This is a genomic window from Pseudomonas sp. PDM25 (assembly GCF_019219045.1).
In the GTDB taxonomy this organism is placed as follows: Bacteria; Pseudomonadota; Gammaproteobacteria; order Pseudomonadales; family Pseudomonadaceae; genus Aquipseudomonas.
The window spans coordinates 111,714-279,005 of the sequence record NZ_JAHUWL010000009.1; the positions used below are offsets into that span (position 1 = coordinate 111,714).

Consider the following 167,292-nt stretch of genomic DNA (forward strand, 5'->3'; position numbering starts at 1 on the left):
CTGAGCAACTGGGCGTTAAAGAAGAAGAAGTGGTCAACACTGCTTCCTTCGTTGAAGACCTGGGTGCCGACTCCCTTGACACCGTTGAGCTGGTGATGGCTCTGGAAGAGGAATTCGAGACCGAAATCCCTGACGAAGAAGCTGAGAAGATCACTACTGTACAAGCTGCAATCGATTACGTTACTAACCACCAGGCTTAATAGCTTGTAATCGTTGCTTGCTGTCATGGAAAAACCGCACTGCCATCACGGCGTGCGGTTTTTTCCTTTAGGCCTGATGCAAAGTCGTCATTTGAAAAAAGGAGAGTGCTGTGTCGCGTAGACGCGTCGTAGTCACCGGTATGGGTATGTTGTCGCCACTGGGCACGGATGTGCCGAGCAGTTGGCAGGGCATTCTGGCTGGCCGCAGTGGCATTGGTCTGATCGAACACACCGACCTTTCTGCCTATTCCACCCGTTTTGGCGGCTCGGTAAAGGGCTTCAATGTCGAGGAATACCTGTCGGTCAAGGAAGCTCGCAAGCTCGACCTGTTCATTCAATACGGTCTGGCCGCAGGTTTTCAGGCAGTTCGTAACGCCGGTCTGGAAGTCACCGACACCAACCGTGAGCGCATCGGCGTGGCCATGGGTTCGGGTATTGGCGGACTGACCAATATCGAAGAAACCAGCCGCACGCTGCATGATTCCGGCCCACGACGGATTTCTCCGTTTTTCGTGCCTGGCTCGATCATCAATATGATTTCCGGTTTCCTGTCCATCCATCTGGGCGCACAGGGACCTAACTACGCCATCGCCACCGCGTGTACCACCGGTACGCACTGCATCGGCATGGCGGCACGCAACATCATGTACGACGAAGCCGACGTGATGATTGCCGGCGGCGCTGAAATGGCTGCTTGCGGTCTGGGCATGGGCGGCTTCGGTGCCTCGCGCGCGCTGTCGACCCGCAACGACGAACCGACCCGCGCCAGCCGTCCATGGGACAAGGGCCGTGATGGCTTCGTACTGTCCGACGGTGCCGGCGCTCTGGTTCTGGAAGAACTGGAACACGCCAAGGCCCGTGGCGCGACGATCTACGCCGAGCTGATCGGCTTTGGTACCAGTGGCGATGCCTACCACATGACTTCGCCTCCGGCCGATGGCGCGGGTGCTGCACGTTGCATCACCAATGCGCTGCGCGATGCCAAGATCAATGGCGATCAGGTTCAGTACATCAACGCCCACGGCACCTCGACGTCGGCCGGCGACCTTGCGGAAGCCCGTGCGATCAAGTCGGTATTTGGCGATCACGCTTACAAACTGGCGGTCAGTTCGACCAAGTCCATGACCGGTCACCTGCTGGGTGCTGCGGGCGCGGTCGAGGCGATCTTCAGTGTGCTGTCGATCAACAGCCAGGTAGCGCCGCCGACCATCAACCTTGATGAGCCGGACGAAGGTTGCGACCTCGATTTCGTACCGCATACCGCGCGCAATATGGATATCGATGTGGTGCTGTCCAACTCCTTCGGGTTTGGCGGTACCAACGGCTCGCTGGTATTCCGCCGGTTCGCTGACTGATGGACAGCTGGGTCGACGGTCAACCGGCTGACGCTTTGTCGCTGAAGGATCGCGGCCTGGCTTACGGTGATGGTCTGTTCGAGACCATCGCTGTACACAACGGCAGTCCAGTGCTGCTGGATCGGCATATGGTGCGTTTGGTCAAGGGTTGCCAGCGCTTGGCAATTAATCTCGATCATGCGGCTGTCTGCACAGAGTTACTGACCTATGCCCAAGCGTTGGGCGAAGGTGTGCTCAAGCTCATCGTCACGCGTGGCGAAAGCGCGCGCGGCTATGCGCCCGATCCTTCGGCTCAGGCACGCCGCATCATGCTGGGCAACCCTCCTGCGGTTTATCCTGCTGCCAATGCGGAGCAGGGCGTTCGCCTGTTCCCCTGTGCGACGCGGCTTTCCAGGCAGCCTCTGCTCGCCGGACTCAAACATCTGAACCGTCTTGAGCAGGTTATCGCCCGCTCCGAATGGCAAGACACCGATCATGCCGAAGGCTTGATGCTCGATCAGGCCGGGCGCGTCATTGAAGGCGTGTTCAGCAATCTGTTCCTGATCCGCGATGGCGTGCTGATCACGGCTGATTTGAAGCGCTGCGGCGTGGCCGGCGTGATGCGTGCCGAATTATTGTTTCAAGCCGAGTCATTGGGGATCCCCACGCAAATCACCGATATCACCCTCGATCAGCTGCAATGGGCTGATGAAGTCTTTGTCTGCAACAGCGTGTATGGCATTTGGCCGGTGCGCGCCTATGCCGCACTGAGCTGGCCGGTTGGTCCGCTCACCCGTAAACTCCAAACCATTGCCCGCGCGCTACTGGATGCTTGATACGTGAGACGTAAATTCTTGCTGCTGCTGGAAACCGGATTGGTTCTGGCAGGGCTGTGTCTGGGCGCTTCTGCCTGGAAAATCCATTCGGCGCTGGAACAGCCGCTGAACATCACCCAGGAAGAGCTGCTGGATGTGCCCAAAGGCACGACACCGACCCGCACCTTCTATCGACTCGAAGCCGATGGCGTCATCAAGGACGCTTTCTGGCTGCGGGTGTATTGGCGCTTCAATCTCGCCAAGCAACCGTTGCACAAGGGCGAGTACCGCATGCAGCCCGGCATGACCGTCGAAGGCTTGATTGACCTGTGGAAACGCGGGGAAATGGTTCAGTACAGCCTGACTCTGGTCGAGGGCTGGAATTTCCATCAGGTCCGCGCTGCTCTGGCCAAGGATGAAAAACTCGAAAAGACCCTCGATGGTTTGAGTGATAGCGAGGTGATGGACAAACTCGGTCACAGCGGGATTTTTCCGGAAGGGCGATTCTTCCCTGACACCTACCGCTTCGTGCGCGGCATGACCGATGTCGAGCTGCTGAAAAAAGCCTACGACCGTCTTGATGAAGTCCTCGCCAAGGAGTGGAGCCAGCGCGCCGCTGACGTGCCTTACACCGAACCCTATCAGGCGCTGATCATGGCCTCGCTGGTGGAGAAGGAAACCGGTGTGCCGCAGGAGCGCGGGCAAATCGCTGGCGTGTTTGTACGGCGTATGGAAATGGGCATGTTGTTGCAGACTGATCCGACCGTGATCTACGGCCTCGGTGATCGTTACAACGGCAAATTGACTCGCGCCCACCTCAAGGAACCGACGCCGTACAACACCTACGTGATTTCGGGACTACCGCCGACCCCGATCGCCATGGTCGGCCGCGAAGCGATTCATGCAGCGCTGAACCCGGTGGCGGGCAATAGCCTCTATTTCGTTGCGCGTGGTGATGGCAGCCACGTGTTCTCCGATGATCTGGACGCGCACAATAACGCTGTGCGTGAGTTCCAGATCAAGCGCCGTGCCGACTATCGCTCCAGTCCGGCGCCAACCACTGCGCCAGAGGCGGCGGATGAGCAGGCACCGATTCCGGCGGCTTCGCCCGACACAGTCCTCGAGGCTGTGCCGCAAGTGCCGTCGCAAGAGACTGCTAAGACGGCGCCACCAGAGCCGCAAGCGCCGCAAGCGCCGCAAGCGCCTGACCCGTCGCCATCTCCGGAGCCGGCGCAAGCACCCGCTCAAGAACCCGCAGCCGCGCCCGAACCGAATGCAGCCGCGCCGCAAAGCCCGCAATGACTCTGACTAAGGACTGCCTGTGACTGGCTTGTTTATTACCCTGGAAGGCCCGGAAGGGGCCGGCAAGAGCACCAATCGCGAATACCTGGCCGAGCGCCTGCGCGCCGCGGGTATCGAGGTCGTGCTGACTCGCGAACCAGGCGGCACGCCGTTGGCCGAGCGGATCCGCGAAGTGTTGCTGGCGCCGGTTGACGAAGTCATGAACCCCGACACCGAGTTGCTGTTGGTGTTCGCCGCGCGAGCCCAGCATCTGGCCGAGGTGATTCGTCCGGCACTGGCCCGCGGTGCGGTGGTCCTGTGTGATCGCTTTACCGATTCGACCTATGCCTATCAGGGGGGCGGTCGCGGCCTGTCGCTGGAGCGCATCGCGACGCTGGAAGCCTTCGTCCAGGGCGATCTGCGTCCGGACCTGACGTTGATTTTCGATCTGCCGGTGGAAGTGGGCCTGGCCCGCGCCAGTGCTCGCGGTCGTCTGGATCGCTTCGAACTCGAAGGCCGAACCTTTTTTGATGCGGTGCGCAGTGCTTTCCTCAAACGTGCTGAAGCGGATCCTGCGCGTTATGTCCTGGTCGATGCCGCCCAGCCGTTGGCGCAGGTTCAGCAGGCACTGGATGCCTTGCTGCCGCGTCTGCTGGAGTTGACCCGTGGCTGAAGCCTATCCGTGGCAGGACAGTCTCTGGCAGCATTTGGCCGGTCGCAAACAACATGCCCACGCCTATCTGCTCCATGGCCCGGCCGGGATCGGCAAGCGTGCACTGGCTGAGCGCTTGATGGCCAGTTTGTTGTGTCAGCGGCCGAGCGCCGCCCACGATGCTTGCGGCGAATGCAAATCCTGCTTGTTGCTCAAGGCGGGCAGTCACCCCGACAACTACATTCTGGAACCGGAAGAAGCCGATAAGGCGATCAAGGTCGATCAGGTTCGTGATCTGGTCAGCTTCGTGGTTCAGACTGCGCAGATGGGCGGTCGCAAAGTGGTGCTGATCGAGCCGGCCGAGTCGATGAACATCAACGCCGCCAACGCTTTGCTCAAAAGCCTTGAAGAACCGTCCGGTGATACGGTGTTGCTGCTGGTCAGTCACCAGACCAGTCGTTTGCTGCCGACGATCAAGAGCCGCTGCCAGCAGCAGGCCTGTCCGCTGCCGAGCGAAGCCATGAGTCTTGCATGGCTGGCGAAAGCTTTGCCGGATTGCTCGGAAGAAGAGCGCATCGAGTTGCTGACCCTGGCCGCCGGTTCGCCACTGGCCGCCGTCAACTTGCAGACCCAGGGCGTGCGCGAGCAGCGGGCGCTGGTGGTCGATGGCGTGAAAAAGTTGCTCAAGCAACAACAGTCGCCGACGCAACTGGCCGAAGGCTGGAATGCGATTCCGCTGTTGCTTCTGTTCGACTGGTTCTGCGACTGGTCGAGCCTGATCCTGCGCTATCAGCTGACTCAGGATGAAGAAGGGCTGGGATTGGCGGACATGCGCAAGGTGATTCAGTACCTGGCGCAGAAAGCCGGCCAGGACAAAGTCCTGAATATTCAGGACTGGATTCTCGCCCAGCGCCAGAAAGTGATGAGCAAAGCCAACCTCAATCGGGTGTTGTTGCTGGAGGCGCTGTTGGTGCAATGGGTGGGTTTGCCTACCCAGAAGTGACCGACTGTGCCTAGACTCTGAGCATCTGCAACGGAGGTCAGCATGAATGAACTCGTCAATCCGGGGCCGCGCAACGGCATTTTGTCCCTGACGATCAAGGACAAGTCCGTGCTTTACGCGGCCTACATGCCGTTCATCAAGAACGGTGGCCTGTTTATCCCGACCAACAAGAGTTACAAGTTGGGCGATGAGGTATTCATGCTGTTGCACCTGATGGACGAGCCGGAGAAGATTCCGGTCGCCGGCAAGGTCACCTGGATCACCCCCAAAGGTGCGCAGGGCAACCGGGCCGCCGGCGTCGGCGTACAATTCAACGAAGGCGACAATACCGCGCGCAGTCGAATCGAAACCCATCTGGCCGGAGCCCTGAAGTCCGACCGTCCCACTCATACGATGTAAGTTGCAGCCCTTTTATGCTCGTAGATTCCCATTGCCACCTTGATCGCCTCGACCTCGCCGCCCACGACGGCTCCCTGGATGCCGCACTGGATGCGGCCCGTCTGCGCGGGGTAGGGCACTTTCTGTGTATCGGCGTCAGCGTCGAGAATGCCGCCGACGTCAAAGCCCTGGCCGAACGTTACGACGACGTCGATTGTTCGGTTGGCGTGCATCCGCTGGACGTGCAACCGGGCTCTGCGCCAGCACTGGATTGGCTGTTGCGCGAGCTCAACCACCCGCGTGTGGTCGCGATCGGTGAAACGGGCCTGGATTATTACTACGAGCCGGAAGCGGCAGAGTTGCAGCAGGAGTCGTTTCGCCTGCATCTGCAAGCGGCACAGCAGACGGGCAAACCGGTGATCATCCACACCCGTGGTGCCCGCGCCGATACGTTGAACCTCCTGCGTGAAGCCGCGCTGCCCCAGGCGGGCGTGCTGCATTGTTTCACCGAGGACTGGGACATGGCCAAAGCGGCGCTGGACATGGGGTATTACATTTCCTTGTCCGGGATTGTCACTTTCCGCAATGCCGATGCTCTGCGTGACGTGGCCAGTAAAGTGCCGGCGGACCGATTGCTGGTGGAAACCGACTCGCCTTACCTGGCGCCGATCCCTCATCGCGGCAAGCCGAACCTGCCGCAGTACGTGCGCGACGTAGCGGAATTTCTGGCAATGTTGCGAGGTGAGCCCTACGAGCGGTTTGCCGAGCAAACCACCGAGAACTTCAAGCGCCTGTTTCCGTTGGCGCATGTGAAAGGCTAAATCGCAGGCAAAAAAAACCCGGGTTCTGGGGGGTGAATCCGGGTTAAGACCATTAGGAGTAAAACAAAGGCACGCGGTCCGTTGGTACCTATATCGGCGCAACACTTGGGGGAGATGTCCCGCCGACAGTTGAAGTATTGATCAGTATTGCGCCGAGTCCAGTTTGCCGGCGCCGGTTTTTAAACAAATTTGGAATACGGGCGCTTCGGTTGAGTTCTCATTCATCTGCGAGGCTGCCGGAATTCATCAAGAAACACATATATGGTCGGATGATCCGTGCATTTTTGCGCAAGTTAGGCATAATACGCGGCTTCGAATTTTGACCCCTACAGACCTTTTCTTATGCATAAAGAACCTCGTAAGGTCCGTGAGTTTCGTCGCCGCGAGCAAGAAATTCTCGATACCGCGCTCAAGCTGTTCCTCGATCAAGGTGAAGACAGTGTCACCGTCGAGATGATTGCTGATGCCGTCGGTATCGGCAAAGGCACGATCTACAAGCACTTCAAATCCAAGGCCGAGATCTATCTGCGCCTGATGCTCGATTACGAGCGCGATTTGAACGAGCTGTTGCATTCGGCCGATGTCGACAAGGACAAGGAAGCCCTGTCCCGGGCCTACTTCGAATTCCGCATGCGCGACCCTCAACGCTATCGGTTGTTCGATCGCCTGGAAGAAAAGGTGGTCAAGGGCAATCAGGTGCCGGAGATGGTCGAGGAGCTGCACAAGATTCGTGCCTCGAACTTCGAACGTCTGACCCTGCTGATCAAGGGCCGGATCAGCGAAGGCAAACTCGAAGACGTTCCGCCTTACTTCCATTACTGCGCATCCTGGGCGCTGGTGCACGGCGCCGTGGCGCTGTATCACTCGCCGTTCTGGAGCAATGTGCTGGAAGATCAGGAAGGTTTCTTCCAGTTCCTGATGGACATCGGCGTGCGCATGGGCAACAAACGCAAACGCGATACCGACACCCCGAGCAGCTGAACCATTCAGTTGCCTTATTGCGCCATGATTTCGCTACGTGGTGCAGTACCGCAGGAATATACTCAGGCATAGGACTTGCTAAAACTTGATTTGTGAGTCAAGTTTTAGTGGTCCGAATATTCTTCCGCCGGAGTAGTCCATGATCGTTGACCGTCAAGGCAGGCGTTTTCGCAATTTGCGAATCAGTCTGACTTCAGCCTGCAATTACGCTTGTACCTACTGCGTGCCCAACGGCAAGCGATTGGTCGCTGCGCAGGATGAATTGTCGGCCGAGGCCATGGCGCGTGGCGTGGCCTATCTGATCGAAGCCGCCGGCATTGAGCGTTTGCGCATCACCGGCGGCGAGCCGCTGGTCAGCCCCAAACTCGAAACCTTCATGACCGCTGTCGGGCAGATGGGCCTGGCGGACATCAGCCTGACCACCAACGGTCAGCTGCTGGCGAAAAAGCTGCCACTGCTGGTGGATGCCGGCATTCGTCGCATCAACGTTTCCCTCGATACCCTGGATGCCAGCGCTTTTCGCAGCATTGCCCGTGGCGGCGATCTGGCGACTGTGCTCGACGGTATGGATCAGGCCAGCGCCGCCGGCCTGAAGATCAAGGTCAATATGGTGCCGCTGCGTGGGCAGAACCTCGATCAAGTGATGCCGCTACTCGATTACTGTCTGGAGCGCGGCTATGAGCTTCGCTTCATCGAGTTGATGCGCATGGGCCATCTGGCCAGCGACTCGAATGCTTTCCTGCAGCAGTTTGTCAGCCTTCAGCAGTTGCTCAGCCTGATCGGCGAGCGCTACGAATACCTTCAGGCCGATGCGCCAGTAGACGCCACCGCCGTGCGTTACCAGATTCCGGGTCAGGGCTACTTCGGCGTTATCGCCAACGAAAGCGTTCCTTTCTGCCGCACCTGTTCGCGGCTGCGTCTGTCCTCCACGGGCTGGTTGCATGGCTGCCTGTCGTCGAGCAACCGCCACTATGTCGGCGACCTGCTGGACAAGCCCCGTCATCAAGCGTTGCCTGCCTTGCAGAGACTCTTGGTGAAAGCCTTGGGTGATAAGCAGGAAGTGGCATTTTCCGGTGGCGCGACCATCATGAAAATCATTGGCGGCTGATCGGGCCTCATCGCGGGCAAGCCTTGCTCCTACGGGTTGGGTGGCGACCACCATTTTGTGAGCGATACAAAACCGTAGGAGCAAGGCTTGCCCGCGATTGCATTCCATCAGGTGACGATGAGTATGAGCTGGCGCGGAAGCTGCATCCCATGGCCATTCGCCGGTTTTCCGTCACCGGCCTCTGGAGGGTAGGATGCGTAGCCTGGTTTTGCTGCTGGCCGTTTTGGCGCTTGGTGGCTGCATGAATGTCAGCGATCTGGCTGAAGGGACTCGCTACCACATGAGCGACGCGGGGCTGCTCGACCATAGCGACAGCCGCCGTGTGAACAACCTGCGCATCCAGCCGGATTCATTCGTCTATATCGCCCAGGGCGCTTTTGTGCCGCCAGGCAGTACTGTCTACCCACGACCTAACGTGATTGCCGAAGTCGCCTTCGATGGCTTTGTCGAATACTTCTCCATGGTCCGCCGCGCCCGTGCCCCGGAAGGTCTTGATCAAGCCATGGGCGAAGCTCGTGCCGCCGGTGCCCATTACCTGCTCTATACCCGGTTCGCCAAGTCTGATGACCGTATCGGCAACTCGGACGAGTGGCTTGATCAGGAAGCCCTGGATCGCCTCGGTATCGATGGCGGCGTGATTCAGATCATGTTGATCGAGACCAGCACCCAGTATTTGATTGATACTGCACGTATCAAGGGTCGTGGCGGTTTACTGACGTTCCACGACAAAAAGCCAGAAGACCTGATGGGCCCGCCGCTGGAACAATACGCGCGCAGCCTGCTGGGGCTCAGCGACCAGTAATTCAAAAGGAGAACGCCATGAGTGGCCCGCAAAAAGCCAACGACCTGTTGGGGCAAATCCCCAAAACCAAAGGCTTGCCGCCGGTCCACCTGTGGAACCCCGATTTCTGCGGCGACATCGACATGCGTATCGCCCGCGACGGCACCTGGTATTACCTGGGCACGCCGATCGGGCGCAAGCCGATGGTCAAGCTGTTCTCTACCATCATCCGCCGCGATGGTGACGATTACTTCCTCATCACCCCGGTCGAGAAGGTTGGCATCAAGGTCGACGATGCGCCCTTCGTGGCGATTGCCGTGGATGTCGAAGGCGAGGGTGAAAACCAGGTCCTGCGCTTTACCACCAATGTTGACGAGACCGCCGAGGCCGGCTCCGAACACCCCATGCGCGTGGTGATCGACCCGGTCACGCAAGAACCTGCGCCCTACGTGCATGTGCGCACCAACCTTGAAGCCCTGATCCACCGCAACGTGTTCTACCAACTGGTGGAGCTGGCCGTCACCCGCGAGATCGACGGGCAGCGCTGGTTAGGTGTGTGGAGCGCTGGCGAGTTCTTTCCCATCGGGCTTGAGCCGTAATTCGCCGGGTTGTTGTGTTCTGGAAAATGGCCCGCTATTCGAGCGGGCCATTTTTTTGCCTACAAACCTTTGTCCTTAAGCCGAGCCGCATGTTCAAGATAGAGGCGGACCGGGCTTACGTTCCAACTCGTGATCCCGGCCATTTGATTGACTGCGTCGAAATGGTCCATCGGATAATCCGAACGAATGACTTTGCCCAGGTGCGAGCTGTACTGTCCGACGAGCCCATCGTTGGCGTGTTTCTCTTTATAAAATAACTTCGACAGCACGATACAGTTCAAGTGGGACGGATCGAGCGGTTGCAGGCTTTGAAATTTTTGTACGATCCCGCTCCAGGAGTAGTAGTACACGCCGTTTTCAATTTCGTTACCTTCCCCACCCCATTGTTTCGGTAATCCTTGCGGGTACTTGCGATTGAAAGCAGCCAACCCCGCGCTAGTCAGGGACTCGAAGGCCGCTTGAGGGTCCTGAGGGTTTTCCGGATGGTCGCTGATCAGCGAAATGAAGGTGCCGACTGCTTTGAACAGGGCGAGTACGAGCGCTTCGGGCAGCTCACCAGGCGTCAGCGCCTTATGCAACTGGTCGGCAATTTCGGAGCCGTGATTGGGGCAACTGACAGAAGTGACTGATGCGACCTTTTCCGGGTGTAGCGCCGCTACGTAACGTGCCGCCAATGGGCCTTGGCTATGGCCGATCAGATTGACCTTGGCAGCTCCCGTTTCCCGCAATAGGCGATTGACGTGTTCGAGCAGTTTTTTACCGCGCTCCTCGTTTCCGTTAACGGCTGGAATGTTGACGGAAAACACCGTGGCCCCGGCATGTTCCAGAGCTTCCTTGATCTCGAAGAAGTAGGGATAACCGGCAATTTTATCGAAGCCAAAAAGACCGTGGACCAAAACAATCGGGTATTGCGTAGACGCATCCATGTTCATGCTTATACCTGTCGATAGCGGACTTGAGTGGAACAGATGCTATTGACTGCTTGATCTGTCGCGGCTAACCGTAGGTCACAATGTGGGTTCGTTCAAATTGTTCGTCTGAATGCAATCAGATCGAAAAATTCAAATTGACACTCAATCGTATGATGATTAGCGTGGACACCCATCGCGAACGGCTTTGTGCCGCCCCTGAATCGAGGTGTCCATGTCCAGCAGTTTTCATGCGTCGACGGTCGATTGGCTGGGTTGCTGGATCGCCACGGGGCAGGTCAAGCCAGGTGAGACGCTCAAGGTCGAAGCCGACCTGGGCGAGCAGCTCGGTGTCAGCCGCACGGTTATCCGCGAGGCCATCAAAACCCTGGTCGCCAAGGGCATGCTCGAGGTCGGGCCCAAGGTCGGCACGCGGGTGCTGCCGGTGCGCCGGTGGAACCTTTTCGATCCGCAAGTCGTCGGCTGGCTGTCGCGCAGCGGCTTGCCGGAAAACTTCGTCGACGACTTGCTCGACCTGCGCCGCACCATCGAACCCATGGCCGTACGCTGGGCTTGCGAGCGCGCTACCGTCGAGCAGGTTCACGCCATCCTTCAGGCTTACAACGCATTGGAGCGGGCAGTGGACAGCGGCATCGATTACAACCGTGCCGACCAGTTCTTCCACGAGTGCATCCTCGCTGCCAGCCACAATCAATTCATCGAACAAATGGTCCCGGCCCTCGGCGCGCTGCTGGCGGTGTCGTTCGAAGTGTCCGCCGCCGACCCGGACGAACTGCGCCGTACGCTGCCGATTCACAAAGACATGGCTGAGGCCATCGCCGCCCGGGATGCCGCGCGGGGAGTGTGGGCCTGCATGACCCTGATCGATAACGCCGACCTGGCCATCAAGCGCTTTTACCCGCAAGTCATGGCTGACAAGAAGGCCAGCTGACAATACAAAACCCTGTGGGAGCGGGCTTGCTCGCGAAGCGGTGTGTCAGGTAACCGTGATGTTGAATGTACCGACACCTTCGCGAGCAAGCCCGCTCCCACATAAAAAAAGAACAACGCAGGAGGTTTCATGGAGTGGACTGCGGTTACCGAACACCGGGCACGACTGGGCGAAGGCCCGTTCTGGGACGCGCCGACCCAGGCGCTGTACTGGGTTGATATCGCCGGTCAGCAGGCGCTGCGGCTGATTGGCGCCAACGTGCAGATCTGGCAAATGCCCGAGCACGTGTCTGCCTTCATCCCTTGCGAAAGCGGTGATGCGCTGGTGACGTTGAACAGCGGCGTGTATCGACTCGATCTGGATTCTCCCGGCCTGGAACCACGATTGACCTTGCTCTGCGTCGCCGATCCGCAACCCGGCAATCGCGCCAATGAAGCCCGCTGCGATGCTCAGGGCCGTCTCTGGCTCGGCACCATGCAGAACAATATCGGCGAGCAGGGCGAAGACGTGCCCATTGTCCGGCGTTCCGGTGGCCTGTTTCGTATCGATCGCGATGCTCGGGTCACGCCGTTGCTTCGCGGGTTGGGCATCCCGAACACGTTGTTGTGGAGCGACGACGCGACCACCGTGTATTTCGCCGATAGCCTCGACAACACGCTCTACCAGTACTTCATTCGCACTGATGGCAGTCTAGACCCGGCCCACATCTGGTTCGGGCCGCATGAGCGCGGCGAGCCGGATGGCTCGGCGATGGATGCCGAAGGTTATATCTGGAACGCCCGTTGGGACGGCAGTTGCTTGCTCAGGCTGACTCCGGACGGGCAGGTTGATCGCGTGATCGAGCTGCCTATCAGCCGCCCCACCAGTTGCGTATTCGGCGGTGAAGACCTCAAAACCCTGTACATCACCAGCGCCGCGAGCCCGCTCAACCATGCGTTGGACGGCGCGTTGCTGTCGATTCGAGTCGATGTGCCCGGAAAAACCTGTACGCGGTTCGCGGGTTAAATCCCAAAATATGGGATGCAAAATTATATATTGAGATTATTTGGCAGTCGGGTTTATAGTCGGCTCCATCAGTTACACGCACTCACACTTAAAAAAACAAAACAGGTGAAGTGATGCAGCGATTTTCCAAAAAGCCTTTTGACCGGACATCGACAGATGCCCGGTTTTTGTCGTGCCTTCGAAAAGGAGTCTTGATCCATGGCTGAACCTCTTTCCTTGCCACCGGTGCCCGAGCCGCCGAAGGGTGAGCGCCTGAAAAACAAGGTCGTGCTGCTGACCGGTGCGGCTCAGGGTATCGGCGAGGCAATTGTCGCGACTTTCGCTTCCCAGCAGGCCAAGCTGATCATCAGCGATATCCAGGGTGAGAAAGTCGAAAAAGTCGCGGCCCACTGGCGGGACAAAGGCTTCGACGTTCAGGCAGTCAAGGCTGACGTTTCCAACCAGCAAGACCTGCACGCCATGGCCAGACTGGCGATCGAGCTTCACGGTCGCATCGATGTGCTGGTCAACTGCGCTGGGGTCAACGTGTTCCGCGATCCGCTGGAAATGACCGAGGAAGACTGGCGTCGTTGCTTCGCCATCGACCTGGACGGCGCCTGGTATGGCTGCAAAGCGGTGTTGCCGCAGATGATCGAGCAGGGCATCGGCAGCATCATCAACATTGCCTCGACCCATTCCACGCACATCATTCCCGGCTGCTTCCCGTACCCGGTGGCCAAACACGGTTTGCTCGGCCTGACCCGCGCCCTGGGCATCGAATATGCGCCGAAGGGCATTCGCGTCAACGCCATCGCGCCGGGCTATATCGAAACCCAACTGAACGTCGATTACTGGAACGGTTTTGCCGACCCGCATGCCGAGCGTCAGCGCGCTTTCGATCTGCACCCGCCACGTCGCATCGGGCAGCCGATCGAAGTCGCCATGACCGCTGTTTTCCTGGCCAGTGATGAAGCGCCGTTTATCAATGCCTCGTGCATCACCATCGATGGCGGTCGCTCGGTCATGTACCACGACTGAGTCAATCGGGTTTCAGGCGCGGAACTACGTCTGAAATCCAATCATCATACGATATGACTATTGGCTGCACAGTTTGATTGGCTTTCAAATAACGCTCAAAAAAAATAACAAGGAGTCAGCTTATGAATCGTCGTCGTGGGATCCGTTCCCTGTGCTGTGCCGCTTTGGCGGTCACCGCGGTCAGCCTGAGCAGTTCGTTGCTGGCGGCCGAGGAAGTGAAGATCGGTTTTCTGGTCAAACAGGCGGAAGAGCCCTGGTTCCAGACCGAATGGGCATTCGCTGAAAAGGCCGGGAAAGAGAAGGGCTTCACCGTCATCAAGATCGCCGTGCCCGACGGCGAGAAAACCCTCTCGGCCATCGACAGCCTCGCCGCCAACGGTGCCAAGGGCTTTGTGATCTGCCCGCCAGACGTATCCCTCGGCCCTGCAATCATGGCCAAGGCCAAGCTCAACGGATTGAAAGTCATCGCCGTCGATGACCGCTTCGTCGATGCCGGCGGCAAGTTCATGGAAGACGTTCCGTACCTCGGCATGGCCGCGTTCGAAGTCGGCCAGAAACAGGGCAGCGCCATGGCCTCCGAAGCGAAGAAACGTGGCTGGGACTGGAAAGACACCTACGCGGTGATCAACACCTTCAACGAACTCGACACCGGCAAGAAACGCACCGACGGTTCGGTCAAAGCGCTGGAAGACGCCGGCATGCCGAAAGACCACATCCTGTTCTCGGCGCTGAAAACCCTCGACGTACCCGGCAGCATGGACGCCACCAATTCGGCGCTGGTGAAACTGCCGGGCGCGGCGAAAAACCTGATCATCGGCGGCATGAATGACAACACCGTGCTGGGCGGCGTGCGCGCCACCGAGAGCGCCGGCTTTGCTGCGGCCAATGTGATCGGCATCGGCATCAACGGCACCGACGCCATCGGCGAATTGAAGAAGGCCAACAGCGGCTTCTTCGGCTCGATGCTGCCGAGCCCGCACATCGAGGGCTACAACACCGCCAGCATGATGCACGACTGGGTCACCACCGGCAAAGAACCGCCGAAGTACACCGCGATGGATGACGTAACGCTGATCACTCGCGAGAACTTCAAGCAGGAACTGGAAAAGATCGGCCTTTGGAATTGAGGCGCGGTTGATTTCATCGGTGGCCCTGGCGACGGGGCTGCCTGATCTGTGTGATGAGGTGGTTATGCACGCGCAAACAAAAATACAACAACACAATGCCGGCGGCAGCTTGCGCTTCAACGGGATCGGCAAGACCTTTCCCGGGGTGAAGGCGCTGGATGGCATCAGCTTCGTCGCCCACCCGGGCCAGGTTCACGCCTTGATGGGCGAGAACGGCGCCGGCAAATCGACCCTGCTGAAAATCCTCGGCGGGGCTTATACCCCAAGCAGCGGCGACCTGCAGATCGGCGAGCAGGTGATGGCTTTCAAGTCCACCGCCGACAGCATCGGCAGTGGCGTCGCCGTGATCCATCAAGAGCTGCACCTGGTCCCGGAAATGACCGTGGCAGAGAACCTGTTCCTGGGGCATCTGCCGGCCAGTTTCGGCCTGATCAATCGCGGCGCGTTGCGGCAACAGGCACTGGCTTGCCTCAAGGGCCTGGCCGATGAAATCGATCCGCAAGAGAAAGTAGGGCGCCTGTCCCTCGGGCAGCGGCAACTGGTGGAAATCGCCAAGGCTTTGTCCCGTGGGGCGCATGTGATCGCGTTTGACGAACCGACCAGCAGCCTGTCGGCGCGGGAGATTGATCGTTTGATGGCGATCATCGGTCGCCTGCGCGACGAAGGCAAAGTGGTGCTTTACGTCTCCCATCGCATGGAAGAAGTGTTCCGCATCTGCAACGCGGTGACGGTGTTCAAGGACGGTCGCTTTGTGCGCACGTTCGAGGATATGAGCGAACTGACTCACGATCAGTTGGTGACCTGCATGGTCGGTCGCGACATTCAGGACATCTACGATTACCGCCACCGTCAGCGTGGCGCGGTGGCGCTCAAGGTCGACGGTTTGCTGGGGCCGGGTTTGCGTGAGCCGGTGAGTTTCGAGGTGCACAAAGGCGAGATTCTCGGGCTGTTCGGTTTGGTCGGTGCCGGTCGAACCGAGCTGTTCCGCATGCTCAGCGGGCTTGAGCGCAACACCGCCGGACGCCTGGAATTGCGCGGCCATGAACTGAAGTTGCGTTCACCCCGCGATGCGATTGCCGCCGGGATTCTGCTGTGTCCCGAGGACCGCAAGAAAGAGGGGATCCTGCCGCTCGCCAGCGTCGCCGAAAACATCAACATCAGCGCTCGCGGCGCTCATTCCACCTTCGGCTGCCTGTTGCGTGGCCTGTGGGAGAAAGACAACGCCGACAAGCAGATCAAGGCGCTGAAAGTGAAGACCCCCAACGCGGCGCAGAAAATCATGTACCTGTCCGGCGGCAATCAACAGAAGGCCATTCTCGGCCGCTGGCTGTCGATGCCGATGAAAGTGCTGCTGCTCGACGAACCGACTCGCGGCATCGACATCGGCGCCAAAGCCGAGATCTACCAGATCATCCACAACCTGGCCGCCAGCGGCATCGCGGTGATCGTGGTCTCCAGCGACCTGATGGAAGTGATGGGTATTTCCGACCGCATCCTGGTGCTCTGCGAAGGCGCGATGCGCGGCGAGCTGTCTCGCGCAGAGGCCAATGAATCCAACCTGCTGCAACTGGCTTTGCCGCGCCAACGCGCCGACGGCGTGGCGAACTGAGAGGTGACTATGACAATCCAAAACAACGCTTTACCCACCCAGCGCAAACCTCTGGACCTGCGGCGCTTTCTCGATGACTGGGTGATGCTGCTGGCGGCTGTCGGGATCTTCGTGCTCTGCACCTTGCTGATCGACAACTTCCTCTCGCCGCTGAACATGCGCGGCCTGGGTCTGGCGATTTCGACGACGGGGATTGCCGCGTGCACCATGTTGTATTGCCTGGCGTCCGGGCACTTCGATTTGTCGGTGGGGTCGGTGATTGCCTGCGCCGGCGTGGTCGCCGCGGTGGTGATGCGCGACACCGACAGCGTGTTTCTCGGTGTGGTAGCGGCGCTGTTCATGGGGCTGATCGTCGGGTTGATCAACGGCATCGTGATCGCCAAGCTGCGGGTCAATGCGTTGATCACCACGCTGGCGACCATGCAGATCGTTCGCGGCCTGGCTTACATCTTCGCCAACGGCAAAGCGGTGGGCGTGTCGCAAGAGCAGTTCTTTGTCTTCGGTAACGGCCAGTTGTTGGGTGTGCCGGTGCCGATCCTGATCACCATCGTGTGCTTCCTGTTTTTCGGCTGGCTGCTGAACTACACCACCTACGGGCGCAACACCATGGCCATCGGCGGTAACCAGGAAGCGGCGTTGCTGGCCGGGGTGAACGTTGACCGGACCAAGATCATTATCTTTGCCGTGCACGGGGTGATCGGGGCGTTGGCCGGGGTGATTCTGGCGTCGCGCATGACATCCGGACAGCCGATGATTGGCCAGGGGTTTGAGCTGACGGTGATTTCTGCCTGTGTGTTGGGCGGGGTGTCGTTGAGCGGCGGGATCGGCATGATTCGGCATGTGATTGCCGGGGTGCTGATTTTGGCGATTATCGAGAATGCGATGAACCTGAAGAATATCGATACGTTTTATCAGTATGTGATTCGGGGTTCGATTTTGCTGTTAGCTGTCGTGATCGACCGCCTCAAACAACGCTAAAACCTGCGTGCGTGCGTGCGAGCCTGCTCGCGAAAGCGGTTTGTCTGACACAAATATGTTGGATGTGCCGACGCCATCGCGAGCAGGCTCGCTCCCACATTGGTCTGTGTTTAAACACAATTTTTTGTGTTTGGCGCAAATCCCCTGTGGGAGCCAGCCTGCTGGCGATTGACCGCGCAGCGGTCACTTTTCAAGGTTCATCCTCCCGTCACCTCCCCTAAATATCCCTTGCCCGCCCAACCCCGTTTCGGGTATTTCTTTGTACATGATTAGACAGGTACGATTTGACAAGAAACAACGGGTGGTCGACGAACTCATCCGGCGCATCGAAAGCGGCCTCATGGAGGACGGCTTTCTGTTGCCGGGCGAGCATCAATTGGCTCAAGAATTCAAAGTCAGCCGCGGCACGCTGCGCGAAGCCCTGGCTGAGTTGAAACGGCGCAACTACATCGCGACGCAAAGCGGGGTGGGTTCCATTGTCACCTTCGACGGCGTGGTGCTCGATCAACGCAGCGGCTGGGCCCAGGCCCTGGCCGACAGCGGGGCGCTGATCAATACCGAAGTGCTGCGGCTGGAGGCGGTCACCCGTCCTGACCTGTTGCCGCGTTTCGGCACCGACCAATTCATCACCCTCGACCGTCGCCGCCGTTCCAACGAAGGCAAACTGGTCTCCCTTGAACGCTCATTGATGCCCGCCACCGGAGGCCTGGAAAGCCTGCCGCGGGTCGGCCTTATCGACAACTCCCTGACCATCACCCTGGCCGCCTACGGCTATATCGGCGAGCGCGGCGATCAATGGATCGGCGCCGAACCCTTGAACGCCGAAGACGCCGAACTGCTCGGTCGTCCGGAGGGCACGGTCTTCCTCAAGGCCTTGCGCACCACTTACGACCGGCAAAACCGCTTCATGGAACAGGTCGAAAGCTTGCTCGATCCGGTGCATTTTCGCCTGCACTTGCAGTTTGGAGAGTCAAAGTGACCGCGCTCAATCGTGCATTGGGCGCGTTCTACGGACTGGCCCTGGGCGATGCCCTGGGCATGCCGACCCAATCCCTGAGCCGCGCCGAGATCAAGGCGCGCTTCGGCGAAATCACTGGCCTGGAAGACGCAGGCCCCGATCAACCGATCGCCGCCAACATGCTCAAAGGCTCGATCACCGATGACACCGAACAGGCGATTCTGGTCGGCCAATTGCTGGTTGAAGGAGAGGGCCGGATCGAACCGTCGCTGCTCGCCCAACGGCTGATCGAATGGGAAGCCGCGATGCAAGCCAAGGGCTCGCAAGATTTGCTCGGCCCTTCGACCAAACGTGCCATCGAAATGATCCTCGCCGGCCACTCGCCGGAAGAAGCGGGACGCTACGGCACCACCAATGGCGCGGCGATGCGCATCACTCCGGTAGGGATCGCGGCGGATGTCGCTGATCCTGAGCGACTCATCAACGCTGTCGTGCAGGCTTGCCAGGTCACCCACAACACCACGCTGGGCATTTCCAGCGCGGCGGCGGTGGCGGCGGTGGTCTCGGCCGGTATCAACGGCATGGACCTGGGTGAAGCATTGAACCTCGGCCAGCAAATCGCTCTGCAAGCTGAAGGCCGCGGTAACTGGGTGGCCGGCGGACGCATTGCCTCGCGCATCAGTTGGGCGCGGAGCATCAGCGTCGACAGTGACAACGCATTGCTGGCGGATTTGATGTACGACGTGATCGGCACTTCGGTGGCTTCACAGGAATCGGTGGTGGTCTCGTTTGCCTTGGCCCAGCAAGTGGCCATTGGTGAAATGAACGCGTTCGAAGCGCTGTGCATGGCCGCGAGCCTTGGCGGCGACACGGACACCATCGCGGCGATTCTCGGGGCCATGCTCGGGGCCTGCCTGGGCCTTGAGAGTTGGCCGGCGGCGATGATCGACAAGGTCAAAACCGTTAACGATCTGGAGCTTGAACCGTTGGTGCAGGGGCTGTTGGCTCTGCGTTGACCGGGCTGACGCCTTCGCGAGCAAGCCCGCTCCCACACTTGATCTGTGCCATGCCCAAGATTTGTGTGCACAGGAGATCCATGTGGGAGCGGGCTTGCTCGCGAAGGGCGCGCCGCCTACCTGAATTTTTCACCCGCAACGGAAAGCACAAACACGGCCAGGACCGCCGAAATGTTATGTCGTCTTCCGCAATTGCCCACAACCACAACAAAGGCAACAGGAGCATTTCACATGAGTTCATCAAACGTCGGGCAAAGCGCCGGGCAACTGGAAACCCGAGGCATCGAGCCCGTGCCGGAAGCAGAGTGCAACGGTCATCCGCTGCAGCTGTTCTGGGTCTGGTTTGCTGCCAACATCTCCATCCTCGGCCTGCCGCTGGGCGCGACTCTTGTTGCCTTTCGCGGCTTGGCGATCTGGCAGGCGATCATCGTCGCGATTCTCGGGGCTGCCGGTTCCTTCGCCGTGGTCGGGATCATCTCCATTGCCGGTCGCCGTGGTCGCGCACCGAGCCTGACGTTGTCGCGAGCGATCTTCGGTGTACGCGGCAACATCGGCCCGACCCTGGTCTCGCTGATGTCGCGTCTGGGCTGGGAAACCGTCAACACCACCACCGCCGCGTTCGTGTTGCTGTCGCTGTGCTCGATCCTGTTCGGCTCGCCGGTGGAAGCCAAAAGCGCACCCGTGCTGACGCTGATCTTCATTGCGATTTTCGTTCTGCTGACCCTGTCGGTGTCGGGTCTCGGTCACGCCACCTTGCTGGTGATCCAGAAGTGGGCAACCTACGTGTTCGGTGCGCTGAACATTCTGGTCGGCGGTTTCCTCTGCGCCACCATCGACTGGAGCGCGGTGTTCAACGCCACACCGGCCCCGCTGAGCGCAATGATCATCGGCGTCGGCACCATGGCTGCGGGCACCGGGATTGGTTGGGCCAACGCCGGTGCCGACATGTCGCGCTACCAGCACCGCAGCGTCAAAGCCGCACGCCTGGTGGCGTCGGCGGCGTTCGGTGCCGGGATTCCACTGGTGCTGCTGATCACCCTCGGCGGCTTGCTGTCTGTGGGCAACAACGACCTGGCCTCGGCCACCGACCCGATCATCGCGATCCGCGACATGCTGCCGACCTGGATGGCCGTGCCGTACCTGATCACCGCGTTCGGCGGGTTGCTGCTGTCGAACAACCTGTCGGTGTACTCCGCCGGTTTGACCACGCTGACCCTCGGCTTGAAGGTCAAACGCGTCTACGCGGTGGTGGTGGACATCGTCGCGATCTTCGCCGGTTCGATCTATTTCATGCTGATCGCCGACAGTTTCTACGGCCCGTTCATCACTTTCATTTCGCTGCTGGCGGTGCCGATTACCGCGTGGGTCGGGATCTTCGTCGTCGACCTGATCCATCGTCATTACTACAGCCCCAAAGACCTGCTGGACGTCAGCCCGAGCAGCGCTTACTGGTACAGCGGCGGTGTCGAGTGGCGCGCCTTCGGTGCGTGGGCATTGGCGATCACGCTGGGCTTCAGCTTCACCACCATCGGCACGACCGAACAAACCGTGTGGTTCCGCGGCTTCCTGTCCGACTCTTGGCTGGGCCATAACGGCCTCGGCTGGATCGTGACGTTCCTGGTGGCGGGCGGGATTTACTTTGTACTCGGTGGCGCCAAGGATCGCCGCGCCGCGTTGACCGAGAATGCTCATGCCTAGATTGCTACACACCGGCCAGGTCATGATCGACCTGGTCATGGCCGTGGATAAACTGCCGCATTCGGGCGGCGACGTGCTGGCGCAATCCGCCAGTTTCGAGGCGGGCGGCGGCTTCAATGTGATGGCTGCCGCCCAGCGCAATGGTTTGCCGGTGGTTTACCTCGGGCGCCACGGCACCGGGCGTTTCGGTGATCTTGCCCGTGAAGCGATGAAAGCTGAAGGCATTCGGATCGGCATCACTCACCGCGCCGAACGGGATACGGGATTGTGCGTCGCGTTGACCGAGGCGTCGGCCGAGCGCAGTTTCATTTCCTATATCGGTGCCGAAGGTGAGCTGACGGCCGAGGATTTGGCCAGCGTGCCGGCCGAGGCGGGTGACTATGTCTACGTCAGCGGCTACAGCCTGCTGCATGGCGGCAAAGCCCAGGCGCTGGTGGATTGGGTGCTGGATTTGCCGCGAGGAATCAACGTGGTGTTCGATCCGGGCCCGCTGGTGGATTCGCCGGATGAGCCGTTGATGCAAGCCTTGCTGGCGCGCATCGATTTGTGGACCAGCAACAGCGTCGAGGCGCTGAAGTTTACCGGTGCGTTGGACATTGCCGAGGCGTTGGATCGGCTGGCCGATCATCTGCCGGCCAACGTGTTGATAGTGGTGCGTGACGGCCCGCGGGGGTGCTGGATCAGTCAGCGTGGAGACTGCCGGCATGTGCCGGGTTTCAAGGTTGAGGCGGTGGACAGCAATGGCGCGGGTGATGCGCATGCTGGGGTATTTGTGGCCGGGTTGGCGCAAGGATTGTCGGCGAGCGAGGCGGCGCGGCGGGCGAATGCGGCGGCTGCGTTGGCGGTGACTCGCTGGGGGCCGGCGACTTCGCCGGGGACAGCGGAGGTGGATGATTTGATCCGCAAGACCTGCGGCGCCTGATCTATCGCCTTCGCGAGCAAGCCCGCTCCCACAGGGGATTTGTGAACGACACAAATCCCCTGTGGGAGCGAGCCTGCTCGCGATGGGGCCACCAAATTCAACAAAAAATACTGGCCTTACCCAGCCTTGCGCAACGCCTCGATCAACTCCTGCTTGCGCATGCTCGACCGTCCCGGAATCTTCTTCGCCCGGGCTTCTTTCATCAAACTGTCGACGGTCTGGGTTTCGCGCGAAGCCTTGCTGTTACGCGAATGACCTTCACGGCTGGCCACCGCACGACGAGCTGATTCCTGGCGATCTTCGGCCTTGGCACTCGCCGGTTTCTTGCGTCCAGACCCACCTTTGCGCTCACCGCCACCCGACTGCTTGTTGACGGTCGCCCAAGCCCGGGCTTCAGCTTCTTCTTTCGAGACACCCTTGTGCTCGTAGCTCTCTTCGATGTGTTCGGCCTTGCGTTTCTGCTCGGCGGTGTACTTGTCTTTGCTTCCACGAGGCATGGGATTTCTCCTTCTGCTTGTAGAGTCTCTCAAACGGTCACAGTCGCGCACGACTGCGACCTGATTCGTCTTGTCAAACGTCCAGCTTGCGCGCCGCCTCAACCCCTGCGGCACTGAGTTTGATCGGCAAGTTCAACGAGTGCTCACCGGCCTCGTTGCAGGTCACATGACCCTGTTGGATCAGTCCACGATCCTGCAGCGTGGCGAGGGTGCTGGCCACGACTCTCTCCCCCCGGTAATTGTCCAGGACCTCTTTGCCCAAACCGCTTGGATGGGCATGCAGCAGACGGGTCAGGACTTCTTTCTCAAGGTTGTTATCGACGTTCATGGTTACCTCTTCATGGATGTGGATAGGTCCATTTAATTAGACTCCTTATCTGATATTGGTCCGCCCGCGATTTGGATTGGTGCCTGATGAACGACGAACGGTCCCGGCCGGCTGCAACGCTTTGTTAACGGCGCGCTGCCTTCTCGGCAGCCAGCCGGGACGCCTGAGAGCGCAGCGGCGAATTCTTCACTACCGCCAAGCAATCATGCAAAAGCACGGCCGCGAGCAGCACCTCAAGTTCGCAATCTTCTGACGGCTCCAGCGCGTGGGGCAGCATTTGCGTAACGAGCCTTGGATCAGCGTTGAATTTCCAGTGTGACGAGCGCTGCTTGCGGACTTAGTATGGCGTTTTCAACTTTTGACGAAGGCACGTCCATGACGATCGAGATCCGCCCGGCGACCCCGAGCGATGCACCGCAAATCCTCGGGTTCATCACCGAACTGGCCGACTACGAACGTGCCCGCCACGAAGTCATCGCCAGCGTCGCCGACATCGAGCGCAGCCTGTTCAGCGAAGGCGCCACCGCCCACGGTCTGATCTGTTTGCGCGACGGCTTGCCGATCGGTTTCGCGGTGTTTTTCTTCAGTTATTCCACCTGGCTCGGCAGCAACTGCCTGTACCTCGAAGACCTCTACATCACCCCTGATCAGCGCGGCGGCGGCGCCGGTAAAACCTTGCTGCGCCACCTGGCGAAAATCGCCTGCGCCAATGATTGCGGTCGATTTGAGTGGAGCGTGCTGGACTGGAATAAACCGGCGATTGAGTTCTACAAGTCGTTGGGTGCGCAGCCGCAGGAAGAGTGGGTTCGATATCGGATGGATGGGGCGGTGTTGCGGGAGTTTGCCGAGGGGCGGTGATCGTTTACCCGCTCTGACTCTGAATAAGTTGTCGGCACCGCACTAGTCCGGCATTCTGTGCGCACTTTTGCATATTCACGGATGATACCTGCAATGTCTTCGGCATTAATTCATCCCCTGAATTTTGCGACGAATTCGGCTAATAGTTCGAATGTGTCGAAAGCCAATGGCGCGTCGATCTTTACCACCACCTTAAAATTCAACAGCAAGGAGCTTTGACTTGAGTGGAAAACCAGCTGCTCGTGTAACCGACTCAACCTCGTGTCCGTTGCCGGGCCATGGCACCAATCCAATAGTCTCTGGATCACCAGACGTTTTCTTCGATGGTCTTGCCGCTGCCCGCATGACGGATAAATCCGCCTGCGGTAGCCCCATTACTGGTGCAGTATCAGGCACGGTGTTCATCAACGGCCTCAATGCCGCAACCCTCGACAGCACCGGAGGTCACGGCAACGTTGTGGTGGGTGGTTCCGGGACTGTGATCATCGGTCAGAGCGGGGGAGGCGCGGCGTTCAGCAGTTTGCTACCGATGCCAGTGCATTTCACAGACAGATTGCAGGTAGTTAATGAGGCGACCGGCAAGCCGATTCCTTATCACCCCTACACCATTCAGCGTGGTGACGGCAGCGAGGAACATGGCATTACTGATGCGGTTGGCTTCACCCATACCGTCAGTTCCCATTTGGCTGAAACCATTAAATTGTTCGTGGAGTGATAGGGATGTCGGCTGAAGGACTGGCGGCGAAAGAAGAATCACCAAAAAAAAGGGAAGTAAAAACTCACACATTAACGTGTAAGACTGATCAGTCTGTTAAGCAGGTTCCCGTAGCTTTGCGGGACTTGGTTGTGTTTTTTATTGGTGGTGCGGGTGATCAGGAAAGTTATTATGGTACAGGCCCAAATAATAATATTGATTATGTTCGCCGGATCACGGTAGACGACGCAAAGCAATTGGAGGTTTTAAAGCGCTGCCCATCCTGGGCGCTCAGTTATAATGCGTTTATAAGTGATGAAGATCTTGAAAAGAATGTGTTGAGTCGGATACCTAATTGCTCTACCGCTATTTATATTGTTGGTCATAGTCTGGGTGGTTGGAATGGTGCCCATCTCTCTAGTGTACTGGCAGACAGAGGGTTCAAAGTAAGAATGTTAATAACACTTGACCCAGTCGGTGAAGGGAAAATCGTCTACGGAATTTCAAGTATTTATAGGCGGGAGCCAAAACCCAAAGCCGACTACTGGGTGAATATTCGGGCTGCTGCGGTCGACTGGAATGTGTCGGATCTGGTCGCAGATTTCGGTGAACAGTGGGAAGTGACACAAGGGCCTGACGTAATGGGGCGGGTGGATATCAACCACGCCGATGCAAACAGGATGTTCGTGCAACCGTTACCGGGCGGTAAGGCAGCTCGGCAAATATTTAATGAGTCGATTTTGAGTTATTTCAGGGAGTGAATCTGGATGCACAAGGTTTTTCTGTTTTTTTTAATAATGATGAGTGCATCCTGTTCTTTAAATCATGGGAAGCCTGTAGCAACACTTGAATATTCCAGTGTCGCGGAACTTCGTAGTACTGGCCTTTACCAGGTTTATTTTACTTCAGATGTGGATGTGCTCCAGTTGTTTAAGTCTAAAATTGGCGAGGGCCTTGTCTGTGCATTAGAAGACGATTTGGATTTTGCTGAGTCGCATCATATAAAAAGATCTGGTTTTGGTTTGGTAGAATCTGTGCCAGGAGAATTATCTTTGCGATATCGGGCAAATGTCATTTTTAGTGAGTCGGCAAACGGGAAAGGAGGGGAGAACTATCTGGAGGGTGAAACCTTGGCTCCGCTTTTGAGGAAACGTGATTTTATCTCATGTGTGTTTAGAGTTCACACCACTACGTACAAAACGTACTTCTCAAAGGTCATGCGCATACCAACCAAGGAGCTTTTGAAGGCGGTTGTTAAACAGTAAAAGCGCGCATCTCTGACTCGAACATACGCAGGAAACGTACTCGTTCAATTACTGAATTCCCACTTACCGCTAACCAAACCATCGAGTGTTTGCCGCACAGTGATCTTGAAAGCCCCGGCGCTTCCTTCATCGAAGGCCGCTCTCCACGCCGCGTACCCCTGATTGAAATCCGGAATCTCTGCAGTTTCGCCAATGCGATGGGTGATGCTGCGTTCCAGGGCTTTTGCCTGGAAGGGCAGGTGAGGCATGTCGTTGAACTCATTGCCTGTCACTGGATTGATCATCCGAAAGCCATCGACCCTGATGTGAACGATCTTGCCCAGTTTCGGATAATTTTCGATTTTCAGGATCGTCAGTGTCGATCCGTCCTCACCCGGTCGGTTTTTGTAAGCCCAGATATCGCTCACCTTCAAGTCTTTCGATGCGCTGAATGCCGCCATGGACCAGAGCACGCCGCATAACAGCAGAGCCTTTGAAGCAATCTTCATTTTTCTTCCTTGAATGGGTGTACGGCAGCAATGGCCCGGCATTTTAAAGCGTCGCCGTAGAAAAACTTGTCACACTTGTATATCCCACAATATGGGAGTGATATTTATATATTGAGATTTTGGCGCGTCCGGGTTTATAGTCCAGCTCACTCACTGCCAATAAACAAAACAGGTGAAGCGATGCTGGCGCAATTGATCGCGCTCGATTGGGGGACAACCTCATTACGTGCTTACAAACTCGCCGCGGGTGGCCAGGTACTCGAACAGCGTTCGCTGTCGTCGGGGATCATGCAGCTGCCCAGGACGCCGCGAATGATCGCGGGTCAGGAATGTGCCGACGGTTTTGAACTGGCCTTCGATGAGGCCTGCGGTGACTGGCTGGACGCGCAGCCCGATTTGCCGGTGATTGCTTGCGGCATGGTCGGCAGCGCACAAGGCTGGCGTGAAGCGGCCTACCGCGATACGCCGGCGAACGTCGCTAATCTCGGAACTTCCCTACAAACGGTTCGCAGTCTTCGCGGTGTCGATGTGCATATCGTGCCGGGCGTGATTCAGCGGTCTCGCTTGCCAAACGTGATGCGCGGCGAAGAAACCCAAGTGCTCGGTGTCCTGCAGAATCTACCGGGCGAGGCGGGCAACGATGTGTTGATCGGCCTGCCGGGCAGTCATTCGAAATGGGTGGAAGTGGCCGACGGCTGCATCGTGCATTTCGATACCTTCATGACCGGCGAAGTCTTCGCTGTGCTCAGCGAACACAGCATTTTGGGGCGCACCCAGCAAAAGGGCGCGTCCTTCGATGGCCAAGCCTTTGATCGTGGTGTGCAGGTGGCGCTGTCGGCAGATGGCGAGATCGGGCCGTTGTCGACATTGTTCAGTGCCCGCAGCCTTGGGTTGACTGGCGAGCTCAGCGCCACCGCCCAACCGGATTACTTGTCCGGTCTGTTGATCGGCCATGAACTGTCAGCGTTGGCGACTGTTCAGCGACGCCGACGCAACAGCGTTCATCTGCCTTCGATCGTCCTCATCGGTAACGCCCAACTCTGTGCCCGCTACAGCCGGGCGCTCGACGCCTGTGGATTTGCCCGGGTGACCCTCGCCGAACAAGCCACCGAACGCGGCTTGTGGCAGTTGGCGGTTGCCGCCGGACTGATCACACCCAACCCATCCCGTTAAACCTGACTGGAGGTCTGACATGCTCAAGCAAGCATTGGCGCAAAACGGTCTGATCGCGATTTTGCGTGGCCTGCGCCCGCAAGAAGCGGCAGCCATCGGCGAAGTGCTTTACGCCGCCGGATTTCGCGTCATCGAAGTGCCGCTTAATTCCCCTGAGCCGTACGAAAGTATCCGCATCCTGCGCAGTACCTTGCCCGCCGATTGCCTGATCGGTGCCGGCACGGTGTTGACGCCGGAGCAGGTCGAGCAAGTGAAAGCGGCGGGCGGTCAGGTGATCGTCATGCCGCACAGCGATGCCAAGGTGTTGCGTGCTGCGAAAGCGGCGGGGTTGTTCTTGTCGCCGGGTGTGGCGACGCCGACTGAAGCCTTTGCGGCATTGGCCGAAGGGGCGGACGTGCTGAAGATGTTCCCGGCCGAGCAGATGGGCCCGGCAGTCGTCAAAGCCTGGCTCGCGGTGCTGCCAGCGGGAACGATTCTGGCGCCGGTCGGCGGGATCACGCCGGACAACATGCAGGTGTTTATCGACGCGGGCGTCAAAGGCTTCGGCCTCGGTTCCGGATTGTTCAAACCGGGCATGACGGCTGACGAAGTAGCGGTACGCGCGAAGGCGTATGTCGCTGCCTGGAATGCATTGCGTTAAGTATTTTTGGCGCTGCGAGCGCTGCATCTAATAAGAGAGGCAATAGATGAAAATCACCAAACTAACCACCTTCATCGTTCCGCCGCGCTGGTGCTTCCTCAAGATTGAAACCGACGAGGGCGTGACCGGTTGGGGCGAGCCCGTAGTCGAAGGCCGCGCTCACACTGTCGCCGCTGCCGTTGAAGAATTGTCCGACTACCTGATCGGCAAAGACCCACGCAACATCGAAGACATCTGGACCGTGCTTTACCGCGGCGGCTTCTACCGGGGCGGCGCGATCCACATGAGCGCGCTGGCCGGTATCGACCAGGCGTTGTGGGACATCAAGGGCAAAGCGCTGGGTGTGTCGGTCAGCGATCTGCTGGGCGGTCAGGTGCGGGACAAAATTCGCGTCTATTCGTGGATCGGCGGCGACCGCCCGGCGGACACCGCTCGCGCTGCAAAAGAAGCCGTCGAACGTGGTTTCACTGCAGTGAAAATGAACGGCACCGAAGAGCTGCAATTCCTCGACTCCTTCGAGAAAGTCGACCTGGCCCTGGCCAACGTCGCCGCCGTGCGTGATGCGGTGGGTCCGAACGTCGGCATTGGTGTGGACTTCCATGGCCGGGTGCACAAGCCCATGGCCAAGGTGCTGATGAAGGAACTCGATCCGTACAAATTGATGTTCATCGAAGAGCCGGTGCTCAGCGAAAACTACGAAGCGCTGAAAGAATTGGCGCCGCTGACCAGCACCCCGATTGCTCTTGGCGAGCGGCTGTTCTCGCGCTGGGATTTCAAGCGTGTGCTCAGCGAAGGTTACGTCGACATCATCCAGCCGGACGCGTCTCACGCCGGCGGCATCACCGAAACCCGCAAGATCGCCAACATGGCCGAAGCCTACGACGTGGCGCTGGCGCTGCACTGCCCGTTGGGGCCGATTGCACTGGCGGCGTGTTTGCAGCTGGATGCGGTTTGCTACAACGCGTTCATCCAGGAGCAGAGCCTGGGCATTCATTACAACGAGAGCAATGACCTGCTGGATTACGTCAAGGATCCGCGGGTGTTCGACTACGACAAAGGCTTCGTGAAAATCCCCAATGGCCCGGGCCTGGGGATCGAGATCAACGAAGAGTACGTCATCGAACGCGCGAAGGTCGGCCACCGCTGGCGCAACCCGATCTGGCGCCATGCCGATGGCAGTTTTGCCGAGTGGTGAGTGATCTCTGACCCCACACAAAACCCCTGTGGGAGCGGGCTTGCTCGCGAAAGCGGTGTGTCAGTCGACATCAATGTTAAATGGTCAACCGCCTTCGCGAGCAAGCCCGCTCCCACAAGGGTGCAGTGCAAGCCTTTACATCGACCTCAATAAACATAAGAAGAGGCACTCCTCATGCAACCGCAAACCCTCACCGGGCAGGCGTCGTTGGTGACGCCCAGTCGCAAGCGTTTTTTCATCATGGTGCTGCTGTTCATCACCGTGGTGATCAACTACCTGGACCGCAGCAACCTGTCCATCGCCGCCCCGGCACTCACCAGCGAACTGGGTATCGATCCGATCCACGTCGGGCTGATTTTCTCCGCGTTCGGCTGGACCTACGCCGCCATGCAAATCCCCGGCGGCTGGCTGGTGGATCGGGTTCCACCACGGATTCTTTACAGCGTCGCATTGCTGCTGTGGTCGATCGCCACCGTCATGCTCGGCTTTGCCGCCAGCTTCATCGCACTGTTTGTGTTGCGCATGGCAGTCGGTGCACTGGAAGCCCCGGCCTACCCGATCAACAGCCGTGTGGTCACCACCTGGTTTCCCGAGCGTGAACGCGCCACGGCCATTGGTTTCTATACCTCCGGGCAGTTCGTCGGTCTGGCGTTCCTGACGCCGGTATTGGCCTGGCTGCAGCATCAATATGGCTGGCACATGGTGTTTGTCAGCACCGGTGCGGTGGGCATTCTCTGGGCAGTGATCTGGTACGCGGTGTATCGCGAGCCACGGGATTTCAAAGGCGCCAATGACGCCGAAATCGACCTGATCCGCGAGGGTGGCGGGCTGGTGGATATCCAGGCTGAACAAGCCAAAGTCAAAGCCAAATTCAGCTGGATCGACCTCGGCATCGTTCTGACGAAGCGCAAGTTGTGGGGCATCTACCTCGGCCAGTTCTGCCTCAACTCGACGTTGTGGTTTTTTCTGACGTGGTTCCCGACCTACCTGGTGAAATATCGCGGTATGGACTTCATCAAGTCCGGCCTGTTGGCGTCGCTGCCGTTTCTCGCCGCCTTCGTCGGTGTGCTCTGTTCGGGGTTCTTTTCCGACTGGCTGATCCGCCGCGGCTACACCGTGGGTTTCGCCCGCAAGTTGCCGATCATTGGCGGCCTGCTGATTTCCACTTCGATCATCGGCGCCAACTTCGTCGAGTCGACACCGCTGGTGATTGCCTTCCTCGCGTTGGCGTTCTTCGGTAACGGGCTGGCTTCGATCACCTGGTCGCTGGTGTCAACGTTGGCCCCGGCGCGATTGCTCGGGTTGACCGGCGGGGTGTTCAACTTCATCGGCAACCTGTCGGCGATTACCACGCCGATCGTCATCGGGTTCCTGGCTACCGGTGATTCGTTCGCTCCGGCGATCACCTATATCTCGGTTTTGGCGTTGATTGGCGCACTTTCCTACATCTTGCTGGTCGGCAAAGTCGAGCGTATCAAGTTGTAGTTGCGGCATGCGGGCGACCATAATGCCGCCCGTTCACTCGCTCAACGGTAAAGGCTGGATATGCAGGAAGACGCCCCAAAAATCGCCAAGGACGCCGCACCGACCGGTACCCAGACACTGCTTCGTGGTTTGGGTGTGGTTCAGGCCGTGGCCAGTGGTGCCCGCGATCTCAAGGAGATCGCCCGGCTGATCGGCACGACGCGCAGCACCACTCATCGTCTGGCCAGTTGCCTGGTGGACGAGCGTTACCTGCGTGTGGTGCCGCAAGTCGGTTATCTGTTGGGGCCGAAGTTGATCGAGCTGGGCTTCCAGGCGCGTGAAGAATTGCCGCTGGTGACATTGGCCGGGCCGTATCTGGATGAATTGTCGGCGTTGACCGGCGACACCATTCACCTGGCGATTCGTGAAGGTGACGAGGTGCTGTACCTGCACAAGAATCCGGGGCGCAATGGCCCGGAAATGCGTTCGCGGGTCGGCCATCGCATGCCGTTGGCGCGCACCGGGATTGGCAAGGCGCTGATGCTCGATGACACGCAGGCAGAATGGCAGCGGCTGTACGAAGTCAGCTTGCCGGCGGGTGGGAAAAATCAGTTCTGGCCACAGCACCCGGAGCAGTCCTGGGAGCAGTTTCAGCAGCGCATGGTCGAGTATGTGGCGGGCGGTTATGCGTTCGATCTGGAAGACAACGAACCGTCGATCCGCTGTGTGGCGGCGCCGATCCGTGATGCCAGCAAGCGCATCGTTGCCGGCATCAGCATCGCCAGCACCGTGCCGTATATGCCGCTGGAGAAAATGGCCGAGCTGATTCCCCTGATCAAAGGGGTCACGGCTCGGCTTTCGGCGGAGCTTGGCGCGAAAGTCTGATTAGACTTTCAACGTCGCCATGTCGATGACGAAGCGGTACTTCACATCACCCGCGATCATGCGGGCGTAAGCCTCGTTGATCTGGCGGATGTCGAGCATTTCGATGTCGCAGGTGATGTTGTGTTCGGCGCAGAAATCCAGCACTTCCTGGGTTTCGGCAATGCCGCCGATCAGCGAGCCGGCCAGCACACGACGGCCCAATACCAGTTTGGCAGCGTGGACCGGTGGGTCGATCGGTTCAATCAAGCCCACCAGAATGTGCACACCGTCGAAACGCAACGTATCGAGGTAGGGATTGAGGTCGTGTTGCACCGGAATGGTGTCCAGCAGGAAGTCGAAATGTCCTGCGGCGGCCTTCATCTGTTCGGCATCGGTGGACACGATCACGTGGTCCGCACCCTGGCGACGACCTTCTTCAGCCTTGCTCGCCGAGCGGGTGAACAGCGTGACTTCGGCGCCCATCGCCTTGGCGAACTTGATGCCCATGTGGCCGAGGCCGCCCATGCCGAGAATCCCGACCTTGTCACCCGCCTTCACGCCGTAGTGCTTGAGTGGCGAATAGGTGGTGATGCCGGCGCAGAGAATCGGCGCGGCGCTGGCCGGGTCGAGTTTCTCGGGGATGCGCACCACGAAATGTTCGCTGACCACGATGCTGTCGGAATAGCCGCCCATGGTGTTGCTGCCATCGACGCGGTCCGGGGTGGCGTAGGTCATGGTCGGACCTTCAAGGCAGTATTGCTCGAGGTTCGACTGGCAGGCTTCGCAGCTGCGGCACGAGTCGACCATGCAGCCGACACCGACCAGATCGCCGACTTTATGTTGGGTGACGTTCGCACCGACGGCGGTAACTTTGCCTACGATCTCGTGGCCGGGCATCAGTGGGTAAACGGCAATGCCCCACTCGTTGCGTGCTTGATGGATGTCGGAATGGCAGACGCCGCAGTAGAGAATATCGATCGCAACGTCGTCAGCACGTGGGGTGCGGCGCTCGAATTTCACGGGGGCGAGGGGAGTGGTGGCCGACTGGGCGGCGTATCCGATGGCGGTGTACATGATGAACCTCGCAAAAGCTGTGACGGGTGAGGTGGCGCATTCTGGGCGCCGCACCGGCCACCGGCCATGGCGATTCCTCCGGGTGTCATGCCTAATCCTCCGGCATCAGCCTTCAATGGGTCGTATTGGCCATCAGACCTGCGATGATGCTTTCATCCCTAATCCGCGACATTTTTTTGTGAAGAGCCCTCATGTTGTTGACCCGTCATCTGGATGCCAATGCCACGCTGGTTTCGCTGATTCAGCCTTTGACTAATCGCGACGGTTTCGCTTCCACGGCGTTGCCGGGTGTGCAGGTTTTGCGGGCCAGTTGTGATGTGGCTCGCGGCCCGCAGATTTACGAGCCGAGTCTGGTCATCATCGCCCAAGGCAGCAAACTGGCGTATCTGGGGCCGCGTACGCTGGAGTACGGCGCCGGGCATTATTTGATTCAGGCATTGCCGGTGCCGTTCGAATGCGAGACGTTTTCAGCCCCCGATGGCCCGATGCTGGGTGTTTCCATCGCCATTGACCGGGTGTTGCTCGGTGAGTTGGTCTTGGCCATGGGGCTGGTGCCGGGGCGTAATATTGCGGCGCAAACGCCAGCGTCCATGACCTCGGCGGTGCTCGACGATGCGATGCGTGGTTGTGTTGAACGGCTGCTGCGTTGCCTGCACGATCCGCTGGAATGCCAGGTCATGGGGCAGGCGCGATTGCGTGAGTTGTTGTTCGTCGCCTTGCGCGGGCCGCAAGCCGATGTGCTGCGGGCGCTGGTCGAGCAGCAGGGGCAATTCGCCCGGATCGCGGCGTCGCTCAGCCATCTGCATGCGCATTACACCGAGCCGCTGAATGTCGAGACCCTGGCCAGTTGCGCGAACATGAGTGCGTCGACCTTTCATGAGCATTTCAAGCGCAGCACCTTGTTGTCGCCAGTGCAGTACTTGAAGCGCTTGCGTTTGCTCAAGGCGCAGACGTTGCTGGTGGCCGAAGGTCTGGGCGTGGCGCAGGTGGCGCATCGGGTCGGGTATCAAAGTACGTCGCAGTTCAGTCGCGAATACAAGCGCTACTTCGAGCGTAGTCCCGGTGACGAACGCGCTGCTTGATACACCACGAATCCCCATGTGGGAGCGGGCTTGCTCGCGAATGCGGTGGGTCAGTCGACTTAACGGGTGACTGATGCACCGCATTCGCGAGCAAGCCCGCTCCCACAGTGGTTTTGTGTCGTTGCTTAAATCGCGGGCAACAAAAAGGCCCCCATTTCGGGAGCCTTGATGTTCAGCGATTCGACTTACATGTTCGGGTAAGTCGGGCCGCCAGAGCCTTCCGGCGCCACCCAGGTGATGTTCTGTGCAGGGTCCTTGATGTCGCAGGTCTTGCAGTGAACGCAGTTCTGGGCGTTGATCTGGAAGCGCTTCTCGCCGTCTTCCTTGGTCACCACTTCGTATACGCCGGCCGGGCAGTAACGCTGGGCAGGCTCATCGTAGAGCGGCAGGTTCTTGGCGATCGGGATGCTCGGATCGGTCAGCTTCAGGTGGCACGGCTGCTCTTCTTCATGGTTGGTACCCGAGATGAACACCGAGCTGAGTTTGTCGAAGCTGAGCTTGCCGTCCGGTTTCGGGTAGTCGATCTTCTTGCAGTCGGCCGCCAGCTTGAGGCAAGCGTAATCCGGCTTGGTGTCGTGCAAGGTGAACGGCAGTTTGCCGCCGAAGATGTTCTGGTCGAGCCAGTTGAAACCGCCGCCAACGATGGCGCCGAACTTGTGGATAGCCGGGCCGAAGTTGCGGCTGGCGAACAGTTCGTCGTAGAGCCAGCTCTTCTTGAACGCGTCGACGTAAGTGGTCAGCTCTTCGGTGCCGTCTTTTTCAGCGAACAGCGCCTCGGCCACGGATTCAGCGGCGAGCATGCCGGACTTCATCGCGGTGTGGCTGCCCTTGATCTTGGCGAAGTTCAGGGTGCCGAGGTCGCAACCGATCAGCGCGCCCCCCTTGAAGACCATTTTCGGTAGCGAGTTCAGGCCGCCTTTGCAGATGGCGCGAGCGCCGTAGCTGATGCGCTTGCCGCCTTCCAGGTACTGCTTGAGTACCGGGTGATGCTTGAGGCGCTGGAACTCGTCGAACGGCGACAGGAAGGTGTTGCTGTAGGAAAGATCGACGATCAGACCGACTACGACCTGATTGTTTTCCAGGTGATAGAGGAACGAGCCACCGGTGTTCTCGGTGCCCATGATATCCAGCGGCCAGCCGGCGGTGTGGACCACCAGGCCTGGTTGATGCTTGGCCGGGTCGATTTCCCAGATTTCTTTCAGGCCGATGCCGTAGTGCTGGGCGTCGGCATCGCTGTCGAGGTTGAAGCGCTTGATCAGTTGCTTGCCGATGTGGCCACGGCAACCTTCGGCGAACAGCGTGTACTTGCCACGCAGTTCCATGCCCGGGGTGTACAGGCCTTCTTTCGGGTTACCTTCGCGGTCAACGCCCAGGTCGCCGGTGATGATCCCGCGAACTACGCCGTTTTCGTCGAACAGTGCTTCCTGAGCGGCGAAGCCTGGGTAGATTTCCACGCCCAGGTTCTCGGCCTGCTGGGCCAGCCAGCGGCACAGGTTGCCCAGGGAGATGATGTAGTTGCCTTCGTTGTGCATGGTCTTGGGCACAAAGAGGTCAGGAATCTTTTGCGCGCTGTCGGCGTTCTTGAGAACGAAGATGTCATCGCGGGTGACTGGTGTATTCAGCGGGGCGCCGAGTTCTTTCCAGTCAGGGAACAATTCGTTCAGGGCGCGTGGTTCGAACACGGCGCCGGACAGGATGTGAGCACCGACTTCGGAGCCTTTTTCGACCACGCAGACGCTGATTTCCTTACCGGCTTCGGCGGCCTTCTGCTTCAATCGGCAGGCGGCGGAAAGACCAGCGGGGCCGGCACCGACGATGACCACGTCGAATTCCATGTATTCGCGTTCCACAGGTTATCTCCTACTCAAGGCTCAACAGTTTTTTTTCTAATTGGAGGTTTGGTGTCGCATCCATGAATTCCTGCGCAATGCAGGAAGAGGACAATCGATGAGCCACCTTTCTCTCTAAGGTGGCGCATTATATCTACACCACTCCTAGCGTCCAATACAAACGTTTGTTTGAATCGGCTCAAAGCCAGAGAAATCAAAGTCACGCGGCTTATGACTGGCCATTTTGCCGTATTGACCGGAATAGGCGTTCCGGTCAAGATACGGTCGGTTTTGCGCTCGCCGTAGGCTGACTGTTGGTTTCAAGAGCACCTCTAAAGACAGGGCGATGGCAGTACAAGGTGATGCGCAGCGCAGGTTCCGGCGCGCAGTTTACACGCCGCGATAATGAATGACTCGTCAGTCACCACTGACGAACGGTCATCTTCATCGTGAGCGCTTGTCACTTGACACCTTTGCCAGCGTTTTTAGAGGTGCCCTTGCGCCGATGAGCATCAAACCGCCAGGTTCGCCTAGGCGACTTTCTTTTCACCGGAGAGTAACGAGGAATCCATGAAGGTTCTTGTAGCTGTCAAACGCGTTGTGGATTACAACGTCAAGGTTCGCGTCAAGGCGGACAATTCCGGCGTCGACCTCGCCAACGTCAAGATGTCGATGAACCCGTTCTGCGAAATCGCAGTGGAAGAAGCCGTACGCCTGAAAGAGAAAGGTGTTGCGACTGAAATCGTCGTCGTCTCCATCGGCCCGTCCACCGCTCAAGAGCAACTGCGCACCGCGCTGGCTCTGGGTGCCGACCGCGCCATCCTCGTCGAATCCGCTGAAGACCTGACTTCGCTGGCCGTTGCCAAGCTGCTCAAGGCTGTTGTCGACAAGGAACAGCCTCAGCTGGTGATCCTTGGCAAACAAGCCATCGACAGCGACAACAACCAGACTGGCCAGATGCTCGCGGCATTGAGCGGCTACGGTCAGGGCACGTTCGCGTCCAAAGTCGAAATCAGCGGCGACAACGTTGCCGTGACTCGTGAAGTCGACGGCGGCGCGCAGACAGTTTCCCTGAAGCTGCCGGCCATCGTCACCACTGACCTGCGTTTGAACGAGCCGCGTTACGCGTCCCTGCCAAACATCATGAAAGCCAAGAAGAAGCCTCTCGAAGTGCTGACTCCGGACGCTTTGGGCGTTTCCACCGCCTCCACCAACAAGACCGTGAAAGTCGAAGCGCCAGCTGCACGCAGCGCGGGTATCAAGGTCAAGTCGGTGGCTGAACTGGTTGAAAAACTCAAGAACGAAGCGAAGGTAATCTAAATGACTATCTTGGTTATTGCTGAACACGACAACAAAGTGCTGGCCCCGGCCACGCTGAACACCGTGGCTGCCGCCGTTAAAATCGGTGGTGACATCCACGTTCTGGTGGCAGGTCAGGGCGCTGGCGCCGTGGCTGAAGCCGCTGCGAAAATCGCTGGCGTGAGCAAAGTCCTGTCTGCTGACAATGCTGCTTACGCGCATCAGCTTCCGGAAAACGTTGCTCCTCTGGTCGCCGAGTTGGGCAAGGGCTACAGCCACATCTTGGCTGCCGCTACTTCCAACGGCAAAAACATCCTGCCGCGCGTTGCCGCTCAGCTGGACGTTGACCAGATCTCCGAGATCATCTCGGTCGAAAGCGCTGACACGTTCAAGCGCCCGATCTACGCCGGTAACGCGATTGCGACCGTTCAATCGAGCGCTGCAGTTAAAGTGATCACCGTGCGTGCTACCGGTTTCGATCCGGTTGCCGCTGAAGGTGGATCTGCTTCGGTTGAAGCCGTTGGCGCTGCACACGACGCTGGCATCTCCAGCTTCGTCGGCGAAGAACTGGCCAAGTCCGATCGTCCGGAACTGACCGCTGCCAAGATCGTCGTTTCCGGCGGTCGCGGCATGCAGAACGGCGACAACTTCAAACACCTGTACGCCCTGGCTGACAAGCTGGGCGCTGCTGTCGGCGCTTCCCGCGCTGCGGTCGACGCAGGTTTCGTACCCAACGACATGCAGGTCGGTCAGACCGGCAAGATCGTTGCGCCACAGCTGTACATCGCCGTCGGTATCTCCGGCGCGATCCAGCACCTGGCCGGCATGAAAGACTCCAAAGTGATCGTTGCGATCAACAAGGACGAAGAAGCGCCGATCTTCCAGGTGGCCGATTACGGCCTGGTGGCGGACTTGTTCGAAGCCATCCCTGAGTTCGAGAAGCTGGTCTAATCCAGCGGCCTGACTTATAAAGAGCCCGACCTTTTGGTCGGGCTTTTTTTTTGTTCCGGATTTGAGTGGGAGAGTGTCGCCATGGATCTGCGCCGCGTTTACGGCTGGTCATTGCTGCTGGGTCTGACAGTGTTGCCGGCGCTGTCCGTCGCCGCAGGCAAGTGCGAACGCCTGGTGGTGACCGGCAGCCCGGATGCGCCGCCGTACCTGTGGCAAGACCCGCAACACCCCAAGCACCTGATCGGCGCCAGTGCCGACCTGTTGCAGCAGGTGGCGGGGGAGTTGGGGATCAAGGTCGAACTGCTTTACGCCGGCAAACGCTCCCAGGCCCTGGACGAAGTGCGCAGTGGGCGAATGGACATGCTGGCGGATGCGTCATTGACGGTCAGTGAACTGGACACTCTGGATTACATTCATCCTCCGTTACTGGAAAACGATTACCTGGTCTGGACCCGCAAAGACTCGACGCTGGTCTACAACGAAGCGCAGGACCTTCACGGTCATCCCGGCGCGCTGTCGGAAAAGTCTCGTATGACCCAGGCATTTGGTGTGTTCGCCCAGCAGCAATTGACCCTCGCACGTACACCTAACCTGACCCAGGCCTTTCAGAAATTGCTGCTGGGCGAGGTGGAATTTGTCCTTGCCGGACGCTATTCGGGCATGGCGGCCGCGCAGACACTTCACCTGGCCAACGACCTGGTCGCCCGCCCACAACCGATCGACAAACCCGGCTTGTTCCTCGCGGTTTCCCACAACTCCGCCTGCAACGATCCGTGGTTGCGCGGACAGCTGGCCAAAAAGATGACAGAATTGCCCGCGTCCGGACTGACGGAAGCCGTGCTGCAACGCAATATCGAGCGCTGGAAGGCGCAGCTCTCACAGCCGCAGCAACCACCTGTCAGTACCCCAAAACAGTAGGGATTTTTAGTGAGTATTCGACCTCTTTTCGTTGCCCTGGCCGTTCTGGCTCTGGCGGGTTGTGCAGCCGATCCGGCGCCGAATGAACAATTGCGCCTGACCGAACAGGCACTCGAGCAGGCCAAGGCGGTGGGCGCCACCGCCGCCGACGTGCCGGAAATGAAACTGGCCGAAGACAAGTTCAACCGCGCCAAGGGCAGCATGAACGACCAATCCTTCAAGAACGCGCGCATGCGGGCCGAGCAGGCCGAGCTGGACGCGCGACTGGCCGAAGCCCGGGTTCTGACCCTCAAGAGCGAGGAGCAGTTGAACGTGCTCAACACCCGCATCACTCGCCTGCGCAAGCAACTGGGAGATGTCCAATGAGCCTCAAGACCAAAGCATTGGGCGGTTTGATCCTGGCAGGCTGCGCCAGCCTCTATGGTTGTGCCGGTCAGCACAGCGAGGCCGCGTTGCAGCAGGCCAGTACTGACTTTCAGAAGGTCAAGGAAGATTCCAACGTGCTGCGAATCGCGCCCAAGGACGTGATTCGCGCCGGTGAGTCGCTAGCCCGTGCCGATCGTCTGTCCAGCTATTGGGGCAGTGGATCGGACGTGCTGCATTACGCTTACCTGAGTGAACGCTATAGCGAAATCGCGCGCGAACACACCAATCAGGTGCTCAACGAGGAACGTGCGGCGAAGCTCGAACTGGAGCGTCAGCGTCTGCAGCTGGCCCTGCGCGAATCCAAACTGCTCAGCGTGCAGCAGCAGGGCAAGTGGCTCGAAGAACAGATTGTCGCGCTGGCGACCACCCAGACCGATCGCGGCCTGGTGATGACCTTGGGCGACGTGCTCTTCGACACGGGTGAAGCGGAGTTGAAAAACTCGGCAAACCGCGTGGTGTTGAAGATCGTGCAGTTCTTGCAGCTCAACCCCAAGCGCGTAGTGCGCATCGAAGGTTATGCCGACAGTACCGGTGGCAAGCAGGAAAACCTCAAGCTGTCCCGTGACCGTGCCCAATCGGTGGCAGACGTGCTGATGGATTTGGGCATCGACGATAAACGCATTCAGGTCGAAGGCTACGGTGATGAATATCCGGTCGACGTGAACGCCTCCGAACGGGGACGTGCACAGAACCGTCGGGTAGAAATTGTGTTTTCTGACGAAAAAGGCCAGCTCGGCGCTGCCCGTTAGGGGCTGCGTCACTGGAAAACCCGGCCTGCCCGCCAGCGCCGGGTTTTTTTACGCCTGCTGATCAACTCTAAAAAACAGTACAGTTTTTGCTGACACTGCACTGTACGGTCGACTATTGTGGCAACTGTCCCAGTACACTTCTAAACTGTTCCGGTATTGTTTCGCACAAGAATAAAATGCCCGTGAAATCGAGTGCTGCGTCATGACCAATCTCTTGCTTTACCAACGTATTGCTCAACAACTGGCCGAAGACATCCGCCGTGGCGTCTATCAACCGGGGGAGCGCGTGCCTTCGGTGCGCAAGATGAGTTCACAGCTCAACGTCAGCCATGCGACGGTGTTGCAGGCTTACGCCAATCTCGAGGATCAGGGGCTGATCCGCGCCCGGCCGCAGTCGGGTTACTACGTGCACCAGACTCCGGCCCTGACCGCGCCGACACCGGACATCGCTCGGGTCGAGCGTCCAGGTCTGGTCACTCGCAGCAGCATCATCCAACAAGTTCTGGTCGAATCCCGCCGCGAGGGTGTGTTTCCCTTGGGCGCGGCCGTACCGAGTGTTGATTATCTGCCGGTGCGGGCGCTGCATCAGCAACTGGCCAAAGTCACCCGTTTTCATAGCCCGCGGGCGTTCAGCTACATGTTCAGCCCGGGTTTCGAACCGTTGCGCCGACAAGTGGCGATCCGCATGCGCGATGCCGGCGTGGTGGTCGATCCGTCGGAAGTGGTCATTACCCACGGCTGCGTTGATGCGTTGCAGATGTCTCTGCGTGTGCTGACTCGCCCGGGCGACCTGATCGCCGCCGAGTCGCCGACCTACTACGGTTTACTGCAACTGGCTGACCTTCTGGGCCTCAAGGTCATCGAGATTCCGAGCGATCCGGCCACCGGTATGAGCCTCGAAGCTTTGCAGCTGGCGGCCAACCAGTGGTCGATCAAGGCGCTGGTGCTGACCACTCGTCTGAGCAATCCATTGGGCGGCACCATGCCCGAAGAGCGGCAGAAGCAACTGCTGCGCCTGGCCTCGGATTTCGATATCCAGATTGTCGAAGACGATATCTACGGCGAACTGATGTTCGAGCAGGGTCGCACCAAATCACTTAAAGCCTACGATCGGCTGGATCGGGTGATCTATTGCTCCAGCTTTTCCAAAACCCTGTCGCCGGGCGTGCGGATCGGCTGGATGATTGCCGGCAAGTACCAGCAGGAAATCCAGCGTTTGCAGACCTTCAGCACCCATTCGGCCTGCAGCGTCACGCAGATGGGCATTGCGGCGTACCTGGAGAACGGTGGTTACGACCGGCATTTGCGCTACATCCGTCAGGAGTACCGCAAGAACCTCAGCGCTTTCCAGCTGGCGGTGCAGCAATACTTCCCGGAAGGCACGCAGATGACCCGGCCGACCGGCGGCTTCATTCTGTGGGTCAGCCTGCCGGGGCGGGTCAACACGCAGGAGCTGCACGTTCGTGCGTTGCAGCAGGGCATCAGCATCGCACCGGGGCTGATTTTCAGTAACACCGAGCAGTTCAACCACTGCATTCGACTGAACTGCGGCACACCTTGGAACCGTGAAGCCGAGCGTGCATTGATGACCCTGGGCATGCTCGCCACCCAACTCTGTCAGGAGATGGTCGGCGGCTTTTGAAGGGGCGGACAGGTTGTTCCTGTCCGTGCTTGTCTTGTTGCGTGCAACAGGCGAGCATATGGCCTCCTGCCGTTTGCGCTGTTGGGTCCATGAAATCGATTTTTCCCGCCGTTTGGCTATCGCTCTGCCTGCTGATGACCTTCCAGGCGGAAACCGTCATGGCGGCTTCCGTTCAGGAAAAACCGACAGCCAGCGCCACGTCGAAAAAGCCGGCTCCCGCTAAAAAAGCCACGCCGGTCAAAAAGAAAGCGGCCCCGGTGAAAAAACGACCGCCGATTGCCTCCAAGTCCAAACCCGCCAGTGAGGTCGTGAAAACCAAGCTCCCTTCGGCCGACCTGGATTTGAGTCTGCCCCAAGGCATGGTCGAGGAACTGAAACCGATTGGTACGGTACCGATGCCCCGACACGATGCGGTATTGCCACAAATGTTTGGTGACAAGACCGGCAGCTCTCCATTTCAGCTCAACGGGAGGCTGATCAGCAACGAAATGAAGTTGCAACTGCGCAACGAAGAGCGCCGTGAAGTTGAAGGCGCAGCCCTGGAATTCGAGTTCAAACGATAATTTCTTCCCGTTCGTGACCTGCTGGCCAGACGCTTTGTCGGAGACTGGTCGGTCACGCTCGTTTAAGCGAAAAAACCAGGGTCCAGACAATTTTAAACAAGCGTTTTAGCGGTTACTCTGTGCCACGTCCTTTAACACATCGCCCGTCGAGGAGCTCGTCGTCATGAAATGCCGTGAAGGCTGTGGCGCCTGTTGCATTGCCCCTTCCATCAGTTCACCGATTCCCGGCATGCCCAATGGCAAGCCGGCGGGAGAACGTTGCGTACAACTCTCTGTCGATAACCTGTGCGGCATTTTCGGCAAACCGGAACGTCCTGCAGTGTGTTCGGCGTTCGAAGCCGACATCGAAGTCTGCGGAAGCAGCCGTGACGAAGCGATCAAATTGTTGGGTTGGTGGGAGAAAATGACGGCGGCGTGATGTGTTCAACGAACGGATCTTCAACAATAAGGAATAAGACTATGGGTTCGCTGCAACGTATGGCTGTGCTGTGTGGTTTGACGGTTTTGCTGGCTTCCACGGCCGCTCAGGCAGAAGACTGGAAAGTTGCCAAGAACGAAGACGGTATCAAGGTTTCCTTGAGTGAAGTGGCTGGCTCCGATTACAAGGCTTACCAGGGCGTCACGCTGATGAAGACCACCATCGCCAAACTGCGTGCGCTGCAGGAAGACGTGTCAGGCGCTTGCGCCTGGATTCACGACTGTAAAACCCAGAAGTTGCTCAAGCACGAAGGCGATCAAAACTGGACCTACACCCAGTTCAATACGCCTTGGCCGGTGACCGCGCGTGACTCGGTGTTGCATGTCACCACCATCGAGGGTGCTGATGGCAGCCTGACCCGCAAACTCGAAGGTGTGCCGAAGTACATTCCTGAAGAAAAAGGCTTTGTACGGGTTACCAAGGTCGATGGGTTCTGGAAGTTTGTGCCCAAGGGCGATCAGGTTGAGGTGACCTATCAGGTGCATACCGAGCCGGGCGGTAGCATTCCGTCGATGGTGGCCAACAAGTTTGTGGTGGATGCGCCGTTTAATACTTTGAAAGCCCTGAAGGCACGCGCTGAGAAATAATTGCTCTTTTGATAAAGCGCCCTGACCTTATTCGGGGCGTTTGCTATTTGGTGGGGCGGTTTATTTGATCGGGGGCATATCCGTTTTTGCGGTAACGGCGCCCGACGGTTTCGCTTTTACAGCGAGTCACTTGGAAAAGCCCCAAGTAACCAAGGGCTCTTGCCCCTGACGTTCGGTGCCTCGCTGTGGCTCGGCATGCCCTCGCTCCGGTCCTGCTCCGTGGGCCCGCCGCCATCGGCCATCCATGGCCGGGGGCGGCTAACCCGGCATCCATGCCGGGTTGCCCACTGCGCAGAACCTCCACTCGGCCTCTCGATGGGGCGTACACCTCAAGATCAAAAGCTGGAGGCGAGCTAACGCTCGGCCTGATGAGTGGTGAGAAGCAAAAGCTGTACGCCGATCTGCTTTATGTTGATCGTTCCCACGCTCTGCGTGGGAATGCCGCTAGGGACGCTCCGCGTTCCGCTGTCGACGCAAGGCTCGAGTCCTGCGCAAGAGTGACGCGGAGCGTCACGGGATGCATTCCCACGCAGAGCGTGAGAACGATCAGTGGGTGCCGGGAGCTGTTGATCTGGCTTTGGCTCTGGCTTTTGATTTTGATCTGCTTGCCCCTTTCCCAGAGGCCGAACGCAGGCGTTGCGCAGGGGGCACCGCGGCAGGGATGCCGCGGTAGCCGCCCCCGGAGCAATGCCGGAGTGAGGGCATGCCGAGCCTAGGCGAGGCACCGAATGGAGGGGCAAAGCGTTTTGCTTCCTTTTGGGCGTCTGCAAAAGGGAGTCGCTGTAAAAGCGAAACCGCCAGCCGCCGTTGCCGCAGAAACGGATATGCCCCCGATCAAAGAGCACAACTGAAACGAATACGCCCCAAACTAACGATCATTCGAATCAGAGAGGCTTTATTTTGTTTCCGAATATGCGTTGCACGAAATTTTCACAAAGCCTCCAAGACAATTCGCCCGCGCCAACATCCGGGCAGTAATCAATGGCAATGCGACGGTTGATCGTGCAACATTTGCGCACCGTGCAAGCCCCGGGGCCGAGTACTGGCCAACAGAGGGCAAGGCGCAGCCGTATTTTTGAAACTTCAACTTCCAATGGGTCCTAAAACGACATGGCAATCCCGGACGCCCTGAATCAGCAGCGAGCTTCTAGTCGCCTGCTGCAACCGACCGTCAAATCGCATCTGGCCTACACGCTGCTGTGTGCCCTGGTCATGATGGTCATGTTCAGCCTGCTGCGCGTTGCGCTGCTGGTTTACAACCGCGAGATGATCCTCGACACCCCGGCCTCGACCTTTCTCGAAGCGTTCGCCAACGGTCTGCGTTTCGACCTGCGCCTGGTGGTCTACCTCAGCATTCCATTGCTGCTGGCGCTGTTCAGCGCCCGGGCGATGGCCGCCCGCGGATTCTTCCGGTTCTGGCTGACCATTGCCTCGAGCATCGCCCTGTTCCTCGGCCTGATGGAGATGGACTTCTACCGCGAGTTCCACCAGCGCCTCAACGGCCTGGTCTTCCAATATGTAAAGGAAGACCCGAAAACCGTGATGAGCATGCTCTGGTACGGTTTTCCGGTGGTTCGCTACCTGCTGGCCTGGGCCGTGGGCACGTTGATCCTGACCCTGGCGTTCAAGGGCGCCGACCGCGCCACCCGTCCACGTGGCCCCTTCAGCGGCGGCAGCATCGGCACGCGCCAGATCGCCCCATGGTATGCACGCATCACGGTGTTCGTCGTCTGCTTGATGGTTTGCGTGGTGGCCGCTCGTGGCACCTTGCGTCAGGGCCCGCCACTGCGTTGGGGTGACGTTTACACCACCAACTCGAACTTCGCCAACCAATTGGGCCTCAACGGCACCTTGTCGCTGGTCGCCGCGGCTAAGAGCCGCATCTCCGAAGATCGCGACAACGTCTGGAAGGCCACGTTGCCACAGCCTGAAGCGCAGAAAATCGTGCGTGACATGCTGGTGATGCCGGACGACAAACTGGTGGATGCGGAGATCGCCGCCGTGCGTCGCGATTACACGCCGCCGGCCGACAAGACCCTGCCGATCAAGAACGTCGTCGTGATCCTGATGGAAAGCATGGCCGGTCACTCGGTGGGCGCCTTGGGTGCACCGGGCAACATCACGCCGTACCTCGACAAATTGTCGAAGGAAGGCCTGCTGTTTGACCGTTTCTTCTCCAACGGCACCCATACCCACCAGGGTATGTTTGCCACCATGGCGTGCTTCCCGAACCTGCCAGGTTTCGAATACCTGATGCAGACGCCGGAAGGCAGCCACAAGTTGTCCGGCCTGCCGCAATTGCTCAGTGCCCGTAAATATGACGACGTGTACGTCTACAACGGCGACTTCGCCTGGGATAACCAGTCGGGTTTCTTCAGCAACCAGGGCATGACCAACTTCATTGGTCGTAATGACTTCGTGAACCCGGTGTTCTCCGATCCGACCTGGGGCGTGTCCGACCAGGACATGTTCGACCGTGGTCTGGTCGAGCTCAAGGCGCGGGAAAACGGCAAGCCGTTCTATGCGTTGCTGCAAACCCTGTCCAACCACACGCCATATGCCTTGCCGACGCCATTGCCGGTTGAACCTGTAACCGATCGCGGTAGCTTGAACGAGCATTTGACCGCCATGCGTTATGCGGACTGGGCGCTGGGCCAGTTCTTTGAAAAGGCCCGCAAGGAGCCGTACTTCAAGGAAACCCTGTTTGTGATCGTCGGCGACCACGGTTTTGGCAACGAGCGTCAGATCACCGAAATGGACCTGGGCCGCTTCAACGTGCCGATGCTGATGATCGCTCCGGGCATCCAGGAAAAATTCGGCCAGCTTGACCATACCGTGGGCACGCAGATCGACATCGTGCCGACCATCATGGGTCGTATTGGTGGTGAAGTGCGTCATCAGTGCTGGGGCCGTGATTTGCTCAACCTGCCTGAAGGCGACACTGGTTTCGGCGTGATCAAGCCGTCGGGTAGCGAGCAGACCACCGCCATCATCACGGCTGATCAGATTCTGGTGCTGCCGAAAGAAAAGGAAATGGCGCCGAAGATGTACCAGTACCAACTGGGCGCGACACCTCACGCCGAGATCGTTCCAAATGCACCGCGTACCGCTGAGCTGAAACTCAAGCTCGAAGCGTTCCTGCAAACGGCGACCAAGAGCCTGATCGACAACACCGCCGGTGTGGTTGATGGCAAGCCGGACTAAGTCTTGATGCAATTAAAAAGAGGCCCTTGAAAAGGGCCTCTTTTTTTTGCCTGTTAAACCTTTATATCTTGCCGAGCAACAGCAGGATCAACAGCACCACCAACACCACGCCGATGATACCCGACGGGCCATAACCCCAACTTCTGGAGTGCGGGAAGACCGGTAAACCACCTACCAGCAGGAGGATCAGAATAATGATAAGAATTGTGCCCATGTCTATTTCCTTGTTGGAAGTGTTCTGGAATTACCTGGCGTTTAGCTGTCAGCCGGGCTGTTATAAAACCGGGCTGCTTACAAATCCGACTGTGGCGAATGAAAGAAAATTCCAAGTTTTTTTAATGTTTTTCGAAGAAAGGCTTATTTCGTTTTTAATGAGTCTAGTTGGTTCAGGCGCTGCCATGGTTTGCTCGAGCCATTCAGCAATCTGATGGAGCGTGGGTCGGGCATTGTCCTTCGCTACACTCGATGCATCTTCCCCGGAACAACAAGGCTGTTTGCTATGCAAAATCGCATGATGATCACTGGCGCGGGCTCGGGCCTGGGTCGCGAAATCGCGCTGCGCTGGGCGCGTGAAGGCTGGCAGCTGGCCTTGTCGGATGTCAGCGAACCCGGTCTGCAGGAAACCCTGAAACGGGTTCGCGAAGCTGGCGGCGACGGTTTTATCCAGCGTTGCGACGTGCGCGATTACAGCCAGCTGACCGCTTTCGCTCAGGCTTGCGAAGAGAAACTCGGTGGCATCGATGTCATCGTCAACAACGCTGGCGTTGCCTCGGGCGGGTTCTTCAGTGAACTGTCCCTGGAAGACTGGGACTGGCAGATCGCGATCAACCTGATGGGCGTGGTCAAGGGCTGCAAAGCCTTCCTGCCGCTGCTGGAAAAAAGCAAAGGCAAGATCATCAACATCGCATCGATGGCCGCCCTGATGCAAGGCCCGGCCATGAGCAACTACAACGTGGCCAAGGCTGGCGTGGTGGCGTTGTCCGAAAGCTTGTTGGTCGAGCTGGCGCAGCAGGAAATCGGTGTGCATGTGGTGTGCCCGTCGTTCTTCCAGACCAACCTGCTGGACTCGTTCCGTGGCCCGACGCCGGCCATGAAAGCCCAGGTCGGCAAGTTGCTGGAAAGCTCGCCGATCACCGCAGCCGACATTGCCGACTACATCTATCAGCACGTCGCCGCCGGCGAATTCTTGATCCTGCCTCACGAACAGGGCCGCATGGCCTGGGCGCTCAAGCAGAAGAACCCGCAGCTGCTCTACGACGAAATGACCGTCATGGCCGACAAAATGCGCGCCAAGGCCAAACAAACCGCAGGTTGAACTTGCCCGTACGCAACACCGTCGTTAGGGTGGCCGCCATCGGCCATCCTCGCGAGATGTATGCATGCTCAATTACCTGTGGTTTTTCCTCGCCGCGCTGTTCGAAATCGCCGGCTGCTTTGCCTTCTGGATGTGGCTGCGCCAGGGTAAAAGCGCCTGGTGGGTCGTGCCCGCTCTGCTCAGTCTGACCTTGTTCGCGCTGCTGCTGACCCGCATCGAAGCGACCTACGCCGGTCGCGCCTATGCCGCATACGGTGGCATCTACATCATCGCGTCGATCGGCTGGCTGGCGGTGGTCGAGCGGATTCGTCCGCTGGGTTCGGACTGGCTCGGCGTGGCGCTGTGTGTAATCGGGGCCAGCGTCATCCTTTTCGGCCCGCGCTTCTCCGCTTCCTGAAGGATCGGTCCTTCATTCAATGGGTTTGTCAGACGTTTCCATAGGAACTGTTCGGACGGCCCTGTAGGGCGGGACTGATTTGCCGCTGTCGCATTGAAGCCCTACTCAGTGCAGGGCATCTTCAGGGTTCGATAACCCTGAAGGACGAATGCCATGCTTGTACTCAGTCGCGTTGTGGGCGAGTTGATTTCCATCGGTGACAACATTTCCGTGCGCATTCTTGCCGTCAACGGAGGCAGTGTGCGCTTCGGTGTCGAAGCGCCGCAAAACGTCAACGTGCACCGCTCCGAAGTCTACGACCGCATCCAGGTCAAACTGGCGAAAAACAAAGGACGCTGAGGTCTCAGTCGAACAGGTGCTTGGGCACATCGTGTTTGAGCATCAACTGGCATTGCTCGCTTTCCGGGTCGAAGACAATCAGCGCCTGGCCCTTGGTCAATGCCTGGCGAACACGCAGCACACGGGTTTCCAGCGGCGTGTCATCGCCGTTGTCCGTACCGTCACGGGTCACGAAATCCTCGATCAGGCGGGTGAGGGTGTCGACTTCAAGTTGGTCGTGGGGGATCAGCATAGGCACCTCGGCTAAACAATGGCGCGATGCTACGGCGAATGAGGATTTGCGGCTAGCCTGGGTTTTTGTGTTGGCTGGTCTGACGCCTTCGCGAGCAAGCCCGCTCCCACAGTTAACCGCGTACCTCCATGGGAATGCGGGCAAATGTGGGAGCGGGCTTGCTCGCGAAGGCGATCTCTCAGGCGACGAAAAAGTCAGAGTCAGGTATCCGACCGCTGCCCCACCAGGCTATCCACCGACGGCACCCGCGTATCGCTTTCCATCTGCGTCTCATGTTCGAGCTGATGACTGAACCGGTCCAGCGACCCCTTGGCAGGTTGTGCATCGCTGGCAAACACCGGCGGACTCAGAATGTAGGCGCCGAGCAATCGACTGAGCGCAGCGAGGCTGTCGATGTGGGTGCGTTCGTAGCCATGGGTGGCGTCGCAGCCGAAGGCGAGCAGGGCGGTGCGAATGTCATGCCCGGCGGTGACCGCCGAATGGGCATCGCTGAAGTAATAGCGGAACAGGTCGCGGCGTACCGGTAATTCGTTGTCACTGGCCAGGCGCAGCAGATGCCGCGACAGGTGATAGTCGTAAGGTCCACCGGAATCCTGCATGGCCACGCTCACCGCGTGTTCGCTGGAATGCTGACCCGGCGCGACCGGGGCAATGTCGATGCCGACGAATTCGCTGACGTCCCACGGTAACGCCGCCGCCGCGCCGCTGCCGGTTTCCTCGGTAATGGTGAACAGCGGATGACAGTCGATCATCAGCTCCTGGCCGCTGTCGACAATCGCTTTGAGCGCCGCCAGCAATGCGGCAACGCCGGCCTTGTCATCGAGATGTCGGGCGCTGATGTGGCCGCTTTCGGTGAACTCCGGCAAAGGGTCGAAGGCGACAAAATCACCGACGCTGATCCCCAGCGAGTCGCAATCGGCACGCGTGGCGCAATAGGCGTCCAGGCGCAATTCGATGTGATCCCAACTGATCGGCATTTCATCCACGGCGGTATTGAACGCATGCCCGGAAGCCATCAGCGGCAGCACGCTGCCTCGAATCACGCCGTTGTCGGTAAACAGGCTGACCCGGCTGCCCTCGGCAAAACGGCTGGACCAGCAGCCGACGGGCGCCAGGGTCAGGCGACCGTTGTCCTTGATCGCGCGAACCGCTGCGCCGATGGTGTCGAGGTGAGCGGAGACCGCGCGGTCGGGACTGTTCTTCTTGCCCTTGAGGGTGGCGCGGATAGTGCCGCGGCGGGTCATCTCAAAGGGAATGCCCAGCTCTTCAAGCCGTTCGGCGACGTAACGCACGATGGTGTCGGTGAACCCGGTCGGGCTGGGAATGGCGAGCATTTCCAGCAGGACTTTTTGCAGGTAGTTCAGATCTGGTTCGGGAATGTTGCTGGTCATGGAAACTCCTGATGAGTTGAGGCCATCGATGGTTTCGATGAAGGGAAAGAATCTGCGGTGCCTGGACTGGCCCCTTCGCGAGCAAGTCGGATCGCCGCACCGCCGCTCCCACATTTGACCGCATTCCCCTGTGGGAGCGGCGGTGCGGCGATCCGACTTGCTCGCGAAGGCGTCAGCCCAGGCACTACATCACTAAGAGGCCGCCGGCTGACTGTGCGGAAACAACAAATCCACAAACCGTTCGGCCGTCGGCTGTGGTTCATGGTTGGCCAGGCCTGCGCGCTCATTGGCTTCGATAAACACATACTCCGGCTGATCGGCGGCAGGCACCATCAGGTCGAGCCCGACCATCGGAATGTCCAGCGCCCGCGCCGCTCGCACCGCCGCATCCACCAACGTCGGATGCAGGATCGCCGTGACATCCTCAAGAATCCCGCCGGTATGAAGATTCGCCGTACGCCGTACGAACAGATGCTCGCCCGCCGGCAGAATGCTGCTGTAGTCATAACCCGCAGCATTCAATGTGCGCTCGGTCTCGTGATCCAGCGGGATCTTGCTTTCACCGCTGGTAGCCGCCTGACGACGCCGGCTCTGCGCTTCGATCAGCGCACCGATGGAATGCTGACCATCGCCCACCACTTCTGCCGGACGGCGAATCGCCGCGGCGACCACCTCAAAACCGATTACCACAATTCGCAGATCGAGGCCTTCGTGGAAGCTCTCCAGCAGCACCCGACTGTCGAACTGGCGAGCGGACTCGATGGCTTGCTGGACCTCTTCGATGCTCCGTAAATCCACCGCGACGCCTTGGCCCTGTTCGCCATCCAGCGGCTTGACCACCACCCGTTCGTGCTCATCGAGAAACGCCAGATTGTCATCGGCATTGCCGGCCAGTTGCTGCGACGGCAGGTTCAAACCGGCGGCCTTGAGCACTTTGTGCGTCAGGCTTTTGTCCTGGCACAACGTCATGCTGATGGCGCTTGTCAGGTCGCTGAGGGATTCACGGCAACGTACGCGGCGACTGCCATGGATCAAGGTGAACAGACCGGCGTCGGCGTCATCGACTTGCACTTCGATGCCACGACGGTGCGCTTCCTCGACGATGATCCGTGCATAAGGATTGAACTCGGCTTCGGGGCCCGGGCCCAGAAACAACGGCTGATTGATGCAGTTCTTGCGCTTGATCGCGAAGGTCGACAGGTTGCGAAACCCCAGCTTGGCGTAAAGACTTTTCGCCTGCCGGTTGTCGTGCAGCACGGACAGGTCCAGGTAACTCAGCCCCCGGCTCATGAAGTGCTCGATCAAATGTCGCACCAGCACTTCACCGACACCCGGACGCGAACATTGCGGATCGACCGCCAGGCACCACAGGCTGCTGCCATTTTCCGGATCGTTGAACGCCTTGTGGTGATTGAGGCCCATGACGCTGCCGATGATCGCGCCGCTGTCCTCATCTTCGGCCAGCCAATAGACGGGCCCACCCTGATGACGTGGAGTCAGCAGACTCGCGTCGATCGCCAGCATGCCGCGCAACTGATACAGCTGATTGATCGCCTGCCAGTCCGCGTCGCTCTGGGCCCTGCGGATGCGAAAGCCGCGAAACACCCGAGTCGACTGGCGGTAATCGCTGAACCACAGGCGCAGGGTATCGGACGGGTCAAGAAACAACTGGGCCGGCTCCAGCCCCAGCACTTGCTGAGGCGCCGCCACGTACAGGGCGATGTCGCGTTCACCGGTGTGCTCGTTGAGCAGTTCTTGGGCCAGGCTCGCCGCATCCGGGAAGGTATGGCCGATCAGCAACCGGCCCCAACCGCAATGCACGGCGATCGGTGCGGCGCCCAATTCACTGCCGTCTTCGGCCAAGCGGGCCTGCAAGCGTTCGTAAGAGGGCGCCTGACCGCGCAACAAGCGTTGGCTGTAGGCCGTGGCATGGGGTTTCATCGATCAGATTCCTTGTTCGCTGAGCCACAGGTTCAGGGCCGCCAATTGCCACAGCTTGGAACCGCGCAACGGGGTCAATTGACCTTGTGGATCGGTCAGCAGGCGGTCGAGCATCTCCGGTTTGAACAAGCCGCGATCCTGACTCGGATCGAGCAGCAGTTCGCGCACCCAGTTCAGCGTATCGCCCTGCAAATGCTTCAGGCCCGGCACCGGGAAGTAACCTTTCTTGCGATCGATCACTTCACTCGGAATCACCAGCCGCGCCGCTTCTTTCAAGACTTGCTTGCCGCCATCCGGCAGTTTGAATTTGCCCGGTACGCGGGCCGACAATTCCACCAGGCGATAGTCGAGAAACGGTGTGCGCGCTTCCAGGCCCCAGGCCATGGTCATGTTGTCGACGCGTTTGACCGGGTCGTCCACCAGCATGATCGTGCTGTCCAGACGCAAGGCTTTGTCCACCGCTGCATCGGCGCCGGGCTGGGCGAAATGTTCCTTCACGAAGTCACCCGCGGCGTCATTCGCTGTCAGCCATTTCGGCTGCACGGTGGCGGCGTAGTCGTCGTAGCTACGGTCGAAAAACGCATCGCGATAGGCGGCGTACGGATCTTCGGCACCGTCGACTTGTGGGTACCAGTGATAACCGGCGAACAACTCGTCCGCGCCTTGGCCGCTCTGCACCACTTTGCAATGCTTGGCCACTTCGCGGGACAGCAGATAGAAGGCGATGCAGTCATGACTGACCATCGGTTCGCTCATGGCGCGGAACGCTGCGGGCAATTGCTCGATGATCTCTTTTTCGTCGATGCGCAATTGGTGATGCTGCGTGCCGTAGTGCTTGGCGATCAGGTCCGAATACTGGAACTCGTCGCCGCGCTCGCCGCCGGCATCCTGGAAACCGATGGAGAAGGTCGACAGGTTTTCAACACCGACTTCACGCAACAGACCGACCAGCAGGCTCGAATCGACACCGCCCGACAGCAGCACACCGACGTCGACTGCTGCACGTTGACGGATTGCCACCGCGTCACGGGTGCTGTCGAGTACACGGTCACGCCAGTCTTCGAGTGTCAGATTCATCTCGTCGGCGTGTGGGCCGTAAGGCAGGGTCCACCAGGTTTTCTGCTCGGTGGTGCCGTCCGCTTCGATGCGCATCCAAGTCGCCGGTGGCAGTTTCTCGATGCCGGCCAGCAAGGTGCGTGGGGCCGGAACCACGGCGTGGAAATTCAGATAATGATTCAGCGCCACCGGATCGAGGATCGGGTTGATGTCGCCGCCCTTGAGCAGCGCCGGCAGTGCCGAGGCAAAGCGCAGGCGCTGGCCGGTGCGCGACAGGTACAGCGGCTTCACGCCGAGACGGTCACGGGCGATGAACAGGCGTTGGGCATCGCGCTCCCAGATGGCGAAGGCGAACATGCCGTTGAGCTTGGGCAGCAAGGCTTCGCCCCAGGCGTGATAGCCCTTGAGCAGCACTTCGGTGTCGCCACCGGAATAGAAGGCATAACCGAGGCTTTCAAGCTCGGTGCGCAGTTCCGGGAAGTTGTAGATCGCGCCGTTGAAGGCCAGGGACAAGCCTAGTTGGTTGTCGATCATCGGCTGCGCCGAGCCGTCCGACAGGTCCATGATTTTCAGGCGACGGTGGCCCAGGGCAATCGGCCCTTGGGCATGAAAGCCCCATGCGTCAGGGCCGCGAGGGGCCAGGTGATGGGTGATTCGTTCAATGGCTGCAAGGTCTGCAGGTTGATGATCAAAACGTAACTCGCCAGCTAATCCGCACATAAATTCCTTACCGGTTTTTCCGTTGGGGAGGGTCAATCGGTACCGCGCCAAAAACGGCGGATACTCAGAAACTGACCCGGCTGAATCCCCGGAGTTTTAGACCGATAAGTTATAAGGCGCGCCGTCAGACTTTTCCGCGGACCAATTGGCGCACGGCGAAACGGTTGGGATGGCAGGCCTCGGCGACCGTTCTGGGCAAGGGCAGCGGTTCGTTTTCGAGCCATGCCGCGAGCAATTCACCCGACAGTGGCGCGGTGATCAAGCCGCGAGAACCATGACCGCTGTTGACGTAAAAACCCTCAAGCCAGGGGCAGGGAATGTTCGGGATTTGCCGGGCGTCCTTGCTCAGTACGGCATAGGCATCGGCGAAGGCCGCGGATTCGGCCAACGGGCCAACGATCGGCAGGTAGTCTGGGCTGGTGCAGCGGAACGCGGCGCGTCCTTCAAGCTGTTGCGGGTCCAGTGCCTGTGCATGCAGTCGCGTGGCCAGGTCGGGGGAGATTTCCTCGAGCAAGGCCAGGTTGCCGAGGTGTTCGGCGAGGGTCGGGGTCAGGTCATCGCTCTTGAAGTCGAAGCTGGCGCCGAGGGTGTGTTCGCCCAGTCGAGCCGGCGCCACATAGCCTTCGGCGCAGACGACGGTGGCCAGGCTCTGGCTTTCAGGGGTTTGCGCCAGTCGGGTGATCTGGCCACGAATGCGTTTGAGGGGCAGCTCGGCGCTTTGAGGGAAACGCTTGATCTCGGCGGCGCCGGCCAGGATCACCACGGGGGCACTGGCCAGCAAATCATCACCGTCCCAGGCCTGCCACTGATCATCAACCTTGCGCAGTTCCAGGACATCGCGATGGGGCAGCCACTGGATGTTCGCCGAAGACGCCTGCCAATGGCACAGCGCCGGCGGATGAACCCAACCACCTTCCGGGAAGAATAATCCGCCGTGCTCCAGGGCGATCCCGGCCTGAACCTGGGCTTGCGGTTGATCGAGCAGGTGCACCAGGTCTGGCGAAAAGGCGGCGGCCAATTGCGCTTGACGCTCGGCTTCCTTGGCGTTGAAGGCCAGTTGCAAGACTCCGCAATCGTCCCAGTCGACGCCCCGTTGCAGATGTTCAAGCAAGCGACGGGTATGACCGAAACCACTGACAATCAACTGCGACAACGCAGTGCCATGGGCCGAAAGCTTGAGGTACAGCACGCCCTGTGGATTGCCCGAGGCTTCCTGCGCCAGTGCATTGTGGCGCTCCAGCAGACTGACGTGCCAACCCCGCGCCGCCAGACTGGCGGCCGTGGCGCAACCGGCCAGGCCGGCGCCGATCACCAGTGCCCGACGTTCGCCGGTCAGTGGCGTCGGGCGCGTGAACCACGGTTTGGCCGCGGCGGGCGCCGGGACTTCTTCAGGCCAGCCGAGAAACACGCCCCGCAGGATTTCCCATTTGTGGCCGATGCCGGGCGTGCGCTTCATCTTGAAGCCCGCCGCATTCAGCAGACGGCGCACCCAACCGGTGCTGGTGAAGGTGCTGATGGTCGAGCCGGGGGCCGCCAGACGTGCCAGTTCGGCGAACAGCTCGGCGGTCCACATGTCAGGATTTTTCGCCGGGGCAAAACCGTCGAGAAACCAGGCGTCGATCTGCGCGTCGAGTTGTGGCAATTGTTCCAGCGCATCGCCGACCAGCAGGGTCAGGGTCACGCGGCCGTTGTCCAGCACCAGGCGCTGGAAGCCTGGGTGGATCGCGACGTATTGCGTCAGCAGTTGATCGGCAAACGGTTTGAGCTCCGGCCACAAGGCCAAGGCACGCTGCAGATCGGGCAGGCTCAGCGGGTACTTTTCGACACTGACAAAATGCAGCCGCGCCCCGGCCACCGCGTGCTGTTCGAACAGCTGCCAGGCGCAAAGGAAATTCAGCCCGGTGCCGAAACCGGTCTCGCCAATCACCAGCCGGCCGCCCGCAGGCAACGCGGCAAAGCGTTCACGCAAAGCGTTCTGTTCGAGGAATACGTAGCGGGTTTCGTCCAGCCCCGACAGGTCGGAGAAATACACATCATCGAACACCCGCGAACGCGGGAGCCCTTGGTCGTCCCAGTCGAGCTGGGCGTGGGGCAATACAGGTTTCATGGCAGGCTCGGCAACGGCAAGGCGGCCATTCTAGCCGATCGCCGGGGCGGTGCTTGATCCATGGCAAGTGCCACGTTGGAAGTGTCAGGGACAATCGCTGCTTTTGTGGAGAGGGAGCTTGTCGGATCGCCGCACCGTCCCGCTCGGGTGCGAAGCAGCCGCAAACGGGTTATCTGTGTACCTCCCGTGTGCAAGTTTGCCGATACCGGGACGGCTTCGCCGTCCAGCGGGAGCAAGCTCCCTCGCCACAGGTTTCATATCAGCCTCAAAAATGGGATTTCTCCCACGCAGGAGAGGTCAATCCGCTAGTCTTGCTCAATCCTGGAAGGAGCTGTCCCATGTTCGAATCCGCCGAAATCGGTCACGCCATCGACAAAGAAACCTACGACGCCGAAGAGCCGGCCCTGCGTGAAGCCTTGCTCGAAGCGCAGTTCGAACTGCACCAGCAGCGCCGCTTTCCGGTGATCATTCTGATCAATGGCATCGAAGGCGCCGGCAAGGGCGAGACGGTCAAGTTGCTCAACGAATGGATGGACCCACGCCTGATCGAGGTCCGCACGTTCGATCAGCAGACCGACGAAGAGCTGGCGCGGCCACCGGCCTGGCGCTACTGGCGGATGCTTCCGGCCAAGGGCCGCATGGGGATTTTCTTCGGCAACTGGTACAGCCAGATGCTGCAAGGCCGGGTTCATGGCTTGTTCAAGGACCCGGTGCTGGATCAGGTCATCAACCAATCCGAACGCTTTGAAAAAATGCTCTGCGACGAAGGCGCGTTGATCTTCAAGTTCTGGTTCCACCTCTCCAAGAAGCAAATGAAGGCGCGGCTCAAGGCCCTGGCGGATGACCCGCTGCACAGTTGGCGCATCAGTCCGCTGGACTGGCAACAATCGCAAACCTACGACAAATTCGTGAAATACGGCGAGCGCGTGTTGCGCCGTACCAGCCGCGACTATGCGCCTTGGCATGTGATCGAAGGGGTGGACCCTCATTACCGCAGCCTGGCAGTGGGCAAGATCCTGCTCGAAGGCCTGCAAAATGCTCTGAAGCGTGCCGAGGTCCATCCCGACAAGGTCAATGCCGCGCCGTTGCCCATCCATGTCGATCAACTGAACCTGCTCGACAGCCTGGATTTGACCCAGCACCTGGACAAGGACGATTACGAAGAACAATTGATTACCGAACAGGCACGATTCTCCGGTCTGATGCGCGACAAACGCATGCGTCGACACGCCTTGGTGGCGGTGTTCGAGGGCAATGATGCGGCAGGCAAGGGCGGGGCGATCCGCCGGGTCGCGGCAGCCCTCGATCCACGCCAGTACAGCATCGTGCCGATCGCCGCACCCACCGAAGAAGAACGTGCGCAGCCTTATCTGTGGCGGTTCTGGCGACACATTCCGGCCAAGGGCAAGTTCACGATGTTCGATCGTTCGTGGTACGGGCGGGTGCTGGTGGAACGCGTCGAAGGCTTCTGCCCGCCGACTGACTGGTTGCGGGCCTACAGTGAAATCAATGATTTTGAAGAGCTGATCGCCGAGGCCGGGGTGATCGTGGTCAAGTTCTGGCTGGCCATCGACAAGCAGACACAACTGGAGCGCTTCCAGGCGCGGGAAGAAATTCCCTTCAAGCGTTTCAAGATCACCGAAGATGACTGGCGCAATCGTGATAAATGGGACGACTACCGCGCGGCGGTCGGTGACATGGTCGATCGCACCAGCACCGAGATCTCGCCCTGGACGCTGGTGGAAGCCAATGACAAGCGCTGGGCGCGGGTCAAAGTCCTGCGCACCATCAATCTGGCGCTGGAAGAGGCGTTCGAAAAGTCCGATAAGCACGACAGGAAAGTGAAGCAGCACAAGAAGTGAGCGATGGTTACGCATACGCGGGGTGAATGATTGTCGCGGTCGGTAATGCAGTGGACTTATGCTCGGTCCACTCCCAACCGACAACAACAATGAGGTATGCCATGCGTGAAGTGGTGATCGTCGACAGCGTGCGGACCGGCCTGGCCAAGTCCTTTCGCGGCAAGTTCAACCTGACCCGCCCGGACGACATGGCGGCCCATTGCGTCAATGCGCTGCTGGCACGCTCGGGCATCGATCCGGCCAGCGTCGAGGACTGTATCGTCGGCGCCGGTTCCAACGAAGGTGGCCAGGGCTTCAACATCGGTCGCAACATCGCGGTGCTGTCGCGCCTGGGCACCGGCACTGCCGGGATGACCCTCAACCGTTTTTGCTCCTCGGGCTTGCAGGCGATCGCCATCGCGGCCAACCAGATTGCTTCGGGTTGCAGCGACATCATCGTTGCCGGTGGCGTCGAGTCCATCAGCCTGACCATGAAAAGCATCAACACCGACAACCTGATCAATCCGCTGCTGAAAGAGCGGGTGCCCGGTATCTATTTCCCGATGGGCGAGACGGCTGAAATCGTCGCTCGTCGTTACGACGTCACTCGTGAAGAACAGGATCTGTACGCGCTGCAAAGTCAGCAACGTACTGCCCAGGCACAGGCCGATAGATTGTTCGACGACGAAATCGTGCCGATGGCGGTGAAGTATCGGGTTGAAGACAAGGCCACCGGTCAGGTGCAGATCCTTGACGGCATCGTCGATCACGATGACTGCAATCGCCCGGGCACCACCCTGGAAAGCCTGGCGGGATTGAAACCGGTGTTTGCCGAAGACGGTTCGGTGACAGCGGGCAATTCTTCGCAGTTGTCCGATGGCGCGTCGATGACACTGGTGATGAGCCTGGAAAAAGCACTGCAACTGGGGTTGAAACCCAAGGCGTTCTTCCGTGGTTTCACCGTGGCGGGGTGCGAGCCGGATGAAATGGGCATCGGCCCGGTGTTTTCGGTGCCGAAGTTGCTCAAGGCCAAGGGATTGCGGATTTCCGACATTGATCTGTGGGAACTCAACGAAGCGTTTGCGTCCCAATGCCTGTACAGCCGCATTCGGCTGGAGATCGATAACGACAAGTACAACGTCAATGGCGGCTCGATTTCCATCGGCCATCCGTTCGGCATGACCGGCTCGCGTCAGGTCGGGCATCTGGTGCGTGAATTGCAGCGCCGCAACGTGCGTTACGGCATCGTCACCATGTGTGTGGGTGGCGGGATGGGGGCGACCGGGTTGTTTGAAGCTGTGCGTTAAATCCGGAAGATTTTTGTTGCCTGGTTAATCGCCTTCGCGAGCAAGCCCGCTCCCACAGGGATCTAGTGTGCGGCATAGATCCAATGTGGGAGCGGGCTTGCTCGCGAAGGCCGCGCCGCGGTCTATAAGCTCATCCGCAAAACCAGCATCCGCTCAATGTAAGCCTGTACCTCCCGCGCCAACTTCTCCGGATTTTCAAACGGCCCCTCAAGGGTGTTTTCCCGGGTGCTGAAATACAACTCCCCATTCACACGACACATCCGGTCACAGCGAAAGTGAGTGGCGGGGGCATTGTCCTGGGCGCGCTTGCCGTACATGGCGATCTCCTGAGGAATGTACCTGTTGGCGAATCCCATGAGCTTATGCATGAACCACTTGCAACGCCTGGCCAACCGATCGACGGCATAGCGCCAATTTAATGGTGCGACCTGCACAGTTTCATTCGCGGCCAACGCCCAACTGTCCCTGTGTGCCGAACCGCTCTAAGCCTAGAATGACCGTTCTTGCTACTTGGCTTTGGGGTTCGCAATGCACATTTCATCGGGTCGCTGGGTTTACGGTCTGTTCCTGGCCTTGGTGACCGCGTTGCTGTGGGGAATCCTGCCAATCAAACTCAAGCAAGTGCTGCTGGTGATGGACCCGGTGACGGTGACCTGGTTTCGCCTGATCGTGTCGGGCGGCTGCCTGTTCATTTATCTGGCGGCGACCAAACGCCTGCCGAGCCGCAAGGTACTCGGGCCGCGTGGTGGCTGGTTAGTGGTGATGGCGGTGCTCGGCCTGGTGGGCAACTACGTGCTGTACCTGATGGGCCTGAACCTGCTGAGCCCCGGCACCGCGCAACTGGTGGTGCAGATGGGCCCGATCATGTTGTTGATCGCCAGTCTGTTTGTGTTCAAGGAACGATTCAGCGTGGGGCAGGGGATTGGCCTGCTGGTGCTGTTGATCGGCTTTGCCCTGTTTTTCAATCAGCGGCTGGCCGAGCTGCTGACCTCGCTGACCGATTACACCGCCGGCGTGCTGTTGGTGCTGTTGGCGTCCACGGTCTGGACGTTCTACGCCTTGGGCCAGAAGCAATTGCTCACGGTGTGGAATTCGCTGCAGGTGATGATGGTGATCTACCTGTTCTGCGCGCTGTTGCTGACGCCGTGGGTGCATCCGCTGGAAGCGCTGCAACTGAGCCCGCTGCAAGGCTGGCTACTGCTGGCGTGCTGCATGAACACCCTGATCGCCTATGGCGCGTTTGCCGAGGCCCTGGCGCACTGGGAGGCATCGCGGGTCAGTGCGACGCTGGCGATTACGCCGTTGGTGACGTTTGCTGCGGTGGCTGTGGCCGCGTGGATGTGGCCGGACTATGTGCATGCCGAGACGATCAATGGTCTGGGTTATGGCGGGGCGGTGCTGGTGGTGCTGGGATCGGCGCTGGTGGCGTTGGGGCCGTCGTTGATTGCGGGGCTCAGGGCTCGGCGGGTTCGGGTGGCGGCCAGTTAGACCGCGTTATCGTTCTTCGCGGGCAAGCCACGCTCCCACAGGAAAATGCGATCCAATGTGGGAGCGAGCCTGCTCGCGAAGCGATCTGATGGTCGCTACAAAGCTTAACCCTTGGCGCCAGCCTCCAGCATATTCTCCGGCCTTACCCACGCATCAAACTCTTCATCCGTCAGATACCCCAATTGCAACGCCGCCTCACGCAGGGTCAGCCCTTCTGCGTAAGCCTTCTTGGCGATTTCCGCCGATTTGTCATAACCAATGTGCGGATTCAGCGCTGTCACCAACATCAACCCACGCTCCAGATGTTCAGCCATTTTCTCTGCATCCGGTTCCAGGCCGGCGATGCAATGCTGCTGGAAGTTGCTGCAGCCATCTCCGAGCAAGCGGATCGATTGAAGCAGGTTGTGGATGATCACCGGTTTGAACACGTTCAGTTGCAGGTGCCCCTGACTTGCGGCAAAACCAATGGCGACGTCGTTGCCCAATACCTGACACGCCAGCATCGACAGGGCTTCGCACTGAGTGGGATTGACCTTGCCCGGCATGATCGAGCTGCCCGGTTCGTTGGCCGGCAGTTTGACTTCGGCGAAGCCTGCTCGCGGCCCGGAGCCCAGCAGGCGCAGGTCGTTGGCGATTTTCATCAGGGTCACGGCGAGGGTTTTCAACGCGCCGGACAGCGTGGTCAGCGGCTCGTGGCCAGCCAGGGCGGCGAATTTATTGGGTGCGGTGACGAACGGCAGGCCGGAGAGGGCGGCCAGCTCGGCAGCGATGGCTTCGCCAAAACCGTGGGGCGAGTTCAACCCGGTGCCGACCGCGGTGCCGCCCTGGGCCAGTTCACAGACGGCCGGCAGCGCGCTGCGGATCGCCCGCTCGGCGTAATCCAGTTGCGCGATGAACGCCGACAGTTCCTGGCCGAAGGTGATCGGTGTCGCGTCCATCATGTGGGTGCGGCCGGTCTTGACCAGTTTCATGTGTCGCGCGGACAGCTCGGCCAATCCGCCCGACAGTTCGCTGATCGCCGGCAACAATTGCTGTTGCACTGCCTGGGCTGCCGCGATGTGCATGGCGGTCGGGAAACAGTCGTTGGAACTCTGGGAGCGATTGACGTGATCGTTAGGGTGAACCGGCGACTTGCCGCCACGAGCATTGCCGGCCAGTTCGTTGGCGCGACCGGCGATCACTTCGTTGACGTTCATGTTGCTCTGGGTGCCGCTGCCGGTCTGCCAGACCACCAGCGGGAACTGTTCGTCATGGCTGCCGTCGAGCACTTCGTCGGCGGCCTGTTCGATCAGCCGGGCGATGTCGGCGGGCAGGTCACCGTTGCGGTCATTGACCCGCGCCGCGGCTTTCTTGATCAGCGCCAGGGCATGCAGCACCGCCAGCGGCATTTTTTCGTTGCCGATGGCGAAGTTAATCAGCGAGCGTTGCGTCTGAGCGCCCCAGTAGGCTTCATCCGGGACTTCCACCTGGCCAAGGCTGTCGGTTTCGATACGGCTCATCATGCACACTCCTGTAGGTCTGATAGCGCAGTTTAGGCCGTGATCGCCGGCCGTGGTTCCATCAGTCTGTTTTTTGACCGTTCAACCCCTCTAAATCAGGCCCGACAAGGCTTGGGGTTGAGTGACACACTTTTTTAGGTGCAGAATGGTCGCCCTTGGGGTAATGACCTCGCCTGCTAGAAAAGGAAACTCGATGACTCGTCTTCGTGCCATCTGTACCGCGGTTGCACTGGTTTGCGCCAGCGGCCCTGTTTTTGCCGATACCGCCAGCCACAACGCCAGTGCCGAAGCTTTCCTGACCCTGGCGCACGCTGACAAATTGGGCACTCCGGTGTACATGCAAGTGCAGCAAATGTTCGCTCAGCGTTTTGAACAGACCAAAGCCCCTGAATCGAAGAAGGCCTTGCTGGAAACCTACCAGGCCAAAGCCAACGCCGCGCTGGACCAAGCTATTGGCTGGAACAAGCTGAAGCCGGACATGGTCAAGCTCTACACCACCAACTTCAGCGAATCCGAGCTGAAAGACCTGGTCGCGTTCTACCAGTCGCCGCTGGGCAAGAAAGTCCTGGAAAAAATGCCGCAGCTGACTCAGCAATCGGCCCAGATGACTCAAGCCAAGCTGGAAAGCGCCGTGCCTGTGGTCAACAAACTGCTGGCTGACATGACCGCCGAGCTGGAGCCTAAAGGCGCCGCCGCTCCTGCCAAGAAAAAGCCTTAAGCGGAGTTCGGTATGACCATGCAACAACGCATCGAATCGACGCTGGGCCTGTTGCAGCCGCAGCATCTGCAAGTGCTGGATGAAAGCCACATGCACAGCCGTGGGTTGCAGACCCACTTCAAGGCCGTGGTGGTCAGCCAGCAGTTCGAAGGGCTCAACCGCGTCAAGCGTCACCAGAAAGTCTACGGCACGCTCGGCGAGCTGATGGGCGAGTTCCATGCGTTGGCGCTGCATACCTACACGCCAGAGGAATGGGCACAGATCGACGCGGCTCCGGCCTCGCCGACCTGTGCCGGTGGCAGCAAACATTAAGATCTGCCACCTGTAGGAGCACGGCTTGCCGGCGATGGCGATCTTGAATACGCCATCGCCGGCAAGCCGCGCTCCTACAGGAGGGGTTATTTTTGTTAGACTGCACAACGCGCCGCTCCCCGGCGCGTTTTTTTTCGCATCCGGTTCACCCCTTACGAGGGTAGCCACCTGGAGAATTACCCATGACACAACAGATTGTCGTGGCGGCACTGTATAAGTTCGTCACCCTGGAAGATTACGTCGCCCTGCGCGAGCCGCTGCTGCAAGCGATGGTCGACAACGGCATCAAAGGCACGCTGCTGATCGCCGAAGAAGGCATCAACGGCACCGTGTCGGGCAGCCGCGAAGGCATTGACGGGCTGATGGCCTGGCTCAAGAACGACCCGCGCATGGACGACATCGACCACAAAGAGTCGTACTGCGACGACCAGCCGTTCTATCGCACCAAAGTCAAACTCAAGAAAGAAATCGTCACCCTCGGCGTCGAAGGCGTGGACCCGAACAAAAAGGTCGGCACCTACGTCGATCCAGAGAACTGGAACGCCCTGATCAGCGACCCGGAAGTGCTGTTGATCGACACCCGCAACGACTACGAAGTCTCGATCGGCACCTTCGAAGGCGCCATCGACCCGAAGACCACCAGTTTTCGCGAATTCCCCGATTACATCAAAGCCAATTTCGACCCGGCCGTGCACAAGAAAGTCGCGATGTTCTGCACCGGCGGCATTCGTTGTGAAAAGGCGTCGAGCTACATGCTCAGCCAGGGCTTCGACGAGGTCTATCACCTCAAGGGCGGCATTCTGAAGTACCTCGAAGAGGTGCCGCAGGAAGAAACCAAATGGCAGGGCGACTGCTTCGTGTTCGACAACCGCGTGACCGTGCGCCACGACCTCAGCGAAGGCGACTACGATCAATGTCATGCCTGTCGTACACCGATCAGCGCCTCCGACCGCACATCCGAGCACTACGTGGCCGGCATCAGTTGCCCGCATTGCTGGGATAAGCTGAGCGAGAAGACCCGTCGCAGTGCCATCGACCGGCAAAAGCAGATCGAACTGGCCAAGGCTCGCAACCTGCCTCACCCGATCGGTTACAACTACAAGCAAACTCCTTCCGAGGCTTGAACCATGTCTGCGCAACGCCTGCTCTATGTGATGGACCCGATGTGTTCCTGGTGCTGGGGCTTCGCGCCGGTGGCCAACGCGCTGGTCGAGCAGGCGCAAGCAGCGGGGGTGGACGTGCACCTGGTGGTGGGCGGTTTGCGAACCGGCAGCGGTTCCGCGCTGGAGCCGACCACCCGGCGCTACATCCTTGAGCATTGGCAAGCGGTCACCGAGGCCACGGGTCAACCATTCAAGCTGGAAGGCGCGTTGCCCGACGGGTTTGTCTACGACACCGAACCTGCCTGTCGGGCATTGGTGACCGCGCGCAGCCTGGCGCCGGATTGTGCGTGGAAACTGCTTGGGCTGATTCAGCACGCGTTTTACGCCGAAGGGCGCGACGTCACTCACGCCAGTGTTCTGGTGGAGCTGGCGGAGCAGGCCGGTCTGCCGCGCATCGAGTTCGCCGCCGCGTTCGATCGTGCCGATCAGCACGCCGCGACGGCGGCCGATTTCACCTGGGTCCAGGACCTGGGCATTGCCGGTTTCCCTACCTTGCTGGCTGAGCGTAATGGTCAATTGGCGCTGTTGACCAATGGCTATCAGCCGCTCAGCGTACTGTCTCCGTTGCTCGGCCGCTGGCTGGAGCGCGCTGCCTGTGCATGACCAGCCTGACGACGCCGCAAACGCTACACGTGTCGACCGTCTGAGCTGGGCGGAAATCCGTCGCCTGGCCTTGCATCACAAGAAGTCCCTGTGGATCGCCAACGGCGTGGCCGTGCTGGCCACGCTGTGTAGCGTGCCGATCCCCCTGCTCTTACCGTTGCTGGTGGACGAAGTGCTGCTGGGCCACGGTGACGCCGCGCTGAAAGTCATGAACCACGCGTTGCCCGACGACTGGCAGAAAGCCGCGGGCTACATCGGCCTGATGCTGCTGGTGACCTTGTTGCTACGTTGTGGCGCCTTGTTCTTCAACGTGGTTCAGGCAAAGTTGTTTGCGGCACTGGCCAAGGACATCGTGTATCGCATTCGCACACGGCTGATCGAACGGCTCAAGCGCATTTCCCTGGGCGAATACGAAAGCCTGGGCAGCGGCACGGTGACCACGCATCTGGTCACCGACCTGGACACGGTGGACAAATTCGTCGGCGAAACCCTCAGCCGTTTCCTGGTCGCGATGCTGACCCTGGTCGGCACCGCGAGCATTCTCATCTGGATGCACTGGAAGCTGGCGCTGCTGATCATGCTGTTCAACCCGCTGGTGATCTACGCCACGGTACTCCTGGGCAAACGGGTCAAACACCTGAAGAAACTCGAGAACGACAGCACCTCGCGCTTTACCCAGGCGCTGACCGAAACCCTCGACTCCATTCAGGAAGTGCGTGCCGGCAACCGTCAGGGGTTTTTCCTTGGACGTCTAGGGCAGCGCGCCCGGGAAGTGCGCGATTACGCGGTGAACTCGCAGTGGAAAACCGATGCCTCGAACCGTGCCAGCGGCTTGCTGTTCCAGTTCGGCATCGATATTTTCCGTGCGGCGGCGATGCTCACCGTGCTGTTTTCCGACCTGTCCATCGGCCAGATGCTCGCGGTGTTCAGCTACCTGTGGTTCATGATCGGTCCGGTGGAACAGCTGCTGAATCTGCAATACGCCTATTATGCGGCCGGCGGCGCGCTGTCGCGGATCAACGAGTTGCTGGCGCGGGCCGATGAGCCTGAATACCCGGGCGGTGTCGACCCGTTCAACGGTCGCGAAACCGTGGGTATCGAAGTCCAGGGATTGAGTTTCGGTTACGGCGACGAGCTGGTGTTGAACCAGATGAACCTGTCGATTGCCCCCGGCGAAAAAGTCGCGATTGTCGGCGCTAGCGGTGGCGGAAAAAGTACCTTGGTGCAGTTGCTGCTGGGCCTGTACACGCCGCTTGCCGGGACGATCCGCTTCGGCGGTTCGACCCAGCAAGAGATCGGCCTGGAAACCGTGCGGGAGAACGTCGCCGTGGTTCTGCAACATCCGGCGCTGTTCAACGACACCGTGCGCGCCAACCTGACCATGGGCCGTGAACGCAGTGACGAGGCCTGCTGGCAGGCTTTGGAGATTGCTCAGTTGCACCACACGGTTCGTGAATTGCCCGACGGCCTGGACAGCATTGTCGGACGTTCCGGGGTGCGTTTGTCCGGCGGGCAACGCCAACGCCTGGCCATTGCGCGGATGGTGCTGGCGGAACCCAAGGTAGTGATCCTCGACGAGGCCACCTCGGCACTGGATGCCGCCACCGAATACAACCTGCACCAGGCGCTGGCGCGGTTCCTGAGCAATCGCACCACCCTGATCATTGCGCACCGGTTGTCCGCGGTGAAGCAGGCCGACCGGGTGCTGGTGTTCGACGGCGGGCAAATTGCCGAAGATGGCGACCATCAGCAATTGATTGCCGATGGTGGTTTGTACGCCAAGCTTTATGGGCATTTGCAGCAGTTATAAGGGGCGCGGATCAGTCCCAGATCACCTTTAACGCGTCCTCACCGCCCGAGTGAGCAAACTGTTGCATCACCACCGAGCAGGAGTCGCAGGGTGCCATGGTGGTGACGACTGTAACGGGCCCGCGGGTGGCGTCATCCGGGTACTTGTCGCGAATAACCTTGATCAACTTGCTTTCGCTGTCCAGCGATGTGGGTCTTTTGGTCAGCTCCGGGGTGTATGTCGACATGTCGGGAATGGTGCGAGGAATAGATTCGAGCTTGCCTTGTGCCGACACACTCAGCGAAGTCCTCTCAAAGTTTTTCTTGAAGTCGACATTGATGTAGGTAGTAGTACCTACCGTAACTTCCCGAGTGTTATGTGTTTTGAACAACGGCAAAAAGTTAGTGTCATGACCAGCACCCGATACGCTGACATAGACTTCGGTGTGGCCGTCGGCGCGGGTGATTTGGGCGTAACCGATATTTCTGGGGTTTTTCATGGTTTTGAAGTTGCTTTTATTGACAATGCTCTGAAGCGCTTTCATCGTTTTGGCAATGTATAGATCGTTCAATTCACCGGCTTTGAATAGCTGCTTTTGAAAGAGATCATTGAAAATTGCCGCAGTTTGTTGGCGCAAGGATTCCGGTGCCGCTTTAGTACGTGTCCAGGTTTTTGTCGTGATGGGGAACTCGCAGACAATCATCCGGGTTCTATGATCGAACATTACGGCTTCGCCGGGCGTGGTTGCGACCTTTACCAGCCTCAGGTTTGCAGGTGGGTTTGCCAAGCCACCGAGAGGGATCGCAATCTCATTCATAGCGTTGACAGCCTGCTTCACTTTATCCAACCCGTAGATTCGAGCGGTATTGTTGGCCTGTATTGAGCCAATGAAGACCGTATGGAGTTCCTTGTAGAGCGGATCTGTTTGAAGGCTGGCGTCGGGTATGCGTTGCAACCGATGTGCGCCAGCGAGGCTCTGTCCTTTTGTTATCTCGGCAAAGTAGTAGTCGGTCGCGTTGAGTTGGGTGAACAGATACTCCGTTTTAGCATCGGTTTTTGACTGGATGATCAATGTGCCGACCTGACGGAGATCGTCATCAAGGTCGTCGTACACACCCGAGACCTTGATTCGACCGTACATCCCCTCTTGAAACTCGATGGTTCCCTCGAGTCGAACCTTGGGCTGGAGTTTTGAAAGGCCCAGGGGCTTCCTGGCACCCTCATATCGGGTCCACACGCCCCTCGACTCGATATAAAGTTGGCCGTCCAGCGCCAGAACAGGTTGGTTACGACCCGCTTTTGCCGGTGCGGGCGTGTAGATTTTGTCACCAAACCACGGACTATAGCCTTCAACCGTTGTGTGGCTACCCGGTATGGGCGTGGGCGCGAGTTCACCGTGGACATAGCTATTGAGACAAACAGTGTCTCCCGGGGCGCGACGAATCCGACAGGTCTTACGCTTAAGGGTTTCACTGGCATCAATGGTATCGACACGCCGCAGGGTTCCTTTGTCGAGTCGATAAGGCACGTGATCGATCAGTAAAGTGCTGCGACCATCCACTTCGGGAACATTCTGTACTCGTGCACTTTCTGGCAATTCGAAGACAACCCTGTTGTCGATTTCAGCCACTGTGGAGTACTCGGATCGACCGATCGAGACTTCTGCTGTTCTGGTGTTTAGTCGGGGACCGTAAGGCTTGCCCGATAGCGGTTCTATCAGGTGATAGCTCGGGGTGCTAACCGTTCCCGTGTTACGTATGGGAATGTCTTCAATTCCTCGAACTGTGGCCAGTTGGTCGCTTGCGGCCAAGGGCTTCCAGGTGCTGGGGGTTGTCGATTGAGCCATGGCGCCTATGAGGTTGTATTGCCCGGCTCGACCGGTCAGTGACTTCACCTGGAGCGCGCCTTTGCGGGCAAGTCGCAAGGAAAGCCTGGAGCCGGATTTGAGTAGTGAGGGGAGGCCGTCCAAAGGGTGCAGGTTTTGCAGTGTTGCAATGAGCAGTTTTTTTGTCAGGTTGCCAAAGCGCGGTAGAGCAACACGGATGCCAAGTTTTCCTGCCGTCATTGCCAGTTTCATTGTGCCCGACACGAACTTGCCAATAGGAATCAGGAAGGTGGTCAAATCCAGAACTAAACCAAACACACCTTGAAAGATCCGAAGTCCATTGCCTGAGACGATATCTTCGATATTGCTCCAAAATGGCACGTACATTTTTATGATGCTGATTACTTTCTTGGTCTTGGCCTCCATGCGATCAAATTCGGTTTCTCCACGGGTGTACGCAAGAAGCTGTGCTTCATCGAAAAACATAAGATTATCGGCGATCAACCCAGTTATATTTTGTGAACGCCTGGACGATAACGTCTGAGGGACAATTTTGGCAGCATCCTCGGGTGGAGTTTCCTCGAGTATACTTCCCAGCCTTTGGATAAGGGCCTTGCAGCTTGCACCAGGGATGGGAGTTGTGCCGGTTTCATATGCATTCCAGTCCAAGGGTAGCGTCCTGACGGGGACGGATATTGTTTGAGTAAGAACGGGCCCGATTGTATTCAGTGTTTGTTCTGGTGTTCCGCCAATAAGTACTTTGTCGAACGAGGTAAATGGATGAATCACCCCGGCTGAAGGTAGGCATTCGTAATAAGAGTTTTTGTTTTGATAGGTGACTCTCAATATAAAGCCTTTGCGGGCGTTGACTGAGTTAGTGAACTCTCCGTTTTTGATAATTATCGAGTCACCCGAAGTGGCCTTTCTCAAGCAGTACAGTGTTACGGTGCCATACTCTATTGCCTGACGATCCGCCAGTGGCAACGATGCCAGTTGGCTGCTGATCAGTTTTTTATAGGCGGATTTTGATAATTCGATATAGCGGTTGAATTCCTCCTGAAAAAGAGCATTGGCGTCAGGAAGAACTTTGTTGGCGGGCATATAAATGACGGACGCGTGTGAAAACATCACGTTTTTGTGAATCTGTATTTTTCGGTCCTTATCCAGGTGGATCCATAGCGAACTTCTGTTTTTGCCGTCAGGGGTCGTCCTAAACCACTTTTGGCTTTGATCAAATTTTCCGGATGCGTACACATCCAGAAATGAGAACGTCTCATGCGTGACAATGGGGGTGTCATGAATACTGTCCGCTCGTACCGCTTCAGCTATCAGCCTGTGGCCATCCGATGTAAATGCGTTAGGACCAAAGAGCTTGACCATCTCACGCTTGGCAATCGCCAGTCTTTCAGGAGGAGGCTTATCAAGATCAGTGGTAGCGTTTTTTAACGCTGTTGTGCGGTCATCGAGTGTAGATACGGCAAATTCGATTTCACGGGTTGAATAGTCGAAATCGCTCCTTTCCTCAAGGAATCCGTTGGTGATCGCCCATTCCAGAGCGGGGCGCAGTCGTTCAAGGGTGATCAATTCCAGATAGTCGGCAGAGGCACCCGCTGCTTGATTGATAGGGAAGTCCACCAACTCCTGGAACTTGAGACGTTGCAGTAAGGCAGGATCAATGGCATGGGCGAGGTTGACACCATGTACGAAATTTACCCACACCACGGAGCTTCTATAAGGCAGGTCTTTCGGGATGTCGCTGATGCGGAATTCGGTTGGGAACTCGTGAAGGAACAACCTTGCCATGACAGTGGCTTCTTTTTTTGAGATGGCGCGTTTTGATGTGAATAAATGGTCTTTAAATTCCCTCCATATCTCTTTGTAACTTTTCCCCCAGTTTAAGTTGGATTTCAGGTCATAACCGGCAATCCTGTCGGGGTATTCAATAGTTTGCGATTTGAACCAGATTTGCAGCGCTTGGGCTACCACTTTGGTGCGTACATGAGGCGAGGTCTCTTCGCCCATTTTTCCACCGTACCAATCCATCATTGTCAGCAAGGCGGTTCCCAGTTTTTCGGCTTCCGGACTTTGCAGGATCTTTTGAAGAAAAACGGTTGGCTGGACATCTACCTTTTCAGGCATGGCTGACCCAAGAATGTCGTTGGCCAAATGGGTCAGCGGGGATGTAACCCCATCAGGTAGAAACGATTGGATGACTCTTTTAATCTCGCCTTTAATGAACTGCCCTTGCAATTCATCACGGGATTCGGTTGTCAGGACACCTTGAAAAGAAACCTGTCGATCTTCTTTCTTAAGAGTTGGTTTGAGGTCCAGTATGTTGAAATCGTCCTCGAGCCCCAATTGAAAACTTGCGATCTTTTCTTCAAGGGTGTCGATGGCGGCCTGATGTTTAGCGGTGTTGGCCGGATCCCAAGGGTGTAACCCGTAAAACGTGGCAATCCTGGGTGCCGAGATCAGGCGGTCATAGCGAATTTGTCCACCCAGCAAGGTGGCAGCCTTTTCGATCCGGGTTCGAAGTGCTTGCCAGTTTTCGTTTCCTGTCAGGGTCAATTCGATCTTGTTTGCACCTTCGCGACCAGAAGTCTCATAAACAAAGGCCCCTTCTTTCAAGGTGACGATCAGATAGTGTGGGGAGATATTGTTTTTTTTGCACAGTGCACGGTAGTCGGGATCCACAAGCAACTGCTGTAACGCTTCCTGGCCAGTTTCGCTTTCATGATGCAAGGGTGAAAAGGATTGTGGCCTGAGTAGCGTTTGGGCAAAGCTGGACAGTGAACCCACCTCCCCACGTAAAACTGATCGCAACAGTTCATAGTCCTGGAGTTGACCCTGATGGACCTGAGCGGTGGTCGGGGATGAAGTGCCTGGGGCGCTTGAAACGCCATTTGAAGGGGTTGTATGCACGATGCGGCTTCTCTTGTCTTGTTTCGGTTGGTTCCCTGCGGTGCAGCAGGGGGATCGGTACCGATTACAACGACCTGGAAGAGAGTCCATGCGGTATATATATCGCGAGGGGACCGCAGTGTGTTTTTTGTTGATCACTTGCCGGGGCTTGGAACGCACCCTAGTCTAGCTGTAGCGATTTCGTCCGGAAGACGATCAAGCAGTGCTAATGCAAGGGATCTCATGAAACAAACGCGGACTCTCGGAACGCCACGGTTGTTGGGCATCGTCTGGCCATTTATCGCCGTCGTGCTGTTTCAGGCGATGCTCGGCGGCGTGAGCCTGTACGTTCTGTCGGCGGTTCGCGGCTACGTTGCCGGTGAAAGCCTCTGGTCCAAAGGCCAAAAAGACGCCATCTACTACCTCAATCTCTACGCCGATAGCCGCGACGAGACGATATTCAACAAATACCTGAACGCGATTGCGGTGCCTCAGGGTGGCCACGAATTGCGTGTGGCGCTGGATCATCAGCCGCCGAATATCGAAGCCGCGCGCGTGGCGATCCTCAAGGGCGGTAACCACCCGGATGACATCAATAGTGTGATCTGGCTGTACCTGAATTTCCGGCACTTCACTTACCACGAGAAAGCCATCGACCTCTGGAGGGTGGGCGATGCGTATCTGGTGCAACTCGATGCCATTGCGCGGGAGATGCATCAGCGCATCACCGCCGGTCAGGCCACCGATACCGATATCAAGCGCTGGAAGGATCAGATATTCGTCATCAACGAAAGTGTGACACCGGCGGCGAAGGCTTTCAGCGATGCCTTGGGCGAAGGCTCGCGGATGATCCTGCGGGTGTTGCTGGTGACCAACCTCGCCACGGCCCTGGGTTTGATCCTCCTGGCCTTGATGCGCACGCACAAACTGCTCAAGCAGCGCCATGCCTTCGCCGACGCTCTGCAGTTGGAGAAAGACCGGGCACAAATCACTTTGCAATCGATCGGCGATGGTGTGATCACCACGAATGTCGAAGGCGAGATCGCCTACATGAACCCGGCCGCCGAGGCGTTGACTCACTGGAAGGCCGAGCAGGCGACGGGTTTGCCGCTGGCGGCGCTGTTCAATCTGCTGGACGAGAACGCTCAGGCCGATGGGTTTACGTTGATCGAACACATTTTGAGCGGACAGCTGAGTGGTGGCAGCGAACACTCCAAACTGATCCAGCGCCTGGATGGCAGCACGGTTTCGGTGACCCTGGTCGGTGCGCCGATCCGCAACGCCGGCAAGGTCAGCGGCACGGTGCTGGTGCTGCACGATATGACACAGGAGCGGCAATACATTGCCAATCTGTCCTGGCAAGCGACCCATGACGCCTTGACCGGGCTCGCCAACCGCCGCGAGTTCGAATATCGCCTGGAACAGGCGCTGCACAACCTGACACGGCAGTCGGGGCGCCATGCGCTGATGTTCCTCGATCTGGATCAGTTCAAGCTGGTCAACGATACCTGCGGCCATGCGGCGGGTGACGAGTTGCTGCGGCATATCTGCGCTCTGCTGCAATCGGGTTTGCGCGAAGGCGATACCTTGGCCCGCCTGGGTGGCGACGAGTTTGGCATCCTGCTGGAGAACTGCGCCCCGGAAGCCGCCGAGAAAATCGCCGAGGGCCTGCGTCAGACCGTGCAGAACCTGCACTTCGTCTGGAAAGGCCGACCCTTCGTGACCACTGTGAGCATCGGGCTGGTTCACGTCACTCAGAATCCGACCACGCTCGAAGCCTCGCTGCGCGCTGCCGACATGGCCTGCTACATGGCCAAGGAAAAGGGCCGCAATCGGGTTCAGGTCTATCACGCGGATGATTCGGAACTGTCCCTGCGCTTCGGCGAGATGGCTTGGGTGCAGCGCTTGCACTTGGCGCTGGAAGAAGACCGCTTCTGTCTGTACGCCCAGGAAATCGCGCCCCTTGGTCATATCGAGAAGGGCGGTGGGCATATCGAAATTCTGTTGCGCCTGCATGACGAAGCCGGACGCATGATTTTGCCCGACAGTTTCATTCCAGCTGCTGAGCGTTATGGTCTGATGACGTCCCTTGATCGCTGGGTTGTACAGAACGTTTTCAAAATTATTGCCCACTGCATAGCCGAACAGCACAAAGGACCATTGGCCATGTGTGCGATTAATCTGTCAGGCACAACTATCGGAGATGAGGCGTTTCTGCACTTCCTGCGTGAACAGTTTGTTACTTACTCCATACCGCCTGAAATGATTTGTTTTGAAATCACCGAAACCAGTGCAATTTCCAATCTCGGAAGTGCAATCAAATTTATTAATGAACTCAAAGGTTTAGGCTGCCACTTTTCGCTGGATGACTTTTGCGCCGGAATGTCCTCATTCGCCTACTTGAAACATTTACCTGTAGACTTCTTGAAGATCGACGGGAGTTTCGTAAAGGATATGCTGGACGACCCGATTAACCGCGCCATGGTCGAAGTGATCAATCACATCGGTCATGTTATGGGTAAACGTACGATTGCCGAGTTTGTTGAAACACCCCAGATCGAGCAGGCATTGCTGGAGATCGGGGTGGATTACGCTCAAGGGTATGTGATTGAACGCCCGCATTTGTTTACCAGCGACAGTTTACAAAGTCGTCCAGCCAGGCCTCAGCCTTTGTTATTCAAGGCGCCTGGCACGTTCCGTTGAAATCTCTTGCTGATCCTTATAATCACAATCAAAAGGAGCTCGACAGTGATCGACACATTCAACCGAACCGGACCGCTCATGGAAGCTGCAAGTTATCCCGGCTGGGCTCAACGCCTGATCCATGATTGCAGCGAGAGCAAGCGCCGGGTTGTCGAACACGAACTGTATCAGCGTCTGCGTGATAACAAACTCAGTGCAAAGACTATGCGTCAGTACCTGATTGGTGGCTGGCCGGTGGTCGAACAGTTCGCGTTATATATGGCACAGAACCTGACCAAGACTCGCTTTGCCCGCCATCCAGGTGAAGACATGGCACGTCGCTGGTTGATGCGTAACATTCGAGTCGAATTGAACCATGCCGATTACTGGGTGCACTGGAGTCGTGCTCACGGCGTCAGCCTGGAAGATCTGCAAGCGCAAAAGGTTGTCCCTGAACTTCACGCCTTGAGCCACTGGTGCTGGCACACCAGTTCGTCGGATTCGCTGATCGTTGCCATTGCCGCCACCAACTACGCCATTGAAGGTGCGACCGGGGAGTGGTCGGCGCTGGTCTGTTCCAGTGGTGTCTACGCGGCCTCATTCCCGGAGGAAGATCGCAAGCGAGCCATGAAATGGTTGAAAATGCATGCCCAGTACGACGATGCCCATCCGTGGGAAGCCCTGGAAATCATCTGCACGCTGGCGGGTATGAACCCAAGCAAATCCCTGCAAATGGAATTGCGTCAGGCCGTCTGCAAGAGCTACGACTACATGTTCCTGTTCCTGGAGCGTTGCATGCAGCTTGAGCATGCGCAAAAGGCTCCTGTGGCGCGTGAACGCATGGAGCTGGCCGAGAGCTGATCGGTTAATACACGCCATAAAAAAAGCCCGCTCCCCCTGTCAGTATCAATAGGGGGGCGGGCTTTTTAGTAACGGCAGTAAAGTCAGGCGCTGATTTTCAGCCCAACCAGCCCGGAAATGATCAACGCCACACTGGCGAGTCTGAACAGCGCCATGGATTCACCGAACAGAATGATCCCGGCAATGACCGTCCCGACCGCACCGACACCGGTCCAGATCGCGTAGGCCGTGCCCAGCGGCAACTCCTTCATGGCGAGGCCCAGCAAGCCAAGGCTGATAGCCATGGCGGCAACGGTCAATGCGGTGGGGAGAGGGCGGCTGAAGCCATCGGTGTATTTCAGGCCGACGGCCCAGCCAACTTCGAACAGGCCGGCGAAAAACAGAATGATCCAGGACATGAGAGACCTCCATCGATTGACGGGGTCGTCCCCAGATTAATGACTCGATCGAGCCGCGAGGTCGTCCTCACGTTTTGCAATAGAGTGCCCATCATTAACCCGGGGATCAAGTTTTCGGATCAGTCGATAGCCTGCTGCGCCGCAGTTTCCCGATCTTCTTTTTCGCTCATCCGGCGGAAATACGTCGAAAGCAGCGCTCCGGAGATGTTGTGCCAGACGCTGAACAACGCACTCGGCACCGCCGCCAGCGGTGAGAAGTGCGCACTGGCCAAGGCAGCCCCCAACCCGGAGTTCTGCATGCCGACTTCCAGTGCCAGGGATTTACGCTGGGCCAGTGGCAACTTGAACAGCCTTGCGGTGAAGTAACCCAGCAGGTAGCCAAAGCTGTTGTGCAGCATCACCACGGCCATGATCAGCAGGCCGGATTCGGCAATCTTCGCCTGGCTGGCAGCCACCACGGCAGTGACGATGATTACGATGCTCACCACCGACACCAGCGGCAACACCTCTACCGCGTGACGAACCCGATCACCGAGTACGCGTTGGGCAACCACGCCGAGCACGATTGGCAGCAGCACCACTTGCAGGATCGACCAGAACAGCTCCATGAACGACACCGGCAACCAGGCTGAGGCCAGCAGCCAGATCAGCGCCGGGGTCAGCAGCGGGGCGAGGAGGGTGGTGACAGCGGCGATGGCCACCGACAACGCCAGATCGCCGCGGGCCAGCCAGGTCATTACGTTCGACGAGGTGCCGCTAGGGCAGCAGCCGACCAGGATGACGCCGACAGCGATCTCCGGCGGCAAGTGGAACGCCTGGCAAAGTAACCACGCCACACCGGGCATGATCACGAAATGCGCAACCACGCCCAGGGCCACGCGCCATGGATGGCGAGCGACTTCGGCGAAGTCTTCGAGTTTGAGGGTCAGGCCCATGCCGAACATCACCAGGCCCAACAGCGGTACGATCGCGCCCTTCAGGCCGATGAACCAGGACGGTTGCAGGAACGCCACGACGGCGAAAATCAGTACCCAGTAAGCGAAGGTGTTGCCGACAAAACGACTCAATGCAGCCAGTGCGCGCATGGCCTGATCCTTATTCTTGAGTAACACCATAAAACCAATGTGGGAGATTCTATGGTTGAGGGAAAGCCCTCAACCATAGAATCTCCCACAGGGATAACTTTTTACCTTTTAGATCCCCTGCGGGGTCTCTTCGCCGCCCAGCGCTTCAACCAGCGCCGGCAGGAAGTCGCCGAAGGTCAGCATCATCAGGGTGAAGCTGGCGTCCAGTTGGCCGAGGGCTTCTTCGCCACCGTCCTGTTCCGCCTGGTCTTGCAGCAGGTCTTCGAACTTCAGGCGCTTGACCACCATCTTGTCGTCAAGAACGAAAGACAGCTTGTCTTGCCAGGCCAGCGACAGCTGAGTGACCACTTTGCCGGTGCTCAGGTGCAGCTGTATTTCTTCGCTGGTCAGGTCCTGACGCTTGCAACGCACGATGCCGCCGTCTTCGTGGGTGTCGCGCAGCTCGCACTCGTCCAGCACGAAGAAATCGTCCGCGGCTTTCTGGGTGGTGACCCATTCAGTCATGGTCGCGGTAGGGGACATCTTCACGGTCAGCGGACGTACCGGCAGCGTGCCGATGACTTCACGCAGGGTGGACAACAGATCTTCGGCACGTTTCGGGCTGGCCGAGTTGACCAGGATCAGGCCTTGTTTCGGCGCGATGGCAGCGAAAGTCGACGAACGACGAATAAAGGCGCGGGGCAAAAAGGCCTGGATGATTTCATCCTTGATCTGATCGCGTTCCTTTTTGTAGACCTTGCGCATTTGTTCGGCTTCGATCTCTTCGACCTTTTCCTTCACCGCGTCGCGCACGACGCTGCCCGGCAGAATGCGTTCTTCTTTACGGGCGGCGATCAGCAGGAAGTCGCCACTGACGTGCGCCAGCGGAGCATCTTCGCCCTTGCCGAATGGCGCGACGAAACCGTAGGTGGTCAACTCCTGGCTTGCACATGGACGCGCCAGTTTGGTGGCCAGTGCAGTTTCCAACGCCTCGGCATCAAAAGGCAGATCTTGGGTCAGGCGATAGATAAGCAGGTTTTTGAACCACATGGGGCGAGTCTCTCCTTTATACAAAGGGGGGCATTATTCTCTTCGCAGCGCCATAGGCCAACCCTTCTCTAAGCCTTTGGAAGGCCTGAAAAAATTAATTAAAAAAGTGCTTGCCAGAGGTGTGGTCGCTACGTAGAATGCGCGCCACACCGAAAGTGAAGGGTGATTAGCTCAGCTGGGAGAGCGTCTGCCTTACAAGCAGAATGTCGGCGGTTCGATCCCGTCATCACCCACCATTCGCTTCCAGTGTTACGCGCAGCGGTAGTTCAGTCGGTTAGAATACCGGCCTGTCACGCCGGGGGTCGCGGGTTCGAGTCCCGTCCGCTGCGCCATATTCGGTTATCTGGAACGCTGAACGCCAGGTCACCACGGAAAAGCCCGCTTAACGCGGGTTTTTTTCTGTCCAAAGTTTGCAAGTTGTTCCTGCAGGTCGCGTCGTTTTATGGGTTTTCAGATTTTTTTGAAAAATTATTCAATTAAATCAACACTTTATGAAAATCTGTGGCACAATGCGCCCCGCAACGAAGGTAAAGGGTGATTAGCTCAGCTGGGAGAGCGTCTGCCTTACAAGCAGAATGTCGGCGGTTCGATCCCGTCATCACCCACCATTTACTTTCAACGCTACGCGCAGCGGTAGTTCAGTCGGTTAGAATACCGGCCTGTCACGCCGGGGGTCGCGGGTTCGAGTCCCGTCCGCTGCGCCATATTCGGTAACCTGGAACGCTGAACGCCAGGTCTCCACAGAAAGCCCGCTTAATGCGGGCTTTTTGCTGTCTGGGGTTTGGCTTTTGCCGAGGCTCCACCGAGAAAGCGACCTTTGGGTCGCTTTCTTTCGTTATGCCTTCTTATCGTTCGGCGTTGCGGCTGTGTCGGTAGTCGCTCACGGCTTCGTACACGGCTTTGCGCAACCGGTTGATGCCGCCAATGGGGCGATGGGCCTCAAGGCCAAACCACGGGTTGAACGACTGGTTATCGCATTGCACGTTCAGAGCAGGCGTATCGAAGTCCTGGGCGGGTACTTTGATCCGCGCCACGGTCTCGAACGGAGCATCGTTTTGCTGCCACTCAATGCTCGTGTCTTCGATCGGCATGTACCTGGCCGGGTTCTGGCGCTGAATCTGCAGGACGAAGCAGGCCGGCATCCGGTCGGTCGACAGTTGCTGGTGCAGCGCATTGCGCAGGAAGTTCGGCAACTTCTGGTTTTGCGCAGGCAGGGTGTAAGTCGGGCAGCTTGCCGGATCGGGCATGACGCGGAACTTGGCATTGGCTTCGCCGAATTTGTAGGGCGAAACTGAAAAGTAAGTCGTCTGGGTCGGGCTTTGCGGGGCGGGTGACAGTGTCGCCAGCGCGATAAACAGATGGCGAACCTGCCAGGTCCGCGGGTCCCAACCCGGAAAGAACGCCATCAGCTTCTTGCCGTCAGCCTGTGCGGCTACATTCTGACGGTACTCGGCGACATCGCTGACGAAGAAATTCGGATGGCTGAACATCACGAAGTCCTGTTCACCACGACTCTTTTGGTCATGCAGCAGTTGTTTGCCGGGCACATCGAGCAACTTGATTGCCATGCCCCGTGCGTCGCGGATGCTGTCGAACTGCGGGTAGGCATTGCCGTTGGACAGCCGCATCGTCGCTTGCCAGGTTTTGCCGGGTTCGTTGAACACACCCTGACGCAGTTCGCCCGCCAGATCCGGCAGCACCTGAACCTCGGCCTTCACGCAGCCATGGGCCTTGGCATGAGCGTCGCGCAGATAGCGGGTGCTTTCACGGTGCTGATCGACAATGCGCACGGCCGTCTGGATGATGTCTTGGGTCATCGCTGATTCGCCATCCGGAATCAGTTCTTCAGCCGAAACCGGGCCGCTGTGCTGCCAGGCGAACCACGCCGTGGCCAACGCCCAGGCGAGCAATCCAAGGCCTAGCGACCACATTAGGGTTTTGCCGAGAAAGGCGCCTAAACGCATCCAGAGTCTGCTCATGGCAATTGTGCCTCTAACGGACCGCCCAACACTTTCAGATACTCCAGCAGCGCCCAGCGCTCTTCTGGTTGCAGCAGGCGACCGATGACGCCGTTGCCACGCGTGCCTGCCCGGAACTCGTGGCCGCTGTTGTGATTGCCGGTGATGCGCGTGTCGAACATGAAGCCATTGGCGAAGGCCTCGGTGCGATAGCCGAGGTGCCTCGGGTCGTACTCGAAAGTGCCTTTGTAGAAGGTGGTTGCGCGTTCATCCTGGGGCGAGAGCAACTGATAAATGCTCGGCACCGAACCGTTATGCAGAAACGGTGCAGTGGCCCAGACTCCCGCCAATGGTCGCGCCTTGTAGGCGCGCAATTCGCGCACGCCAATCGGCAGGCCGAAGCCATCCATGTCCGGTCGTTCGGCCGTAGGAATGTTTGCATCACGGTAGGCCCGGTTTCCGACGAAAGCGGTGACGTAGGCCAACCCTTTAGCCGATGAGAGCTTGCTCAAATCCAGCGAATCCGCAGGCGTCGGCTGCAACTGAACATCCAGTTGCGCCAGCTCTGCCGGGTCCCATTGCAGGGCGGTGAGGTCGAAGCGATGGTCGGCGATGTTATCGGCCGCGCCCGGGTCTGTGCCAATGAACTCCACGGGCAGCATTTTCAGATGTTGCACCCAGCGCCCTTCGCTTTGGACCGATCGAGGTACATGGCAGCCAGCGCAGTTCTCGGTGAATAATTCGCGACCTTTTGCGGCTTGGGTTTTGTCGATGGCGCCCAGCAATTCTTCCGGCCAGGCTGGCGGTTTGAGCCGTTGCAGGGTTTGTTCGATCAGGTGCAGATCGCGCAAGCGGACACTGGACGGATAGCGGGCGTCTCCTTTAAGCGGTTGGCCGTTAGCGTCGAAAAAATTCAGCGTGGCGCCCACGCCCAGCGCCTCGCCGATGTTGCGGGCCATCGGTTGCTGCGCTGAACCGTTCCACTGCACCCAATCGAAGGTCCACATGTCCCACAGTTGCGGATAGTCGACCGGGGCGTTGGCCACACGGTAGTTGGCGGGGGAAATCGCATCGCCGAAACTGGCGTTGGCAATGCGCCCGAAAGCGTCGGTGCGGCCGGGGCCTTCTTCAGTGGGATAGAGCCCGCGATGGGTGTCGTTCCAGGCCACCTTCAAGAAAGTGTCGAGAGAGACTTTGAAGTCTTTGCGCAGTTGTTGATGCCGGGCATCGTAGTCCTGGCCCAATACGTTGCGTGCGAAACGTTCGAATTTCCACGGGTTGTAGTAAGTCGACGTCAGACTTGCTACCAGCGCTTGTCCGAAACTGCCTCCGCGCAACGTAGGAACGCTGGAGGGCAGAACGTGCTGTGCCGAACCGCCATCGATGCGCACGGCCTGGCCATTAAAGCGCAGTTCGCCGGTGTGGCAGGCGGCGCAGGTAATGTCCAGAAACTCGTCCTGGCTTCCAGGGTTCTGATGACGGGCAAAACCCACGGGCAGATTGCCGGGGTTGTTCGGGGTGGCTCGCTGGTTGGGGTCGATCAGAAAACCGAAGCGGGCGAGGTATTCGGGCGCGGCGAATCGCTGTTGCGAGAACGGTAATTCGAGGGCTTTGAACCAGTCATAGTGCAAACCTTTGACCTGGGTACCCTGAGGTGTGAAGTAGTAAGTCTCGCGGTCGGCGGTGCTCCATTGCTCCAGGTAATGCACTTGTTGCACGGGTGACCAGGCCGGCAATTTCGGGTTGGCGACGTAATACAGAGCCACGGCGAGGCCCAGCCCCAGCAGGACTGCGAACAGAACCAGCAAGCGAAAGAAGAGGCGCAAGATAAACATCCTTGTCGATTTGAACCTCTCTTATGCCTCAGCACCTGAGGTGCGGCAAGTGGCCATTACGCCATTTGCTGGGGGTTCTGCTATCCGTTTCTGTGAGCGCAAGATGACAGAAGCTTCATCCGCCCATTCCCGAAATGCGTTGAATCCCCTGAACTTATCAGAAGTTTCCTGCTCTCATGCCGGTAGCCATTGGTCGTGGCCGCCTGATAAGCTCGCGGCTTTACTCGATTGCCCTTTAGGCGCATGAACAAGGAAATAGCATGAAACAGCATCGGTTGGCGGCGGCGGTGGCCCTGGTTAGCCTGGTACTTGCGGGTTGTGATTCGCAGACCAGCGTAGAGCTGAAAACCCCGGCGCAAAAAGCTTCCTACGGGATTGGCCTGAACATGGGCAAGAGCCTGGCTCAGGAAGGCATGGATGATCTGGACTCCAAAGCCGTAGCCCAAGGCATCGAAGATGCCGTCGGCAAGAAAGAACAGAAGCTGAAGGATGACGAACTGGTCGAAGCCTTCGCAGCACTGCAAAAGCGTGCTGAAGAGCGTATGGCCAAAATGAGCGAAGAGTCGGCAGCTGCCGGCAAGAAATTCCTCGAAGAAAACGCCAAGAAAGCCGGTGTAACCACTACCGCTTCGGGCCTGCAGTATGAAGTAGTCAAGAAAGCCGATGGCGCACAGCCTAAGCCGACCGACGTAGTGACCGTTCACTACACCGGCACCCTGACCAATGGCACCGTTTTCGACAGTTCCGTCGAGCGTGGCAGCCCGATCGATCTGCCGGTCAGCGGTGTGATTCCGGGTTGGGTCGAAGGCCTGCAACTGATGCACGTTGGCGAGAAGTACAAACTGTACATCCCTAGCGAACTGGCTTACGGCGCCCAAAGCCCAAGCCCGGCGATTCCAGCCAACTCGGTGCTGGTATTCGACCTGGAACTGCTGGCGATCAAGGATCCGGCAAAACAAGACGCTACTGCCAAGTAATCAGCGTCTGCTTTAAAAACAACGCCTCGCTTATGCGGGGCGTTGTTGCATCTGGCGTTTAGCGAAGGTAAACAAAGCGAACGGATGCTGTAGGCTGGAGTCATAGCCATTGAGGACGCCCGCGCTAGCCGCGCCAGAGCGCCAAGTCAATGAATTCTTGGGTTTTTTTATGTGAGTAAAAAACGCCCGATCTGAGTTGGGCCCTTATGAAACGGGGCTTTCAGCCATGAAAAGCAGCTCTGTTCACAAGGTTATCCACAATTTGTGTGGATAACATTTCAGTGGGAGGAAATGATGAAAACACCCTGGAATTTCGCTCGTTTCCTGCCTCTGGCCGGACGCCTGCTCGCGCGTGGACGTTTGCCGACCTTGCTCTTCGCGGTAGCCAGCAAAGGTGCCAGCCAGGGTAATCGGCTGGGCAAGCTCAAGGATGATCTACGCCTGTTGCAGGCACTCTGCCTGGCTTACTGGCGCGGTGAGTATCGGGCTATCAGCCCCACAGCGTTGATATCGGTGGTGGCAGGCCTGATGTACTTCCTCAGTCCCATTGATGCCATTCCGGACTTCATTCCAGTGTTCGGCATGCTGGATGACATCGCAGTGCTGGCCTGGCTGATGAAAGTTCTCGACGATGAACTCAACGCCTTCCGCGCCTGGCGCAAGCGTCAGTTGCCGGAAAAGCTTGCAGTGGTTGAACGCCTGCCCGATACCCCGGAGCAACTTCAACTTCAGGGTCCGAAAAAAAACTGAACTGATTCAATCTCATCCATAGATTGATACCCCCGCGACCTTGGCCGCTGTTAGGATTACACTTCTAGGGAAAAGTGCCGACTCGCTAAGTGTTGTTGTCCTACGGGGTAGTCATGGATATTCAGATAATTACACGCGAAGGAGAGCCCGAGTATGCGGTTCTTCCATGGGCTCAATATCAGGCTCTACTAAAAGCAGCAGGCATCAATGAACAACCGCCGCGGGTCGCCCCAGAGCGTCAGGCGGCAACACCAGACCAGATTCTTCCGGGTCTGGATCAACTACGCAGTTTGCGCGAAGGGAAGGGCATCGCCATCGAGGCGTTGGCCCGCACGGTAGGCATCAGCCCGTCTTATCTGGCCTTGATCGAAAGTGGCGAGCGTCTACCCGACGCTGCGATTCGCCGCAGCCTGGCCTGGGAGTTGACGGTGCCAGGGTGGAGGGATGAATCGTGAGCGTACGCATCAGTCGTCAACACTGGGACGGGTTGCTGGGCGAACTGGATCAGGCACGCCGCCAGCGTCATCTTCTGACATACCGGGCGTTGCTTGAACGTTTGCAACTGCCCACACCGGCCATGCAAACCTTGACCGCCGCCCTTGAACATCTGGCCGCGCTGGACGCCAAGGCCGAGCAGCCATTGCGCAGTTCCCTGGTGATCAGCCAGGGCGCCAGCCGCCTGCCGCGCACAGGATTCTTTGAATGTGTCGAGCGTCTGGGGCGTTTCTCCGGGCCGTCCGATGGGGTCGCCGCAGCGTCCTGGCATGCCTCGGAAGTGGTGCGGGTGTTCGAATATGAGTACCCGGAATCGGCGGAGGCCTGAGTGTTTTTAAAACTCAAGGCGCGGGCCAGCTACTGGCTGGCTCGCCGCTTGTTTCATTGGTCATGGTTTGTGCGTCAGCCGCGTGGCTGGAGCTGGCTCGAAGGCCAGTTCGCACGCATGGCGAACCTGGGTGATGTTGGCGCCCAGAGCTTCTATGGCCACATCCTGACCTTTCGCGGTGTTGGCCTTGGGGCTCGCGAAGAGGGCGTGCGCTTGCTGCGCCTGGCGGCGTTGGCGGGGGATGGCAAAGCGGCGTATCAGGTGGGCGTGATCAGTCTGGCGGGGACGCCGAGCAAGGCGCCCGATGCGGTTGAAGCTGCGCGGTTTTGGGAGATGGCCGCCAAAGCAGGACATCCGTTGGCCGAGATCAAACTGAAAGAGTTGGCGGCTCGCGGTTCCGAGGCACCACCCTCAATCTGAGTTGGCAGAACTGGCGTCTTCGCGAGCAAGTCGAATCGTCGCACCGCCGCACCCACATTTCACCGAGTTCCTCCAGAAGAAATGGGATTGAATCGTGGGAGCGGGCTTGCTCGCCAAGGTGTCAGATCAATCACCGCTGTCCTACGAGCAAATCCTCACCCGGCACCGCCAGACTATCAATCACATGCACGCTATACCCCGGCACATTCTTCGCGTGATGCTTGGCCTGCGATGCCATCTCCGCCAACTGGCTTGCATCGAGTTGTCCACAGGCCTGTGGATGTAAATGCACCACGCCGATCGACAGTGACAGCAACGCGAACTCCTGACGCACACCCTGACGGTTTGGGGCGATGAAGCAGCCGGCTTCCAGGTGTTCGCTGCGATAAAAGCGTCGGCATTGGCTCTGGAAGTCGTCCAGCAACTGGTTCAAGCGCTTGCGCCAGTCTTCCGGGCCGAGCACCAGCAGGAAATCATCACCGCCGATATGGCCGACAAAGTCGCGGGAAGGGTCGACGCGATCATTCAGGCATTGCGCCAGGCACAGCAGGACTTCGTCCCCACGGCCGTAGCCGTAGATGTCGTTGAAGGGTTTGAAACTGTCGATATCGACGTAGCAGATCACCGACTCCCGTTGCTGTTGCAGCAGGCGCGACAGGCATTGCTGGATCGGCACGTTACCCGGCAGCAGGGTCAGCGGGTTGGCGTAACGGGCTTGCTGGATCTTCAGTTCGGTAATCAGTTTAAGTACGTCGATCACTCGGCCCAGCCCCAGGTAACCGCCGTTGAGGGTAATGATGAAGTCCTCTTCGATGCGCTGCCGCGCGCGGCTGGTGATCAGGCGACTCACTTGTTGCAACGACTGGCTCATCTCAACGGCGAGGAAGTCATCACTCATTAAACGGCTGATCGGCTTGCGGGCGAACAGGTCGGTGGCAAAAGGCTTGAGCAGTGCATCGGAGAGCGAATGCCGGTGGACGATGCCGCAGGGCTGGCCTTGCTCGTCGAGTACCGCCAGGGAGTTCAGATTGGCCTGGCGGCGAAAGGCTTCCAGGACGGTGGCGGTCGGGGTATCGCGACCCACTGCCGGTTGGTCGTTGAGCAAAGCGCTAAGGTCGCTGACTTCATCATTCAATGCCACCGCTGTGCTTTCCCGTTTGGGCATCAAGGTTCGGGCATCACGAGGTGGATGTTCCTGGGGGCGGCAGAGCAGATAACCCTGAACCAGATCCACGCCCATCTCGGTCAACACTGCGAGTTCTTCTGGTAGCTCGATACCTTCCGCGATCACTTGCGCCCGTGAGGCCTTGGCAATTTGCAGGATCGAGCCGACGAATTCGCGCTTGAGGGCGTCCTGGTGAATGCCGTCGATGAAGTGTCGATCAATCTTCACGTAGTCGGGACGCAATTCAGACCACAGCCGCAAACTCGAATAGCCTGCGCCTAGATCATCCAGGGCAATGGAAAACCCCATCGCTCGATAGTGATGCAGAGCGGTTTGCAGCAGCTCGAAATCGTCGGTGGGTGTTTGTTCAGTCAGTTCGATCACCACCTGGTTCGGCGGTATACCGAAATCCTGTAGCAGTTGCAGGGTGCGCCCGGGTTGGTGGGCGGCCTCGAGCAGGGATTCAGGGGAAACGTTGAGGAACAGTTTGCCGGGCAGTTGCTGATCATTGAAGCGCCGGCAGGCGCTTTGACGGCAAGCGATTTCCAGCTCGCTCAGGCGGCCGGCCTGACGGGCAACGGCGAACAGTGCGAGCGGTGAGTGCAGTGGACTGTTGGAGGGGCCGCGACTGAGGGCTTCGTAACCGACAATACGTCGTTCAGAGAGGGAAATGATCGGCTGGAACAAGCTGTGCAAACCGCTTTGAGTCAGTATGGAACTCAAGGCACTCAGCTGTTCTGTGGTGGTCATGGCTTTCTCTGGCGATAAAAAAAGGACTGGGAGCACTCTCTTGGGTAAAGAGGAGCTCCCAGTCCTTTATTTCACGACAGAATGATGACTGTATGATGACGCTCCGGAGAGCGTCAGCATTAAATTGCCATCATCTTGCTTGTTACAACTTAGTGCTTGGCTACCGCGGTATTGAGTTTCAGGTAGTCCAATAGAATCCGCCCGGTCTCGCTCAGGTAGGCATCGTCTTCTGGTTTGGTCTTGTCTGGCTCGGCCGCGATCGCGTCTTCATCTTCTTTCTTCAGCTCTTTGAGCGGCTCTTCACCCTTGGCCTTGCGACGGATGTTTTCCATGGCAAGTTGCTTGGCTTCGATATCGGCGTGTTGTGCACGACGATCGGCTTCATTGAGGCTGACGGTTTTTTCCGTCATCAGTTTCTGCGCCAGGGCCAGTTTATCGCGGATGAACACGAACTCCGCGTCTTTGGCCGAGCGTACGTCATGCTCGGATTTGAGCTGCGAAATGTACGGTTTGAACGGATCGACCGCAGGCTTGATGGCCGCGCGGATGGTGTCCCACGGCATGGCTTCAGGCAGTGCGCTTTCGCCGATTTCCTTGGTGTCGATGATCGACGGGTAATCGATGTCCGGCAGTACGCCCTGATGCTGGGTGCTCTGGCCGGAAACCCGGTAGAACTTGGCCAGCGTCAGTTTCAGTTCGCCATGGTTCAGCGGCTGAATGGTCTGCACGGTGCCTTTACCGAAGGTCTGGCCACCGATGATCAATGCGCGGTGATAGTCCTGCATGGCGCCGGCAAAAATTTCCGAAGCCGAGGCAGACAAGCGGTTGACCAGCAACGCCATTGGCCCTTTGTAGAAGGCTCCCGGGTTTTCATCTTCCAGTACATCGACCCGACCATCGGCATTACGCACGAGAACGGTCGGACCTTTGTCGATGAACAGACTGGTCAGCTCGGTGGCTTCCTGCAGGGAGCCGCCGCCGTTGTTGCGCAGATCGATGACCACGCCGTCGACCTTGTCTTTCTGCAACTCGGTCAGCAGTTTCTTGACGTCGCGAGTGGTGCTCTTGTAATCCGGATCGCCAGCACGGAAAGCCTTGAAGTCCAGGTAGAAGGCCGGGATCTCGATGACGCCGAGCTTGTAGTCCTTGCCGTCCTGTTTCAGGTTGAGGACCGACTTCTTCACCGCCTGGTCTTCAAGCTTCACCGCTTCGCGGGTGATCGGGACGATCTTGCTGGTCTGGTCGTTCGGTGCATTGCTGGCCGGGATCACTTCCAGGCGCACCACGGTGCCTTTGGGCCCACGGATCAACTTGACCACTTCGTCCAGGCGCCAGCCGACCACGTCGACCATTTCCTTGTTGCCCTGGGCAACACCGATGATCTTGTCGGCCGGTGCAACCATTTTGGTCTTGTCGGCCGGGCCGGCAGGTACCAGACGTACGACTTTCACCTGGTCGTTGTCGCTCTGCAACACGGCGCCAATGCCTTCGAGGGACAGGCTCATGTTGATGTCGAAGTTTTCCGCGTTATCCGGCGACAGATAGTTGGTATGCGGGTCGTAGGACATGGCGAAGGTATTGATGTACGCCTGGAAGATATCTTCCGCACGGGTTTGGTCCAGGCGCGTCAACTGATTCTTGTAACGCTTGGTCAGGGTTTCCTGAATCTGCTTGGAGTCCTTGCCCGCGATCTTCTGCCGCAAGACTTCGTCCTTGACGCGTTTGCGCCACAGGTCGTCGAGTTCTGCGGTGGACTTGAGCCAAGGGGCGTCCTTGCGATCGACCAGCAAGGTTTCCTTGGTGGTGAAGTCGATCTTGTCGACGCCTTTGTTCAACTCGGCAAGGGCGAAGTCCAGACGCGCTTTGACGCGGTCCAGGTAGCGCTTGTAGATGGTGAACCCGGCATTCAGGTCGCCGCTTTTGAGGAAATCGTCAAACTGGGTTTTCCACTTGTCGAATTCGGCAATGTCGCTGGCCATGAAGTAGCTGCGCGACGGGTCCAGCAGTTTGAGGTAGCTGTCATAGATGATCGCGGAGCGCGCGTCATCGAGCGGCGGCTTGCTGTAGTGATGGCGCTTCAGCAATTCGACGACGTTCAGGCTGGCGATCACTTCGTCACGATCAGGCTGAAGCTTGTCCCAGCTATTGGCTGCAAACGAATGGGTAGACATCGGCAACAGACCGATACCAATGAATAGGGCTAGGGCGGTGCTGGGGAAAAAATGCTTCATGCTGATTCGACGCGGGGACAATTGATCACGCATATTAGGCCGTCTTTGAAGTCGCCGGTACCACTAGTCTCTGTATGGAAACTGCCTGTTAGCTTTCGTACAGACCCAAGGGCCGGTCGCATAATGCAAGAAAGCCCGGCGCTACAGCTACGGGCTCAGTCCAGACTCACTATGGAGGCACTGTGAAAGCATTGCAAGGCGTTGAAGGTCGAGTGGAGTGGGTTGAAGAGCCCAGTCCTACATGCGATGTAGGACAAGTTCGGATTCGAGTGGCGGCTGCGGGTCTCAATCGCGCCGATTTGTTACAGAAAGCGGGTCTTTATCCGCCACCGCCGGGAGCCAGTCAGGTACTGGGTCTTGAGTGTTCGGGGGTGATCAGCGAGGTGGGCCCGGGCTCGTCCTGGCAGGTCGGGGATCGGGTTTGCGCCTTGCTGGCCGGGGGCGGGATGGCCGAGGAGGTAGTTGTCGACGGACGGCATGTGTTGCCGGTTCCCGAAGGTTTGTCCCTGGCTGAGGCGGCAGCGCTGCCAGAAGTGTATGCGACCGTTTGGCTGAATTTGTTTCAACTGGCTGCGCTCAAGCCGGGTGAGAAAGTTCTGCTGCACGCTGGAGCAAGTGGAATCGGTTCAGCTGCCATTCAGCTGTGCAAGGCGTTTGGTAACCCGTGCTGGGTCAGCGTCGGTTCCGCCGAGCGTTTGGCTTACTGCGAAGCGCTGGGCGCCCAAGGTGGGGTCGTGCGCAACGGGGATCTGGACAGCTTGAGTGACCTGGGGCCGTTCGATGTGATTCTCGACCCGGTGGGCGGCAACTATGCCGCGCTGAATCTGAAACTGATGGCGCTCGATGGTCGTTGGGTGCTGATCGGCCTGATGGGCGGTCGTGAGGCGCAGCTGGATCTGGCGCAGGTACTGGCCAAGCGCGTGCAATTGCTGGGTTCGACCTTGCGCAGCCGCGACGAACAGTTCAAGGCGGATCTGTTCAGCGATCTCAGCCAACATGTCTGGCCGCTGTTTGCCGAAGGGCGTTTGAGCCCGCAATTGGCCAAGACCTTCCCGATCAAGGACGCCGAAGCGGCGTTTGCGGAGTTGGCGACTAATAAGGTGTCGGGAAAGTTGGTGTTGGTGATCGACGAAAGCCTGGTTTGATCCCTGTGGGAGCGGGCTTGCTCGCGAAGGCGGACTTACATTCAACACATTTGTTGAATGACACAACGCCTTCGCGAGCAAGCCCGCTCCCACATTGATTTTCGGTTACTTCCAGGTATGGATCGGCCAGCCGGCTTTTTCAGCGTGTTCAAGCAGTACCGGATCCGGGTTTACCACGTGTGGGAAATCTACTTTCAGCAGCAACGGCAAATCATTGCGTGAGTCGGAATAGAAACTGGCGCCTTCCAGGTTTTCCTCTTCCGCATCCAGCCACTCCAGCAAACGCGTGATCTTGCCTTCGCGGTAGGTCAGCGTGCCAACGGTGTTGCCGCTATACACCCCATGTGCCACTTCCAGCTCGATGCCGAGAATCTCGTCAATGCCCAAACGATCGGCTATCGGCCTGACCAAGTGCGTGCCCGACGCCGAAATCACCAAAATCCGGTCGCCGGCCTTGCGATGGGCCGCAATGGCTTTGGTGGCGTCACTGAAAATGATCGGCTCGATGAAGTCTTCCACCCAAGGCCCTACCAAATGGTCGACCTCTTCGGGGGTGCGCCCGATCATCGGCTCCAGGCTGAAGGTCATGTACTCCTCCATCCGCAGTTTGCCGTGGCTGTAGGCGTCCATCAGTTCATTGTTCTGACGCATGAACGACTCGGGATCGACCCAACCCAGGCGACCCATTTGTTCGCTCCAGAGGGTGGCGCAGTCGCCGTGGATCAGGGTTTCGTCCAAATCAAAAATTGCCAGGGCCATCAGTGCGGTTCTCTCTTCAACATCAGCAAAGTCATCAGGCTACCTCACACAGGGCCGTCGGATCGATGGAAAGCGCCAGACGCTGACCATCGGGATGCAAATCGGCCGCCGAGCGGTTCAGCACATCTACCACCAATTCCACGCCCCTGGCTTCGACCCGGTAGCGAATCACGTTGCCCAACAGGCTGTGGCTGCGGATTTGTGCGTCGAGTTCGCCGTTCAGGCTCAGTTCGATGGCTTCCGGGCGAATCGCGATGCGGTGGGTAATCGGTCGCTGCAGCAGTTTTGTGGCGCTGTCGGCGTCCAGCAGGTTGTAGTTGCCGATGAAACCTGCGGCAAAGATATCGATGGGTGCGGTGTAAAGGGTCTGGGCATCGCCGCTCTGTACGATCTTTCCCTGATTCATCAAGAAAATTCGGTCGGACATGGTCAGGGCTTCTTCCTGATCGTGAGTGACGAAGATGGTGGTCAAGCCGAGTTCACGCTGGATCTGACGGATCTGTTCGCGCAGGTGCTTGCGAATCCGTGCATCCAGGGCCGACAGCGGTTCATCCAGCAACAACAGGCGAGGCCGGGTCACCAACGAGCGGGCGAGGGCGACTCGCTGGCATTGGCCGCCGGACAGTTGATGCGGATAACGCGCGGCGAAGTCGTTGAGCTCCACCAGTTTCAGTACTTCGGCAACACGCTTGTGGCTGTCGTCGGCGTTGACCTTCTGCATGCGCAAACCAAAGGCGACGTTCTGCTCGACGGTCATGTTCGGAAACAGCGCGTAGCTCTGGAACACCATGCCGATCCCGCGTTTCTGCGGGCTCAACGGAACGAGGTCCTGGCCATCGAGCAGGATTTTGCCGCCGTCCACCGAGGTCAGCCCGGCGATGCAGCGAAGCAGTGTGGACTTTCCGCAACCGGACGGGCCGAGGAGGGTAACGAACTCACCCTTCTGGATTTCACAGTTGATATCGCTGAACACCGTGGTGCCCGCGTAGCTTTTCAGTAGGTGTTGGACGCTGACGAAGCTCATTGGCTTTTGTCCTTGTTCAAAATATTGGCAGCCCAGGTCAGAACCAGCACAAAGAAGAAATAGGAAATCACCAGCGCACTGGTGAAGTGGCCGCTGCTGTTGCGCATGTTGTTGAGGTAGACCTGCAGGGTTTCGTAGCGGGTCCCGACGAGGATGTTGGCGAACACGAACTCACCGAACAGGAACGAGAACGACAGCAGCAACGCCACCATCAAACCTTTGCGCAAGTTTGGCAGCACCACCAGGAACGCCGCTTGCCAGGTGCTGGCACCGAGCAGTTGGGCGGAGTCCATCAGGTCTCGCAGGTTGATCGCCTGCAAGTTGTTGGTGATCGCCCGGTACATGAACGGCAGCGCCACGGTGAAGTAGCAGCCGATCAGAATCCACGGCGTCCCGACCATCGCGAACGGCCCCGAACCGTAGAGCTGCAACAGACCCACCGACGACACCACCGGCGGCACCGCGAAGGGCAGCAGGATCAGGATGTTCATCAGCGCATCGAGTTTCGGAAAATGGTAATGCACCACAAACAGCAACGGCAGAATCAGCACCACGGACAGAATCAGCGAGCCGACGCAGACCAGCAGCGATTGGCCGAACGAATGAAGAAACCGCGGGTCGCTCCACAGCTCCACGTACCATTTAACGGTGAAGCCACTGGGCAGAATGGTCGCCGACCAACTGCTGGCGATCGAGTAGATCAGCGTTCCGAGCAACGGTAGCAACAGGATGGCAAACAGCAAATACACCACCACCCGGTGATAGACCCCGACGGGGCTCAGTTCAGCGCGAGACATGGTAGCTCCTCTTCAACAGCAACTGATGCACGATGGTCACCAGGGTCATCAACGCCACCAGCACCACGGCCAGGGCACTGGCCAGGTTCGGGTCCAGGGAAATGTCGCCGGAAACCATCGCTGCGATGCGGATCGGCAGCACGTTGAAGTTGCCGGTGGTCAGGGCGTACACCGTGGCGTAGGCGCCCAGGGCGTTGGCCAGCAGGATGACAAACGTACCGAGCAGCGCCGGGGTCAGCACGGGCAAACCGATGTGCCGCCAGAACTGCCAGCCATTGGCGCCGAGCAGCGCGGCGGATTCACGCCAGTCTTCGCGCAGGGCATCAAAGGCCGGGTAGAGCAGCAGCACGCCCAGCGGAATCTGGAAGTAGGTGTAGAGAATGATCAGCCCGGTTTTCGAATACAGGTTGAAGTCCTGAATGATCCCGGCCTGCTTGAGCATGATGGTGAAGCTACCGTTGAAGCCCAGCAGAATGATGAACGCGAAGGCCAAAGGCACGCCGGCAAAGTTGCTGGTCATGTTGGCGAAGGCGTTGACGAAGTTGCGCAGTTTCGAGTCGACCCGGCGCAGGGAGTAGGCGCCGAGCACCGCGATGATGATCCCGAACACGCTGGACCAGAAACTGATCTCGAGGCTGAACTGGATCGCCTGCAGATAGAACTTCGAATTGAAGATCCTGGTGAAGTTGGCGATGCCCCAGCCGAACTCTTCCGATTGCAGGCTGTTGATCATCACCCAGGACAGCGGCGCGATCTGGAACACGATAAAGAACAGTGCAAAAGGCACCAGGCACAAGGCTGCCAGCCATTTTCCGCGCTTCATGGTGTTCACTTGAGCAGCTCCCGGCATACAGGTTTGTCGTGGGGCACACCCAGCAGTTCACAGACGGTGCCGCAGATTTCAGTCTGTTTCGGTGCGGCGTTGGCATTGAAGCTGAAAGCGTCGCCGAGGACGAACAGCGGTACTTCGCGTTCTTCCGGCAGCAAGCCGTTGTGGGAGCGGTCGTTGTTCATGCCATGGTCGGCGGTCACCAGCACCTGATACCCGGCGTCGAGCCAGGTTTGCAGATAGTCGGCCAGAATAATGTCGGCCGAGCGGGCGCTGTTACGGTACTGCGAGGTGTCGAGACCGTGCTTGTGCCCGGCGTCGTCGATGTTCATGGGGTGGACCAGTAAAAAGTTCGGCGCATGACGCAGGCGCAGGTTTTCGGCGTCGGCGAACAGGTGCGAGTCCGGGTAGTGATCGTTCCAGTAGAAATGGCCGTGCTGGATCGGCAGGTCCGGGTCGTCGGTGTGACGATCCCGCGGCGCACTAAACGGCGAACGGTTATACAGCTCACTGACCCAGTGATAGGCCGCGGCGGCGGTGACAAGGCCGGCATCGCTGGCGTAGTGATAGATGCTGCGCTGGTTGGACAAGCGTGAGACGTTGTTGTGGACGATGCCACTGTCGATCGGCGTGACGCCGGTCAGGATGCACTCGTAAAGCGGTCGGGACAGTGCCGGCAATTCGCACTCCAGTTTGTAGAGCGCCGCGCGTCCTGCGCCGACATAAGCCTGCAGGTGCCCCATGGCGTGACGGGCGACCTCGTAATTAAGGCCGTCGAGCACGACAAGGATGACGTTGTGCTTCATAGGGGCTGGAACTCCGCTAAACAGATATTCAAAACACCTGTAGGGGCAAAGCTTGCTCGCGATGCAGGCACCCCGGTCTGTCTGGTGACCGAGGTGAAGCCATCGCGGGCAAGCCTTGCTCCTACGAGGGTTGCATCATTGCTTCATATTGACGATGACTTCTTCCTGCCACTTCTGCGGAAGGGCTTTGGAGGTCTTTTCCCATGCGTCGGCGTCTTTGATCGGCGTGACCTTTTTGTACTGCTCGTTAGGCAGCAACTGGGCCTGAACCTCGGCCGGCAGCGTCAGATGCTCGGCGCGGATCGGACGGGCGTTACCGCGTGCCAGGTTGATCTGGCCGGCGTCGCTGAAGATGTATTCGCGGGCCAGTTTGGCGGCATTCGGGTGCTTGGCGTATTTGTTGATGATGGTGGTGTAACCGGAGATCACCGAGCCATCGGATGGAATCAGCACGGTGTAATCATTCGGGTTGACCATTTTGGCCTTGTAGCTCAGACCGTTGAAGTCCCAGACCACGCCGACTTCGATTTCACCCTTTTCCATGGTGGCAATGGTCGGGTTAGCCATCGACAGGCGGCCTTGTTTGGCGATCTCGGAAAACAGATCCAGCGCCGGCTGGAGGTTTTTCTCATTGCCACCATTGGCGAGCGCGGCAGCCAGAACACCGTTGGCGGCTTGGGCTGCGGTGCTCACATCACCGATGGAAACTTTGTATTTGCCGTTCTTGAGGTCAGCCCATTTGGTCGGAGCGTCGGAGCCGTGCAGCAACTTTTTGTTGACGATGAACGCGATGGTGCCGGTGTAGGCGAGCGCCCAGTTGCCGTCCTTATCCTTTGCCCAGCTCGGGATCTGATCCCAGGTGCTTGGCTTGTAAGGTTGAACAACGCCTTGTTTCACCGCGATCGGACCGAACGCTGCACCGACATCACCGATATCGGCAGTGGCGTTGTCTTTTTCAGCGGCGAACTTGGCGATTTCCTGGGCCGAGCTCATGTCGGTGTCGATATGTTTCAGGCCGTAGTTCTTGGCCAGGTCATCCCAGGTGCCTTTCCAGTTGGCCCAGTTGTCGGGCATGCCGACGCTGTTGACCTCTCCTTCCGCTTTCGCCGCGGCTTCCAGGGTTTTCAAATCGCTATCAGCCGCCATCGCGGCGGTACACATGGCAATGGTCGAGCCTAACAGTGAGGCCAGGAAAAGCTGTTTCATCCGAAGCTCCTTTGGGCGTTTTCAACGCTGCGATTGCGGTTATGTTGGTCTAGGTCAGCAATACCTGAGCCAATTTAGGCGTCTCTGATGACATTTTGATGTCGACGACCGGTCGGCCTATATTTCTTGAGCGGCAATGCTCAGGCTTCGGAGTAAGCGTAGACCATGGCTAATAGGCTGATATAAAAGGACTTGGCCGTGAATTTGCAGGTGTCTGGATCAACCGTTCGGCGGCTTTGTCATCTGTCAGTCATGTGCAGTGCCTAGGCTTGTCGGGAGTTGAGGGAACCGATTTGAATCGCGGTTCCGCCCCGAAACAGTGCTGGTCTAGTCCAGATAGGTAACGTTGATGCGCATCGAGACAACCAAAGCGGTGACAGCCATCGGGCAGGTTCTGCAGGAACAGCTCGACCATGGCCTGTTGGCGCCCGGGAGCAAACTGCCGGCCGAGCGCAAGCTCAGTGAGTTGTTCGGGACCACGCGGATTACCGTGCGTGAAGCGTTGTTGCAACTGGAAGCCCAGGGGCAGATTTATCGGGAGGAGCGCCGTGGCTGGTTCGTATCGCCACCGCGCCTGGCCTATAACCTGATGCAGCGCAGTCACTTTCACGCGATGGTCAGTGCACAGGGGCGGGTGCCGTCTACCGAGGTGATTTCCGCGCGGTTGCAACCGGCGTCGGCGGCGGTCTGTGCCTGGTTGCAGTTGCCGGCGTTGTCCAGCGTGATTCAGATTTGCCGGGCACGGCGGATTGATGAGCGGCTGGTGTTGTATGTAGAGCACTATTTGAATCCGCAGTTTTTTCCGGGGATTCTGGATTTCGATCTGAATCAGTCGATTACAGAGCTGTATGCGCGGCATTACGACTTGCACTATGGGCGGGTGCGTTTCGAGATTGTGCCGACGGCGTTGTCGGTGGATGCGGCGGCGGCTTTACGGGTGTCGGTGGGGAGTCCGGGGTTGCGCATCGCTCGGGTCAATTACGATCAACATGAGCGGTTGATCGATTGTGATCTGGAGTTTTGGCGGCACGATGCGATTCACGTCGGGGTTGATGTGGTCTGAGCCTGGCCGCCACAGGCCTCGGTTCTGTCATTACCCGAATCGGTAAATGTCCATGCCCAGGGCGCCCATGGTGAATCCCTTGTGGGTCACGCTGAATGTCCCTCCCGCGCCGCGCGCAAAGTACAACGGCAACAGGTGTTCATCACTGGGATGGTTGCGCACTGCATTCGGTGCTTGCTGGCGGTAATCGTGCAACGCGGTTTCGTCGTTGGCAGCGAGTTTTTCGATCATCCAGTCACGAAAGGCCTGGGCCCAGGGTTCGACGCTTTCTGTGCCGGCGTGCCAGTCCAGTTCGCGCAGGTTGTGGGTGATGCTCCCGGAGCCGATCAACAGCACGCCGTGTTCGCGCAGACTGGCCAGGGCATGACCGACGCGGGTCTGCAAGGCCGGACCGCCGCGGGTGGGTAGCGAGACTTGCACCACGGGGATGTCGGCTTGTGGATACATCAATGACAAGGGCACCCAGACACCATGGTCGAATGGTCGTTCGGCGTCGATGCGTGCGGGCAGGCCATCGCTTTTCAGCAGTTCGACAACCTCTGCGGCCAATTGTGGATTGCCGGGCGCCGGGTATTGCACGTCGAACAATGCCTGCGGAAAGCCGCCGAAGTCATGCCAGGTTTCAGGCTGGGGGTTGCCGCTGACCAGCAATTCATTGCTTTCCCAATGCGCAGAAACAATTACGATGGCTTTGGGTTTCGGCAATTCTGCGGCCAGGCGAGCGAGGGCGGGCCCGCTGGCACCTGGTTCCAGTGCCAACATGGGCGAGCCATGGGATATGTAGAGGCTGGGGAACATGAATGAGCTCCTGAGGGGTAAGATGGCATCATCTTCAGTCAGATCATTGATCTAAATCTAATATAAGTTTTAGGGTCTTTTGATCGAATTTTCGGGATTAATTATGCAGCCGGAGTTTTGGCACAAGCGGTGGACGTCGAATCAGATCGGCTTTCACCTGCCGGAAGTGAATCCATATCTGCAACGGTACTGGCCGCAGCTGGGCCTGGAAGAGGGCGCGCGCGTACTGGTGCCGTTATGTGGGAAAAGCCTGGATTTGCTGTGGCTGGCGAAATGCGGTCACGAGGTGCTGGGCGTCGAGTTGTCGGAAAAAGCGGTGGAAGACTTTTTCCACGAGCATCAATTTGACCCGGACGTCAGCGATCAAGGCCCCTTCACGGTCTATCGGGCGGGCTCGATCGAGATCTGGTGTGGTGATTTCTTCGCGTTGACGGCCGGCGATGTCGCCGATTGCAGTGCGCTGTACGACCGCGCTGCGTTGATCGCCTTGCCACCGAAGATGCGCGAGCAATACGCTGAGCATCTGAAGCGGATTGTGCCGAAGGATTCGCTGGGGCTGCTGATTACCCTGGATTACGACCAGGCACAAATGGAAGGGCCGCCCTTTGCCGTGCTGGATGACGAAGTGCAGCGGTTGTTCGGTGCTTCGTGGGAGCTGAAGATTCTGGAGGACCAGGACGTTCTGGGCGAAAGCTGGAAGTTCCTGGAAAGCGGCGTTACGCGGCTTGAAGAGCGGGTTTATCGGGTTTCCAGCCGGTAATTGATGTTGTTTGTGCTGGCCTCTTCGCGAGCAAGCCCGCTCCCACACTCGATCTCTGTGCACCGAAGATCCAATGTGGGAGCGGGCTTGCTCGCGAAGAGGCCCTGAAGCACACTGCAAAAATCCGCAGACAAAAAAAAGGCCCGCATTCACTGCGGGCCTTTTCTTTTAGTGCGGAACCTCTCAGCCCCGACGACGCAACGCGTCGATACGCTCTTCCAGCGGCGGGTGGCTCATGAACATGCGGGCGAACCCCTGTTTGATGCCGCCGTTGATGCCGAAAGCCGTCAGGGTGTCCGGCATGTGCACCGGCAGCCCCTGTTCGGCACGCAGGCGTTGCAGGGCGCCGATCATTGCGGCGGTGCCGGCCAGACGTGCACCGGCTTCGTCTGCACGGAATTCGCGTTTACGCGAGAACCACATGACGATGGCGCTGGCCAGAATGCCCAGGACCAGTTCGGCGAAGATGGTCGCCACGTAGTAGGCGATGCCCTGGCCTTCTTCGTTCTTGAAGATCACCTTGTCGACAAAGTTGCCGATGATCCGTGCGAAGAACATCACGAAGGTGTTCACCACGCCCTGGACCAATGCCAGGGTGACCATGTCGCCATTGGCGACGTGGCCGATTTCGTGGGCCAGAACGGCCTTCACTTCATCAGGCGAGAAACGCTCGAGCAGCCCTTGGCTGACCGCGACCAACGCGTCGTTCTTGTTCCAGCCGGTGGCAAAGGCGTTCGCCTCGTAGGCCGGAAAAATACCGACTTCAGGCATTTTGATCCCGGCTTCCCGGGACAATTGCTCGACGGTCTGCAGCAGCCATTGCTCGTGACGTGTGCGCGGCTGGCTGATGATTTGGGTGCTGGTGCTCATCTTCGCCATCCACTTGGAGATGAACAGCGAGAACAGCGAGCCGGCGAAACCAAAGACCGCACAGAAAATCAGCAGCTGATTGAGGTTGAGATCAACCCCGTTGGCCGCCATGAACCCGTTGAAGCCGAAAAGGCTCAGGGTGATGCTGGCAATCAGCACGACCGCCAGGTTAGTGGCCAAAAACAGCAGGATGCGCATCATGGTTGTAGAAATCTCCTCATGCTAAAGATGTAGCGTACTGCGGGGTATATAAGGTGCTGACTCGGGCTATTCAACCGGGTGACTATTTCAAACTGTGTCCTACGGCAACAGTCTAGCTGTTTGAAGGGCATTTCCGACGTCGATGCAGGAAGTGTTTGTCAGCCAATTTACGTCGTAAACCCCGCCGTTGTTAGACGCGAGCACACAACGAGTCATCAGTCAGCGATTGAAGAAGCGATGTTCGGCAGGGTGCAAAGAAATGTTGCTGAATCAATCACCGTGCGACTTGCGCAAGCGTCGCACGGTGACAGGCAGGTTATTGGCGATAGGACTTGAGGAAGTTGCCGATACGTCCGATGGCCATGTCCAGGTCGTCCACGCGCGGCAGGGTCACCACACGGAAGTGGTCCGGCCATGGCCAGTTGAAGGCGGTGCCTTGAACCACCAGCAGCTTTTCCGATAGCAGCAGGTCGAGCACGAATTTTTCGTCGTTATGGATCGGGCAGACTTTCGGGTCGATCCGTGGGAATGCATATAGCGCGCCCATTGGCTTGACGCAGCTCACGCCGGGAATGTCGTTGAGCAGTTCCCAGGTACGGTTGCGCTGTTCCAACAGGCGTCCGTTGGGCAATATCAGATCATTGATGCTCTGGTAGCCGCCGAGGGCGGTCTGGATCGCATGCTGGCTCGGCACGTTGGCACACAGGCGCATGTTCGCCAGCATGTCGATGCCTTCGATGTAGCTCTGGGCGTGGTGTTTCGGGCCGGAAATGGCGATCCAGCCGGAACGGAAACCTGCCACGCGATAAGACTTGGACAGACCGTTGAACGTCAGGCACAGCAGGTCTGGCGCCAGGGAAGCCGTGCAGATGTGCACGGCATCGTCGTACAGAATCTTGTCGTAGATTTCGTCGGAAAAAACCACCAGGTTGTGCTGACGGGCCAGTTCCAGCATGCCCAGCAGGACTTCTTTCGAATACACCGCGCCGGTCGGGTTGTTCGGGTTGATGATCACCAGTGCTTTGGTGTTCGGGGTGATCTTGGCCTTGATGTCGGCCAGATCCGGCCACCAGTTGGCCTGCTCGTCGCACAGGTAATGCACCGGGTTGCCGCCCGACAGGCTCACCGCGGCAGTCCACAGCGGGTAGTCCGGTGCCGGCACCAGCACTTCGTCGCCGTTGTTGAGCAGGGCCTGCATCGACATCACGATCAGCTCGGAAACGCCGTTGCCCAAATAGATGTCTTCAATGCCGACGCCTTCTACCTGCTTTTGCTGGTAGTACTGCATCACGGCCTTGCGGGCGCTGAACAGACCTTTGGAATCGCTGTAGCCCTGAGCAGTCGGCAGGTTGCGGATGACGTCCTGGAGGATTTCATCCGGCGCTTCGAAACCAAAAGGCGCCGGGTTGCCGATGTTCAGCTTGAGGATGCGATGGCCTTCCTCTTCCAGGCGTTTGGCGTGCTTGAGCACTGGGCCGCGAATGTCGTAGCAGACGTTGGCGAGCTTGTTCGATTTGCTGACCTGCATGGCGATGTGTTCCCGAAAATGAACGATCCAGGCGGCGTATGAACGACCGTGCTGGGAATCCTGCGTATTCACACAGGCCTGACGCCTTGAGAAGCAGCACCCATAAATCCGTTTGAATGCGCGTGGTCTGGCTGCCAGACTGGCGTTTGACGAGGCGCAATCATACGTGCCGCCCGATCCGTGGAAAAGGTACAGATCGGGCTTTTTCAGCTGCTGAGGTGTGACGATGGAAAAGTTGGAAAAAACCCAGGAAGAATGGAAGGCGATGCTCGACCCGGAGCAGTACAACGTTTGCCGCCTCAAGGGCACCGAGCGACCGTTCTCCGGCAAGTACAACGACACCAAAACTGACGGTGTCTACCACTGCATCTGCTGCAACGAGCCGCTGTTCGACTCCAAAACCAAATTCGACTCCGGCTGCGGCTGGCCGAGCTTTTATGCGCCGATTGGCGACAGCGCCATGGTCGAGATCCGTGACGTCAGCCACGGCATGATCCGCACCGAAGTGGTCTGCGCCAAATGCGATGCGCACCTGGGGCACGTGTTCCCGGACGGTCCGCCGCCGACCGGCCTGCGTTATTGCATCAACTCGGTGTGCCTGGACCTGGTACCGCGCTCGTAATGCGAGCCCTGTAGGAGCCGAGCTTGCTCCGGGCGGCGATCCGACGATGGCGATCTCAAGAACGCCATCGCCGGCAAGCCATGCTCCTACGGTTGTTCTGCAATCGATTTATTAAATTGCACACAATTCAATTGCTCGCTATGTTCGTCTCATCTTCCCTCATTTAGAGTCCGAGCCATGAGCGACAACCTGCTGAGCATCCCTTGCACCACCATCAAGGGTGAGCAAAAGACCCTGGCCGATTTCGCCGGCAAGGCCGTGCTGGTGGTCAACACCGCGAGCAAATGCGGCTTCACCCCGCAGTACAAAGGCCTTGAAGAGTTGTGGCAGACCTACAAGGATCAAGGTTTGGTGGTGCTGGGTTTTCCGTGTAACCAGTTCGGCAAGCAAGAGCCAGGCAACGAAGGGGCGATTTCCGAGTTCTGCGAGTTGAACTTCGGCGTCAGTTTTCCGCTGTTCAAAAAGATTGAAGTCAATGGCGCAGGTGCCCATCCGCTGTTCGTTCAATTGAAAAAGCGCGCGCCGGGTGTGCTGGGTTCCCAAGGCATCAAGTGGAACTTCACCAAGTTTCTGATTGGCAAGGACGGCCAATTGGTCAAGCGCTTCGCCCCCGCGACCAAGCCGCAGGACCTGACCCGCGAGATCGAAGCCCTGCTCAAATGAACACCTTGTCAGTCGATTCCCTGAAGCTTGACAGTCAACTGTGCTTCAAACTGTACGCCGCTTCCCGGGCGGTGATCCGCGCCTACAAGCCGATGCTCGATCAGCTTGGCCTGACCTACCCGCAATACCTGGCGATGCTGGTGTTGTGGGAATGGCAGGAGGCGGCCCCTGAGCAACCGACGGTCAAGGCGTTGGGCGAACGCCTGGCGCTGGATTCCGGCACGCTGACGCCGTTGCTCAAGCGTCTTGAGCAACTGCAACTGGTTCAGCGTCAGCGCTCGGCGCGGGACGAGCGGGAAGTGCACTTGAGCCTGTCGCCAACCGGCAAGGCTTTGCGCGATCAGGTCGGGCCGCTCAAGGCCCGTCTGTTATGCGACAGCGGTGTGGATCTGGATCGCCTGAATGATCTGCGCGATGGCCTTGATCACCTTTTGGGGCAAATCAAAGCGCTGTCGTAGTAGGAACCCACAAGTCCAGCAGGGCCGCCAACTCTTCCCGGCGGAAGGGTTTTGCCAGGTAATCGCTCATGCCTGCCGCACGGCAGCGTTCGCGCTCTTCGGACATGGCGTTGGCGGTCAGGGCGACAATGGGCAGCTGTGGCCAGCGTCCGCTGCGACGGATTTGCCGACTGGCCTCGTAGCCGTCCATCACCGGCATGTTGCAGTCCATCAGCACCAGATCGAATTCGCTCTGCTCCAGCTGATCCAGCGCCTCCCCACCGTGACCGGCGACAATCACCTCGCAACCGAGTTTTCCGAGCATCCCCTTGGCCACCAGTTGGTTGACCGGATTGTCCTCCACCAGCAGCACGCGTCCGCGTCGTTGTGGGGAAAGGGCGTCAAGCCGGGCACCGTTGATCGTGTTGAGTTCCGGCTGCAGGGTTCGCCGCAGCGTCTGGTACAGCGCGTTGCGTGCCAGAGGCCGCGCCTGTTGCTGTAAGGGAGCGAGGGCGAGGGCTTGTTCGCTGGGCATGAAATTGCCGTAAGCGGTGACCAGCAAAATGGGGGCTGTACACGAAGGACGCAGGCCAAACAGGCATTCGGGGCAATCGGTAATCAGTACGTCGGGATTCAGGCCCAGTAACGAGTCATCGATGGAACGCTGCTCATAGTCGAGCCCCCAGCCGGGTAATACACTTTTCAACAGTTCTGCCAGACCGCTGCTGGCGGCGGTGATGGCGATGACCTTGCCCTGTAAAGAGGCCGGGGGAAGGGCGCGGGTGTGGCTGGGCAGCGGCAGGTCTGCACAGAACTGGCTGCCGAAGCCTGCTTCCGAGCTGATGGTGAGACGCCCTTGCATGGCTTCGCAGAGGTTGTAGGTCAATGCCAGGCCCAACCCGGTTCCGCCGAATTGCCGGGTAATGCCGGCACCCGCCTGTGTGAAGGGTTGGAAGATCTTGACCTGGGCATCCTGGGCGATACCGATGCCGGTGTCGCAGACTTCGATTCTGACGCCGTCTCCGAACGTCGACAGGCGCACATCGACACGACCGAAACGGGTGAACTTGAGGGCGTTGGACAAGAGGTTGCTGACGATCTGTCGGACCCGGGTCGGATCCCCAAGCACCAGGGCCGGGAACTGTGGGTCGATCAGGCAGCTCAGCTCGACACTCGGCGCGGCGTTTTGCGATAGCAGGTTGGCGGTGTCTTCAATCAGCGAACCGAGGTCGAACGGAATATGTTCGAGCTCCAGTTGGCCGGCATCGAACTTCGACAAATCGAGAATATCGTTGAGCAGTTCCACCAGTACTTTGCCCGAGTCATGGGCGATGGACAGCTGTTGCTGTTGCTCGGCATTGAGCGGGCCGTCCAGGGAAAGCGCGATCATCCCCAGCAGGCCATTGAGCGGCGTGCGGATCTCGTGGCTCATGTTGGCCAGGAACACCGAGCGCGCTTCGGCCATGTCCAGGGCGGTGCGGCGGGCGACTTCCAGCTCCTCGTTGGATTGGCTGAGCCGCGAGTTGATCGCCTTGAGTTCCGCGGTGCGGGCCGAGACGATGTTCTCCAGTTGCCCGAGGTAGTCGGTCAGGCGGTTTTCGGCGTTGCGCCGCTGCTGGATTTCGGTGGCGATGTTTTCGAATTGTTGATTGGCAACTTTGACCAGTACACCGATTTCATCGTTTTCATGGTCCGTCGGACACTCCAGCGACGTCGACTCTGTACTGCGCGGGTCGCGACTGCTGAGTTCACGGATGACCCGCACCAAAGGCTTGGTCAGCATCACGTAGAACAACGCCAGCAGGATGCCGGTCAGCAGCAGGCTGCGAGCGAAGCCATTGAGCAGGGTCACCTCGGCCCGACGCAGGAACCGGTTCCCGAATGAATAGGTGTCGACGTCCAGACGCAGGGTGCCGAGGGATTCGGTCGGCAAGTGATCCAGGTAGAGACGGTCTTCGAACTGCCGGTTGGCGCCGAACAGGAAGTCGCTGATCACTCGATAGCTGCTTTGCACGCCTGGGCGTTTGACGTTGGCCAGCACGTTATTGTTGTTGTCGATCAATTGCGCGCCGATGATCGCCGGCGAGTGCAACAGACCCAGGGTCAGTTCCTGAGCGAGTTCGGCGTCGATGTTGTAGGCGATGCGGGACGCGGGGTTATGGCTGATTTCCAGCAAAGACAGGATTTCGCGGTTGATGGAGGCGTCTTCACTGGCATAATCGATGCCTATTTGCAGCAGGCTGAGCAGCGTGCCCAGAATGAAACCGACCAGCACAGTAAGCCTGGCTTGCTTGTAGGACAGCCGGTTGGTGAACTTGATATCCATGGGGTGTTGAACCACTTCCGTTTCCCTTCGCTGCTCAAGCATAGCCGATGATGCATGGATACCGATGTTCTCGCGAGCCCTTGTGCAAAGGGCTGAACCTGACACCGAACGCTGTGTTTCGTCGCTGTATCGCCATCATTACTGTGAACGAGCCCGAGGAGAAGATGTGGATTCCCGATTAAATGCTTTTCTTGAACGCGCCGATGCCGTTTTGGCCCGTATCGAACCGCTGCTGCCCGCCCCTCGGCAAGCGATCGACTGGAATCATTGCCTTGCCGCACGCTGGCAGCGCGAGGGTCGCAGCGGATTTCTGTTGCCGCTGGAAGTCAGCCTCGACATGCGTTTGTCCGACCTGATCGGTGTCGACCGGCAACGGGAGCAACTGGGGCGAAATACTCAGCAGTTCCTCGATGGCATGCCGGCCAACCACGCGTTGCTCTGGGGCTCGCGCGGCACCGGTAAATCATCGCTGATTCGCGCCTTGCTGGCCGAACACGCGAAGGCCGGTCTGCGGCTGATCGAGATCGAGCGCGATCACCTGGCGGACTTGCCGCGAGTGGTCGAACAGATCGCCAAGCTGCCCCAGCGTTTTGTGCTGTTCTGCGATGACCTGTCGTTCGAGTCGGGCGAGGGCGATTATCGCGTGCTCAAAAGCGTGCTCGACGGCTCTCTCGAACAGGCACCGGATAACGTCTTGCTGTACGCCACGTCCAACCGTCGCCATCTGGTACCGGAAAAGGAAAGCGATAACGAAAACTGGAAACGCGTTGACGGCGAACTCCATCCCAGCGAGGCGGTGGAAGACAAGATTGCGCTGTCGGATCGTTTTGGATTGTGGCTGTCGTTCTATCCGTTTACCCAGGAGCACTTCCTTAACGTCGTCGAACACTGGATCGGTCAACTGGCCGACAAGGCGGGCCTCAAGTGGCAGCGAGACGAAGAACTGGACATCCTCGCAGTTCGCTGGGCCACGGGCCGCGGTAATCGCAACGGACGTTGCGCGTATCAATTTGCCCGCTATTGGGTCGGGCTGAAGCTGTTGGAGCACAAGGCATGATCGATTTACAAAAGAGCGGCCAGGGCCTCGAAGGCTACGGCATGCTGTGGGCGCAATTGGAGTCATTGCTGGCGCACGAGCGGGATTTCATTGCCAACGCCGCGCAGTTTTCTGCGTTCCTGTTCAACCAGCTCGATGACCTGAACTGGGCCGGGTTCTACCTCAATCGCAACGAAGAACTGGTACTTGGCCCGTTTCAGGGACAAATCGCCTGCGTACGGATTCCGTTCGGCCGAGGCGTGTGCGGAGCGGCGGCGGCCACTTTGCAGACCCAGTTGGTCGAGGACGTGCACGCGTTCCCCGGGCACATCGCTTGCGACAGCGCATCGAACAGCGAACTGGTGGTGCCACTGGTCAAGGACGGTCGATTGATTGGCGTGCTGGACCTCGACAGCCCGAAACTGGCGCGTTTCAGCGCTGAAGATCAGGCCGGTATTGAGCAATTGGCGGCGATTTTCCTGCGCCTGACCGACTGCTGATCATGCCAGGCCTGCCTTGACCAGCAGGCTTGTCGGATCAACCGCATCGATCTGTTGGGGATCGAGGAATCGATCGGCGTACTGCAAGTAGATTTGCGCGTTGACGAACAGCCCGAACAACTCAGGATCGATGTGGGCATCCCGGCACATCGTGGCCATGATGCCCAGCGCTTCGCTCAAGGACTTGGCTTTCTTGTAGGGTCGATCGGCGGCGGTCAGGGCTTCGAAAATATCGGCAATCGCCATCATCCGCGCCGGCAGACTCATTTCTTCGCGCTTCAACTGTTTGGGATACCCGGTGCCGTCCATTTTCTCGTGGTGGCCGCCGGCGATCTCCGCGACGTTGGCGAGGTGGCCGGGGAAGGGCAGGTGGCTGAGCATCAGAATCGTCTGCACCATGTGGTGATTGATGATGTAACGCTCCTCGCGGGTCAGGGTGCCTCGGGCAATGCTCAGGTTGTACAGCTCGCCCCGGTTGTACTTGTAGCGCGGCACATCGAGCTTGAACCCCCAGGGATTGTCCTGCGGAATCAGTTCGGCTTCGGGCCGTTCGACCAGGTGCTCGGGTTTGTCCGCCAGCAATGGCTCGCTGACCGGCAGTGTCGGTGCCGGGGTCCGCGCCTGACGCCGATTCTCTTCCCAGGAAACGCCCAACCGGTCATCCAGGGTTCGGGTCCAGGTGCGTTGGGCGATGCTGCGCAGGCGTTGCTGGTCGGATTCGGCCATCGCCTCGCCACCCAGGTTGCAGCGGGCAACGAACGCGAAATCATCGTCCAGCCCCGCCAGCGTGGTGTTACGCAGTTCGGCCAGGTGCTGCTCGTTACCGCCCAGGGCCATTGCTTGCCAATAGTTGATCCAGGCATCGCGCTTGAGTACTTCGAAGCGGGTGCGGATTTCGTGAATACGGTCGTTAAGGGTTTCCAGCTTCGTGGCTTTATCGACCACATATTCCGGCGTGGTGACCTTGCCGCAGTCGTGCAGCCAGGCGGCGATGTGCAGCGCTTCCCATTCATCTTCGTTGGGTTGATAGCCACTGAAGGCCGGGTCCTGGCTGGCAGCGGCGGCTTGGGCGAGCATCAGGGTCAGCGCCGGTACTCGCTGGCAGTGACCGCCGGTGTAGGGGCTTTTGGCGTCAATCGCACCCGCCAGCAGTTGAATGAAGGAATCCAGCAGTTGTTTTTGTTTGGCTTGCAGACGCTGACTTTCAATACTCACGGCGGCCGCGCCGGACACGGCCTGGAGGAACGCGATGCGGTCCGGACGAAGTTTCTCCAGATCGCTCTGCTGGCCGGTATCGGCCAACAGCAGGACCAGCAGGCCCACGGTTTCGTTATGACGATTGTGTAACCGAATACCGATCAGATGGACGCGGGGACACTCCAGTGCAAGCAATACCTTTTGCAAATCCCCGGCCTGTTCAAAACCAAACGTGGTGACGACGTTGTCGGCATTCGACAGCTGTTGTAGCCATGCAGGGCTTTGCGGAGCCTGGAGTTCATGTCCTTGAAGATCAAATGACGACAATGCCCGTGACGTGCCGTTGAGGACCAGACCATGGGGTTCCATGCGATCGCCATCACTTTCACGCAGGTAGATCAGACCGGCCTGGGCCTGGCCGATTTTCACGGTTTCAAACAAAACGCGTTCCAGCAAGGGGGCGAAGCGAGTCTCGGCGCTCAGGCTGTCGGTGATCTGGAAAAAACTCGCCAGGGTGTCTTTCATGCGCGTCATCGACACGCTCAGTTGGTCGACTTCGAGCACGGGAGAGCGACGCGAGGCCGGGAAGTTGAAGTCGAAACTGCGAACCGCATCGGCCTCCCGCACCAGCGCGCGCAGGGGTTTGACCAGAACCCGCGAGGTCAGCCAGCCCACCGGCAGGCACAGCAACAGCGTGGCCAGGGTAATCAGCGCGCCTTGCCAGCGCATGCGGTAGGCATCGACGAGTAACTCATCTTCCGGCACCAGCAGCGCCAGTTGCAGCCCTTGGGGGCCGCCTTCCTGCATGCTGCTGCGGGCAACGATCCATTGACGACCGGCGACATTCAGGCGGTTGCCTGCGAGTGGATTGTTGAGCAATGCGCCAAGGCTGGGGCTCAGGTCGGCGGCTTTGATCAGGCGGGCAGTCTGATCGTCGATGATCAGTTTGCGGCTGTCGGGATACGCGATGGCATCCCCTTCAGCATCGAACAGCACTATTTCGGTATTGGGGGTCACGACATGTTTGGCCAGGGTCGCGGAGAGTTCCGCCAGGGTCAGATCGGCACCCATGACAGCCTGTTCGCCACTGCGCCGGGCCAGGGTAGTGCCGACATTGTGGGTGGAGAAAAAGATGTAGGGTTCGGTAGTGATCTGATCGCTGTCGCTATGGGCGTTGGCATACCAGGCGCGGGTTCGCGGATCGTAGGTTTCGTCGAGGTTGTCCTGGCGGCTGATGAGGGCCAGATCCTGATCGAAAAACAATGATTGGGAGTGGACCTGACCGCTGTTGCCTGTTCGCTCAATGCTCCATACCTGATAAGCCGCAGTATCCGGTGCCTTGAGGAGCGTTTTCAGCTCGGGGGTTCGCAAGGGCCGAACCATGAAGAAATCACCGTTGCCATAGCCCAGATACAACGAGGCCAGGTCGGGGTTGTCCTTGAGCGACTGGCTGAAGGGTTTGAGCAGCGCCAGGCGTTGCGCCAGGTCAGGTGCCTGGGTCGCCGGGTATTCCGCCAGCAGGGTCAGCAGATGGCGAATTGGTTCATAAGTGGCGTGCAGGTCGAGACGGACGTCCTGCTCGATGCGGTTGAAGAGCTTTTCACTGCTGGAAAGAATGATCTGCGTGGTTTGCTGGTAGTTGAAAAGGCCCAGCACCACGCCCGTCAGCAACAGCAGGAAAGTGAACATCACGCTGATATGGACGTGCAGGGGAAACCGACGTTGATCCGGGCGCAGTGGGCTGGGCATTGCAGGTCTCTCCATGATGGTTAACGCACTGCTCAGCGTCCAAGCATAGTTAAGGCTCGGTCATTCCGCTTTTGTCGTTTTGACCGATCTGTTGCTGTAATGCTTGCTCCAGTTCGAGCAGGGCGCGCTCTATAGCCTTGCTGCAATCGGCCACTTCGTCGTGACGGAACACTTCATGGCAGGCCTTTTCCATTGCCTCGCAGCTGTCGATCACCCGGGACGCCTGGACAATTCGGGCGGCGCCCTTGATTTTGTGGGCGACGTCGAGAAATGGCTGAGGTTCTTTGGCGGGGGACAGCGCCAGCAGTTCTTGTCGGTCCAGACGGTTGCTGTTCAACAGTTCGGTCAACAATCGCTGGTCCAATACCGGATCTCCGCCGGTCAAAAGACGCAATCCTTGCAGGCTGAATGCGGGATCGCGGACGGTTGGCCTGACACCTTCAAACCACTGACTCAAGGCTGTCAGGGTCAGGGGCTTGAACAGGCAGTCGTCCATCCCGGCTTGTTTGCAGCGTTGTATTTCTTCCGGTTGTGCGTTGGCGGTAAAACCCAGCACGGTACAGGGCGGGCGGTGTGTTTTTTGTTCATGTCGGCGAATGGCGCGGGCCAGCTCGTATCCGTTCATGATCGGCATGTTGCAATCGGCAATCACCAGGTCGAACGGCTCGGCTTCCCATGCCTGAAATCCCGCCTGGCCATCTGGCGCGACGCTGAATCGGTGGCCCAGAAACTCCAGTTGCTGGCACATGAGCAAGCGATTGGCAGGGTGATCGTCGACCACCAGAACATTCAAGGGGATCGTCGTGGTGCGGATTTGCGCTTCAGCCGTCTCCGGCCTCCGTACGAATGGCAGCGTGGCCAGGTGCAATGACACCTCGACGTGAGTGCCGACACCCGGCTGGCTGCTCAATTGCAGGCTGCCGCCCATCATTTCGCACAGGCTGCGGCTGATCACCAGCCCAAGCCCCGCACCACCTCTGGCTGACTGCCCGGCGTGATCGGCCTGAGCAAAAGGTTCGAACAACCGCCGCTGATCCTGTTCACTGATCCCTATGCCGCTGTCGTGAACCTGCAACAGCATCCGGACCCGCTCAGGCTCGGCGGTCGGCTGCAGGTCGACGATGATCCTGATTTGGCCGTGCTCGGTAAACTTGATGGCGTTGCTCACTAGGTTGGACAGCACCTGTTTGAAGCGCATCGGGTCCAACAGGACATCAAACCCCGGATTGGCAGGGTGAAATTCCAGCAGCAGCCGCAGACTTTTCTGGCGCGCCAGTCCATCGAAGACCCGCACCACCGAGGCCACGATTTCACTTGGATTGACCCGTTCCGGGCTCAGGCTCAGCTGTCCGGATTCAATCCGTGCAATGTCGAGAATGTCTCCGATCAGCTCCAGCAGGTCCTTCGCCGAGTTGTACGCCACATCGATGGCCGGGCGATCCGGGTGCTTATGATCAATGCGCTTGAGCGTGAGTTCGAGCATGCCGATGACCGCATTCATCGGGGTGCGGATCTCATGGCTCATGGTCGCCAGAAATGTGGTTTTGGCACGGTTGGCTTCATCGGCGCGCTCTTTGGCATAACGCAGATCATCGAACAGTTGCCGCCGTTCGCTGATGTCGATCCAGCCGCCAATGATGCCTTGTACTTCACCGCTCGAATCACGGTAGGGAAGTATCCAGTGGTAAATCGTCAGCCTGCGGTCGCCGATGTGCAGTGGGCGATCGAGAATCAGCGGTTTGCCCTCGGCCATGACGCGCTGGTAATCGGCCTGATATTCCCGGGCTTCGAATGCATTACTCATGTTGGCTTGCATGACGCCTTTGCCGATAACGTCTTCACGTCTGGCGCAGAAGGCTTCCAGATAACTGTCGTTGCAGCTTTGCAGCAGTCCCTGGCGATCGCGGACGTAGATGGGATGAGGCGTCCCGTTGACCAGTGACCGCATGAATTCGAGTTGATCGTTCAATGCACGCTCGGCTGCCTGACGCTGCTTTATCTGGCGACGCATGTAAGCGTTCCAGGCAACGGAAATCAGCAGCAGCACCCCGGCACCGATAACGATTTGGTAGAACAGCCGGTGATAATTGCGCCAAGTACTTTGCGAAGACGCCGAATAGCCGCGCCAGCGGCTGTTGATGATGCCCAGTTCTTCCGGGGCAATGCTCAGCAGCGCCTTGTCGAGGATGGTGTTCAGTTCTTTGGCTTCCCGGCCTGTGGCCAGGGAAAACGCGGCCTGCCGGGTGCCGATGGTGGTACTGATTTGTAGGGTCTGCTCAAAGAGCTGCGATGAGATGAAGTAGTTGGCAATCACCAGTGAGTTCACCGCACCTTCTGCCTTGCCCTCGGCCAGCAACTCCACGGCACTGAACGTGTCCGGGGTTTCAATCAGCTTTATCCGCGGGAACTCGCTGCGCAGGTAATCCACCAGAGGATTGCCTTGGGCGATTGCCAGGCGTTTGTCCTGCAACTGCGCAAGGCTTGCCGGGCTGTCGGCGGCTTTGCGAGTCAGCAGGACAAAGGAGTTTTGCAGATAGGGGCGGGTGAAGTTCAACGTCGTTTCACGTTGGGCACTGGGGAGCAGGGCGGCGATCACGTCGGCCTTGTTGTCCCTGATCTGCTCGATCATCTCCTCGTCACTGCGGCTGCGACGGACGTCGAAGCGCAAGCCGGTGCGCAATCTGATCAGCTCTAGCAAGTCCGCGGTAACCCCACGAAAGTTGCCATCACTGTCGAAAAACGTCAGCGGTGCAAAAGCCTCATTGACCACCACACGTACTGCCGGGTTTTGCGCCAGCCAGCGTTCCTCGTTGTGGGTGAGCTGCAGTTTTTGATCGGTGAGCAGCATGTCACTGCCGGCACTCCAGCGTTTGGCAATGTTGTCTCGTTCGCTGGTGGGGATGGCCATGAGCATTGCGTTGATGATCGCGAGCAGCTGCGGGTTGTCCTTGTGCACCGCAAAGCTGAAGCCGTGGGCTTCGTGTTTGCCGAAGTTGGCCATGCGGATATTGTTCAGATACCCCTTGTTGATCATGTAATGGGTGGAAATGGTGTCACCCAGAAAAACGTCAGCCTGGTCGAAGGCAACGGCATTGATCGCATTCTGGTAGGACGGAAAGGACGTGATGATCGCCCCCGGATACATCGCCTTGACCTCCTCCAGCGGCAAATAGTGATACACCATGCTCAGCCGTAGACCGGCCAGACCATCGGTCAAGGATCTGGTTTCACCTTCGCGTGTCACCAGAACCGGCTGGTCTACGGCGTAGGGGTTGGAAAGTACGATGTCAGCATTGTGAGCTTCGAATCCATTGGCGGTCCCCAGCAAATCGATCTTGCCGTTTTCGAGTGCCTCGATCGCGGCCTCCCGGGACGCAAAGCGCAGAACCTTGATGGGCAAACCGGTTGTTTTACCAAGGATACCTGCGTAATCGGCGGTAAAACCTTCGTAGTCGTGCCCACTGATGGTCAGGTCGAAAGGGGGGTAGTCCGGGGCTGACGTGCCAAGGATCAGTTCCCGTTTATGCTCAATCCATTGTCGTTGTGATGGATCCAGTTGGAGTTCCTGGTGCCCGGCCATCGAGCGACTCATCAGGGTGTAGTTCTCGCTGACGGTTTGCGCAGCGGCCACTGCGGTGTTCAGGCATAAACCTGCCGCCATGAGTGTCAGATAATCCTTTATACGACTGGGCATCCTGTCTCTCACACTAACGCGTTACGTTTTGCCATATCGATGAGTTCAACCAAGGATTTGGCTTTGAGTTTTTGCATGAGGCGTTTTTTATAAGTGCTGACAGTCTTGTTGCTCAGAAACATGCCTTTGGCAATTTCCTTGTTGGTGCGTCCTTGGGCAAAGAGTTGCAAGACCATCAGTTCCCGGTCATTGACTGACTTGAACAGTTCCAGGTCGGCGAAACGTGCGTCATCGCTGCGAACTGGATTCAAGGCCTGGCTTGGAAAATAGTTGTAACCTGACAATACGGCCTTTATAGCACTGACCAGTTCACTCAGGTCTTCCTGTTTGCACACATATCCCGATGCACCGGACTGCATGCAGCGAATACCGAAAAGTGTGGGGCACTGTGCTGTTAATACCAATGTTTTCAGGCGGGTACTCATTGCGTTGAAACGGGCGAGAACTTCCAACCCGTCCAGTTTGGGAATGCTGATGTCGAGAATGACCAGATCAGGCATGCATTCGCGAACCATCTGCATGGCGTCGACCCCATTATCAGTTTCGCCGACGACTTTGTAACCTTCATGTTCAAGCAACATTCTGACGGCTAGGCGGATGACAGGGTGATCGTCGACAATAAAAACGGAGTTCATAATCAAATCCCATACGAGCTCTAATAAAGCGCGCACCTTAGCTCAGATAGTTGAGACGACGCATGAGCTGACGGACCTGCAGCGGCAATATAGGAACAATCCTACAACTGAAGAAGAATAGGACTACGTATCAACTAGGTTTTTTATGAAGAAGGGTAAAGGTTGTTGATAGTTAGTCGAGAGGTTGGAAGTCTTTAAATGTAAGTTTTGAGTTGTGTTTTGGCTGGATTTTTAGTGTGTTTGTTATGCGATTTTTTACAATGAGGCCAAGGTCAACAGATTTCTAAATTCGGATTGTTTCAGCGGTTTTATCAAGTATCCCAATAATGGCAGTCCGTGTTCGTTGGCCTTTTTTTCAAGTTCATCCAGTTCGGCGGATGTCAGGCTACTTAACAGTATGGCCTGTCTAATCATCCCCCGGTGGCTGGCGAATTCGACCAGATCAAGCCCGCAGAGATCGGGCAGACATTGATCGCACAAAAGAATATCAAACGGTTGCACAGCCTTGAGCATTTGTTTCAAGGCACCATCGGCACTGTCGGTGGTGGTCAGTTGGGTGAAACCATAACTCTCAAGCAGGTATTGAGTTGCCCGGAGTTGGAATGGGTGATCTTCTACCAGCAAGATGCGTAGATCGTCTTTGAACATAGGAGTATTCACGCTTCTTCTGTCGAACTGAAAGAAGCGAGATTATTTCGCGAAGTTACCGAATAATCGATCAGTTAGCTCAGCGTATGTTGTAGGGGGATTCGGCGAACGTTGAGTGCACTAGGGGGTTGAGAGGCAAATCAACCATTGCAGGCGGCGTAATGGCTGATCACCCGGGTCTCTTCAGTGGCTCGAACGACCGGTCATCTCCAGCGCCATTTCGCTGGCATAGCTGTCGGTCATGCCGGCGATGAAGTCAATCATCCGTAGAAACGAGGCGTGCAATGGGCCGTGAGGATCGGGCGCATTGTTACCCAACAAGTCGAGGACTCGGCGACTCTTGAAGGAGGGCGTTCGACCGTTATGCTGTTCCAGTGCCGCGCCGCAGAAGGCATTGAGCAGGATTTCCAGCGTGGTGTAGGCGCCGATTTCATGCAGGGTCTTGCGCTTGTCCTGGAAGATTTTTTTCCGCGCCATGTCCTTCGCATTCAAGACGCAACGCTTGGCTGGGCCGTGCATGTGCTCCACCAGATCACCGGGCAACGTGCCGGCCAGCAACGCGTCCTGTTGCTCGACAAAGGCCCGTGCTGCAGCGTTGGTCAGGTGTTCAATGGCTTTGCCTCGCAGGATCGCGAGTTTGCGCCGACGCGAATCCTGTGGACCAAGCTGGCGATAGGTTTCCGGCAGATCGTCACCCACAAGGTCCAGCAACAGGGACTCGACTTCGGCGTATTCCAGCAACTCCATTTCCAGACCGTCTTCCAGATCGATCAGCGCGTAGCAGATGTCATCGGCAGCCTCCATCAGATACACGAGCGGATGGCGCGCCCAACGCTGTTCCTCGAGTTGCGGCAGGCCGAGTTTATGGGCGATTTGTTCCAGAAGCGGAAGTTCGCTCTGATAGCAGCCGAACTTGTGCTTCTTGTAGCCCAGTGAGTCCGCGTGTTTTGCCGTCCATGGGTACTTCAGATAAGTGCCCAGTGTGGCGTAGGTCAGCCGGGTGCCGCCGTCGAACTGGTGATATTCCAGCTGGGTGAGTACCCGGAAGCCTTGGGCATTGCCTTCGAAATTGAGGAAGTCATTGCGTTCGACTTCGCTCATCGCATCCAGCCAGCCACGGCCGGCGGCTTGCTGGAACCAGTGGCGAATCGCGTCTTCGCCGGAGTGGCCGAAGGGCGGATTGCCGATGTCATGGGCCAGACAGGCCGATTGCACCACCATGCCCAGGTCGCTGGGCTCGCACCAGTCGGGCAGGGCGCTGCGGATGGTTTCGCCAACGCGCATGCCCAGCGAACGACCGACGCAGCTGACTTCCAGCGAGTGGGTCAGGCGCGTGTGGATATGATCGTTGCTGCTGACCGGGTGGACCTGGGTCTTGCGCCCGAGGCGGCGAAACGCGCCCGAGAAAATGATCCGGTCGTGGTCTTTATGGAAAGGGCTGCGGCCGAGTTCTTCCGGGCTGTGCAGAGGCTTTCCGAGGCGTTCGCGAGTAAGCAGGGTTTGCCAATCCAAGGCGGGTTCTCTCCGTCAGGTGTTTGATTGCTTAAGCTTCCGGGTTCGCGTCCGGACCTGCAAGCGAAAAACAAGCACACACCTGTAGGAGCACGGCTTGCCGGCGCTGGCGGTGTATCAGGCGCTGCAATATTGAGTGAACTGCCGTCATCGCGAGCAAGCTCGGCTCCTACAGCCCGGCGGCGTCGATATCGATGAGCAGCAGTCGTTCGCCGTGGTCGAAAAATTGCCCGGCGGTGAGGCAATACTGATTGCTGGTGGCATCGCGGTAAGTATTGGAGAGCGTCAGTCTTCGCTCATCCCAACCCTCTGCCAGCAGGTGATAGAAGTAGGGGCGCCATGACCAGTTGTGGCCCACGTAGCGATTGTCGGCCTCCCAGCCGTTGTTGCGCCATTCAAGGTTGGGCGTCAGCTGCGTGCCGTGGCGGTCGCATTGGTAGAAGCGCAGCAGCCAGGGAAATGCATCCAGTTGTGGCAACGCGCTGAGCGGCGCCTCGGCCTGAGCCCATGCTTGCAGGATGGTCATCAGCTCGCTGAGTTGCTGGCGCATGATCATCAGGCGGCCGCGCTCAGCCAGCTTCTGCTGAACATAGCGCAGACGCAGTTGCGCGAAGCGCTCGACAAAGGCGTGCGTGGCAAAGAAACCAGCTTGCGCCCGGGCAAACAGAAAACCCTGGACGTAGCGCGAACCGCACTCCAGGGCAAAACTCAGTTGAGCCTCGGTTTCCACCCCTTCGGCGATGATCCAGCAACCGGTTTTCTCCGCCATTTGCGCCAGAGCCTTGACCACGTCGCTGCTCGGTCCGCCCAACGCAGCAGCCTGGAACAGGCGCATGTCGAGTTTGAGAATGTCCGGTTGCAGCGCGAGTACGCGATCAAGCTGAGAGTAGCCGGCACCAAAATCATCGATGGCGATCCGCGCGCCGGCCTGTCGGTAGCGTGCCACGACGTCGGCCAGGCGCTGAATATCGCCCCCCAGTTCGGTGATCTCGAAGACAATGCGTTGCGGGTCGACGTTGTGCCTGCTCAGTTGCTTGAGGCTCGGTAGCGCCTGGTCCTGTTGCAAGCGGTTGATCCAGCGTGGCGATATGTTCAGGCTCAGAAACCAGTCCGAGGGCGCTTCATGCAGACGGCTCAGCGCGTTATCGCGGATCTGGCGATCCAGACGACGCAGCGCGATGGCGGGCGTTCGCGGGTCGGCGAACAGCGGCCCCACCGAGGTCAGTTGACCGTCAGCCTGGCGCAATCGACCCAGGGCCTCGACGCCAGCGATACGGCCGGTGGCGGTATCGATGAAGGGTTGAAAGCAGGCGAGCGGTTGCCCGTCGATCACGAGGCCTCCTTGGTCAGGTCTTGTTATTGGATAAAACCTGTTCACCGGGTAGGCACGCAGGATTGAACCCCTCGATAAAGAGGTTCAATCCCAGTGTTGCAAGAATGCAGCCAGATAGTGGCCTAGTGGTGACGCGAAGAGCCTTGCATGACCAGCTTGATCAATGGCCCCAGCGTGGCGCCCAGACGAACCAGTCGAGTGAGGCTGCTGACGCCACCGCTCTTGGCGCCCTTGCCCGTCAGAAAGCCCAGCAAGGTGACGGCTGCCACGCCCCAGAGTGGAGCGTGCTTGATGCCGAAGCCATCCTGCAGGTTTTGCGTTATTCCGCGCACGCGCTGCAAGGGTTGCAGCAGTTGCGCGGATTCATGGCGGATTTCCTGACGATGCATTTCCATGCGCAGGCGAATCAGCGCCTTGCGCATTTCGGTGCGCGAGCTGTTGTGAGGCAGTTCAGGCAGGCTCATGGCAGCAGACGCTCCCGATCGTTGGCCAATTCTTCCAGGGTGCCGTGGAAGGGCGAGGACTCATCGAAAATCGCCGCTCTCAAGCGCATTGCACAGAAAATCGCCGCAAGGGTATAGAAAACACAAAGCCCGATGATGGCCGCCAGGCGATAGGTGTCCCAAAACAGGATCAACACCAGCGTCGACAAGCCCACCAGCAACAACAAGGCAAAAACCAGCGCCAGGCCTGCGAACAGCAACAGGCTTACCGTGCGGGCTTTTTGTTCCTGCAATTCGATGCCGAACAGTTCGACATGGCTGTGCAGTAGTCCAAGAAACGCAGCACCCAGGCGCCGCGGTGAGGAGCTTGGGCCCGTCGCGGACGAGCCGGATTCGCCGATCGCCATATCAGCGCCGAGTGGCCAGCAAGCCAAGCAGGAAACCAACCCCGGCCGCGATCCCGACCGATTGCCATGGGTTGGCCTGGACATAGTCTTCGGTGGCGGTAACGGCGGCCTTGCTGCGTTCGCGCAGGGAGTCTTCGGTCAATTTCAAGGTTTCGCGGGCACGCAGCAGACTGTCGTGGATTTGCTCGCGCAGCTCATCAGCCTGATCACCGGCCAAGGTTGCGGTGTGTTCCAGCAACCGTTCGGTGTCGCTGACCAGAGTCTGAAAATCATTCATCAGGATTTCTTGAGCAGTCTTTGCCTTGATGCTGGCCATGGGTGGATCTCCGTAAGTGGCTTCTGAAACGTTCGAGTATGAGCCTTGGGCGAAGGTTCAGTACAAATGACTGGTACAACTTTTGCTACGTCGTGGTGCGTGTGCCTGCGCCGTTGCGCTGTTGCTGGGCAGGATTCGAGCAAAACCTTATCTCAAATAATCAAAACTCGCGCAAAGGTTCCAACCTTGTGCGCCAAAGTGGCTCGTCGGGATCAATCTGCTGATCCCGACAAGGTGCAACTTGGTGCATGAATTGTCTGCGCGAACTGCTTTGGTGCTTTTTTAGCCTTCAGGTCTGCCAACCCTATGGAAAATCTGCAAAGCGCTGTGGACAGTCTGGTCCATAGCTCCAATACGTTGTTCATTCTGATCGGCGCGGTCATGGTGCTGGCGATGCACGCCGGTTTCGCCTTTCTTGAAGTCGGCACGGTTCGACAAAAGAACCAGGTCAATGCCTTGTCGAAGATCCTCAGCGATTTCGCCATTTCGACCCTGGCCTACTTCTTTATAGGCTATTGGATTTCTTATGGGGTGACCTTCATGCAACCGGCGGCGGTGATCAATGCGGATCATGGCTATGGGCTGGTGAAGTTTTTCTTCCTGCTGACCTTTGCTGCGGCGATACCCGCGATCATTTCCGGGGGCATCGCCGAGCGTGCCCGGTTTGTCCCGCAGTTGTGCGCGACGGCACTGATCGTGGCGTTCATCTATCCGTTCTTCGAGGGCATGATCTGGAACGGCAACTTTGGCCTGCAAGCCTGGTTGCTGGAGCACTTTGGCGCCAGCTTCCATGATTTCGCGGGCTCGGTGGTGGTCCATGCCATGGGCGGTTGGCTGGCGCTGGCGGCGGTGCTGTTGCTCGGGCCACGCAATGGTCGTTATCGCGAAGGGCGACTGGTGGCGTTCGCGCCCTCGAGCATTCCCTTTTTGGCGCTGGGGTCGTGGATCCTGATCGTTGGCTGGTTCGGTTTCAACGTGATGAGCGCGCAAACCTTGCAAGGTGTCAGCGGACTGGTGGCGGTGAACTCGCTGATGGCCATGGTCGGCGGTACCGTGGCGGCGCTGATCGTCGGGCGCAATGACCCGGGCTTTCTGCATAACGGCCCGCTGGCCGGGCTGGTAGCGATTTGTGCCGGTTCCGATCTGATGCACCCGGTGGGCGCGCTGATCACGGGTGTCATCGCCGGCGCATTGTTTGTCTGGTGCTTCACTGCGGCTCAAGTCAAATGGCGCATCGACGATGTGCTGGGGGTTTGGCCGTTGCATGGTTTGTGTGGCGTCTGGGGCGGAGTCGCTTGCGGCATTTTCGGCCAGAGCGCGTTGGGTGGGCTGGGCGGCGTGAGTCTGATCAGCCAGTTGATCGGCACTGCGTTGGGGGTGGTTGTGGCGCTGGCGGGTGGCTTTGCCGTGTATGGCACGATCAAGGCGTTCCATGGTCTGCGTCTGAGTCAGGAAGAAGAGTATTACGGCGCTGACTTGTCGGTGCACAAGATTGGCGCTGTGAGCCAGGACTAGGTCTCTTCGTCGTCAGAGCCAGGATAGAAACCGTGCAGCAGACGATAGCGGTCGTGCCGTATCTGGTCGGCCCGCTCCTGTACCTGATGCGCTGGTAATCCCAGCATGATCAGCGCGTGGGAGGCGAGCATCAGGCTCGACTCCAGCAGTTCAGGCACGACTTCGCTGGCTCCGGCTGCTTTCAACTCGGCCAGTTGGCTGTCGTCGCGCGTGCGCACCAGAATCGGCACGGTCGTGTTGAGTCGCCGCGCTTCCTTGAGGATCAGCAACGCAATGTCGGCCTGATCCACGGCGATCACCAACAGCCTGGCGCGCTCCAGCCCTATCGCGACCAGCAGTTCAGCGCGACGTGAGTCGCCATAATGCACGCAGGTCTCACCCACGGCGGCTTCGTGGACACGCACTGGATCAGAGTCCAGTGCGATGTAGCGTTGTTGCGCGTTGCGTAGTGCGCGTCCGATTGACTGACCTACACGACCATAGCCACATATAACGACATGGTTGTGTAACCCGGCATTGAGCGCGTTGATTTCTTCAAGTTTTGCTTCTTCGTTGGGTTTGCGGTGCAGGCGTGTGGCGATGTGGGGGGCGGCGCGCAGCAACAACGGCGTGACGAGCATCGAACAAAAGGTCGCCGCCAGCAGCAGGCCGCCAAAATTCGCGGGCATCAGTTTGTTCTGCTGCATCTGTGCCATCAGCGCAAAGCAGAACTCGCCGCCCTGGGCCAATGCCAGGCCGCTGCGCCAGGCGGTTTCGCCATCGCTGCCACGCCATTTGACCAGCAGCGCAACGACGCAGCCCTTGAGCAGCAACAGCCCGAGGGTCAGGCCGAGAATCAGCAGGCCGTGGCTGGCGAACAACTGCAAGTCGATCAGCATGCCGATACTGACGAAGAAGAGCCCGAGCAGGATGTCGCGGAACGGGCGGATGTCGGCCTCGATCTGGTGCCGGTAATGGCTTTCCCCCAGTAGCATGCCGGCGAGAAACGCACCCAGGGCAGGGGAGAGACCGAGCAGGTGCGTCAACCACGCCGTCAGCAGAACAATGACTAGCGCCAGTAGTACGAACAGTTCCGGGGAACGGGCAGCTGCCACTTCATGGAACAGCCGCGGCAGCAACCAGCGACTGACCAGCAGCAGGCCGACGAACAGTACGACGGTTTTACCCAGCGTCAGTGGCAGCGCCCAATACCAGGCCTGATCACTGCTGCCAGCGAACACCGGCACCAGGGTCAGCAGCAATACCGCGACGACGTCCTGAAACAACAACACGGCGATGGCATTCTGGCCGTGGCTGCTGAAAATCTCGCCGAGACTGCTCAGCTCTTTACTGACAATGGCCGTGGAAGACAGCGACAGGCCGGCGCCGAGTAACAGCGCAGGTGTGATCGGCATGCCGAGCAGCATCAACAACCCCCCTAACAGCATCCCGGAGCACAGCACCTGCAGACTGCCAAGCCCGAACACCACTCGGCGCAACGCGAGCATTTTCGACAGGGAAAACTCCAGCCCAAGGGAGAACAGCAGAAACACCACGCCCAACTCGGCGAGGTCCGGCAGCTCTTCGCTTTCATGGACCCAGTTGAATGCGCTCGGCCCGATCATCAGTCCCACGCACAGGTAACCCAGCACCGGTGGTAATCGCAGGCGCTGGAACAGTGCAATCACCACCAGAGAGGAGGCGAGGATGATCAACAGGTTGGCGAACACAAAAAAACTCCGGTGACGGGACGCTGGCCATTCAAGCGTAGAGGCAATTAATCCGAGAGCATCGCGCAAAGGATATTGAAGACGACTGATGTGCGTCAGCGTATTGCCGCGATCCGTTGTCGTTATGGCTCAAGGGTAGAGCATTCAATGGCTCGACGGCTTTTCGGGGCCGGCCTAGAATGATGACTTAAATTTTTCGGTTGAGCGCTCATGCTTCCTGAATGTCAGCTGTTCGGCACCCTTGGGTGTCATCTCTGTGAAGTCGCCGAAGCCATGCTGATGGAATTTGTCGAGCGCGGTCTGCTGGTGGAACTGGTGGATATCGCCGACGACGAAACATGGTTCGAAGCTTACAGTCTGCGTATTCCGGTATTACGACGGGTCGATACGGGCGCGGAGCTGGGCTGGCCGTTCAGTGCCGATCAGGTGGTGGCGTTCCTGCGTTAAGCGGTTGTTGCGGTGGTGGTGTTCCCGTCTGTCGAACTTTGCGATGGATCCCTTGGCTTTACCGGTACTGATCGGATACTGTATGCGCATACAGTAATTCGTAAAGCCTGCCTTGCCGTTTTCGGTGTTCGGGTTTAAGCAGGCGGTCCGGGCGTGAGAGGGATGAATCGTGGTCAATGTCGAACAATTGAAGAACAGCGTGAACCGGATGTCGGCGGACGTGGTGCGCGAGGCTGTCCTCGAATTGCGTCTGGATGGCCTGGTCACAGAAGGAAAAACGCCCTTCAATAAACTGCATTTCAATACCTGTTTCGCCGAAATCGAAGCCTTGTTCCAGCGCGCGGGCTATCACCGGCAGCTGGATGTCGTGGGTTATCAGGGCTTGTTGTATGCGCTTTATGACCCTGGTCGCTGGGAGGCAGTCGATGTGCTGCGCTGGCTCAAGGAGTTCACCGAAGCGGCAGCGCGCACGCAGATACCGGCATGAGGATTCTCTTCTAGGTTCGTTCCGGCCGCTGTTGGATAATGCCGCCCTGTATTGAGGGTTAGAACTTTCGTATGTCCACTTCATCTTTTTCTGCTGCACACAATCAGGCCAGCACGCTCTACTTGCCGCCTGGTCCGTGGCAGACCGTACTCGATTGTCTGTGCGAACATTTCAGCGCCATCGGTCGTGAACAATGGCTGGACAGAATCGCTCGCGGTCGTGTCCTCGACGGTCACGGCATGCCGATCGCCCTTGATCTGCCTTACAAGGAAGGCTTGCGGATTCATTATTTCCGTGAGGTGCCGGACGAAAAGCCGATCCCGGTGGTTGAGTCGATTCTGTACGCGGATGAGCATCTGGTCGTGGCGGACAAGCCGCATTTTCTGCCGGTGACTCCGGCGGGTGAATACGTGGAACAGACCCTGTTGCGACGGCTGATCCGTCGACTCGACAACCCGCATCTGGTGCCTTTGCATCGCATTGACCGGCACACCGCGGGGCTGGTGCTGTTTTCCGCCAACCCTCAGAGCCGTTCTGCCTATCAGTCGTTGTTTCCTGCGCGGCAGATCGAAAAGCGCTACGAGGCCATTGCCCGAGCGTTGCCTGAACTCTCTTTTCCATTGGTCCATAAGAGTCGCCTCATCGATGGCGAGCCTTTCTTCCGCATGCAGGAAGGTCCGGGCGTCAGCAATACCGAAACGGCTGTCGACGTCAGGGAGAAGAACGGTGACCTCTGGCGTTATGCGCTTTACCCGGTGACGGGCAAGAAGCATCAGTTGCGGGTGCACATGACAGCCTTGGGCGCCAGCATCTGCAACGACCCGTTTTATCCGCAAGTACTCAAGGATGTTGAGGATGACTATGCCAATCCTTTGAAACTGCTCGCTCAGGGATTACGGTTTGTGGACCCGGTCACCGGCCAGGAAAGAGTATTCGAAAGCACCATCACCCTGCAGTGGTGATCACTGAAGTTCAGTGAGTCTGCCGATCTTCAGCCACGAAAAAGCCCGCATATAGCGGGCTTTTCCATATCCGGTTGTCACCGCAAAAATTACAGCTCTTTAACGGTACGAACCTGATCCTTGTTGATGCGGGTATGCTTGCCATCCAGTTGTTCGAATTCGTAGAAACCCGAATCCTTATCGAACTTTGGCGCGTCGACAGCCTGGATTTCTCGACCGTCATTCAAGGTGATCACTGTAGGCGATGCGCAACCGGCAAGGGTAGCGAGGCCCAGTGCGAGCATGAAAGTGGCGAGGGTCCGTTGAGTCATGGGTGTGTCTCCGAATATGAATTCTTTTGGTTGCTGAGCTTGAGACGTGTACAAAGCGCGCAAGTTCCTTCTCCTGTCAGTCTGACACAGTGTAGTTGGCACTTAACAGTTCTGGTGTGTTGAGGTTGGCCAGGCGTGGATCATTGTCGGGGCATTGCAGGGCGGTGGCGCCCAGTTTGCGCATGAGGCGACCCGGGCTGCGTTCGCCGTCGTTCCAGGCACTGTCGAAATCGGCCGAGAGTGCCACGGGGATAATGCACAGCAGAGGTTCCCAATGTTCGCCATGGCGCAGCATCAGCGGTTGGTTCGGGTGCTGACTGGCGGAGTCGCGCATGCTATTGAGCAGCGCGGCATCGATGCGTGGTACGTCACACGGCAGCACCAGCAAATGCGCATGGCGGGCGGCCTTCAGGCCTGCGCGAATACCGGCCAGGGGGCCAGGAAAGTCGCCTTCATCGTCATGAACCAGTTGGTCGGCGTAGGGCGCGTACTTTTCCAGGTTTCTGTTGCAGGAGATGATCAGGTCATCGCTCAGTGAACGGGTCTTGCGGTGCAAGTGGGCAATCAATGGCTCGCCGTGCCATTCCAGCAGCCCTTTGTCCTGACCGCCCATGCGTTGGCCACGACCACCTGCCAGGAGCAGAATGGAGCAGGGCGGCAAATGTGTATTCGAGGTCATGGCAAGTCTCCATGGGGGCGGCGAAAAAATGAGGCGCTGTGATATAACACCGGGCTGTTTCTCCTACAACTGGATGAGCCTATGAAAGCCAAGGCTGATGTACCTTTCGCACCGCTCAACATCGCGGTGCTGACGGTCAGCGATACCCGCACCCTGGAAACCGATATTTCTGGCCAGCTCTTCGTCGATCGTTTGAGCGCTGCCGGCCATAACCTGGCGGCCCGGGTTCTACTCAAAGATGATCTCTACAAAATTCGCGCGCAAGTCGCCAACTGGATTGCCGACGATGTCGTGCAGGTGGTGCTGATCACTGGCGGTACCGGTTTCACGGGACGCGACAGCACTCCGGAAGCGGTGAGTTGCCTGCTGGATAAACAGGTCGACGGTTTTGGTGAGCTGTTCAGGCAGATATCGGTGGCGGATATTGGCACCTCTACTGTTCAGTCCCGTGCCCTGGCTGGCTTGGCCAATAGCACGCTGGTCTGCTGTTTGCCGGGTTCGACCAATGCCGTGCGCACCGGTTGGGATGGCATTCTTGCCGAGCAGCTGGATTCGCGGCACCGCCCGTGCAACTTCGTCGCTCATCTCAAACAGGCGGCACCCTGTGAATCCCGCGGGTAAGCCAGGCAAGACTGGCAGTCTGATGGCTGTCGAGGTGGCACTGGCACGCTTGCTGGCAATGGCCGAAGCCTCACCGATTCGTGAGCGTGAACGCTTGCCATTGGCGCAGGTTGAGGGCCGGGTGCTGGCCGATGACCTGGTCTCGACGCTGGATCTGCCACCGTGGCCCAACAGTGCCATGGACGGCTATGCCTTGCGCGTGGCCGACTGGGCCGGAGAGCCACTGGTGGTCAGCCAGAAGATTTTTGCCGGTCAGGCTCCGGAGCCCTTGAAGCCTGGCACCTGTGCACGAATCTTCACCGGTGCGCCAGTGCCCGCGGGTGCAGATTGCGTCGAGATGCAGGAAAACACCGAGGTTCAGGTGGATGAGCGAGTACGTTTCACCGAAACCATGGCCCCAGGACAAAACATTCGTCCTCAAGGCCAGGAAGCTACTGTTGGTGAATTGATTCTGCCAGCCGGCACGCGCCTCGGGTCGATCGAACAGGGGTTGGCTGCATCGCTGGGATGCGCAGAGCTGGATGTGATTCGCAAGGTTCGCGTTGCAGTTCTATCCACCGGGGATGAACTGATTGAACCGGGCCAGGCTCTAGGGCCGGGGCAGATCTACAACAGCAATCGAGTGTTGCTGTGTAGTTGGTTGCAGCGCCTGGGCTGTGAGGTGATCGATGCCGGAATTCTTCCGGATGATTTAGCGACCACCCGCACTCGCCTCGGTGAATTGAAAGATGTCGATCTGATCCTTTCCACCGGTGGTGTCTCGGTGGGAGAGGCTGACTTTCTGGGCATTGCCTTGCGTGAAGAGGGCGAGTTGACGTTGTGGAAACTCGCCATCAAACCCGGCAAACCGCTGACATTCGGGCATTTTCGCGGCGTACCTGTGATTGGTTTGCCTGGCAATCCGGCTTCAACGCTGGTGACCTTTGCTTTGTTGGCAAGGCCCTATCTCTTGCGCCGACAGGGTGTAAAAGAGGTTGAGCCCCTGAAGTTTCAGGTGCCTGCAGGGTTTGCATGGCCAAAAGCAGGCCATCGACGCGAGTACTTGCGCGGACGTCTGGAGAATGGCCGGGCGATTATCTACAGGAATCAGAGTTCTGGTGTTCTGCGTAGCGCTGCCTGGGCTGATGGTCTGGTCGAGGTGCTGGAGGATCGCACGCTGATCGAAGGTGACTACGTGGGCTTCATCCCGCTGAGCGAAGTCCTGAGCTGACTCCTGTCGCTGGCTTACTGCGCAAACCCGGTTGATCGAACCGGGTTTTGCGTTCATGGCTTACCCTTGGTGAGCCAGGAGTGTCACGAGCTGGTCGAAACGGCTATTGGCGATCCAGGCCAGCACCCCGATGACGACGGCTGTTCCAATAGCCGAGTAGGCAAGCCTGTGTTTTATGGATTTGACGTCACTACGGACTTCATCCATGTCTCGTCGGATGTATTTGAGGTGGGTCTCCAATTCAACGACGCGAGATTCCATAGCAGCTTCTCCAATGGGCTTTGCGCTGTTTTTGAATTCAGCTTGATGATTGGCGCGTTTTTCTGCGAACGGTGCAACCGGAATAACCGGTGACCTGATCTCTTGGCTTTGCATGGCACGTCCCTGTGTAGTTCCTGCTGATGTTTGATAACGGCAGGCGCCAAGGTGTACCAATCGCTTGGGGCGGTCAATTGAGCCAATTCCTCACGTCTTGTAAGAAAAAGTACCGCCTTGTAGGACGCCATACGGCTCGACTTCAAATAATTCAAATTCTTGCGACTTTTATGTGGCGAGATGAGGTCAACATCTCCCATACGGAATTCAATCATGGGAGTGACAACTGATGAGCGAACGCAAGGCGCTGTTGATTCTGCATGGCAAGCAAGCACTCAACGAGGCGGTTCGTTCTGCCGTTGCGGACAAGCGCGAGCAGGGTTGGGAGCTGGCCGTTCGAGTGACCTGGGAAGCGGGCGACGCGCAGCGCCTGGTAGATGAAGCACTGGCGGCAGGCTACACGCAAATCATTGCCGGCGGCGGTGACGGTACCTTGCGTGATATTGCCGAAGCCTTGGCGGCGCATTCGACAAAGGCCAGTCTGGTCCTGATGCCGTTGGGGACCGCCAATGATTTCGCGCGTGCCGCCGGCGTTTCTCTGGAGCCCGCGCAGGCGCTGGAACTTCTCGACATTGCGCCGAGCGCCATTGATCTGGGTGAGGTCGGCGGGCAGGTGTTCCTGAATATGGCCACGGGCGGTTTTGGCAGTCAGGTCACGGCAAACACCTCGGAGGACTTGAAAAAAATCCTCGGGGGCGCGGCTTACCTGTTCACCGGTTTATCGCGCTTCAGTGAGTTGCACGCAGCCTATGGCGAGTTGCAGGGGCCTGATTTCCAGTGGAGTGGCGAGCTGTTGGCATTGGGCATCGGCAATGGCCGGCAGGCCGGCGGTGGGCATGTGTTGTGTCCGGAAGCGCTGGCCGACGACGGTCTGCTGGACATCAGTATTCTGCCTGCGCCGCAAGAAGTCGTCGGCACTTTGAAAACCCTGCTCGCCGATGGCTTCGGCATCGACAACATGTTTGTGCGAGTCCGGTTGCCATGGGTGGAAATCAAGGTCTCGGAAGGCCTCTACATCAACCTCGATGGCGAACCTCTGGAAGGTGACAACTTGCGTTTCTCGACGCGTCCAGCGGCACTGCGCGTGCATTTACCTGAAAACTCGCCGCTGCTGGGGTCATCGCAATTGATCAATCATCCAGGCTGATGATCTGCTCGCGCACGGCGAACAGCACCAGTCCCGCCACATCGTAGATCTGCAAACGCTTCATGATCTGCGAGCGGTGGGTTTCAACGGTCTTGATGCTGAGGCCCAGGCCATTGGCAATTTCCCGGGTGGATTTTCCGCGAACGATCAGCCGAAGGATTTCCAGCTGACGCGCCGTCAGGTTGTGCGAGTCGGCAGGTTCCGGCTGGTTTTTCTGAGTTCGAGTCAGCGCCTGGTTGATGACGGTGTGGGCGATGGCCGGGCTCAGGTAGCGTTCGTTGTTCCGCAAGGCATCCAGGGCATGTTCGAGCTCGTTAGCCGTGGTGTCCTTGAGCAGGTAGCCATGTGCACCGGATTCCAGTGCCTGCATGATGATTGCGGGATCGGTGTGCATCGACAGGATCAGCACCTTGCTCTGCGGGCGTACTCGCTTGAGTCGCTGCAATGCGTCAAGGCCACTGGTTTCCTTCATGGAAATATCCAGCAGGATAATGTCGGGGGACAACTGCTCGACCATCTCGAGCAACTGCGAGCCGTCATTGGCCTCACCGATTACCGCGTAGCCGGGAATATCCAGCACCAGAGCGCGCACGCCTGCCCTGATAAGCGAGTGGTCATCCACCAGAAGTAAGTTACAAGTCAACGCATAACCTTATTCGTACTGGCCCGTTCGAGCGCACGAGGCGCCCAGGGAAAGAGGGCTTCGATTTGAGTGCCTTTGCCCGGCTCGCTGGTCACGCTCAGTGTGCCTCCCAGCTGATTGATCCGTTCCGACATCCCTGCCATTCCACGTTGCCCCTCACGACCTGGATCGGTCGCGGGTGCGAATCCCAGGCCATCGTCACTGATCAACAGTGTCAGGCCCTGAGGCAGACGTTGCAGGCGGACCAACAGGTTTTTCGCTTCGGCATGGCGCAATATATTGGTCACCGCTTCCTGGGTAATTCGAAAGGCGGCCAGCGTCATTTCCTCCGGTATGCCGGCCAAACGCTGATGGCATTCCAGGCTCCAGTGCACCGGCGTGTTGGCCAGCGTCTTGAGTAAATGCGCCCGCAGACTGGCTTCCAGCCCGAGACTGGTCAGCTGCCTCGGATTGAGAATGGCCGATACGTCTCGCACTTTGGCCAGGGTTTCTTCCAGCGTGTCGCAGAGCACCGAACACTGGCCCTGAAGTTCTTCGGGCATTCGGCGTTTGAGCCAGTCGCTTTGAAGTTTTGCCGCGGTCAGCAATTGGCCGATGTCGTCATGCAGTTCCCGACTGAGCCGGCGACGTTCGTTTTCCTGAACCTCCAACAGCCGGTCAGCCAACTCCTGGGGTTGAAACTTTATCGACTTGCGCGAAAGACAATGCTGTACCCAGACGCAGGCCAATGCGGCGATATTGAGTACCAGCAGACTCAGCGGCAGGCGAGTGGACAGGCTATAAATCAGCAGGCAGCCAAGCGCCGAACAGGTACACAACACAAGCGTGACCAGGCGCGCGTTTTTTGGGGTGGGTAGCCTTAGGGTGATCGACTTGAGGCTGGCGTACATAGCGGATGGAGCCAATGGATGTTCGCTGCGGGAAGACCGGGCATCGTGGATGACGGGTCTCTGTCTGGAGTCACTCTGCCATTAATTGACGTCAACTAATGGGCGGCATAATACCACTTAAGATACCGTTGGTCGCGTTTGGTATATGTGTCCGCAGAGTCAGGAAACAAGCATTTATGGACAGCAGTTCCATAATGGAAAAAGTTGGCTGGCAAGAGTGGTTTATTTGTTTCGAGTTGTCGTAAGCAGGTAGGGAATATTCAAATGCGACATGATCCCGCCAAAGTTGGAAGGGCAGTCATGGCAATAAAAATTCACAACACGGCATAGGGCCCGATAATTCAGGCTTGCCGACCTGCAAAGGAAACGAGTGTGAACGGCTTGGAATTAGCGGGGGGCTGAAACTGACTGTGTCCGACCTGAAAGGCGAAGGCTTCGATCAGGGAGGTCTGTTCGCTGTCATCAAGGCTGAGTTGGCCGGTCTTCTGATCGATTAGCTCGAGTTGCCAGGCGATCAACGTCAGGCAGTCTTTCAGCGCACTCAGGGCCTGGTCGTGTAAATCCATGTGATTCTGGGCATGGCTCAGCAAACCATGAATGTGCAGCGAAAACTCCGAAACGGCTGCCAGAGCGAGGGCATCAGCCTTGTTGGCCAATTTGAGCAGGGTGCTCAGCATGCAGTCGATGGCGTCCTTGTCATTACTGATCAGTTGCAAATGACTCAGGCATTCCTCGGTTTTAACCAGCAGTGTCTCTGCTTCGACGAGAAACTCAGGGAGTCGGTGAGCCCATTCTTTACGATCGTTCGGCATGTTTATCTCCACAACGTCATGTCAAATGCGGGAATGTCGTGTGTGTCGACGGGGACGATCAGCGTCCCCGTATTGCCATGCCGGCGTGAGATCGCGCGCCAGCCTGTCTGGCTGCAGGCTGGGGAACTCGATAGGGTGGATGGCCACTTACCTGCGATCGCACACAAAAGCCTGACTCCGTTCATGCAATGAGAATGGCGTCACATTAATGGCTATTGGATATTGCGAATATCAGGTTGGGCCTGATTGTTACTAGGGGAATCCCTTACACAGGGGAACCAACCGAACGAAACGAGGTCTCGCGGCAGGCAATGGGGCAGATGAAATTGCCTGGCCAGTAAAGCATGATGTTAATGTGACATCAATGTTTGGTCGTGGCATTTTACACGGGGGTCAAGGTCTAGCAAAAACAGCCGATAACCCCCTTTAGTGAATTCATCAGAACAAGCCCAGGAGTCATTGATGGCCGGCATTCTCGACACGGTAGACCAACGCACGCAACTGGTGGGTGAGAATCGCCTGGAAATTCTCATGTTCCGGCTGGCCGGACGTCAATTGTTCGCGATCAACGTCTTCAAAGTGCAGGAAGTGCTGCAACTGCCGAAACTGACCCTGATGCCCCAGCGTCATCCGTTTGTCTGCGGCGTGGTTAATCTGCGTGGCCAGACCCTGCCAGTGATCGACCTGTCCCAGGCCATCGGTATGCGTCCGCTGGTGCCAAGCCCGACCAGTACGATCATCGTTACCGAGTACAACCGTTCGGTGCAGGCGTTCCTGGTCGGTGGCGTGGACCGTATCGTCAACATGAACTGGGAAGCCATTCTGCCGCCGCCGGCCAGCGCCGGTCGTCAGCATTATTTGACGGCTATCAGCAAGGTCGACGATCAGTTGGTGGAAATCATCGACGTCGAAAAAGTCCTCGCGGAAATCGTCCCGTACAACGCCAAGGTATCGCGCGACAAACTCGACGATCCGGTTCTGGAACGTGCCCGTGGCCGTGAAGTGCTGCTGGTGGACGACTCGAACGTGGCCCTGTCGCAATTGCGCGACACCCTGGGTCAATTGGGCGTGAAGATGCACATCGCCAGCGATGGCCTGAAGGCTCTGAACATGCTCAAGGCCTGGGCCGATACCGGTGTGAACATGACCGACAAACTGCTGATGGTCTTCACCGACGCGGAAATGCCGGAAATGGACGGTTATCGCCTGACCACGGAAATCCGCAACGACCCGCGCCTGCGTGGCCTTTATGTGGTTCTGCATACCTCGTTGTCCGGCAGCTTCAACGACTCGATGGTGAAGAAGGTCGGCTGCGACAACTTCCTCTCCAAATTCCAGCCGGACAAACTCGTCGATGTGGTGCGCCAGCGTCTGATGCTCGACGAAGTGCCTGCCTGACCAAAACACGGTCCATGTGGGAGCGGGCTTGGTCCGGGCGGCGTTCCGACGAAGGCGGTGTAACAGTCAACGAAGATGTTGAATGTTATGGCCCCTTCGCGAGCAAGCCCGCTCCCACAGTTTTTGGCCTTTGATTCGGCGATCAAGCTCGTATAGGGTGGCGTTTTTATCCACCAGGGAGCTGGCCATGTTGCGTCTGAGCGCGCTGTATCGTTATCCGTTGAAATCCGGCAAGGGCGAGATCCTGCAGCAGGTCAGCCTCGACAAGCTGGGCCTGGACGGTGATCGACGCTGGATGCTGGTGGACGAGGCCAGCGGGCGCTTTCTGACTCAACGTGCAGTGGCGCAGATGAGTCAGTTGTCGGCGTTGTGGAATGCCGATGGTGGCTTGACCCTCAGCGCGCCGGGCCGCTCTCCGATCGATATCGCCTTGCCTGCCAGCGAAGCGCAACTGCGTGGCGTAACCATTTGGCGCGATACGTTGCGTGTACCGGATGCCGGTGACGATGCAGGTGCCTGGGTCAGTGAATTCATTGGCAAACCGACTCGCCTGGTACAAGTCCCTCTTGATCGCGCACGGACCACCCAGGCCGGCTACGGCAAGGACGATGATCAGGTGGCCTTCGCCGATGGCTTTCCGCTGTTGCTGATCGGACAGGCCTCACTGGAGGACTTGTCGCAAAAAGTCGGCCGCCCGCTGGAAATGCTGCGCTTTCGGCCCAACCTGGTAATCGAGGGCAGTGAGGCGTATGCCGAAGATGGCTGGAAGCGCATTCGCATCGGCGACGTCGAGTTCCGCGTGGTCAAGTCGTGTTCACGCTGCATTCTGACCACCATCGATCCGCAAACCGGCGAGCGCAGCGAAGATCGTGAACCGCTGGCGACGTTGCAGAAATACCGTGCCGAAGCCGACGGCGCGATGTTCGGACAGAACCTGGTCAACGACAGCAATGGCCAACTTGAAGTCGGTATGCCGGTGACAGTTCTGGAATAAGACAAGCTGAGTAAAAAAAATGCCCGAGTCCAAGGACGCGGGCATTTTTTTTGTCGCTGTGAAACCCAGGGTTTTAGCCGCGGTATTCGCACAGGTAAGCGGTGTCGACGGCCACTTTCAGTTGGAACTTGCTGTTGGCGGGCACGTTGAACTGGCTGCCGGCGGCGAAGGTTTCCCAGTCGCTGCTGTCCGGCAGTTTGACGGTCAGGGCGCCGGACACCACGTGCATGATTTCACGCTGGCTGGTGCCGAATTCGTATTCGCCCGGTGCCATGACGCCGATGGTCGCAGGACCTTCAGCGGTGCCAAAGGCGATCGACTTGACGGTGCCGTCGAAGTACTCGTTGACTTTAAACATGGGCGATTCCTCGAAAAGGGCTGAAAAGGGCCGGCCAGTATGCACAAGGCCCATGCCGGCGTCACCTCTCTAAGACGGAAGAACCAGTGGTAATAATCGTGCGGTATTGCGCGCATCTTCCAGCGCCCGATGTTGTTGGCCACTGAACTGCATGCCCACCAGTTGCAGCGCACCGTTAAGTCCCAGCGGGCGCTCCAGCCGACGAGCCTTGGCAAAGCGCTGTTTGAGGTTCATGTGCGGCACCCGGCTCAGGGCGCTGTCGAGTTGCATGCGCTCCCACTCCTGAACCAACTGTTTGCGATCGTAATCGCCCCAACTGACCCAGCCTTCGAGGCGCGAGTGATGCTGGCCGAGCCAGTGTTCGAACGACGCCCAAACCTCGCTCAGAGGCTGCGCGGCGTCGATATTGGCCTGGGTGATGTGGGTCAGTTGCCGGCAAAACGGCGTCAGCAAAGGCCGACGTGTCGGGCGCACGAAACACTGAAAACTATCCAGTTCTCGGCCTTTTCGGTCCACCAGGGTGGCGCCGATTTCGATGATTTCCATTTCTGTTACTGGCCAACCACCCTCATCGGTGGTGGCTTCCAGATCAATGACCAGCCAGTGAGGCATCGCAGGGTTCCTGGTATCCGCGTCCTGATAGGGCTTGAGCGTAGCCAAACCCGGCGGATCCGCCTAGCGGCTTATTCGACCTCCAACAAAATCTGACGATTTTTCACCTGGTCACCGACCCTGACCTGCAAGCGTTTGAGCACGCCGTCGATGCCCGACTTGAGCGGATGCTCCATTTTCATGGCCTCCAGCACTACCAATAACTGGCCTTTACTGACCGGGCTGCCCTCAGCCACCAGCACGTCGACGATCGCCCCATCCATCGGGGCCTTGAGGGTGCCGGAGCTGACGCTGGCCTGGCTGCTGACCAAGGCCTGCGTCCGGTCCACCAGTCGCACACTGCCGGGGCGGGTGAACAGCCAGAGTTGCCCGGCCTCAAGACGGTAAGCATGACGTCGCCGGATACCGTTGATGTCCAGGCTGGCCCAGCGTCCGTCGCACTGGATGATCTTCAATTCAAAAGGCGTTGTGGCGACTTGAATCCGATACGGTTCACCTGGCATAGCGTTCAATTCCACCGGCCAATCCTGATCCTCAAGGCCGATTCGATAGAGCAACGGCACGCTGGCATTGTTGCGCCAACCGGCCAGTGGCGCGTGATGAACCTGCGCCGAGGCCTGATAGAACAATGCAGCAGCGATGGCCAGTTCTTCGGCGCTCGGCACATGCGCATGCAGGCAAGGATGCTCGGCAAAGTGAGTCTGGATGAACCCGGTACTGAATTCGCCACTGATGAACTGCGGGTGTTCGAGCAGGTCGGCAAGCAAGCGCTGATTGCTCTGCACGCCGAGCAGCACGCTGTCCTGCACCGCCCGCAGTAATTTGCGCCGGGCTTCTTCGCGGGTGGCGCCGTGGGCGATGATCTTGCTCAGCATCGGGTCATAAAACGGGCTGACTGTCTGGCCTTCGATCAAGCCATGATCGATCCGCACGCCGCTCTGCAACGCCGGCTCCCAGGCGGTGATGCGACCGGTTTGCGGCAGAAAACCGTGTGCCGGATCTTCGGCGTACAAACGGACTTCCATGGCATGGCCACTAAGCTGGACCTGCTCCTGTCGCAAGGGCAGCGGCAGTCCTTCGGCGACGTGCAACTGCCAGGCCACCAGATCGAGGCCGGTGATCAATTCGGTCACCGGGTGCTCCACCTGGAGTCGGGTGTTCATCTCCAGAAAGTAAAACTGTCCGCGCGCATCCAGCAGGAACTCGACGGTGCCAGCGCCGACGTAATTCACTGCGCGACCTGCCTTGAGCGCCGCTTCGCCCATGGCCTGACGCAACTCGGCGGTCATCACCGGGCAGGGCGCTTCTTCGATGACTTTTTGATGGCGACGCTGGATCGAGCAGTCGCGCTCGCCAAGGTAGATCAGGTTACCGTGCTGGTCGCCGAACAGTTGAACTTCGACGTGACGCGGGTCGATCAGCGCTTGCTCAAGAATCAGTTCCTCACTGCCAAACCCATGCAGCGCTTCGGAGCGGGCGGTGCGCAGTTGTTCGAGCAAATCATTGGCCTTGTGCACCAGGCGCATGCCACGTCCGCCACCGCCGGCACTGGCCTTGATCATCAGCGGATAGCCGATGCGTGCGGCTTCGCGGCTCAGGGTGGCGTCGTCCTGTTCTTCGCCCTGATAACCCTTGATGCACGGCACACCGGCATCGAGCATGGCGAGTTTCGACAGGCGTTTGCTGCCCATCAGTTCGATGGCGTCGGGACTGGGGCCGATGAAGGTGATGCCGGCATCCTGGCAGGCGCGGGCGAACCCGGCGTTTTCCGAGAGGAAGCCGTAGCCTGGATGGATGGCGTCAGCGCCCGTGCGCCGGGCGGCGTCGAGAATGGCCGGGATATTCAGATAGGACTGCTGCACCGGGGCCGGGCCGATGTTCACGGCTTCGTCGGCCAGTTGCACGTGCAGGGCATCGGCGTCGGCATCGCTGAACACCGCGACCGTGCGATAGCCCAGGGCCTGGGCGGTGCGCTGGATGCGGCAGGCGATTTCACCGCGGTTGGCGATCAGGATTTTTCTGAGTCCGGGCATGGGGTATTCCATTGGGGTTTGCGGTGGATGTGATGGCCTCTTCGCGAGCAAGCCCGCTCCCACATTTGAAATGCATTTCCCTGTGGGAGCGGGCTTGCTCCGGGCGGCGTTCCGACGATGCTCTTAAGGCGCCCAGCCCGGCTTACGCTTTTGCACGAAGGCCATGGTCCCCTCAATACCTTCAGCCCCGGTCACCGCCTCGCTGAACCAGTCGGCCGCTTCATCCAGCAACGCATTCGATGGCTGTCCGGCACTCGCGAGCAACAGCTTTTTGGTCGTCGCATTGGCCTCCGGCGCACAGCACAACACATGGGCCAGAATTTCATCGAGACGCTCGGCCAACGCTTGCGCGTCATGCTCGACAAAATGCACCAAGCCCATGCGCCGTGCGTGTGTGCCATCGAAACGTGCCGCGGTCAGCGCCAGTCGGCGAGTCTGGGTCAGGCCGATGCGCTGTACTACGAACGGCGCGATTTGCGCGGGTAGCAGACCGAGGCTGGTTTCCGGCAGACCAAATTGCGCCTGGTGATCGGCCAAGGCGACGTCGCTGACGCAGACCAGACCCAAACCACCGCCGAGCACCGCGCCTTGCAGCACCGTGATCACCACTTGCGGCGCGTGTTGCACCTCTTGCAGCAGCGCACCGAACGCGCGATTCAAATCGCGATAGGCACTCGGGCCTTGAGCGCGTGCGTTGGCCATGTCCTTGATGTCGCCACCGGCGCAAAAATGCCCGCCCGCGCCACCGATCACCAAGGCCCGAATCTCACGGTCATCGCGCACGGCCAACAGCACGGCACGCAGTTCCGCGACCATCAACAGGCTCATGGCATTGCGGCTTTCGGGGCGGTTGAGGGTGATGTGCAGGACGCCGTTATGCGACTCCAGCAACAAGGTTTGGCAAACCGGCAGGGCGCTCATTTGTTTTTCCCCGGCAGGATGCCCATGAGTTTGCAGATGATCCCCAGCATGATTTCGTCGGCACCGCCGCCGATCGACACCAGCCGCACGTCACGGTAAGCGCGGGCCACCGGGTTATCCCACATGAAGCCCATGCCGCCCCAATATTGCAGGCAGCTGTCGCTGACTTCCCGGCCCAGACGCCCGGCCTTGAGTTTGGCCATCGACGCCAGACGGGTAACGTCCTGGCCTTTGATGTACTGCTCGGTGGCCTGATAGACCAATGCCCGCAGGCATTCGATTTCGGTTTGCAGTTCGGCCAGGCGGAAATGGATGACCTGATTGTCGATCAGCGCACTGCCGAAGGTTTTACGTTCCTTGCAGTACTCGATGGTGCTGTCGACGCAGTACTCCAGGCCCTTGATCATGTTTGCCGCGCCGAACAGCCGTTCCTCCTGGAACTGCAGCATCTGCATCATGAACCCCGCGCCTTCATGGCCGATGCGGTTGCGTTGCGGCACGCGCACGTTGTCGAAAAACACCTGAGCGGTTTCCGAACTGCGCATGCCGAGCTTGTCCAGGTGCGAACTGAGGCTGATGCCGGGGGTGTTCATCGGCACCATGATCAGCGACTTGTTGATGTGCGGTTTGTCGTCTGAGGTGTTGGCCAGCAGGCAGATGAAGTCCGCGCTCGGCGAGTTGGTAATCCACATCTTGCTGCCGTTGATCACGTAGTCGTCGCCGTCTTTACGGGCGGTGGTTTTCAAACCGGCCACGTCGGAACCGGCGCCGACTTCGGAAACACCGATGCAGCCGACCTGCTCGCCAGTGATCGCCGGCCGCAGGAACTCTTCACGCAGTTCATCGGAGCCGAAGCGGGCGAGGGCCGGGGTGCACATGTCGGTCTGCACGCCGATGGACATCGGAATGCCGCCGCAGTGGATGGTGCCGAACTCTTCAGCCGCGACGATCGAATAGCTGTAATCGAGCCCCATGCCGCCAAACTTTTCCGGTTTTGAAATCCCCAGCAAGCCGAGGTCGCCGGCCTTGCGGAAGAGCTCGTGGATCGGAAAGCGCCCGGCCTTTTCCCACTCCTCGACGTGAGGATTGATCTCGTGATCGACGAATTGGCGGACAGTGCGGCGCAGTGCTTCGTGTTCCTGGCTGAAGATCATTCTTATTGTTCTCCTGAATAACGGATCGTTGCCGTGTCTTCCCGATCGTTCCCACGCTCTGCGTCCGCTCTTGGGACGCGGAGCGTCCCTGGCTGCATTCCCACGCAGAGCGTGGGAACGATCTAATCAAAAGCGGGCTACACCAAAACTGTTGGATTGCAGCGGCCGCACTTCAGCCTCATGACAAATATCCAGCAAGTACCCGAGCAAGGTCCGAGTATCGCGAGGATCGATCAACCCGTCGTCCCACAGGCTGGCGCTGCCGTACAGTGCGGTGGACTGGCTGTCGAGTTTCTGCGCGGTGACCTGTTCCAGCATGTCGAGCATTTTCGGGTCGGGCACCAGACCGTCCTTGGCCTGCTTGGCCTCGGTGACGATCCTCAGCACTTTGCCGGCCTGGGCGCCGCCCATCACCGCCGTGCGGCTGTTGGGCCAGGCGAAAATGAAGCGCGGGTCGAGGCCGCGGCCGCACATCGCGTAGTTGCCGGCGCCGTAGGAACCACCGACGACGATGGTCAGTTTAGGCACCCGGGCGTTGGCCACCGCTTGAATCATTTTCGCGCCGTGTTTGATCACGCCTTGCTGCTCCGACTCGGTGCCGACCATGAACCCGGTGGTGTTGTGGAAGAACAGCAACGGGGTCTTGCTCTGGTCGCAGAGCTGAATGAACTGCGCGGCCTTGCTCGCACCCTTGGGCGTGATCGGCCCATTGTTGCCAATGAACCCGCAGGCGCGGCCTTGAATCTGCAAATGGCCGCAGACGGTTTGCTGATCGAACTCGCCCTTGAATTCGAGAAAGTTCGAGCCGTCGGCTATCCGCGCGATGATTTCGCGCACGTCGTAAGGTTTTTTCGCATCGTCGGGAATCAGCCCGAGCAACTCATCGATGGGGTAGAGCGGTTCTTCCCAGTGACGTTCGGGTAGCCATTGCAGCTGATCGTTCCAGCGCAGCAGGCCGACAATCTCGCGCACCAAGCGCACGCCGTCGGCATCGTTCTCGGCCAGGTATTCAGCGGTGCCGGCGATCTGCGCATGCATCTCGGCGCCCCCTAGTGCTTCATCGGTGGCGACTTCGCCGGTGGCAGCCTTGAGCAGCGGCGGGCCGGCCAGAAACAGCTTGGCCTTGCCACGCACCACCACCACATAATCCGACAACCCTGGCTGATAGGCGCCACCCGCCGTGGCCGAGCCATGGACCACGGTGATTTGCGGCAGGCCCATGGCCGACATCCGCGCCTGATTGGCAAAGCTGCGGGCGCCTTCGACGAAAATCTCCGCCGCGTAATTGAGGTTGGCGCCACCGCTTTCGGCCAGGGTAATGACCGGCAGTTTGTTCTCCATGGCGATCTGTTGCAGGCGCAGGGATTTTTTCAAACCGCTGGGGGAAATGGTCCCGCCCTTGATTGCGCTGTTGTTTGCCACCACCAACACGCGCACGCCGGACACGTAGCCGATCCCGGCGATCAACCCGCCGCCAGCCGAACTGCCGTCCTTGTCGTCATGCAGCTTGTAGCCCGCCAGGCTCGCCAGTTCGAGGAACGGTGCGCCAGGGTCCAGCAGCAGATTGAGGCGTTCGCGGGGCAATAATTGGCCGCGTTTGTCGAACCTGGGTTTGGCTTCGGCCGCCTTGTTCAGCAAGTTCTGTTCGAGCTGGCGGACGTGCTCGATGCCGACCAGCATCGCCGCGCGATTGCGGGCGAACTGTTCACTGAACGGGTCCACTTGCGACTGAATCACCGGCATGAATTATTCCTTGTCCTTGAGCACGTCAGGCAGGTAGGCACGGTGGAAACCGTTATACGAATCGCTGATCTGCGCCTTGTGTATCGGCCAGGCGCGCCCGCCCAGGCTGGCGGCGCCGTCGATGCGCAAGGTGCTGCCGCTGATAAACGCCGCGGCCGGGCTGAGCAGGAAAACGATCGCCGCGCTGACTTCCGATTCGGTGCCGATGCGTTTCAATGGAACGTGCTCGCGCAAGGTCGGGATCACCGCTTTGAACGCGCCTTCGTAGGTGTCCATGCCACTGGACGCGATCCAGCCCGGCGCCACGGCGTTGACCCGCACCCCGGCATAACCCCATTCAAACGCGGCGGTCTTGGTGAGGTTGTCCATGCCTGAACGCGCCGCGCCCGAGTGGCCCATGCCGGGCATGCCGCCCCACATGTCGGCGAGCATGTTGACGATGGCGCCGCCATGTTTGCTCATGGACTGGTTGAACACTTCCCGGGCCATCAGGAAGCCGCCCATCAGGTTGGTGCGCAACACCGTATCGAAGCCTTTTTGATTGATCGACGCCAACGGCGACGGGTACTGCCCGCCGGCATTGTTGACCAGGCCGTGAATCGGTCCGTGCTTGCGGATCAACTCGCTGATCACATGCTTGACTGTTTCTTCCTCACGAATATCGCAGACCATCCAGTCAGCCTTGCCGCCATCTTCGGTAATCTCGGCCGTGACGTTTTTCAGCTTGTCAGCCTTGCGCCCGAGCAGCAGCACATGGGCGCCGAGGGCCGCCAGTTCGTGAGCGGTGCAACGGCCGATGCCGCTGCCGCCACCGGTGACGATGATGTTTTGGCCTGCAAACAAACCGGCTTTGAAAATCGAATCGTAAGCCATGGCGACAGTCCTCTAGTTGACCTGGTCGGCGATGCGCTGAGGCACCGGGATCTGGATTTCCAGCAGTTGCTGGGCGAAGGCTTTGCCTTGCGGATCGATCCGCAGGCTGGCCACGCCACCGCCTCCCAGGGCGTTTTCCAGCAGAAAATTAAGGCTGTGGGTGCCCGGCAGGTACCAGCGTTCGACACGTCCGTGGATCGGGTCGAGGACATGACTCATCCAGTCGACGATCACTGCCGGCGTCAAGGCTTCGGCAATCCACGGCAGGTACTCCGGCTCGCGGGCCATGACGCCGATGTTGCTGTGGTTACCCTTGTCACCGGAGCGCGCCACGGCGAGTTTGACCAGGGCCACGCTGGCATCGGCCCGGCCAGAGGGTTTCGGTGGGGCGCACGCCACGGGCAGGTCGGCGGTGTCGAGCACATCAACGGCGGGCAAGGCGCAGGGGTGGCGCTGGCCCTTGATATCAATGTCCAGCGTGCAGGCGGTTTTGTCGATAAGGAACGAGAACAGCCGGATCAGCGGATACACCGTCGGCCGTCCACCGACAATCCCGGTCAGCCCTGGCGCCATGCCGGTGGCGGCCTGGGCGATCTCCCGGGAGAACACAATCAACGCCTGTTTCCCCGGATGGCGCACCGCGAGTTTGATCACCACTTCACGGCTGTCCTGACGCTGACCGTGGGGGCCGTAAGTGGCCTCGCTGCCGAGCAGTTCGATGTTCACTTCGCTGTAGGGTGGCCAACCGCGCTGACTGAAGATTTCCGAGGTCTTGTTGATGATGGCTTCGCTGACTCGACGCGCCTTGTCGACCGCATCGATCCCGGCGATCAGGCAACTGGCGGTGCAGCGGAAACCGTCCGGGTACGTCGCGCTGACCTTGTACTGATCGGTCGGTGGCAAGCCTTTTGCGCCGTGCACCTGGACCGCGTTTTTGCCTTGTTGCACGAGTTTGACTTCAGTGAAATCGCAGACCACGTCCGGCAGCAGATACGCCTGCGGGTTACCGATTTCATACAGCATCTGCTCGCCGACCGTCAGGGGTGTGACCAGTCCGCCGGAGCCTTCGGGTTTGCTGACGATGAACTGGCTGTCGGCGTTGACTTCGACGATGGGGAAGCCGATGTGTTCGTAGTCGGGCACCTCGCGCCAATCGGTAAAGTTGCCGCCGGTGCACTGGGCGCCGCATTCGATCAGGTGCCCGGCCAATGCGGCCTGGGCGAGTTTGTCGTAGTCGTGCCAGGACCAGCCGAATTCATGCACCAGCGCGGCGCTGACCACGGCGCTGTCGACCACGCGTCCGGTGATGACGATGTCGGCGCCCTGCCGCAGGGCTTCGACGATGCCCGGTGCGCCGAGGTAGGCGTTGGTCGAGACACACATCGGCGGCAGAGGGGCGCCGCTGAACATTTCATGGATACCGCGGCGGCTCAGCTGTTTGAGTTGCGGCTGCAAGTCATCGCCCAGCAGCACGGCGATTTTCAGCGCCACTCCGGCCTTGTCGCAGGCCGCTTGGAGGGCGGCGGCGCAGGCTTGCGGATTGACCCCGCCGGCGTTGCTGATGACGCGGATTTTCTGTTCGGCCAGTTGAGCCAACAGCGGGCTGAGGACTTCGATGAAGTCGCTGGCGTAACCGGCCAGAGGGTCTTTCATCCGCGCACCGGCCATGATCGACATCGTAACCTCGGCCAGATAATCGAAGACCAGATAATCCAGACGCCCACCTTCTACCAATTGCGCGGCGGCGGTCGAGGTGTCGCCCCAAAAGGCGCTGGCGCAACCGATGCGGATTGTTTTGGGCACAGTCAACTCCATACTCACCTGCGATAGAAGTGCATCGAGACTACCAAGCAAGCGCTTGGTTTGTAAACGGCATAAATATCTTCTGCCCGAGCGCTTGCTTGGTCGCGCCGGCCAGCTTAAATTGCCCGCGCAACCCCGCAGGTTTAGCGGCGAGCGGCGTACTTGATTGATCGACTGTAGGAGAGAACGGGTGGACGAGCAAAAAGCCCTGAGGGTGATGCGCGAATTGGTCGACAGCGGCCAATTGACCGACCCGGACAGCGCCCGCGGCAAACTGCTGCAAGTGGCGGCTCACCTGTTCCGCAACAAAGGTTACGAACGCACCACCGTGCGCGATCTGGCCGGCGCCGTGGGGATTCAGTCCGGCAGTATTTTTCATCACTTCAAGAGCAAGGACGAGATCCTGCGGGCGGTGATGGAAGAAACCATTCGCTATAACACTGCGTTGATGCGTGCAGCCCTGGCCGAAGCCGGCAGTGTGCGCGAGCGGGTACTGGCGCTGATTCGTTGTGAATTGCAGTCGATCATGGGCGGCAGCGGCGAGGCCATGGCGGTGTTGGTGTATGAATGGCGTTCGCTGTCCGCAGACGGGCAGGCGCAGGTGTTGGCGCTGCGCGACATTTATGAAGAACTCTGGCTTCAGGTGCTGGGTGAGGCCAAAGAGGCCGGTTTTATCCGCGGGGATGTGTTCATCACCCGCCGTTTTCTGACCGGTGCATTGTCCTGGACCACCACCTGGTTTCGCGCAGGCGGCAGCATGAGCCTCGATCAATTGGCCGATGAGGCGTTGATTCTGGTGCTGGAAGAGAAGCAATAGTTTGTTCAGGTCAAAGGAAACTGGCTAAGTCGCGGAAACCGCCTAGCTTGAATGCATTGAAGCGTATTTTTTTGGGGAGTGGATTGTTTTGATGTCTTCGCCAATTCGGACGGCTTCGCGGCTTTTGCTAGCGACGCTTGCGGTGTGCTTCGTGTTGCCGTCTCAGGCTGCACAACAGGTGCGGGTCGGTGCCGCGCATTTTCCACCCTATACCGTGCGCCCGGAGTCCGGTGCCGACACCGGTCTGTTGCCGCAACTGGTGGAAGCGCTGAATCAGTTGCAAACCGATTATCAGTTTGTATTGGTGCCCACCTCCATTCCTCGACGTTTCAACGACTTCAAGGAAGGCCGGGTCGATATGGCGATTTTCGAGAACCCGGACTGGGGCTGGAAGGATATTCCGCATACCGACGTCGACATGGGCCTGGAAGATGCAGAAATCTTTGTCGCGCAGAAGAAACCCGATCGCGACGAGAATTACTTCAAGGACCTGGCGGGCAAGCGCTTGGCGCTGTACAGCGGCTATCACTACGAGTTTGCCAATTTCAATGCCGATCCCAAGTATCTGGCCGACTCCTACAACGCCACGCTGACCTATTCCCACGACAGCAACTTGCTGATGGTGCTGCGTGGACGAGCGGATATTGCCTTGGTGACTCGCTCCTATCTGAGCGATTATCTGCTGCGTAACGAGAAAGTCGGCGAGCAGTTGCTGGTGTCGCAACGCATCGATCAGGTCTATCACCACTACGCCATCCTCCGCCCGATGGCACCGATCAGCGGCGAGACGTTTGCCAAATTGCTGCAGGGGTTGAGGGATAACGGCCAAATGCTGAAGATTTTCGATCCCTACAAAATTGCCCTGGTACCGGTGGGTAAGCCCTGATTCGAGGGTGAGGAAAATCACCGCGACGCAAATTTCAGATATTAACGACGAGCAAAAGCATCCACACGACTCCCCGACACCTTGCGGCAATGAACCAGCGCATCGCGAATCATGAAGTTCACCAGGGTCGGCGAGACGCCAAGCTCCTTGGCGATGTCCTTTTGCGGCACGCCGTGCAGGCGATACATCTCGAAAGCGTAGCGGGTGCGGCTGGGCAGCTCGGTCAGCGCGTCGGCGATGTGTTGCAGCGTCGAGAAGTTGATGTGCGAGGTTTCCGGCGAAGCACCTTGAATCACCACGTTCAGGCCTTCCTCTTCAGGGCCCGAGTGCTTCTGCTCCAGCGCCTGTTTGCGGTAGTGATCGATCGCCAGATTGCGCACGATCTGAAACAGGTAGCTGAGCTGAGCCTTGAACGAGGACGTGATCTGCGGCGCTGATTGCAGCCGGAAGAACGCATCCTGCACCACGTCTTCTGCACGCGACCGGCAGCCGGTAATGCGGGCTGCGATCGTGACCAGAATCAGTCGATTGTCGACGAATGCCTGAAGTAGCGGTGAATCGCACGTGCTTGTGGACACTTGTTCCGTCATTGGAAATCACCTTGCTGCAAATAGGTTGGCAGGACGGCAAGCGGGGGCTGGGCCGTCCAACACATCGAGCGACAAATTATTCTTAATGATAATTATTGTCAAATGAGAAGTTGAACTAATACGACGCTGTTCGTGGCCGGCAGCCCTCGCGGTCAGAGCATTGGCCACCTGCGCGTGGGCGATCAAGCCCTGGCACAAACGCCACAAGGTTGACTGTAGAGCCACCGCAGCCCAGTCTGCCTGCTCCATTTTTGGTGAGGAGACAGCTGATGCCCTTCGCAACAATAGACGGACAACCCCTTCACTACATTGATCAAGGCACCGGCCCTGCCGTTCTGCTGGCCGGCAGTTATCTGTGGGACCAGGCCATGTGGGCGCCGCAGATCGCCGCTCTGTCGCAGCATTACCGGGTAATTGCTCTGGACCTCTGGGGCCACGGTGAATCCGGGCCGCTACCCCAAGGTACGCACTCGCTGGATGACATTGCGCGCCAGGCACTGGCGTTGCTCGATCACCTGGACATCGACCGTGTCACGCTGGTCGGTCTTTCAGTCGGTGGCATGTGGGGCGTGCGTCTGGCGCTGTCGGCGCCGCAGCGCATCAACGGTCTGGTGCTGATGGACACCTACGTCGGCGTCGAGCCGGAACCGACTCGCCAATACTATTTCTCGCTGTTCAAACAGATCGAAGACGCCGGCGTGATCGCGCCACAGTTACTCGATATCGTCGTGCCGATCTTCTTCCGTCCGGGCATCGATCCGCAGTCGGCGCTGTATCAGGACTTCCGCGCCAAACTGGCCGCGCTGTCGCCAGAGCGTCTGCGTGAGAGCATCGTGCCGATGGGGCGAATTACGTTTGGGCGCGATGATCTGTTGCCGCGACTGGGCGAGTTGAATCCTGACACCACGCTGCTGATGTGCGGTGATCAGGACAAACCGCGACCGCCATCGGAGACAAGGGAGATGGCCGGGTTGATCGGTTGCCCATTTTTGCTGGTGCCGGAAGCGGGGCATATCTCCAATCTGGAGAATCCGCAGTTTGTCACCGAGACGCTGCTTGAGTTTCTAGCGCAGAGAAATTAGTTGGTCACATAGACGCAATCGCGAGCAGGCTCGCTCCCACATTGGAATGCATTCCCCTGTGGGAGCGGGCTTGCTCGCGAAGACGTCAGTGAATCCACCAACGCCCTATCAGAAAGAGCTACTTAGGCCCGAGAATTTGCACCAGCTTGTCCGGCGACGGCGCGCCTTGCTGTTGTTGCAGCTCGCCCTTGCCGTCCATGTAGAAAATTGCCGGGGTGGCCTGCAGCTCCAGGTCTTCCATCAACTGCATGTTGGCCGCCAGCTTCGCCTGAATCGCCGGGGGCACGTTTTTCAGGGCTTTTAGCGAGCTGTCCTTGCCTGATTTCTCATGGTCTTCCAGCGCTTTCTGCGGATCCTTGGCGGCCAGCAGTGCAGCCGATTTCCCCGGACTGTCTTCGCGAATGATGCCGACCATGATGTGCCGCAACTGCACCTTGCCCGCCTCGACCCATGGCCGCGCCTGTTCCCAGAACATATTGCAATAAGGGCAGTTCGGATCGCTGAACAGGTACACGATCCGCGGGGCATCTTTCTTCCCGTCGCCGATCCAGTTGCTGGCTTCCAGCTTGCCCCAGATTTCCTTGGCCAGCGGCGCGTAAACCAGCTTCTGCAACGGCGCGCTGCTCAGGTCGTTGCCGTCGGCGTCGTACAGATTGCCGAGCAGCACGTGCTTGCCATCCGGGGTCAGGTACAACGCCATGCCCCGGTTCTGGTACTGCGCCGCATAACCGCGCAAGCCGTCGGGTGCGTCGAATTGGCCGACGATTTTCGCTCCCTTGGCTTCGATTTTCTTGATCGCTTCGGGCAATTCTTCGGCGGCCTGCACTGACGGTAAATGCAGCAGGGCGGCGCCCAGGGTCAACGTCAGCAGGTGAAGGAGGCGGGGCATGGCAGTTTCCTTGAAGAGGTGGCCGGTACGGCAGGATTCGGGGTGTCGAAGTTTTCCAGGGCGCGGGCCAGGCTCGCTTCCGACAGCTCGCCCAGATGGCTGCCCAGCAGGCGACCGTCGGGGCTATAGAACAGCGTAGTCGGCAACGCCATGGAGCCGACGGCCTGGCCCAATCGGCCACTGCCGTCGAACAGCACGTTGGACAGGCTCAGGCCCTGGGTTTCCAGAAACGTACTGACGCTTTGCATGCTTTCAGCCTGATTGACGAACAGGAACGTCAGGTCCGGACGGTGTTGCTGGGCGTTTTCCAGTACCGGCATTTCCCGGCGGCACGGCGGACACCAGGTGGCCCAGAGATTGATCACCAACGGGCCGCCCTTGTAGTCCGCCAGTTGCACGGTTTCACCGGCGGCATTGCGCAGGGTGATTTCCGGCAGGCGTGTGCCTTGTTCGTAAAGGGTCAGGGAGAAGGTCGCCAGCAACCAGAACGCCAGGCCGCTGGCCACGCCAAAGCCCAACGGCCGGCGCAAGCCCGGGCGGCGCCAGCCTCGATACAACGCGGCCAGCAGCAGCACGATCACACCGGGCCAGGCGAGGAAACCGCCGTCGCGCAGGTCGATGATCTGCCAGGGGTCATTGCGATAATGGGCCCAGTAAACGGCCACGAAACCGACCCGGGCAGCCAGCAAGCCCAGCAGGAACAGGCTGAACAGCACCGACTCCGGATTCTCGCCGCCGCGCTTGGCCACCCGCCAGCCGACGAAGGTCGCCAGCGCCAGGGCACTGATCAGCAGCAGGTGATTAAGCGCGATGGCAAAAGTGCCGAGGGTAAAGGTCAGCATTAACGGGCGTCTCGGGTAGTGGTCCAGCGTTGCAGAAAGGTGCCGGCATCGACCTCACCGGTGATGCGCTGGCTGCGACGCTCGATGCCGTCGGCGCCGATCCACAGCAGGCTCGGTGGCCCCGGCACTTTATAACGGCCGAGCAGTTCGCGGCTGGCGGCATTGTCGGCGGTGACATCCAGCCGTAGCAAGCGCACATCGCTCAAGGCCTCCAGTACGTGGGCTTTGCCGAACACCTGTTTTTCCATGACCTTGCACGACACGCACCAGTCGGCGTAGTAGTCCAGCAGCACCCATTGGCCTTGAGCCTGTGCCGCATCGAGCTCCCGTTGCAGAGCTGCCGGATCCTTGATCGTGGTGAATGCGTCGTGCCCGACCGGGTTGACGGCGCTGCTGGAATTTGCAGCGCTGTAGACCTGCAATGGCTTCACCAAGTCATCGCTGCCGCCGGCGGCGCCGATCATCAGCAGGCTGCCCCACATACCCAGCAAGAGTGAGCTGGCGCCGAACACATGGGCGACGCGACCGAAACCTTCCGACTGCTTCCAGGCGCTGTACGCGGCAATCAACAGCAACGCACCGCACAGACCAATCCACAGTGATTCGTCCAGCACGGGGCGCAGCATCAGCAACGCGGTGGCGAGGAACAGGAAACCAAATACGCCCTTGAGCAGGTTCATCCACGCGCCGGGTTTGGGCAGGAAGCGATTGCCGACGGTGACCAACAACAGCAGCGGTACACCGATACCGATGCCCATGGTGAACAGAATCAGCCCGCCATGCAGCGCATTGCCGCTTTGCGCGATGTAGAGCAAGGCGCCCGCCAGCGGGGCGGTCATGCACGGACCCACCAGCAAACCGGACAAAGCGCCCAACACACCGGCACCGAACAGGCTGCCGCCGCGTTGATTGCGCGAGACATTTTCCAATCGATCACGCACGGCCACCGGCAGTTGCAACTCGAAGAAGCCGAACATCGGCAACGCCAGCAACACAAATACAGCCGCGAAACTGCCCAGCAACCAAGGGTTTTGCAACAACGCCTGCAAATTTGCCCCGAGCATTGCGGCCAGCACGCCCATCGCCGCATACACCAGCGCCATGCTCACGACGTAGCTGGTGGCCAAGGCGAAACCGCGCTTGGGTGTGGCGCCACTGCCGACGATCAAACCGGCCAGAATCGGCAGCATCGGCAACGAGCAAGGCGTGAAGGCCAGCAACAGTCCCAGACCGAAGAACACCAGCAAACTCCAGCCCAGCGCCCGTTGTTGCAGGCCGCTGGCCAGGGCTTGGTCCGGTGCTTCGTTTGTTGCAGCGATAGCGGATGTGCCGCCCAGATCCACGACCTGAGTGTGCGGCGGATAACACAAACCGGCGTCGGCACAGCCCTGGAAGCCCACTTTGACTTGCCCGGCGGCACCGGCCGGAATCTTCAGTTCCAGACCCTGACGATAGACCTGCTGTTCGCCGAAGAACTCATCGCTGTGCGCTTCGCCTTCAGGTAATGCGGGATGGTGCTCAGCGGGCAAGCCATCGAATTTCAGGCGTTTCTGATACAGGTAATAGCCGTCGGCGATCTGCCAATAGAGCTGGGTTTCGCCCGACTCAAGTCGCTCGGACGTGAAGACGAACGCTTTTTCCACCGGCAAAAATTCAGGTTTGGTCTCGAACGGATTGGTCCCTGCCTGGGCCACACCCGAGATCAAGAGAACAAAAAACAAAAACAGTCGACGCATGGGTAAGCCTTATCCCTGTGCAAGTGAGGTGCACAATGGGAGGCGGCGATTAACCGATGATTAACCACAGTGGCCTTGTGGCAATGGCGCTTGCGGCATAATGTCCGCTTAATCGGCCCCCGGCCTAATCACCTTTTTTTCAACAGGTCTCACCATGCACGTACTGGTTTGCGAAGACGACGAGTTGATCGCCAGCGGCATTGTCGCCGGCCTCACCGCTCAAGGCCTGACGGTAGAGCATGTCGCCACCGCATCGTCTGCCCGGGCGATGCTCAAGGTCGCCGAGTTCGATGTGATGGTGCTCGACCTCGGTCTGCCCGATGAAGACGGTTTGAAGCTGTTGCAGCAATTGCGTCACAGCGGTCTGGAAATCCCGGTGCTGATCCTCACCGCCCGGGATTCAGTCACCGACCGCGTTGACGGCTTGCAAGCCGGTGCCGACGATTACTTGCTCAAGCCTTTCGACCTGCGCGAACTCGCCGCGCGCCTGCACACCCTGCTGCGACGGGTGGCGGGGCGTAGCGTCAACCTGATCGAGCACGGTCGTCTGACCTACGACCCAAGCAGCCGCGAAACCATGCTTGGCGGCCAGCCGGTGGACCTTTCCCGTCGTGAGCAGTCGCTGTTGCAGGCTTTGTTGCATAACCGGGGCCGCGTGCTGTCGACCGAGCAACTGAAAGACAGCGTTTATGGTTTTAACGATGAGCTGGAAAGCAACGCTCTCAATGTGCATATCCATCACCTGCGGCGCAAACTCGGCAATGGCATTGTCGAGACGGTGCGCGGCCTGGGCTATCGCCTGGGGCCGGCCGATGGCGCAGAGGAATTGAAAAAGTGATGAGCCTGCGTTTGCGCCTGAGCCTGACACTCGGCGCCGCTTTTGCCCTGATCTGGGCGTTGGCGGCGGCCTGGATGCTCAGCGACCTGCGCAATCAGATGATGTTTTCCCTCGACCAGCGCCTGGTGGCTTCGGCGCGGATGGTCGCCGGCCTGATGGAGCAATTGCCGCCATTGCCGAGCAAGGGCGAAGGCACCCATTTCAGCGCTGAACAACTGAATATCCCTGGTGGCATGGCCTGTCAGGTCAGTTCGCTACGTGGCGAAATCCTCGCCCGCAGTCACACCGATCCGCAACAAACCCTGGAAGCCGAGAAGATGGGCTTCCACGACCAGATGATCGACGGTGCGCCGTGGCGCAGTTTCACCCTGGCCCGCGGCGACGTGCGCATCACCACCGCCGACCGGCAGATCGAGCGTGAGGCGCTGAACATGTCGATCCTGCTGGCCGCTTCGGTACCGGTGGGCGTGGCCTTGCTCGGCTGCCTGTGCCTGCTCTGGCTGGGGATCGGCCAGGGGCTGGCGCCGCTGAATCGCATGCGTGATGCCTTGATGCGCCGCAGCGCCGATTCTCTCGAACCCTTGCAAATCCAGCCGCTGCCCAGCGAACTGCAACCGTTGCTGGACACCCAGAATCAGCTGTTCCAGCGCATCGGCAAGACCATCGAACGGGAACGCCGTCTGACCGGTGACGCCGCCCATGAATTGCGCAGCCCACTAACAGCGATCAAGACCCACCTGCAAGTGGCGCGCATGACCGATGGCGCGGCCCGGGATCAATCCTTGGCCCGGGCCGAAGAGGGCGCGGATCGCCTGCACCGGACCCTGGAGCAATTGCTGTTGCTGGCGCGGGTCGAGGGCAGTCTGTCGTTCGATGACGGTGTGCAATGCAGCGCCGAGCAGGTGGCGAAACTGGCGATTCAGGACGCCGCCAGCGGTGATCGTCAGCGGATCAAATTTCAGCTGCCGCCGAAAATCTCCCACGCCCCGGTGCAAATGCCCGCGGTGCTGTCGATTGCCGCGCTACGCAACCTGCTGGACAACGCGCTGCGGCATACCCCGGGTGATGGCGCGGTGGAGTTGAGCCTGCAAACCACCGGCAACCGCGTGCAGTTTGTGGTTCGCGACCACGGCCCCGGCGTTGCCGAAGACGATCTGCAACATTTGACCCAACGCTTCTGGCGCAACGGCCAGAGCACCGGCTGCGGTCTGGGCCTGGCGATTGTTCAGGCGATTGTCCAGCGCTGCGGTTGTACGCTGCATTTCGACAGCCGGCCGGACGGATTGCGAGTCGAACTGACCATGCCGTTGCAACCGGTTTGAGCGATCCCTGTAGGAGCTGAGCTTGCTCGCGATGGCGTCCTCACATTCAACGTTGATGTTGACTGTACGGACGCCATCGCGAGCAAGCTCGGCTCCTACAAGGATCGGCGATGCACATCAAATGTAACTTCTCTCCATTAGTCGGGCGGTTCGAACGGCGCTATCGTCCCCGGCAGCAGCTTTGACTCAATGGATTGAGGTAACAGCGCCATGGATGCCCCCCTACACATTTGCAAGGCAACCCCCGCCGACGCCGGCATCATCAGCCGGATCGTCGAGCGATCCATCCGCGTGGGTTGCGCGCTCGACCATCGTAACGATCCGCTCATCGTCGCCACCTGGACCCACAACAAGACCATCGACCACGTGCAGCCCTGGCTGGCCGACGAGCGGTTGTACCTGAACATTGCCCTTTTGCAGGACAAACCGGTCGGCGTCGCGATGGCAGCGATCAGCGGCAAAGTGGCGTTTTGTTACGTGCAACCGGAATGGTTTCGTCGTGGGGCCGGACAAGCGCTGGTGCGCGACCTCGAAGGCTGGTTGACCGATCAGGGTTTGCGCCAGGCACGACTCAACAGCACCCGCACCAGTGAAGCGTTTTACCGTCATCTGGGTTACCAGCCTTGCGCTGAAACCTTCGCCGTAGCCGGGCTCCACGCCATTCCCATGCACAAAGCGCTGACACCACCTTCATAGAAAGCTGATCGAGGGTCTAAATCCTCGGCGTCCTGCTCACTGAGTCACCGCGCAAAAAGAAACCCGCTGAACCAAGAAAGGTCAGCGGGCTTTTTCATATCTGGAATGTGTGTTGTTTGTGAGGCCGCCTTCGCGAGCAAGCCCGCTCCCACAGTGGATCGGTGTTGAACGTTAATTCTGTGTACACAGCCAATCCCCTGTGGAAACTATCATTGGATCAACCCTGGCTGAACATCTCCTTCGCCCGCTGCTCGATCTGTTGCTGAGTCAGATCCTCCTTGCGCGTGGCCAGAAACCACAGATGCCCATAGGGATCCTTCAAAGTCCCCGAGCGGTCGCCATAAAACTGATCCTTGACCTCGGACACCACGGTGCCGCCAGCCGCAATCGCCTGTTTATAAGACTTGTCCACATCGTTCACATACAGATGCAGACCTACGGACGGCGACTTGTCCGGATTGCTCAGCGGACCCTGATCGCATGGCGTGCCAAGCATGATCGGGCAATCGCCGATACGCAGTTCGGCGTGGCCGATGCCGCCATCGGGCATGGACAGGCGCATGACTTCGGTGGCGCCAAAGGCTTTCTTGTAGAACTCGATGGCTTCGGCCGCTTTTTGAATGCCCAGATACGGGGTGATGCTGTGATAACCCTCTGGAATAGGTTTGACGCTCATGATCGTTCTCCCTGATTTTTTTGTAGATGGAAGATTTCACTTCGCCGCTTTTCAGCTGGACCAATAAGTGTAGGTGCTGCCAAAAATGGCGATGTCTTGATTTTGATCCTCGGCATTCACCAAGTTCACAAAAAAAGATCACCGCCCGCGGCTGCATTCCCACCAGAGCGTGGGAACGATCATTACAACAGCTGCGGCCCCGGTCCCTGTTCCCCAAGCACATCGCCAAAGTTGCGCAACGGACACGCCTCCATCGACAGACACCCACAGCCAATGCAGCCATTGAGCTTGTCCCGCAGCAAGGTCAGCTGATTGATCCGCTCATCCAGATCCCGACTCCACTGCGCCGACAACACCTTCCAGTCCGCCGCCGTCGGGGCGCGGTTATCCGGCAGGGACTTGAGTGCCTCGCCAATCTCCGACAACGGAATGCCCAATCGCTGAGCCACTTTGATCAACGCCACCCGTCGCAACACTTCCCGTGGATAACGCCGCTGGTTGCCCAGGTTGCGATTACTTTTGATCAAACCCTTGGATTCGTAAAAGTGCAGCGCCGTGACCGCGACACCGCTGCGCGCAGCCACTTGGCCGACGGTGAGTTCCTTGTGCAGATTTTCCGAGGTGATCATTTAAAAAATGCCCCTTGACCTCAAGTTAACTCGAGGTTTTACCCTGCAGGCCTTCGGATCGCAAGATCCGGCTTACACGTCAGTGGGGACTTTTCATGCAAGCGTCAGAGAAAAATCGCAGCTTCACCCAATTGATCGAATTCGAGATCGAACCCCATCAACAGCCCGCACTGGTGTCGGCTCTGTCGAAGCAGACCGAGCGTCTCGCCCAGGGTTACAGCGGTTTTCTGAGTGCCAGCATCCAGGCCAGCGACGATGGCCGGCGGGTGCTCAACTACCTGCAATGGCAAACACGCGAGGCGGGAGAGGCCGCGTTTCAAAGCTTTGAAAGCGGCGAGCAGGATTTCTGGCAGCTGATCCGTGCCCATCAGGCGAAAACCGTGACCTTCGGCTCGTTCCAGGTGCTGCATAGCCTGGAACGCAGCCACGACAACGCGCTGCACTGCAATCTGGTGGGTTAGATCGACAGCTGCATAACACGCTCGCCCTGAAGGTTTTCCGTGGGCCGGCGCTTGTTCACTGCCAGTTCGCCGATCTTGATCAGTCGCGTGCGCGTTACGTTGCGGCTCAAGCCCAGCAGTGCGGCGGTGTGCACCTGGTTGTAATGGCTGAAGCGATAGGCGGCTCGCAGCAACGCGTCTTCGACTTTCTCGTGCAGCGCTCCGGCCTGTTCTTCGAAGAGCTTTTGAAAGGCCCGATTGAGCAGGGCTTCCGGTGAATCGTCGACGGTGCTGTGGTAATCGTCCTGACGCTCGATGCGCATGTTCGACAGGCGCAGGTCGTCGCGTTCGATCACGCCGTTTCGGCAGATCAACAGGGTGTGGTGAATGACGTTTTCCAGTTCGCGAATATTGCCCGGCCAGCTGTAGCCGCGCAGTTTCAATTCGGCCTCTTTGCTGATGCTGACGGTGCCGTAGCCGAGGCGCTGGCTGTAGGCTTCGACGAAATGTCGGGTCAGCGGCAGGATGTCGCCGGGGCGGTCGCGCAGCGGGCTCAATTCCAGGCTTACCACGTCGAGGCGGTAGTACAAATCCTCGCGGAAATGCCCGGCGTTGATGGCTTTCTCCAATTGCACGTTGGTCGCCGCCAGCACACGGACATTGATGGGAATGCTCTTGCGCGAACCCAGTCGCACCACTTCGCGCTCCTGTAATACCCGCAACAACTTGACCTGAATCGCCATCGGCAAATCGCCGATTTCATCAAGGAACAAGGTGCCGCCATCGGCCTCCTCGAACCAGCCGGCCTTGGCGCTCAACGCACCGGTGAAGGCACCTTTTTCATGGCCGAACAACTCGGCTTCCACCAAAGATTCGGAGAACGCGCCGCAGTTCACTGCCACGAAAGGCCGGTTACGGCGGGCACTGAGGTTGTGGATATGCCGCGCCACCAGCTCTTTGCCGGTGCCGGTCTCGCCGATGATCAGCACGCTGGCTTCACTCGGCGCGACTTGTTGAATGTGGGCGAGCAAGGCCTGGGATTTCGGGTCTTCGAACACTTGCGCCGTGGCGCGGATCGAGGTGGCCAGAGCGGGCGAGGGCGGTAAAGTCAGCAGTTGCATGGGCAGGCTCCATGAAGAGAAGGCTATGAATAGAAAGTCGGGATCGGCAGGGACTGGTTCAGCGCCCAGTCACCCAGCTCATGGAGTTTGTAATCCACCGGGTCGTGCAGGGTTTGCGTGCGCAGGTTGCGCCAGTGGCGATCCAGTCGCAGTGAGGCATGAGTTGAACGGGCGCCGGTCACTTCGAACAAGCGGCTACAGAGTTCCAGACCGTTGCGAGTGGCAGCGACCTTGGCCGTGGCGATGGCGGTAGCGAGATGCCCACGTTCTTCGGCACTGAGGTTCGGGCCTTTGGCCCACGCCTTGTCGAGCAATCCGGCAGCGCGCTCCACCAGCAGTCGAACACTTTCGAGGGCGACCCAGAATTCGCCGTAGTGGCCGAGGACATAAGGGTCCTGACGCACATCCTGAGCACTGGATTTGTGCCACGGACGGCTTTCGGTGAGGGTGTATTGCCGCGCTTCTTCGAAGGCCCCTTCGGCAATGCCGAGGAACATGTGGGTGAAGGTCAGCTGGGCAATCAACGGCCGCAGGCAAGCGAATGGCGTACTGAGCGGACCCGGATCGAGCAGCAATTCAGACTCTTCGACCCGCACCCGTTCGAATGTTGCGCTGCCGCTGTCGGTCTGGCGCTGGCCCATGTTGTTCCAGTCGTTATGCAAGGTGATGCCGCTGCGACCGCTGGGAATCGCGGCGATCAACAGCTTGCCGCCAGCGTTTTCGTCGACGGCCGAGGCGATCAGCATTTGCGAATCGCTGGCGCCGGAGCAGAAGCTTTTCTTGCCGGAAAACTCGCGCCAGCCGCCGAGGTTTTTCACCACGGTGCGGGTGTCCAGCGGGTTGAGAGCGTTGCCCCAGAACCAGTTCTTGCGCGCGGTCTGTTCGAACCACGGCTGCCACTGCTCGGGCCGGGCGAACAGGCGCACGGTGGCGAGCATCAAGTGATGGAAGCCGAAGACATGGGCAATCGAACTGTCGACCTTGGCGAACTCGCGCACGATGGTCAGGGTGTCACTCCAGCTGGCGCCGAGGCCGCCGTACTGCACAGGAATGCTTAACGCGAGCAGACCGCTGTGGCGCAAGGCGTCGCGTTCGGCTTTGGGCGTACCGCCTCGTTCATCGCGCTCGACAGCGGTCAGGGCAAACTCGGCCGCCAACAGACGGGCGGTTTGCAAAGGGGATATCAGGGCGCTGTGTGGTTTGGCCGTCACACGGGGGTTCCTTTTTAAAATCGAAGCAGTTCCCTGTGGGAGCGAGCCTGCTCGCGATGAGGCCGGAACAGTCAACATCAGTGTCGACTGTACGGACGCCTTCGCGAGCAGGCTCGCTCCCACAGGGGGGCTGAGTCAGGCCGTGGCTTTGGCGGGCAGCACATCATTGGCAATCATTTCGCCAAACGGCCCGGTCAGATTAGTGACGCCGCGCCCCGCAAGGCTGGCGTACGGCTCAGGCAACAGCGGGAACACCAACTCGGCAAAACGATAAGCCTCTTCGAGGTGCGGATAGCCGGAGAAGATAAAACTCTCGATCCCCAGGTCCGCGTACTCCTTGATTCGCGCCGCCACTTGCTGCGGATCGCCCACCAACGCCGTCCCGGCACCGCCACGCACCAGACCGACACCCGCCCAAAGGTTGGGGGATATTTCCAGGTTGTCACGACGCCCGTCATGCAACGCCGCCATGCGCCGCTGACCTTCGGAATCGAAACGCGAGAACGACTTCTGCGCGGCCGCGATGGTCTCGTCGCTGATGTGCTCGATCAGTTTGTCTGCGGCTTTCCAGGCCTCTTCGGCGGTCTCGCGAACGATCACGTGCAAGCGAATCCCGAACTTCACCGTGCGACCGTTTCGCGCGGCACGCTCACGCACATCGGCCAGTTTTTCTGCCACGGCGGCCGGTGGTTCACCCCAGGTCAGGTAGACATCAACCTGCTCGGCGGCCAGTTCATGGGCGGCTTCGGAAGAACCGCCGAAGTACAGCGGCGGATAAGGTTTTTGCACCGGCGGATACAGCGCCTTGGCGTTCTGCACTTGCAGGTGTTTGCCTTCGAAATCCACCGATTCGCCTTGCAGCACACGGCGCCAGATTTTCAGGAATTCGTCGGTCACTTCGTAGCGTTCGCTGTGATCGAGGAAGATGCCGTCGCCACGGTTTTCATCCGGGTCACCGCCCGTGACCACGTTGATCAGCAAGCGGCCATTGGACAGTCGATCCAGTGTCGCGGCCATGCGGGCCGAGACCGTCGGCGAGATAATTCCTGGCCGAATCGCTACCAGATAACGCAGGCGTTCGGTCAGCGGCACCAGCGCCGAAGCAATCACCCACGAATCCTCGCAGGAGCGCCCGGTGGGAATCAGTACACCGTGGTAGCCGAGGCTGTCGGCCGCCTGGGCCACTTGTTTCAGGTAGTTGAGTGTCACCGGGCGAGCACCCTGAGTGGTGCCCAAGTAATGGCCGTCGCCGTGAGTCGGCAGAAACCAGAAAACATCCATGAAGAAATCCTTAAGCGATTTTCAGCAGATTTTTGGGGTGCACGCCAAACAACGGCGCGGCGCGTTCTGCAGCAAGACGTATGCGGGCCTTCAAGGGCTCACTGGTTATTTGGTAATGGGAGAAATCGGCTTCGGTGGCGTAGACGCCAATCGGCAAGGTCAAGGCCTGGAAGAAACTGAACAGCGGGCGCAACTGGTGATCGAGAACCAGGGCATGGCGTTCGCTGCCACCGGTGGCGGCCAGCAATACCGGCGTGTCGATCAATGCATTGAGGTCGATCAGGTCGAATAGATGCTTGAGCAGTCCAGGGTAGGAACCGCGATAAACCGGCGCGGCGACGATCAGCAGGTCGGCATTCTCGATCGCTTGCAGCTCGGCTTCGATCTCGGCGCTCAACTCCTGACGGGACAGCGCGGCACCCAACGGTCGGGCGATGTCACCCAGTTCAATCAGCTTGCTTTCAATCGGCAATTGTTCGGCCAGTTGCGCCAACAGCGCCTGGGTCAGCACCAACGTGCGGGACGGACGCCAGGTACCGCCGGAGAGGGCAACGACTTTCAATGGACGCGACATGATCAGTTCCTTTTTAAACAGTTGCTCAGGGAGCAGTGAGTAGTCACTGACAGAGAGCAAGAGCTGTACCAATCCCTCGGAGCCCCTGTTTACGGGGCTTTCAACGCGTTGGCCGGTAGACACTGTGCGAATGGCAGAGCTGTTTGTTGAATGACTGTTGCCTGGCAAACAGTTGCTTGAGCAACAGTGCGTGAAGCGATGACCGTTGTTATAAAGGTTCGGTGTTATTCCGTAAAAGACATTAAATTAATATTTATAGATCGTTTGGAGATATAAGGCGTTCTGCCTGAGCGGCATTAGTCAAAGTCGATAGCCACTATCGAGAGCGTTGATTTCTGCAGATCGGATACCCGGCGTAGCCTGTGTTCATTGCCTCGAACCAGATGTCAGGACGCTCACAATGAAACCTCTAATCGCTACTTTCTTGCTGCTTGCGGTCTCCGTTCTCGCCGGGTGTGCCAGCCATGTTTCCCCGGAATTACGGCCGTACACCGCAGAAGAAACCAGAGAATTGGCGCTGGAGGCGTTGAATCGTCGCGGTTTGTCCTTCGACGAATACCACGCGAAAAAAGCCGAATTGCTCGGCCAACCGCAAAAATCGTTCAGCTTCGACAAACAAGGCGAGATGAACGCCGAACGTGCTGTACAGCTTCACGGTCGTCCTAGCTGATCGAAAACTGTACCGCTTGAAGTTTCGCGCAACTGTCCATGGGTTTCCCTGAAGGCCTGCGATAGGGTCAACACCTGACTGATCCAATGGACTGCCACCCATGACGCTCTCGCTCGATTTGCTGCTGGGCTTCGCCCTGTTTGCCCTTGTCACTTCGATTACGCCCGGCCCCAACAACACGATGTTGCTGGCATCAGGTGTGAACTTCGGCTTTAACCGCACCATTCCCCACATGCTTGGCATTACCTGCGGCTTCTTCGTGCTTGTGGTGGCGGTAGGTTTTGGCTTGGGCGCGGTGTTTCAAACCTATCCTTTGCTCTACAGCGTGCTGCGTTACATCGGCGCGGCGTATTTGCTGTACCTGGCGTGGAAAATCGCCCATTCGGGACCAGTTTCCGAGCGTGAAAAGGGCGAGAGCAAGCCGATCAGCTATTTGGGCGCCGCCGCATTTCAGTGGGTCAATCCCAAGGCGTGGATCATGGCCATCGGTGCCATCAGCACCTACACGCCAATGCAGGGTTATTTCACCAACGTGATCGTGATTGCGGCGGTGTTCGCCTTGATCAACCTGCCGAGCGTCAGTGTCTGGGCAGGCTGCGGCACGTTGTTGCGCAATGTGCTGAAGGATCGCCGCTGGTTGCGGCTGTTCAACTGGGGCATGGCCTTGCTGCTGGTGGCTTCGCTGTATCCGTTGTTGCTCGAAAGCTTTAAGTGACGCATTGCTTCAACCGGTTGCCTGATGCCTGTTAAGCTCGACTTCAGGAGCGTTCCTACGCACTTTTAAATGAAGTTGTTCTTCTTTAACGGCCTCCGATCAGGTATTTCTAACGCTCTGAACGATCGGCGCAGCTCACGAGGCTGCGCTTTGACGTTTCAGTGACGAGCCTCCTGATCCCGGAACATGCTCTGCGAGTCTTCTATGAATAAACGTCCTCTGTATTTCGACTACGCCGCCACCACGCCGGTGGATGAGCGGGTCATCAAGGTCATGGTCGAGTGTCTGGGTTTTACCGGCAACTTCGGCAATCCGGCGTCCAGCTCCCATGCGTTCGGTCAACAGGCCCGGCAATCGGTCGAGCAGGCGCGGCGCCAGGTCGCCGATCTGGTCGGCGCTCAGGCGGACCAGATCGTCTGGACCTCCGGCGCCACCGAATCGAATAACCTTGCCCTCAAGGGCGTGGCCCAGGCTCGCGGCATTTCTGGCGGCCACATCATCACCAGCCAGATAGAACACAAAGCGATTCTCGACACGGCAAAGCAGTTGCAGGATGCCGGCGTCGCGGTGACTTATCTGGTGCCTGACGCCGAAGGGCTGATTACCCCGCAAGCGGTCAGCGAAGCAATGCGCGAAGACACCTTTCTGGTGTCGCTGATGCTGGTCAACAACGAACTGGGCACGGTCAACGACATCGCGGCCATCGGCGAAGTCGTGCGTGCTCGCGACGCGTTGTTCCATGTCGACGCGGCTCAAGGTGCAGGCAAAGTGGTGATCGACCTGGCCCGGTTGCCAGTGGATCTGATGTCATTTTCCGCCCACAAGATTTATGGCCCCAAAGGCATCGGCGCGCTGTACGTCGGGCCGCGCGCGCAGCAGCGTTTGCAGGCGCAGATCCATGGCGGTGGTCACGAGGGCGGTTTGCGTTCCGGCACCCTGGCGACTCACCAGATCGCTGGCATGGGTGTGGCGTTCGCCTTGGCGGCCTCTTCATTCGATGAAGAGAAAGCCACGATCGTCCGGTTGCGTGAACGCTTGCTTGAGCAATTGCTGAGTATTCCCGGCGTTCGCCTCAATGGCAGTCCGAACCAGCGCATCCCTCATACCTTGAGCCTGACCTTCAACGAAGGCGAGTTCAATTCAGCGGCGTTGAGCACCTCGATCGCGTTTTCCGCGACCTCGGCCTGCAATTCCGCGAGCAATGCGCCCTCCCATGTGCTGCTGGCCCTGGGGCATGACGCCCGTTCGGCGAGTCGCACCATTCGCTTGAGTCTCGGCCGGTTCACCACCGAGCAGGACATCGACCAAGCGGTACACCTGATCAAAGCGGCCTGTGCCAGTGCTCCGGCATTTTGGCAATAGGTCTGAAAGTGCCGGCGTTGATCGACACTCAACAATAATGATGAAGTGATTAGCAGGAGACACGATGAGTACGCAGCCTTCGATCAATGGATCGGTGCCCCAACGCCTGGCGCAAACCCGCGAACTGATGAGCCGGGAGGGTATTCACGCTCTGCTGGTGCCGTCGGCCGATCCGCATCTTTCGGAATACCTGCCGGGTTACTGGCAAGGGCGGCAATGGTTGTCGGGGTTCCATGGCTCGGTTGGCACGCTGATCGTTACGCCGGATTTTGCCGGCGTCTGGGCCGACAGCCGTTATTGGGAACAAGCGACCAAGGAACTCAAGGGCAGCGGCATCGAACTGGTCAAGCTGCAACCGGGTCAACCCGGCCCGCTGGACTGGCTGGCCGAGCAAACCCCTGAAGGCGGCGTCGTCGCGGTAGATGGTGCGGTAATGGCCGTGGCTTCGGCGCGTACGTTGGGTGGCAAGCTCGAAGAGCGCGGCGCACGTCTGCGCACCGACATCGATGTGTTGAGCGAAGTCTGGAGCGACCGTCCGACGCTGCCCAATGAACCGATCTATCAACACCTGCCGCCTCAGGCGACGGTCAGCCGTGGCGAGAAACTGGCCAGGCTGCGTGAGGTTTTGAAAGATCGCGGTGCCGACTGGCATTTCATCGCCACCCTTGATGACATCGCCTGGCTATTCAACTTGCGCGGCGGTGACGTGTCGTTCAACCCGGTGTTTGTTTCCTTTGCCTTGATCAGCCAGCAGCAGGCCACCCTGTTCGTGGCGCTGAGCAAGGTCGACACCAAGTTGCGCGCGATTCTCGAACAGGACGGCGTGACCCTGCGCGATTACAGCGAAGTGGCCGCCGCCTTACGCGCCGTTCCGAGCGGGGCGAGCCTGCAAGTCGATCCGGCGCGCGTCACCGCCGGCTTGCTGGATAACCTGGATAGCGGCGTGAAGCTGATCGAAGGCCTGAACCCGACGACGTTGGCCAAGTCGCAGAAAAGCCTGGCCGATGCCGAGCACATTCGTCAGGCCATGGAGCAGGACGGCGCGGCGCTGTGCGAATTCTTCACCTGGCTGGACACTGCGTTGGGTCGTGAGCGCATCACCGAACTGACCATCGACGAACACCTGACGGCGGCGCGTACCCGACGTCCGGGCTATGTATCGCTGAGCTTCAACACCATTGCCGCGTTCAACGCCAATGGTGCAATGCCGCACTACCACGCCACCGAAGAAGAACACGCGGTGATCGAGGGTGACGGTCTGTTGTTGATCGACTCCGGCGGCCAGTACCTGGGCGGCACCACTGACATCACGCGGATGGTGCCGGTCGGTACACCAACCGATGAGCAGAAGCGCGATTGCACGCGGGTGCTCAAAGGCGTGATTGCGTTGTCCCGTGCGCAATTCCCTCGCGGCATTCTCTCGCCGTTGCTCGATTCGATTGCCCGCGCGCCGATCTGGGCTGAAAGCGTTGATTACGGTCACGGCACCGGTCACGGCGTCGGCTACTTCCTCAACGTGCACGAAGGCCCGCAGGTCATCGCCTATCAGGCCGCCGCGGCACCGCAAACCGCGATGCAGCCGGGCATGATCACGTCCATCGAACCGGGCACTTACCGTCCGGGCCGCTGGGGTGTGCGGATCGAGAACCTGGTGTTGAACCGCGAGGCGGGCAAAAGCGAATTCGGTGAATTCCTGAAATTCGAAACCCTGACCTTGTGCCCGATCGACACTCGCTGCCTGGAACCGTCGCTGCTGACTGACGACGAAAAGCAGTGGTTCAACGCCTACCACGCCGAGGTGCGCCAGCGCTTGAGCCCGTTGCTCGATGGCGCAGCCCTTGAGTGGTTGAACACCCGGACGGCGGCTATTTGATCGGTTGGAGTTCAGGCGCTTCTTCGAGCGCCTGGCTCATGTAGTCGACAAAGGCTTTGACCCTGGCGGATTGGCGACGATTCGCCGGGGACACGGCATGAATCGGCAGTGACTGGGCGCTGTATTCCAGCAAAATCGCGGTCACGCGTCCCGCCTTCAAGTCCTCGCTGAACAGCCAGACCGGTGACAGCGAAATCCCCAATCCCCCCAGTACCATCTCGCGGATGGCCTCGGAGTTGTTGCTTTGTGCGTTGCCCTTGATTCGCACTGCGTGACGTTGCGCCTCTCTCTCGTAAACCCATAGGTTCTGACTGTTCAGCAGGTTGAACTGCAGGCAGTTGTGCCCGCTCAATTCTTCGGGCGTTTGCGGGTGGCCGTGTTGCGCAAGGTAGTTGGGGGCTGCGACGGTCACTCGGTGGGTGGTGCCGATGCGGCGGGCAATCAACTCGCTGTCGTTCAACTCGCCGATCCTGAAGGTGACGTCCAATCCTTCACTGACCAGGTCCTGATTTTGATCGCTCAGTTGCAGATCAATCTGTACGTGAGGATATTTTTTGAGGAATGTCGGCAGTCGCGGAGCAATCTGCAAGCGCCCGAAACTCACGGACGATCCGATTTTCAGGTTTCCGGCAACAGCTTCGCGGCCGGAGTGAAAACTGTGTTCTGCGGCGTCTACGGCCGCCAGAATTTGTCGACATTCGCTGTAGTACCGCTGACCTTCGTCGGTCAGGGACATTTGTCGGGTGCTGCGGGAAATCAGCTTTCCACCCAGTTCAGTTTCCAGTGCTCGCAGCACTTTGCTGATGGTCGGCTGGCTGGTCTGCAATTCCCGGGCGACGGCAGAAAAGCTGCCACGTTCGACAACGCGAACGAAGATCGCCATTGCATTGAGTTTGTCCACGGGGTTTCTCATTGATGCCATATGGGCATGGTCACTATAGCTATATAGCGTCTTATCGGTATGAGTGAGGGGGAGGAAGATTAATCCGACAGCCACCTCTGACGGGAAATTGCGAAATGACTGACTTACTTGAAATGCGCGCTCTGATTGTTGACTCGGCCAACGGGCCTTTACGCTTGGCTTCCGTTCAACGGCCCGTACCTGAGACCGGTCAGGTATTGGTCAGGATCAAGGCCAGTGGGGTGAACCCTCTGGATGGAAAGATTCGCTCGGGTCAGGCTGCTCATGCGCGCCAGCCATTGCCGGCGGTATTGGGTATTGATCTCGCGGGAACAGTGGAGGCGTTGGGGGAGGGTGTCAGCGGATGGCTGCCGGGTGATGAGGTCTATGCAATGGCCACTGGCATTGGCGGTGCGCAGGGCTCACTGGCTGAATACGCCGCCGTCGATGCACGGCTGCTGGCGCGCAAGCCAGGCAATCTAAGCATGCGCGAGGCGGCAGGGTTGCCGTTGATACTGATCACGGCGTGGGAAGGATTGGTGGATCGTGCGCGGGTGCGGGCGGGACAGAAAGTGCTGATTCATGGCGGTGCGGGTGGTGTCGGGCATGTGGCTGTGCAAATTGCCCGGGCTTTCGGTGCTGACGTGTTTGCCACCGGATCGGCCGGGAAGCAGGCGATCATCGAAGGGTTCGGTGCGACGTTTATTGATTATCGTAAATCTTCGGTTGAGGAGTACGTGGTTGAGCACACGGCGGGGGAGGGCTTCGACATTGTCTACGATACGGTGGGTGGTGAGACGCTGGACGCTTCATTCAAGGCTGCTCGGGTTTACGAGGGGCATGTCGTGAGTTGTCTCGGATGGGGGCAGCACAGTCTTGCGCCGCTCTCGTTTCGTGGGGCGACTTATTCTGGAGTGTTTACTTTGTTGCCGTTGCTGACTGGCAAGGGGCGCGAGCACCATGGGGAGGTACTTCGGGAGGCTGCGCGGTTGATCGAGGCGGGGCAGTTGAAACCGCTGCTCGACCCTCGGCAGTTCACGCTACAAACCGCCGAGGCCGCCCATGAGCTGCTCGTCTCGGGAGCTGCGCAGGGGCGGTTGGTTATCGAGATCTAACTCAGGGTTTCAAGGACGAAGTCCAGGCGATCCTGGCCGAAGAACAGCTGATGATCGACAAACATGCTTGGAGCACCGAATACACCCCGTTGCACTGCTTTCTCTGTGTTGTCCTTGAGAGTGGCTTTGACTTCCTCGTCGGCGGTCAAGGCCAGCACCTCATTTGGATCGAAACCGTTCTGCGTCAGTACTGACGCGACGGTCGCCAGGTCATCAAGGCTGCGGCCTTCAACCCAGAGGGCGTGAAACAGGCAATCGATGAACGCCTGAAAGCGTTCGGGATGGCGCAACTGCATGCCAGTGACGGCGCGCATCAGCATCAGGGTGTTGATAGGGAAGTGGGGATTGAACTTCAGTGGCACGCCATAGCGTTTGGCATAGCGGTCCAGATCTTGAAACATGTAGCGGCCCTTGGCGGGGATAGCCGCGGGCGAGGCGTTACCTGTGGCTTTGAAGACGCCACCCAGCAAGATGGGTATAAAGATCAACTGGCTGTCGGTCTGCTCGCAGATCTTCGGTAGTTGGGTATAGGCCAGGTAGGTGGCGGGGCTGCCGAGGTCGAAGTAGAACTCCACGGTTTTGCTCATGGTCGATGCGCTCTGTTTTTTATTGTGGGGGAGGGCTTACCAGCGTTCGCTCCAGGGGCGAAGGTCCAGCTCGAAGGTCCATGCATCACGGGGCTGGCTGTGGAGGTACCAATAGTTCTCGGCAATGTGCTCTGGATTGAGAATGCCGTCCTGATCCTTGGTCGCATACTTTTCGGGGAAACTCTCGCGGATGAAATCGGTATCGATGGCACCGTCGACTACCACATGGGCGACGTGAATATTCATCGGCCCCAGTTCACGCGCCATGCTTTGCGCCAGGGCACGAATCCCGTGCTTGGCGCCGGCGAACGCCGCAAATCCTGAGGCTCCACGCAGGCCGGCGGTAGCACCGGTGAACAGGATAGTCCCGCGTTGACGCTTGGCCATGCGCTTGGCCACTTCACGAGCGTTGAGAAATCCTGAGAAGCAGGCCATTTCCCAGATCTTGAAATATTTGCGCGCGGTTTCTTCGAGAATGCTGCAAGGCACATTGGCGCCGATGTTGAAGACGAACGCTTCGATTGGGCCAATCTGGCTTTCGATCTGCTCAACTAACGCAATCACGTCCTCTTCCTTACGCGCATCGCAGGCAAATCCGTGGGCTTCACCGCCATCGGCCTTGATGGCATCCACCAGCGGCTGGAGTTTGTCCGCGCTGCGGCGGGTGACACATGCCACAAATCCTTCCTGCGCAAAGCGTTTTGCAATTGCGCCGCCGGTGGCATCCCCAGCACCTACAACCAGTACGACCTTCTTGTTATTCATGGGTAGATCCCTTTGCTAAACGATCGTTAACTAAACGAACGTTATGCTACGATTCGGCAAGCGTCAAGGCGATCAATCCTGAGGGCAAGGCAATGCGGTACACGGCCAATCACAAACTGGAAACCAAAGAGAAACTACTTGAAAGCAGTGCGGTGTCGGCCAAGAAGTCTGGTTTTTCAACGGTGGGTGTCGACGGGTTGATGAAGGCAATCGGCTTGAGTGGCGGGGCTTTCTACAGTCATTTTTCATCGAAGGATGAGCTGTTCGCTTCAATCGTCGAGCGTGAGTTGTCTCAAAGTCTGGAGCGTTTAGAGGCGGACCGGAGTCGCGAGAAGCTCCAGCGCTGCCTGAAACACTACCTGAGCATGGCTCATGTCGAGCACCCGGAATCCGGCTGTGCTTTGCCAGCATTGGGGGCTGAGATTGCACGTTCAGACGTGATGATTCGTCAGCAGGCGGAGAACTGGATTTGTCGGCTTCAGAAGAGTTGGGCGCAAGTTCTGGACAGCGACAGCCTGGCCTGGGCGATTCTGTCGCAATGTATCGGTGCGTTGGTCATTGCGCGAATGCTGGCCACGCCGGACATTCAGCGCGCGGTACTGAAGTCCAGTTACGATGAGATTGGCCGCCAGATCGCAGGTTCACGAACCTGACAAGGCGGCATCAATCTACTTGCAGATGACGATCATGCTGCGGCTGGTATAGCCGGCAGGGTTGAGGCCGAACGGGTAATCGCCTGGTTCTTCTACGGCGTCCCCTGACTTGGCGATGACCTTGTAACCTTTGGGAGCGCACGAGTTGGCAGCGCTGGTGTAGCACTTGTCCCAGGATGACGAGAGCCCGGAACAGTTGATATGCAGCCCTCTCTTGCCGTGTTTTACCTGGGTTTTCGATGTCGCCGCGCAGCCCGCAACCGCAAGTACGGCGATCATTATCAAAATTCGTTTCATTACTGTCCTTATAGCGTCCCCGGATCTTTGCGCCCGGGTCTGGCTGCATTCGCTTTTGCTTGAAGCGTTCTGATATCCCTATCTGAAAAATCCATGTCTGACACTGGGTTGCGGGCCTAAACATGGCCTAATTGCGCGGCAAATACCAGACCCTTGTCAAATCCTGTTTCAATCTGCAGCGACAGCAGGCTTGGCCGCGCTCCCCATCGTCATGGTCGCGCCTATGGAAGCCAGAATGATGCACATGATGGCCATCCATTGAGACAGTGAAAGGTACTCATGGAGAAACAACAGGCCTGACAGTGCGCCGATCGCAGGTTCAATGCTCATCAACGTGCCGAATGTCCGGGTCGGGATTCGGGTGAGGGCGACCATCTCCAGCGTGTAGGGCACGGCGGTGGACAGAATGGCGACAGCGATGGCCACGGGGATCAGTGAGGGAGTGAGCAGCGCGGCACCAGCATGGACGATGCCGATAGGGGCTACAAAAAATGCCGCAATCATCACCCCCAGTGCCGCGGTCTGCACGCCATTGTCGGCGCCGGCCTTTTGGCCGAACAGAATGTAAAGCGCCCAGCAGACACCTGCGCCCAATGCATAACCGGCGCCTACCAGATCGATCCCCGCGGTCGTTTCTCCCATAGGTATTAACAGCAGCAAGCCGACGGCTGCCAGGGCGATCCACAAAAAGTCGATCGCGCGACGTGAGGCGTAGATGGCTACCGCCAGTGGGCCGGTGAACTCCAGCGCAACTGCAATACCGAGGGGGACGGTTTGCAATGACATGTAGAAGAGGAAGTTCATACCGCCCAACGCCATTCCGTAGACGATGACGGTGCGCAGGGATTTTGCGGTGAGCTTCGCTCGCCAGGGGCGCAGTATCAACATCATGATCACGCTGGCGAAGATCAGCCGCAGGGTGGTAGTCCCTTGCGCGCCGATAATGGGGAACATGCTTTTAGCGAGAGAGGCCCCCGACTGGATTGATGCCATGGCTATCAATAGCAGGCCAACCGAAAACAGGGTCGAGGCAAGGCTGCGAGGTTGGTCATTCATGGTGCGGCATCGTCCGAAGTAGGAAACGAGAGTGATATTGGGCAATATACTGCGCCTCATGGCGGGCGCGTCTATATATAAGCAGCGATTTTGAGCGTCCGTAGAGAAAAGCGTAATTAACGGTTGACGGCAGATTCTGGAAGTCTATAATTCGCCCCACTTCCGGCGCAGTCGAAACGGAAAACTCCTTGGTAAACAATTGGTTACGCAGTTTTCGGCAACGAGTTGCTTCAGGTCATCGAAGCCCAGAAGGAGTTGATCGGGCAGTCTGTTTTTGCCTAATTGACGATTCGATCTTCTCGGTCGAAAGCGGTGTAAAAGAGGTGTTGACAGCAGCGAGTAACGCTG

Annotated in this window: 162 protein-coding genes, 4 tRNA genes and 1 pseudogene (1 of these 167 cut by a window edge); 95 read left to right on the top strand and 72 right to left on the bottom strand. The window is 58.7% G+C overall.

The window, feature by feature from the left end; translation table 11 throughout:
- The 12 genes from acpP to KW848_RS18565 all read left to right on the top strand — a co-directional run.
- Positions 1-200, top strand: the 3' portion of a protein-coding gene (gene acpP / locus KW848_RS18510; RefSeq protein ID WP_003442511.1) for an acyl carrier protein. The gene continues 37 nt to the left of window position 1, outside the view; only the last 200 of its 237 coding nucleotides appear in the window; the start codon falls outside the window, past its left edge; the stop codon is at positions 198-200.
- Positions 201-310: 110 nt separating this feature from the next.
- Complete coding sequence (gene fabF / locus KW848_RS18515) at positions 311-1,555, top strand: beta-ketoacyl-ACP synthase II (protein ID WP_218537671.1); 1,245 nt, start codon at positions 311-313, stop codon at positions 1,553-1,555.
- Positions 1,555-2,370, top strand: coding sequence for an aminodeoxychorismate lyase (pabC, locus tag KW848_RS18520; RefSeq protein ID WP_111451779.1), 816 nt, complete (start codon positions 1,555-1,557; stop codon positions 2,368-2,370). Before fabF ends, pabC begins: the two co-directional genes overlap by 1 nt.
- Positions 2,371-2,373: 3 nt before the next feature.
- Entirely contained in the window at positions 2,374-3,651 is a 1,278-nt protein-coding gene (gene mltG / locus KW848_RS18525) for an endolytic transglycosylase MltG (protein WP_218537672.1), read from the top strand.
- A 19-nt stretch (positions 3,652-3,670) separates the two neighbouring features.
- Positions 3,671-4,303 (top strand): dTMP kinase, encoded by a 633-nt coding sequence (gene tmk / locus KW848_RS18530; protein WP_046049079.1) that lies wholly within the window; start codon positions 3,671-3,673, stop codon positions 4,301-4,303.
- Entirely contained in the window at positions 4,296-5,285 is a 990-nt protein-coding gene (locus tag KW848_RS18535; protein ID WP_218537673.1) for a DNA polymerase III subunit delta', read from the top strand. Before tmk ends, KW848_RS18535 begins: the two co-directional genes overlap by 8 nt.
- A 42-nt stretch (positions 5,286-5,327) precedes the next feature.
- Positions 5,328-5,684, top strand: a complete 357-nt coding sequence (locus KW848_RS18540) for a PilZ domain-containing protein (protein ID WP_008152321.1) — start codon at positions 5,328-5,330, stop codon at positions 5,682-5,684.
- 14 nt (positions 5,685-5,698) lie between these two features.
- Positions 5,699-6,484, top strand: a complete 786-nt coding sequence (locus KW848_RS18545; RefSeq protein WP_218537674.1) for a TatD family hydrolase — start codon at positions 5,699-5,701, stop codon at positions 6,482-6,484.
- A gap of 342 nt (positions 6,485-6,826) precedes the next feature.
- On the top strand, positions 6,827-7,465 hold the full coding sequence (locus tag KW848_RS18550; protein WP_008152317.1) for a TetR/AcrR family transcriptional regulator: 639 nt from the start codon (positions 6,827-6,829) through the stop codon (positions 7,463-7,465).
- Between the two features lie 139 nt (positions 7,466-7,604).
- Positions 7,605-8,573: a GTP 3',8-cyclase MoaA gene (locus KW848_RS18555; RefSeq protein WP_046049083.1), complete on the top strand. Its 969-nt coding sequence runs from the start codon at positions 7,605-7,607 to the stop codon at positions 8,571-8,573.
- A gap of 193 nt (positions 8,574-8,766) precedes the next feature.
- The gene (locus KW848_RS18560) at positions 8,767-9,375 is read left to right on the top strand and encodes a DUF4823 domain-containing protein (protein WP_218537675.1); all 609 of its coding nucleotides are present in this window, start codon (positions 8,767-8,769) and stop codon (positions 9,373-9,375) included.
- A 17-nt stretch (positions 9,376-9,392) separates the two neighbouring features.
- The gene (locus KW848_RS18565) at positions 9,393-9,953 is read left to right on the top strand and encodes a DUF1285 domain-containing protein (protein ID WP_218537676.1); all 561 of its coding nucleotides are present in this window, start codon (positions 9,393-9,395) and stop codon (positions 9,951-9,953) included.
- 59 nt (positions 9,954-10,012) lie between these two features.
- Here the strand turns inward: KW848_RS18565 and KW848_RS18570 are convergent, their stop codons facing one another.
- On the bottom strand, positions 10,013-10,885 hold the full coding sequence (locus KW848_RS18570; RefSeq protein ID WP_218537677.1) for a triacylglycerol lipase: 873 nt from the start codon (positions 10,883-10,885) through the stop codon (positions 10,013-10,015).
- Between the two features lie 211 nt (positions 10,886-11,096).
- On the opposite strand from KW848_RS18570, the gene KW848_RS18575 reads away from it, so the two are divergent.
- The 10 genes from KW848_RS18575 to KW848_RS18620 all read left to right on the top strand — a co-directional run bounded on the left by KW848_RS18575 (position 11,097) and on the right by KW848_RS18620 (position 22,143).
- Positions 11,097-11,813, top strand: coding sequence for a FadR/GntR family transcriptional regulator (locus KW848_RS18575; RefSeq protein ID WP_008152308.1), 717 nt, complete (start codon positions 11,097-11,099; stop codon positions 11,811-11,813).
- A 129-nt stretch (positions 11,814-11,942) separates the two neighbouring features.
- A complete protein-coding gene (locus tag KW848_RS18580) occupies positions 11,943-12,818 on the top strand; it encodes an SMP-30/gluconolactonase/LRE family protein (protein WP_218537678.1) in 876 nt (291 codons plus the stop codon).
- Positions 12,819-13,016: 198 nt separating this feature from the next.
- Positions 13,017-13,835 carry an SDR family oxidoreductase gene (locus KW848_RS18585; RefSeq protein ID WP_218537679.1) on the top strand — a complete coding sequence of 273 codons (819 nt, stop codon included), beginning with the start codon at positions 13,017-13,019 and terminating at the stop codon, positions 13,833-13,835.
- Between the two features lie 122 nt (positions 13,836-13,957).
- Positions 13,958-14,962, top strand: coding sequence for a substrate-binding domain-containing protein (locus KW848_RS18590; RefSeq protein WP_218537680.1), 1,005 nt, complete (start codon positions 13,958-13,960; stop codon positions 14,960-14,962).
- A 64-nt stretch (positions 14,963-15,026) separates the two neighbouring features.
- A complete protein-coding gene (gene araG, locus KW848_RS18595) occupies positions 15,027-16,571 on the top strand; it encodes an L-arabinose ABC transporter ATP-binding protein AraG (protein ID WP_192410990.1) in 1,545 nt (514 codons plus the stop codon).
- Positions 16,572-16,580: 9 nt separating this feature from the next.
- The gene (gene araH, locus KW848_RS18600) at positions 16,581-17,549 is read left to right on the top strand and encodes an L-arabinose ABC transporter permease AraH (protein ID WP_111451791.1); all 969 of its coding nucleotides are present in this window, start codon (positions 16,581-16,583) and stop codon (positions 17,547-17,549) included.
- A 265-nt stretch (positions 17,550-17,814) separates the two neighbouring features.
- Positions 17,815-18,528, top strand: coding sequence for a GntR family transcriptional regulator (locus KW848_RS18605; protein ID WP_008152295.1), 714 nt, complete (start codon positions 17,815-17,817; stop codon positions 18,526-18,528).
- Positions 18,525-19,523, top strand: a complete 999-nt coding sequence (locus tag KW848_RS18610; RefSeq protein ID WP_218537681.1) for an ADP-ribosylglycohydrolase family protein — start codon at positions 18,525-18,527, stop codon at positions 19,521-19,523. Before KW848_RS18605 ends, KW848_RS18610 begins: the two co-directional genes overlap by 4 nt.
- 231 nt (positions 19,524-19,754) lie before the next feature.
- On the top strand, positions 19,755-21,221 hold the full coding sequence (locus KW848_RS18615) for a cytosine permease (protein ID WP_218537682.1): 1,467 nt from the start codon (positions 19,755-19,757) through the stop codon (positions 21,219-21,221).
- Positions 21,214-22,143, top strand: coding sequence for a PfkB family carbohydrate kinase (locus KW848_RS18620; protein WP_218537683.1), 930 nt, complete (start codon positions 21,214-21,216; stop codon positions 22,141-22,143). The genes KW848_RS18615 and KW848_RS18620 overlap by 8 nt, the downstream gene beginning before the upstream one ends.
- 116 nt (positions 22,144-22,259) lie before the next feature.
- Here KW848_RS18620 and KW848_RS18625 read toward each other — a convergent pair whose 3' ends face one another.
- The 3 genes and pseudogenes from KW848_RS18625 to KW848_RS31860 all read right to left on the bottom strand — a co-directional run.
- Complete coding sequence (locus tag KW848_RS18625; RefSeq protein WP_218537684.1) at positions 22,260-22,640, bottom strand: Rho termination factor N-terminal domain-containing protein; 381 nt, start codon at positions 22,638-22,640, stop codon at positions 22,260-22,262.
- 73 nt (positions 22,641-22,713) lie between these two features.
- Positions 22,714-22,968, bottom strand: a complete 255-nt coding sequence (locus KW848_RS18630) for a hypothetical protein (RefSeq protein ID WP_111451795.1) — start codon at positions 22,966-22,968, stop codon at positions 22,714-22,716.
- Between the two features lie 133 nt (positions 22,969-23,101).
- Positions 23,102-23,245 (bottom strand): annotated as a pseudogene (locus KW848_RS31860) (phosphohydrolase); the annotation flags it as partial.
- A 98-nt stretch (positions 23,246-23,343) separates the two neighbouring features.
- On the opposite strand from KW848_RS31860, the gene KW848_RS18635 reads away from it, so the two are divergent.
- From KW848_RS18635 to KW848_RS18650, 4 genes are all read left to right on the top strand, one after another.
- Positions 23,344-23,826 carry a GNAT family N-acetyltransferase gene (locus KW848_RS18635; protein WP_111451798.1) on the top strand — a complete coding sequence of 161 codons (483 nt, stop codon included), beginning with the start codon at positions 23,344-23,346 and terminating at the stop codon, positions 23,824-23,826.
- 220 nt (positions 23,827-24,046) lie between these two features.
- The gene (locus KW848_RS18640; protein ID WP_192410986.1) at positions 24,047-24,541 is read left to right on the top strand and encodes a PAAR domain-containing protein; all 495 of its coding nucleotides are present in this window, start codon (positions 24,047-24,049) and stop codon (positions 24,539-24,541) included.
- A gap of 5 nt (positions 24,542-24,546) precedes the next feature.
- On the top strand, positions 24,547-25,281 hold the full coding sequence (locus KW848_RS18645) for an alpha/beta hydrolase (protein WP_218537685.1): 735 nt from the start codon (positions 24,547-24,549) through the stop codon (positions 25,279-25,281).
- A 6-nt stretch (positions 25,282-25,287) separates the two neighbouring features.
- Entirely contained in the window at positions 25,288-25,785 is a 498-nt protein-coding gene (locus KW848_RS18650; RefSeq protein WP_218537686.1) for a hypothetical protein, read from the top strand.
- A 44-nt stretch (positions 25,786-25,829) separates the two neighbouring features.
- Here the strand turns inward: KW848_RS18650 and KW848_RS18655 are convergent, their stop codons facing one another.
- The gene (locus KW848_RS18655) at positions 25,830-26,225 is read right to left on the bottom strand and encodes a hypothetical protein (protein WP_256365199.1); all 396 of its coding nucleotides are present in this window, start codon (positions 26,223-26,225) and stop codon (positions 25,830-25,832) included.
- A gap of 228 nt (positions 26,226-26,453) precedes the next feature.
- Here KW848_RS18655 and KW848_RS18660 point away from each other — a divergent pair, with 228 nt between their 5' ends.
- From KW848_RS18660 to KW848_RS18680, 5 genes are all read left to right on the top strand, one after another.
- Positions 26,454-27,446, top strand: a complete 993-nt coding sequence (locus KW848_RS18660) for a 2-dehydro-3-deoxygalactonokinase (protein WP_218537688.1) — start codon at positions 26,454-26,456, stop codon at positions 27,444-27,446.
- Between the two features lie 19 nt (positions 27,447-27,465).
- On the top strand, positions 27,466-28,086 hold the full coding sequence (locus KW848_RS18665) for a 2-dehydro-3-deoxy-6-phosphogalactonate aldolase (protein WP_218537689.1): 621 nt from the start codon (positions 27,466-27,468) through the stop codon (positions 28,084-28,086).
- Positions 28,087-28,132: 46 nt separating this feature from the next.
- On the top strand, positions 28,133-29,281 hold the full coding sequence (gene dgoD / locus KW848_RS18670; protein ID WP_192410981.1) for a galactonate dehydratase: 1,149 nt from the start codon (positions 28,133-28,135) through the stop codon (positions 29,279-29,281).
- A gap of 174 nt (positions 29,282-29,455) precedes the next feature.
- Entirely contained in the window at positions 29,456-30,766 is a 1,311-nt protein-coding gene (locus KW848_RS18675) for an MFS transporter (RefSeq protein WP_056745425.1), read from the top strand.
- 60 nt (positions 30,767-30,826) lie between these two features.
- The gene (locus KW848_RS18680) at positions 30,827-31,630 is read left to right on the top strand and encodes an IclR family transcriptional regulator (RefSeq protein ID WP_218537690.1); all 804 of its coding nucleotides are present in this window, start codon (positions 30,827-30,829) and stop codon (positions 31,628-31,630) included.
- Here the strand turns inward: KW848_RS18680 and KW848_RS18685 are convergent, their stop codons facing one another.
- Positions 31,631-32,683, bottom strand: coding sequence for an NAD(P)-dependent alcohol dehydrogenase (locus KW848_RS18685; RefSeq protein WP_111451802.1), 1,053 nt, complete (start codon positions 32,681-32,683; stop codon positions 31,631-31,633).
- Between the two features lie 191 nt (positions 32,684-32,874).
- Here KW848_RS18685 and KW848_RS18690 point away from each other — a divergent pair, with 191 nt between their 5' ends.
- Entirely contained in the window at positions 32,875-33,765 is an 891-nt protein-coding gene (locus KW848_RS18690; RefSeq protein ID WP_192410978.1) for an AraC family transcriptional regulator, read from the top strand.
- Positions 33,766-33,950: 185 nt separating this feature from the next.
- Here KW848_RS18690 and KW848_RS18695 read toward each other — a convergent pair whose 3' ends face one another.
- Entirely contained in the window at positions 33,951-35,615 is a 1,665-nt protein-coding gene (locus KW848_RS18695) for an electron transfer flavoprotein-ubiquinone oxidoreductase (protein WP_111451804.1), read from the bottom strand.
- A 549-nt stretch (positions 35,616-36,164) separates the two neighbouring features.
- Between KW848_RS18695 and KW848_RS18700 the strand changes: the two genes are divergently transcribed.
- The 10 genes from KW848_RS18700 to KW848_RS18745 all read left to right on the top strand — a co-directional run bounded on the left by KW848_RS18700 (position 36,165) and on the right by KW848_RS18745 (position 46,411).
- Positions 36,165-36,914, top strand: a complete 750-nt coding sequence (locus KW848_RS18700; RefSeq protein ID WP_192410977.1) for an electron transfer flavoprotein subunit beta/FixA family protein — start codon at positions 36,165-36,167, stop codon at positions 36,912-36,914.
- Complete coding sequence (locus tag KW848_RS18705; RefSeq protein ID WP_218537691.1) at positions 36,915-37,844, top strand: electron transfer flavoprotein subunit alpha/FixB family protein; 930 nt, start codon at positions 36,915-36,917, stop codon at positions 37,842-37,844.
- Between the two features lie 81 nt (positions 37,845-37,925).
- Positions 37,926-38,762, top strand: coding sequence for an ABC transporter substrate-binding protein (locus KW848_RS18710; protein WP_111451806.1), 837 nt, complete (start codon positions 37,926-37,928; stop codon positions 38,760-38,762).
- Between the two features lie 9 nt (positions 38,763-38,771).
- Entirely contained in the window at positions 38,772-39,128 is a 357-nt protein-coding gene (locus KW848_RS18715) for a DUF4398 domain-containing protein (RefSeq protein ID WP_192410975.1), read from the top strand.
- Positions 39,125-39,937: an OmpA family protein gene (locus KW848_RS18720; RefSeq protein WP_123364827.1), complete on the top strand. Its 813-nt coding sequence runs from the start codon at positions 39,125-39,127 to the stop codon at positions 39,935-39,937. Before KW848_RS18715 ends, KW848_RS18720 begins: the two co-directional genes overlap by 4 nt.
- 202 nt (positions 39,938-40,139) lie before the next feature.
- Positions 40,140-41,579 (top strand): PLP-dependent aminotransferase family protein, encoded by a 1,440-nt coding sequence (locus tag KW848_RS18725; RefSeq protein WP_008146981.1) that lies wholly within the window; start codon positions 40,140-40,142, stop codon positions 41,577-41,579.
- 89 nt (positions 41,580-41,668) lie between these two features.
- Entirely contained in the window at positions 41,669-42,142 is a 474-nt protein-coding gene (locus KW848_RS18730) for a translation initiation factor 2 (protein WP_218537753.1), read from the top strand.
- A 163-nt stretch (positions 42,143-42,305) separates the two neighbouring features.
- Positions 42,306-42,560 carry a YkgJ family cysteine cluster protein gene (locus KW848_RS18735; RefSeq protein WP_192410972.1) on the top strand — a complete coding sequence of 85 codons (255 nt, stop codon included), beginning with the start codon at positions 42,306-42,308 and terminating at the stop codon, positions 42,558-42,560.
- A gap of 41 nt (positions 42,561-42,601) precedes the next feature.
- Positions 42,602-43,207 (top strand): START domain-containing protein, encoded by a 606-nt coding sequence (locus KW848_RS18740; protein WP_192410971.1) that lies wholly within the window; start codon positions 42,602-42,604, stop codon positions 43,205-43,207.
- Between the two features lie 1,110 nt (positions 43,208-44,317).
- On the top strand, positions 44,318-46,411 hold the full coding sequence (locus tag KW848_RS18745; protein WP_218537692.1) for an LTA synthase family protein: 2,094 nt from the start codon (positions 44,318-44,320) through the stop codon (positions 46,409-46,411).
- Between the two features lie 61 nt (positions 46,412-46,472).
- On the opposite strand, the gene KW848_RS18750 is transcribed toward KW848_RS18745, so the two are convergent.
- Entirely contained in the window at positions 46,473-46,631 is a 159-nt protein-coding gene (locus KW848_RS18750; RefSeq protein WP_174602692.1) for a DUF3309 family protein, read from the bottom strand.
- Here KW848_RS18750 and KW848_RS18755 point away from each other — a divergent pair.
- The 4 genes from KW848_RS18755 (at position 46,624) to csrA (ending at position 48,462) form a co-directional block, all read left to right on the top strand.
- On the top strand, positions 46,624-46,839 hold the full coding sequence (locus tag KW848_RS18755; protein WP_132834338.1) for a hypothetical protein: 216 nt from the start codon (positions 46,624-46,626) through the stop codon (positions 46,837-46,839). The two genes, KW848_RS18750 and KW848_RS18755, sit on opposite strands and share 8 nt — an antisense overlap.
- A 71-nt stretch (positions 46,840-46,910) precedes the next feature.
- Positions 46,911-47,726, top strand: a complete 816-nt coding sequence (locus KW848_RS18760) for an SDR family oxidoreductase (protein WP_218537693.1) — start codon at positions 46,911-46,913, stop codon at positions 47,724-47,726.
- Positions 47,727-47,790: 64 nt separating this feature from the next.
- The gene (locus tag KW848_RS18765) at positions 47,791-48,123 is read left to right on the top strand and encodes a YnfA family protein (protein WP_074878904.1); all 333 of its coding nucleotides are present in this window, start codon (positions 47,791-47,793) and stop codon (positions 48,121-48,123) included.
- A 153-nt stretch (positions 48,124-48,276) separates the two neighbouring features.
- A complete protein-coding gene (gene csrA / locus KW848_RS18770; protein WP_008151243.1) occupies positions 48,277-48,462 on the top strand; it encodes a carbon storage regulator CsrA in 186 nt (61 codons plus the stop codon).
- Positions 48,463-48,466: 4 nt separating this feature from the next.
- Here csrA and KW848_RS18775 read toward each other — a convergent pair whose 3' ends face one another.
- The 5 genes from KW848_RS18775 to mnmC all read right to left on the bottom strand — a co-directional run bounded on the left by KW848_RS18775 (position 48,467) and on the right by mnmC (position 55,909).
- Positions 48,467-48,694: a YheU family protein gene (locus KW848_RS18775; RefSeq protein ID WP_003199186.1), complete on the bottom strand. Its 228-nt coding sequence runs from the start codon at positions 48,692-48,694 to the stop codon at positions 48,467-48,469.
- A 200-nt stretch (positions 48,695-48,894) separates the two neighbouring features.
- Positions 48,895-50,085: an osmoprotectant NAGGN system M42 family peptidase gene (locus KW848_RS18780; RefSeq protein ID WP_218537694.1), complete on the bottom strand. Its 1,191-nt coding sequence runs from the start codon at positions 50,083-50,085 to the stop codon at positions 48,895-48,897.
- Between the two features lie 192 nt (positions 50,086-50,277).
- Positions 50,278-52,026, bottom strand: a complete 1,749-nt coding sequence (gene ngg, locus KW848_RS18785) for an N-acetylglutaminylglutamine synthetase (protein WP_218537695.1) — start codon at positions 52,024-52,026, stop codon at positions 50,278-50,280.
- Between the two features lie 3 nt (positions 52,027-52,029).
- Positions 52,030-53,802, bottom strand: coding sequence for an N-acetylglutaminylglutamine amidotransferase (locus tag KW848_RS18790; RefSeq protein ID WP_218537696.1), 1,773 nt, complete (start codon positions 53,800-53,802; stop codon positions 52,030-52,032).
- Positions 53,803-53,926: 124 nt separating this feature from the next.
- Positions 53,927-55,909 carry a bifunctional tRNA (5-methylaminomethyl-2-thiouridine)(34)-methyltransferase MnmD/FAD-dependent 5-carboxymethylaminomethyl-2-thiouridine(34) oxidoreductase MnmC gene (mnmC, locus tag KW848_RS18795; RefSeq protein WP_218537697.1) on the bottom strand — a complete coding sequence of 661 codons (1,983 nt, stop codon included), beginning with the start codon at positions 55,907-55,909 and terminating at the stop codon, positions 53,927-53,929.
- A gap of 338 nt (positions 55,910-56,247) precedes the next feature.
- On the opposite strand from mnmC, the gene pap reads away from it, so the two are divergent.
- Positions 56,248-57,771, top strand: a complete 1,524-nt coding sequence (gene pap / locus KW848_RS18800) for a polyphosphate:AMP phosphotransferase (protein ID WP_218537698.1) — start codon at positions 56,248-56,250, stop codon at positions 57,769-57,771.
- A 101-nt stretch (positions 57,772-57,872) separates the two neighbouring features.
- Positions 57,873-59,057, top strand: a complete 1,185-nt coding sequence (locus KW848_RS18805) for a thiolase family protein (RefSeq protein ID WP_218537699.1) — start codon at positions 57,873-57,875, stop codon at positions 59,055-59,057.
- 122 nt (positions 59,058-59,179) lie between these two features.
- On the opposite strand, the gene KW848_RS18810 is transcribed toward KW848_RS18805, so the two are convergent.
- Positions 59,180-59,374 (bottom strand): DUF6316 family protein, encoded by a 195-nt coding sequence (locus KW848_RS18810; RefSeq protein WP_111452406.1) that lies wholly within the window; start codon positions 59,372-59,374, stop codon positions 59,180-59,182.
- Between the two features lie 211 nt (positions 59,375-59,585).
- On the opposite strand from KW848_RS18810, the gene KW848_RS18815 reads away from it, so the two are divergent.
- Entirely contained in the window at positions 59,586-60,545 is a 960-nt protein-coding gene (locus tag KW848_RS18815) for a DMT family transporter (RefSeq protein WP_218537700.1), read from the top strand.
- Positions 60,546-60,649: 104 nt separating this feature from the next.
- Here KW848_RS18815 and KW848_RS18820 read toward each other — a convergent pair whose 3' ends face one another.
- On the bottom strand, positions 60,650-62,044 hold the full coding sequence (locus KW848_RS18820) for a class II fumarate hydratase (protein WP_218537701.1): 1,395 nt from the start codon (positions 62,042-62,044) through the stop codon (positions 60,650-60,652).
- Positions 62,045-62,237: 193 nt separating this feature from the next.
- On the opposite strand from KW848_RS18820, the gene KW848_RS18825 reads away from it, so the two are divergent.
- The 5 genes from KW848_RS18825 (at position 62,238) to KW848_RS18845 (ending at position 66,650) form a co-directional block, all read left to right on the top strand.
- Positions 62,238-62,762 carry a DUF2059 domain-containing protein gene (locus KW848_RS18825; RefSeq protein ID WP_033055281.1) on the top strand — a complete coding sequence of 175 codons (525 nt, stop codon included), beginning with the start codon at positions 62,238-62,240 and terminating at the stop codon, positions 62,760-62,762.
- Between the two features lie 12 nt (positions 62,763-62,774).
- A complete protein-coding gene (locus KW848_RS18830) occupies positions 62,775-63,074 on the top strand; it encodes a BolA family transcriptional regulator (protein ID WP_008151216.1) in 300 nt (99 codons plus the stop codon).
- Positions 63,075-63,256: 182 nt separating this feature from the next.
- Complete coding sequence (locus KW848_RS18835) at positions 63,257-64,198, top strand: rhodanese-related sulfurtransferase (RefSeq protein WP_218537702.1); 942 nt, start codon at positions 63,257-63,259, stop codon at positions 64,196-64,198.
- 39 nt (positions 64,199-64,237) lie between these two features.
- Complete coding sequence (locus tag KW848_RS18840) at positions 64,238-64,840, top strand: DsbA family protein (RefSeq protein WP_177327861.1); 603 nt, start codon at positions 64,238-64,240, stop codon at positions 64,838-64,840.
- Positions 64,833-66,650, top strand: coding sequence for an ABC transporter ATP-binding protein (locus KW848_RS18845; protein ID WP_218537703.1), 1,818 nt, complete (start codon positions 64,833-64,835; stop codon positions 66,648-66,650). Before KW848_RS18840 ends, KW848_RS18845 begins: the two co-directional genes overlap by 8 nt.
- Before the next feature lie 10 nt (positions 66,651-66,660).
- Here KW848_RS18845 and KW848_RS32250 read toward each other — a convergent pair whose 3' ends face one another.
- Complete coding sequence (locus tag KW848_RS32250; protein ID WP_218537704.1) at positions 66,661-71,376, bottom strand: deaminase domain-containing protein; 4,716 nt, start codon at positions 71,374-71,376, stop codon at positions 66,661-66,663.
- A 222-nt stretch (positions 71,377-71,598) separates the two neighbouring features.
- On the opposite strand from KW848_RS32250, the gene KW848_RS18855 reads away from it, so the two are divergent.
- Both KW848_RS18855 and KW848_RS18860 read left to right on the top strand, forming a co-directional pair.
- On the top strand, positions 71,599-74,058 hold the full coding sequence (locus KW848_RS18855; RefSeq protein ID WP_218537705.1) for an EAL domain-containing protein: 2,460 nt from the start codon (positions 71,599-71,601) through the stop codon (positions 74,056-74,058).
- 78 nt (positions 74,059-74,136) lie between these two features.
- Positions 74,137-74,898: an iron-containing redox enzyme family protein gene (locus KW848_RS18860; protein ID WP_256365201.1), complete on the top strand. Its 762-nt coding sequence runs from the start codon at positions 74,137-74,139 to the stop codon at positions 74,896-74,898.
- A gap of 83 nt (positions 74,899-74,981) precedes the next feature.
- Here the strand turns inward: KW848_RS18860 and sugE are convergent, their stop codons facing one another.
- The 3 genes from sugE to rdgC all read right to left on the bottom strand — a co-directional run bounded on the left by sugE (position 74,982) and on the right by rdgC (position 77,410).
- Entirely contained in the window at positions 74,982-75,296 is a 315-nt protein-coding gene (gene sugE, locus KW848_RS18865) for a quaternary ammonium compound efflux SMR transporter SugE (RefSeq protein ID WP_008151200.1), read from the bottom strand.
- Positions 75,297-75,415: 119 nt separating this feature from the next.
- The gene (locus KW848_RS18870; protein WP_111452388.1) at positions 75,416-76,381 is read right to left on the bottom strand and encodes a bile acid:sodium symporter family protein; all 966 of its coding nucleotides are present in this window, start codon (positions 76,379-76,381) and stop codon (positions 75,416-75,418) included.
- Positions 76,382-76,489: 108 nt separating this feature from the next.
- Positions 76,490-77,410: a recombination-associated protein RdgC gene (rdgC, locus tag KW848_RS18875; RefSeq protein ID WP_008151195.1), complete on the bottom strand. Its 921-nt coding sequence runs from the start codon at positions 77,408-77,410 to the stop codon at positions 76,490-76,492.
- A 160-nt stretch (positions 77,411-77,570) separates the two neighbouring features.
- On the opposite strand from rdgC, the gene KW848_RS18880 reads away from it, so the two are divergent.
- The 4 genes from KW848_RS18880 to KW848_RS18895 all read left to right on the top strand — a co-directional run bounded on the left by KW848_RS18880 (position 77,571) and on the right by KW848_RS18895 (position 78,114).
- Positions 77,571-77,646 (top strand) — tRNA-Val (locus KW848_RS18880).
- Positions 77,647-77,665: 19 nt separating this feature from the next.
- Positions 77,666-77,742: transfer RNA gene (locus KW848_RS18885), tRNA-Asp, on the top strand.
- Positions 77,743-77,942: 200 nt separating this feature from the next.
- Positions 77,943-78,018, top strand: a tRNA-Val gene (locus KW848_RS18890).
- 19 nt (positions 78,019-78,037) lie between these two features.
- Positions 78,038-78,114, top strand: a tRNA-Asp gene (locus KW848_RS18895).
- Between the two features lie 141 nt (positions 78,115-78,255).
- On the opposite strand, the gene KW848_RS18900 is transcribed toward KW848_RS18895, so the two are convergent.
- Entirely contained in the window at positions 78,256-79,389 is a 1,134-nt protein-coding gene (locus KW848_RS18900; protein WP_218537706.1) for a catalase family protein, read from the bottom strand.
- Entirely contained in the window at positions 79,386-81,194 is a 1,809-nt protein-coding gene (locus tag KW848_RS18905; RefSeq protein WP_218537707.1) for a di-heme-cytochrome C peroxidase, read from the bottom strand. The genes KW848_RS18900 and KW848_RS18905 overlap by 4 nt, the downstream gene beginning before the upstream one ends.
- Positions 81,195-81,463: 269 nt before the next feature.
- Here KW848_RS18905 and KW848_RS18910 point away from each other — a divergent pair, with 269 nt between their 5' ends.
- The 5 genes from KW848_RS18910 to KW848_RS18930 all read left to right on the top strand — a co-directional run bounded on the left by KW848_RS18910 (position 81,464) and on the right by KW848_RS18930 (position 84,173).
- Positions 81,464-82,180, top strand: a complete 717-nt coding sequence (locus tag KW848_RS18910) for an FKBP-type peptidyl-prolyl cis-trans isomerase (protein WP_111452385.1) — start codon at positions 81,464-81,466, stop codon at positions 82,178-82,180.
- A 294-nt stretch (positions 82,181-82,474) separates the two neighbouring features.
- Complete coding sequence (locus KW848_RS18915) at positions 82,475-82,930, top strand: YkvA family protein (protein ID WP_111452384.1); 456 nt, start codon at positions 82,475-82,477, stop codon at positions 82,928-82,930.
- Positions 82,931-83,043: 113 nt separating this feature from the next.
- Positions 83,044-83,385 (top strand): helix-turn-helix domain-containing protein, encoded by a 342-nt coding sequence (locus KW848_RS18920; RefSeq protein WP_024164567.1) that lies wholly within the window; start codon positions 83,044-83,046, stop codon positions 83,383-83,385.
- Complete coding sequence (locus tag KW848_RS18925; protein ID WP_003223109.1) at positions 83,382-83,753, top strand: hypothetical protein; 372 nt, start codon at positions 83,382-83,384, stop codon at positions 83,751-83,753. Before KW848_RS18920 ends, KW848_RS18925 begins: the two co-directional genes overlap by 4 nt.
- A complete protein-coding gene (locus KW848_RS18930) occupies positions 83,754-84,173 on the top strand; it encodes a sel1 repeat family protein (protein ID WP_218537708.1) in 420 nt (139 codons plus the stop codon).
- A 130-nt stretch (positions 84,174-84,303) separates the two neighbouring features.
- On the opposite strand, the gene KW848_RS18935 is transcribed toward KW848_RS18930, so the two are convergent.
- Together KW848_RS18935 and KW848_RS18940 are read right to left on the bottom strand one after the other, a co-directional pair.
- The gene (locus KW848_RS18935; RefSeq protein WP_111452382.1) at positions 84,304-86,088 is read right to left on the bottom strand and encodes a bifunctional diguanylate cyclase/phosphodiesterase; all 1,785 of its coding nucleotides are present in this window, start codon (positions 86,086-86,088) and stop codon (positions 84,304-84,306) included.
- Positions 86,089-86,237: 149 nt separating this feature from the next.
- Positions 86,238-88,319: a carboxy terminal-processing peptidase gene (locus KW848_RS18940; RefSeq protein WP_218537709.1), complete on the bottom strand. Its 2,082-nt coding sequence runs from the start codon at positions 88,317-88,319 to the stop codon at positions 86,238-86,240.
- Between the two features lie 182 nt (positions 88,320-88,501).
- Here KW848_RS18940 and KW848_RS18945 point away from each other — a divergent pair, with 182 nt between their 5' ends.
- Positions 88,502-89,464, top strand: coding sequence for a zinc-binding dehydrogenase (locus KW848_RS18945; protein ID WP_111452380.1), 963 nt, complete (start codon positions 88,502-88,504; stop codon positions 89,462-89,464).
- 105 nt (positions 89,465-89,569) lie between these two features.
- On the opposite strand, the gene KW848_RS18950 is transcribed toward KW848_RS18945, so the two are convergent.
- The 6 genes from KW848_RS18950 to KW848_RS18975 form a co-directional block, all read right to left on the bottom strand.
- Positions 89,570-90,223: an HAD family phosphatase gene (locus KW848_RS18950; protein WP_218537710.1), complete on the bottom strand. Its 654-nt coding sequence runs from the start codon at positions 90,221-90,223 to the stop codon at positions 89,570-89,572.
- A gap of 34 nt (positions 90,224-90,257) precedes the next feature.
- The gene (locus tag KW848_RS18955) at positions 90,258-91,247 is read right to left on the bottom strand and encodes an ABC transporter ATP-binding protein (protein WP_008145851.1); all 990 of its coding nucleotides are present in this window, start codon (positions 91,245-91,247) and stop codon (positions 90,258-90,260) included.
- On the bottom strand, positions 91,244-92,044 hold the full coding sequence (locus tag KW848_RS18960) for an ABC transporter permease (RefSeq protein ID WP_134102889.1): 801 nt from the start codon (positions 92,042-92,044) through the stop codon (positions 91,244-91,246). Before KW848_RS18960 ends, KW848_RS18955 begins: the two co-directional genes overlap by 4 nt.
- On the bottom strand, positions 92,031-92,867 hold the full coding sequence (locus tag KW848_RS18965) for an ABC transporter permease subunit (RefSeq protein ID WP_165934027.1): 837 nt from the start codon (positions 92,865-92,867) through the stop codon (positions 92,031-92,033). Before KW848_RS18965 ends, KW848_RS18960 begins: the two co-directional genes overlap by 14 nt.
- A gap of 5 nt (positions 92,868-92,872) precedes the next feature.
- Entirely contained in the window at positions 92,873-93,679 is an 807-nt protein-coding gene (locus KW848_RS18970) for an alkaline phosphatase family protein (protein ID WP_111452378.1), read from the bottom strand.
- A gap of 135 nt (positions 93,680-93,814) precedes the next feature.
- Entirely contained in the window at positions 93,815-94,885 is a 1,071-nt protein-coding gene (locus tag KW848_RS18975; RefSeq protein ID WP_111452377.1) for an ABC transporter substrate-binding protein, read from the bottom strand.
- Positions 94,886-95,234: 349 nt separating this feature from the next.
- Here KW848_RS18975 and KW848_RS18980 point away from each other — a divergent pair, with 349 nt between their 5' ends.
- Positions 95,235-95,948, top strand: coding sequence for a UTRA domain-containing protein (locus tag KW848_RS18980; protein ID WP_008145862.1), 714 nt, complete (start codon positions 95,235-95,237; stop codon positions 95,946-95,948).
- A 30-nt stretch (positions 95,949-95,978) separates the two neighbouring features.
- Here the strand turns inward: KW848_RS18980 and KW848_RS18985 are convergent, their stop codons facing one another.
- Positions 95,979-96,746 carry a class III extradiol ring-cleavage dioxygenase gene (locus KW848_RS18985; protein WP_111452376.1) on the bottom strand — a complete coding sequence of 256 codons (768 nt, stop codon included), beginning with the start codon at positions 96,744-96,746 and terminating at the stop codon, positions 95,979-95,981.
- 103 nt (positions 96,747-96,849) lie between these two features.
- Here KW848_RS18985 and KW848_RS18990 point away from each other — a divergent pair, with 103 nt between their 5' ends.
- Entirely contained in the window at positions 96,850-97,506 is a 657-nt protein-coding gene (locus KW848_RS18990) for a thiopurine S-methyltransferase (protein ID WP_008145864.1), read from the top strand.
- 183 nt (positions 97,507-97,689) lie between these two features.
- On the opposite strand, the gene htpX is transcribed toward KW848_RS18990, so the two are convergent.
- Both htpX and KW848_RS19000 read right to left on the bottom strand, forming a co-directional pair.
- Positions 97,690-98,577 carry a protease HtpX gene (htpX, locus tag KW848_RS18995; RefSeq protein WP_008145865.1) on the bottom strand — a complete coding sequence of 296 codons (888 nt, stop codon included), beginning with the start codon at positions 98,575-98,577 and terminating at the stop codon, positions 97,690-97,692.
- A 316-nt stretch (positions 98,578-98,893) separates the two neighbouring features.
- Positions 98,894-100,105, bottom strand: coding sequence for a pyridoxal phosphate-dependent aminotransferase (locus KW848_RS19000; protein ID WP_111452405.1), 1,212 nt, complete (start codon positions 100,103-100,105; stop codon positions 98,894-98,896).
- 226 nt (positions 100,106-100,331) lie between these two features.
- On the opposite strand from KW848_RS19000, the gene msrB reads away from it, so the two are divergent.
- The 3 genes from msrB (at position 100,332) to KW848_RS19015 (ending at position 101,848) form a co-directional block, all read left to right on the top strand.
- Positions 100,332-100,727 (top strand): peptide-methionine (R)-S-oxide reductase MsrB, encoded by a 396-nt coding sequence (gene msrB, locus KW848_RS19005; RefSeq protein ID WP_111452373.1) that lies wholly within the window; start codon positions 100,332-100,334, stop codon positions 100,725-100,727.
- Between the two features lie 177 nt (positions 100,728-100,904).
- Entirely contained in the window at positions 100,905-101,390 is a 486-nt protein-coding gene (locus KW848_RS19010; protein WP_008002671.1) for a glutathione peroxidase, read from the top strand.
- Positions 101,387-101,848 (top strand): MarR family winged helix-turn-helix transcriptional regulator, encoded by a 462-nt coding sequence (locus KW848_RS19015; RefSeq protein ID WP_008145868.1) that lies wholly within the window; start codon positions 101,387-101,389, stop codon positions 101,846-101,848. The genes KW848_RS19010 and KW848_RS19015 overlap by 4 nt, the downstream gene beginning before the upstream one ends.
- Here KW848_RS19015 and KW848_RS19020 read toward each other — a convergent pair.
- Positions 101,832-104,153 (bottom strand): response regulator, encoded by a 2,322-nt coding sequence (locus KW848_RS19020; RefSeq protein ID WP_305729602.1) that lies wholly within the window; start codon positions 104,151-104,153, stop codon positions 101,832-101,834. The genes KW848_RS19015 and KW848_RS19020 overlap by 17 nt on opposite strands.
- A 166-nt stretch (positions 104,154-104,319) precedes the next feature.
- On the opposite strand from KW848_RS19020, the gene KW848_RS19025 reads away from it, so the two are divergent.
- Entirely contained in the window at positions 104,320-105,210 is an 891-nt protein-coding gene (locus KW848_RS19025) for an ATP-binding protein (RefSeq protein WP_111452371.1), read from the top strand.
- On the top strand, positions 105,207-105,689 hold the full coding sequence (locus tag KW848_RS19030) for a GAF domain-containing protein (protein WP_218537712.1): 483 nt from the start codon (positions 105,207-105,209) through the stop codon (positions 105,687-105,689). The genes KW848_RS19025 and KW848_RS19030 overlap by 4 nt, the downstream gene beginning before the upstream one ends.
- Here the strand turns inward: KW848_RS19030 and KW848_RS19035 are convergent, their stop codons facing one another.
- From KW848_RS19035 to KW848_RS19075, 9 genes are all read right to left on the bottom strand, one after another.
- On the bottom strand, positions 105,690-108,635 hold the full coding sequence (locus KW848_RS19035) for an HD domain-containing phosphohydrolase (protein ID WP_218537713.1): 2,946 nt from the start codon (positions 108,633-108,635) through the stop codon (positions 105,690-105,692). It lies immediately after the preceding gene.
- A gap of 49 nt (positions 108,636-108,684) precedes the next feature.
- On the bottom strand, positions 108,685-112,329 hold the full coding sequence (locus tag KW848_RS19040) for a transporter substrate-binding domain-containing protein (protein WP_218537714.1): 3,645 nt from the start codon (positions 112,327-112,329) through the stop codon (positions 108,685-108,687).
- Positions 112,330-112,337: 8 nt separating this feature from the next.
- The gene (locus tag KW848_RS19045) at positions 112,338-112,964 is read right to left on the bottom strand and encodes a response regulator transcription factor (protein ID WP_111452367.1); all 627 of its coding nucleotides are present in this window, start codon (positions 112,962-112,964) and stop codon (positions 112,338-112,340) included.
- Between the two features lie 255 nt (positions 112,965-113,219).
- Complete coding sequence (locus KW848_RS19050; protein ID WP_149629247.1) at positions 113,220-113,612, bottom strand: response regulator; 393 nt, start codon at positions 113,610-113,612, stop codon at positions 113,220-113,222.
- A 183-nt stretch (positions 113,613-113,795) separates the two neighbouring features.
- Positions 113,796-115,124, bottom strand: coding sequence for a deoxyguanosinetriphosphate triphosphohydrolase (locus KW848_RS19055; RefSeq protein WP_218537715.1), 1,329 nt, complete (start codon positions 115,122-115,124; stop codon positions 113,796-113,798).
- Positions 115,125-115,293: 169 nt separating this feature from the next.
- Positions 115,294-116,457, bottom strand: coding sequence for an EAL domain-containing protein (locus KW848_RS19060; protein ID WP_218537716.1), 1,164 nt, complete (start codon positions 116,455-116,457; stop codon positions 115,294-115,296).
- Positions 116,458-116,579: 122 nt separating this feature from the next.
- Positions 116,580-116,921 carry a hypothetical protein gene (locus tag KW848_RS19065; protein WP_218537717.1) on the bottom strand — a complete coding sequence of 114 codons (342 nt, stop codon included), beginning with the start codon at positions 116,919-116,921 and terminating at the stop codon, positions 116,580-116,582.
- On the bottom strand, positions 116,918-117,307 hold the full coding sequence (locus KW848_RS19070) for a phage holin family protein (protein ID WP_008145878.1): 390 nt from the start codon (positions 117,305-117,307) through the stop codon (positions 116,918-116,920). The genes KW848_RS19065 and KW848_RS19070 overlap by 4 nt, the downstream gene beginning before the upstream one ends.
- Before the next feature lies 1 nt (position 117,308).
- On the bottom strand, positions 117,309-117,623 hold the full coding sequence (locus tag KW848_RS19075) for a YqjD family protein (RefSeq protein WP_046049174.1): 315 nt from the start codon (positions 117,621-117,623) through the stop codon (positions 117,309-117,311).
- Between the two features lie 306 nt (positions 117,624-117,929).
- Between KW848_RS19075 and KW848_RS19080 the strand changes: the two genes are divergently transcribed.
- The gene (locus KW848_RS19080; protein WP_218537718.1) at positions 117,930-119,138 is read left to right on the top strand and encodes an ammonium transporter; all 1,209 of its coding nucleotides are present in this window, start codon (positions 117,930-117,932) and stop codon (positions 119,136-119,138) included.
- Here KW848_RS19080 and KW848_RS19085 read toward each other — a convergent pair.
- Positions 119,135-120,847 carry a monovalent cation:proton antiporter-2 (CPA2) family protein gene (locus tag KW848_RS19085; RefSeq protein WP_218537719.1) on the bottom strand — a complete coding sequence of 571 codons (1,713 nt, stop codon included), beginning with the start codon at positions 120,845-120,847 and terminating at the stop codon, positions 119,135-119,137. The two genes, KW848_RS19080 and KW848_RS19085, sit on opposite strands and share 4 nt — an antisense overlap.
- Before the next feature lie 210 nt (positions 120,848-121,057).
- On the opposite strand from KW848_RS19085, the gene KW848_RS19090 reads away from it, so the two are divergent.
- From KW848_RS19090 to KW848_RS19100, 3 genes are all read left to right on the top strand, one after another.
- Entirely contained in the window at positions 121,058-121,294 is a 237-nt protein-coding gene (locus KW848_RS19090; protein WP_111452360.1) for a glutaredoxin family protein, read from the top strand.
- Between the two features lie 169 nt (positions 121,295-121,463).
- Positions 121,464-121,781 (top strand): hypothetical protein, encoded by a 318-nt coding sequence (locus KW848_RS19095; protein WP_008145883.1) that lies wholly within the window; start codon positions 121,464-121,466, stop codon positions 121,779-121,781.
- Between the two features lie 71 nt (positions 121,782-121,852).
- Positions 121,853-122,743, top strand: a complete 891-nt coding sequence (locus KW848_RS19100; RefSeq protein ID WP_218537720.1) for a pseudouridine synthase — start codon at positions 121,853-121,855, stop codon at positions 122,741-122,743.
- Between the two features lie 89 nt (positions 122,744-122,832).
- Here KW848_RS19100 and KW848_RS19105 read toward each other — a convergent pair whose 3' ends face one another.
- The gene (locus KW848_RS19105; protein WP_218537721.1) at positions 122,833-123,054 is read right to left on the bottom strand and encodes a YgdI/YgdR family lipoprotein; all 222 of its coding nucleotides are present in this window, start codon (positions 123,052-123,054) and stop codon (positions 122,833-122,835) included.
- 76 nt (positions 123,055-123,130) lie between these two features.
- Positions 123,131-123,733 carry a molybdenum cofactor guanylyltransferase MobA gene (mobA, locus tag KW848_RS19110; RefSeq protein WP_218537722.1) on the bottom strand — a complete coding sequence of 201 codons (603 nt, stop codon included), beginning with the start codon at positions 123,731-123,733 and terminating at the stop codon, positions 123,131-123,133.
- Between the two features lie 81 nt (positions 123,734-123,814).
- Between mobA and moaB the strand changes: the two genes are divergently transcribed.
- Positions 123,815-124,354, top strand: coding sequence for a molybdenum cofactor biosynthesis protein B (gene moaB, locus KW848_RS19115; RefSeq protein ID WP_218537723.1), 540 nt, complete (start codon positions 123,815-123,817; stop codon positions 124,352-124,354).
- The gene (gene glp / locus KW848_RS19120; protein WP_218537724.1) at positions 124,338-125,564 is read left to right on the top strand and encodes a gephyrin-like molybdotransferase Glp; all 1,227 of its coding nucleotides are present in this window, start codon (positions 124,338-124,340) and stop codon (positions 125,562-125,564) included. Before moaB ends, glp begins: the two co-directional genes overlap by 17 nt.
- Before the next feature lie 60 nt (positions 125,565-125,624).
- Here the strand turns inward: glp and KW848_RS19125 are convergent, their stop codons facing one another.
- Positions 125,625-125,939 (bottom strand): hypothetical protein, encoded by a 315-nt coding sequence (locus tag KW848_RS19125; RefSeq protein ID WP_192410939.1) that lies wholly within the window; start codon positions 125,937-125,939, stop codon positions 125,625-125,627.
- Positions 125,940-126,168: 229 nt separating this feature from the next.
- Here KW848_RS19125 and yegS point away from each other — a divergent pair, with 229 nt between their 5' ends.
- Positions 126,169-127,086, top strand: coding sequence for a lipid kinase YegS (gene yegS / locus KW848_RS19130; RefSeq protein WP_192410938.1), 918 nt, complete (start codon positions 126,169-126,171; stop codon positions 127,084-127,086).
- Here yegS and KW848_RS19135 read toward each other — a convergent pair.
- From KW848_RS19135 to KW848_RS19145, 3 genes are all read right to left on the bottom strand, one after another.
- Positions 127,070-127,729, bottom strand: a complete 660-nt coding sequence (locus tag KW848_RS19135) for a response regulator transcription factor (protein ID WP_218537725.1) — start codon at positions 127,727-127,729, stop codon at positions 127,070-127,072. The two genes, yegS and KW848_RS19135, sit on opposite strands and share 17 nt — an antisense overlap.
- On the bottom strand, positions 127,726-128,619 hold the full coding sequence (locus tag KW848_RS19140; RefSeq protein ID WP_218537754.1) for a sensor histidine kinase: 894 nt from the start codon (positions 128,617-128,619) through the stop codon (positions 127,726-127,728). Before KW848_RS19140 ends, KW848_RS19135 begins: the two co-directional genes overlap by 4 nt.
- 341 nt (positions 128,620-128,960) lie before the next feature.
- Positions 128,961-129,431 (bottom strand): hypothetical protein, encoded by a 471-nt coding sequence (locus KW848_RS19145; protein ID WP_150656970.1) that lies wholly within the window; start codon positions 129,429-129,431, stop codon positions 128,961-128,963.
- Between the two features lie 462 nt (positions 129,432-129,893).
- Here KW848_RS19145 and KW848_RS19150 point away from each other — a divergent pair, with 462 nt between their 5' ends.
- Both KW848_RS19150 and KW848_RS19155 read left to right on the top strand, forming a co-directional pair.
- Positions 129,894-130,829 carry a chemotaxis protein CheV gene (locus KW848_RS19150; RefSeq protein ID WP_008145901.1) on the top strand — a complete coding sequence of 312 codons (936 nt, stop codon included), beginning with the start codon at positions 129,894-129,896 and terminating at the stop codon, positions 130,827-130,829.
- A 187-nt stretch (positions 130,830-131,016) separates the two neighbouring features.
- Positions 131,017-131,823 (top strand): MOSC domain-containing protein, encoded by an 807-nt coding sequence (locus KW848_RS19155; RefSeq protein ID WP_218537726.1) that lies wholly within the window; start codon positions 131,017-131,019, stop codon positions 131,821-131,823.
- Between the two features lie 73 nt (positions 131,824-131,896).
- Here KW848_RS19155 and KW848_RS19160 read toward each other — a convergent pair whose 3' ends face one another.
- From KW848_RS19160 to KW848_RS19195, 8 genes are all read right to left on the bottom strand, one after another.
- On the bottom strand, positions 131,897-132,181 hold the full coding sequence (locus KW848_RS19160; protein WP_007940055.1) for a pyrimidine/purine nucleoside phosphorylase: 285 nt from the start codon (positions 132,179-132,181) through the stop codon (positions 131,897-131,899).
- Between the two features lie 69 nt (positions 132,182-132,250).
- Complete coding sequence (locus KW848_RS19165) at positions 132,251-132,793, bottom strand: exonuclease domain-containing protein (protein ID WP_218537727.1); 543 nt, start codon at positions 132,791-132,793, stop codon at positions 132,251-132,253.
- 71 nt (positions 132,794-132,864) lie between these two features.
- Positions 132,865-134,826: an acetyl/propionyl/methylcrotonyl-CoA carboxylase subunit alpha gene (locus tag KW848_RS19170; protein ID WP_218537728.1), complete on the bottom strand. Its 1,962-nt coding sequence runs from the start codon at positions 134,824-134,826 to the stop codon at positions 132,865-132,867.
- A gap of 123 nt (positions 134,827-134,949) precedes the next feature.
- Positions 134,950-135,747 carry an enoyl-CoA hydratase/isomerase family protein gene (locus KW848_RS19175; RefSeq protein WP_218537729.1) on the bottom strand — a complete coding sequence of 266 codons (798 nt, stop codon included), beginning with the start codon at positions 135,745-135,747 and terminating at the stop codon, positions 134,950-134,952.
- Complete coding sequence (atuD, locus tag KW848_RS19180) at positions 135,744-136,901, bottom strand: citronellyl-CoA dehydrogenase (RefSeq protein ID WP_218537730.1); 1,158 nt, start codon at positions 136,899-136,901, stop codon at positions 135,744-135,746. The genes KW848_RS19175 and atuD overlap by 4 nt, the downstream gene beginning before the upstream one ends.
- Positions 136,902-137,027: 126 nt before the next feature.
- Positions 137,028-138,644: a geranyl-CoA carboxylase subunit beta gene (gene atuC / locus KW848_RS19185; RefSeq protein ID WP_102614787.1), complete on the bottom strand. Its 1,617-nt coding sequence runs from the start codon at positions 138,642-138,644 to the stop codon at positions 137,028-137,030.
- A gap of 3 nt (positions 138,645-138,647) precedes the next feature.
- Positions 138,648-139,517 (bottom strand): SDR family oxidoreductase, encoded by an 870-nt coding sequence (locus tag KW848_RS19190; protein WP_218537731.1) that lies wholly within the window; start codon positions 139,515-139,517, stop codon positions 138,648-138,650.
- Between the two features lie 12 nt (positions 139,518-139,529).
- The gene (locus tag KW848_RS19195) at positions 139,530-141,320 is read right to left on the bottom strand and encodes an acyclic terpene utilization AtuA family protein (protein WP_218537732.1); all 1,791 of its coding nucleotides are present in this window, start codon (positions 141,318-141,320) and stop codon (positions 139,530-139,532) included.
- A gap of 190 nt (positions 141,321-141,510) precedes the next feature.
- On the opposite strand from KW848_RS19195, the gene KW848_RS19200 reads away from it, so the two are divergent.
- Both KW848_RS19200 and KW848_RS19205 read left to right on the top strand, forming a co-directional pair.
- On the top strand, positions 141,511-142,137 hold the full coding sequence (locus KW848_RS19200) for a TetR/AcrR family transcriptional regulator (RefSeq protein WP_008145910.1): 627 nt from the start codon (positions 141,511-141,513) through the stop codon (positions 142,135-142,137).
- Positions 142,138-142,228: 91 nt separating this feature from the next.
- Entirely contained in the window at positions 142,229-143,023 is a 795-nt protein-coding gene (locus KW848_RS19205) for an ABC transporter substrate-binding protein (protein WP_111452343.1), read from the top strand.
- 41 nt (positions 143,024-143,064) lie between these two features.
- Here KW848_RS19205 and KW848_RS19210 read toward each other — a convergent pair whose 3' ends face one another.
- Positions 143,065-143,613, bottom strand: a complete 549-nt coding sequence (locus KW848_RS19210) for an RNA polymerase factor sigma-70 (RefSeq protein WP_218537733.1) — start codon at positions 143,611-143,613, stop codon at positions 143,065-143,067.
- Positions 143,614-143,882: 269 nt separating this feature from the next.
- On the opposite strand from KW848_RS19210, the gene KW848_RS19215 reads away from it, so the two are divergent.
- The gene (locus KW848_RS19215) at positions 143,883-144,695 is read left to right on the top strand and encodes an alpha/beta fold hydrolase (protein ID WP_218537734.1); all 813 of its coding nucleotides are present in this window, start codon (positions 143,883-143,885) and stop codon (positions 144,693-144,695) included.
- Between the two features lie 118 nt (positions 144,696-144,813).
- Here KW848_RS19215 and dsbG read toward each other — a convergent pair whose 3' ends face one another.
- From dsbG to dsbD, 3 genes are read right to left on the bottom strand one after another with little or no spacing between them, the layout of a single operon-like run.
- On the bottom strand, positions 144,814-145,584 hold the full coding sequence (gene dsbG / locus KW848_RS19220) for a thiol:disulfide interchange protein DsbG (RefSeq protein ID WP_218537735.1): 771 nt from the start codon (positions 145,582-145,584) through the stop codon (positions 144,814-144,816).
- Positions 145,560-146,426 carry a TlpA disulfide reductase family protein gene (locus KW848_RS19225; protein WP_218537736.1) on the bottom strand — a complete coding sequence of 289 codons (867 nt, stop codon included), beginning with the start codon at positions 146,424-146,426 and terminating at the stop codon, positions 145,560-145,562. Before KW848_RS19225 ends, dsbG begins: the two co-directional genes overlap by 25 nt.
- Entirely contained in the window at positions 146,426-148,162 is a 1,737-nt protein-coding gene (dsbD, locus tag KW848_RS19230; protein ID WP_218537737.1) for a protein-disulfide reductase DsbD, read from the bottom strand. The genes KW848_RS19225 and dsbD overlap by 1 nt, the downstream gene beginning before the upstream one ends.
- Before the next feature lie 154 nt (positions 148,163-148,316).
- Between dsbD and KW848_RS19235 the strand changes: the two genes are divergently transcribed.
- The 3 genes from KW848_RS19235 to KW848_RS19245 all read left to right on the top strand — a co-directional run bounded on the left by KW848_RS19235 (position 148,317) and on the right by KW848_RS19245 (position 151,018).
- Positions 148,317-149,000, top strand: coding sequence for a response regulator (locus KW848_RS19235; protein ID WP_074878741.1), 684 nt, complete (start codon positions 148,317-148,319; stop codon positions 148,998-149,000).
- Positions 148,997-150,322: an ATP-binding protein gene (locus tag KW848_RS19240; RefSeq protein WP_218537738.1), complete on the top strand. Its 1,326-nt coding sequence runs from the start codon at positions 148,997-148,999 to the stop codon at positions 150,320-150,322. Before KW848_RS19235 ends, KW848_RS19240 begins: the two co-directional genes overlap by 4 nt.
- Before the next feature lie 210 nt (positions 150,323-150,532).
- Positions 150,533-151,018, top strand: coding sequence for a GNAT family N-acetyltransferase (locus KW848_RS19245; RefSeq protein WP_218537739.1), 486 nt, complete (start codon positions 150,533-150,535; stop codon positions 151,016-151,018).
- A 217-nt stretch (positions 151,019-151,235) separates the two neighbouring features.
- Here KW848_RS19245 and KW848_RS19250 read toward each other — a convergent pair whose 3' ends face one another.
- The gene (locus KW848_RS19250) at positions 151,236-151,694 is read right to left on the bottom strand and encodes a VOC family protein (RefSeq protein ID WP_192410923.1); all 459 of its coding nucleotides are present in this window, start codon (positions 151,692-151,694) and stop codon (positions 151,236-151,238) included.
- A gap of 182 nt (positions 151,695-151,876) precedes the next feature.
- Positions 151,877-152,323 (bottom strand): redox-sensitive transcriptional activator SoxR, encoded by a 447-nt coding sequence (soxR, locus tag KW848_RS19255; protein WP_218537740.1) that lies wholly within the window; start codon positions 152,321-152,323, stop codon positions 151,877-151,879.
- 95 nt (positions 152,324-152,418) lie between these two features.
- Here soxR and KW848_RS19260 point away from each other — a divergent pair, with 95 nt between their 5' ends.
- Positions 152,419-152,784, top strand: a complete 366-nt coding sequence (locus KW848_RS19260; RefSeq protein WP_192410921.1) for an antibiotic biosynthesis monooxygenase — start codon at positions 152,419-152,421, stop codon at positions 152,782-152,784.
- Here KW848_RS19260 and KW848_RS19265 read toward each other — a convergent pair.
- From KW848_RS19265 to msuE, 4 genes are all read right to left on the bottom strand, one after another.
- The gene (locus KW848_RS19265; RefSeq protein WP_218537741.1) at positions 152,781-153,884 is read right to left on the bottom strand and encodes a sigma-54-dependent Fis family transcriptional regulator; all 1,104 of its coding nucleotides are present in this window, start codon (positions 153,882-153,884) and stop codon (positions 152,781-152,783) included. The two genes, KW848_RS19260 and KW848_RS19265, sit on opposite strands and share 4 nt — an antisense overlap.
- Positions 153,885-153,907: 23 nt before the next feature.
- Positions 153,908-155,095 carry an acyl-CoA dehydrogenase family protein gene (locus KW848_RS19270; protein WP_218537742.1) on the bottom strand — a complete coding sequence of 396 codons (1,188 nt, stop codon included), beginning with the start codon at positions 155,093-155,095 and terminating at the stop codon, positions 153,908-153,910.
- A gap of 135 nt (positions 155,096-155,230) precedes the next feature.
- Positions 155,231-156,376 carry an FMNH2-dependent alkanesulfonate monooxygenase gene (gene ssuD, locus KW848_RS19275; protein WP_218537743.1) on the bottom strand — a complete coding sequence of 382 codons (1,146 nt, stop codon included), beginning with the start codon at positions 156,374-156,376 and terminating at the stop codon, positions 155,231-155,233.
- A gap of 10 nt (positions 156,377-156,386) precedes the next feature.
- A complete protein-coding gene (gene msuE / locus KW848_RS19280) occupies positions 156,387-156,950 on the bottom strand; it encodes an FMN reductase (RefSeq protein ID WP_111452324.1) in 564 nt (187 codons plus the stop codon).
- Positions 156,951-157,350: 400 nt separating this feature from the next.
- Here msuE and KW848_RS19285 point away from each other — a divergent pair, with 400 nt between their 5' ends.
- From KW848_RS19285 to KW848_RS19300, 4 genes are all read left to right on the top strand, one after another.
- A complete protein-coding gene (locus tag KW848_RS19285) occupies positions 157,351-157,620 on the top strand; it encodes a hypothetical protein (RefSeq protein ID WP_056742349.1) in 270 nt (89 codons plus the stop codon).
- Between the two features lie 100 nt (positions 157,621-157,720).
- Positions 157,721-158,335, top strand: coding sequence for a LysE family translocator (locus KW848_RS19290; protein WP_218537744.1), 615 nt, complete (start codon positions 157,721-157,723; stop codon positions 158,333-158,335).
- Between the two features lie 204 nt (positions 158,336-158,539).
- Positions 158,540-159,697: a cysteine desulfurase family protein gene (locus KW848_RS19295; protein ID WP_218537745.1), complete on the top strand. Its 1,158-nt coding sequence runs from the start codon at positions 158,540-158,542 to the stop codon at positions 159,695-159,697.
- Between the two features lie 64 nt (positions 159,698-159,761).
- The gene (locus tag KW848_RS19300) at positions 159,762-161,570 is read left to right on the top strand and encodes an aminopeptidase P family protein (protein WP_218537746.1); all 1,809 of its coding nucleotides are present in this window, start codon (positions 159,762-159,764) and stop codon (positions 161,568-161,570) included.
- Here KW848_RS19300 and KW848_RS19305 read toward each other — a convergent pair.
- Complete coding sequence (locus tag KW848_RS19305) at positions 161,563-162,483, bottom strand: LysR family transcriptional regulator (RefSeq protein ID WP_218537747.1); 921 nt, start codon at positions 162,481-162,483, stop codon at positions 161,563-161,565. The genes KW848_RS19300 and KW848_RS19305 overlap by 8 nt on opposite strands.
- Before the next feature lie 104 nt (positions 162,484-162,587).
- Between KW848_RS19305 and KW848_RS19310 the strand changes: the two genes are divergently transcribed.
- On the top strand, positions 162,588-163,586 hold the full coding sequence (locus KW848_RS19310; protein ID WP_218537748.1) for a zinc-dependent alcohol dehydrogenase family protein: 999 nt from the start codon (positions 162,588-162,590) through the stop codon (positions 163,584-163,586).
- Here the strand turns inward: KW848_RS19310 and KW848_RS19315 are convergent.
- Both KW848_RS19315 and KW848_RS19320 read right to left on the bottom strand, forming a co-directional pair.
- Positions 163,583-164,173 (bottom strand): 2-hydroxychromene-2-carboxylate isomerase, encoded by a 591-nt coding sequence (locus tag KW848_RS19315; RefSeq protein WP_218537749.1) that lies wholly within the window; start codon positions 164,171-164,173, stop codon positions 163,583-163,585. The genes KW848_RS19310 and KW848_RS19315 overlap by 4 nt on opposite strands.
- 36 nt (positions 164,174-164,209) lie before the next feature.
- Positions 164,210-164,938, bottom strand: coding sequence for an SDR family oxidoreductase (locus tag KW848_RS19320; RefSeq protein WP_102616716.1), 729 nt, complete (start codon positions 164,936-164,938; stop codon positions 164,210-164,212).
- 92 nt (positions 164,939-165,030) lie between these two features.
- Here KW848_RS19320 and KW848_RS19325 point away from each other — a divergent pair, with 92 nt between their 5' ends.
- Positions 165,031-165,591 carry a TetR/AcrR family transcriptional regulator gene (locus KW848_RS19325; protein WP_218537750.1) on the top strand — a complete coding sequence of 187 codons (561 nt, stop codon included), beginning with the start codon at positions 165,031-165,033 and terminating at the stop codon, positions 165,589-165,591.
- A gap of 15 nt (positions 165,592-165,606) precedes the next feature.
- On the opposite strand, the gene KW848_RS19330 is transcribed toward KW848_RS19325, so the two are convergent.
- Together KW848_RS19330 and rhtA are read right to left on the bottom strand one after the other, a co-directional pair.
- Complete coding sequence (locus KW848_RS19330) at positions 165,607-165,888, bottom strand: hypothetical protein (RefSeq protein WP_218537751.1); 282 nt, start codon at positions 165,886-165,888, stop codon at positions 165,607-165,609.
- A gap of 168 nt (positions 165,889-166,056) precedes the next feature.
- A complete protein-coding gene (gene rhtA, locus KW848_RS19335; protein WP_218537752.1) occupies positions 166,057-166,944 on the bottom strand; it encodes a threonine/homoserine exporter RhtA in 888 nt (295 codons plus the stop codon).
- Between the last annotated feature and the right edge of the window lie 348 nt (positions 166,945-167,292).

Bases quoted from the DNA above. Each gene is read 5' to 3' on its own strand.
- pabC (WP_111451779.1), top strand. From the start codon at position 1,555: ATGGACAGCTGGGTCGACGGTCAACCGGCTGACGCTTTGTCGCTGAAG.
- KW848_RS18540 (WP_008152321.1), top strand. From the start codon at position 5,328: ATGAATGAACTCGTCAATCCGGGGCCGCGCAACGGCATTTTGTCCCTG.
- KW848_RS18545 (WP_218537674.1), top strand. From the start codon at position 5,699: ATGCTCGTAGATTCCCATTGCCACCTTGATCGCCTCGACCTCGCCGCC.
- KW848_RS18550 (WP_008152317.1), top strand. From the start codon at position 6,827: ATGCATAAAGAACCTCGTAAGGTCCGTGAGTTTCGTCGCCGCGAGCAA.
- KW848_RS18555 (WP_046049083.1), top strand. From the start codon at position 7,605: ATGATCGTTGACCGTCAAGGCAGGCGTTTTCGCAATTTGCGAATCAGT.
- KW848_RS18560 (WP_218537675.1), top strand. From the start codon at position 8,767: ATGCGTAGCCTGGTTTTGCTGCTGGCCGTTTTGGCGCTTGGTGGCTGC.
- KW848_RS18565 (WP_218537676.1), top strand. From the start codon at position 9,393: ATGAGTGGCCCGCAAAAAGCCAACGACCTGTTGGGGCAAATCCCCAAA.
- KW848_RS18570 (WP_218537677.1), bottom strand. From the start codon at position 10,885: ATGAACATGGATGCGTCTACGCAATACCCGATTGTTTTGGTCCACGGT.
- KW848_RS18575 (WP_008152308.1), top strand. From the start codon at position 11,097: ATGTCCAGCAGTTTTCATGCGTCGACGGTCGATTGGCTGGGTTGCTGG.
- KW848_RS18580 (WP_218537678.1), top strand. From the start codon at position 11,943: ATGGAGTGGACTGCGGTTACCGAACACCGGGCACGACTGGGCGAAGGC.
- KW848_RS18585 (WP_218537679.1), top strand. From the start codon at position 13,017: ATGGCTGAACCTCTTTCCTTGCCACCGGTGCCCGAGCCGCCGAAGGGT.
- KW848_RS18590 (WP_218537680.1), top strand. From the start codon at position 13,958: ATGAATCGTCGTCGTGGGATCCGTTCCCTGTGCTGTGCCGCTTTGGCG.
- araG (WP_192410990.1), top strand. From the start codon at position 15,027: ATGCACGCGCAAACAAAAATACAACAACACAATGCCGGCGGCAGCTTG.
- araH (WP_111451791.1), top strand. From the start codon at position 16,581: ATGACAATCCAAAACAACGCTTTACCCACCCAGCGCAAACCTCTGGAC.
- KW848_RS18605 (WP_008152295.1), top strand. From the start codon at position 17,815: ATGATTAGACAGGTACGATTTGACAAGAAACAACGGGTGGTCGACGAA.
- KW848_RS18615 (WP_218537682.1), top strand. From the start codon at position 19,755: ATGAGTTCATCAAACGTCGGGCAAAGCGCCGGGCAACTGGAAACCCGA.
- KW848_RS18620 (WP_218537683.1), top strand. From the start codon at position 21,214: ATGCCTAGATTGCTACACACCGGCCAGGTCATGATCGACCTGGTCATG.
- KW848_RS18625 (WP_218537684.1), bottom strand. From the start codon at position 22,640: ATGCCTCGTGGAAGCAAAGACAAGTACACCGCCGAGCAGAAACGCAAG.
- KW848_RS18630 (WP_111451795.1), bottom strand. From the start codon at position 22,968: ATGAACGTCGATAACAACCTTGAGAAAGAAGTCCTGACCCGTCTGCTG.
- KW848_RS18635 (WP_111451798.1), top strand. From the start codon at position 23,344: ATGACGATCGAGATCCGCCCGGCGACCCCGAGCGATGCACCGCAAATC.
- KW848_RS18645 (WP_218537685.1), top strand. From the start codon at position 24,547: ATGTCGGCTGAAGGACTGGCGGCGAAAGAAGAATCACCAAAAAAAAGG.
- KW848_RS18650 (WP_218537686.1), top strand. From the start codon at position 25,288: ATGCACAAGGTTTTTCTGTTTTTTTTAATAATGATGAGTGCATCCTGT.
- KW848_RS18655 (WP_256365199.1), bottom strand. From the start codon at position 26,225: ATGGCGGCATTCAGCGCATCGAAAGACTTGAAGGTGAGCGATATCTGG.
- KW848_RS18660 (WP_218537688.1), top strand. From the start codon at position 26,454: ATGCTGGCGCAATTGATCGCGCTCGATTGGGGGACAACCTCATTACGT.
- KW848_RS18665 (WP_218537689.1), top strand. From the start codon at position 27,466: ATGCTCAAGCAAGCATTGGCGCAAAACGGTCTGATCGCGATTTTGCGT.
- dgoD (WP_192410981.1), top strand. From the start codon at position 28,133: ATGAAAATCACCAAACTAACCACCTTCATCGTTCCGCCGCGCTGGTGC.
- KW848_RS18675 (WP_056745425.1), top strand. From the start codon at position 29,456: ATGCAACCGCAAACCCTCACCGGGCAGGCGTCGTTGGTGACGCCCAGT.
- KW848_RS18680 (WP_218537690.1), top strand. From the start codon at position 30,827: ATGCAGGAAGACGCCCCAAAAATCGCCAAGGACGCCGCACCGACCGGT.
- KW848_RS18685 (WP_111451802.1), bottom strand. From the start codon at position 32,683: ATGTACACCGCCATCGGATACGCCGCCCAGTCGGCCACCACTCCCCTC.
- KW848_RS18690 (WP_192410978.1), top strand. From the start codon at position 32,875: ATGTTGTTGACCCGTCATCTGGATGCCAATGCCACGCTGGTTTCGCTG.
- KW848_RS18700 (WP_192410977.1), top strand. From the start codon at position 36,165: ATGAAGGTTCTTGTAGCTGTCAAACGCGTTGTGGATTACAACGTCAAG.
- KW848_RS18705 (WP_218537691.1), top strand. From the start codon at position 36,915: ATGACTATCTTGGTTATTGCTGAACACGACAACAAAGTGCTGGCCCCG.
- KW848_RS18710 (WP_111451806.1), top strand. From the start codon at position 37,926: ATGGATCTGCGCCGCGTTTACGGCTGGTCATTGCTGCTGGGTCTGACA.
- KW848_RS18720 (WP_123364827.1), top strand. From the start codon at position 39,125: ATGAGCCTCAAGACCAAAGCATTGGGCGGTTTGATCCTGGCAGGCTGC.
- KW848_RS18725 (WP_008146981.1), top strand. From the start codon at position 40,140: ATGACCAATCTCTTGCTTTACCAACGTATTGCTCAACAACTGGCCGAA.
- KW848_RS18730 (WP_218537753.1), top strand. From the start codon at position 41,669: ATGAAATCGATTTTTCCCGCCGTTTGGCTATCGCTCTGCCTGCTGATG.
- KW848_RS18735 (WP_192410972.1), top strand. From the start codon at position 42,306: ATGAAATGCCGTGAAGGCTGTGGCGCCTGTTGCATTGCCCCTTCCATC.
- KW848_RS18740 (WP_192410971.1), top strand. From the start codon at position 42,602: ATGGGTTCGCTGCAACGTATGGCTGTGCTGTGTGGTTTGACGGTTTTG.
- KW848_RS18745 (WP_218537692.1), top strand. From the start codon at position 44,318: ATGGCAATCCCGGACGCCCTGAATCAGCAGCGAGCTTCTAGTCGCCTG.
- KW848_RS18755 (WP_132834338.1), top strand. From the start codon at position 46,624: ATGTCTATTTCCTTGTTGGAAGTGTTCTGGAATTACCTGGCGTTTAGC.
- KW848_RS18760 (WP_218537693.1), top strand. From the start codon at position 46,911: ATGCAAAATCGCATGATGATCACTGGCGCGGGCTCGGGCCTGGGTCGC.
- KW848_RS18765 (WP_074878904.1), top strand. From the start codon at position 47,791: ATGCTCAATTACCTGTGGTTTTTCCTCGCCGCGCTGTTCGAAATCGCC.
- csrA (WP_008151243.1), top strand. From the start codon at position 48,277: ATGCTTGTACTCAGTCGCGTTGTGGGCGAGTTGATTTCCATCGGTGAC.
- KW848_RS18775 (WP_003199186.1), bottom strand. From the start codon at position 48,694: ATGCTGATCCCCCACGACCAACTTGAAGTCGACACCCTCACCCGCCTG.
- KW848_RS18780 (WP_218537694.1), bottom strand. From the start codon at position 50,085: ATGACCAGCAACATTCCCGAACCAGATCTGAACTACCTGCAAAAAGTC.
- ngg (WP_218537695.1), bottom strand. From the start codon at position 52,026: ATGAAACCCCATGCCACGGCCTACAGCCAACGCTTGTTGCGCGGTCAG.
- KW848_RS18790 (WP_218537696.1), bottom strand. From the start codon at position 53,802: ATGTGCGGATTAGCTGGCGAGTTACGTTTTGATCATCAACCTGCAGAC.
- mnmC (WP_218537697.1), bottom strand. From the start codon at position 55,909: ATGAAACCTGTATTGCCCCACGCCCAGCTCGACTGGGACGACCAAGGG.
- pap (WP_218537698.1), top strand. From the start codon at position 56,248: ATGTTCGAATCCGCCGAAATCGGTCACGCCATCGACAAAGAAACCTAC.
- KW848_RS18805 (WP_218537699.1), top strand. From the start codon at position 57,873: ATGCGTGAAGTGGTGATCGTCGACAGCGTGCGGACCGGCCTGGCCAAG.
- KW848_RS18810 (WP_111452406.1), bottom strand. From the start codon at position 59,374: ATGTACGGCAAGCGCGCCCAGGACAATGCCCCCGCCACTCACTTTCGC.
- KW848_RS18815 (WP_218537700.1), top strand. From the start codon at position 59,586: ATGCACATTTCATCGGGTCGCTGGGTTTACGGTCTGTTCCTGGCCTTG.
- KW848_RS18820 (WP_218537701.1), bottom strand. From the start codon at position 62,044: ATGAGCCGTATCGAAACCGACAGCCTTGGCCAGGTGGAAGTCCCGGAT.
- KW848_RS18825 (WP_033055281.1), top strand. From the start codon at position 62,238: ATGACTCGTCTTCGTGCCATCTGTACCGCGGTTGCACTGGTTTGCGCC.
- KW848_RS18830 (WP_008151216.1), top strand. From the start codon at position 62,775: ATGACCATGCAACAACGCATCGAATCGACGCTGGGCCTGTTGCAGCCG.
- KW848_RS18835 (WP_218537702.1), top strand. From the start codon at position 63,257: ATGACACAACAGATTGTCGTGGCGGCACTGTATAAGTTCGTCACCCTG.
- KW848_RS18840 (WP_177327861.1), top strand. From the start codon at position 64,238: ATGTGTTCCTGGTGCTGGGGCTTCGCGCCGGTGGCCAACGCGCTGGTC.
- KW848_RS18855 (WP_218537705.1), top strand. From the start codon at position 71,599: ATGAAACAAACGCGGACTCTCGGAACGCCACGGTTGTTGGGCATCGTC.
- KW848_RS18860 (WP_256365201.1), top strand. From the start codon at position 74,137: ATGGAAGCTGCAAGTTATCCCGGCTGGGCTCAACGCCTGATCCATGAT.
- sugE (WP_008151200.1), bottom strand. From the start codon at position 75,296: ATGTCCTGGATCATTCTGTTTTTCGCCGGCCTGTTCGAAGTTGGCTGG.
- KW848_RS18870 (WP_111452388.1), bottom strand. From the start codon at position 76,381: ATGCGCGCACTGGCTGCATTGAGTCGTTTTGTCGGCAACACCTTCGCT.
- rdgC (WP_008151195.1), bottom strand. From the start codon at position 77,410: ATGTGGTTCAAAAACCTGCTTATCTATCGCCTGACCCAAGATCTGCCT.
- KW848_RS18900 (WP_218537706.1), bottom strand. From the start codon at position 79,389: ATGAGCAGACTCTGGATGCGTTTAGGCGCCTTTCTCGGCAAAACCCTA.
- KW848_RS18910 (WP_111452385.1), top strand. From the start codon at position 81,464: ATGAAACAGCATCGGTTGGCGGCGGCGGTGGCCCTGGTTAGCCTGGTA.
- KW848_RS18915 (WP_111452384.1), top strand. From the start codon at position 82,475: ATGAAAACACCCTGGAATTTCGCTCGTTTCCTGCCTCTGGCCGGACGC.
- KW848_RS18920 (WP_024164567.1), top strand. From the start codon at position 83,044: ATGGATATTCAGATAATTACACGCGAAGGAGAGCCCGAGTATGCGGTT.
- KW848_RS18935 (WP_111452382.1), bottom strand. From the start codon at position 86,088: ATGACCACCACAGAACAGCTGAGTGCCTTGAGTTCCATACTGACTCAA.
- KW848_RS18940 (WP_218537709.1), bottom strand. From the start codon at position 88,319: ATGAAGCATTTTTTCCCCAGCACCGCCCTAGCCCTATTCATTGGTATC.
- KW848_RS18950 (WP_218537710.1), bottom strand. From the start codon at position 90,223: ATGGCCCTGGCAATTTTTGATTTGGACGAAACCCTGATCCACGGCGAC.
- KW848_RS18955 (WP_008145851.1), bottom strand. From the start codon at position 91,247: ATGAGCTTCGTCAGCGTCCAACACCTACTGAAAAGCTACGCGGGCACC.
- KW848_RS18960 (WP_134102889.1), bottom strand. From the start codon at position 92,044: ATGTCTCGCGCTGAACTGAGCCCCGTCGGGGTCTATCACCGGGTGGTG.
- KW848_RS18965 (WP_165934027.1), bottom strand. From the start codon at position 92,867: ATGAAGCGCGGAAAATGGCTGGCAGCCTTGTGCCTGGTGCCTTTTGCA.
- KW848_RS18970 (WP_111452378.1), bottom strand. From the start codon at position 93,679: ATGAAGCACAACGTCATCCTTGTCGTGCTCGACGGCCTTAATTACGAG.
- KW848_RS18975 (WP_111452377.1), bottom strand. From the start codon at position 94,885: ATGAAACAGCTTTTCCTGGCCTCACTGTTAGGCTCGACCATTGCCATG.
- KW848_RS18980 (WP_008145862.1), top strand. From the start codon at position 95,235: ATGCGCATCGAGACAACCAAAGCGGTGACAGCCATCGGGCAGGTTCTG.
- KW848_RS18985 (WP_111452376.1), bottom strand. From the start codon at position 96,746: ATGTTCCCCAGCCTCTACATATCCCATGGCTCGCCCATGTTGGCACTG.
- KW848_RS18990 (WP_008145864.1), top strand. From the start codon at position 96,850: ATGCAGCCGGAGTTTTGGCACAAGCGGTGGACGTCGAATCAGATCGGC.
- htpX (WP_008145865.1), bottom strand. From the start codon at position 98,577: ATGATGCGCATCCTGCTGTTTTTGGCCACTAACCTGGCGGTCGTGCTG.
- KW848_RS19000 (WP_111452405.1), bottom strand. From the start codon at position 100,105: ATGCAGGTCAGCAAATCGAACAAGCTCGCCAACGTCTGCTACGACATT.
- msrB (WP_111452373.1), top strand. From the start codon at position 100,332: ATGGAAAAGTTGGAAAAAACCCAGGAAGAATGGAAGGCGATGCTCGAC.
- KW848_RS19010 (WP_008002671.1), top strand. From the start codon at position 100,905: ATGAGCGACAACCTGCTGAGCATCCCTTGCACCACCATCAAGGGTGAG.
- KW848_RS19015 (WP_008145868.1), top strand. From the start codon at position 101,387: ATGAACACCTTGTCAGTCGATTCCCTGAAGCTTGACAGTCAACTGTGC.
- KW848_RS19020 (WP_305729602.1), bottom strand. From the start codon at position 104,153: ATGGATATCAAGTTCACCAACCGGCTGTCCTACAAGCAAGCCAGGCTT.
- KW848_RS19030 (WP_218537712.1), top strand. From the start codon at position 105,207: ATGATCGATTTACAAAAGAGCGGCCAGGGCCTCGAAGGCTACGGCATG.
- KW848_RS19035 (WP_218537713.1), bottom strand. From the start codon at position 108,635: ATGCCCAGCCCACTGCGCCCGGATCAACGTCGGTTTCCCCTGCACGTC.
- KW848_RS19040 (WP_218537714.1), bottom strand. From the start codon at position 112,329: ATGCCCAGTCGTATAAAGGATTATCTGACACTCATGGCGGCAGGTTTA.
- KW848_RS19045 (WP_111452367.1), bottom strand. From the start codon at position 112,964: ATGAACTCCGTTTTTATTGTCGACGATCACCCTGTCATCCGCCTAGCC.
- KW848_RS19050 (WP_149629247.1), bottom strand. From the start codon at position 113,612: ATGTTCAAAGACGATCTACGCATCTTGCTGGTAGAAGATCACCCATTC.
- KW848_RS19065 (WP_218537717.1), bottom strand. From the start codon at position 116,921: ATGAGCCTGCCTGAACTGCCTCACAACAGCTCGCGCACCGAAATGCGC.
- KW848_RS19070 (WP_008145878.1), bottom strand. From the start codon at position 117,307: ATGGCGATCGGCGAATCCGGCTCGTCCGCGACGGGCCCAAGCTCCTCA.
- KW848_RS19075 (WP_046049174.1), bottom strand. From the start codon at position 117,623: ATGGCCAGCATCAAGGCAAAGACTGCTCAAGAAATCCTGATGAATGAT.
- KW848_RS19080 (WP_218537718.1), top strand. From the start codon at position 117,930: ATGGAAAATCTGCAAAGCGCTGTGGACAGTCTGGTCCATAGCTCCAAT.
- KW848_RS19090 (WP_111452360.1), top strand. From the start codon at position 121,058: ATGCTTCCTGAATGTCAGCTGTTCGGCACCCTTGGGTGTCATCTCTGT.
- KW848_RS19100 (WP_218537720.1), top strand. From the start codon at position 121,853: ATGTCCACTTCATCTTTTTCTGCTGCACACAATCAGGCCAGCACGCTC.
- KW848_RS19105 (WP_218537721.1), bottom strand. From the start codon at position 123,054: ATGACTCAACGGACCCTCGCCACTTTCATGCTCGCACTGGGCCTCGCT.
- mobA (WP_218537722.1), bottom strand. From the start codon at position 123,733: ATGACCTCGAATACACATTTGCCGCCCTGCTCCATTCTGCTCCTGGCA.
- moaB (WP_218537723.1), top strand. From the start codon at position 123,815: ATGAAAGCCAAGGCTGATGTACCTTTCGCACCGCTCAACATCGCGGTG.
- KW848_RS19125 (WP_192410939.1), bottom strand. From the start codon at position 125,939: ATGCAAAGCCAAGAGATCAGGTCACCGGTTATTCCGGTTGCACCGTTC.
- yegS (WP_192410938.1), top strand. From the start codon at position 126,169: ATGAGCGAACGCAAGGCGCTGTTGATTCTGCATGGCAAGCAAGCACTC.
- KW848_RS19140 (WP_218537754.1), bottom strand. From the start codon at position 128,619: ATGTACGCCAGCCTCAAGTCGATCACCCTAAGGCTACCCACCCCAAAA.
- KW848_RS19145 (WP_150656970.1), bottom strand. From the start codon at position 129,431: ATGCCGAACGATCGTAAAGAATGGGCTCACCGACTCCCTGAGTTTCTC.
- KW848_RS19150 (WP_008145901.1), top strand. From the start codon at position 129,894: ATGGCCGGCATTCTCGACACGGTAGACCAACGCACGCAACTGGTGGGT.
- KW848_RS19155 (WP_218537726.1), top strand. From the start codon at position 131,017: ATGTTGCGTCTGAGCGCGCTGTATCGTTATCCGTTGAAATCCGGCAAG.
- KW848_RS19160 (WP_007940055.1), bottom strand. From the start codon at position 132,181: ATGTTTAAAGTCAACGAGTACTTCGACGGCACCGTCAAGTCGATCGCC.
- KW848_RS19165 (WP_218537727.1), bottom strand. From the start codon at position 132,793: ATGCCTCACTGGCTGGTCATTGATCTGGAAGCCACCACCGATGAGGGT.
- KW848_RS19170 (WP_218537728.1), bottom strand. From the start codon at position 134,826: ATGCCCGGACTCAGAAAAATCCTGATCGCCAACCGCGGTGAAATCGCC.
- KW848_RS19175 (WP_218537729.1), bottom strand. From the start codon at position 135,747: ATGAGCGCCCTGCCGGTTTGCCAAACCTTGTTGCTGGAGTCGCATAAC.
- atuD (WP_218537730.1), bottom strand. From the start codon at position 136,901: ATGATCTTCAGCCAGGAACACGAAGCACTGCGCCGCACTGTCCGCCAA.
- atuC (WP_102614787.1), bottom strand. From the start codon at position 138,644: ATGCCGGTGATTCAGTCGCAAGTGGACCCGTTCAGTGAACAGTTCGCC.
- KW848_RS19190 (WP_218537731.1), bottom strand. From the start codon at position 139,517: ATGGCTTACGATTCGATTTTCAAAGCCGGTTTGTTTGCAGGCCAAAAC.
- KW848_RS19205 (WP_111452343.1), top strand. From the start codon at position 142,229: ATGTCTTCGCCAATTCGGACGGCTTCGCGGCTTTTGCTAGCGACGCTT.
- KW848_RS19210 (WP_218537733.1), bottom strand. From the start codon at position 143,613: ATGACGGAACAAGTGTCCACAAGCACGTGCGATTCACCGCTACTTCAG.
- KW848_RS19215 (WP_218537734.1), top strand. From the start codon at position 143,883: ATGCCCTTCGCAACAATAGACGGACAACCCCTTCACTACATTGATCAA.
- dsbG (WP_218537735.1), bottom strand. From the start codon at position 145,584: ATGCCCCGCCTCCTTCACCTGCTGACGTTGACCCTGGGCGCCGCCCTG.
- KW848_RS19225 (WP_218537736.1), bottom strand. From the start codon at position 146,426: ATGCTGACCTTTACCCTCGGCACTTTTGCCATCGCGCTTAATCACCTG.
- dsbD (WP_218537737.1), bottom strand. From the start codon at position 148,162: ATGCGTCGACTGTTTTTGTTTTTTGTTCTCTTGATCTCGGGTGTGGCC.
- KW848_RS19235 (WP_074878741.1), top strand. From the start codon at position 148,317: ATGCACGTACTGGTTTGCGAAGACGACGAGTTGATCGCCAGCGGCATT.
- KW848_RS19245 (WP_218537739.1), top strand. From the start codon at position 150,533: ATGGATGCCCCCCTACACATTTGCAAGGCAACCCCCGCCGACGCCGGC.
- KW848_RS19250 (WP_192410923.1), bottom strand. From the start codon at position 151,694: ATGAGCGTCAAACCTATTCCAGAGGGTTATCACAGCATCACCCCGTAT.
- soxR (WP_218537740.1), bottom strand. From the start codon at position 152,323: ATGATCACCTCGGAAAATCTGCACAAGGAACTCACCGTCGGCCAAGTG.
- KW848_RS19260 (WP_192410921.1), top strand. From the start codon at position 152,419: ATGCAAGCGTCAGAGAAAAATCGCAGCTTCACCCAATTGATCGAATTC.
- KW848_RS19265 (WP_218537741.1), bottom strand. From the start codon at position 153,884: ATGCAACTGCTGACTTTACCGCCCTCGCCCGCTCTGGCCACCTCGATC.
- ssuD (WP_218537743.1), bottom strand. From the start codon at position 156,376: ATGGATGTTTTCTGGTTTCTGCCGACTCACGGCGACGGCCATTACTTG.
- msuE (WP_111452324.1), bottom strand. From the start codon at position 156,950: ATGTCGCGTCCATTGAAAGTCGTTGCCCTCTCCGGCGGTACCTGGCGT.
- KW848_RS19285 (WP_056742349.1), top strand. From the start codon at position 157,351: ATGAAACCTCTAATCGCTACTTTCTTGCTGCTTGCGGTCTCCGTTCTC.
- KW848_RS19290 (WP_218537744.1), top strand. From the start codon at position 157,721: ATGACGCTCTCGCTCGATTTGCTGCTGGGCTTCGCCCTGTTTGCCCTT.
- KW848_RS19295 (WP_218537745.1), top strand. From the start codon at position 158,540: ATGAATAAACGTCCTCTGTATTTCGACTACGCCGCCACCACGCCGGTG.
- KW848_RS19300 (WP_218537746.1), top strand. From the start codon at position 159,762: ATGAGTACGCAGCCTTCGATCAATGGATCGGTGCCCCAACGCCTGGCG.
- KW848_RS19305 (WP_218537747.1), bottom strand. From the start codon at position 162,483: ATGAGAAACCCCGTGGACAAACTCAATGCAATGGCGATCTTCGTTCGC.
- KW848_RS19310 (WP_218537748.1), top strand. From the start codon at position 162,588: ATGACTGACTTACTTGAAATGCGCGCTCTGATTGTTGACTCGGCCAAC.
- KW848_RS19315 (WP_218537749.1), bottom strand. From the start codon at position 164,173: ATGAGCAAAACCGTGGAGTTCTACTTCGACCTCGGCAGCCCCGCCACC.
- KW848_RS19320 (WP_102616716.1), bottom strand. From the start codon at position 164,938: ATGAATAACAAGAAGGTCGTACTGGTTGTAGGTGCTGGGGATGCCACC.
- KW848_RS19325 (WP_218537750.1), top strand. From the start codon at position 165,031: ATGCGGTACACGGCCAATCACAAACTGGAAACCAAAGAGAAACTACTT.
- KW848_RS19330 (WP_218537751.1), bottom strand. From the start codon at position 165,888: ATGAAACGAATTTTGATAATGATCGCCGTACTTGCGGTTGCGGGCTGC.
- rhtA (WP_218537752.1), bottom strand. From the start codon at position 166,944: ATGAATGACCAACCTCGCAGCCTTGCCTCGACCCTGTTTTCGGTTGGC.